This window comes from Pasteurella oralis, from assembly GCF_002850605.1.
Classification (GTDB): domain Bacteria; phylum Pseudomonadota; class Gammaproteobacteria; order Enterobacterales; family Pasteurellaceae; genus Pasteurella; species Pasteurella oralis.
Map to the genome: position 1 here is coordinate 1 of NZ_NXGB01000004.1, position 230,686 is coordinate 230,686.

Here is a 230,686-nt window from a genome sequence, read left to right on the forward strand (position 1 = left end):
CGATTAAGTTTCCTCAGTAGATACCACAAGCCATTATGGCTTGTGGTTTGTTAAACAAAATTATTTTTTGCGAGCTTCAATAATTGCATCAGCAACATTTTTCGGCGCTTCTGCATACTTCAATGGTTCCATTGAGTATGAAGCACGACCTTGAGTTTGTGAACGAAGGTCAGTTGCATAACCAAACATCTCTGAAAGTGGTACTTCTGCATTGATCTTCACAACAAATTCATTTGCTTCTTGGCCGTTAACCATCGCACGACGACGGCTTAAATCACCAATTACATCACCTACGTAGTCTGGTGGCGTTTCAACTTCAACTTTCATGATTGGCTCAAGTAATACAGGGTTTGCTTTATTAAATGCAGCCTTAAATGCTAAAGATGCTGCTAATTTAAATGCAAGCTCAGATGAGTCAACATCATGATACGAACCGAAGTGTAAACGTACACCTAAATCTACTACTGGATAACCTGCTAATGGACCAGATTTAAGTTGTTCTTGAATACCTTTATCAACCGCAGGAATGTATTCACCAGGAATCACACCACCTTTGATTTCATTCACGAACTCGTAACCTGGACCCTCTGGTTCTAATGGATATAAGTCGATAACAACATGACCATATTGACCACGACCACCAGATTGTTTTGCGTGTTTACCTTCAACATCGTTAACGCGAGTACGGATTGTTTCACGGTAAGATACTTGTGGTTTACCAATATTCGCTTCAACTTTGAATTCACGACGCATACGGTCAACGATAATATCTAAGTGTAGCTCACCCATACCAGAAATAATAGTTTCACCAGATTCTTCATCAGTATGAACACGGAATGAAGGATCTTCTTGTGCAAGACGACCTAATGCAATACCCATTTTTTCTTGGTCTGCTTTAGTTTTCGGCTCAACTGCAACAGAAATGACTGGTTCAGGGAATTCCATACGCTCAAGAATAATTGGCGCATCTTGTGCACATAATGTATCGCCAGTACCAACATCTTTCAAACCAATTGCAGCTGCAATATCACCCGCGCGAACCTCTTTAATTTCTTCACGTTTATTCGCATGCATCTGTACGATACGACCAAAACGTTCACGTTTATCTTTTACAGAGTTTAATACTGTATCACCAGAGTTGATTACACCTGAATAAACACGGAAGAAAGTTAAGTTACCCACGAATGGGTCAGTTGCAATTTTGAATGCTAAAGCTGAGAACGGTTCATCATCACTTGCATGACGTTCACCTTCAGATTCATCTGGGTTGATACCTTTAATTGCAGGAATATCAGTTGGTGCAGGTAAATAATCGATTACCGCGTCAAGCATTGCTTGGACACCTTTATTTTTAAATGCTGAACCACAACAAACTGGAATAATTTCGCCAGATAATACACGTTGACGTAAACCAACTTTAATTTCTTCTTCAGTTAACTCTTCACCACTAAGGTATTTTTCCATTAACTCTTCTGAAGCTTCTGCTGCTGCCTCAACTAAATTTTGGCGCCATTCTTCACAAGCATCTAACATATCGGCAGGAATATCTTCATAGGTAAATGTCATACCTTGATCCGCATCATTCCAGTTAATTGCTTTCATTTTAATAAGATCAACAACACCTTTGAAATTATCTTCTGAACCGATCGGAAGTTGTAAAGGCACTGAATTACCACCTAAACGTGTTTTGATTTGCTCAACGACACGTAGGAAGTTAGCACCTGTACGGTCCATTTTATTTACGAAAGCAACACGAGGAACTTGGTATTTATTTGCTTGACGCCATACAGTTTCAGATTGTGGTTGAACACCGCCTACCGCACAATAAACCATTACAGCCCCATCTAGAACACGCATTGAACGCTCTACTTCAATCGTAAAGTCAACGTGTCCTGGAGTATCAATAACGTTAATACGGTGTTGTGGGTATTGTTTAGACATACCAGACCAGAATGCTGTTGTTGCAGCAGAAGTGATTGTGATACCACGTTCTTGCTCTTGCTCCATCCAGTCCATAGTAGCTGCACCATCGTGCACCTCACCAAGTTTGTGACTCACACCTGTATAGAAAAGGATACGCTCGGAAGTTGTGGTTTTACCTGCGTCAATGTGAGCACTGATACCAATGTTACGGTATCTTTCAATAGGGGTTGTACGTGCCATTATTATTTCCTTGCTGGAATTCAATATTAAATTTTAAATATGTATAAGGCTTCACCACATAATTAAATGAGATGAAGCCTAAAAAACGTAATTGCTTAAACTAATTACCAACGGTAATGAGCAAACGCTTTGTTAGCTTCAGCCATACGGTGAACATCTTCACGTTTTTTCACTGCTGCACCTTTGTTATCTGACGCATCAGATAACTCGTTAGCTAAACGTAAAGCCATTGATTTATCACCACGTTTACGTGCAGCTTCAACAATCCAACGCATACCTAATGCGTTACGACGTACTGGGCGTACTTCAACTGGTACTTGATAAGTAGAACCACCCACACGGCGAGATTTAACCTCAACAGTTGGGCGTACGTTTTCAAGTGCTGCTTCAAAAGCTTCTAATGCTTCTTTACCAGTACGTTGTGCTAACGTATCTAATGCACTATAAACGATTTTTTCTGCGATAGATTTTTTACCATCTACCATTAAAACATTGATAAATTTTGCAAGCAATTCTGATCCGAACTTTGGATCTGGAAGGATCTTGCGTTGACCTACAACACGACGACGTGGCATTGTAATTTCTCCGTATTAAAAATTCAGGATATCCAAAACTCATCTTTAATGCGATATCTATCGCTTATTGACTGGAGTTTATGGTTTAAATAGTTTTACTAATTTAGACGTTTGGCCTTACTTAACGGAGAACCATTAAGATTTAGGACGCTTAACGCCGTATTTAGAACGACCTTGTTTACGATCTTTAACGCCAGCACAGTCTAATGCACCGCGTACAGTGTGATAACGCACACCTGGTAAGTCTTTAACACGACCGCCACGGATAAGCACAACACTGTGCTCTTGAAGGTTATGGCCTTCACCGCCGATATAAGAAGTTACTTCGTAACCGTTAGTTAAGCGAATACGGCATACTTTACGTAATGCTGAGTTCGGTTTTTTAGGTGTAGTTGTGTATACACGTGTGCACACACCACGTTTCTGCGGGCAAGCCTCTAATGCAGGAACGTTACTTTTTACAACCTTTTTCACACGCGGTTTGCGTACTAGCTGGTTGATAGTTGCCATTAAAAAAGCTCCAGTATTAAAAATTATTCATAAAAGAATGTTTATCTTCAAAACCTATTCCATACAGGAATAGACGCTGAATTTTAATCTTCAATAGGGGCGATGTCAAGAAATAAGCAGAAACTCTTTGGAAATCATAAGAATTTGTGGTTTACCGTAAATCCTAGCTTCAACTCACTCTTAACTAAAGTGCAAATTGTGGAAAATATTGTTCTGTTAATTGAATAAATTGCGATAAATCAATGACTTTTATCTTGTTATTTAAAGTGAGTAATGGCGCTAAATGACGAGCCTTAATGTCATTTTCTAAAACAAAACATGGTGCGCTTGTTTGTTGCAATAGCAAAGGGAATTTAAGTAGTAGCAAAACACCATCTTGCCATAACAAGATAGCATCTTGTTCAGTGATATGTTGTATATAGCGCTCAAGTTCATTGACATCATAGCTTGCTTGCGAAAAAGTATAGAGCATATTACCTCTTAAAAAGTTAATATTTTTTCTGCTTGACGAAGTTTTTCAACTAACAAAGTGCGGCTTATTTTTTCACAAGAAATGACTTGTTGCTGTTCAGTTAATCCCAATTGAGTTAATGAATCATAGCAGACATAACGTTGCTCAATTGCATAGAGGTCTAATAGCTTTAATCCGCTGATAAAATCTTTCTGTAAAATCAATTCTGGCTGTTGCTGTGCTAATAAATTAAATACACCATCATCAATAAAAAAAACCGCAATATCTTCTTCATTACAGAAAGCTGTTGCAGCTAATAAAGCATCTAGCCCTTCACGACTTGCTGAAGATCCGTGAGGTGCAGAACGAAAAACAAAAGCGATTTTAATCATAATGTCAAAACTCTATCAGCTTCTAATAAAGCTTGATTAAACTCACCTAACCCAGCTAACACAAAATGTGCAGCTAAATTAGTTTGCGAGGCTTTTGGCGCAGTTTGCGTATCTACCACACCACGGCGTTGTGCTGCTGCAATACATAAATGAAGCGGTACATGATATTGTCTCGAAAAATCTTGCCATGCTGCTTGTAAGTGAAATTCATCGTTAGCAGGATAAACAAATTCATTACCAATAGTCACGCCTTGTTGAAAAAAGAAAATCTGGCTAATTTGATGCCCTTGCTCAATTAAAGCCTGTGCGATTTGATAAGCCAAATATCCACCCTGTGCACCATAAATCGGCTGTTTTATACAAAGTACATAACGCATTATCTTTGTTCGTCCGAATCTTGTTTCACTTGGCGAATATACAAATAGACTGTATGACGCGAAATATCTAGACGCTCTGCCACTAAATTAATTGCATCTTTAATGTCAAAAATACCTTTCTCATACAATGAAATAACGATCTGGCGATTTTTATTGTTATTTGACACCATACGATCTGCTGTCACTTCTTCAATTGTTTTTTCAACAGTTTGTGCGACAAGTTCTTCAACTGAACTTGCAAAATTAACACTTGAGGTTTCTTGCTGTTCTTGAGTCGGCATAAATGCCTGCATAAATTCAGAAACGGGAACATCCAAATTAATATTAATACATAATAATCCAATAATCCGCTGGCTTTTATTGCGAATTGCAATAGTTACTGACTTCATCAAACCTTTACTTTTTGCTCGAGTAAAGTAAGGTTTAGATACACTATCAGTTTGCATATTATGTAATGATTTCAATGCTAAATCCGTAATTGGTGAACCGATCTGGCGATTAGTGTTATGTCCATTAGCAATGCAAATCGTTGAATGTTCTAGATCTTCTAAAGAATGGAGCACAATTTCACAATGACGACCGATAAGTGCACTGACGCCATCCACTACCGCTTTATAAGAATTCAAAATGGCTTTATCTTCATCTGTAAAAGGTCGTTTATCAGTTAACATTGCCTTATTCTCAATTATTAAAAAATAAATGACCGCACTCTCGTACTTAAGACAACAGTGCGGTCGTTTTTTCAATTATTTTTTCGCTTCAGGTTTTACATCCACAACTTCAACTTCAAAATATAACGTTGAATCAGGAGGAATGATACCGGCCCCCTGCTTAGCATATCCGAGTTCTGATGGTAATACTAATTCAATTTTGCCACCTTTTTTAATAAGTTGTAACCCTTCAGTCCAGCCCGGTACAAGCTGATTTAACTTAAGTGAAATAGGATTACCATCGGTACTATCAAAAACCTGACCATTTGGTAGCTTACCTGTATAATTTACGACAACAAAATCTGTTGCATTAATTTGCTCACCTTCTCCTATTTTTTCAATACGATATAACAGTCCTGATTTTGTTTTTTTCACTCCTGCTTTTTTAGCAAATTCAGCACGATATTTGTCACCTTCTTCTTTTGCTTGTTTCGCAATGGCTGCTAATTGTTTTTCTTGCTCTTGTTGCATTTTCTCTTGTACTGAGCGCAAGGTATTAATCACTTGCTCATTGGACGCAAGATCCGTTTTACCGGCTAATACATCTTCTACACCCGCTAACAAACGTGCATTATCATATTTAATGATACCTTTTTGTGTATCAATAATGTCTTTGGCATTGGAACCCAATAATACGCCGACAGCATAAGAAGCGTCATCATTAAATTTTTTCTCATCCGTATTAGCTAAAACTGCACTAGAAACTAGCGCACTTATCATTAAAGTAATCGCAGAAAATTTTTGAATTTTAAACATAATGTCTAATCCTTTATAATAAAAAACGAATTGAGATAGGTTAAAACGGAATGACCAAATTCACAACCTTTATTTGGAGTTTATTTATGCAAATTCAAGAAAAATTGGAACAACGCATTGCGGAATTAGAAATGAAAACCACGTTCCAAGAAAATTTACTAGATGAGTTAAACCAGTCGCTTATTGAGCAACAATTTGCGTTAGATAAAATGCAAGTGCAATTGCGTTATTTAGTAAATAAATTAAAAGATATGCAACCCTCTAACATCGCGAGCCAAGCCGAAGAAACGCCACCTCCACATTATTAATCTTTCATTAAACAAAAAAGTGCAGCATAACCGCACTTTTTTCATTTGTTTATTGCTTAATTAAGCAAAATATTTTTCTAGCTCGTCACTACCGCCAATATATTGACCACCGATAAATACCTGCGGCACACTTGTTTTGCCAGTAATGGCACGAACTGAAATTGTACTCGCGTCACGACCTAACACAATCTCTTCAAAAGTATAACCTTTCTCTTTTAATAAGGCTTTTGCTTTTGCACAGAATGGGCAACCTGGTTTAGTGATAACAGACACTGATGGCTTAGCTTGCCACTCAGGTTTAAGATATTTCATCATTGTATCTGCATCAGAAACTTTGAATGGATCACCTGGCTCTTGTGGTTCAATAAACATTTTTTCAACCACACCATTACGTACTAACATAGAATAGCGCCAAGAACGCTTACCAAAGCCTAAATCTTCTTTACTGACTAACATCCCCATACCTTCAGTAAATTCACCATTACCATCTGGAATCACAATTACATTTTCAGATTCTTGATCGGCTTTCCAAGCATTCATCACAAAAGTATCATTGACAGACATACAAATAATGCTATCAACACCCAATGCTTTGAACTCGCAAGCAAGTTCATTATAACGTGGCAAATGTGTTGATGAACAAGTTGGCGTAAACGCGCCTGGTAATGAGAAAAGTACTACCGTTTTATTATCAAATAAATCTGCGCTGGTTACATCAACCCACTGATCACCTTGACGAGTATGAAATGTCACTTGAGGAACTTTCTTTCCTTCCATTGTTGCCATAAAAGATCTCCTATATGTTGAGCAATAAATGTAAAACGAATCTTACTCCTTTATGAATTATAGTCAAATTTATGGTATAGTTTCGGGCAATTGGTCCGATCTTTTTAATTGTTTGTTTCAATGATGAGGTAAAAATGAATATCCGCGATCTAGAATATTTCGTGGCGCTTGCAGAACATAAACATTTTCGCCGTGCGGCTGATTCCTGTCATGTAAGTCAGCCTACATTAAGTGGTCAAATTCGTAAGCTTGAAGATGAGCTAGGGATAATATTATTAGAACGAACAAGCCGTAAAGTCCTCTTTACGCAATCAGGCTTATTACTCGTTGATCAAGCAAGAGCAGTGTTACGAGAAGTAAAATTACTCAAAGAAATGGCAAGTAACCAAGGTAAAGAAATGACAGGACCAATACATATTGGAGTCATCCCAACTGTAGGTCCTTATTTATTACCTTATATTATGCCTGTACTCAAAGAAGCCTTTCCTGATTTAGAACTTTTCCTCTATGAAGCACAAACTAATCAACTTTTAGAACAATTGGAAACAGGTCACCTAGATTGTGCCATTATTGCATCAGTACGCGAAGCGGAAGCTTTTATTGAAGTCCCTATTTTTAATGAAAAAATGCTACTTGCTGTCAGTGATTCCCACCCATGGGCAAATGAAAAAGCCATTGAAATGAGTAAACTTAACGGTTGTGAAATGTTGATGTTAGATGATGGACATTGTTTACGCGACCAAACTATTGGTTACTGTTTTAGCGCGGGAGCAAAAGAAAATGCACATTTTCAGGCAACTAGCCTAGAAACCTTACGTAACATGGTTGCTGCAAATGCGGGGATCACTTTCATGCCTCAACTCGCTGTCATGAACGAAGGGAAACGTACTGGCGTTAAATATATTGCCTGTTATACGCCAGAGCCTTCGCGCAGTATTAATTTAGTGTATCGCCCCGGTTCACCACTGCGTACTCGTTACGAAAGAATTGCTCAAACAGTCAGCCATGCTGTCAATGAAATTCTATCTTAAAAAGTAAGGAAAAAAGATGGCAGGAGTGAGAGCCTTACAAAAAGAAAAAACCAGACGTGCATTAATTAGTGCAGCCTTTAATCAGCTTACTGCAGAACAAAGTTTCTCTAACTTGAGCTTACGTGAAGTTGCCCGAGAAGCAGGTATTGCTCCGACCTCATTTTATCGCCACTTCAAAGATATGGATGAACTTGGCTTAACTATGGTGGATGAAGCAGGGCTGGTGTTACGTCAATTAATGCGCCAAGCACGCAAACGCTTAGAGAAAGGCGGTAGCGTGATTGTCATTTCCGTTGATACGTTCTTTGAATTTATTACGAATAGCCCTAATATGTTCCGCCTATTATTACGCGAAAGCTCAGGCACATCGCAGGCTTTTAGAACCGCAACTGCACGCGAAATTAAGCATTTTGTTGACGAATTGACTGAATATATTGCTCATCGTAACAGTTACTCACAATATGTTGCGCAAGTTCAAGCTGAAGGTATGGTCACTATCGTTTTCACCGCTGGTGCAAATGCATTGGATATGGGTAAAACAGAGCGTGAACAACTTAAACAACGGGTAATTTTGCAATTGCGTATGCTTGCCAAAGGCGCAGAGCAAATGAATCTCAAAGATATCGAATAATCTCCCGTCACAATGATGAGCAAAATTCGTAAACTCTTAACCTCTTTACTTTCACTTGCATTGACTTTAATCATCATGAGTGCTTTGCTTGATTTCATACGTCGACCAAATATACCTGTTAATGCCACAACAACTGTACTCATGGATCTAAAAAATCAGCCGTTTCTCCTCGCTCAACTCAACCAAACACAGCCTACTATTTTGTATTTTTGGGGAAGCTGGTGTGGATATTGTCAATATACCTCACCAATAATACATGCGCTGGCAGAGGAGGGATATCCTGTTGTCTCTGTTGCATTAAGTTCTGGCGATAACGAAACTGTACAAACCTATTTAGCCAAATACCACTATAGTTTTACGACAGTCAATGATCCACAAGGGGAATTAAGTCGACAATGGCAAATTGCAGTGACGCCCACGATTATTATTTTGGATAAAGGGGAAATGTCGTTTGTGACAACAGGTTTAACTACCTATTGGGGTATGAAAGTGCGGTTACTTTTAACTAAGTTTTTTTAATTTAACTTTATTTGGTTGTACAAGTAATGATTTGATCTGCAAACTCTGTTGGCGCAGGCTGATCACAAATTAAGATGTCAAACGCATCTAAATTCGCGATGTAAGCTTGTTGTATTTGATGAAATTTAGCATGATCTACTACTAAAATAGACTGCTGTGTCCTTGCCATCGCCACTTGTTTGACTCTTGCCTCATCAAAATTGAAACAGGTCACACCTTGTTTTAAATCAACACCTGCCGCAGAAATGAATGCTTTATTTGTACGAATCATTTCGAGTTCTGTTTGAGATTGGATTGGTGTTAAGAAAGCATTATGACGTGAATAACGACCACCACATAAAATCACTTCACAATTTGGCTTTTCTTGTAATATGAGAAAAGTATTAATAGAACAACAAACAGCAGTAAAGTTTAGATGATGATCAATCTCTGTCGCAATAAATGGAATTGTTGAGCCACAATCAAAGAAAACCACATCACCTTCTTCAACTAAGCTAGCTGCAATTTTCGCTAGCTGCATTTTTTCCGCCGTATTTTTTCCTTGATGTTCAAAAATTTGATACTGCTTGTTACCCTGCTTTTTGGGGTCTTTAACAATATAACCACCTAATAAAATAATTGAGCTTGCACAGGAGCTAAGATCTCGCCGAATAGTCATTTCAGACACTTTTAATATTTCAGCTGCCTCTCGCAAGTGAATCTTATCCATTTGCTTCAATAAAAATTCCAATTTTTGAATGCGAGAATTCATCTTGTCCATAGCAAGCTCAATCACTTATTAATAGGTGCTGTTTACATCCTGTAAACCATTAATAATTGCAATCCCTGCACTCGCACCAATACGTGTTGCACCAGCAGCAATCATCGCTACTGCTGTTGCCGTATCACGCACACCGCCAGACGCTTTCACTCCAATATCGCCTACGGTCTGTTTCATCAAGGCAACATCTTCCACAGTTGCCCCACCACTGCTGAAACCTGTCGACGTTTTCACAAACGCTACATTTAATTGTTTACAAATTTCACATGCTTTAACAATTTCCTCTTTTGCTAATAAGCATGTTTCTAAAATCACTTTTAAGGGTTTATTTGCGCAAGCTACTAATACTTCTGCAACATCTGCACGGACAGCATCCCATTTATTAGATTTAATTAATCCGATGTTAATGACCATATCAATTTCATCTGCGCCAGCTTGAATTGCTTGGCTTGCTTCAAATGCTTTGACTGAACTCAAGTTAGCCCCTAAAGGAAAACCCACCACTGTACAAATTTTTACATCTGTACCAGCAAGTTTTTCCTTTGCTAAAGGAATATAAGCTGAATTAATACAGACAGACCAAAATTTATTCTCAATTGCTTCATCACATAATTGAAGAATATCTTGTTCGGTTTTCTCTGCGGTTAACGCCGTATGATCAATAAATTGTGCAATTTCTTTTGCGTCCATATATCTTCCTCGTTGACAATTTGTATGCGAAATAAACTATATGGTCATATTATACATCAAAATCAAAAGAAAAATGTGACGAGGTTAACAAAAAACTCATTATTTGTGAAAAATATAACATTTTATTATTAAAAAAAACAGTATGATTTTTCTGGCACGATTGAGCTTGTATAAAATTAAATCATTTCTTCTTTGCATATCAATTCCTTCTATTATAAAAACGGTCAAAACAGACATAAAAATGATAATAAGGATTTTGAGCAAACATCAAAAACTCACATAGCATACAAAATACTTAAACACATCCGTCATAAAATCCATTACAATACATTAAGTATTAACCAACAGAGGACAAGATCATGATTATCGTAACTGGCGGTGCTGGATTTATTGGTAGTAACATTGTAAAAGCCTTAAATGAACTTGGGCGTACAGATATTTTGGTGGTAGATAACTTAAAAGATGGTACCAAATTCGCAAACTTAGTAGATTTAGATATTGCTGATTATTGTGACAAAGAAGATTTTATTGCTTCTATTGTGGCGGGTGATGATTTAGGTGATATTGATGCCATTTTCCATGAAGGTGCTTGTTCTGCGACTACTGAATGGGACGGCAAATACATCATGCACAATAATTATGAATATTCAAAAGAATTATTACATTATTGCTTAGATCGTGAAATTCCGTTCTTCTATGCTTCATCCGCAGCCACCTATGGCGATAAAACCGAATTTCGCGAAGAACGTCAATTTGAAGCACCATTAAACGTGTATGGGTATTCAAAATTCTTATTTGACCAATATGTACGGGCGATTTTACCAGAAGCAAACTCACCTGTCTGTGGCTTCCGCTATTTCAATGTGTACGGTCCACGCGAAAATCACAAAGGTTCAATGGCAAGTGTCGCCTTCCATTTAAACAACCAAATTTTAAAAGGTGAAAATCCAAAATTATTCGCAGGAAGTGAACACTTCCGCCGTGACTTCGTATATGTAGGTGATGTAGCGGCAGTAAATATTTGGTGCTGGCAAAACAATATTTCAGGTATCTATAATTTAGGCACAGGTAATGCTGAATCTTTCCAAGAAGTAGCAAAAGCCGTAGTAAAATTCCATGATAAGACTGAAGCAGATATTGAAACTATCCCATTCCCAGCGCATTTAAAGAGCCGCTATCAAGAATATACACAAGCTAACTTAGACAAGTTACGTGCAACTGGCTATGACAAGCCATTTAAAACTGTTGCGCAAGGTGTCGCGGAATATATGGCATGGTTAAATAAATAAAACATCAAAAGTGCGGTCAAAAATTTGAAAATTTCGACCGCACTTTTCTCTACTCCACCCCCAATAACGCTTCTTTTATAATTGCATAGCCACTTTTTAAAACAAATAAACTCAAAATGAAACTGGCGATAATATCAACCCATATCCAATTAAATAGATATGCACTTAAGCCAGCGCTAATCGCGACAATTGAACCCAATAGATCCGCTAACACATGCAAATAAGCCGCGCGAAGATTGAGATTTGCTTGATCGCCTTTTAACATCAAGTGAGCAACAACCACATTTACTAACAAGCCTAATACCGCAACAATTAACATTGGTAATGAAGCAATCTGTTGTGGATATTGCCAACGTTCAATTGCCTCCCAAATAATGTAAATAGCAACTAACAATAAAGAAAACCCATTTAATATCGCTACTCGACGTTGATTTTGTGGATTTAAATACAGCGCAATTAATGCAATCAACAGAGCAAAACTATCATTTGCATCCGCGATTAATGCTAAGCTATTAACGTAATAACCACTTAAAAATTCAATGATCATGAAACTGGTAATGAGCATAAAACTTAACGCAAGGATTTTACGATTCTCCGTATGAAGATGCTCATGAATATGATCATGTTTCGGCTGCAGAGGTGACATATTACTTTCCTTTTCATTACGAATGACTTTACTTACAATGGTAAAGTCTGTAGTCACTACAAGGTCAAGCTCGCTATGACAACTTTTTTTAAAATAAATGAATTAAGTAAAAAAACCAATATTCATATCGAAACAATTCGTTATTACGAAAAAATTGGTTTATTACCTAAACCACAACGCAGCACAAATGGTTACCGTTTATACGATGAGAAAACAGTACAATGTTTAGAATTTATTAAAACTTGTCGAACACTCGGTTTTAGTATTGAAGAAACCAAGCAACTACACCAACTGCAAACTAACCCGAAAGCGGATTGTCAAAATGCTGATGAAATCATCCGCCACCATTTGAATCAAGTACAAGAAAAAATTCAACAACTCAAAAAAATTGAACAATTTTTACAAACTCTCTCAACTTGTGACAAGCATAGCATTGCCCATTGCAAAGTAATGAGCGGATTAAGGATGAGAAAAGGTTAAAAAAGTATCATAAACACAGTGAAACAACTAAAAATAACTGCCTAATTAACTCAAAAAGTTATTCAGGCAGTACTTATGACAAAGCAGCTTATAGTTAAAAATGCAACATTTGTTTTGCTCGATCAACAGGTGAATTAATAAAACCAATCACAGCTTGATTAAAGAGAAAAATCCCAATAGCAATGCCAACTAATACAATGTTCGTGAGCAAAATAAATGGGATACCTAATGTATCAATTAATCCACCAGTGAATAAAGTCGATAAAGGAACACTGATATTACCAAAAAACGACATATTTAACAGAACTTTGGTTCTAATTGCCGGATCCAGCGTTTTTAGCAAATGAGAATCAACCGTGACATTAATCCAATTTCTTGCGATACCAATCATTATCATAGCAAAGATAAAAACATTGCTATAATAAGAAAAATAAATGCAGACTAACCCCAGAATAAATAAACAAGATGAAAAGACCATAAATAAATGCATATAACTGAATTGCGCTTTGATTTTTTCATACAAATAACTTCCTAAAATAATACCAATACTCATACCCGACATAGAAAAGCTATAGTCAAAAGAACTCATTTTCATTATTTCTTTTATAATATAAATAATAATTAATTGAAGTGGTCCAAAAACAATCCCCATAATCATACTGTAGAAAAACAACCCTCTAATCACATCACTAGTAATTGTATATTTAACACCCAATAACAAATCATCAAAAAATTTAATATTTTTATTTAAATTAACATTACTGTAAACATTAATTAAATTTATTAAAAAAATAGAGAGTATACTTAAAATAAGATAAATCGAGAATGCAATAATAAAATCAAAATATGCCACTATTGCGCCACCAAAAATCAAGCCTAATATACTAATAGCAGAGTTTAAACGCATTATAATGTTATTAGCCTCTGTAATACGATTTTCTTCAACAAGATCGACAATAAAACTAGTACTACCAATGCGGACTATTCCATTACCTAAAGAGAAAAAGGTTTGAAAAACCATAAGATAAAAAATATCTAATAACAAAAAATCATAAATAATGATTAATGTGATAAATGCGCTAATTTGAATCAACATTCCAATTTGAATTAGCTTTTTTCGACTAAATTTATCACCTAATGGTGAAAGCAAAAAACTGGTACTGATATAAATAATAGTTGCGGGAATTAAAGTGTAGCTCACATATATTGCTTTTTGATAAGTATCTAATATCCACCAATTGATTGAAATATTCGTTGCTATGCTCGTTAAGCTACTCAATAAAAAAGAGAAACGATATAACCAAAAATTTTTTCCTAAAGATAAGAAATTTTTCATATTTTCTCCTCAATACGAATATTGTAATGAAGATTACATAACTTATTACTAAATACAACATATTAAGATTACTATACTACGAATATCGTTCAAAGAATGTATTGGTTTTCGATAAATAATATACTTTATCTCGTTTTTCTTTCTCTTGCTTGTAAAAATTAAATCCTAGTAAAGGCTGTTATTAAACAATAATACCTAACACAATAAGTCTCAGAAAATTATTTATTATTAATAATAAAAAAGTGCGGTTAAAATCATTAAAATTTCAACCGCACTCTTATTATCATAATAAGAAAAAACTACTTAATTTGAGCTTCAATTATCCCACCACCAAGACAAACTTCGCCTTGATAGAATACCGCAGATTGTCCCGGAGTAACCGCAATTTGTGGCTCATCAAAGATCACTCGGATATTGTCATCATCAATAGGTTGAATCTCGCAGGGAATATCCTCTTGGCGATAACGGGTTTTCACGCTACAACGTAAATTTTGACGAATTGGTTGACGATCAACCCAATGTAGCTGGCTAGCAATTAACCCTGTTGATAATAACGCCGAATTATCATGCCCCTGAGCAACCACTAACACATTATTTACTAAATCTTTTTCTACCACATAAAACGGTTCTTCACTCATCCCTTTCACACCACCGATACCTAACCCTTTGCGTTGCCCTAAAGTATGGTACATCAAACCATCATGACGACCAACAACTACACCATCGACAGTTTTAATATCACCGGGTTGTGCTGGTAAATAACGTGCTAAAAAATCTTTAAACTTACGTTCGCCAATAAAACAAATACCAGTTGAATCCTTTTTCTTTGCTGTCACCAAACCTAAATCTTCTGCTATTGCACGCACAATTGGTTTTGCGATTTCCCCGACAGGAAATAAGCTTTGCGCCACTTGATCTTTACTTAAGGTATATAAGAAATAACTTTGATCTTTATTGTTATCTAAGCCACGTAATAATTGGCATTCTCCCTCTTTCTCACCGCGACGTACATAATGCCCTGTGGCAATATAATCTGCGCCTAAATCTTCCGCAGCATATTCTAAGAAAGCTTTAAATTTAATTTCTTTGTTGCACAAAATATCAGGGTTTGGTGTACGTCCCGCTTTATATTCCAGTAAAAAATGCTCAAATACATTATCCCAATATTCTGCGGCAAAATTAATTTTATGTAATTTAGTACCAAGTTTATCGCATACAGCTTGGGCATCTGCTAAATCTGCCGCCGCAGTACAATAATCTGTATCATCATCTTCTTCCCAATTCTTCATAAACAAGCCTTCGACTTGATAGCCTTGTTGTTGAAGAATAAAAGCCGACACAGAAGAGTCTACTCCCCCTGACATACCACAGATGACTTTCTTTTTACCGTTTTCAGCAAGTTCAAGTGCGGTCAGTTTTGCAAAATTTTCTTCATAAGTTTTTGATTTCATTATTTATCTTCTCGTTGATAAAAGATTTTCCCGACACGATCAATATGATCAATAAAAGGTTGATGAGTAAGGTGATGATAAATAGATAAATCGAATAAATAAGGAGAATCTGAATCATCCAAATCATGCCAAATTCTGCTGAGAGTCTTATCAGTCAAATTTTTTCCCTTAAAAGTCAAATCAATATCTGAACCAATACGATAATTTCCTTTAGCACGCGATCCATAAATAATTGCACTCTCTATCTCAGGATATTTTGCCAAAATGTCAATAATAATTTTGATATTTCGTTGACTTAAGCCGAATTTTTCCATAAAAAATGCATTCTCTGCTCTAAAGCAATAAACAAAGGTAAATATGTTTTAGTTACCATTTGAAAAGTCTTAGTTAAAATAGTTTCATCATACGTATATACCGATGCATTACGACTATTTAACATCTCCATCCAATTATCACCGTCTTCAATTAATTCATACTGAAAAGCGATTCGAGTAATATTTCGCGGTCCACCTAATTCTGTTAGCCCCTGATATTTTAGATAGTCTTGCATCACCTTCCATGCCAGTTCATGTGTAATTTCAAAGCTCTGAATAACACCTTTTTTGATAATATCTAACTCTGTGTTTGCATACTTCTCAACCTCATCGGTTAAATATGCAACGGCTTTTCGATAATTTTCAAAACGTTGCTTCCAGCGAATATCTTGTTGCATCATGTTCCCCTGCTTTAACGTATATCTTTGTACGATAGTTTTACTAGCTTAGCTTTAATTACCCACTGATAATTCATCTATCATCACAATGATTACTTTTGGATTTTATATGACACATAAACAAAAGTGCACTCATTTTAGGATGACTTGCACTTTTGTACTGAATTTGAAATGTCGAGTTACACTAATTTGGTATCAATCAAAGTGATTTATCATTCAATAAATTATTTCACTTCATAAAAGTGCGAGTCATTTTTGGCAAATTTTTCATCGTATTCTTTTTGAGCTTGTTCATCGCCAGCATCTAATTTGGCTTTCAAATTATCACATGGTTCCTCACAATCACACACTTTTTTCAGACCTAGTGATGAAATGCCACCACAACTGCCTGCAATAGTCTTACGTTTGACAATATAACCAATTGCCATGCCCGCAATAATTAATAAAAAAAGACCAAATGTAAGTAAAAAAAGTTGCATTGCATTATCCTTAATGTTGACTATTTAATAATTTTTCAAATGCTGAGGACATCTTAGCCTCAAAGCCGTTTTCTGTTTTGCTAATTAAATATACAAGTAAATTATATTTTTCAGCCACTTCTAATGCTTTTTCTTCACCTAAAACATATAACCCTGTAGATAAGCCATCCGCAGTCATCGTGGAATCAGCAAGCACTGTAATAGAAGCCAATCGATGTGCTATTGGATAACCTGTTTTTGGATCAATTTCATGAGAAAAACGACGTCCATTTTCTTCAAAATAGTTACGATAATTACCTGAAGTTGCCATAGCCAAATCTTTTAAACCAATAATTTGGGAAACTGCGCGAGAGCCATCAAAACTTGGTTTTTCAATCGCGATTTGCCAATCCTTACCTTCTATATTTTTGCCTTTAGCACGAATTTCACCACCGATTTCGACTAAATAATTATCGCCCCCTTGCTCTGCAACATAAGCGGCTACTTTATCTACACCAAAACCTTTTGCAATAGAAGAAAGATCAACATATAACTGTGGCACTGCCTTTTGTAAAAAGAATTTATCATCTTGCTGAGTTAATGTTAACTTCTCAATTCCCACCCAAGCACGTCGTGTCTCAAGTTGTTCTTCCATTGCTTCTGGTGTCGTTCGTTTCTCTGGACCAAACCCCCATAAATTGACGAGTGGGCCAATAGTGACATCCAAAGCGCCTTCTGTCACCTTATTCAAATGAATTGACTCCGCTAATACCGTAGCTAAATCTGTCGAAATCTCAATCGGAGTATCTGTTTGAGTATTCTGATTGAACATACTTAATTCAGAGCTTGCAATATAAGTCGACATTTTATTATTCACATCTTTTAGTATTATCTCTATACCCTTATGCATAGCTTCTGGTTTGACATGAAGTTTTCCATTATCAATGTATTTTACACTGTAAGTCGTTCCCATTGTTTTGCCCGTTAAAGTCACCATCTCTGCTGGCTTATCACAAGCAACTAATAACAGAACGCTGAATGCGACTAAGGCATTGGTCATCATTTTTTGTAATTTCACGTTAATTCCTTTGCGTTAAAAAGTTGTAAGTTTGGATTTTCCGCTGAATAAAAACCAAAATTGCAAATTTTCTTAAATAGAAGTGCGGTCAACTTTACAAAATTTCGTAAAAATAGACCGCACTTTGAGTGAGTTAAGATAAATGGAAATTAGCCACCAAAATCATCTAACAAGATATTTTCATCTTCAACACCAAGATCTTTTAACATCTTAATTACAGATGAATTCATGATTGGTGGTCCACACATGTAATATTCACAATCTTCTGGTGCCTCATGATCTTTTAAGTAATTTTCATAAAGGACATTGTGAATAAAGCCTGTGTAACCATCCCAATTATCATCAGGTAATGGATCAGAAAGTGCTACATGCCATACAAAATTGTCGTTTTCTGCTTGTAACGTATCAAAATCTTCCACATAGAACATTTCACGTTTAGAACGCGCACCATACCAGAATGACATTTTACGTTTTGATTTCAAACGTTTTAACTGATCAAAAATATGTGAACGCATTGGCGCCATTCCTGCACCACCACCGATGAAGACCATTTCCGCATCAGTGTCTTTCGCAAAGAATTCACCAAATGGACCAGAAATAGTGACTTTATCACCTGCTTTTAATGACCAAATATAAGAGGACATTTGACCCGGAGGTGCATCTGGCGCAGATGGCGGAGGCGTCGCAATACGCACGTTAAGCATAATAATGCCTTTTTCTTCTGGATATGATGCCATTGAATAAGCACGAATAATTGGTTCATCAACTTTAGATACATAGCGCCATAAGTCATATTTATCCCAATCCTCATGGTATTCTTTTGGAATATCAAAATCTTTATAATTCACCACATGTGGATCAGCTTCAATTTGAATATAACCACCAGCGCGGAATGGGACTTCTTCACCTTCAGGGATCGCTAATTTGAGTTCTTTAATAAAAGTCGCTTTATTATCATTAGAGATAACTGTGCATTCCCATTTTTTTACACCAAACACTTCTTCTGGCAATTCAATTTTCATGCTACTTTTCACATTCACTTGGCAAGAAAGGCGATAACCTTCTTTTGCTTCGCGTTTTGAAATATGTGAAAGTTCTGTTGGTAGAATATCTCCACCACCTTCAGTAACTTTAACTAAGCATTGACCACAAGAGCCACCGCCGCCACAAGCTGAAGATACAAAAATACCTTTACTTGCTAACGCGCCTAATAATTTACCACCAGCAGGCAAATGAATTGCTTTGCTTGGATCGTCGTTAATTTCAATTGTAATGTCACCTGAATTCACTAATTTTGATTTAGCAAATAAAATAATAACTGCTAAAGCCAAAACAATAACGGTGAACATTGCAATACCAAGAGTAATTTCCATTCTGTATCCCCTTTCTTACAACTGAATACCTGAGAATGACATAAAACCAAGTGCCATTAAGCCAACAGTAATAAAGGTAATCCCTAAACCACGTAAACCCGCTGGTACATCAGAATATTTCATTTTTTCAGTGATTCCTGCAAGTGCAACAATTGCTAACATCCAGCCAGTACCCGCACCTAAACCATAAACAACAGATTCTGCGAAGTTATAATCACGCTGTACCATAAATGATACACCACCAAAAATTGCACAGTTTACTGTAATTAATGGTAAGAAAATCCCTAATGCGTTATAAAGTGCTGGGAAATACTTATCAAGCACCATTTCAAGAATTTGAACTAATGCCGCAATGACACCGATGAAAGTAATGAAGTTTAAGAAACTTAAATCAATACCTTGTACTAATGCACTGTCTTTTAAAATATGGGTATAAACCAATTGGTTCACTGGGACAGCAATCCCTAATACCACGATAACCGCAATACCCAAACCAAACGAAGTTGACACTTTTTTCGATACAGCAAGGAATGTACACATCCCCAAGAAGAAAGAAAGCGCCATATTTTCGATAAAGACAGATTTAACGAAAAGACTAATATAATGTTCCATAGACTATTTCTCCACCTGCTCTGGTTTTAAGGTACGGATACCCCAAATAATAAAACCGATAATAAAGAATGCGCTTGGTGCAAGTAGGAATAAACCATTAGTTTGATACCAACCACCATCTTGAATAGTTTGGAAAACAGTCATACCAAATAATTTACCAGAACCAATCAATTCACGGATAAATGCAACTGAAATTAAAATTGCACCATAACCGAGACCATTACCAATACCATCAACTAAACTTTCTAACGGACGTGATTTCATCGCAAAAGCTTCTGCGCGCCCCATCACGATACAGTTAGTAATAATCAAACCAACGAAAACCGAAAGTTGTTTAGATAGACCATAGGCATATGCACGTAAAATTTGGTCAACCAAAATTACTAATGAAGCAATAATGGCCATTTGCACAATAATACGCACGCTATTTGGAATATAGTTACGGATCAATGAAATAAATAAGTTAGAAAATGCTGTTACAAAGGTTACAGCCAATGTCATCACGACTGCAGTTTCTAACTTGGTAGTGACCGCCAGTGCAGAACAAATACCTAAAATCTGTAATGCGATCGGGTTGTTGTCCATAATTGGAGATAACAACAAGCCTTTTAACTTTTTAGTATCAGCCATTGTTTAACGCTCCTGCTTTAAGTTTTGCTAAGAAAGGACCGAAACCTTTTTGACCTAACCAGAATTTGAATGAGTTATTCACACCGTTACTGGTTAAAGTTGAACCTGAAATTGCATCAATACCATGTTCAGCATTGCTTGACGCACCTTTACTTACAAATAAACCTATTTGATTATCTGAGGTATAAAGCTTTTTGCCAACAAACTGTGCTTGCCATTTCGGGTTTTCGATTTCACCACCCAATCCTGGGGTTTCACCTTGATCGTAATAAGTAATACCATTGACTGTATTACCATCAGGCTGTACTGACATAAAGCCATACATCACTGACCATAAACCTGTACCATAGAATGGTAAAACGACTTGCGTCACTTGACCTGCATCATTTTTTACAAGATACACTTCAGCAAAATTTGCACGTACACGAATATTCGCAACATCTTCTTCCGCTGCTAATTTAACGCTTTGCGCTGGATCTTTAACTGCTTTTGCAGCATCAAAACCAACTTGAGCAGGCGCAAAATCACCTGTATTTAGGTCAACTAAGCGAGCTTCAATATTTTTTGCATAGATAGTTTTGATTTCACTATTTTTAGTGCCTTCTTTTAATAAACCAGCAACACTTAAAATATTCTTTTGCTTATCTAATTCTTTTTGTTCAATTTGAGTTGGTTTAAGTAATACCGCAGAACCTGCTACGATAATAGAACAAACTAAACTCAATAACACAATGACGAGAAGTGTTCCGCCAACGCTATCTTTATTCTTAAACATTGCGAGCTCTCCGACGTTTAATATTGGCTTGAACGACAAGGTAATCAAATACTGGTGCAAATAAGTTAGCAAATAAAATCGCTAACATCATACCTTCTGGATAAGCAGGGTTAACCACACGGATTAATACCGCCATCGCACCGATTAAAATACCATACCACCATTTTCCTTTATTAGTGAACGCCGCTGAAACAGGATCTGTTGCCATAAAGAACATACCAAGTGCGAAGCCACCTAATACTAAATGCCAATGCCAAGGCATTGCAAATAATGGATTTGTATCTGAACCAATTAAGTTAAATAACGTTGAAATTGCGATCATACCAACCATCACACCAGCAATAATGCGCCAAGAAGCAATACGGGCAAAAACGATCACTGCTGCACCAATTAATAATGCTAAAGTTGATACTTCACCAATAGAACCTGGAATATTACCTAAAAATGCATCCATCCAAGTAATAGGTTGACCCGTCACAACATGTTTTAAGCCCACTTGACCTTCAACCGCCCATTGTGAAAGTGCTGTTGCACCAGAGAAACCATCAGCTGCAACCCAAACTGTATCACCAGAGATCTGTGCAGGATAAGCAAAAAATAAGAATGCACGCGCAGCTAAAGCTGGGTTCATGAAGTTTTTACCAACACCACCAAAAATTTCTTTCGCGACAACAACACCGAATGTCGTTGCTAATGCTGCCTGCCATAATGGTAAAGTTGGAGGCACAATTAACGCTAAAAGAATTGAGGTAACAAAGAAACCTTCGTTAATCTCATGTTTACGCACCATGGCAAATAAAACTTCCCAGAAACCACCCACTAAAAAGACAGTTAAATAAATAGGTAGGAAGTAAGTAGCGCCTAACAGCATTTTACTTACCCAACCAGCAGATGCCGTTAAATCTGCACCTAAAGCATTACTTAAAGCATATTGCCAATGGTTTGCAATCGCCTGTTGTAATGTGCCTAAAGCATCTGTAGCAAGGATTGCCTGCGCTCCAACGTTATACATACCGTAGAACATCGCAGGGAAAAGCGAAAGCCACACTAATACCATCATACGTTTTGAATCTAACGCATCACGCACATGAGAAGCTTTGTGCGTTACTGTACCTGGCGTATATAAAAAGGTTGCGGTTGCTTCAAACAATGCATACCATTTTTCATATTTTCCACCCGGTAAAAACGCAGGTTCAATTTTTTCAATAAAATGTTTTAAACCCATTTTTAACCTTCCTTCTCGATCTTATCTAACGCTTGACGTAAGAGCGGACCATATTCATTTTTACCAGGACAAACAAAGGTACAAAGTGCTAAATCTTCTTCATCTAGCTCTAAACAACCTAATGTTTGTGCCGAATCTGTATCACCAGCGCTCAAATCACGTAATAATAAAGTTGGAATAATATCCAATGGCATTACACGCTCATACGCACCGATTGGTACCATCGCACGCTCACCGCCATTTACTGCGGTAGTAAAGTTGAATAATTTCTTCGAGAAATGCCCTAATACAGTACGAGAAAGTGAATATTTATTTGCACCCGGCATAATCCAGCCTAAGAATTCTTTCTCACGACCCTCTTCTAAAACCGATACTTGTAATGCATAGCGACCTAAATAATCCACAGGACCTACTGCTTTTACCCCACTTAATACAGAGCCAGAAATGACGCGATTTTCGCCATCTTTCAGCTCGTTAGCGATTAACTGCGAAAGATTTGCGCCCATAACAGTACGCACTAAGCGAGGATTTTTTACCTGAGGACCCGCTAATGAAATAACACGGTTGACATCAAGTTCACCCGTTGTAAATAAATGGGCAATCGCAATGACATCTTGATAATTAATATACCAAACTGACTTTGTTGCGCTGACAGGATCAATAAAATGAATATGTGTACCACTTAATCCAGCAGGATGTGGACCAGCAAAATCTTTCACTTCTAAATTTTCAATATTTGCTGTACTAGGAATATGAGTATCAGGTGCTTTACAAAGGTATACTTTACCTTCATGCAAACGGCTTAATACTGTTAAACCTTGTAAAAATGCTTGCTCATGTTCTTTTAAAATCACTTGAGGATCAGCTGCTAATGGATTGGTATCCATCGCATTAACAAAAATGGATACAGGGGTTGCATCAATGGCAGGTACTTTACTGAAAGGACGCGTACGAAGTGCGGTCCATAATCCTGAAGTTTGTAAATTTTGACGAACTTGCTCTGAAGTAAGTTGTTTTAATTCCTCTGCAGAATACTTGGTAAAAGTGATTTGCTCGTCACCTTCCACTTTAATTACCACAGATTGTAAAACACGCTTAGCACCGCGATTAATCGCAGTTACAGTACCACTTGCAGGTGCAGTAAATACTACGCCAGGATTCTTTTTATCTTCAAAAAGTACCTGACCTTTCTTTACAATATCACCTTCGCGTACCTTCATTGAAGGACGCATTCCCACATACTCTTCACCAAGCAAAGCAACTTCGGTGATAGCATTGCCATCACAGATTACCTGCTCTGGCTTCCCAGCGATAGGAAGATCCAAGCCTTTTTTAATCGTAATCATATTGTTTGCACTACTTTTAGTCAGATTAAAAATATAGTTACAGTCAACACAACTGTAACCTCGTCTTGAGTAATGATTTCAGCTTATTGTCATAGTGCTTAGTGCGCGATAACAACAGACTTAATTTCACATAAATTAAAACTCAAATTCTGTTTTCGTCTCTATTTTGAATCAAGAAAAATGCCATCAACTGTTCAAAATACAAACGTTAAAATTTTGCTAAAATTAAACGCTTTATTTTAACCAAATAATAACTTTGGTGCCACTTCCACACTCTGTTTTTCGTTATTTTTAGCTAAAAAAAGTGATTTTTTTGAACGATGTCAAATTTTGCTCTTATAGGGTAAGTCACAATTACTCATAAAGTGTTAGCTTAATAAACATAATTTTATTGTGTAGTATTATGCATGAACGAAATAACGATTACAGTAACAATATTTAATTCAGTTTAAAAACAGTACACAAAATAAAGCCTAGTTAAATTAAAACAATTAACTAGGCTCATGCGCAAAAGTTTGAATTACACAAAACTATTCTCTAAAAAATAAACGTTTTAAACGTTGAGTAGATATTTCACCACGACGAAGTTGATCTAAGAAAACCGCTAAAATAATGACTAGACCGATAATTAAACGCTGCAAATATGAAGTCACATTTAACAATGTCAACCCATTTTGTAGTACCCCCATAATTAGTGCACCGATAGAGGTACTAATCACCGAGCCTACACCGCCTATTAAACTCGTTCCACCAATAACCGTTGCAGCAATTGCATCTAACTCATAGCCATTACCAGCAATAGGCTGTGCCGCATTCAAACGCCCCACTAAAATAACCGCACCAATCGCAGCTAAAGCACCATTAATTACATAGGCTTTAATTTCAAGTCTCTCAATATTAATCCCTGATAATCGAACGGCTTCACGATTACCACCTAATGCATAAATTTGCCGCCCAAATACAGTTTGAGTCAGTACATAAAAACTGACTAGTACAACAATTAACGCAATAATTACAGGGATAGGGATCGCAAATGTTTCTGTCAATGCAATACGTCCATTTCCTAAAAAACGTAATGCTTCTGGAAAATTATAAATTGTTTTCCCATCTGAAATAGTTAAAGCTAATCCTCTAGCAATCCCCATCATGCCCAATGTTGTTATAAAAGGCGTAACTTTACCATAAACAATCACCAGTCCATTTACATAACCACAGAGTATCCCAACAAAAATAGCAGCTAAAACAGCACCTATAACCACACACAACACGGCAAAACTTGAAGGTTCTTCACCTAACCAGTCCATCCCCCAATGTGTAAATACGCCTAAACACACCGCACTTAACGCCACAATAGAGCCTACAGATAAATCAATTCCCCCCGTTAAAATCACATAAGTCATCCCCACAGAAATCACACAAATGATAGATACCTGCAATAAAATATTCATTATGTTGTTCGCAGATAGAAAAACATCGGAACTAAAAGACATACCGATAATCATAAGCAGCAAAATGATACCAATTCCTAATTTTGAAAAGACTTTTCTTAAACTTGTCATAGCACACCTACTCATCCACACCTATCATTAAACGCATTAAATTTTCTTCTGAAATATCTGCTTTATCGGTCACTTCTTTAACAATTGTTCCTTGTCGCATCACAATCACTCTATCAGACATCGTAATTAACTCAGGTAAGTCTGAAGAAACCATCACAATAGAGCCACCTTCATTCGTAAATTGGCGCATTAAGTCATAAATTTCAGATTTTGCCCCCACATCAATACCTCGTGTCGGTTCATCAAAAAACAGAATCTTAACGTCACTTTCTAACCAACGTGCAATGATCACTTTTTGTTGATTCCCACCAGAAAGTGTTTTACTGGTTTGTTCTTGACTCTGAGAGGCAATTCGCAGTTTTTGCCGATTCTCTTCTGCCACTTGACGCTCCAGCGCTTTATTTAAAAAAAGACCATTCCAAAAACGTTTTAAAATTGGCAATGTAATATTTTCTCTAATGCTAAGCCCTAATACTAAGCCTTGTTGTTTTCGATCTTCTGTAATAAAACCAATCTTATGTTTAACTGCCTCCTCAGGAGAGCGAATCCTCACCTCCTGTCCAAAAACAGAAATTGTCCCTTGTGCCTCATCAGCACCAAAAATTGCCCTTAATAACTCTGTCCGTCCAGCACCAACTAAACCTGCAAAGCCAAGAATTTCCCCTTCATGTAAAACAAAAGAGGCGGGTTTAATATGTTTATTGGTCAAATTCTCGACTCTTAACGTTTCCCTCGTCGGAATATAATTACGCTGATATTGCGAAAAACTAATTTCACGCCCCACCATTAATTTCACAATTTCATCTGGTGATGTTTCACGATAAGCCATTGTGCCAGTTAATTGACCATCTCGTAGCACAGTAACCCTGTCCGCAATAAACTTAAATTCTTCCAAACGATGGGAGATATAAATCATTGCCACATCTTTTTCTTTTAACTGATGGATAATTTTAAAAAGGGTTTGCGTATTTTTTCGCGAGATAGACGAGGTAGGTTCATCAAAAATAATCACTTTGTATTCACTAAAAACGGCTTTCGCAATTTCGACCATTTGTTGTTGAGCAATAGATAAATCTGCAACTTTAGCATCGGGGTCAATATCTAGCTCTAACTCACTAATAATTTGTTGCGTTTTCTGTCGCATAACAGCCCAATCCATTTTTCCACAAAATGTCGCTTTTTCATTACCCAGAAAAATATTTTCTAGTACAGATAATTGGGGCACTAACATCAATTCTTGATGAATAAACCCAATACCCAGTGCCTGTGCCTCTTTCACACTTTGTGGCAGATAAGGTTGTCCCTCAAACAACATTTCGCCCTGCTCAAAAGAATAGATACCAGCAATAATCTTGCATAAAGTGGATTTTCCTGCACCATTTTCCCCCACAAGGCAATGCACTTCACCTGCATAAATGTCCATATCTATCTTCTTTAGAATCGGCACACCAAAAAAACTTTTATCAATATCTCTCAGCTTCAAGATGCAATTTTTATGTTTCATAAAATAAATCCACACTTTATTGACTTTCAATTCATAGCATAATTTAAACAGAGTATAAAAAATGTGAAAGAAGTCACGGTTTGAAAATTTTAATCTGTCTATACTGAAACTTCCTGATTCACTCTTAGAGGAGATAGATAATGGTGTCACAACTTTTCAAAAAAACGATAACTGCAACTGCATTACTCATCGCATTATCAAGTTCCGCCTTAGCTGCTGAAAAACCGCAAATTGCATTACTCATGAAAACCCTAAGTAATGAATACTTTATCACTATGCGACAAGGTGCCGAAGAAAAAGCGAAAGAAGTCAATATTGATCTTATTGTGCAAGTCGCTGAAAAAGAAGATTCGACTGAACAGCTTGTAGGCTTAGTAGAAAATATGATCGCTAAAAAAGTCGATGGAATCATTGTTACTCCAAATGACTCTATTGCATTTATTCCTGCTTTTCAAAAAGCAGAAAAAGCGGGAATTCCAATTATTGATTTGGATGTCCGCTTAGATGAAAAAGCAACCAAGAAAGCGGGATTAAAATTTAATTACGTCGGTGTAGATAATTTCCATGGTGGTTATTTAGCTGCAAAAAATCTGACAGAAGCATTAAATAATACAGGTGATGTGGCTATTTTAGAAGGCATTCCTGGTGTAGATAATGGTGAGCAACGCAAAGCAGGTGCGCTTAAAGCATTTGCTGAAGCACAAAATATTAAAGTAGTTGCTTCCCAATCTGCTAACTGGGAAACAGAGCAAGCACTTAATGTTACAACAAATATTTTAACTGCTCATCCAAATATCAAGGGAATTTTTGCTGCTAATGATAATATGGCGATTGGTGCAGTCACCGCAATTGAAAACGCAGGATTAGCTGGAAAAGTTCTTGTCGCAGGTTATGATGGTATTCCACTCGCAATTGACTATGTTAAACAAGGTAAAATGCAAAATACTATTGACCAGCTACCTAAAAAACAAGTCGCTGTTGCGATTGATAGTATTTTGAAAAAATTGAAAAAAGAAGAACTTCCTGAATTCTACTACGTTGATCCTGTCGTTGTAGATAAAGAAAAATCAAAAGAATACTAAACCACTGAACAAAACTTTCTAAAAAAGGACCGCACTTTTACACATCATATCGCAAAAGTGTGGTCTTTTTATCGGTACTTTTATTGCCCAACACCAAGACAATTTGGTGAGTTAGGAAAAGTTTCATCCTGTGCTTGCCATTCCGCTTTGTTATACAAATGTAAAGCTAGGGCATGGATACCATTTTGCAAATCTTCAGCTAAAAATTGATACACTTTGCGGTGACGAGCAACTTTAGTTAATCCATCAAAGTGATCGCTCACTAACACAACTTTAAAATGCGAATCTGTACCACGTCCTGAACTATGCATGTGACTTTCATTTTCAACATGTAAAAAGTGCGGTACAAATTCTTGCGATAATCGAGCAATCAATTCTTGTTGTTTTGACATCTATTTTTTCTCACTACATAAATAAATTTAAGGCATAAAGGCTATACATTCGTACCTAACTTTGCAAGAATAATGTGAATTAATTTTTATACTCAACTGTCTAAGCCATCAGCCCCTTTTTATCTCACGAGGACATTATGAAACTACGTAAAACTTTATCACTTAGCGCACTTATTGCCAGTAGTGTGTTACTCACTGCTTGCCAAACACTACCATCAACGCTAACTTTCACTCCTCCTGCACCAACAGCAGCAATGACGATTAATCAAAGTGCGGTCGTTTTTGTAACAGTTCGCGATAGCCGCCCTCAAACTGAAGTTTCTAGCTATGTTGCTGACGGTAAATTAATCAAGCTATCAGCAACCCCAAGTGTCTCACAGCTTTTCCAACAAGCTGAACAACAAGATTTAATCAGTAAAGGTTTCCGTATTGGTACTGCCCAAAATTCAAATGCTGCTGTTACAGTGGATGTACGTGCTTTTTATGCAAACGTAGAACAAGGCAATTTACGTTATCACATTGATAGCAAAGTTGAGATCACTATTCACGTGCAAGGTGCAAAAGGACAATTTAGCAAAAATATCAATGCTAATCGTACCTATGCGGGTGCATTCTCTGCCAAAAATCCTGAAATCCAAAAAATCTTAGGCGAAACATTTAACGAAGTCGTCAAATCAATTTACAGTGACCATGAAATAGCAAATGCGATTAATACGGTATCTACACTATAACATTACTGTAGCCAACACAGCCCATCATTCGATCCTAATACCTTATTAGGATCGAATGCTTCTCAGCAAATAGCTTAAACATCCAATACACAAAACGATTTCCTTGTTTTCCTCCTTAAAAACACAACCCTCGAATAAAATCCTTAAAACTAAATTGAATAATGTTTCATTTTTTAATCAATATTTGTTATTATTTTTTGCGAATAATTCTCATTAATAAATAAAGGACGACAATGAACAGTAAAATTTCTCCCCATAAAATTTCTGGTCTTTCCTCTACATTATTAATTCCATTATGGGCAAAAGCGGTAGAATACGAACGACCAAATTCCTTATTAAAAGATGCAGAAGCAGTCAGAATGTTGCAATTGATTGATTATGATTTCAATAAATTTACATCTGCACGTTTATCACAAATTGGATGTTGTGGGCGTACAAAGCTATTTGATCAAAAAACATTGGAATTTATCCAGCAACATCCAGATGCCGTTGTCGTTCAACTTGGCGCAGGTTTAGATGCACGTTTTGAGCGTTTAAATCAACCACAAATTACCGCTTGGTACGATTTGGATTTACCTGAAGTCATCACAATACGGCGGCAATTACTCCCTGAAAATAACAATATCTATTTAGAGGATTCGTTATTTAATACTGACTGGATGCAAATTGTTTCTGCGCACAATAAACCTGTCTTATTAATTATTGAAGGTGTGTTGATGTACTTCACAGAAACTGAAGTGAAAAGCTTTCTGGCTACAGTAGCAGAAAAGTTACCGAATGCCACAGTGATCTTTGATATTGTGCCTGTCATAGCTGTTGGTCGAGCAAAACAACATGATGCGCTTAAAAATATGAATGATAAGGAACGACCTGAATTTCTTTGGACTATTAATGATACTCAGAGGATAAAAAAATGGCATGCTAAAATGAATACGATAACAACATATTACTTAAGTGATATCTGTAAAAATCGTTATCCTTGGTGGGTCAAATGCCTCTATCTAACAACTTGGGGAAAAAATTACTTTGACCAGCGTATTGTTTCAATTCAATTTCAGCAGTAAAGCATAAGATCTTATATTGACCCTAAAACAATTTTGCAGAAAATAAAACATAACTGTTGCTTTTTTAGAGTGAAAGAAAAATTCACAAAATATAAGCCAGCAATAAAAAAGCGAAGAGAAATCCTTTCACTTCGCTTTTGCTTACTTATTAAACTAAAACACTCTTACTCAGCTAATGAGTATAGGATATTTTTTCCTTGCTCATAACTCAGAATTTGCATAACCCCATTATTAAATGTAATACCTTGTGGATTTGCAATACCACTAAACTCATAAACTTGCGTAATCTGCTTACTCATTGGATCAATTTTCAATACTTGAGAAAATTGTTTACTTACAGCATATAACGCACCTTCATGTGCAACTAATCCTGTAATGTAATAATCCGCTAAATTAGTATCTTTGCGCATCATAATGCCTTCTTTTACACTAGGCACGAATTCTTCAGAGAGTAAATTGTCTTTTTTATCAAAACGAGAAATGATTAATTTTTTATGCTTCGTATTCGGCACTGTTGCAGAATACACACTGTTATTTTCTGGTAAATAAGCCATAGATAACACATGTAACATACGAGCTCGAACTGTATTATAAGCCCCTCGTGCAGTCACAGTATATTGATCTAACCCCTCAATAAAACTAGGAAAATTTTGTTTCGCAGTACGAGTATCATCTTCTTTAAAAAAGACAAAAATTTTATTCCAACCCAAAACGCCAAATTCAGTTTCACTGAAAAATGCGCTACCTACAGGCACTCGACCATTAGCACCATTTAAGTGATCTAACACAGCAAAACGTTTTACTTCACTTAATGTACTATCCACTAAATACAAACCCCATTTCTCTGTTGTAATGAGGTACTTATCTTTACCGTTAAATGCAATATCTGTTGCTGGCGCATTAAGTGGCACTTCGATCATATCCTGCTTATGCACAACAAGTTTATTTGTTGCTATTAATGGGGCTTGTGTTGAATCAAGCGTAAATTGTAATTTAGTCGCAGGCTGGCTTGGTAAGTCTGGCTGCTCTACATCCCATGCATTACGAAATGCTGTCGGACGACTCAAGCGTTTCCAACTATCAGTTGTCCAATACCAATAATCTGGATTAAATGATAATCGTGCAGGATTACCCACGCCCATATTGGGTGGTAAACCTGTACTCATAAAGGCTTGTGCAATATTCCCACCAAGTACAATCATGAAGATGAGCATTATTGTTTTTGTTAACTGACTTAAAGGTTTATAAGATTGGCTAACAAAACTATACACATTTTGAGTAAACCAAAATAATAATGCCGTAAAAACTAACACAACGCCTTGAATCACGATTGGCCAAGTATAAGTATGTGCGCCTAAAATTTCAGCCCACCATCCTTGATGAATATCCCAAGCAAAACTGCCCGAAGAATGCCTAAAACCAGCAAACATCCCAAAAACACCGATAAAGATAATCCAACCGACATATTTAGGTTTTGGTCCATATCTGACAATCATAAAAGCAAACATAACAGTACCGATCATCAGCATACGATGTGCCCAACAGAGAATACAAGGCGATTCTTTATCGATGAATCCTAAATAAAAAGAAGCCACACCAAGTACAGCAACAATGGCAAGCGCAGATAAGCTCAATATATTATTAAATGCTTTTTCATTCATGTTGTTCTCTCCCTGCCTAATAATTCACACCTGGTAAAAGCATGCCTTTGGTTGCCATAAAAAACACAAAAAATGCACTCATCACGACTAAACAGGTAATTCGGTATGCTATCTTTTCTTTCTCTGGCTTAGCAAAAATAAGATATGCCGCTATTAGATACAAACAAAGCTGTACTGTTTCCATATAGACTCCTTGTTTAAATAATTAAATATAGAAATGTGATCTATATCACCCTTAACTTCCACTACAAAAATAAGTAGTCAAAATTGTACAGAAATATGGCACAAGTTCAGACATCTAGAATCAATTTACGCTTTTATTTTGCTTAAAATACAATCAATAACTATTCTTATTTGATCTTAAACATTTTTTATACTATTTAATTACACATAAACAATGGCTAATCTTAACAGAATATTGATAAAAAGCGTTCTATCCACTAGAAATGAAATATTAGGAATAAAGTGAAGATTGTTTGTGAAGAGGAGAAGTAATAAAACCTCAAAATAGATATATTGTAATAAGCGATATATGAAAAAGCCCGCTAACTTAATTAGCGGGCTTGAAGAATTTGGCTCCTCCTGCTGGACTTGAACCAGCGACATACGGATTAACAGTCCGCCGTTCTACCGACTGAACTAAGGAGGAATAGTGGTGCCTCGAGGCGGAATCGAACCACCGACACGGGGATTTTCAATCCCCTGCTCTACCGACTGAGCTATCGAGGCAACTCATCAGTGGTGCGTATTAAACGTTTTTTTCAGGTTTAAGTCAACACTTAAATTAAAAAAAATCACTTTTTTTTAATCGGTTGCATATTAAACAAACGAAAAGTGTAAAAAGAGCACAAATCAGCTCATTTTTTATGTTTTTTATTAAAAATAAATAACAAAAATGCTCACTACCATGACAGATAAGTGAGCTGATTACATCCTTATTTGGCGCTATTTTCTTACGCGATAACTTTTCTGGGCTTGATCTACTTTTAATAAATAGTTTCTTGCTTGTGCAGATGGATGTTTCGTAGTCAAAATTCGATACACTTGCTCTGGATACAAGCTATTAATCTTAGCAATAGCCGCATCGCGGTCTTGATCAAACACACGTAATACCGCACCCGCACCACTATTATAAGCAGAAATCATCGCAAAACGTTTTGAAGTAGGATTGTTGATACCATCTAAATATTTATTTTGTAGTAGCCATAAATATGACGTCCCTGCATCAATATTTTTTTCTGGATCAAATAAATAGGATTTTGATGGCTGACCACCTTTCCCTTTCATTTTGAAAATATCTCGTCCTGCTGTTGTTGGCACGACTTGCATCAAACCAATTGCATTTGCATAACTAATCGCATATGGGTTGAAGCTTGATTCAGTTTGCATAATACCTAAAATTAAGCTCTCATCCATATTATAACGACGTGCCATCTTACGCACTAAAGGTAAATATTTTTGTGCACGTACTGCAACGTGGTTAGCAATCATCGGAATTACGACATATTGTACAGTATGACCATTACTTAAACGGCGTGTTTGCAGCTTATTTTGTACTAAATATGAAGCAAAATTACCTGCAATAGTTGTATTTGTAATTGAACCACCTAAATGATCAATCACCTGTCCGACTAAAAAAGGACGAGAACTAATCGGTACATCACCTGATGCAAAAAGATCAATGCCATTCGCATCGGAACCCATTAATAAAATATGTACAATCGCATTATGTAAATGGCGAACATCACTTTGTGTTTCAACCGTAATCAAACCTTCATCAAAACTCACATGACTACGTGTATAAAAACGATCTGTATATTTCACATAGTCTTTGCGACTTGCCACAAGCAATTCATTCACCCCCCAAATACGATCAATATTATGGGAAAATTGTCCAGTCAAAATATCTAAACCACGTGTATCCTTTGCAAATGCTTCATCAAACTCTGAACTTTTATAAGACGAACTACCACCACAGGCAAACAAAAAAGGAATTAACGCACAAATAATATACTTTTTCATAGTTGATTATTCCGCTGGTGGCACATAACCTTCAATATGTACATCTTTACCTTCAAATAAGAAACTTACCATTTCTTGTTCAAGTAATTTTCTATGCTCCGCATTCATCATATTTAATTTTTTCTCATTCACTAGCATAGTCTGTTTTTTCATCCACTCACCCCATGCTTGTTTGCTGATAGAATCGAAAATACGCTTACCTAATTCACCAGGATACAGTTGAAAATCTAAACCATCAACTTCTTGTTTGAGATATTCACAGAATACGGTTCTAGCCATAATAATTCCTTATAAATTGCACTAATAAATTCTTTACTGGCGTTGCCAGTCCAATTTGTTCTGGATTTTGCGGATCATACCAATATTTGACCCTACTTAATACATTTGATTCATATTCTCTTTTATTTTCTGCGACTTTTTTCCAATCAGAACGATCTTGAATACTGTCTTGCATATCAATATCAGCATAAATAGGGTAAATATCTAAATGAAAATGGCTAAAAGTATGACGGAAGCTTGTCCATTCTTGATAGTATGAAATTCCTTGCTTATGTAAGAAAGCCAATACGTCTCGCTTGCTTTCAAATTGTGGGAAGCAATACAAGCCCCCCCAAATACCAGAATTTTCTCGCTGTTCTAATGCTACTTTACCTTTGGCGTTTAAAATCAAAAAATAGCTGCTACGTTCAGGTAAGGTTTTCTTAGGCTTTTTACCAGGGTAATCTTGCCAATTTTGCTGTAAATTTGCTTGACAAGTTCCTTTTAATGGACACAAATCACATTTAGGTTTGCTGCGTGTGCAAACCATTGCTCCAATATCCATCATCGCCTGATTAAAATCTGCAACTTGTTCTGTTGGGGTAACTTGCGCACTGAGCTGCCACAGCTGCTCCTCAATTTTTTTCTCGCCTGCCCAGCCTGAAATAGCAAAATAACGGGAAAGTACACGTTTAACATTCCCATCTAAAATAGGATAAGGCGCATTTAAACAGGAAGATAACACCGCACCAGCCGTACTTCTACCTATACCTGTTAATGCCCAAACTTGCTCAAAATCAGTAGGAAATTCACCATTATACTGATCTCGAATAGTCTGTGCCGCTTTATGTAAATTTCTAGCGCGTGCATAGTAACCAAGCCCAGTCCATAAATGTAATACTTCATCTAAAGGCGCATTAGCAAGTGCGGTCACATTTGGAAAAGTTTTTATAAAGCGTTCAAAATACGGAATCACAGTTGCCACTTGTGTTTGTTGCAACATCACTTCAGACAGCCAAACGCCGTACAAGCTTTTATTTTGTTGCCAAGGCAAATGTTTACGCCCAAATTTTGCGTACCAATTCAGTACCGCATGAGCAAAAAGTGCATTAGGGGAGGATAGAGCAAGCATAATCAATTACAAATAAAGTGCGGTGCAAATTATAGACGTTTTATTCAGCCATTGTGATACGAAATAAAAAAATCCACTTTAGATGATTTATTCCATGAGCACAAGCGGCACTAGCTAAAAAATGCTGACTAAATCGAGTGCACTTTTCTTCCTATCACAAAATTAATGTAGTGACATACTTTTTAACACACCATCTTTTAATATAAAGTGATGAAATAATGCGGCAATTGCATGTAGTCCCGCTAATGCAATGAAACTATTGGCGAATAGTTGATGTGCCTTGCCTAAAATAATATCGACACTAAAATAAGGTAAAGCCATACCGAATAACATGAAATCATCAACATCGGCAGTTAGTGTTAAATAACCTAAAATCGGCGTCAGCAACATACAAAGATATAACAGCATTTGCACCGAATGTGCAGCAATATGCTGTAAAAATGATAAATTATGCTGCGGTAGCACATCGCGATAAATAATGCGCAATGGAATACGAGCAATAAATAATAATATTAATAATAGACCGCTAAATACATGAATCTCACCAATCAATCCATCAGCAGGTGGATAGTCACCAGTAAAATAAGCGACTAAAACACAAAGTAAAGTGAGCCAGTGTAAATAAATCATTGGTTTTGGATATTTTGACGACATATTCATAAGCTTTCTCCAACATAAATAAAAACAAAGCTGACCATGCAATTGCACAACCTTTGTATTTTTCAGCAAAAGCCGTATAATTCGCAGCAAATTTGGTCATTATAAACAAAAAATATGTCATTTAATAAACAAGAATTAGTCCAATCAACAACTTTTGCTGATCAAAAACGCAAAACAGTTGAAGTTGCTGAGTTTACTGAAGATGGGCGCTACAAACGTAAAATTCGCAGTTTTGTTTTACGCACTGGTCGTCTCAGTGAGTTTCAAAAACATGCGATGAATCAACATTGGCACTTTTATGGTTTAGAGCACCAAAATCAACTTTTTGATTTTAAATCAATTTATGCTAATGATAATCCAGTGATTTTAGAGATTGGGTTTGGCATGGGACATTCTTTAGTCGAAATGGCACGCCAAAATCCTCATTTCAATTATCTAGGTATTGAAGTACATACGCCGGGTGTGGGAGCTTGTATTGCGAATGCAGTAGAAAAGGACGTCAAAAACTTACGTGTCATCTGTCATGACGCAACTGAAATTTTACGTGACTGTATTGCAGATCATAGTCTAGCTGGGCTACAGTTATTCTTCCCCGATCCTTGGCATAAAACAAAACATCATAAACGTCGAATTGTACAAACGCATTTTGTGGAAAAAATTAGCCAAAAACTTGCTCAAGGTGGATTTATTCACATGGCGACGGATTGGGAAAACTATGCTGAGCATATGTTGACAGTACTACAACAAGTCAAAGAGTTAAAGAATACTTCAATAACAAATGATTACATTCCTCGTCCCGAATTTCGCCCACTAACGAAATTTGAACAACGCGGACATCGTTTAGGTCATGGTGTGTGGGATTTATATTTCACTAAAAATAAAAAACATACCGCACTTTTAAAAATTTATCAGCCAACAGAGAGGAGAATCGAAAATGGCGATCAAACGTAACAGAAGACAACGTAAAAAAATGCACCTTGCTGAATTCCAGGAGTTAGGCTTCTTAGTGAATTGGCAATTCGCAGAAGGTACAGCCATTGAACAAATTGATGAAGTAGTTGATCGTTTTATTCGTGAAGTTATCCAGCCAAATGGTTTAGCTTATGAAGGAAGTGGTTACTTACATTGGGAAGGTTTAGTTTGCCTAGAAGCACTTGGAAAATGTGATGAAAGCCACCGCACTTTAGTAAAAGAATGGTTAGAGAAAAACGGTCTACAACAGATCGAAATCAGTCAATTATTCGATATTTGGTGGGAATATCCAGCAAAAGAAGCATAAATTACTGAAAAGGCGAACATAATTGTTCGCCTTTTTCATTTTAATCAGAGAATAATTCTTTAAACCTGAACATAATTCCTTGACGAATCAGCCTTTCAAGCGTAACATTCGCCCCGATTTAGTAATATGAGGACACACACTTTGGACAGTCACAGTCGATACCGAATTATATTTTTACTGTAACTTTCGCTGTTGCCTTTTATATCAGCGAAGTTCGCTGATAGATCATTTCTAACACCATTTTATTCGGCATCTTTTTATGGTTATTGAAATACCAATAACTAATAATCAAACGAAAAATGAATTATCCTTTTGCTATCACAGCTGATTTTTGTTTGATTTCTTTTGTTCATTGCGTTGTTCATAATCCAATTAAGGAGTATGACAAAATGATTAATGCTTTCACTCTTGAAGACGCTCGCCTTGTGCGCATTGACGAAGCTGAAACTACTCAACTCAATAATGCAATCTGGCTCGATCTTCTCGAACCGACTAGCGAAGAGCGCGAAATTTTACAAGAAAGCCTAGGACAAAGCCTTGCAACCTTTCTTGAATTAGAAGATATCGAAGCTTCCGCACGTTTCTTTGAAGATGAAGATGGTTTACACCTTCACTCTTTCTTCTATTGTGAAGATGAAGAAGATTATGCTGATTTAGCTAGCGTGGCTTTTACTGTACGTGATGGTCGCCTCTTTACTTTACGCGATCGTGAACTCCCTGCGTTTCGTTTATATCGCATGCGTTCACGTAATCAACGATTAATTGAATGTAATGCTTATGAGGTTTTATTAGATTTATTTGAAACCAAAATTGAGCAATTGGCAGATGTTATCGAAACCGTGTATTCTGATTTAGAAAAATTAAGCCGAGTCATTTTAGATGGCACACAAGGCGAAGCATTTGATCAAGCACTTGCGACGTTAACTGAACAAGAAGATGCAAGTTCTAAAGTACGCTTATGTTTGATGGATACACAACGAGCATTAAGCTTCTTGGTACGTAAAACACGCTTGCCGGCAAACCAGCTTGAACAAGCACGCGAAATTTTACGCGATATTGAATCCCTCCAACCGCATAATGAATCCCTATTTCAGCGGGTCAATTTCTTAATGCAAGCGGCAATGGGCTTTATCAGCATTGAACAAAACCGTATTATCAAAATCTTCTCGGTTGTGTCAGTTATTTTCCTGCCACCAACATTAGTTGCCTCAAATTATGGAATGAACTTCGAAGTGATGCCAGAAATCGGGTTAAAATTTGGTTATCCGATGGCATTAGGTTTAATGGCACTTGCTGCATTTGCTCCATATTGGTATTTTAAACGTAAAGGTTGGTTATAAAATTTAAGGTAATACAATGAACGCATTACAAGTTTTAATTTTTACACTGATTGATGTATATGGATTTATTTTAATTCTACGCGCATGGTTTCAATTTAGTCGAGTGGATTTCTACAATCCACTCTCACAGGGCTTAGTCAAAATTACCCAACCTATCTTATCTCCTTTGCGTACCTTTATTCCAACAATCAAACATATTGACTTATCTGCGCTTATTTTCGCTTTTCTATTATTTAGTATTAAATTTCCATTAGCACATTTTGTTGGTAATTTATTTATCAGCAACGCAGATATGTTGGATTATGCATTCATTGGCTTACTCACCCTAGTACGTACTTGTGGTAAAGCAATTTTCTATGTACTGCTACTTGGCGCAATAATGAGTTGGTTCAATCGCTCGCCAAATCCAATGCAATTTGTTCTCCATCAACTCACAACTCCACTGCTAAACCCAATTCAACGCATTTTACCTAATACAGGAATGATAGATTTTTCACCAATGCTATTAGCTTTTGCCTTATTTTTCTTAGATAAAGTGCTGCTTGATCTATTCGGTGTTTATTGGTTATTAGCTAGCTACTAAAAGTGCGGTCAGTTTTAAAGGAATTTTGTGACAATAACGGCATCAGCGGTAGAAAAACAAGGCGAAAACTTACGGTTGCGAATTTTTCTGCAACCGAAAGCCAGTAAAGATCAAATTGTGGGATTACATGACAGCGAACTCAAAATCACTATCACAGCCCCACCAATTGACGGGCAAGCTAATGCACACCTACTGAAGTTTTTAAGTAAAACATTCAAAGTACCCAAAAGCAGTATTGTATTAGAAAAAGGCGAACTCAATCGACACAAACAGATTTTAATCCCGAATCCGCAAGCGATCCCTGAAGTCGTATCTGCCTTATTAAAATGAAACTTTGCAAACATTCACGGCTTCTCTTTTACTTAAATAAAGCGACTTGCCAACTGATATACTTGTCTAATTTCTTTGTTTTCTAACTGCCAACTGGCTAACTCTTGCTTAATTAAATCAGGATATATCTTACTAATATCACGTAATGCATTACCCACTGACTTACGGACATACTCACTCGTATCTTCTTTTAAACCGGCTAATCGGCTAATCGGCTAATTGCCGTGGTTGGATTATCCCTAAAATAATCACGTCCAGTCCAAATCCTTAATCCTTATGTCACTGCGCGTCGTACATTTGCAATCTCACAATGCAGCCACTCATCAATCACTTCTAATGCATATTTATAACCTCGTCGTTTACAATACTCATCAAAGGCTTTTGCTAATACTTCTTGTACCCGCCAGTTATCATCTTTAGCCACTTCATTTTTCAAGAAAGCTAAAATCCCGTCTTCTAAAGACAGATAACCAAATAGAAAAACTGCATACATTCGAGTTTGATAATATTCAGATTGATAAGCACTATAGGCAAGCGGAATAAGATAGGAAAGATTGAACTGTCGAACATCTAACTTAGCTTGTTGTTCAATAGGTTTATAACCATTTAAGATAGATCGGAATTGTGAATCAAGGTGTTTAATATAGTGCTGCATTTTTCTTCTGTGGATGAAATAAATCAAACGACACTTTTATTTTTTATCTTCTTTTTCTTTGGTTCTGGTAATTCTTCATACATCTTGGTAATTAACTGAGTTAAAAATACTTTATCATCGACTTCCTCAACTAAAAGCATTGCTTTGCCACCTTCATAAGGCGACTCATAAATAGGATTCAATACCATTGAAATAGCGGATTTCACCGGTTTAATAAGAAAACGATCGTCATAAATCCCGCCAATAATTTTCTGACGATAATAAATTACAAACTCACCCATCATTGCCCGATATTGAATATCGTCTAAACCAGATAGTTGTTCTAAAACAAAATTAAGATATCCTTTAGTTGAAGACATACTTTTCTCCTCTCGCTAAATAAACAGGTTGAAAGCATTATAAACTCAACTCAAAAATACTTTTCTTTGGATTAATTTTGAATCCCTCTGCTTCTAAGATAGTTTGTTGCTGCTGTCCTTGCTCGACAACTAAACGTTTGGATTGTGTATAACGTACAAACTCTTTTGCTTTTGCAATCAACGCCGCATAAATTTCTGCGTAATTTGAGTCAGGTAATACAAAAATATCCGTTAATTGCCAATAACGTTGTAATTGAAGAGAAGAAAGACGAGGATAGAGCTGAATGAAACCAAGTGCTTGCTGGTTTTCATTAACTGCAATAAAGAAAATGCTTTCACTAAAACGAATACGATTGGTCAAAAAGACTAAAGTGCGGTCAGGATTTTCCAGCATTCCATGAGAAAGGCGATATTGCTCAAAGAGCGGTAATAGAATGTCTAAATTCCATTGTTCAGCTTTAAAAATTTTCATTTTCGTCACAATCGGGTATTTTTTGTCAAATCTATACAGTGGATTGTAGCTTTTTAAAACAAAATAATCACCTTTTACCAAAAAAATTTTTCAAATTTGCCTAAAATCAACAGAACTAAATAAAAAATTTGATATAGTAATGCGGTCATTTTTTATTAATTTAATACGGAGAAAAATTATGGCTCGTCGTCCTTTAGTTATGGGTAACTGGAAATTAAACGGTAGCAAAGCATTCACAAAAGAATTAATCGAGGGCTTAAAAGCAGAATTAGCCGATGTTGAAGGTTGTGATGTCGCAATTGCACCACCAGTCATGTATTTAGCTGAAGCTGAAGCTGCATTAAAATGCAGTTGCAGCTGTGGCAGCAAAACTATCGCGCTTGGCGCACAAAACGTTGATGTTAATGTACAAGGTGCGTTTACGGGCGATATCTCAACTGAAATGTTAAAAGATTTTGGCGCACAATACATCATCATTGGTCACTCTGAGCGTCGTACCTATCATAAAGAAAGCGATGAGTTGATCGCAAAAAAATTCGCAGCATTAAAACAAGCCGGTTTAACACCTGTATTATGTATCGGTGAAAGTGAAGCAGAAAATGAAGCAGGCAAAACAGAAGAAGTGTGCGCACGTCAAATTGACGCCGTACTAAATACGTTAGGTGCAGAAGCATTTAACGGTGCAGTGATTGCTTACGAGCCAATTTGGGCAATTGGTACTGGCAAATCAGCGACTCCTGCACAAGCACAAGCTGTTCACGCTTTTATCCGTGCTCATATCGCGAAGAAAGATCAAGCAGTAGCAGCGCAAGTGATTATTCAATACGGTGGTTCAGTCAATGATGCGAATGCAGCAGAATTATTCACACAACCCGATATCGACGGTGCATTAGTGGGCGGCGCGTCACTAAAAGCACCCGCATTTGCTGTGATCGTAAAAGCAGCAGCAAAAGCAAAAAGCTAATTTGATTTCTTTCAACCAAAAAGCAGATCTTCGATCTGCTTTTTTATTCTCTCAAAAGTGCGGTCACTTTTTTGCTTTTTTCCAACTGACAAACGCCCAAATTTTAAAATCACTACGCGCAGAAGTGAGATTTGGATGTTTGGTATAATAATCTTTGAGTTTTGCTATTTCTTGCTCACTCAACTCACCAATAGACCACTGGACAGATTGAATAAAACTTTGCTCATCCATTTTTTCTGACTGAACCAACCCGCATTCTGCCGTAATAAAATCAACGGATGCGTAGTAACCTTTCTGATGCAGTAAATTTAACGCATACATGTAATTAGGAAAACCAACAGAATCTCGTCCAATATATTGCAAAATATCTCGAGCGATAAAATCTTTTTCCACAATCATTGTCATATACACCGCTTTCTTTGCTTTAGCATTCAGTTTATCTATCGCCTGATCTAAATCTGCCACCATAGAAGAACGTGACGATACGCAAATATCACATTCAGGTACATCATCCCAATTGTCTTCCCAAGATTTACACAGTGCTTGTACATTGTAAAAGCCTAAGGCTTTTGCGCGTTGTTGCAATACGGATAACATACCTTCACTATAATCCAGAGCATATACTTGCTTAATCTGCGCAGCAACCGTTAAAGAAATTGCGCCACCACCGCAACCAACATCAAGTAAAGTATCTTCTTCGGTGAGCTCCATTCGACTAGCAAAGGCGCTAACATATTCGTTATGTAGATCGTATTCAGACTGTTGCATTTTCTCTGCTTTGCGATCCCAATCTTGAGCTGTTTTTGGCTCTCTTGCTGCAAGTTGATAGTGATTTCGATACAATTCAGCAAAATTGATATCCCAAAGGGTTTGAAGTTTAGTCATAACTTGTCCTTAAATTTTTACGTAATAGCTGCTTATCTAACTGATAAATTATTGCTAAATTTTCTATTGTTAATGTTTGTTTCGGTTTGCCATTTGCAATAATTTTGCCTTGATGAAACAAGATAACTTGATCCGCAATTTGCATACTATGCTCTGGCCGATGTGTTGTCATCAGAATAGACAACCCCGTTTACTTTAATTGAGCGATGCCTAATGTTGCTAAACACTGTTCTGCAATTGTAATGTCGACTTTTTTGGTGTGCTGTACCAAGCGAACTGAGCAGTCCTTCCCATTAGTACAACTTGTTGCACAGTAAAACGAAATAAATGGTGAACCTGTGGTACATAACCAATAAATTGCGCAAGGCGCTTTTGTATCCATCCAAAGTGCGGTCGATTTTTTAACAATTTTAGCTAACATAGCCACTCCTTTTTGATTAAGAAATCGCTATATACTATTATTTACATTGATAAAAATAAACAATTGTTATCTTTAGAAAATCTAAATGTATTTTTGTGAGAAATGTCGCATAAAAAAGTACAGAGATTATTCTGTACTTTTTTCAATGCAAATTTATCGTTTTGTTTCTGTCCTTACCCACAAATCGGCATATTTAACAAAAGTGGAGTGAGTAGAAAGGATGGCAAGCAGCAAACCTTGTTTACCGTCGAGAAAACCTGCTTTAATAATATACATCTTGATGAAGCAACCAATTGCATGAGTAAAGGCAGAAAATAAACTGCCCTTTTTACCCAACTTTTCCCGTTTTTCTGCCCAAGCTTTAGCATAACTTGCGGATTTGACTAAATAATGATGCATATCTTTATAAGTATAGTGATCTAAATCACCCGTGAGTTTCTCTACTACCGCATGAGTTGGCAACATCACTTTTTCATGCACGACATCATCATTATATTGCGTAAATTGCGTTTTATATAAACGTAATACAAAATCAGGATACCAACCCGAATGACGAATCTTGCGCCCAAAAACTTCACTTAAACGCGGAATTTTATATACCACATTATCTTTATTTTGCTGTACCGCTCGTTGAATAGATAAACGTAGTTCTGGCGTGACACGTTCATCTGCATCCAACCACAGCACATAATCACTAGTGACATATTGTTGCGCTAATTGACGCTGTCTACCAAAGCCTTGCCAATCGGTGTTTTGATAGAATTTTGCCCCATAGCTTAGTGCAATTTCTTGTGTGTTATCTGTACTGCCAGAATCTAGAATCACGATTTCATCGACCCAATCTTTTACTGTATCTAAACATTGAGCCAAATGTTCTGATTCATTTTTTACAATCATAGCAACGCTAAGTGTTGGCATACTTTTTATCCTTTATGTCTTCAATGCAACAGTTTATACTAAAGCGAGTTTGTCCATTTTAACATAACCGAATATTTATTCTATGTTGCGTTTTTTTTACACAATCTTATTGTATTTAATCCAACCCATTGTTGTGTTGTTTATGTTTGGGCGTAGCTTAAAAGCGCCCAATTACCGTAAACGACTCAATGAACGCTATGGTTTTTATTGTGGACTCACGTCACCTAAACCCAATGGCATTATTGTTCATGCTGCATCGGTAGGTGAAGTCATCGCTGCCACACCATTAATTAAACGTATTCAATTACAATATCCTGATTTGCCAATTACTGTCACAACAGTCACACCAACAGGTTCAGATCGCGTTAAAGCGGCGTTTGCAACAAGCGTATCCCATGTTTATTTGCCTTATGATTTACCTGATGCAGTTAATCGCTTCATTAGCTTTATTCAACCCAAAATTTGTATTGTGATTGAAACAGAAATTTGGCCAAACTTAATTACTCAACTGAAAAAACGTGATATTCCTTTTATTATTGCAAATGCACGTTTATCTGCTCGCTCGGCAAAACGCTATGGTTGGTTCAAGCAATCATTATATCCTGTTTTTGACAATATTAGTCTCATTGCCGCACAAGATGATGTCAGTGGTAAACGTTATTTAGCATTAGGTTACGATCCAGAACGCTTAAAATACACAGGCAATATTAAATATGACTTGACCACTAATGGCAATTTATTAGAAAAGATCAATACACTCAAAACAGAATGGGGAAAAGATCGTCCAGTGTGGATTGCTGCAAGCACTCATGAAGGTGAGGAAGAATTAATTTTAGAAAGCCATCGTTTGTTACTGAATAAATACCCAAACTTATTACTCATTCTGGTCCCTCGCCATCCAGAACGTTTTAATACAGTAGCAGAATTGATAGAAAAGCATAAATTCCGTTATATACGCCGTAGTGCAAATATCGCGCCACCAGCCACAACTCAAGTGGTGCTTGGTGATACAATGGGCGAGTTGATGTTACTCTATGGTATTGCAGATATTGCGCTCGTAGGTGGTAGCTTAGTCAAACATGGCGGGCACAATCCATTAGAGCCCTTAACTTTTAAATTACCTGTCTTGAGTGGTAAATATACATTTAACTTCCCTGAAGTCTTTACTAAATTGCTGCAAGTACAAGGCGCACTTGAGGTTAATGAAAATACTAAAGCAATCACCAATGCAGTAGAAAAATTTTTAGACTCTGCTGAATTACGCGCACGTTATGGCAATGCAGGCTATGAAGTCTTGGTTGAAAACCGTGGCGCATTACAACGTTTATTAGATTTATTAGCACCTTATTTAAGTAAGTAATTATGATAACAGTGATTTACCCTGGTACATTTGATCCTATTACAAACGGTCATCTTGATATCATTCAACGTACTGCACGTTTATTTCCAAATGTCCTTGTAGCAGTAGCGTCCAATCCAAATAAAAAGCCACTATTTGATTTAGAAACACGTGTGCAATTAGTCAAACAAGCGGTTGCTCATCTATCCAATGTGGAAGTAGTTGGTTTTTTAGATTTACTCGCTGATGTCGTGAAAGAACGTCAAATTACTGCAATTATTCGTGGGGTACGCAGCGCAAGCGACTTTGATTATGAACTCCAACTGGCGCATTTAAATCGTTTATTAACAGATGGCGTCGAAAGTTTATTTTTTCCACCATCAGAGCGTTGGTCCTATGTATCATCCACCATGATCCGTGAAATTCATTTACACCATGGCGATGTCAGTCAATTAGTACCAGAAGTCGTGTTTCATGCATTAGAAAATCTGAAAAAGTGACCGCACTTTTAAACACAATAAGGACATCTAAGATGTCCTTATTCGTGATAACCAAGTAGCAAATTTTGCCAATCTTGTTCAGTAAATTGAATGCCCATGCGTCCCACTTCTTTGATAAAAGAGCGCTGTAAACGTTGCAAATTCTCAGCTTTCCAACTGTCACCGAGTTGATGACCACTTTTATCAAAGTCCAATAACCAAAATTTACAGTTGCCCGCAAGAGGTTGTACCAAAATATTATGTGCATTTAAATCACTATGGCAGACTTGTAAATTATGCAGCTGCCGAATCAATCGACCAATTTTCTGCCAATTCTCACTAGACAATGTTGAATGTTGCAAATAGGTGGTCAAATCTTCCGCATTTTCAATTTTTTCTGTCAACAAATCAGCACGATAGAAACCAAATGCGATCTTTTCAACACGTGCACCTATAGGTTTCGGTACGGCAAGTCCTGCTTCATATAATTGTTTTAATAAATTAAATTCAGCAAAACTACGCGCTGTAGAAAGTGTCGCAAAACGATAACGATCACGATTGAATTTACCCCAAAGACCACCACGATAATAATGACGCAATGCGGTATTGACACCCAAAACATCATCTGTTTTTAAAAACCAAGTTGTACCACGTCCTTTTGCTGAACCAACTATACGGTCTTGTTTTTTCCAGAAATGTGATTGGAAGAAAGATTCTTGATCAGGCTTAGGCTGTTTAAAATTAAAGAGAAAAAAAGTATTTTTATGTTTAAATTCAAGCATATTGCCGTAGGTTCAAATCAGAGATAGCGAATAGTCACATTCTACTTTAAAATAGTTAAAATTCACACAAGATTTATTTGCATGGACTGTTTTATGGCACTTTTTAGTTCTCCTCCGCGATCGCTCTGTATTTTACGTTTATCTGCTATTGGTGATGTGTGTCATGCACTTGCCGCTGTGCAGCAAATTCAACGTTATTGGCCAAGTACCAAAATCAGCTGGATCGTAGGTAAAACCGAAGCACAATTATTAGCAGGTATTCCGAATGTGGAACTGATTACTTATGATAAAAAAACTGGTTGGCAAGGCATCTTCGCATTATGGCGACAACTTAAAGCACAACAGTTTGATGCGCTGCTTAATATGCAAACTGCTTTACGAGCCTCAATCATTTCCTTAGGCATTAAAGCTACTTATAAAATTGGCTTTGGCAAAAAAAGAGCCAGAGAAGGACAATGGCTCTTTACCAATCGAAAAATTACTGAGCCGAATAGCCCACATGTGCTTGATGGCTTTATGGCATTTGTCGATTATCTAGGTGTCCCAATTGAACAACCACAATGGCAATTACAGATCAGTGAGCAAGATCGCCAAATAGTTAAGCAATATCTTGATCCAATGCGAAAAAATCTACTGATTTCCCCTTGCTCCAGTAAAGCAGAAAAAGATTGGCTAATTGAGCGTTATGCTGAAATTGCTAATATTGCTCATCAACATAATATTCAAGTTATTTTTTGTTCTTCTCCAGCTAAACGAGAGATGGAAATGACGCAAAAAATTATTACATTATGCGACTTTCAGCCAATTGATTTATCAGGAAAAACCAATCTTAAACAGCTTACTGCATTAATTGGATTGGTCGATTTAGTCATCGCACCTGATTCTGGACCAGCACACTTAGCCACAACGCAAGGCACTGATGTTATCGGTTTATATGCTTATCATAACCCACAAAGAACAGGACCTTACTATAACTTAGCCAATGTGGTATCTGTCTATGAACAAAACGCACAACAAGAATTTGGTAAGTCCTCTGCTGAACTGCCATGGGCAACAAAACTTAAAGGTAAAAATTTAATGGCACAAATCCAAGTTGCTGATGTCGTTGCCCAAATGAAAGCGCTTAAGTTGTTTTAAAGTGCGGTCTATTTTTGCCAAGTTTTGAACCCTGTTCATCACAAAAAATTAAAGGGATAACAATGTTTGATAAAATTTATTCATGGTTTGAAAATCGTTTAAATCCTTATCCTCCCGAAGCACCTAAAACGCCTGAAAAGGGATTAGTACGCTTTATTTGGTCAAGTCTAGAAGGCATGAAAAGTTGGATCTTCTTACTTGCTTTCCTCAATATTGGTATCGGAATTGTCGAGGGTGTTGTCTTTCGTTTTATGGGTATTTTAGTCGATTGGCTAAGTGAATATACACCAACTACGCTGTGGCAAAATAAAGGTCATTTACTCATCGCTATGGCAGCGCTATTACTATTTAGTATCTTATGGGCATTTGTGACTTCTGCTGTGCGACTACAAACCTTACAAGGGGTATTTCCAATGCGCTTACGTTGGAATTTCCACCGCTTGATGCTTGGACAAAGTTTAACTTTCTATCAAGACGAATTTGCAGGACGAGTTTCAGCAAAAGTGATGCAAACCGCATTAGCCGTCCGTGATACTGTACTGACTTTGGCGGATATGGTTGTATATGTCTGTGTTTATTTCATTACTTCAGGGGTTGTTTTAGCCACACTTGATAATTGGTTATTATTGCCTTTCATTTTATGGATTGTCATATTTGCAACTATTTTACGCATTCTTATTCCGAAATTGGCCAAAACGGCTGAACGCCAAGCAGATGCGCGTTCCTTAATGACAGGGCGTATTACAGATGCCTATTCTAATATCGCTACCGTCAAATTATTCTCACATGGTGCACGAGAAGCCAGTTATGCCAAACGTTCAATGGAAGAATTTATGCTAACAGTACATGCACAAATGCGTTTAGGTACTTCGTTAGATATTCTCACTTATGCTGCCAATATTAGCCTTACATTAGGAACTGCAATTTTAGGTATCATTTTATGGCAACAAGGCAGTGTAGGTGTTGGCGCTATTGCAACTGCTATTGCAATGGCATTGCGCGTCAATGGCTTATCACATTGGATCATGTGGGAATCCGCACGCTTATTTGAAAATATTGGCACAGTCAATGATGGAATGGAAACGCTGACTAAACCACATACCATTATCGATAAAATTGATGCAAAACCAATTCATATTAATCAAGGCGAAATTCAATTTAACAATGTGAATTTTGCTTATTCACCAGATAAACCTTTACTCAAAAATTTTAACTTAACCATTAAACCAGGTGAGAAAGTTGGTTTAATTGGACGCTCTGGCGCAGGCAAATCAACTATCGTTAATTTGCTCTTACGTTTTTATGAAGCACAAGAAGGGGAAATTACTATTGATGGGCAAAACATTTGTGATGTATTACAAGAAAGCCTACGCAGCCAAATTGGTTTAGTTACACAAGATACCTCATTGCTCCACCGCTCTGTGCGCGAAAACATTATTTATGGGCGACCAAATGCCAATGAAGAGGAAATGATTTATGCGGCACAGCGCGCAGAAGCTGCCGATTTTATTCCACAGTTAAGTGATGCCAAAGGGCGCACTGGTTATGATGCACATGTTGGTGAACGCGGTGTAAAATTATCTGGTGGACAACGTCAACGTATTGCCATTGCACGTGTGATGTTAAAAGATGCACCAATTTTATTATTAGATGAGGCGACCAGTGCATTAGATTCTGAAGTTGAGGCGGCTATTCAAGAAAGTCTCGATAAAATGATGGAAAATAAAACGGTTATTGCGATTGCTCACCGCTTATCCACTATCGCGGCAATGGATCGTTTGATTGTGCTAGATAAAGGTCAAATTGTAGAACAAGGTACCCATAGTGAATTACTGGAACGCAATGGACTTTATGCCAAACTGTGGGCTCATCAAAGTGGTGGTTTCTTAACTGAACACATTGAAGACTAAAAAGAAAAATAGCTGTTATGTAAACAGCTATTTTTTAACATATTTCACATGCTACAGCAGGTAATAAATCTAGCAAAGATTAAGCCAGTAAATGTTGAAGCAACGCAGTATATATATTCACACCTGTTAATAACTGCGTTTCATCAAAATCAAACTCTGCCTGATGATGACCTGCTGTACGATCTGCACCGAGAATAAAATAAATCGCTTTGCCACCTTGCTCTTGTACACGACGTCCTAGAATCGTCGCATCTTCACTTGCATTAAACGCATAATCTGCATCAGTCCGTTTAATATCAGGCTGTTGTAACGCGATTTTCTCGACAAGCTGAATGAGTTCTTCATCATTCACCATATCGACAGCTTCCCCCATTATCTCGGTTTCATAATTGACATTAAAACTAATCGCTATACCTTTAGCAATTTGCATTACTTGTGCAACCATATATTCATTAATAGCTTTATTTTCACCTCGAACTTCTAATTGGAGTTGTGCGGTTGCAGGAATAACATTACGCCCTTCACCAGCATTGAGCACACCAACATTAATTCGTGTCATCCCTTCACCATGACGGGCAATACCATGTAGTTGAGTGACAGTATGAGCTGCAGCAAGTAGAGCATTATGCCCTAGATGTGGCGCAGCACCTGCATGGGCTGGTTTACCTTGATAACGAATATCAATTTTTGTCGTAGATAAGAAATTTTTAGGGTTCGAAATGATTGTCCCAGTATCCGCACAGAAGCTAATGTGCGAGCTAGCAAAATAATCTGCATCATCAATTACACCACTTGCAGCAATCGCGGCTGCACCTCGCACCCCTTCTTCAGCTGGTTGGAAAACAATTTTAATTTTACCACTGAGCTTATTTTTATTTTCAGCTAACCATTTAGCAGTTCCCAAGCCAATTGTAATATGCGCATCATGCCCACAAGCATGCATAAAACCATCATTAAGCGAAGCGAAATGATATTGGTTTGGAATATGCTCAGGATGAGTGGTTTCAGTCACATTAACACAATCAATATCAAAACGTAATGCAACAGTTTTACCCGGTTTACCAGTATCTAATACCGCTACACAACCAGTATACCCATTCATTTGTTCAAGCCATTTTGCTTTTGCGCCATAAGCGATCGCCTTTGCTAACCCTGTTTCGACAACAACTTGCTGGCGACCACGTACAAATTCAGGATTAATAATCTTATCACCAAGTAAAATATCAAACCCCATTTCCTCAAGATAATCAGCAATACGACTGGTTGTCCAAAACTCAGACCAACCAATCTCAGGAAAACGGTGAAATTCACGACGCCATTGGATGAGTTGTTCCAGTGTTATACTCATTGAATCACTCCTCTTTATGATTACAACATAAACAATGCTAAAAATAAGATGGCGAGAATCATGCCTGGTACAGTACGTTTAACCATTTCAACTGGGCTGACCATCGCTAAACCAGCGCAAACAATCGTCACTCCAGCAATTGGTGATGCTGTACGTCCTATCGCCCCTGCAATCGCGGCTGCCATACCTAAATTAACATGGGTATAACCTAATTCGACTGCATGAGGTGTCACCGCGGTATTGAACGCAATCGCGGCAGCATCTCCCGATCCGGTCACAATACCCATTAAGAATGGCCCAACGGTTGCTCCCCAACGGACAAATTCATTTGAATGTTTGAGAAATTCAATAGCAGTATCAATGGCACCTGTTGATTTTAGACCTGCGACAAAGACACTTGCAGCAATAATGATACCTAACACATTAGCATAAGAATTTCCCATTCCATTAAAGAACTCATTTGTGATTTTGGCTGGTGAAATACGTGTCATCACTACCGCATATAATGAACCAATTAACATCGCTTGCGGCACCCCCATTTTAGTCCATTCTAAGCCAGGCATTTTTTGTAAAGACGTACCACCAATGACTAAAATAACTAAAGGAACTAATGGCGCTAATGCATAAAGAATATTCACTTTCATGCCTTCTGCATTTTGCTCACTCTCTTTATTTTCTGCTAAATAGGCTTGGCGATGTGCTTCACCATAATCTTTAAACACGATAGCTAAAATCGTTAACATAACTGCCCCAATTGCACCAGCAATCATTGTATAAGGTGCATGAGATAAGTTAACTTGTGTTACAGTTAAGCCTGACATTTCACTTAACATCGCTGAATGAGAAGACCCTGGACTCATCATTGATCCAAAAGTACCCGCCAAAATTGCCGCCCCAGCTGTTGCTGGGCGCACGCCTGAACTTTTTAATACTGGAATTAAAGTTGCTCCAACTGCTGCTGCACAACCTGCTGCAGAAGGAATCGCAATGTTAATAAAGAATGTAATAATTGTTGCGATAGGAATTAAGAAAAACTTCAACCCACTTAATGGTTTTGTTAATAAATGGACTAAATGTGTATCACATTGAGTATATTTCATCACATAAGCAAAGCCCATACTAGAACAGATTGCCATGATCAACCCTCCCGACGTCATGCTTTTCGCAAAAGCATCGAGCGCCCCCATAGGGTTAAGAGTTGCAATAGACATTAACAACCCCACACCAATTAATACAGTACGAGTTTCATATTTTTTTATTAATAAATAGACTGCTACGATAATACCAATAAGCGCAATAATTGCTTTCAATGCCACCATAATTTGATCCCCAGCTTCTTATATTTTTAATCACTCACCAAAACAAGATATTTTTAATAACAATGATGCTTCACTATCAAAAAATCTTACACTCAGTATGCGTGGTTCACATTAATTTAGGAATTAAAAAATCGTATTTTATTGATAGGGATCACAAAATAAAATCAGAAAGAGCCGCTGAACAAAAGTTAGGTAAAGAAAACCAAATTGATTTTCTAAATCAGCCTAATAATGACCCCAACACCTCATCTCTACATGTTAAGGTTATACAACTAACCAATAAAATTTTATAAAAATAGACCGCACTTTTATTAAATGGGAAAAGAAAAAAGGCTTGGAATTCCAAGCCTTTTCGTGAGCCAATTAATCGCCCAAACGTTCTTTAATACGTGCAGATTTACCTGAACGCTCACGTAAGTAGTAAAGTTTCGCTTTACGTACTGCACCTTTACGTTTCACAGAAATACTTTCAACGATTGGAGAGTGAGTTTGGAATACACGCTCAACACCAACACCGTTAGAAATTTTGCGTAAAGTAAATGCAGAATGCAAGCCACGGTTACGAATTGCAATAACCACGCCCTCGAATGCTTGCAGACGACGTTTGCTACCTTCAACAACCCATACTTTAACTTCTAAAGTATCACCTGGGCGGAAGCTAGGTAAATTTTGTTTTAATTGTTCTTGTTCAAGTTGTTTAATGATGTTACTCATAATAATTAACCTTTTTAAATCCTAGATTGAACTGATATGTGGCATTCTATATTAACCAATTTACTGACAGAAAAATTGATTAAAAAGCTTGTCAATTACTGTTGTTCAGATTGAATCTGTTTTAACAGCTTACGTTGTTCGTCAGTCAGAGCTAGGCTTTCTAATAGCTCAGGGCGTCGTAACCATGTTCGCTCAAGGGATTTTTTTAATCGCCATTGACGAATTTGCTCATGGTTTCCCGACATCAGCACAGGTGGAACAGCCAAGCCATCTAACACTTCAGGACGCGTATAATGTGGGCAATCTAATAAACCTTCAGCAAAAGAATCTTCCTCTGCTGAGGCTTGTTTGCCAAGTACACCAGGGATAAATCTTGCAACAGCATCAATTAATGTCATCGCAGGTAATTCACCACCTGTAAGCACATAATCACCAACTGACCATTCTTCATCGACTTCTGTTTCAATCAGTCGTTCATCAATACCTTCATAACGTCCACACAATAAAATCATTTTTTGATTTTCTGCTAGGATTTTTACTCCAGCCTGATCAAGTTTGCGTCCTTGTGGCGAAAGATAAATCACTTTCGCCTCTTCTCCTACTTCCGCTTTCGCCGCTTTAATTGCATCGCGTAACGGTTGTACCATCATCAGCATACCTGGACCACCGCCATAAGGACGATCATCCACAGTTTTGTGCTTATCATGAGTGAAATCTCTTGGATTCCAACATTGCACTTGTAAGAGATTTTGTTTAACGGCTCTACCTGTTACCCCAAATTCTGTGATTGCTTGAAACATTTCGGGGAATAGACTAATAATCCCAACTAACATAAGTTATCCTTATATCTCAAAATGCGACAACTCAAGCTAAACAGCATACCTGAGGTTAGAAACCAGCGTCCCAATCCACTTCGATAGTTTTTGTGGAGAGATCTACTCTTTTAACTACTTGTTCATACAAAAACGGGATTAACCGTTCTTGTTTCCCAAAAGCATCTTTGGCATTTGCACGCACAACTAGTACATCATTAGAACCTGTTTCCATCATCTCAGTTACAGTACCCATTGTATAGCCTTCTAGGTTAACTACATTACAGCCGATTAAATCATGCCAATAGTAGTCGCCTTCTTCGAGCGTTGGAAAAACTGCCAAATCAACGCCGATTTCAATATTAGCTAACACTTGAGCTGCCTCGCGATCATCTACATTTTTTAACTTCACGATCAAATCGTTATTGTGATAACGCCAGCTTTCTAATTCAGTTGGTTGCCATTGCCCTTTAATCTTTAAAAACCAAGGTTGGTAATCAAAAATGCTTTCAGCATGTTCTGTTGATGAATAAATACGTAACCAACCACGAATACCATAAGTTGAGCCTAATTTGCCAACTACTTCAATTCTTTGTTGTTGCATATTCATCACCTATCTCGTTCTACTGTTACTAATAAATTAGAACAAATTACGCTGCTTTTTTAGCTTCTTTCACTAAAGCAGAAACGCGATCTGATAAAGATGCACCTTTTTCTAACCACGCATTAACACGCTCTAAATCTAAGCGTAAACGCTCAGCCTTACCTGTTGCTAATGGGTTGAAAAAGCCTACGCGCTCAATAAAGCGACCGTCACGTGGTGAACGGCTATCAGCGACAACGATTTGATAGAATGGGCGTTTTTTAGCTCCGCCACGAGATAAACGAATGGTTACCATAACCTTCCTCTAAATGTTTGATTACAAAAAGAAAACTCTCAATCATCGAAGTTATCTTGAGAGTTAAACTTACTTTTTTCTCTGTATATATAGACAAAAAGCCTGTGGATCATACTCTTTTTTTAGCAAAATGCAAGAAATAAGCGTTTTAATCGGCTTATTCAGTACAGTAAAGTACACTCAATTTTTTAATTAAATTTTGCAATTAAACAAGTTAAAATATTCAGCTATCAAATTGAACAAAAGTTGAGAAGAAAAAATGCAAAAAGTGTTAGTAGTACGTAACGATAAACTTGGGGATTTTATGTTGGCTTGGCCAGCTTTTGCTATGTTAAAACAATCAAATCCTACCTTAAAACTCACCGCACTTGTTCCTCAATATACAGCTGATCTAGCACGTATTTGCCCTTATTTAGATGATGTGATTATCGACTCGGGCAAACATGCTGAGAAACCAGCCCAACTGATTACGTTACAGACAATCAAAGAAGAAAAGTTTGACGCGGCAATTAATTTTTTTTCTGACAAATATAATGCATTACTGGTTTGGAAAGCTAAAATCCCGTTCCGTTTAGCGCCAGCGACTAAACTAATTCAATTCTTATATAATCATCGGATCACTCAACGACGCTCAAAATCCTTAAAACCAGAATTTGAATATAATTTAGATCTGGCTCGTGCTTTTTTACAAAAAACAGGACAACCTATTATTGAACCAATTCCACCTTATTTAGCTTTTGAGCAAAGCAAAATACATCAGCAAAAAGACATGCTCGCACAGCAGTTAGGTTTAGATCTGAACCGAAAATGGATTTTTGTACATAGTGGCTCTGGAGGGTCTGCAACCAATTTATCTCTCACACAATATGCTGAATTAATCACAGGGCTATTACAACAATTGGATTGCAATATTGTTCTAACAGCTGGTCCTAATGAAAGTGAAAAAGCACATGAATTAGCCAAACTAACCAATGATAAACGTATCGTAATTTATGATAAAAATAATGGGTTAGTTGATTTTGCTCATTCATTAGCCTGCGCCGATCTCTTTATTGCAGGCTCAACTGGTCCTTTACATTTAAGTGCCGCACTCAATATTGCCACGATTGGTTTCTATCCAAGTCGTCGTTCTGCAACACCATTGCGTTGGCAACCTATCAATGCGCCAGAAAAGCACTTAGCATTCTCACCGCAAACACAAGATAAAGTCAGCCAAATGGATTTAAGCTTAATTTCAATACAAGCTGTATTAACTCAAGTTATTCCTTTTGTCAGACAAATTTGGCAAGCCAAGTAAATGAGAAAGGATAAATTGAATAACCCAGCCAATTGAAATAGCAAATAAAATTGTGCCAACACCAAGGGTCCCACCCAATATAAACCCTAACGTACAAACGGTAATTTCCATCAATGTCCGTACTACACTGACTTTTAAATGGAAACGTTGGCACAATCCAACCATTAAGCCATCTCTTGGTCCCGCACCTTGATGGCAAGTCAAATAAAAAGCAGAACCAATCCCAATTAACCAAATACCAAGAATAATATAACCAAAGCGTATAAAAAGTGCGGTCGGTTTTGGCATAAATTCTGCTGTTAAACCTAAAAACAATGCAATCACAATAACATTCAAAAGAGTCCCTAACCCCATACGAAGTTTAAGCGGCAACCATAACAACATCACAATACAGCTGACTATAAAAGACGCCCAACCAACACTAAAGCCAATTTGTAACGAAATTCCCTGTGATAATACCGTCCAAGGCGCTGAACCAAGATCGGAAAGAAGAATCAATCCCTCTCCAATACCAAAAATAGCTAATGACAGAACAAGTACAACAAAAGGTTTAAGCTCCAATCCCCAAAATGAAGAAGCCATCCAAGGTGTTTGCGGCAACACATGAAACTTTTTTTGCATAAAAAATAAAATTAGCCAATCAATAATCATCTTTATGATAATGGAAAAAGAAAATTATCCCAATAATATTCAGGCATATCTTATTCCACTCTAAATTGAGAGCCATATCACATTTTGATGAAAATTTAAGTGTTTTTGATTATTTATGCTCCAATAAAGCAAGATTTTTAATCCAAAACACAGTAAAATTATTGACCATTATTTTTTTATTCTAACTTAGTAAAGGACTTTACAATTATGAGTACATTAATCAGTATTCTCGGTATTGTTGTATTATTAGCGATTGCTTTCTTGCTTTCTAATAATCGCAAAGCCATCAATTTACGCACTGTATTTGGTGCATTAGGTATTCAAATTGCAATTGGTGCATTAATTTTATATGTACCAGTTGGTCGTGACGCATTACTTTGGCTTTCTGATGGTATCAGTAAAGTCATCTCTTACGGTAATGAGGGTATTAGCTTCTTATTCGGTGGCTTAGTCAGCGATAAAATGTTTGAAGTATTTGGCGGCGGCGGCTTTGTTTTCGCTTTACGCGTGTTACCAATCATCGTGTTCTTCTCAGCTTTAATCTCCGTTTTATACTACATCGGTATAATGCAATGGATCATTAAAATTATCGGCGGTGGTTTACAAACTTTGTTAGGCACATCAAGATCAGAGTCTATGTCTGCGGCTGCAAACATTTTTGTTGGTCAAACTGAAGCACCATTAGTGGTTAAACCTTACATCAGCAAAATGACTGAATCTGAATTATTCGCAATTATGTGTGGTGGTTTAGCATCAATTGCGGGTTCTGTTATGGCAGGTTATGCTGGCATGGGCGTACCATTACCATACTTAATCGCGGCGTCATTTATGGCAGCGCCAGCGGGTTTATTATTTGCAAAAATTCTTTATCCGCAAACTGAAAAATTTAATGATGATTTAGAAAAAGTAGATTTAGAAAAACCAGCTAATATCCTTGATGCAGCCGCAGGTGGTGCATCATCAGGTATGAACTTAGCCCTTAATGTAGGTGCAATGTTAATTGCTTTTGTTGCATTAATCGCATTAATCAACGGTATCCTTGGTGGAATCGGTGGTTGGTTCAATATGCCAGAATTATCACTTGGTTTAATTTTAGGTTGGATCTTTAAACCACTGGCTTGGGTTATCGGTGTAGATTGGAACGAAGCTGAAATTGCCGGTCGTATGATTGGTACTAAATTAGCGGTAAATGAATTCGTGGGTTACTTAGACTTTACAGCCTACTTAAAAAGCGCAGCTGAAAATGCAAATATGGTCCAACTAACTGACAAAACACAAGCTATCATCACATTCGCGCTTTGTGGCTTTGCTAACTTCAGCTCAATCGCAATCTTAATAGGTGGCTTAGGTGCATTAGCACCAAGCCGTCGTGGTGACATCGCACGCTTAGGGATTAAAGCAGTTATCGCAGGCTCACTAGCAAACTTAATGAGCGCAACAATTGCGGGCTTGTTTATCGGTTTAGGTGGTGTCGCATTATCATAAGAAATACGATATTATTAATGTACTAAACTAAAGCACAACACCACGACTTGTTCGTGGTGTTGTCATATAGGGGCTAAGTAAACGTTTGCTTAAAAAGAATATTCATGATTCAAGCATGACTTGCCCACAAAATTAATGAGTAACTTTATCGTTAATCAATATCCATTGAAATTAAAGTTACAATATACGTTATTACACGTATAAACCAAGGTCTGATATAAGACTTTAGCACTTATATCATCATTTTCCCTTCATTATTAACAAAGAGGAATTCAACATGACTCCACATATTAACGCTCCAGCAGGCGCATTTGCAGACGTTGTTCTAATGCCAGGCGATCCACTACGCGCAAAATACATTGCAGAAACATTCTTACAAGATGTAAAAGAAGTGACTAACGTACGTAATATGTTAGGCTACACAGGGACTTATAAAGGTCGTAAAATTTCTGTCATGGGGCATGGTATGGGTATCCCATCTTGTTCAATCTATGCGAAAGAATTAATTACAGAATATGGTGTAAAAAAAATTATTCGTGTAGGTTCTTGTGGTGCAGTACGTATGGATGTGCAATTACGTGATGTTGTCATTGGTGTTGGCGCATGTACCGATTCAAAAGTTAACCGTATCCGCTTTAAAAATCATGACTTTGCAGCAATTGCAGACTTTGACATGACAATGGCCGCAGTACAAGCAGCAAAAGCAAAAGGCGTTAATGTCCGTGTTGGTAACTTGTTCTCCGCTGATCTCTTCTATACACCAGATGTAGAAATGTTTGATGTTATGGAAAAATACGGTATTTTAGGTGTTGAAATGGAAGCAGCGGGTATCTATGGCGTAGCAGCAGAGTTTGGTGCAAAAGCATTAACAATTTGTACTGTTTCAGATCATATCCGTACTCATGAACAAACCACCGCAGAAGAGCGTCAATTAACTTTCAATGATATGATTGAAATTGCGTTAGAATCTGTATTAATTGGTGATCAAGCTTAATTTATCATCTTGAGTGAATACAAGTGCGGTTGAAATTTTAAAAATTTTGACCGCACTTTGATCTTCGACTTAATATTCCCAACTTTCAGGATCAATCCCAAGTTCACGCATCACTTTCTTTGCCTCGTCAGGAATCTCATCATGACGTTCTTTTAATAGATCTTCATCAGTCGGTAATGGCTGTCCAGTAAATGCGTGCAAAAATGCTTCGCAAAGTAACTCACTATTAGTCGCATGGCGTAAATTACGAATTTGACGGCGCGTACGTTCATTAGTCAGAATCTCTAGTACTTTAATTGGTATTGATACAGTGATTTTTTTAACCTGTTCACTCTTCTTCCCATGCTCTGCATAAGGACTAATATATTTACCATTCCAATTTGCCATTCTGTTACCCTATAAATATGCTTAATAATCATGTGGTATTTTAATGAAAAACAACAAGAATGACAATCTAGCCGTTAAGATAGCTAGATATCTGTCTAAAAGAAAAGGCACTACAAAGGATGCCTAAAAAGAAAAGAATAAGCTGATATTAAAGCGATTTTACTAACTGTTTTAAATATGCTTTAAATGGTTGACCTAATTTTTCATGCTGCAAACCATATTCAACAAATGCCTGCATATAACCAATTTTATCGCCACAATCAAAAGTTTTACCTGTCATGTGAAAGGCTTCAACAGTTTCTTTTTCAATTAACATATCAATCGCATCAGTTAATTGAATTTCATCACCAACACCAATTGGAGTTTTTTCAAGTAAATCCCAAATTGCAGCAGAGAAGACATAACGTCCCACTACTGCTAAATTAGATGGTGCCTTATCGAGGCTTGGCTTTTCTATAATATTATTAATTTTAGCACTATCACCATTAGTTAAAGTAGCGCTGCCACAATCAACAATACCATAGCTACTCACATCCTTCTCTGCGACTGGTGCTACCATGATTTGACTGATTTGCGTTTCTTTAAAGCGTTTTACCATCGCAGCTAAATTCTCGCGTTTTTGATCTGCCGAAAAATCAGCCAATAAGACATCTGGCAAAATCACTGCAAAAGGTTCATTTCCCACAACAGGACGCCCGCATAATACTGCATGCCCTAATCCTTTTGCATTACCTTGACGTACATGCATAATCGTCACATCTTTCGGACAAATTGAACGAACTTCATCTAAAAGTTGACGTTTCACACGTTTCTCAAGCATGGTTTCCAATTCAAATGATGTATCAAAATGATTTTCAATCGCATTTTTTGAAGAATGTGTGACCAAGACAATTTCTTTCATACCTGCTGCAACACATTCATTAACAACATATTGAATCAATGGTTTATCCACCAACGTTAGCATTTCTTTTGGAATTGCTTTTGTAGCAGGTAGCATACGAGTCCCTAAACCTGCAACGGGGATAATCGCTTTCATTCTTTTTCCTTTTGTTAATAGCAATATAGAAACAATTTTAAACGCTTAAAAAATCATTGCTATGATTACTATATATATGTTTTTTCATCGGCTCTGAGCTATAATTCGTACAAAGCAACAAATGCTCAATATAATCACTTAAATAAATGCCCCACTAACAATGATTACCTTAGGCTTTAGCATTACCATAACGTCCGCCCTATACGATATCATTTACATTTCAACTCAACCTCACCCAACTAAGAATATTTAAATTAATCTTGTTATTAAATATCCGTTCATTCAGGTTGCTGCGGCTCATCTAATGCCTGTTTAATACGTTGGTAAATCTCTTCTCTATGAACAGAAACATCTTTAGGGGCCTTGATTCCAATTTTTACTTGATTTCCTCGTATATTTAGAATCGTGATAGAAATATCATCGCCGATGAGTAAGCTTTCGCCAACTTTACGGGTTAAGATTAGCATATGAACTCCTCACCTTTTTATAGTTTATGCAAAATTCCTGTTTGCTTACAACATCCCTATCTTACATATCGAAACTACTCACTTCGCTGTTTTGCGCTTAGCGTATAAAACAATTCTGAAGTGAAAGTGTTATACTACAAGTTTGCTTTTAGCCATTCTGCGCCAACAGATAATGCTTGATCCACATTATCAACTTGCGTACCACCAGCCATCGCCATATCTGGACGACCACCACCTTTACCACCAACTTGTTGTGCTAACACATTGACTAACTCGCCTGCTTTCACTTTGCTAGTTAAATCATTTGTCACACCTGCAATTAAATTGACCTTGCCATCGACCACAGAGGCAAACACAATGACTGCTGAACCAAGTTGATTTTTCAAATCGTCAACCATAACACGTAGCGATTTGGCCTCAACACCATCAAGTTTCTGAATAATGACAGAAACATCATTAATTTTAACTGCACTTTTCGCTAAATCAGACCCTACCTGCATCGCAGCTTTTTCTTTCAAAATTTGTAACTCTTTTTCAGCTTTTTTCGACTTATCTTGTAACTGCTGAATTTTCTCTACAACTGAATTGACATCCGATTTCAATAAATCGGCACTTTGCGTTAGCAATGCTTGTTGCTGATGTAACCAACAAATCGCATTTTCACCAGTAATAGCTTCAATACGACGAATCCCTGCTGCAATAGCAGTTTCTGTGGTGATTTTAAATAAACCAATATCACCGGTACGTTTGGCATGGATACCGCCACAAAGTTCAATAGAAAAATCACCCATTGTCAAAACACGTACTTGATCGGCATATTTCTCACCAAATAATGCCATCGCACCTTTTGCTTTTGCAGCTTCAAGCTCCATCAGCTCAGTTTGAATAGGATGGTTAGCACGAATTTGCTGATTGACAATACGTTCAATTTCAAACAATTGTTCTTTACTAATCGCTTCTGGATGCGCAAAATCAAAACGTAATGCAACATCTGAAACTAACGAACCTTTTTGAACAACATGTGTACCTAGCACCTGACGTAATGCAGCATGTAATAAATGGGTCGCTGAATGGTTTAGTGAAGTCTGATTACGACATGCCACATCAACTACTGCATTGACAGATTGCCCAACTGCCAAACTACCACTCACTAGCTCACCAATATGCCCAAAAACTTGACCATATTTTTGCGTATCTTTCACATCAAATGAGAAACCTTGACCAGCTAGTCGACCACTATCACCAATTTGTCCGCCAGATTCAGCATAGAACGGCGTATTTTCTAAAATAACCACCGCACTTTGACCAGCCTCGATACGTTCTACTGGCTTGCCTTCTGCAAAAAGTGCGGTCACTTTTGCTAAAGATTCAGACTCAGTATAACCTTCAAAGGTTGTCATACCTTCAACGCGGATCACATTATTGTAATCCATACCAAATTGGCTCGCTGATTGTGCACGCAAACGTTGCGCTTCCATTTCACGCTCAAAACCAGCCTCATCAATTGTAATATGACGTTCACGACACACATCTGCCGTAAGATCTAATGGGAAACCATAAGTGTCATATAACTTAAACGCCACTTCACCAGAAAGCACACCATTTTGCACATTAGCTAATGCATCATCTAACAATGCCAAACCACGCTCCAAAGTACGAGCAAACTGCTCCTCTTCTAAACGTAATAACTTTTCAACATTAGCCTGCTTTTCTTTTACTTCAACCCCCGCTTCTGCCATGACATCAATTAGGGTTGGCACTAATTTATAGAAAAATGCTTCCTTAGCACCTAATAAATTACCATGACGTACAGCACGACGAATGATACGACGCAATACATAACCACGACCTTCATTTGATGGAATGATACCATCAGCGATTAAATACGCACATGAACGAATATGGTCAGCAATTACACGTAATGATTTATTATTGAGATCTTTTTCACCTGTTAACTCAGAAACTTTAGCAATTAATTTTTGGAAAATATCAATTTCATAGTTTGAATTAACATGTTGTAATACTGCACTAATGCGTTCTAATCCCATACCTGTGTCAACGGAAGGTTTTGGTAACGGTTCCATTGTACCATCAGAATGACGATTAAACTGCATAAAAACGATATTCCAAATTTCGATATAACGATCACCATCTTCCTCAGGCGATCCCGGAGGTCCCCCCCAAATATGTTCGCCATGGTCATAAAAGATTTCCGTACAAGGTCCACAAGGTCCAGTATCACCCATAGCCCAAAAGTTATCAGAGGCGTACGGCGCCCCTTTATTATCACCAATACGAACAATGCGCTCCGCTGGAACACCCACTTCTTTATTCCAAATATCATAGGCTTCATCGTCAGTTGCATAAACGGTTACCCACAATTTTTCTTTCGGTAAGGCTAACCAACGTGGCGAAGTCAAAAATTCCCAACCAAAGTGGATGGCATCTTTTTTAAAATAATCACCAAAACTGAAATTGCCGAGCATCTCAAAAAAAGTATGATGGCGTGCGGTATAACCGACATTTTCTAAATCATTATGTTTACCACCAGCACGAACACAACGCTGCGCTGTTGTTGCTCGTGAATAAGAACGTTTATCCATACCTAAAAAAACGTCTTTAAATTGGTTCATTCCTGCGTTTGTAAATAATAAAGTTGGATCATTGTCAGGAACAAGTGAGCTACTTGCTACAATCTGATGTCCTTTGGTATGGAAAAAATCAAGAAAAGATTGTCTAATTTCTGCTGTTGTTTTCATTTATATATAAGCCTTGCTTTTCATATTATTTTAAATAACTAATAACAATACGATTAAAAGTTAGTCTACTTATTCTTGCATATTTTTGGCATTTATAAAAAGGCTTTTTCTATTAAAAATAAAGATTTTTTTACCTCTTAAAGCCTACAAAAAAACCAACCGCACTTCAATGATCTAATCAAAGTGCGGTTAAATTTTTACAAACTTTTTACAAAAGTTTAATTATCAATAAGACGACCCTATTCATCACGTAATGGCACGACTAACATATCTACCGAAATGCTATTCATTACTTGACGTGTCGAAGACATTAGTTTACTCCAAAAGTCTTGATGATGACCAGTAACAAGCAAGTCAACATCGTATTTTTCGATAGCATCGGCTAATACTTGACCTAAATCGCCACTACCACTGAGTTTTTCAGTCACTGGGTAACTTGCATTTTCAGCTAAATGTACCAATGTTTGCTGCGTTTCAGTAGAAATACGATCTTGCATTGATGCCATATTGACATCAATCAATCCCGTATAAAGATCAGAAAAGTTCACATCAACGTGAATAATTGATAATTTCGCCTCATTCCGTCTTGCTACGCCAGCTGCTTTTTCCAATAAAAATTGACTTTCATCAGAAAGATCTACCGCTACTAATACGTGTTTATACATAATAAACTCCTTATCTGATCGAGGGGGTTAGTCATGAATCAAGACTATCATAACACCGCTCCATAAAAAAAAGTATGCACTAGATCACGTTTTAAAGAAGTTTTCCTGTTAATCTAAAATTCCACTTCTGTCCTAAAAAGTTATACTATGATAAATCTCAATGTTTTTTTAAAAGGTCTCACAACAATGACATATTCAATTCAAGATTTTGTAAAATTGATTGCCCAACTACGCAATCCAAATGGAGGATGCCCTTGGGATCTCAAACAAAATTATCAAACTATGATTCCTTGCTTAACTGAAGAAACCTATGAAGTCATCGAAGCCATCCAACAAAATAATATGCAAGACCTAAAAGAAGAACTCGGTGATCTTTTATTACAAGTGGTCTTCTTTAGCCAGCTAGCCACAGAAGAGGAGTATTTTACCTTCGATGATGTAGTGAATGCAATTTCTAGTAAAATTATTCGCCGCCATCCCCATGTTTTCGGCAATAAAAATGCGAATAATGCACAAGATGCCTTACAAAATTGGAATGAAATCAAAGCTCAAGAAAATAAAGAGAAAGGGCAAACTTCAATTTTAGATAATATTCCTCATGCTTTTCCAGCACTAATGCGAGCAGAAAAACTCCAAAAACGTTGCTCAAAAGTGGGCTTTGATTGGAATGACATCAATCAAGTGATTGAAAAAATTAAAGAAGAACTTGACGAAGTACAACAGGAAATCAATCAAAAAAATCAACAACAAACTAAAATTGAAGAAGAAATTGGTGATTTATTATTTGCCGTAGTGAATCTCAGCCGCCATTTGCAGTGTCAACCAGAAGAAAGCTTACGCAAAGCTAATCATAAATTTGAGCAACGTTTCCGCGCAGTTGAAAACAAACTTAAAAAGCATAATAAAACCTTTGCACAAAGCTCATTAATGGAAATGGATTTACTTTGGGATGAAGTCAAACAAGAAGAAAAAGCAAGTTAAGCATGAGTTAAAGTGCGGTCTATTTTTGAAAAATTTTGATACAAAAAACCAGCCATTGTTATGGCTGGTTTGCTTTGCACAGACATTTATTAATTTGATGAAATACGCTTCATATCTGTCATATAGCCACGTAATTCTTGACCAACTAATTCAATCGGATGATTGCGAATGGTCTCATTCACATCACGTAAAGTAATATTATCAATTTCTACTGCTGGCGTCGGCTCACCGATATCACCACGCTCCAATATTGGCATGATTTCTTTAGCCAAAATTGGCGTTGCAACATTGGCAAATAAGTAATTACCATACTCAGCAGTATCTGAAATCACCACATTCATTTCATATAAACGCTTACGTGCAATTGTATTCGCAATTAATGGTAACTCATGTAGTGATTCATAGTAGGCAGATTCTTCATAAATACCACTAGCGACCATAGTATCAAAGGCGAGTTCCACACCGGCTTTCACTAGCGCAACCATTAATACACCATGATCAAAATACTCTTGTTCACTAATTTTGCCTTCATATTTTGGCGCATTCTCAAAAGCCGTTTTACCCGTTTCTTCACGCCATTTAAGAAGATTGGCATCGCCATTTGCCCAATCTGCCATCATCGTCGCTGAAAACTCACCACTAATAATATCATCCATATGTTTTTCAAATAAAAACGCCAATTTTTCTTTAATTTGCTCTGAAAGCTCAAACGCACGTAATTTGGCTGAATTGGATAAACGATCCATCATCAAAGTGATACCACCTTGTTTTAATGCTTCAGTAATCGTTTCCCAACCGTATTGAATTAATTTACCTGCATAAGCGGGATCTTTGCCATCTGCAACAAGTTTGTCATAACACACTATCGAACCTGCTTGTAACATACCGCACAGAATGGTTTGCTCACCCATTAAGTCAGATTTCACTTCTGCCACAAATGAAGATTCAAGTACACCAGCACGATGACCACCCGTAGCCGCAGCCCAAGCTTTGGCAATTTCTAATCCGTCACCATTTGGGTCATTTTCAGGGTGAACCGCAATCAAAGTCGGTACACCAAAACCACGTTTATATTCTTCGCGAACTTCTGTGCCCGGACATTTTGGTGCGACCATAACAACAGTGATATCGTTACGGATTTGTTCGCCTACCTCCACAATATTTAAACCATGTGAATAGCCTAAAGCTGCGCCTTGTTTCATTAATGGCATCACATCTGCAACGACTTTTGAGTGTTGTTTATCTGGCGTTAAGTTAACCACTAAATCTGCACTTGGAATGAGTTCTTGATAAGTGCCAACTTTAAAACCATTTTCTGTCGCACGTTGGAATGAGGCACGTTTTTCCGCAATTGCCTCTGCACGTAATGCATAGCTAATATCTAAACCCGAATCGCGCATATTTAACCCTTGATTAAGCCCTTGCGCGCCACAGCCGACGATAACAATTTTCTTACCTTTTAAATAATTTGCTTCATTTGCAAATTCATTACGATCCATGAAACGACAACGCCCCAGTTGATCTAATTGTTGGCGTAAATTTAATGTGTTGAAATAGTTAGCCATTGTTGTGTCCTTAAATTTAATGTTGTGTGTTGATATGATGTTATGTTTGCATATTATTTGTACTTTACTTTGATTATAGTGATTTTTATGATTGCGTAAATTGATATTATTGGTATCTTATGTTGCAATTAATGCAATATAAAAGCTACTTGATACGATATGTTGGAAACCTTACAAATTGAACTTCACTGATCTCAAACTTTTTCTTCACTTGTATGAAACTAGAAACTTCGCTAAAACGGCGTTGCAAAACCATATGTCGCCTTCTACGCTATCGCGCCAAATTCAGCGTATGGAAGAGGAGTTAGGGCAGGTGTTATTCCTTCGCGATAATCGTCAAGTAGTACTCACTGATGCTGGTGAACAATTCCTTCCTTTCGCACAACAAAGTTGGGCAGAATGGCAACAAATAAAACAACAACTACGCTACAATCCGACTCAAGCGCTCAGTGGTGAACTCAAGATTTTCTGTTCAGTCACCGCAGCTTATAGCCATTTACCCAATATATTAGAAAAATTTCGTGTGCGTTATCCTAAAGTCGAGATTCAGCTCACTACTGGCGATCCAGCAGCGGCATTACAACAAGTACAAACTCAACAAGTAGATCTTGCGCTGGCAGGACGACCTAAAAATTTGCCAAGCAGTGTGGCATTTCATTATATCGACGACATTAGCCTTTCGCTCATTACTCCTCGTATTGCCTGCCAAGCGACGCAATTGTTACAAAAAACACCTATTGACTGGCAGCAAATTCCGTTTATTTTGCCTGTAGAGGGACCTGCACGTCAGCGCATTGATCAGTGGTTTAAGCAACAAAAAATTAAACATCCCAAAATTTATGCCACTGTCGCAGGTCATGAAGCTATTATGCCAATGGTTGCACTCGGCTGTGGAGTGGCAATGCTACCTGATGTGGTAATTAAAAATAGTCCAATGCATAGCCAAGTCTCCATCTTACATTTAAATACGCCAGTAGAGCCTTTTGAATTAGGTATTTGTGTACAAAAAAAATGTTTGTCACAACCATTAGTTCGTGCATTTTGGCAAGCGCTAGAGTAAAGTGGCGAAAGCGCGCTACGATTTTAAAAAATATTGAGAATAAATTTATGTTAAAAGGGATAATTTTATCGTTATCAGCCTCTGTGCTATTTGGTTATTTATACTATTTTTCGACGTTGTTATTACCATTAAGTGGCGAAGATATTTTCGGATTTCGAATCATTTTTACTCTCCCTTTTGTGATTGCTGCCGTTTTTCTGTTTAAACAAACGCCCGCTGTCTTCGGTTACTTTGCGCGAATCAAACAACACCCCTTATTGATCTTAGGTTTCCTTTTTAATTCTGCCATGATGGGAATTCAAATTTGGTTATTCTTATGGGCACCAAATAATGGCAGCGCACTCAGTGTGTCTTTTGGCTACTTACTTTTACCTTTAGTCATGGTTTTAGTTGGACGTATCCTTTTCAAAGAACATATTTCGAGAGTAAAATTTCTTGCGGTTGTCGTAGCAACAATAGGTGTATTTTCTAATATTTTGTTAAAAGGAGGGCTTTCTTGGGAAGCACTCTTAGTGAGTATTGGCTACAGTACTTATTTTGCCACACGAAAAATACTCAAAATTAACGATCTCGCTGGCTTTTGCATCGAAATGGCGCTTTTATTACCAGTTTGTATTTATTTTGCAACACAAGTTGATCTGAGCATAGTTCAACAAGCTAATCCCAATATTTTCATCTTACTGGTATTACTTGGACTAATTAGCGGTGTCGCACTGAACACTTATATCCTTGCAAGTAGCTTGTTACCAATCAATGTACTGGGTTTATTAGGTTACGCAGAACCTATTATGATGCTATTTGTTTCATTCTTAATTGGTGAACAGCTGGATAGCGCTACTTATCCGCTCTTTATTTGCTTGATTATTTCGATGCTATTATTTATGAGCGAAGGGCTTATTCGGTTGAAACGACGATATAAATAGAAATAAAAAAATACCGCTATAACATTGCGGTATTTTTTATCACATCAATTGTGAATGAAAGCCGTTTTCCACTGTAAAAGTGTTTGTAGCAAGTCATCATGGCTAAACAAAGCACTACCAGAAACAACCCAATCAATGCCAAGTGGATAGAGCTGTGCAGCAAGAGTCAAGTTCATGGAACCATCAACAGCAATGAGTTTTTCAGCGCGTATTTCCTTTAACATTTCTATTAGCACACCAATCCGCTCAACGATATATTGTTGCTCCGCTTTTATACCAGTTCTTGGATCCAGTGTGAGGACCTGAATAAGATCAATTTTGTTTAAATAAGGAATTAATGACACCAACTCTGTTTCAGGACATAGCGTCAGTCCAATTAAGCATTCTGGGTAATGTGTAGCAAGATAATCTATAGTAGTGGCTAATGTTTCGCTCTGTTCAATTTGCAAAGTAATAATATCAGCGCCTGCTTTTGCACAATCTTTTGCAACATTAAAGGGATCTTTTACCATTAAATGTACATCTTTGATAAAAGGTGAGGGAAATTGTTTTACTGCGATAGCACCTACAGTAAAAAAAGGTGAAAACTGCCCATCCCCAATATCAAAATGTAATAAATGATGTTGCTGTGCAGATAACGTCGCCAGTGTATCAGGCAGCTTCAACCAATCAGATGCTAAAATTCCAATACTTATTGATTGTGCTTTTAAACGCTGAATTAATTGTGATTTATTTACATTCATTCGTTAAATTCTCAGGCATGACCCAATCAAAAATCTTTTTACTTCTTGCACCGGTCATGATCGGTTCCAACTCTGCAACACAACGATGATAATGCGCAGTCTTACGATGTGCTTCTAAGGCTTGTTCATTCACATAAACCTCATAAGCATAAAAACGTGTTTTTACTTCGGGATCACGTAATACATCAAAACGCAAATTACCCGGTTCCTGTCTGGTCCCAATATGGTTTCGTGCAAAAACTTCTAGAAACTCTTGTTCTTTACCTTCTTTAATATTAATTTCCACTAACATTGCAAACATAGTTGACTCCCTAAACGAAGGAAAATGAGTTGAAAAGAGCGGTCTGTTTTTTCCAAATTTCAACCGCTCTTTTTGGCTTGTTAACTAGTGATTTTTCTCATCAAGATAAAGCTGATAAGCTTTTTCTGCGGTTTCACCACCATGCACCACAGCATGAACCGCTTTCAACATGGCAATTGGTGCTTCAGATTGGAAAATATTACGTCCCATATCCACTCCCAACGCACCTTGATCAATCGCTTGATAGCACATTTCTAACGCATCACGTTCTGGTAATTTCTTACCACCTGCAATCACGATTGGCACTGGACAACCTGCCGTAATACGTTCAAAGCCTTGATCAACGTAATAAGTTTTAATAATGTGTGCGCCCATTTCTGCTGCAATACGCGTTGCTAGCGAGAAATAACGCTGGTCACGCGCCATATCTTTACCTACGCCCGTCACTGCCATTGTTGGCATGCCATATCTTGTACCTTGATCGACTAATTGAATAATATTCTTAATCGATTGGTGCTCATATTCCGATCCAATATAAACTTGTGCTGCCATTGCTGATACATTTAAACGTAGTGCATCTTCTACCGAAACAGCCACTGCTTCATTAGAAAGTTCAGTTAAAATGGAGTTCGCACCTGAAGCACGTAATACGACTGGCTTGCGCGTATCAGGCGGTACAACGCTACGTAAAATACCGCGTGTACACATTAAGACATCCGTATATTCAAACAATGGAGCAATATGTAAATCAATTCGCTCTAAACCTGTGGTTGGTCCTTGGAAATACCCATGGTCAAAAGCTAACATGATTGTTTTACCAGTTTTTGGATTAAAAATATCTGCCAAACGAGATTGCATTCCCCAATCCAATGCACCTGATCCTTTTAAATAAAAGGCGTTATGTCGTTGTGGTCGATCTAAACCAAAGTCTTTACCATCTTTGATATCATCTAAATCTGCCATTTACTTCTCCTCAATTAGAAATTGTAGTTATCAATATTCTCTTTGGTAAATACGACGCGTTCTGGTAAAAGAATAATCCCGTTACCTTTCGCTTCATATTCATAACCTTGAACTTTGTTTGGCGATACTTCAACAGTACCAATACCTTGAACTTCTACTTTATCACCTACGTTTAAGGCTTTGCCTTTTAAGAGGTCATTTGCCACCGCAATGGAAATTTTACCTTGTTGTACCACATCCCACAGACCGAACTGTTTCACTGTGCCACGTTTTACGTATGGGCGCATCACATTTGGTGTACTGAAACCAACAATGACAACATTATTCACTTTTAAGTTTTCCGCCGCTTGTGCCGCAGCAGGTAATGCATTGGCATCTGGTGCAATAATGGCATCAAGATCTGGGTATGCTTTTAAAATCCCTTCTGCCGTTTGTAACGATTTAATTGCATCGTTATACCCAAATTGAGTAGTCACAATTTCCCATTCAGGATGATCTTTCGCAATTTTAGCTTTGGCTTCTTTTACCCATTGGTTTTGATCAGTCACAGTTGGACTTGAATAGAAAAAGGCGACTTTCGCTTTTGCTTTGCTAATTTGACTGGATGCCATTTCCACTAACATCGAACCTAATTGCTCTGGTGTACCTTGATTGATGTAATGACTGCGACATTCAGGCTTAGTATCAGAGTCCCAAGTCAACACTTTTACACCACGTTTCATCGCACGTTGTAAAGTAGAACATAAACCATCTGGCGATACTGCAGAAACAACAATCGCGTTATAACCTTGGTTAACAAAGTTATTAATTAATTGCACTTGGTTAGACACACTTGGTTCTGTTGGACCATCATAAGTGACGTCTACACCCAGTGTTTTACCCATTTCAGTTGCACCTTGTCCACCACTGGTGAAAAATCCAACGCCTACTAATTTCGGAATGAAAGCAATACGATCAGCTGCTTGTGCTGTCGCTAAAGTCGATAATCCAACAGCAATAGCAAGTGCGGTCGCTTTTAATTGATTTTTCATAGTTAATTCTCCTTCGTTTTGGATCTGAACATTAATGATTTGACTCGCTTTTCGTTTTTCGATAAATCCATTGCACAATGGCACCGTAGTGCAAACTGATCGATTTGCCGATTAAAACGATAATGAGTAACGCACCTGATAATGCACTGGATATTTCATTTGAAACACCGACCATTTGCAGACCTTGTTGCAAATATCCAATCAGAAGTGCAGCAATTGCTGTGCCAACAATAGAACCTGAGCCGCCATAAATATTGGCACCACCCAGTACAACTGCCGTTAAGACAGGCATTAATAAAGAACTCCCGAGATCAGAACGTGCCGAACCAAAATAAGACACTAATAGAATCGCGACAAAAGCAGCGACAATACCGATCGCGGAATAGATGATATAAAGTGTACGCTGAATAGGGACCGCACTATAACGTGAAGTACGCTCACTTTGACCAATTAAGAAAATACTACGACCTATAGTTGTTTTATGCATTAATAACCAAAACAACAGTGTCATGATTAAAAAGTAAATAATGGGTGTTGGAATGCCAAATAAAGTTTGGTTCGCAAATTCTAATAAGCTATCTGGAAATCCGCCAATACCTTCATAACCCGTAGCACCAGCAAAACCTGACAGTAATAATGCACCGCCACCAAACAGATACATCGTTCCTAACGTAATGACTAACGGATTGACTTTGGTATAAAGAATTAAACTTGCATTAATCACACCGCATAACATACCAGTCACAAAAGTAAGTGGAATTGCCAATACTAACGGTACATCGGCTTTAAATAGCACCCCTAATAAAATTGCGCAAAGTCCAACTGTCGAACCAAAGGAAATATCCATCCCTCCAGAAACAATAATCATTGTTAAAGGAAGCGCTAGCATACCGATATAAATAAAATCACTGGTACTATAGAGTAAGACATTCACATCCAGCATACGCGGGTTAAATAGACCAAAACCCAAAATTTCAATGATGACTAAACAAAATAAGGCAATTTCCCAACTGTATTTTTTTAAATTAAACATCGTTCCTTCTCCTTATTTCGTTGTATTTGCATCATCTTTCAAGAAACGTGCGTAACGTTGTAGTTTAATGTTTTTACTAATCATCACACGTATCCGCCCATCAAAGACTAATACCACTAGCAATACCAAACCTGCGACAAAGTTATTCCAATAAGCAGGGACTTTTAACAAGACCAAAATAGAATCGATTTGAATCAGAAAATAGGCGCCAAGTACTGCGCCGATAATATTCCCTGCCCCGCCAAGTAAACTAATTCCACCTAATACACAAGCCGCAATCGCTTTCATTTCTAAGCCATTACCTGTTGAATTTGGTACAAAACCAATTTGTGAGGCGAACACGATGCCAGCCAATGCCGCCATCGTGCCATTAATGGCAAACGCGGCTATACGCACTTGATCTACCCGTACGCCAAGTTGTAATGCACCTTGTAAGTTATCTCCTACTGCATAAAAATCACGTCCTAACTTCATTTTAGTTAAGAAAAAATAGGTCAGACCAATCAAAGCTAGTAATACCCAACCAATCGGTGAAATACCTAAAAAGGCAGGTGCAGAAAGAATTTTAAGATCTTGTGGTAAGCCTTCAATCCATTTCCCACCTGTAATTAACAACATAATCCCTTTATACAATCCTAAGGTACCTAAAGTTGCGACAATGGCAGGAATACGCAATAAGGTCACTAACACACCATTAAATAAACCTGCAAAGAATCCACAACACAAAGTAATGATAAAAGCACTTGACCCGAAACCTGCATTTAATAAGCTGCCCGCAATGACGGCACATAATCCCATTGTTGAACCCACAGAAACATCGATATTACGCGTCAGAATGACAAAGGTCGCTCCAATTGCTAACAGAATCACAATTTGTGCAGAATTAAAAATCATGGCTAATGTCTGTAAATGAAAGCCATTCCCACCAAATCCCAACAACAAAAAAAGTAAAGCAATCGCAAAGACGATGGTTAATTCACGGTTATTTTGTATAAATTTCCACATGCCTTGCTCTCCTTATGCGCTTGCGCCGCCAAATGCCATGTTCATAATGTTATTTGTATTAATCGCCTCACCAACAAGCGACTCACTAACATGTCCATCATGCATCACTAACACACGCTGGGACATTTTCTCGATTTCTTCTAAATCAGAGGAAATAAACAGCACTGCTACATTTTGTTTCGCCACACTCTGGATTAATTGATAAATATCCGCCCGCGCCCCTACATCAACACCACGAGTCGGTTCATCCACAATCAGTAACGCTGGATTTGCCTCCAAACATTTTGCAATTAAGACTTTTTGTTGATTACCGCCTGATAAAGTTCTTGCTGCTTGTTGCTCATCATTAAACTTGATCCCAATGGCACGGTGATAACGCTCTAAAATCGCACTTTCTTTTGCGGTATTAATCCAAAAGCCCATATTGTTATAGGTCAACCCACAAGCATTCCAAGTCAATGGTGCATCTAAATATAAACCTGATGCTTGTCTATCTTCAGGTAAATACACAATACCTTGTTGTAAACGTGCTTTAATGTTCAACTGACTAATTTCTTGACCATCAAACAAAATCTCGCCACATTTCTTTTGGCGTAAACCATATATGGTTTCTGCTAACTCAGTACGCCCAGCACCTACCACACCAGCTAGCCCCAAAATTTCACCTGGATAGATTTCTAGGGATACATCTTTGAATCCTTCGCCAGTTAACCTCTTGACAGTTAAAATTGGTTTATCTTTCGACTTAATTCGATTGTGACCCGGTAGTTCTAACCACAGTTTTTGTGATTCAGTTAAACTGGTTGATTTTGCTTTTGGTGTAATGGCACTAATGACCTCATCACGATTAAGGGTTTCCGTTTTGCCTGCTAATGCAATATAACCATCGCGCATAACACTAATGCGCTGTGAAATCTGCCACACTTCAGGCAGCTTATGAGAAATAAAGACAATACCAACTCCTTTCATTTGTAAGGAATGAATTTTCTTGAAAAAATTGTCTGTTTCCGCAGGTGTTAACGATGCCGTAGGTTCATCTAAAATTAAAATATCCGCATTACGCATTAAACCACGCATAATTTCTACAATCTGTTGATCTGCGACTTCAAGCAAACCCGCTTGCATATCAAGCCTTAAATGAGAATTAAGGTCAGTCAAAAGTGCGGTCAGTTTTTTCTCATTTTCAACATCTTGCGGTAAACCAAATAAAATATTTTCCTTTACTGTCAAATTCGGAAATAACAAAGGCTCTTGAGGGACAAGATAAATACCCAGTTGGTGAGCCTTATTTGGCGAAAGATCCGTTTGACGCTTACCTTTGATTATCAATTCACCACTGTCTTGAGGTTGAATGCCGGCAATGATTTTCATCAATGTCGATTTACCTGCACCATTCCCCCCCAAAAGAGCATGGACTTCGCCTGCATATAATAAGAAATCGATTGCTTTTAAGACTTCAACCCCAGAGAAAGATTTGCTGATATTACGTGCATCTAATAAACATGTGTGATCTAAATTGGCAGATTGCATAATTAATCTCTTCTTCACAAATTGAACAAATGATTTTTAAACTTATCATTTGTTAATTATCTTAATCATTCCCTACCAATATTTCCGCGATCCAGATCACAAAAATAGATTAAAATTTATGCTAAAATAAATAAAAAGAGTTCATTTATTGTAAAAAAGTGATCTTGTTCACAATTAAATAAAAAAATAAAATGAACAGTTGATAATAAAATTAAACAAATGAATAATGCGTTAGACAATTTAGAGAACAATTATGAATGATAATAAATTTGACAATAATGATGTTATCCAAGTGATGACAGAAGAAGAACTATTGGCACGTATCGCTTGGTTCTATTATCACGATAACCTAACACAAGGTGAAATTGGTGAAAAATTAGGTTTGCCACGCTTAAAAGTATCACGTTTATTAGAAAAAGGTCGTCAACAAGGCATTATAAAAGTACAAATTAACTCTCGTTTTACGGGGTGTCTTGAGTTAGAAGAAGCCTTAAAAGAGCGTTTCCAACTCAAACACATTCGCATCTTGCCTGCATTAGAGAAAAATGAAATTAACCAACGATTAGGAGTTGGCGCAGCACAAATGTTGATGTCCATGCTGAAACCTAATCAGCTACTCGCTATTGGTTTTGGTGAAACCATTATGCAAACCATCAAACACAGTAATGAGTTTATTACCAATAACAATATCAAACTGATTACTTTATCTGGTGGAGTAGGTGCCTATATGAAAGGGATCGGGCAACTTGATGGTTCTTGCTCAGTCAGTATTATTCCAGCTCCACTACGTGCGTCTTCAATCGAAGCAGCAAAATTGTTTAAACGTGAGGCTTGTGTCAGAGATATTATGCTCACGGCTTGTCATGCAGATGCTGCTATCGTTGGTATTGGGGCTACTCGTCAAAAAGGACAGGCTACTTTATTGCGCACAGGTTACATTACAGAAGAAAAACAACGTTTAATTCGTGAACAAGGCGCCGTCGGCGATATTCTCGGCTATTTTATGCAAAAAGATGGGCAGCTCCAACCCGATATGCCCTTACATGAAGAACTGATCAGTGTTTCACTCGATAATTTGAAAAAAATTCCTCATGTCATCGGTATTGCGGGTGGGGAAGATAAAGTGGAAGCCATCTTAAGTGCATTATATGGACAACATATTAATTCATTAGTAACGGAAGAAAAAACAGCTCGGATGATGTTAGCAGCGTTAGTCTAATTTTAATGCTGTAAGAGTTCATTTTCCTTCCTTCATTTAGAGGAGAATACAATGAGCAATCAATATCTTATGGCACTTGATGCAGGCACAGGCAGTGTACGCGCTGTTATTTTCGATCTTGACGGAAATCAAATCGTCGCAGCCCAACGCGAATGGACTCATCTGTCCGATCCGAATATCCCCGGATCTATGGAATTTGACTTAAAAAATAACTGGCAATTGGCTTGTGCCTGTATCCAACAAGCGTTACAAAAATCTCAAATTCCAGCAGAACACATTGCTGCTATTTCGACTTGTTCTATGCGTGAAGGCATTGTGTTATATAACGAAAATAAAGAAGCAATTTGGGCTTGTGGTAATGTGGATGCACGTGCGACAGAAGAAGTTAATGAATTAAAAACGCTTTATAACTCTACTTTTGAACAACAACTTTATGCGATTTCAGGACAAACTCTTGCCTTAAGTGCAGTACCTCGTCTACTTTGGTTAGCTCATCATCGCAGCGATATTTATCGTCAAACCAAAGCGATAACCATGATTAGCGACTGGCTCGGTTTTATGCTCAGTGGCGAACTTGCCGTTGAACCCTCTAATGCGGGTACCACAGGTATGCTTAATTTAAAAACGCGTCAATGGTCACCTGAATTATTAGATATGGCTGGGTTGAATTCCGATATCCTCACACCAGTAAAAGAAACGGGGGAAATTTTAGGAAAAGTGACCGCACTTGTTGCGCAGCAAACTGGTTTGAAAGCAGGCACACCTGTCGTTGTCGGTGGTGGTGATGTACAACTAGGTTGTATTGGCTTAGGTATCACTGAACCCTCACAAGCTGCAGTCATTGGTGGCACCTTCTGGCAACAGGTAGTGAATTTGCCTGAAGCAGTAACCGATCCTGAAATGAATGTACGCATCAATCCACATGTTATCGCCCCATTAGTCCAAGCAGAATCAATCAGTTTCTTTACAGGTCTAACGATGCGCTGGTTTAGAGATGCATTTTGTGAAGAAGAAAAATTATTAGCCGAACGCTTAGGTACCGATGCTTATACCTTACTAGAACAAATGGCTGAGCGTGTGCCTGTCGGTGCAAATGATGTCATACCAATTTTCTCTGATGCGATGCATTTTAAATCTTGGTATCATGCGGCCCCCTCTTTTATCAACCTATCCATTGATCCAGAAAAATGTAATAAACCCGTGCTATTTCGCGCATTAGAGGAAAATGCCGCGATTGTTTCTTCTTGCAATCTTGATCAAGTGGAAAAATTCTCTGGGGTCAAACTGACCTCAATTGTCTTTGCTGGTGGTGGCGCAAAAGGCAAACTTTGGAGCCAAATTTTATCTGACGTAACAGGGCTTGTGGTCAATATCCCTGTCGTTAAAGAAGCGACGGCACTCGGTTGTGCAATTGCCGCAGGTGTTGGTGTAGGCATTTATCCATCCTTGACTGAAGCAGGTAAAAAGTTGGTCAAATTTGAACGTCAACATCAACCTAATCCAGCGAATCATCAATTATACCAAGCGCATAAAGCTAAATGGGCAGATGTGTATGCTAAACAATTACAACTTGTTGACAGTGGGCTGACAACCTCTTTATGGAAAGCCCCAGGTTTATAAAACTAACCAGCAAAAACCCAAATACCGCCTCCAAGTGCGGTATTTTTTATCCCTATTTTAAACAAGGGCTTTATCCAACAAAGTCTCAAATTCAGGCATGACCCCACGCCATAATTCAAATGCATGAGCTGCCTGACCGACTAACATCCCAAAACCATCACTGACGTTTTGTTTACCAAGCTGTTTGCATAAAACCATAAAAGGAGTATCACTCTCTTTCGCATACTGCATATCATAAAGTGCGGTCGCTTTTTGCAAAATTTCAGAGTTGATGTGCACGGTTTGCCCGTGTAATCCTGATGAAGTCGCATTAATAACCAAATCGAATGGTTGCACAGGAATATCGCTAAGTTCCACAGCATGAATTTGACCATATTGAGCAAATTTTCGTACTAACTCCTCTGCTTTACTCAACGTACGATTGGCTAACACAATGTTTTGTTTAGCTTGTAATAACGGCAGTAGTACTCCTTTAGTGGCGCCACCCGCCCCTAAAATCAACAGATTCTGTTCTGGTTGAAGCCAACCTAAACGTTGTAAATCACTGACTAAACCTGCACCATCCGTGTTATCTGCGTACAAACGCCCATCTTCTAATTTTTTTAAAGTATTACAGGCTTCCGCCGTTAAACAACGTTCACTGTAAACATTTGCTAACTGAAAAGCACGTGCTTTAAAAGGCGCCGTAATATTACAACCTAAAGCACCTTGGGCAAAAAAAGTTCGTATTTGTTGTTCAAAGTCCTGTTCATCACCTAACATTGCCACATATTCCATCTGTTGTTGAGTTTGGTCAGCAAAAATTTTGTGAATTTGTGGCGATTGACTTTGGGCAATGGGATTACCCCATACCGCATATTTATCCATCATTTATCCTTGTCTAAACAATTGATTGGTAAAAAGATCGCGAATTTCGGAAGGATTCATCGCCTTTCCTACTGGCAAATCCAATACAGGAAAATCGTCACCAAATTGAACCATAACCTCTTGTGCGTTACGACATGGTGGTAATGTAGTTAAATTCGCACTGGTCGAAGTTAGCGCAAAGCCAGCTAATTCACACAGCTGCCTCACAGCTTCATGTTGACATAAACGGACTGCAATACGATTAAATTGCCCTGTTAGAAACTTAGGTGTCGTACTTTTAGCAGGTACTACCCAAGTAGTTGGGCGATCATATTGCGCTTGTAACCGTTGCCAATGTGCTTCTTCAAAGCTTGAAGTGTCAATAAATGGCAATAAATAGTTTAAGTTTGGAGCAACTAAAATCAGTCCTTTCTCGATTGGACGTTGCTTCAAAACTAATAATTTTTGTACCGCACTTTCACTGTTAGGGTTACAGCCGAAACCAAAAACGGCTTCCGTCGGGTAAGCAACTACATCATTCTGTTTAAGCCGCTCTACGATTTGTTGAATATTCATTAAAATTAAATTTCCGAGTCAAAAATATGACGGCAGCGTTTATTTGCACATTGAAATGTACATTGATGTTTAGTTTCGTTTTTCACACTACAAACTGGACTACCGCACGCAGGACAAGCCACTAAATAGGGCTTACTGGGTAAAGTAAATTTACACTGGGGATATTGATTACAACCATAAAACACCTTGCCTTGACGCCCACGGCGAGCGACTAACTCACCTTTTTGACATTCAGGACAAGGAATGTTTTCTTGCGCCTGTTCTTCAGGCTCATCATGCACTACAAAGTGACACACTGGATAATTACTGCAGCCAATAAACATGCCAAAGTGTCCTTGCTTTAACACCAAATGATACCCACATTCAGGGCATTGTTCCGCCAACACTTTAAGCACTTTGCTTTCAGAATACGAATGCAATGGTTTGAGATAATCGCATTGAGGATAAGCAGAACAACCTAAAAACAACCCTTTCTTCCCCTGTTTTAATTGCAATAATGCATGACACATGGGGCAATATTCTGCATTTTTTTTATATTGGAAAAGATGTTCTGTCATTGTCCTGCCTAATATATTGGTCAAGTACGGCAATTACTTAATACTTTATTGCTTGCTACTTGCGCTAAAAAATGACTACGATTTTTATATTCTGGATTTTGAGCCACAAATTCATCAATACGTTTAATTAATAAACTCGGCAAAGTGACATTAATTTTTTCTGTTTTTCCCATTAAATGGGTCAAATCAACCTCAACTAAAGCAAAAATAAAACCGGCAAATTCAGGATTATTCTGATGATTTTGAATTGCACTTGGTTGAGGAATATTGTCACCATCCTCTAACATACCTTCAATATGAAAAGCGATTGCCTCTTTAGCATTCAAAAAAGCGTCTTCTAAGGTATCTCCAGCTGAAAAACACCCCGGTAGATCTGGCACAATAACACCATAAGCATGCTGGTCATCGCCCATTTCAATAGCAATTGGATATAACATATTTTTTCCTCTTTGATATGAAGCGGGATCACAGCCCTGCTTGTTTTAAAATTGATTTTACTGTTCTAATATCTAAGTCTTTTTTGGGATGAGGAATCGTCACACGTCCTGTTTTAATGCGATGTTTAAATTGATAATGACTTCCTCTGACTGCGACAAGATACCAACCGTCTTTTTCAATTTGTCTAATTAGACTTTTACTATCCATTGATTAAACCTCCCTGTTAACCAATAGGGTTATAATAACCCCTAAAGAGAAGATTGCAACTTTTTTGTTTTAGTCAATTTATCAGCTCTCTACAGTTAAAATAAGTCAACCCCAAACTCTTTTAGCAATTCAACTGTTTCAAATACTGGCAAGCCCATAACACCACTAAAACTTCCTTCAATACGTTCTACAAATACCCCGCCAAGTTGCTGAATTCCATAAGCTCCCGCTTTATCCATCGGTTCACCTGTCGCAATATAACCTTGAATTTCATCGTCCGTTAAAGTTTTAAAATAGACTTGTGTGATTTGGACCGCCGTTTTTATTTGCTGCTGATCTGCAAGACAAATCACTGTAATGACTTGGTGTGAACGTCCAGATAAAGCGCGTAACATTTGTGCAGCGTCTACCTTATCTTGTGGTTTGCCTAAAATGTTGCCATCTAAAATCACTGAAGTATCTGCCGACAGAAAAGGTAAGTACGACGCATCTTGTGAAAGATTGTCTTGCTGCCATTTCTGTCGCGCGACTTGGTTTTTCTCAACTGCCATACGCAACACATAATCTTTGCCTTCTTCATTTAGTCGTGGCGTTTCATCAATTTCACAACTAAAAATCTCAAATTGGAAACCTAAGTTTTGTAAAAGTTGTGCGCGACGAGGGCTGCTAGAAGCAAGGTAAAATTGAGGATTAATCATCATATTTTTCATTCGTAAGTTATCTAGATTATAACTGCAATATGTTCCATCTCTGCAAGTAAATCACTATCAATTTCTTTTCCATTGTGGTGCCGTTTACCTATATTGCTTTAATTTGCCGCTGACTCTCAAACAAGCGACTCCAAATAGGTTGTTGCCAAAGTTGTCAAATTTTCCTCAGAATAACAGATTGCCATAACACATTAGAATACCGAGAAAATGAAAAAAGATTATAACCCGTTAGGATAAATCCGCCAGTTTCCTTTATACTTTAATCCTTAGTTAATTTTATCGGAAAGGGTTAATATGCTATCTGAATTGACTTCATCACAATTTCTGCTGATTATTGCTGGTCTCGTGATTTGTTGTGTCATATTATTATTTATCAGCGCTCGTCGAAAACGTGATAGTCAGGAACTACAACAAGATCTCAATAAAACAATTGAAGATTTCAATCAACTATTAACCAAATTTGAAACATCCCAACAACTAAAAAATCAATTAGAACAAGCTGTTGTCAAATATCAAACAACTGCGGAAGGTTTACAAATACGCTTAATTGAACGTGATGAAAAATTAAACTATTTACAACAAGAGCTTGATGAACAACAAGTACGTCACGCTCAAATTTCAGAAAAAATCACCGCACTTAAAGAGCGTTTTGGTATCGCCACTGCGCAAGCAGAAAGTTTGCAAAAACAACTCGAGCATAGTCAAGCTCAGTTTAGTCACAAAGAACAAGAAAATCGTGAATTAATCGCCAAACTGACCACACTTTCACAAGAACTCACCGAACTCAAAACTACACTAATAGAAAAAGAGAAAAATTTTGCTGAACAGCAACAAAATATTGAGCAAAGTAAGCAACAACTTAGCATAGAATTTCAAAATCTAGCCAATCGTATTTTAGAAGAAAAAAGTCGTCATTTTAGTCAAAGCAATCAGACCGCGTTAGATAGCCTACTTAAACCCTTCCGTGAGCAAATTGAAGGTTTTCAAAAACGTGTGAATGAAATCCATTCAGAATCAGTAAAAGGTAATGCCGGTTTAGAGGCAGAAATAAAAAAAGTATTGCAAATCGGGCTCACTATGTCGCAACAAGCCGATAATCTGACTTCTGCTTTAAAGGGTGAAAAGAAAACGCTAGGTAATTGGGGTGAAGTACAGCTGGAACGAGCGTTACAATTGGCAGGCTTAATAGAAGGACAACATTACACTGCACAAGCACATTTTAAAGATAATGAAGGTAAACATAATTACCCCGATTTTGTGTTAAATTTGCCTGACAATAAGCATTTAATCATTGATAGTAAAATGTCATTAGTTGCTTATGAAAATGCAGTGAATACGGAAGATGAAATAACTCGTCACAGTAAATTACGTGAACATATTAAAGCGATAAAAAATCATATCGATGACTTATCACGTAAAGATTATAGCAACTTAATTGGCATGCGCAGCCCAAATTTTGTTCTGATGTTTATTGCCCTTGAACCTGCTTATATCGAAGCAATGAAAATGGAGCCAAACTTATTTAATTATGGTTACGAGAAAAATGTTATTGTCGTTTCGCACACTACTTTAATGCCTATTTTACGCACAGTTGCAAACTTATGGCGAATCGAGCGAGGGAATAGTGAAGCTAAAGAAATTAGTGCTCGAGCAGGTGACATTTATAATCAAATTTGTTTAATTGCAGAACGTTTGAATAAGCTTGGTAACAGCATTTCTACAGCCAGTACACATTACAACAGCACAGTAACCGCGCTTATTGGGCAGCAAGGCTTAGTTGGAAAAGTTGAACGTTTTAAAGCACTTTCTGCAAAAGCCAATAAAAATATGCCTACCATAGAATTATTACATAATGATATCGAGAACGAACGGTTACAAATGGTAAAAGCAGAAGAAAATCAAACCGAAAGCCAAACGAGTTAATCTACTCAATAAAAAAACAGCAGTAAATATTAACTTGTTGCTGCTGTTTTTTAACTTTATTTGATTTGTAATTCCACATACTGCTGACGAATAATGTCCTTAAATCGCTCACTCGCCAACACCCAGTCGATAGGAACGAGAGGCATCCAATTAAAAAAGCTCGCGAAAAATAATAGTCGCTTTTTATCATATGCAATTTTATTTCATAAAATGACTCTCTTTAACCCGATTTCTCGGTAAACATAATTACTGCCATACCTATTAAACAAAAAGCAACGCCTAACCAATCCTGCCAGCGTAAAGGTTGACCATCAACTAACCACAGCCAAATCAGTGCTACGCTAATATACACTCCACCATAAGCTGCATAAATTCGCCCACTTGCGGTAGGATGTAAGGTCAACAAATAAACAAATAATGTTAGGCTAAGCGCAGCTGGAATCAGTAGCCACGCGCTTTTTTCTTGACGTAGCCATAAATAAGGTAACCAACAGCCAATAATTTCAGCTAATGCAGTTAAAATAAATAAACCCAAAGTTTGTAGCATAAACTATCCTTAATCATTCACTAAAATAGAATACTCTGCTGAAGAAATCATCACAACTAAATTAAATAATGTGATATTGTTCACAATTCTTTAATAAATTACTTCTCTTTTTAACTAACTTAGGTAGCCTTATTGCACTTTAGTCGGGGTGCTTTACAAAATAAGTAAAGCTGAGATGATACCCGTGAACCTGATACAGCTCGTACTGACGTAGGAAACTAATTATGCCAATACTTCCCCCTTTTCTTTTATCATTTTCTATTTTTCAATTATTTTTCTTGCAACGCTGAATGAATGGTTTAAACCATGAATGCCGTTGAAATTCGTAATTTAACTTTGCGTTATAATCAAGCGCCATTATTTGCTGATTTTTCTTTTTGCTTGCCCAAAGGAAAATGGATAAGCTTACTCGGTGCATCTGGTGTGGGAAAATCAACGTTATTACGTGCGATTGCAGGATTAGAAAACACTGCTAAAACGCAAGGCGAAATTCATTTCCCACAAGGGGGAAAAGTCAGCTACATGGCGCAACAAGATGCGCTCTACCCATGGCTATCTGTTTTAGATAATGTCCAACTCATTCATCATTTGAACAACACAAAAAATGCAGCGACAATCGCTAGAGCTAAACAATTACTTACTGCAGTAAACATGGACAACCACCAACATAAAGCCTGTTATTACCTGTCTGGCGGACAACGTCAACGCATTGCACTTGCTCGTACTTTAATGCAGGAAGCAGAAATCATTTTAATGGATGAACCTTTCTCGGCATTGGACGCCATCTCTCGCTTACAATTACAAAATCTCGCTCATACCTTATTGAAAGATAAAACCGTATTATTTATTACACATGATCCACAAGAAGCTATTCGTTTAAGCGATGAGATTTATATTTTGCAACATTATCCTGCCACGTTATCCACTAAAATTTCACCTATAGGCGATACACCACGAGAACTCGTGCAACACGATTTATGGCAATTACAACAATATCTACTTAACCAACTGATGCAGGGCGCAATTTGATGAAGGTGATCTCCCTAATTAAAGTCGCTTTTTTAGCTTTATTTTTACTCATTTGTTGGCAAAGTGCGGTCAGTTTTTTTGCTATTCCACATTATATGTTGCCGCCACCAACAGACATCTTAACGCAACTGAGCAGTCGCTATGATTTACTCTGGCAGCATGCACAAGTCACCATGTTAGAAATCGGTTTAGGATTGAGTTTGGGTGTTATATTAGGCTTAATCTCCGCGCTATTACTCAGCCTATCTCCCCATTTATCCGCATTGTTATTGCCATTACTCGTTATTTCACAAGCTATTCCAGTATTCGCTATTGCACCCTTATTGGTGCTGTGGTTTGGCTACGGTCTTGCCTCAAAAATTGCTATGACTATCTTGATTATTTACTTCCCTGTCACCGCAGCCTGTTACGACGGACTACGCAATACACCAATGCAATGGCTCGAATTAGCTAAAACCATGAAAACTTCACCCATTGCAATGCTATTTAAAGTCCGCCTCCCCGCAGCCCTTCCCTCTTTTGCCTCTGGATTACGTATCGCAGTTTCTGTCGCCCCTATTGGCGCAATTGTAGGCGAGTGGGTCGGTTCTTCGCAGGGATTGGGTTATTTAATGTTACATGCAAATGCACGCATGCAAGTCGATTTAATGTTTTCAGCACTATTTATCTTGATGCTGATAAGTTTAACACTGTATTTCAGTGTGGATTATTTACTGAATAGATGGATCCCATGGATAAGATATTTGAAGTGATTTCACTTTTCTTTGTTTGGGCAAAGATAGATCAGCAAAAGGTAAATAAGCGCTTTTGAATAGCATTTTAACAACAGCTCACTGGACAAACGAAGCAAATAAAAGTTGCATAGATTGAGGGTCTTTATTTCATAGTATTGACCTAATGGAAAATTCAACGCTACAGAAGTAGCAAAACAAGAAACAGAATAAAGTGCTTTTAAAGTGCGGTCATTTTTTTAAAAATTTTAAAATCTCACCGCACTTTTATAACCAGCTAACTCAATGAAGCCTTTGTGTAAGCTGCCTGCTTGGAAAAGGCATTTTTAAGGAAATAACATTACGTAACGAAGTGAAAGCAACTTATTTATTGTTAAAAAATTCCTTTTTAATCAAGGATAAGCTACTTAGTCGGGGTATACCTTTCTTTTGCACAAGTAAAAGAAAGTAAAGATGAAACCTTACGTTAAAAATGATAGGAAACAACATGTCTACAACACAACAACTCATCAACAACGCAAGCCAATATTGGCAAACATATATTCACCATCCCTTTGTACAACAACTTGCCAACGGCACATTGCCGAAAGTCTGCTTTCAACACTATCTCAAACAAGATTATTTATTTCTGTTTCAATACAACCGAGCATTGTCACTGGGGATTTATAAAGCAGAAAATTTTGCCCAAATGAAAAACGCACATGATGCAATTGGCGCATTGTTGCACGAAATTCAGCTGCATATTCAATTTTGTGAAAGCTGGGGAATTGATGAAAAAACTTTATTGAGCACTGAAGAATCTGCTGCTTGTGTGGCATATACACGCTATGTGTTAGACATAGGCATGACAAACGGTTTAGCAGAACTTTACACAGCTATTGCGCCTTGCGCCATTGGTTATGCGGTGATAGCCAAACATATCGTGGAAAGTGATATTAGTCCTAAAAATAATCCATATCAAGCATGGATTGATGCTTATTCAGGTGAAGAATTTCAAACAGCTGCACAAAATACTACTAACCTATTAGACACACTGTGCGCAAATTTAACTGATACACAGATAAAGAAATTACAACATATTTTTAATACTGCCACCCGAATGGAATCTGCATTCTGGCAAATGGGCTTAGATTTAAGTTAAACAAAGTAGGAGAAAGATGATGCAAAAATTAGTTAAAAATACACTCACTCTGGCACTCGCAATGGGAGTCAGTTTTTCCGTATCGGCAAAAGAAAAATTGACGTTATTACTCGATTGGTTCGTCAATCCAGATCACGCAGCCATTATTGTCGCGCAACAAAAAGGCTATTTTGCACAAAATGACTTAGAGGTTGAAATTATTGAACCTGCCGACCCTTCTCTTCCCCCTAAACTGGTTGCCGCTGGTAAAGCAGATTTAGCCGTTGATTATCAACCACAACTGCAAATTCAAGTTGCCGAGGATTTGCCATTAACACGCGTTGGTACACTGATTTCAACACCACTTAATAGCTTGATTGTATTAGAAAAAAGTAATATCAACAGTTTAGCTGATTTAAAAGGCAAAAAAATTGGTTATTCCGTGAGCGGTTTTGAAGATTCTTTGTTAAAAGCAATGCTCAAATCAGCTCACTTAACAGATAAAGACATTGAAATGGTGAATGTGAATTGGTCCCTTTCACCTTCTTTAATTAGTGGTCAAGTTGATGCCGTCATTGGTGGTTTTCGCAACTTTGAACTGAATCAAATGCAATTAGAAAAACATCCCGGTCGTGCATTTTATCCAGAAGAACATGGTGTGCCTATTTATGATGAGTTAATTCTTGTTGCAAATAAAAATAGCATGCCAACAGAAAAAATCAGTAAATTTCTGACCGCACTTGAGCAAGCAACGACTTACATCCTTAATCATCCGACTGAAGCTTGGCAAGCTTTCGTTGCTTACAAACCGAAAGAACTCGACAACGATCTCAATCGTTTAGCTTGGCAAGATACCTTACCTCGTTTGACATTACGCCCTCGCGCATTAGACAGTCATCGCTATGAACGTATGGCGGCATTTTTGCAAGACAATGGCTTGACGAAGATGATTAAACCATTGAGTGATTATGCAGTAGAGATTAAATAATTTTTACAAAATGTCGACACAAACAACAAACTAAATATGAAAAACTACCTAACTAAAATTAAAACTCAAAATCCCCTTATCCACAATATTACTAATGTGGTAGCAGCAAATTTCTCTGCCAACGGATTACTGGCTATTGGCGCCTCACCGTTAATGTCGGCAGCGATAGAAGAAATGGACGAAGTACCTCGCATTAGTCAAGCTTTAGTGATCAACATCGGTACCTTAATGGGTAAAGAGGTGGCGGCGATGGTATTGGCGGGGAAAACTGCAAATGAAGTAGGGATTCCTGTCGTACTAGATCCTGTGGGCGTTGGAGCCACTACTTTTCGTAAACAAACGGTGACAACACTCCTTAAAGAAGTTAACTTTGCAGCAATTCGAGGCAATGCAGGCGAGCTTGCGACAATTGCTGATGTTCACTGGCTAGCTAAAGGAGTAGATGCTGGAACAGGCAAGGCTGATTTAGCAGAAATCGCACAAGTTGTTGCACAGAAATACCACTGTGTCGCAATGATCAGTGGCGCAACAGATTATTTAAGCGATGGACAGCGCCAAGCACAAATTCATAACGGTACTCCTTTATTACCTAAAATTACTGCTTCAGGCTGCTTATTAAGTGCTATTTGTGGTGCGTTTTTATCTGTAGCTCAACCAGAAGACTATTTTCATGCCATGTTAGAAGCTGCAACAACTTATGCTATTGCAGGAGAACTCGCAGCACAAGGTTTAAACCCAAATCAACATGGTCAATTCTACATTCACTTATTAGATCAATTAGCCAGTATTACTCCACAACAAATTTTACAATATAAGAGGATTTCCCTATGAGCATTGCACAAGCATTAACAATTGCTGGTTCTGATAACTGCGGTGGTGCAGGTTTTCAAGCCGATTTAAAAACTTTCCAAATGCAGCATGTATTTGGTATGACCACTATTACAGCAATTCCCGTCCAAAACAGCATGGGCGTATATGCAATCCATGCTGTCCCGCTTGATATCATTGAAGGACAACTCAAAGCTATCGCCGATGATTATCATATCTCTGCCTTCAAAATTGGGATGTTAAACAATTCAGAAACTATTGAATGTATTGCTAATGCGCTGAAAAAATATGATTTTGGCAAAACGGTATTAGATCCCGTGATGTATGCCAAAAATGGCGCGCCTTTACTACAACCAAGTGCAGTAGAGGCATTGAGAACTCATTTAGTACCAATGGCAGAGGTCATCACACCAAACATCCCTGAAGCAGAAGCATTAACAGGCATCCACATTGTTGATGATGAAAGCGCAATACAGGCTGCACAAGTTTTGCAGCAAATGGGAACAAAAAATATTGTGATTAAAGGGGGACATACTCAAGATTCGCAAAGTGAAATCTGCCGAGATTGGCTTATTACACCAACAGAAATCTTACATTTAGATAGCCCACGTTTCTATACCAGACATACTCACGGTACAGGTTGTACTTTCTCGGCTTGTATCGCTGCTGAACTCGCAAAAGGACATGATGTTGTCGCGGCAGTAAAAACAGCAAAAGCATTTATTACCGCTGCCATTAGTCATCCACTCAACATTGGTCATGGTAATGGTCCAACAAACCATTGGGCATATTCTCAGCTTAATAAATAAGTACATTAAGGAGGAACTATGCAAAATGTACAGGCATTCATGCGCTTATATTTCATTGCAGGGACACAGGACTGTTTGCATGTAGAGGGTAAAGCAACAGAAAATTTACTGAGTATTTTAGAGCAAGCCTTACAAGCAGGTATTACTTGCTATCAATTCCGTGAAAAAGGCAAAAACGCTTTACAAGATCGACAAAAAATCAAAGCACTTGCTATAAAATGCCGCGATCTTTGTCACCAATATCATGTACCGTTTGTAGTAAATGATGATGTGCAATTAGCTATTGAAATTGGTGCCGATGGTATTCATGTTGGACAAACTGATATGGCTGTAGCTGATGTAGCAGCACTTTGTCATAGCAAATGTTTCATTGGTACCTCAGTTAATACACTGCAACAGGGATTTGCCGCTCAAGCTAATCCATTAATTGATTATTTTGGTACAGGCCCAATTTTTCCAACCCAATCGAAAGAAGATCCTAAACCTGTTGTTGGTGTCGATTTTGTGTCGACCATTCGTCAAAATGGTATTGATAAACCTATCGTCGCTATTGGTGGTATTACTGTACAAACTGCGGATTTACTACGCCAAAAAGGTGCCAACGGTGTTGCAGTTATTTCAGCAATTACCCAATCTCACAATATTAAACAAACAGTACAGGAGTTGCTGGGTAATGCATAATAATCCTCGTCAAGTTGCACTTGCTACTATGGTGGGTACTGCAATTGAGTATTTTGATAATTATATTTATGCGATGGCAGCCGTATTGGTGTTTAATCATCAATTTTTCCATAGTGCCGATCCAATTAGTAATCAACTTGCTTCGCTTTCGACTTTAGCGCTTGTTTTTTTTGCTCGCCCTTTTGGTGCCATATTATTTGGTCACTTTGGTGACAAAATTGGGCGTAAAAAATCCCTCATTGCTTCACTGCTATTAATGGGCGCCTCCACTGTCGCGATTGGGCTATTGCCTAACTACGCAGATATCGGGATTTGGGCGACAATTTTACTTTGTGTATGTCGTATAGGACAAGGTATCGGACTTGGCGGTGAATGGGGCGGTGCCGCATTAGTTGCCATCGAAAATGCACCAGCACAAAAGCGAGCATGGTATGGTATTTTTCCACAACTTGGTGCGCCAATTGGCTTATTACTTGCTAATGGCGCCTTTTTCGCTGTAGGTCAATTTTTCGGGCAGGCTGCCTTAATTGAATGGGCTTGGCGGATTCCTTTTATTGCCTCTGTGTTATTAGTGGTTGTTGGTTGGTATGTACGGACTAAAATCCACGAAAGTGCGGTCTTTTTTGAGGCAAAAACGCAGCGAAAACCCCATACTTTCCCCGTTAAAGCCGTGTTTACTCAACATCTTAGCCCCTTTATTACTGGTGTATTACTTGCTGTTGCAGGTTATGTTTTATTCTATATTTTGGCAGCGTTTACACAAATTTATGCAAAAAGCCCAACAGATCTTTCACCTGCGGGTCATTCAATGGGGTTGGGCATGCCGGCAAGTACTTTTACTGCTTTTTTATTAATCACATCTGTGATTTTCGCCATTGCGATCGCTTTTTCAGGGATCTGTGCAGACAGAATTGGACGCTGTCGTTTAATGCAATATGTCAGTGTGGCAACAATCATTTTCGGACTTTGCTTACCACTGTTTTTAAATAACGGCACACCAAGCAGTGTTTTTGCTTTCTTAGCAATTGGCTTTGTGATTATGGGCATGTCTTTTGGCCCTATGGCGGTATTATTGCCCGAGCTTTTTCCAACAGAAGTACGCTATTCCGGCGCTTCATTAGCCTATAATGTCGCTGGCATTCTTGGTGCAAGTGTTGCAACAATGGTCGCAATAAAAATCAATGCTTATTTTGGTTTAAATGGCGTTGGGATTTATTTAGCCCTAAATGCGCTAATTTCGTTAATTGCCCTAAGCTACATCAAAGAAACTAAGCAAATCGATTTGCAAGCAATCTAACTTATCAACAACAGTGCGGCGAAATTTGTTCAAATCTAACCGCACTTCTAGCCTACAGAAAAACCCATTGAATTTTCCGCTAAAAACAGGTAAGTTTCACGACTCATTTAATTCACTAAAATTAACTCAACATGGAACAACAATCTCAGCAACACCCCATAAAAGTAAAATCACAACGTTATAAACCACGTCAGCATCATGCCCCTAATATCATTAGCCAAGTCATCTTTGCCAGCCGTTGGCTGCAATTACCTATTTATTTAGGTTTGATCATAGTACAAGGGGTATATGCTTATAAATTCATGAAATCATTATGGGAGTTAATGACTAATTTACAAAGTATGGATGCCAATATGATCATGCTAGCGGTACTCAATCTCATTGACGTTGTGATGATTGCTAACTTACTGGTTATGGTGATTGTGGGTGGCTACGAAATTTTTGTCTCCAAATTACGTACTAAAGATCATCCTGACGAACCAGAATGGCTCAGTCATGTGAATGCTTCAGTACTTAAAGTCAAACTTTCAATGTCGATTATCAGTATTTCATCCATTCACTTATTACAGACTTTTGTAAATGCCGCCAATATGGATGAAAAAACCATGATGTGGCAATTATTCCTTCACTTAGGCTTTTTAGTTTCTGCAGTTGCCATGGCATATACTGATAAAATCCTTTACAGCACGAGTCATAAAGGACATTAAACAGAGAATCAAAATAAGTTTGAAACATTTGAAACAACAAGACCTTCAACCTGCAAACACAGATTGAAGGTCTTTTTTTAATCATGAGCAAATTTATGCGCCTAACTCTTTAGAAATTGCGTGAGTTGCTTGCTTTAAATGGGTTAACAATACTTCTTTACCAATCTGATTTAATCGGGCGGTAGATAAAGAAATTGACACCGAATAAGCGACATGACCATTAATATCAAATATCGGGCAAGCTAAACAGGTTACCCCCGTTTCATTTTCTTCATTATCCATTGCGTAACCTAATTCTCGAATCTTATTTAGCTCTAACGACATGGCAACTGGGGTCACAATAGTATTGGCAGTTAATTGTGTTATATTCGCTTGATTCTTGTCCCAATAATCCTCTAAAGCATGCCCTTTTTCATAGGCCATAAAGATTTTTCCCATGGCTGAGCAATAGAGTTCTAAACGCTGGCCAATATATGCCCGAGTACGCATCATACCTGTAGTAGGTTCAAGTTTATAAATCATCACAGCATGATGATGGTCGCGCATCGATAAGTTGACTGTTTCGCCTGTATCTAAGTTAAGTTGCTCTAAATAAGGCGCGGTAATATTCAAAATATTCAAAGAACTTAAGGTTTTTTGCCCAATCATTAAACATTTCATCGTCAAACGATATGCGCCAACTGTATTTGCCGGTTTCACATAACCACAGGCTTGCAATGTTTGTAACATGCGATGTGTTGTACTTTTATTGAGATTTGATAATTCAGAAAGTTTAGCTAACGGGCAACCATTGGGAAAATTACTTAAAATATCAATCAGTAACAAACCTTTGATTAAACTTTGGTTACTGCTAGCTCTTTTATTTTTATCCGCTTCTTGCATCCTTTTCATTCCTAAATAGCCTATTTTGCGTGAGTTTATTCTAATGAGATATTGCCAAAATAAAAATGAGATCCTGATCACAAAAAATGAAAAAATTTATATCTATCTGATTTATAAAATTTTTTATTTATGCTTTTCATTTGCGTACAAATTTTATTCAGATTATAATTTTTTAAAACGCCATTTCAATATATGAAACAGATTAACATAGTGAGGGCAATATGAAGGTCAGCTACGAAACACTCAAGCAAGAATTTAAACGTGTATTACTCGCAAGAAATGTCCGTGAAGATATCGCTGAAGAATGTGCAACGATGTTTGCAGACACCACCGAATCTGGTGTTTATTCCCATGGTGTCAATCGCTTTCCACGTTTTATCTCACAGCTCGAAAAAGGCGATATTGTTCCTGATGCGATCCCCACAAAAGTACTTTCTTTAGGCGCAATTGAACAATGGGACGCGCATCAAGCAATTGGTAACCTGACCGCCAAAAAAATGATGGACCGCGCAATGGAAATTGCCGATCAATTTGGTATTGGTGTAGTCGCACTCAAAAATGCGAATCACTGGATGCGTGGTGGCGGTTATGGCTGGCAAGCTGCGGAAAAAGGCTATATCGGGATCTGTTGGACAAACTCCATTGCCGTTATGCCACCTTGGGGAGCGAAAGAATGCCGTATAGGTACAAATCCATTGATTATTGCTGTACCAACCAATCCGATTACCATGGTCGATATGTCCTGCTCAATGTATTCTTACGGTATGTTAGAAGTACATCGTTTAGCTGGTCGCCAAACCTTTGTGGACGCAGGTTTTGATGATGAAGGTAATCTCACCCGTGATCCCGGAACAGTAGAAAAAAATCGTCGCTTACTGCCAATGGGCTTCTGGAAAGGATCAGGCTTATCTATTGTATTAGACATGATCGCCACACTGCTTTCTAATGGTTTATCTGTGGCGGAAGTGACAGAAGAAAAAGATGACGAATACTGTGTTTCACAAATCTTTATTGCCATTGAAGTAGATCGTTTAATTGATGGTAAAACGAAAGACGAAAAACTCAACAAGATTATGGACTACGTCAAAACGGCACAACGGGCAGATCCTGAAGTTACAATTCGCTTACCTGGTCATGAATTCACTACAATTCGTGCCGAAAATAAAGCCAATGGCATCCCAGTTGATGAATCTGTTTGGGAAAAAATTAAATCCCTATAAGGAAACGCTATGTTTTTCGGTCATCTCTCTCAAGTTGATAAAAAACACTATCCAGCCGCAATTCAGATTGCACTGGATTATCTTACCAGCACCGATTTTGATCAACTCGCTGTCGGCCGTTATCCGATTATTGGTGAACGTATCTATGCGCAAGTGTTAGATCTTGAAACCCAAGATAAAGCAGTGATTCAACCTGAAGCACATCGTCGCTATATTGATGTGCAATACCTACATCGAGGCTTTGAACGTATTGGTGTGAGCATTGATGTAGGCAATAATTCTATTGCGCAAGATTATGACAATGAACGTGATATCGTCTTCTACCAAAAGGTAGAAAATGAAATCGAACTCATTATGCGCCCGGGTCATTTTGCTGTATTTTTTCCTCAAGACATACATCGACCAGCCTGCCTTGATCAGCAATCAACCACAATCCGTAAAGTGGTGGTAAAAATTGCAGTAAGTGAATTAGAGGTGGCGTCATGAAATCACTTAGTTCAGCGATCACTAAACTATTAGAGGCATTAGTTGTCATTATTTTAACGACTATGTCTTGTTTAGTGTTTCTTAATGTTGTGTTACGTTATGGCTTCAATAGCAGTATCAATATTACTGAAGAAGTGTCGCGTTACTTATTTGTCTGGCTGGCTTTTCTCGGTGCAATTCTCGCATTTAACGAAAATCGCCATGTCAATGTCACCATGTTTACTTCTCGCTTATCACCACATAAACAAAAGATCTTACATTTATTTACCGATAGCCTGATGCTGTTTTGTTGCTATCTTTTGATTACTGGCAGTTGGGTACAATTTAAACTTAATTTAAACAATATGGCCCCCATCTCAGGGATACCAACTGGCATAACCTATTTAGCCAGTTTCATTGCTGGTTCAGCCATTGCCATACTGCTTATCATTCGGCTCTTTGCCAATGCTAACCACCTAATTAAAGGAGAAAGTAAATGACAGTTATCATCTTTCTTTCCGCGCTGTTAGGTGCCATTTTATTGGGTATCCCTGTCGCTTTTTCCTTATTATTGTGTGGCGTCGCGTTGATGTTGCACTTAGACTTATTCGATGCACAAATTCTGGCACAACAAATTATCAGTGGTGCAGATAGCTTCTCATTAATGGCCATTCCATTTTTCATCTTAGCAGGTGAAATTATGAATGAAGGTGGCTTATCAAAACGCATTATCGATTTACCAATGAAGTTAGTTGGTCATAAACGTGGTGGTTTAGGTTTTGTTGCAATTCTTGCGGCAATGATTATGGCAAGTTTATCAGGTTCTGCAGTAGCCGATACCGCTGCAGTCGCCGCAATGTTATTACCTATGATGAAAACTACAGGCTATCCATTAGATCGATCTGCTGGTTTAATTGGTACTGCGGGCATTATTGCGCCAATTATTCCACCTTCTATTCCATTTATTATCTTTGGTGTCGCCAGCGGTGTATCTATTACTAAACTGTTTTTAGCGGGTATTGCGCCGGGTATCCTAATGGGAATTTGTTTAGGTGGCTTATGGTGGTGGCAAGCGAAACGTCTTAATCTCATGACATTTTCTAAAGCCAGTAAAGAAGAGCTTTGTATTTCCTTTAAAAACAGTATTTGGGCATTAATGCTACCAGTCATCATCATTGGTGGTTTCCGTTCTGGTATTTTTACCCCAACAGAAGCAGGTGCTGTAGCAGCGTTCTATGCATTGATTGTTTCGCTGTTCGTTTATAAGGAATTAAAAATAAAACAATTGTACAACGTGATTTTAGCAGCAGCAAAAACGACCGCGGTCGTCATGTTTCTGGTTGCCGCCGCACAAGTCACAGGTTGGTTAATCACCATTGCAGAATTGCCACACATGATGACAGAATTGTTAGAACCCTTGATTGATACCCCGACTTTATTACTGATTGTCATTATGCTGTCTGTTTTTGTCATTGGTATGGTCATGGATTTAACGCCGACAGTATTAATTCTTACTCCAGTACTCATGCCATTAGTTGAAGAAGCGGGAATTGATCCTGTCTACTTCGGTGTGCTGTTCATTCTTAATACCTCAATTGGACTCATCACACCACCAGTAGGTAATGTCCTTAATGTCATTACTGGCGTTTCTAAATTACCTTTTGATCAAGCTGCAAAAGGCATACTGCCATACTTATTGATGATGATTGCATTGCTCTTTGCTTTCATTTTCTTCCCAGCCTTAATTTTAACGCCACTTAGTTGGCTACAACCTTAAATCGTCACAGGAGAACATTATGAAACTATTCAATCTCAAAACTCTCGCAGTGTTAATGGCAGGTATGGCTGTATTTGCTGGCAGTACAAGTGCGGCAACCACATTACGTTTTGGTTATGAAGCACCGCGTAGTGATACTCAACATGACGCCGCAAAGAAATTCAATGATCTTCTAAAAGAAAAAACAAAAGGGGAAATCAAACTCAGCCTTTTCCCTGATAGTACCTTAGGTAATGCGCAAACTATGATCAGTGCTGTACGAGGCGGTACAATTGACTTAGAAATGTCAGGCTCACCGAACTTTTCTGGGCTAGTACCGAAATTAAACGTGATTGATATTCCGTTTATTTTCCAAAATCGTGAGCATGCTTATGCGGTATTAGACGGTGAAATTGGTCAAGGCTTATTAAAAGAATTAGAAGCACAAGGCTTAAAAGGTCTCGCATTTTGGGAAGTGGGTTTCCGTTCTTTTACCAACTCAAAGCACCCAGTAAAAACGCCTGATGATATTAAAGGGTTAAAAGTACGTACGAATCAAAACCCAATGTATATCCAAGCATTTTCAATTTTAGGGGCAAACCCTGTACCAATGCCATTATCAGAGCTTTATACAGCGCTTGAAACACGTGCCGTTGATGCACAAGAACACCCAGTTGGTATTGTTTGGTCTGCTAAATTATATGAAGTACAAAAACATTTAAGCTTAACTAATCATGGTTATACACCATTAATTGTTGTCATGAACAAAGCCAAGTTTGATGGACTGTCACCTGAATTACAAACTGCCCTTGTCGAAGCTGCAAAAGAAGCAGGCGCTTATCAACGTCAACTGAACCTTGAAAATGAAAAAGGTATCATTGAAAAAATGCAAAAAGCGGGCATTGAAGTGATTGATAGTGTCGATACAAAACCATTTAAAGCAGCCATTGAAAGCGAGGTACGCAAAGCATTCATTGAGAAAAATGGTGATGATCTGGTCAAACAAATTGACGCATTAGCAAAATAAACCCGTTCAGCGGTCGAGTGCAAAACTTTTGCAAAATCGACCGCACTTTTACTCATTCCTCATGAAACAGGAGGAACCTATGGTGACCACTGAACAGTCTCCAATCCTTCAGCTACAACATATCGTGAAACGATTTGGTAGCCATACCGCAGTAAATGACGTCAGTCTTGATATTCATCGAGGCGAAATTGTCGCATTACTTGGCGAGAATGGTGCAGGTAAATCAACCTTAATCAAAATTCTTGCTGGAATTTATCCACGCGACGAAGGTGAAATTCGCTTTCATCAACATAAAATTCAATCTGCGCAATCACTTTCTCATACAAACAAACAGCCTATTGCATTTATTCATCAGGATTTAGGCTTGATTGAATGGATGACAATTGCCGAGAATATGGCATTCGTGATGGGATTTCCGCGCTGCTTTGGTTTAATTGATTGGAAAAAAATTAATCAACAAGCACAAGATGCGCTTGATTTTGTCGGCATCCATCTTTCTGCACAAACGCGCGTCTTTGATTTAAGCCGTACAGAAAAAGCATTATTAGCCATTGCACGCGCCATTGCAGTGAATGCTGAAATCTTAGTATTAGATGAGCCAACCGCCTCGCTGCCCGCAAGCGATGTTGAACACTTATTCGTTGTTCTCAATCGTCTACGTGCACAGGATGTTGGCATGATTTATGTCACTCATCGTTTAGATGAAGTGATTACGCTTTCCGATCGTATTTTAGTGATGCGCGATGGTCATCCTGTCGCAGAAGGTCCCACTAAAGACTACGACGTGAAGTCATTAGTCAAAGCCATTGTGGGTGAAGAAACAAGAGGTAAACAACGCGAGCCATTACCTAAAAATACACCAGAGGTTTTACAACTCAACCATGTTGTGGTTGGCGATACAGGTCCTGTTTCCTTCAGCCTACGGCAAGGCGAAATGATTGCACTCGCAGGATTACGTGGTGCAGGGCAAGAAGAAATTGGGCGTTTATTATTCGGGCTACGTGAGTTAGAGAGTGGACATATCCGTTTAAACGGTAACACATATCATGTAGATTCGCCTCGTGATGCGATTCATAAGGGCGTTGCACTAGTTGCTGGTGACCGTATCCGAGAAAGTTTAGTGATGTCAATGACAACCACAGAAAACCTGTTTATCAACCCAGTATTAAGTGGTCATTCACCGTTAAAAAATTATGCCCGCAAAGAAGAATGGGCGGAAAGTTGGTATAAATTCCAGCTCTTTGATATTCGACCGAAAAATTTATTCATTGATGTCAGCGCACTCTCTGGTGGTAATCAACAAAAAATTGTGCTTGCACGTTGGATGCATCTCAATACGCCAGTATTAATTTTAGAAGATCCTACTGCGGGTGTGGATGTTGGTGCACGTGCAGAAATTTATGACTTATTAAATCAAGCATTGAAAAAAGGCATTGCTATCATTGTGATATCAAATGATTTTGAGGAAATCGCTCATCTTTGCAACCGCGCGTTGATATTTAATCGTGGCGATATTGCAGGTGAATTATTCAATGAACAAGTCACGTTTGCTAATTTACTGGCGTTAGCCTCTGATTCAACAGCCAGCATAAATTAATTTTCATATTTTAGACCGCACTTAAACAAATAGGAGAGCATCATGGCTCAAACAAATATCAAATCAACTGCATTAGAACAGCCCGTATCTATTGCGCGTGATGGCTTTGCGGCGTGGTTTTCCCAAATGCTCACTCGGTATGGTTTATTATGGCTATGTTTCTTACTAGTCATTCTTTTCTCTGTGACGACAGATTCTTTCGCCTCAATGTTAACGCTAAATGCAATTTTAGAAAGTAAATCAAAAATTGCGTTACTTGCACTCGCCGCGACCACCACTATGATCGTCGGCAAAATCGACTTAAACGTCGGTTTCGGTATTGTCCTTTGGCATATTTTAGCCATTACTTTACAAGTCCAATTTGGCTTTTCATGGCAAATGGCGACTATTACAGTCCTAATCGTGGCTGCTATTTACGGTTTACTCAATGGCATTTTAGTTGCCCTTGCTGATATTGATAGCTTCGTCGCGACATTAGGTTCTGGTACAGTACTATATGCCATCGCCCTATGGCACTCAGGCGGTCGCCAAATTGTTGGTGACTTACCTGATGGTTTTATTGCAATTAACAGTACTGAAATCATTGGTATTCCGATCTCCGCCTTTTACGTATTAATCATTGCGATTGTAATGTGGCTTGTGACTGAACATACCCCAACGGGACGTTGTATGTATGCGGTAGGAGGAAATCCTGCCGCCGCCCATCTGAATGGTATTTCAATTAAGAAATACACGATTGTACCCTTTATTGTTTCCAGCTTAATCACCGGTTTCACTGGTGTCTTAATCGCCGCACAACAAGGTGTAGGTCAAGCCAGTGTGGGTATGGACTATCTTTTGCCAGCATTAGTGGGGGCATTCTTAGGGAGTACCACTATTAAGCCAGGGCGTATCAATGTTTGGGGTACAGTTGTGGGAATTGCTATCCTCGCTATCGGTATCTCAGGTATCCAGCAATTTGGCGGTGCCTTCTGGGTCGAACCATTATTTAATGGTGCCACTTTATTATTATCTATCACAATTGCGGGTTATGCCCAGCGCAAACGTTTATTAAATCAAAAAGCAGTACAAAAGAAAGCAGCAACAAAATAATCCGTTGTTGTGTTAATTGATCTATTGTAAGGAGAACCTTATGAAACACGCTTTTCATCGCAATTTAAGCACGCTAGCAGCTTTAGTCACACTCGCTTTTACAAGCCATGCTATCGCAAACGATCCATTTGTTGCTGAAGCAAAACAACAAGTTGCCGCAGCAACAGCTCAACAAACCACTTGGGATGGTCCAACAACAGGTCCTAAATTACAACAAGGAAAGAACATTATTTTCATTGCTTCTGATATGAAAAATGGTGGTGTGTTAGGTGTAATTGATGGCATGAAAGAAGCCACTTCTGTTACAGGTTGGAAACTGGATGTCCTTGATGGTGCAGGTTCTGTGAATAACCAATTAGCCGCCTTAAACCAAGCGATTGCACGTAAGCCTGATGCCATTGTGATTGGCGGTTGGAACCCCAATGTGGCAAAAATTCCACTCAGTAAAGCTAATAAAAACGGGATTACGCTCGTCACATGGCATGCCACACCAGAACCTGGTCCAATCGATAAATACAACATTTTCTATAATGTGACGTCTGACTCTGACCAAATTGCTAAACTTTCCGCTCAACTTGCGGTCGCAAACTCAGATGGAAAAGCAAAAGTGGTGATTCTCACTGACTCTTTATATGAAATAGCCTTACGCAAAGCCAATGTAATGAAAGAGGTCATTGAGAAATGTAAAGAATGCCAAGTGTTAGAATTTATTGATACCCCACTAGCAGACACCTCAAGCCGCATGCCGAGCTTAACTTTTAGTTTATTACAAAAATACGGGGATGATTTGCAATACACTTTAGCCATCAATGACCTCTATTTTGACTTTATGGCACCGTCCTTGCGCTCGGCAAATAAAGGGCAAATGCCATACAACATTTCCGCAGGCGATGGTTCTGTCACCGCCTATCAACGCATTCGTACTAACAATCATCAATTTGCCACTGTACCAGAACCACTGAATTTACATGGTTGGCAATTAGTAGATGAACTCAATCGTGCCTTTGCTAGCGAAAAACCTTCTGGCTATATCACGCCAGCGCATTTAGTAATCAAAGACAATGTGGCATTTGATGGGGGCACTAACAACCTTTATGACCCACAAAATGGTTACAAAGAAGCATATAAAGCGATTTGGGATGTGAAATAGTTAATCATTGCGGTCGTCAAAACTTTTAGAAAAACGACCGCACTTTCCTAATGAGGAGAGCATATGTTATCAGCCAAAATTGAAGTCTATGACCAACGTTTTTACCAATTAGTTGGTACAGAAGCCAAATTAGAAGAGTTGTTTGATAAAGCGATTTGGGCAGAAGGTCCTATTTGGTTAACCAAACAACAAGCTGTGGTTTTCAGTGATGTCAAAGGTAACACCATGTATCGCTGGAGTGCCCAACAAGGTACTGAGATATTTCGTCAACCATCGCAATTTGCCAATGGTAATGCAGTCGATGCAGCAGGCAACCTCATTACCTGCGAACATGGCAGCCGAGCTATCAGCTTAACTGATCATACAGGCAATGTTCGTGTATTAGTCGATAAATTGGAAGGTAAACGGCTAAATTCACCTAATGATGTGATTGTGAAATCTGATGGGACTATTTGGTTTACTGATCCACCTTATGGTATTTTAAGCGATGCAGAGGGTAAAAAATCACCAAGTGAAATTATTGGTTGTTATGTGTATTGTTATGATCCACAAACTGACGACATCAATATCGCCACTTTTCATGTGATGCGACCAAATGGTTTGGCTTTCTCCGCAGATGAAACAAAATTAGTCGTTGCAGATATGTCAGCTGTAGAATTTGCCAAGGCAGGTTTACATCATCTTGTGGTTTTTGATGTCGAGGACAAACAACTACATAATCGTACAACTATTGCGGAGATTTCGCCGGGTATTCCTGATGGTTTTTGCATCGATCAAAACAATGTGATTTATTGTAGCTGTGAAACAGGATTACTGATTTTATTAATCGATGGGACATTTTTAGGGCGGATTATACTTGATAAAACCACCTCTAACTGTACCTTTGGTCCTGATCAAAAAACCTTGTTTATTACAGCAACCAATAGTCTGTATCGTTTAACCTTTAACTAAGGATAGACTATGAATTATTACTTAGGCATAGACTGTGGCGGAACTTTTATTAAGGCAGCGCTCTTTGATACTTCTGGCAAAATGTTTGGTTGTGTGCGTGAAAACGTCCAAGTGATTAGCGAACAAGCGGGCTATGCCGAACGTGATATGCACGAATTATGGCAAGTTTGTGCAACAGTCATCCGAAAAACGATTGAGCATAGTCAAATTGCAGCTAGTAACATCAAAGGTATTGGTATCTCTGCACAAGGCAAAGGCGCTTTTTTGTTAGATCAACAAAACAAGCCTCTTGGACATGCGATTTTATCTTCTGATCAACGAGCTTTAGACATTGTGAAACAATGGCAAAGCGCCGGTATTGCCGACAAACTTTATCCGATGACTCGACAGACCTTGTGGACAGGGCACCCTGTTTCAATTTTGCGTTGGGTCAAACAGCATGAACCCACACGCTATCAACAAATTGGTGCGGTATTAATGTCACATGACTATTTACGTTTTTGTTTAACTGGCGAACTATTTTGTGAAGAAACTAATATTTCTGAATCTAATTTATACAATATGCACACTGGTGAATATGATCCCGCACTTGCCGAATTATTAGGTTTAACAGGCATTACCAGCAAACTCCCACCGATCATCGCAGCCAATGAGATTGCAGGTTATGTCACGCCTGAAGCGGCAGAATTAACGGGATTGTGCGTTGGCACGCCTGTTGTTGGTGGCTTATTTGATGTGGTTTCAACCGCACTTTGCGCGGATCTAGATGATGAAACAAAACTTAATGCTGTACTAGGTACTTGGTCTGTGGTCAGTGGCATCACGACTCATATCGACGATAGCCAAACGCTGCCTTTTGTATATGGACGCTATGCACAAGCCGAAAAATTTATTATTCACGAAGCCAGTCCAACCTCTGCGGGGAATTTAGAATGGTTTGTTAAGCAATGGCAACTCGATTATCAACAAATTAACCAACTTGTCAGTGAGCTTGAACCTGCTGCCAGTTCGGTTTTATTTATTCCTTTTTTATATGGTTCCAATGCAGGTTTAGGGATGCAAGCTGGATTTTATGGTATCCAAGCGCATCACAGCCAAGCCCATTTATTACAAGCGATTTACGAAGGGGTATTGTTCAGTTTAATGCATCACCTCAATCGTATGCTACAACGTTTCCCACAAGCCACATTACTGCGTGTAACTGGTGGACCAACAAAATCCAATATCTGGTTACAAATGCTCGCTGATTTCACAGGAATGAAATTAGAAATCCCTCAAATTGAGGAAACGGGTTGTCTTGGTGCCGCATTAATGGCAATGCAAGGGGTTGGCGAGGCAAACAATGTCTTCCAAACACAAACCATGTTTAGTGTTGAACCTAATCCTGCTTACTTCACTGCTTATCAGCAGAAATATCAACGTTACCAGCAGCTCACTAAAGCACTACAGGCAATGATTTAATGATTATTTGATGAGGAAAAAAATGGCAAAACCACTTATTCAACTTGCGCTAGATGCAGTCGATTTAGATAGCGCACTTGTCACAGCAAAACATGCTGCAGACTCAGTCGATATTATTGAAGTTGGCACTATTCTTGCTTTTGCAGAAGGTATGCGAGCAGTGCGTACACTACGTGCCTTACATCCGGAGCATATCTTAGTCTGCGATATGAAAACAACCGATGCTGGCGCAATTTTAGCCGAAATGGCATTCAAGGCGGGGGCTGATTGGTTAACGGTCTCTGCTGCTGCGCATATTGCAACAATTGAGAGCTGCAAAAAAATTGCTGATCGCTACCACAAAGAAATTCAAATTGAAATCTATGGCAATTGGACATTTGAAGATGCCAAAACTTGGGTTGCGTTAGGTATTAACCAAGCGATTTATCACCGTGCACGCGATGCCGAAGCCGCAGGTAAAGGCTGGACAGAAGAAGATTTATCCACGATGAAAAAATTGTCAGAACTGGGGTTAGCGCTATCAATTACTGGTGGCATTGTGCCTGAAGATATTCATTTATTTAAAGATATCAATGCCAAAGCCTTTATTGCAGGACGTGTATTTACTGGCGAAAAAGGCAAACTCACTGCAGAAAAAGTGCGGTCAGAAATTGATAAATATTGGTCCTAATATTGCAGAGGCGAACAAGGAGTATATTGTGAGAAAACATAAAATCGGCATTTATGAGAAAGCATTGCCTAAAAACCTCAGTTGGCAGGATCGCTTATCCACTGCGAAAGCCTGTGGTTTCGATTTTGTCGAAATCTCAATTGATGAAACTGATGAACGTTTAGCACGTTTAGATTGGACAAAAGCTGAGCGCATTGAATTAGTCACAGCCATTATTTCAACTGGCATCACTATTCCATCCATGTGCTTATCGGGTCATCGCCGTTTTCCATTTGGTAGCCGAGATGAAGCAACGCGCCAAAAAGCCTATGACATCATGGAAAAAGCAATTCAACTTGTCGTTGACCTTGGTATTCGGACTATTCAACTTGCAGGTTATGATGTGTATTATGAACAACAAGATGAAGGCACAATTCAACGCTTCCAGCAAGGACTAGAATGGGCAGTCGCCCTTGCGGCAAGCCATCAAGTGACGCTTGCCGTTGAAATTATGGATACCCAATTTATCAGCTCTATTAGTCGTTGGAAGAAATGGGACGATATTATTCGTTCGCCATGGTTTACGGTTTATCCAGATCTAGGCAATCTCTCTGCTTGGAATGACAATGTGAGTGAAGAGCTTAAATTAGGTATCGACAAAATCTCTGCAATTCACTTGAAGGACACTTATAAAGTCACCGCTACTTGCCAAGGACAATTCCGTGATGTGCCGTTTGGTGAAGGATGTGTCGACTTTGTACAGTGTTTTCGTACTTTAGCAAAATTGAATTATCGTGGTGCATTTTTAATCGAAATGTGGACAGAAAAAGCAGAAGAACCAATTATGGAAATTATTCAAGCTCGTCGTTGGATTGAACAAAAAATGAAAGAAGGTGGTTTTCCATGTTAGAACAATTAAAACAAAAAGTGTTTGAGGCGAATTTAGCCTTACCAAAATACCATTTAGTTACCTTTACTTGGGGCAATGTGAGCGGTATCGATCGAGAAAAAAATCTGGTGGTGATTAAGCCCTCTGGTGTGGAATACGATGTCATGACCGCAGAGGATATGGTCGTGGTAGACTTATTCACAGGTCAGGTTGTTGAAGGGAGTAAAAAACCTTCCTCTGATACGGCAACTCACTTAGAACTTTATCGCCAATTTCCAACTCTTGGTGGTATTGTCCATACTCACTCTCGCCACGCGACGATCTGGGCACAAGCAGGCGAAGACTTAATTGCCGCAGGTACAACCCATGCAGATTATTTCTATGGTTCAATCCCTTGTACGCGCAAAATGACGCCTGCTGAAATTCAAGGTGACTATGAACTTGAGACTGGCAAAGTGATCGTAGAAACATTCCGTGTTCGCGGAATTGACCCCAAAGATGTACCTGCTGTATTAGTCCATTCTCATGGACCTTTTGCTTGGGGGACCGATCCGGATAATGCGGTACATAATGCCGTGGTATTAGAAGAAATTGGCTATATGAATTTATTTAGTCGCCAGCTTCGTCCAAATTTAGCGCCAATGCAACAAGAACTTCTTGATAAGCACTATTTACGTAAACACGGTAAAGATGCTTATTATGGACAATAGAAAAAGCAGTGCTAAGACAACAATGTGTTAGCACTTTTCGCGTAACGCTTAATCAATCAGAGAGGTTAATACCGAGGCGACAGCGTCTTCATCATGGCTTAAAGTCACTAAATGCGCTTGTTGTTTAATATCGGATTCAGCATTACCCATTGCAACACCTAAACCCACTGCATTTAACATTGAAATGTCATTATGATTATCACCAAAGGCGATAACAAGTTGTGGATCAATCTGCCATGCACTTAACAGTTCAAGTAATCTTGCGCCTTTTGTATTACCTGCATTGGCAATATCAACACGATCAACCCATGACCATTCACAACTAAATTCAGTGGGAGATAAATCATTCACAGCACGTTGCATCAGAGTACGATCAGGATGGCTAATCACAAATTTCCAAATCGTTTCATCATTGCTTAATAGTGCATTAAAATCGGAAACTTGGCGTAATTTAGGGCGTACCTCAAGAGGGCAACCTTGTACCCATTGTGAAAATTTACGCATATGTTCATTTAATGAGGAATAATTCATTTCATTACGTGAATACATTAGCAAATGCAATCCGTATTTTTCAGCCAATTGAATCACTTGCTGTGCTTGATTAAATGATAAGGGATTGGCGGCGAGTACGGTATCTGTCTGAGGTTGGTAAACATAAGTGCCATTACAACAAATCATTGGTGTTGTTAAATTTAATTCGTGATAATAAGGATAGGCGGCAGTATGATGCCGTCCTGTGACTAAAATGACTTTTAAACCTTTATTAACACAATTTTGAATCGCACTTTTACTCGAAGCTAAAATTTGTCCTTGGCTATTTAATAACGTACCATCAAGGTCAAAAGCAATTACTTGGTATTTCATCTTTTTTCCTGCATTGAATATTATTTATTCAGCACAGTATAGAGTGTTTAACGGAAAAAAGGAATGTATCTTGGCTACGAGTTATACAACACAAATTCATTATCCTTTGCAGGTAAAATAGAGTAAAATACTGTTCAAATTTAAGTCTTAATTCACTTAGGAGCAAATCATTATGGCAACACGTAAAGAACTGGCAAATGCTATCCGTTTTTTAAGCATGGATGCAGTACAAAAAGCAAAATCAGGTCATCCGGGCGCGCCAATGGGAATGGCTGATATTGCTGAAGTATTATGGCGTGATTTCTTAAAACACAATCCAACGAATCCACACTGGGTCGATCGCGACCGTTTCATTCTGTCTAATGGTCATGGTTCGATGTTGATTTATAGCCTTTTGCATTTAACTGGCTATGATTTATCAATTGATGATTTAAAACAATTCCGTCAATTACATTCTAAAACACCAGGTCACCCAGAATATGGTTATGCGCCAGGTGTCGAAACCACTACAGGTCCGTTAGGACAAGGGATTACTAATGCGGTTGGTTTTGCAATTGCAGAGAAAACTCTCGCCCATCAATTTAACCGTCCAGGTCATGAGATTGTCGACCATTATACTTACGTGTTCTTAGGTGATGGTTGTTTAATGGAAGGTATCTCACATGAAGCTTGTTCATTAGCAGGCACATTAGGTTTAGGTAAATTAATTGCTTTCTATGATGACAACAATATCTCAATTGATGGTCATGTAGATGGTTGGTTCACTGATGATACGCAAAAACGTTTCGAAGCTTATGGCTGGCATGTGATTCCTGCGATTGATGGACATAACTCAGAACAAATCATTGAGGCAGTAAAAAAAGCACAAGCCGAAAAAGACAAACCAACTTTAATCATCTGTAAAACAATTATTGGTTTTGGTTCACCAAACAAAGCAAACTCTCATGATAGCCATGGTGCACCATTAGGCGATGAAGAAATTGCTTTAACACGTAAAGCATTAAATTGGGAACACGCACCATTTGAAATTCCTGCCGATATCTATGCACAGTGGGATGCTAAAGGAAAAGGTGGTGTTGCTGAAAAAAATTGGGAGGAAAAATTTGCTGCTTATGCCAAAGCGCATCCTGAATTAGCCGCTGAATTTACTCGCCGTGTTAATGCAGAGTTACCGGCTAACTGGGCAACAGAATCACAAGCATTCATTGAAAAACTGCAAGCTAACCCAGCAAGTATTGCAAGCCGTAAAGCATCACAAAATGCGATTGAAGCTTACGCAAAATTACTACCTGAATTCTTAGGTGGTTCGGCTGACTTAGCAAGCTCTAACTTAACCTTATGGTCTGGCTCAAAACCAATTCGTGCAGTAGAAAATGCGGATGGTAACTACATCAACTATGGCGTACGCGAATTTGGTATGTCAGCCATTATGAATGGTATTGCCTTACATGGAGGTTTCATCCCTTATGGTGCAACATTCTTAATGTTCATGGAGTATGCTCATAATGCCGTGCGTATGGCTGCATTAATGAAACAACGTTCATTATTTGTTTACACCCACGATTCTATCGGTTTAGGAGAAGACGGTCCAACCCACCAACCTGTTGAACAAACCACCACATTACGTTTAATTCCAAATCTTGAAACATGGCGTCCATGTGACCAAGTGGAATCTGCGGTAGCGTGGAAAGCGGCAGTTGAACGTAAAGCAGGTCCGAGTGCACTTATCTTTACGCGCCAAAATCTTACACAAATGGAACGCACTTCAGAACAGCTTGCTAATGTTGCACGTGGCGGTTATATCTTGCGTGATTGCTGTGAAAAAGGTGATTGTCCTGATCTTATTTTCATCGCGACAGGTTCTGAAGTAGAGCTTGCGATGAAAGCCGCTGAAATATTAGACGCAGAAGGTAAAAAAGTCCGCGTTGTTTCAATGCCAAGCACCAATGTATTTGATAAACAAGATGCAGCCTACCGTGAAAGCGTATTACCAAGCAAAGTCACTAAACGTGTCGCAATTGAAGCAGGAATTGCAGATTTCTGGTATAAATATGTAGGCTTTGAAGGCCGTGTTATCGGCATGAATAGCTTCGGTGAATCAGCGCCAGCAGACCAATTATTTAAACTCTTTGGTTTCACTGTTGAAAACGTTGTAGCGAAAGCAAAAGAGATTTTATAATCACTCAAAATCTATATCATATTGGGCAGTCTTCATCGGCTGCCCTTATTTATTGCCCTGTATAACTCTTGATGCTCCACTCATTTACTAATTAGTCTAGCGCATCTCGTTATTTTTTATCAGGATGAACCATACCCAAGTTACCTAAACTTGCTCAAAACTGACCGCACTTTTATTGCATTACGTCACACCATCAACTTTAATCCAATTCAAAAATTTAGATAATCTATTACTCAAATACAATAATCCATTAACTTTTGTTGCTTTTTAAACAAAAACGCTTGCTTTTATCTAAGCTATCTTGTAATTAATTAACTTCAATCAAACACAATATCATTCACTTTTAATATAAGGAAAATTTTATGCAAAACGTTGGTTTTATCGGTTGGCGTGGGATGGTGGGATCCGTATTAATGGATCGTATGCAACAAGAAAATGATTTTGCAAACATCAATCCAGTGTTTTTTACTACCTCGCAAGCAGGCCAAAAAGCCCCCGTATTTAGTGGCAAAGACGCAGGTGAATTAAAAAATGCTTTTGATATCACCGAACTACAAAAATTGGATATTATCGTCACCTGCCAAGGTGGTGATTATACTAATGATGTCTATCCAAAACTACGTGCTGCTGGCTGGAACGGTTATTGGATTGATGCAGCTTCTGCACTACGTATGGAAAAAGATGCCATTATTGTACTGGATCCAGTGAACCAAAACGTGATTAGCGCAGGCTTAAAAAACGGTATTAAAACTTACGTTGGTGGTAACTGTACTGTCAGTTTGATGTTAATGGCGCTAGGTGGCTTATTTGAACGTGATTTAGTTGAATGGGTTTCAGTGGCAACTTATCAAGCAGCAAGTGGCGCAGGCGCTAAAAATATGCGTGAATTGTTAGTCCAAATGGGACAATTAGAAGACAGTGTGAAAGCGGATCTCGACAATCCTGCTTCTTCAATTTTAGAAATCGAACGTCAAGTTACTGCCAAAATGCGTGGCGACTTACCTATCGATAATTTTGGTGCACCATTAGCAGGTAGCTTAATTCCTTGGATCGATAAACTGTGGGAAGGCGGTCAAACCAAAGAGGAATGGAAAGGTTATGCTGAAACAAACAAAATTCTAGGCTTAGACGATAGTCCAATTCCTGTAGATGGTTTATGCGTACGTATCGGTGCATTACGCTGCCACAGTCAAGCTTTTACTATCAAAATGAAAAAAGATTTACCATTAGAGGAAATCGAGCAAATTCTTGCAAGCCATAACGAATGGGTAAAAGTGGTTCCAAATGAAAAAGAAGCAACTTTACGCGACTTAACTCCAACTAAAGTGACGGGTACATTAGAAATTCCAGTCGGTCGCTTACGTAAACTGAAAATGGGACCTGAATATGTCGCCGCTTTCTCAGTAGGTGATCAATTATTATGGGGTGCTGCAGAGCCACTACGCCGCATTTTAAAACAACTTGTCGCGTAACACGAAATCATTCTCCACCTTAAAAGTGCGGTCAGTTTTAGCTTATTTTTATCATTGACCGCACTTTTTTCTCTCTAACATAACTTATCAATACCCACGTTAGTCTTACACGGTGATTTTCAGCCAGCGCTGTAACGAAATATGCTATGATTAACCCGTTTTTAGTTTTGATTTAGAGTAGGCTATGATTCAACGCGAACCCCACTTCACTCACTTTGCTTTAGCAGAACTACATCCTTTTGCAGCCCAGTTTCCATTACAAGATCTCACGGGCAAACAAGGTGTGCGTATTACTTACCGCCATTTTGTCCAAGACCATCCCGTTGAACGTAGATTAGTGATTTTAGTTAATGGGCGCGCTGAAAACTTGTTGAAATGGACTGAACTTGCTTATGATTTTTATCAACAAGGTTATGATGTATTAGTGTTTGATCATCGCGGACAAGGCTATTCACAGCGTTTATTAAAAGATCATGATAAAGGTTATATTGATGAATTTCGTTTTTATGCTGATGATATTGCTTTGTTGCTAGAAAAAATCACCTCGCTATATCACTATCAAAGCCAACATATTTTGGCACATTCTCTGGGGGCATTAATCAGCACTTACTACCTCGCTAATTATGATCATCAAGTACAAAGTGCGGTCTTTTCTGCGCCATTTTATGGCATTCCACTGCAACATTCATTGCGCGATGAATTGATTATTAATTTGATGGTGCTATTTGGGCAAGGTGCACGCTATGTATTCGGTAGAGGGAAATATAAACCCGCAGATTTAGACAAAAACGATCTCAGTTGTTGCCGCACAAGAATGAAATGGATGAATCGCATTAATCGTCGTCATCCACATATTCATTTAGGCGGTCCCACTTTCCGTTGGGTACATTTATGCTTTAATGCAATTAAAAAATTACCAACGATTTTACCACGCATTGAAATTCCAGTGCTGATTTTACAGTCCGAAAAAGAAAAGATTGTGGATAACAAAAATCTGCAAAAACTGACCGCACTTTTACCACAAGGTCAGCTCATCCAGATTGAGCACAGTAAGCATGAGATTCTATTTGAGCGCGATCCAATTCGTAATTTGGCATTAGCGAGAATTAAGCAATTTTTTACTGAAAATAACGCCAAATAACGACACCTAGCGTAGTAAAAAACAGACAGCCAACTAAATGCAATGAAACAATAGCCATGCCTTCCAACCACTTATGCTGAACAAAATGCTCAATCACTTCTGCACTGAATGATGAAAAGGTAGTTAAACTGCCTAAAAAGCCTGTCACGAAAAACAAACGCCATTCAACCGAAAACGCAGGAAATTGCCACAATATGGCTAACATAACGCCCATGATTAAACAGCCTATATAATTCGCCACTAATGTCCCAAAGGATAAAAAAGCAAAAAATGGATTGAGTAATAGTATCAATCCATAACGCAACATCGCGCCAAGAGCAGCGCCACCGCTAATTAAGAACAAATTCAACAGATTCATATCATAAGCAATAAACTGGATTGAATCGCTTACACAATGTCAAATATGGTGCGAATATAATTTGCCACAGATTCTTGTGCATTGAAGCCAATTACTTCCAAATCTGGACAAGCTGCTTTTAAGCGCGGATCCGCATTGCCCATTACGCAACCTTTGCCAACTTGGGTTAACATTTGTACATCATTCATACCATCACCAAAAGCAAGGCATTGCTGCATATCATAATCACGTTCTGCGAGTACTTGTGCAAGCGCACTCGCTTTAGAAACATTGCGATTCATAACTTCTAAACACTGCGGTGTTGAATAAGTAATGCTTGTCACATCACCATAAGTCTTTTTCAAATGCGCCTCTATCTCCACCAGATCCTGAGGTTCGCGTCCAATAAAGAATACTTTTTCTGTCGCACGCCCATGATGTTGCGCAAAATCGACAACTTCATACATAAAACCAGAATCCTGATGATATTTACGTAACTGGGGTACTTCAATATTAATAAACCAATCATCCCCCTGATATGAATTGACACACACACGTGTGCGATCAAAAGGTAAATTCATGATTTCAAGTGCAGTCCGTTCAGGCAAATAATTACGTACTAATAGATTACCTTGTAGATCTTGCGCTCTTGCACCATTTGAGGTGATCATCACCGCGTTTTCAATATTCACTTTTTTTAAGATTGGCATTAAATCAGTATGATTACGCCCTGTTGCCAACATAATATCGATGCCTTTAGCAGCGAGTTTTTGTAGCGTTTCAATGGTGAAATCACCAATCACATGATTTGCATTGAGCAAAGTACCATCTAAGTCAGAGACAATGGCACGGAAAGGACATTTTTGCATAGTCTATCTCTATCCTACTGTCGAAAAATTCTGTTTATGATAACACAACCCAGTGAGTGCCGCGAAAAAATGAATAAAATGGAAATACATTGCACAATAAGACAATAAACGAAAACGTTTTCCTCTTTTTTATAAAATTGTAAAAAAATTGTTTGCGCTGAAAAAAAAATATGATATGAATATAAAACACACAACAGCATACTAACTATTTGGACATAAAATGATGGCATTACGCCCTGTGATCAACATTATTATTAACCTCGTGGTGATTATTATCACTGCGGGGCGAGTGCGTTAATGTTTGATTAGCAGTACACAAAGAGATCAAATATAACCCTCGTCTGATAATCGACGAGGGTTTTTTTATACATAAGAAATAAGTAAGGGTGATTAGCATGAATGGGGCAAGATTAGTAACAGAAAGTTTGAAAGCGCATGGTGTCACGAGCGTATTTGGCTATCCAGGCGGCGCGATTATGCCAGTGTATGACGCATTATATGATGCAGGGATTGAACATTTACTCTGCCGTAATGAGCAAGGTGCCGCGATGGCAGCAATTGGGTATGCTAGAGCGAGTGGTAAAGTCGGTGTCTGTATTGCTACGTCTGGACCTGGTGCTGCTAATTTAATCACAGGCTTAGGTGATGCCTTAATGGATTCTATCCCCGTTGTGGCAATTACGGGGCAAGTTGCCTCGCCGCTTATTGGTACTGATGCCTTCCAAGAAGCCGATGTATTAGGCATGTCACTTGCTTGTACTAAACACAGTTTCTTAGTCCAACATATCAATGAATTACCTGAAATTATCGCCAAAGCCTTTCAAATTGCTGCCAGCGGTAGACCTGGTCCTGTCTTGATCGATATTCCAAAAGATGTTCAAGTTGCTCCCACTGAACTGAATCCTGTTGTTTTTGCACAGGAAAAACCTACCGCCTTATCTGATGAAAATTTAACCCAAGCTTTAGCTTTATTGAAAGCGGCTAAACGCCCTGTCATGTATGTTGGAGGCGGTGTCGGTATGGCAAATGCTGTTGCTGAATTACGCCAATTCTTAGCCGTAACCCAAATGCCAAGTGTTTCAACTTTAAAAGGACTTGGTACAATCAATCCTGATCACCCTTACTATATGGGTATGATTGGCATGCACGGTACTAAAGCAGCTAACTATGCTGTCCAAGAATGTGATTTATTACTCGCCTTTGGCGCCCGTTTTGACGATCGGGTAACGGGGAAATTAGACACTTTTGCACCTCATGCTAAAGTGATTCATGCGGATATTGATATTGCTGAAATCGGTAAGTTACGCCGTCCAGATGTCGCATTGTGTGGCGACATTGTACAAGCCTTTAAAGCACTTACTGTCCCTTTAACACTCACCGCATGGCAAAATCGAGTACAACAACTGAAGCAGCAACATGATTTTTGCTATGGTGAAAATCAAGGTGATCGCTTTATTAACCCGCTCTGGTTATTACATACTCTCTCTAACAAAAAGCCACAACGTGCTGTTATCACTACTGACGTGGGTCAACATCAAATATGGTCTGCACAACATATGCAACATTTTGCACCAACTAATTACATTACTTCTGCTGGGTATGGCACTATGGGTTTTGGCTTACCTGCCGCTATTGGTGCGAAAAAAGCGCGCCCAGAAGATGATGTCATCGTGATTTCAGGTGATGGCTCTATCATGATGAACATTCAAGAATTAGGTTCAATTAAACGTGGTAAAACACCAGTAAAAATTGTGTTATTAGATAACCAACGCTTAGGAATGGTACGTCAATGGCAAGAGCTGTTCTTTAATGCTCGCTTTAGTAGCACGATCTTAGATGATAACCCTGACTTTGTCATGTTAGCCGCTGCCTTTGGTATTCAAGGTGAACGTATTACCAAAGGGGAAGAAGTCAATGCGGCATTAGATCGTTTACTAGCAAGTAAAGAAGCCTATTTTTTACATGTTTGTATCTCAAGTAATGAGAATGTCTGGCCATTAGTCCCACCAAATGCCTGCAATATGGATATGTTAGAAAACATGTAAAGTGCGGTCGATTTTGAGGAAATTTTTATATGCAAACTTATCAATTCACATTAAAAGCAAACCAACGTCCAGAAACCCTTGAACGTATTTTACGTGTTATTCGCCATCGTGGTTTTTATGTTGTTGCACTGCAAGTCCAAACAGAAAATAACATAGCACATTGTGATTTTACTGTAAAAAGTGAACGTACTTTAAGTTTACTGGTTAATCAATTAAGTAAAATGTACGATGTATCAGCCATTAATCTAGTACAAGCATAAAACAGGTAAGGAAAACGTTCATGAAAACACTCGGTATTATTGGTGGCATGTCACCTGAAAGCACAATCACTTATTACAACCTAATCAACCAGTTAGTGAATCAAGCAAAAGGTGGAAATCATAGTGCACCATTAGTCATTGTCAATGTTGAATTTGAACAAATTGTACGCTTACAAAAACAAGGTGAATGGTACTGTGCGGGTGAAATCTTAGCAGCTGCTGCGCAAAAATTAACACAAATCGGGGTGGATGGCGTGCTGTTAGCCACGAATACAATGCATAAAGTTGCACCACAAATTATTCAAGCCATTGATGTCCCTTTTCTGCATATTATTGATGCCACAGCAAAAGCCATTAACGCCAAACAAATTAACCAAATCGCTTTATTAGGTACGCAATTTACCATGCAAGATCACTTCTATCGTGATCTCTTACTTGCACGTGGCATCACTCCGATCGTACCAAACAATGAACAACAACAAGAAATTCATCGTATTATTTTTACTGAACTTTGTATCGGCAAAATCAAATCTGAATCTAAGCAATTTTATCTTGACGTCATTGCAGAGTTAGAAAAACAAGGCGCACAGGGTGTGATTTTAGGTTGTACTGAGATTGGCTTATTAATTAATCAGCAAGATGCGACGCTGCCATTTTTTGATACCAGCATATTACACGCACAAAAAGCCGCTGAATTTATTCTGACTGAATAAGCGCTGATTAAAGGAAAAATATGACACATTTCGCTCCTACAGAAAAAACCGCCATGATTGGCTTAGTGGTGGGTTGCATTATTTTTGGTCTTGGTAGTTTAATTGTGGCTTATGTACCCGTTGGAGCCTATGCCATTGCTTTTTGGCGTTTATTGGTCGCAGCCATGATTTTTTATACGTTAGCCAAGTGCTTTAAACAATATGCTCCGATTTCAAGTAAAGCAAAACATTACGCGCTCATTTCTGGTGCATTTTTAGGCTTAGACTTAGCCTTATGGCATGAGAGTATTTATGCTGTAGGTCCAGGCATTTCGACTTTGTTAAACAGCCTGCAAATTTTTTGGCTCTCTGCAATTGGTTTTTTCTGGTTTCGTGAACGGCAAAGTACTTTACAGTTATTCAGTCTCTGCCTTGCCGTATTCGGTGTGGCATTAATTGGCAGTCCTGAGTTTAAACAAAATGACAATGCACTGTGGGGATTTGTTTCGGGTATTGTGTCAGGACTAATGCTCGCCTTATCTATGGTCTATATTCGTAAAACACAACAAGCTGCAGTGACCCCCATTTTCCCATTAATGTTCCGCGTCAGTGTAGGCGGAATGTTAATTCTGTTTGTGCCTGCATTATGGCTTAACAGTACTCAGCTTTGCCCAACAACGTGGGAACAATTGGGGTTAATACTGATTTATGGCGCGGTCATGCAATGTTTAGCTTGGGGCATGATCGCCTACTCCATTCCGTTGTTATCCCTTAGCGTCACAGGGCTGTTACTGCTTTCAGAGCCTGTTGCTGCGTTAGTAATCGATTACTTATTGCTCAATAAAATGATCAATGGGTTACAATGGTACGGGGCACTGCTAACCATGTTAGCCATTTATTTAGGGTCATTACGACCAACTAAGCCACCTAAATACTAGGAAGGACAATTTAATCGTGCTGACTCACACTTATTACACAACAGCGAGTCAGCGAAACACAACATTACACTTGGAGAGATTATGCCAAAATTACGTTCAGCAACCAGCACACAAGGTCGCAATATGGCGGGGGCAAGAGCCTTGTGGCGTGCAACAGGAATGACCGATAAGGATTTTGGAAAACCCATCATTGCAGTGGTCAATTCTTTTACCCAATTTGTTCCCGGTCACGTCCATTTAAAAGATATTGGCCAATTAGTCGCCCGCGAAATTGAAAAAGCCGGTGGTGTCGCCAAAGAATTTAATACCATCGCGGTGGATGATGGTATTGCGATGGGACATGGTGGGATGCTCTACTCCTTGCCTTCGCGCGATTTAATTGCAGATTCTGTGGAATATATGGTTAACGCACATTGTGCTGATGCAATGGTGTGTATTTCCAATTGTGACAAAATCACACCAGGTATGTTAATGGCAGCATTGCGCCTCAATATTCCAACCATCTTTGTGTCAGGCGGACCAATGGAAGCGGGTAAAACCAAATTGTCAGATCAAATTATTAAACTGGATTTAGTCGATGCCATGATTCAAGGGGCAAATCCCAATGTATCAGATGAAGACAGCGATAAAATTGAGCGCTCTGCTTGCCCAACCTGTGGTTCTTGCTCTGGCATGTTCACCGCCAATTCGATGAACTGCTTAACTGAAGCATTAGGCTTAAGCTTGCCAGGCAATGGTTCCTGTTTAGCCACTCACGCCGACCGTAAACAATTATTTTTAGCAGCAGGAAAGCAAATTGTTGAACTTTGCAAACGCTATTATGAACAAGATGATGCTCGCATTTTACCACGTCATATCGCCACCAAAGCCGCCTTTGAAAATGCCATGAGTCTTGATATTGCAATGGGCGGTTCGACTAATACCGTATTACACCTACTTGCTGCGGCACAAGAAGCCGAAGTAGACTTCAGTATGGCAGATATTGATCGCTTGTCCCGCCAAGTCCCTTGCTTAAGTAAAGTCGCCCCAAATACACAGAAATACCATATGGAAGACGTACACCGTGCAGGTGGTATTATGGCGATTTTAGGTGAATTGGATCGTGCAAATTTATTGCACAATGATACTCGTACCGTATTAGGTTTAAGCCTAGCAGAACAGCTTGCGCGCTATGATATCAAGTTGACACAAGATGAAAAGGTACATACCTTCTTCCGTGCGGGTCCTGCAGGTATCCGTACTACAGAAGCGTTCTCACAAGATTGTCGTTGGGATAGTCTAGATGATGATCGTGAAAATGGTTGTATCCGCAGCAAAGCATTTGCTTATAGTCAAGATGGGGGATTAGCAATGCTTTCAGGCAATCTTGCCCAAGACGGTTGTATTGTCAAAACCGCTGGCGTTGATGAATCAATCTTAAAATTTACAGGCCACGCAATTGTGTTTGAAAGCCAAGAAGAGGCGGTTACAGGCATTTTAGGCGGTAAAGTGCAAGCAGGTCATGTGGTCGTCATTCGCTACGAAGGTCCAAAAGGCGGTCCTGGCATGCAAGAAATGCTGTATCCAACCAGTTATTTAAAATCAATGGGCTTAGGTAAAGCCTGTGCATTATTAACGGATGGACGTTTCTCTGGTGGTACCTCGGGTTTGTCTATTGGTCACGTTTCACCAGAAGCAGCCGCAGGCGGAATGATAGGCCTAGTCAAAAATGGGGATACAATTGAAATCGATATTCCAAATCGTTCAATCCAATTATGTGTCGCTGAAGAGGAGCTAAACCAACGCCGCATTGAGCAAGATAAGCTCGGCTGGCAGCCAACTAACCGCCAACGTGAAGTGTCATTTGCCTTAAAAGTTTATGGGCATTTTGCCACTTCAGCAGACAAAGGTGCCGTGAGAGATAAAAGCAAAATTTAAAGGCTCTTCCCCTTTTTTTATTGAAATGAGGGGGAGCAAGACGTAGATATTAAAAATTTTTAAAAACACACCGCACTTTTTAATTATCTTCGAATTAAAGCGGGGACCTCATATAAGTTGCCCGAATAGAAAAGCAATTTTTAGAAAAATAAAGTTGCGTAACAAAATGAAATCAACTTATTTTTCATGAAAAAATTGCTTTGTCATGAGGATAAAACAACTTATCGGGGCGTGTTTTCTTTGCCAACTTTCTTTTTCACAAGCAAAAGAAAGCAGGTCATAAACCAGATAAAACAATGGATATAATTTATGGTCAACAACTTAACCTCCAACCAACCGACTGGCTCAGAATACCTAAAAGCTGTGCTCAGCTCAAAAGTTTACGAAGTAGCCCAAATTACCCCGCTACAAGAAATGCCAAAACTTTCAGAACGTTTAGGCAATAAAGTTTTTATCAAACGCGAAGATCGCCAACCCGTCCACAGTTTCAAATTACGTGGTGCCTATGCCATGATTGCAGGCTTAAATGAAGAACAAAAACGTGCTGGTGTAATCGCAGCCTCAGCAGGAAACCATGCACAAGGTGTGGCACTTTCTGCTAAACAACTTGGTTTACGCGCATTAATCGTGATGCCACAAAACACACCAAGTATTAAAGTCGATGCAGTGCGTGGGTTTGGCGGCGAAGTATTATTATATGGGGCGAATTTTGATGAAGCCAAAGCCAAAGCTATCGAACTTTCCCAAACTAAAAACATGACTTTTATTCCTCCATTTGATCACCCTGCTGTGATCGCTGGACAAGGCTCTTTGGCAATGGAATTGTTACAACAAAATACCCAAATTGATCGCATTTTTGTCCCTGTTGGCGGCGGTGGTTTAGCCGCTGGTATTGCGGTATTAATTAAGCAATTAATGCCAGAAATCAAAGTGATTGGCGTGGAATCAAAAGATTCTGCTTGTTTATATAAAGCCTTAAAAGTCGGTAGACCCATTGACTTAGATCGTGTTGGTTTATTTGCGGATGGCGTTGCGGTGAAACGCATTGGTGATGAAACGTTCCGAGTTTGTCAACAATATATTGACGATGTAGTGCTAGTGGATAGCGATGAAATTTGTGCCGCAGTGAAAGACATTTTTGAAAATGTGCGAGCCATTGCTGAACCTTCTGGTGCACTATCGTTAGCGGGCTTAAAGAAATATGTGAAAGAACATAACCTTCAAGGTGAAACCTTAATTAACGTGCTTTCTGGTGCTAATTTAAATTTCCATACGTTACGTTATGTTTCAGAACGTTGTGAAATTGGTGAGCAGCAAGAAGCATTGCTAGCTGTGACCATTCCAGAAAAACCGGGCAGTTTCTTAAAATTCTGTCATATTCTCGGTGCAGTACCCGTCACAGAATTTAAATATCGCTACGCTGATGATGCACAAGCTTGCATTTTTGTAGGGGTACGTATCAGTGGCGAAGAAGAAAAAAATAATATTATCAATCAATTACAACGCAATGGTTACGATTTAATCGACTTATCAAATGATGATATTGCTAAAACCCATGTACGATATATGATTGGTGGGCGTTCAAATAGCCAACTCAAAGAACGCTTATATAGCTTTGAATTCCCAGAGCAAAAAAGCGCATTATTAAAATTCCTCGAAACTTTAGGACAAACACATTGGAATATTTCAGTATTCCACTATCGTGCACATGGTGCTGATTATGGCAATGTACTTGCAGGTTTCCAATTAAATGATCAAGATCTTGATGCTTTCAATCAACATTTGGAAAAACTAGGTTACGTGTATCAAGATGTCACTGAAAGCCCAGCTTATCGCTATTTCTTAGTCTAATCCAATAAAAAAGTGCGGTGTTCTGATCAATCTTCACCGCACTTTTTACTGATATTCAGAGCACTTACTTTACAAAGTCACTAAATGTCAGCTCGTAATTATCGCCGTCACGATTGTAGGAGATAAAACGGGGGAATTGTTCCCCTGCAAATTTTTTCACTATAATATCTTTATCACCTGTTTTAAATTGGTAAGTAATTTGTGTCACGTCTTGCTTATTATATTTCACTACATCTTCGCTTTTTTTCACGAAAACATTATGCATTGGATACAATTTTTTCCCATTGGTAATTTGAAAATTAATCGGCAATTTATCGTAATAGCTCAATTGAAATGCCATGGTAAACAAATCAAAAGTAGGTAATGTTAATTCTTTTGTCGTTAAGCCATTTTTCACTTTGCCATATTCAATTGTACTGGCTTGAATTTTCGCCGTTGCATAAGGATTGCCATTACGAATATCGTTATAATCGACCATCTCAAACTGCTTACTCCCTTGCTTACCCTTGGACAAGAATTGAATGTTATACAAAGGCACATTAATTTTAGCATCAACCGAATATTGACTACCATCCGCTTTGAAATGCACATAAGCTGGCATTAAATAGTTAGAGCTATACTTAATATTAAAATCTGCATTTGCCCACACATTCGATACATAGCATAACGCCGAACAAAATAAAATTTTTAAAAATCTCACCGCACTTTCCTCTCTATGCAATCTATTCATTTAGATAAATGAACAAATAATGTAACTGGTATTAGCTTTGACAACAAGCTTGTTTAAATAATTCCTACCCTCATTGATAACAAAAGCTATTTATCATATAGTAAAGTAAACGCTGATCACTTCTCACCAAAATATAAAAAACCGCACTTTTGATTGAAAGTACGATTTTTACACATAACATTATCTATTTAGAAACGATATTCTACCCCAAGATGCAATGTTCTACCTGGCGCAGTATTCAACCCCATATTATTTGTATCTAAATAATAGCGATTTAATACATTATCCATTGTCATCGTCAATTTAAGCTGCTCAGATACATTATAATTTGCATATAAATCAACCAAAGAATAAGGCGCCCACTCGATACTTGAAGTATTTACAAAACGCTGCGATGATAGCACTGGTACAAAACGTTTACTGTAATAACTATAACGAGCACCAATATCTAACTTCTCATTTAGCCAACGTGAGCCTAGTATAATATGCAAATTTAAGCGTGGAGGTACAGCATTATTTAAGTTACTACGATACACATAACCAGAATTACATTGCTCGCCTTTTCCTGCCTGTTCAGGTGTCAAACAAAATTGAGTTTTGGTATAATACGTCCCTGATAATTTCGCGTAAACTTTTCTCATATCATAATATGTTGAAGCTTCAAAGCCAGTAAATTGCGCACTCTGAATATTCAATGTTTGAGTTAAACCACTTTTGCGATCAAAACTCCGAGTTAAATAATCATCAATCTTATTGAGAAAATACGCAAATTTAAAGCCAACCACATTATCTATGCGTCCTACATTTTCGTAAAACCCACTAATACCAAACTCCCAATTTTTTGCTCTTTCAGGCTTTAATTGTTCCAAATTATCTCCTGTTGACTGCATACTCCAGCCTTTAGTTGCTTGGAATAAACTTGGGGAGCGTAATGCCTGAGCATATTTTACATAAATAATTGTACCATTTGCGATCTCTGAACTTAACATGATGATAGGCGATAACCCTTTGTTTTTAATTGGTTTTTGTTTATGCACAACATATTTGTACTGCGGTATAAAATCAAATCCACCACCAGGACGAGGGACAGGTTTATCACCAATATGCACTTTCTCTTCACGTACAACATAATCATGAATAGTCGATTGCATATAACGTAGCCCAAGATCCGCTTTTAACCATGAGTTAAATGGATAATTGGCTGCAACAAATGCGCTGATTTCTTTTCGTTTACCATCACGAACATATAATGGTGCAATGGCATTATCAGGATAACCTTTTGCTCTCACTCTTTGCAGTGCATCACGAGGTGGATAAATACGCTCATAATTATGTGCAATACCATATTTTAGAGTCAAAGGTTGTTTATTAAGTTGGAAGATACTCGTGTTATCAATGCTTAATCCTTTTTGTTTTGAGATTAAAAAGTGAGCATGACGACTCGAAAGTGAATAGCCATATTCTTCAATCAGTGGTGTAAAATTAGAAGAATCACTGTCGGTATAATAAGCATTTATACTTAAATTCACATAAGGTGTAGCAGGATTGTATTGGTAATTAATATTGTAATTACTCACTTTAACTTCTGTTCCCTCACCTTGTAACGCACCATAAGCTCTAAAATTTAAAAGAGAACTCATAATTTCACCAAAATGACTACCATAGTATCGGTAAGCCAATCCCAAGCGATGCTTATCATTATAAAAATTAACCTTTGCCAAATAAGAATGGTTATTTTGCGATGTATTTAACGCTTCTTCACCGGGGCGATAAAGTGTACTATGATTTTCTTTGAATCGAAGTTTGCCTATTTCTACTTCTTCGTGCCTACGAGGCTCTTGAACTTCAACACTATCTTTTTCAAATTCAATACCCTCAATCTGTGGTGTTTGTCCATGTCGCCCTACGAAATAATTACCTTGTTTACGTTTAGCATATGCAAGCACAACATCTGCATGTTCCCATTTTTTAGCCAAAGCAATACTATAATTATAGGCATTGAAATCCAAACCATGAGTCGAATAACGCGCATTTGGTGCATAGGTTTGTGTTTGACATAATCCAGTATTATTTGTAATACATCGATGGATATACCTTGTTTGATAACCTCCTCTTGTATAATTTGCAGGAGGAGCAACTGTATTCGTCATCGTGCCTAATTTTAAGCGTATCCCCCATGTTTTGCCTTCTGTAATAATATCTTGCCAACTAATCGTATTCATACGCACAACACCACCAACAGCCCCCGTTGCATCATTTGCTAAAGAGGGTCCCTTTTCAATCTCAACTTGGCTAATTAAATCAGGATCTAAATAAGTACGCGTTGATGAACCAGCATAGCCTTGCCAAGATGGTACAGATTGAAGCCCATTATCCACCCAAACAGGTACCCTATTCTCATTCGCAATACCTCTAATATTTAGTGAAAGCGCACCACTATTACGTTTGTTTCCTACAATTACACTAGGTACACCAGATAAAAAATCACCAACAGAGCTTCCTCGGAAACGAGTAATATCAGATTGAGTTAAATAAGAATAAGAACCCACAGAAAGATATGTTTTGAGTAAACTCTCGTCATAGTCATTTTTTTCATCATTTTCATTCACAATAATAGTTTCTAAATTACTGCTTGTTGGTTTATCCGTATTTGACTTTGTAAAAGCAACCTGTGGTATCATCCCTAAAGCAATACACAAACTTAAACTAAGCAAACTAACCTGTTCTTTCTGTTGCATACTCTCTCCTTTCACATTACAACAAAATGATAATAAGTCTCATTTTCATTTTTATCATATTTTTGAAGAAATTCAAAGATCTGCCGTAAAAATATATTTTCATAAGTTAAAAATAAAAAAACCGTACTTTTCATTAAAAAGTACGGTTTAAAATAGAAAAATGTCTAAATCATCAATTACGCCACAAAACCCACTGCGTCATACACTGCCTCAAGGGTTTGCTTAGCACGTTCACGGGCTTTCTGCGCGCCTTCATGCGCAATTTTATTCAGTAATGCTTCGTTACTACGGAAATGATGAAAACGCGCCTGAAGCGTAGTCAACATTGCCGACACTTCTTCTGCCACAGCGCCTTTTAAATGCCCATACATTTTGCCTTCAAACTCTGCTTCTAACACCGCAATCGATTTGCCTGTCACGCCAGACAAAATATCTAATAAGTTAGAAACACCCGCCTTATTTTGTAGATCATAGCGTACTACTGGCGGCTCATCAGAATCTGTCACTGCACGTTTAATCTTTTTCGCTACAGCTTTTGGATCTTCTAATAAACCAATTACGTTATTGCGATTTTCATCTGATTTTGACATTTTCTTTTCAGGTTCTAACAGTGACATCACGCGTGCACCCGCTGTTGGAATAAATGGCTCTGGTACCGCAAATAAATCACCGTACAACGCATTAAAACGATTAGCGATATCACGCGTAATTTCTAAATGTTGTTTTTGATCTTCGCCTACAGGTACTTGGTTCGCTTGATATAACAAAATATCGGCGGCCATTAACACTGGGTAAGTAAATAAACCAACATTAATATTTTCAGCATGACGCGCTGATTTATCTTTGAATTGGGTCATCCGTCCCATTTCACCAAAATAAGTATAACAATTTAAGACCCAAGCTAATTGGGTATGTTCTGGCACATGCGATTGAATAAAGATCGTACTTTTTTCTGGATCAATGCCACAAGCTAAATAAAGCGCTAACACATCTAATGTGGCTTTACGTAATGCAGCGGGGTCTTGACGTACGGTAATCGCATGTAAATCAACAATACAAAATAAACATTCATAATCATCTTGCATTTTTACCCATTGACGTAATGCACCAAGATAGTTACCGATTGTTAATTCACCTGAAGGCTGTACGCCACTTAATACTACTGGTTTTGTCATTGTTATTCCTTATTTTAAAATCGTCAAAATATCGGCAAAATCATCAAATACCCAATCTGGATTGGCTTGTTCAATTGGGATGTTATAGTTGTAACCATAAGTTAAACCGACAACGGGACAACCTGCTGCATGTGCTGCTAAAATATCATTTTGCGAATCACCAACAAATAAAACTTGCTTTGGATATAACCCAAACTTACCACATAAATAATACAATGGGGCAGGGTGTGGTTTAATCGCTGGTAAAGATTGACCACCCAAAAGCTCACTAAATAAATGATCTATCCCAAATGCAGCTAATACAGGCTGTACATGTCTCGTCGGTTTATTTGTCACTACTGCCAAAGTATAGCCCCGTGCTTTAAGTTGCTCTAAAGTGGCTTTTACATTGGGATAGAGGCGACTTAAATTACATAAATTTTCGCCATAATAAAAACCAAAGCGACGTTTTAATTCACGAATTTGCTCGTCAGTGAGTACTTTGCCGCCCTGTTCTGTCGTCCACGTTAATGCCCGCGCAATTAAAACATCTGCCCCATTACCAATCCAAGTCAAAACCAATGCTTCTGGCGCTTGGGGTAAATCAAATTCAGCTAAAGCAGAGTTCACTGAGAGCGCCAAATCTGGCAAGCTGTTAACTAATGTTCCATCGAGGTCAAAACCAATCAATTTAAATTGTGTCATTTTTATACCGCACTTGTTAATCTCGTTAAACTGTTGCCAATTGTTGGCGCATTTCATCAATAACTTTCTTATAGTCTGGCTGATCAAAAATCGCTGAACCTGCGACAAACATATCAGCACCAGCTCTGGCAATATCAGCTATATTATTGACCTTCACACCACCATCAACTTCTAAACGAATATCAAAACCACTTTGATCAATGCGTTGGCGTACTTGGCGTAATTTATTCAACGTACTTGGAATGAATGACTGTCCACCAAAGCCCGGATTGACTGACATCAATAAAATCACATCCACTTTATCCATCACATAATCCAAATAACTCAATGGCGTAGCAGGGTTAAATACTAAACCTGATTTACAACCACAATCACGAATAAGCTGTAAAGTACGGTCAATATGTTCTGTTGCCTCTGGATGAAAAGTAATATAATCCGCACCTGCTTTGGCAAAATCGGGAACAAGGCGATCCACTGGTTTTACCATTAAATGCACATCAATTGGTGCAGTAATGCCATAATCACGTAATGCCTGACATACTGCCGGACCAAAAGTTAAATTAGGGACATAGTGATTATCCATCACATCAAAATGAATAACATCAGCACCACTATTTATAACTGTTGCGACATCTTCACCCAAACGTGCCAAATCAGCAGATAAAATCGAAGGCGCAATTAAATAGGATTTCATGATCGACCTCACTTGTTAACAAGGTGTTAAGTAACCACTTGCAAAGAGAAAATAATGTGGTTAGTGTACTACGTTATTAGCCAATTTTTAAGGAAATTCTCACTTCAGGAGCTAAGATGGAAAGCATGTTACATGGATTTTTTGTGACCGCAGGTTTGATTATTGCAATAGGTGCACAAAATGCCTTTGTATTAAAACAACATATCTTGCCTGTGATTTTGACTTGTTTTATTTGTGATATTATCCTCATTTCCATTGGCGTATTAGGATTAGGCTCTCTCATTAGCCAAAGTCCAACAGCGACTGTTGCCTTAGCCGTTGTCGGCGCATTATTTTTATTTATCTATGGCGCAAATGCATTCCGTTCAGCTTATCAAGGGAATTCCGTTGTACAACTTGAACAGCACAATGCACAAACACAGTCTGTACTAAAAGCGATATTCACGACTCTAATGATTACTTTACTCAATCCACATGTTTATTTAGATACGGTCGTGATTATTGGTGGCATCGCAGGAACCTTAACTTTAGAACAAAAAGGCTTCTTTCTGCTTGGCGCGCTAAGCGTATCTGGGCTTTGGTTCTTTAGCCTAGGTTATGGTGCCAGATTATTCATTCCATTATTTCAACGTCCTGTAACATGGCGCATCTTGGATATCGTCATTGGCTGTGTGATGTGGGGGATTGCGATCAGTTTGATGCAATATGCGCTAACGATGTTGTAAAATTTTGTCAAAACAGACCGCACTTTAAGAGAGAAACCACTAATCGGGACAAATCATTTCTCAATCCAGCAGCGCTTTGTTACAATTCGTGTAACTTTAAATGACAGTAATGTATTAAAATGACTGAAAAATCGACCGCACTTTGTCCCTGTCAATCAGGGCAAACCTATCAAGGTTGCTGTGAGCCTTTTCATTTATATCAACAGTTTCCACATAACGCAGAGCAACTAATGCGTTCGCGCTATAGTGCCTATACATTAAACAACATCGAGTATATTGCTGCAACCACTGTCCCTAGCCAACAGGCGTTGTTAGATCTCTCTGTTTTACGACAATGGGCGCAAACAACTCAATGGCTAGGACTAGAGGTGATCAAACATCAATCTCTTTCCAAACAACATAGTAAGGTTGAATTTAATGCTTTTTTTGTGACTGCTGAAGGAAAACAAGCACATTATGAGCATTCTCTTTTCGTCAACATTGCAACCCGCTGGTATTTTGTTGATCCAACTGTCAATTTACCTACGATGAAACAACCTTGTCTTTGTGGCTCAGGCAAAAAATTTAAACATTGTTGCGGAGGTTTACTGTGAAAAACCCATTTAAAAGTATTATCTTATTTTTTAAAACGTTCTTTTGTCGCTTCCAACAAAATAAGTTAACGCAAGCAGCGGGTTATTTAACTTATAGTACGATGTTGGCCATTGTGCCATTAATCATGGTGGTCTTCTCGGTATTCTCTGCATTTCCGGTGTTTAATGAAGTCACAGACGAACTCAAAACCTTTATCTTTAATAACTTTGCCCCCTCAGCCAGTGATACGGTCGGGCAATATATTGATGAATTTGTGACTAACTCCAAACAAATGAGTGCAATAGGTGTCATCAGTTTAGTTGCCGTCGCGCTGATGTTAATCAATTCCATTGATCGTACGCTGAATTCGATTTGGCATGATAGCAGCACGCGTCCCTTAGTCTTTTCGATTGCTATTTATTGGCTAATTTTGACCTTTGGTCCTTTATTAATTGGCGCCAGTATTGGGGTGAGTACTTATGTTAGTACCTATGTGACAGAATTTATTGATTCTGATTTAACACTGCCCTTTGGTTTAAAAATACTCAGCTTTGTGCCATTCTTACTCACTTGGCTCATTTTCACACTGATTTATGCGGTTGTGCCTAATAAGAAAGTCAAAATGAGCCATTCTGCGGCAGGTGCATTAGTTGCCGCTTTCTTTTTTACACTAGGTAAGCAAGCCTTTACTTGGTACATCACGACCTTCCCCTCATATCAATTAATCTATGGTGCAATGGCAACCTTACCTATTATGTTGTTATGGATTCAATTAAGTTGGGTTGTTGTTTTACTGGGTGCACAACTGTCTGCTGTGTTAACAGAAATGACAGCTATAAAAGATAGCCAACACAAAATCGCACAAATGAAGGAAGAACAATGATCGCATTAATTCAGCGTGTCACACAGGCAAAAGTCATAGTTGAAACACAAACTGTCGGAGAAATAGGACAAGGCTTATTAGTATTACTTGGCGTAGAAAAACAAGACGATAAAGCCAAAGCAGAACGCTTAGTAGAAAAAGTGCTTAACTATCGGGTTTTCAGTGATAATGAAGGCAAAATGAATTTAAATGTCCAACAAATTAATGGTGAAATTTTAGTCGTTTCTCAATTTACGTTAGCTGCAGATACCCACAAAGGTTTAAGACCAAGCTTTTCAAACGGTGCACCTCCTACGCTTGCCAATGAGTTATATCAGTACTTTGCCCAAAAATGTGCAGAAAAAATCAATACAGCAACAGGGCAATTTGCTGCGGATATGCAAGTGAGTTTAACCAATGATGGACCAGTCACTTTTTGGTTAACCGTGTAAAAACCTACTTCTAGAGAATATCGTTTTTAGTCGACAATAAAAAAACTGCACCTTAAACCAGGTGCAGTGATATTTAAATATGCTTGATTAACGTTTTGGTAAATAACGAGTCGGATCAACAGATTTACCCTTATAACGAATTTCGAAGTGCAATTTCACACTATTTGTACCAGAACTCCCCATTTTAGCAATTTGTTGTCCAGCACGAACTTCTTGCTGATCCTTCACTAAAATGCTTTCATTATGTGCATAAGCACTTAAATAATCATCATTATGTTTAATAATAATTAAATTACCATAACCACGCAGGGCATTTCCAGCATACACAACACGACCGGCTGCTGCAGCATTAACCGCTTGACCACGAGAACCAGCAATATCAATGCCTTTATTTCCTCCATCAGCAGTAGAGAAACTTTGCACAATATTCCCTTTAGTTGGCCATTGCCATGCAATATTAGACACTACTTGTTTAGCCCCTGTTGGTACTGGTACAGAAACTGGTGAGTCAACAACAGGTTGAGTAACAGGTTTAGGTTGTGGAGGGGCTGTAGTACCTGTGCCAACACCAGATTTAATTGGTCCAATAATAGTGCCATCAGATCCATATTGTGTACCATGTGGACCTGGTGTATATGTTACCTCTGTTGTTTTTGATTGCGTCACTGGCGGCACAACAGGCTGCGTCACAGGTTGTGGCGTTACCGTTTTACCATTAGATACACGTAAAGTTTGTCCAACACTTAGACGGTATGGTTCAGACATATTATTCAGTGCCGCAAGCTCTTTTACATCTAACCCTGAAATATAGGCGATCAAATACATGGTATCGCCTTTACGTACCGTATAAGTCTCGCCTTTATAAAAACCTTTATCTATTTTGCTATAGTCTGGACGATTATCATTTGGGTTACGCGGGATCTTAAAGTCCTGGCTTACTGGCTTTACACTTGGTGTTGCTGCCTCCGCAGCGGTCGGTGTAACAGAACTCGGTTGGTAGATATTATTACTATTTGATACTTTTAACACTTGACCTGTACTCAAAGTATAAGGCTCAGACATATTATTTAATGCCGCAATTTCTTTAACACTAAGACCTGAAATATAAGAAATTAAGTACATACTGTCGCCTTTACGTACAGTATAAGTATCCCCTTTATAAGAACCACGTACGATCTTACTATAATCAGGTTGATTGGTCACAGGATCACGAGGAATATCAAAATGTGATGAAGTCGTTATAGGCTGGCTAGCTGGTGAAGTTGGTTGATAGGTTGGTTGTCCCATTCCCGTTGGCATCGTATTTTGTTGCTGAATTTGAGGTTCCCAAGCTCCCCCATTAGCTGGGTCAACGGGCTGCATAATACCTGGTGTTAATGTGCCATCAACACTTTCTACAGGTGCTGGTGCATTTGAACTACAAGCTGTCAACACCGCAATACTGATAGGCAAAAGTAAAAACGACTTTTTCATTTGCTAGTTTCCTCTTTCTTATTTTAAATTTTTAATTAATGTGTTGTAATTTCTGGTAGCCAACTACCGCCTTCTACAGCACCCGTACCTGAAACAGGCTCCATCATGCCAGGAGTTAACGCATTTTCATCTTGGACATTTATTGTACAGGCGCCCAGCACTAAAATCATAGACAACAATAAAAGTAATTTATTCATTTTTAACCTTAAATTATCGCAAAATAACATAAGCCAGCACTGCTAAAACAACTACTGACCAACCGATAAGCTCAATTGAACGACGTAATTTGTCAGCAAATTTCTCACCACCCCAAGCAGCAAGTTTTGCAACTAATATAAAACGCGCAGCCCTTGAAATAAATGCAGTAAGCAAAAATGGCAAAAATGCCATTTGCATTACACCGGCACAAATAGTGAAAACTTTATAGGGAATTGGCGAAAAACCAGCAACAAATACCACTAATATTCCCCATTTTTCAAACCATGAAATAGCGGTATCCCAATGTTGTTGATAACCAAATTGCTGCACATAATGCTGGACAAAATCCAATGCATAATAGCCCAGCCCATAACCAATTGCACCACCAAGCACTGAAGCAAGCGCAGTATAGAGCGCAAATTTGAGCGCACTTTGGGGCTTTGACATTGACATTGGAATCAACATCACATCAGGTGGGATAGGAAAAAAGATCGCCTCAATAAAGCTCGTAAAAGAAAGAAAAAACGTCGCATAACGGTGCTGTGACCATGCCATCGTTTTATCATACATTGCACCGAAAATTTTCAACCTACACCTTCCTAAAAAATAATCAAAAACGCATCATTATTCACTTTCTAACCAATCTTGTAAAGATTGTAACGAATGATAAGCCGTCATATCTGCCTGAATTGGAGTTAAAGAGACATAACCATGCTTCACGGCATGAAAATCTGTGCCTTCTTGTTCATTTTCAGCTAAGCCTGCTGGTCCAACCCAATAAATTGCTTCTCCACGAGGATCGCGTTGTTTTATGACTTCTGCAGCTGAAGCACGATAACCTAAATGACATACCTTAATCCCTTTTAACTGTTCATAAGGAATATCTGGCACATTAATATTCATTATTTCACGACTCTTTAAAATCTGCCCATGTAACTTTGGAATTAATTCACACACAACACGTGCAGCAGTTTCATAATGTTGACGCCCATTTAAAGAAACAGCAATAGCGGGCAACCCTAAATAACGTCCTTCTAATGCTGCAGCAACCGTACCTGAATAAAGCATATCATCACCTAAATTCGCACCTGCATTAATCCCTGATACGACTAAATCAACTTGTCCAGATAAAAAGCCATTTAATGCTAAATAAACACAGTCAGCAGGCGTACCATTTAAACAATAATCACCATTGGGCAAATGCAATGGACGTAATGGCTCAACTAAAGTCAGTGAACTGGATGCAGCACTGCGATTACGATCAGGAGCTACAACAGTGACATCAGCAAATTTGCGTAATTCACGCGCTAATGTCTGGATACCTTCAGCATGAATACCATCGTCATTGCTAAGTAAAATTCTCATAATGTTTTATCCTTGTTATTTGATTGGTTACGTTGCTTGTGCCTTTATATTATTATTTGAACAAAAAGTGCGGTACTTTTTTTAAAAGTTTTTGTTATTGTGCGATATACTGATATCGGATTCAGCCCAATAATTGACATTATCAAGTAAGCCAAACTGAGCTGCATTTTTATCTTGTTTAACCACGCCTTTCTTCTCATAGACAGAAAGCAGCAATGTGCTCAAATCAGTTCACATTTCCTGCACATCGACCAATTCTCTGACCAATGCTGTTGCATAACTGCCTGCAGGCAGATAGAAGTAAAGTTTTAAGCCATTTTCGACAAATGCCCAATGAAAATCCTGTGCATGCATTAACATAGGACGGCGAGCGGCTTTTATCCGTTCCTGAGCCATTAACTGTAACAATGCTTGGTGTTGTTCAATTATTTGATTTTCTAATTCAGTTGCAGCGAGATTTTGCTCGCCAATTAACGGTGCAGTGAGTAAAACATCTTGCTGCATTAAACGCGCTTGTAATGTAGGCAAATCTTCATGCTCACCTACTTGAAACCAACTATGTGATCCCTGCAATTGCAAAATATCCCCTAACAACACTTGTTGTATGAGATTATGCTCAATTCGCGCTGACACAATTAAATTAAACACCTCACTACGCGCAGCGGATAAATAGAAGCTCCGTTTCTTACGATCTTTAACCTTAATTTCGCCCTTCGCCCAACGTAGTGCTTGCGTGAGATTATGTCCATCACGTCCAAAACGCTGCTCAGTGAAATAGTTAGGAAAACCCCATTTTTTCACATTTTCTAACCGTATGTTAAGCGCTGGTGTTTCTTTCGCACCACGTAACAGAATTTCAAAATAATTACCATCAAGGCTTCCTGTGCGAATTTTACGGTTGTGACGAGTCACATCTAAAACTTCCACACCAGCTAATTGGAATTGACTAAAATCAGGTGTTGGTTGACCGGGCATTTGTAAGCAAAACCATTGCTCTGTCACCGCTTTACGATCTTTTAAGCCAGCATAACCCATATTGCGTGCTGAAATGCCGACAAATTGTGCTAACTTTTCGCCAACAAATAAGGTATTACAATCTGTTTTACGTATTTTCACCACGACAAATTCACCTTCACCAGCCATTTCATAGCCAAGGTGCTCTTTCACAATAAAATCCGCACATTCTGCTTTTAATTGTGCAGTTTGTTTGTTCTCTAATGCCACTGATGTTGTCTGTTGTGGTGGATTTTGTAAATAAGCGAGTTCCATACGTTCCTTGTTCATATTGTAGTAAAGGCGAACTTTATTTGTTCGCCCTTATCTTTTTAGTTCATTATTAAAGCGGTCTTTAGCGACCGATTTGTTCAAAAAATTAGGCTTTGATCACTAAAGCCACTGCTTCGCAAGCAATGCCTTCACCACGTCCTGTAAAGCCTAATTTTTCACTCGTTGTGGCTTTGACATTCACTTGTTCAATGTCACAAGCTAAATCTTGTGCAATAGCAGCGCGCATTGCATCAATGTATGGACGCATTTTAGGCGCTTGCGCAATAATCGTGACATCAACGTTACCGACTTGATAACCTTTTTCTTGCACTTGGCGATAAGCCTCACGCAATAAACCTCGACTATCAGCCCCTTTGTATTGCATATCGGTATCTGGGAACAGCTTACCAATATCGCCCAACGCTACAGAACCAAGTAAAGCATCGGTTAAAGCATGTAACGCCACATCGCCATCAGAATGAGCCAACAACCCTTTTTCATAAGGTATTGCCACTCCACCAATAATAATTGGACCTTCGCCACCAAAGGCGTGAACATCAAAACCATGACCAATTCGAATATTCATGTTATCTTCTCTTACTGTCGTTTTCTGGTTAAATAAAATTCTGCTAAAGCTAAATCTTCGGGGCGTGTTACCTTAATATTATCACTACGCCCTGCCACTAAGTGCGGTCGAAATCCCGCAAATTCCATTGCTGAAGCTTCATCCGTTACTTGCATCCCCCGTACAAAAGCTTGTTCTAATGCCTGTTTCAACAAGTCTAATGGAAAAAATTGTGGCGTTTGTGCGAGCCAAAGTTCACTACGATCTTCTGTTTGTTTAATTTGTTGATTGGGTAATGCACGTTTAATCGTATCTGTGGCTGGAATCGCTAAAATTGCGCCATGCGGATCTTCAATTTGTATTAACTTATCTAAATCTTGATGAGTCAAACAAGGACGAGCAGCATCATGTACCATTACCCATAAATCTACCGCATTTTGCACCGCACTTTTATGTAGGTTATCAACAGCACATAAGCCATTTAATACAGAGTCAGCACGATTTTCTCCACCATCAATGACTTGAATCTTAGGATGTTTCAAAAAAGGGAGCTGAGAAATATAGGGATCATTCGGCGCAATAGCCAAAATGATGAGTTCAATCTGTGGATAACTTAATAAGACGGAAAGCGTATGTTCTAAAATAGTTTTGCCTTGAATTTCAAGATATTGCTTAGGTTTTGCCGTTTGCATACGACTGCCAACGCCAGCGGCAGGCACAACAGCAACAATTTTACGCGGAATAACTTGGCTCATTATTTATGCTCTTTCACAATATGATAAAAAATTTCATCAGATTTCACCATGTCGTGCTGGAATCTCGCCCGTTCTTCAATGGCTTCCACACCTTGTTTTAGATCTTTAATTTCTGCGGCAACCACTTGATTACGCTGCGAAAGTTTCTCATTTTCTTGTTTATGTTGGGCTATTTGCTGTGCTGTTTGTTTGTAATCCACATAGCCATTTTTGCCAAACCAAAAATCATATTGGAATAGCAATAACACAGCGACTAATAAAAAAATAAATAAACGCATAGATTCTCAGCCAGTTACTAACAAAGTAAATAGTTTACCGCGAAATCAGAAAAAATACCGCACTTTCTCCTATAAATTGAGCGAAATTTTACTCAATACAAATAAAAACGCCCGATTACTCTCATGAATAATCGGGCTTCTTGATAATTGATTAGATTACATATTCGCTACAATATCTTGGGCAAATTCAGAAGTAGAACGTAATGTTGCCCCTTCTAACATTTCAGCAAAATCAAACGTTACTGTTTTATCTGCAATAGTTTTTGATACTGCTTTGACGACTAAATCAGCCGCCTCGCCCCAACCTAAATGACGTAACATCATTTCGCCACTTAAAATCAACGATCCTGGATTACCTTTATTTTGTCCTGCAATTTTCGGCGCAGTACCATGTGTGGCCTCAAAAATCGCCGCTTCTGCACCAATATTCGCACCTGGAGATATACCAATTCCGCCAACTTGTGCAGCTAAAGCATCAGAAATGTAATCACCATTTAAGTTTAAAGTGGCGATGACATCATAATCTGTTGGGTGCAATAAAATTTCTTGCAAAAACGCATCTGCTATGCTGTCTTTGATAATGATTTCTTTGCCTGTTTTTGGATTGGTGAGCTTCATCCACGGTCCCCCCTCTAACAATTCGGCACCGAATTCTTTCGCGACTTCATAACCCCATTCTTTAAATGCCCCTTCGGTAAATTTCATAATGTTACCTTTATGCACAAGCGTTAAAGACTCACGGTCATTATCAATCACATATTGTAAGGCAGCACGCACTAGACGTTGAGTGCCTTGTTTCGAAACAGGTTTGATACCAATACCACAATCTTCCGTAAAACGGATTTTCTTCACGCCCATTTCTTTTTGTAAAAACGCAATTACTTTGTTGGCTTCAGCAGAACCTGCGACCCATTCTACACCCGCATAAATATCTTCTGAGTTTTCACGGAAAATCACCATATCCACTAATTCTGGGTGTTTTACTGGGCTTGGTGTCCCTTCATAATAACGAATTGGACGTAAGCAATTATATAAATCTAAACCTTGACGCATTGCCACATTTAATGAGCGAATCCCCCCACCAACTGGCGTCATTAAAGGTCCTTTAATTGCCACATGATAATCACGAATAAACGCCATCGTTTCATCAGGTAACCACGTATTTTCCCCATAAACATCATTGGCTTTCCCACCCGCATAGATTTCCATCCATGCAATTTTGCGCTTACCACCATAGGCTTTTTCCACCGCTGCATCAATGACCGTTTGCATTGCAGGTGTAACATCAACGCCAATCCCATCACCTTCAATAAATGGAATAATTGGGTGATTTGGCACCACTAATGCACCTTTGGCATCAAGTTGAATTTTTTCACCTTGTGGGATAACGACTTTTGATTGCATATCATTTCTTCCTTATTCTGTTGCCTATGATAGTATAAACACTCGATCAAACGAGATTATCTATACAAAGCTATTGGAACTGAATAAAGTTCGCAAGTACTTATTAAAAAATTGTTAAAAAATTTCTCTGTTTTTCGATCTAGATCCCATTTTCGACTTAAATACACTTTCTCTTATGAATAAAAACTTCACTGCTAAACCCAAACATCCAGCTAAAACACACAAGGTCGTCTTACCTAATCAGCTCAGCATGAAACACAAGCCGACAAAAACCAATCCGCAGATAGGGCGTTCGCATACGAAAAAATCGCCCAACTTTGCAGAGACTCAAGTTGTCTTATTCAATAAACCTTATGATGTGCTTACACAATTTAGTGATGAAAATGGACGTGTAACGTTAAAAAACTTTATTCCTATCCAACATATTTATCCCGCAGGACGTTTAGATCGCGATAGTGAAGGCTTAGTACTGCTCACCAATAACGGCGAAATTCAACATCGCCTTGCCGAACCTAAATTCAAAACAGAAAAAACCTATTGGGTGCAAGTGGAAGGTATTCCACAGGAGGCAGATTTAGACAAATTACGCCAAGGTATAGCACTCAATGATGGTCAAACTCTTCCTACAAAAGTGCGGTCAGTTTCGCAGCCAAATTGGTTATGGGCACGCCATCCGCCGATTCGTGAACGCAAACAAATCCCCACGAGCTGGCTTGAGATAAAAATTTGTGAGGGGCGTAATCGCCAAGTACGTCGAATGACCGCACATATTGGTTTTCCTACATTGCGCTTAATTCGTTATCAAATAGCATCATTTAATTTAGATAACTTAGCTCAAGGGCAATATCGACGCCTTTCTGATTCAGAGCTCAGCGCATTTTATCAACAATTACAGTTAAAAAAAGAAGGATAAAAAAATGCATAAACCAAATATCACACTGGCTTGTGTCGTCCATTGCAAAGGAAAATTTTTATTTGTTGAAGAATTCGAACATGGTAAGTTGACATTGAACCAACCAGCAGGGCATTTAGAAGCCGATGAAACCCTCCTTGAAGGCGCAAAACGTGAATTATTGGAAGAAACGGGGATTCATGCAGATATACAAAGTTTGATCAAAATTTACCAATGGCATGCCCCACGTAGTAAAACTGATTTTCTCCGTTTCACGTTTGCCATAGAACTTGACGATTGGTGCCCTATCCAACCGCAAGATCCTGACATCACACGTGGTCTATGGCTCAGTTTAGAAGAGTTTTATGACTATATAGAACAAGAGGGACAATGTGAGCGTAGCCCATTAGTGATTGAATCAGTGAAGGATTATTTAAAAGGGGAATTCTCGCCAATTAGTGTATTAAAAGCGTTTGAGTAAGTAAGAAAGCCATTAAAAGTACAGTCATTTTACAAAAAAGTTTTAAATTAACACTCTCAACGAATACCAGCGTGAATACTATCCCTATTAATGAGAGCGAAGACTAACACTATCAATAAGGCAATCGCCTGTTTTCAAAACTTTCCCAAAACCGACCACACTTTCCCGCGGCTTTCTTCATGTTAAATATCTATTCGTCAAACTGGAACTAGCAATATTATTACGCTACCCCCGTATCAAGTGCCGCTTGTACAATCGGGAGTCCTTTTTGATATTGGCGAATAAACACTTGATATCCTTCAACGATACTTGGATCAGGTTCAACACGTATTAGCTCTACTTGATTAAAGATCGCTTGTTCTAAATAGTCTTCTAACGATTTGTGTTGCGATTTATGTAAAAAGTTAGCTAACAGCGCAATCCCCCATGCGCCACCATTCGCCGCGGTATCCATTGTGGCTAGTGGAATGTTTAATGCTGAAGCCAAAATCTGCAGTACAACATGTTTTGTCTGAAAGATTCCACCATGAGCAAGCATATGTTCGATATTGACTCGTTCTTTTTTACGTAAAATATCCATCCCTAACTTCATGGCACCGAATGCACTATATAAATGTACGCGCATGAAATTTGCTAAATTAAAGTGAGCATTCGCTGGATGTAAAAAAATCGGGCAGCCTGCAGAGAGTCCAACACTGTGCTCACCTGAGTAAAATCCATATGAAAGTAACCCACCACAATCCGCCTCACCCTGCAAAGCGGCTAAAAATAAGGTTTGGTAGAGTGTTTGTGTATCTGTTTTCACTCCAAAAGCCTGCAGTGCTTCGCCAATTAAATTCACCCAAGCATTTATATCTGAGCTGCAATTATTCGCATGAACCATCGCCACTAATTTTCCTGTTGGTGTCGTCACAAGATCGATATCCGAATATACTCGTGATAATGCTTTTTCTAACACTACCATGGCGAATACAGACGTGCCGGCGGAAATATTACCTGTTTTTGCTTTAATGCAATTCGTCGCAACCATCCCTGTCCCAGCATCGCCTTCAGGTGGGCAAAGAGGAATATTTGCCACTAAATTTCCTGTTGGATCCAACAATAACGCGCCTTGTTGCGTTAAATTGCCTGCGTTTTGACCTGCTACACGTACTTTAGGAAGAATGGTGTCGAGTTGCCATGGCAACAGTTGTTGCGCAATATGCTGGTTAAAAAGTGCTATCATTTCTGTATCATAATTCAGCGTATTGATATCTATTGGAAACATGCCTGATGCATCGCCAATGCCCAGTACTTTTTCGCCAGTTAATTGCCAATGAATATAACCTGATAAGGTTGTTAAATAATCGATATCCTGAATATGGCTTTCTTGATTTAAAATAGCTTGATAGAGATGTGCAATACTCCAACGTTGTGGAATCGGGTAATTAAATAGCTTAGTCAGGGCTTGCGCGGCGGGTGCTGTTGTATTATTACGCCATGTTCTAAAAGGAACAAGCAGATTGCCATGCTTATCAAATGGCAAATAGCCATGCATCATGGCGCTGATACCAATGGCTTTTACACTTTTAATCAATGTCGCATATTGAGCTTGCACATTTTCTTGTAGATCTTGATAGGCCTGTTGTAGCCTGTGCCAAATTTCAGTTTGATGATAAGTCCAAATCCCGTCAATAAAATGATTTTCCCAATCTGCACCACCACTTGCTAAAATCGTGCCATGTTCATCAATCAGTACTGCTTTTACTCGAGTCGAACCTAATTCAATACCAATCACGCTCCGTCCGTCATCAATACATTGTTTTTCATTTTGCATAATCTATTACACCTATTTTAAGAATGTGGAATATCGCACTTTTATAAAAATACGCACCATGACAATGAAGAAAACTCAAATATTACAATGACATGAATATTGATGTGATAACAACGATACACACATCAGCTTCAAATATAATTTGATAAGTAAAAAAATGCGGTCAAAATCGACCGCACTTTTTTTCATTCTTGTACTACATAACTCTAAATTAGAATTTTGCTAACAACATTGCTTCTAATTTTTCTTGGTCAGCGGCAAATTTACGGATCCCATCAGCCAATTTTTCCACTGCCATCGCATCACTATTATGCTGCCAATAAAACTCCGCTTCAGTTAATGGCGTTGGTTTGGCTTTCACCTCACCTGTGTAACTTAATTTACGCACCAATGGACTGGTATTTTCTTGTAATTCTTTTAACAATGCTGGCGCAATAGTTAAACGGTCGCAACCTGCTAACTCTGTAATTTCACCTACATTACGGAAACTCGCGCCCATTACAATCGTGTTGTAGCCATGTTGTTTGTAGTAGTTATAAATTTTGGTCACTGAAATCACACCCGGATCTTCGGCTGGTGCGTAATCTTTTTTATCACTATTCGCTTTGTACCAATCCAAAATACGACCAACGAAAGGTGAAATTAAATACACGCCTGCTTCAGCACAAGCACGCGCTTGCGCTTCAGAGAATAATAGGGTTAAGTTACAGTTAATGCCTTGTTTTTCAAGCTGTTCCGCTGCGCGGATACCTTGCCAAGTTGAAGCAATTTTGATCAGAATACGATCGTTAGCAATACCTGCTTCGTTATAAAGTGCGATCAGTTTTTTCGCTTTTTCAATTGTCGCCTCAGTGTCGTAAGAAAGACGAGCATCGACTTCTGTTGAAATACGTCCCGGGACAATTTTTAAAATTTCTAAACCGATATTAACCGCCAATTTATCTTCTGCATCAATTAATTGCTGTTTTGCACAATCGCTTTTTGCTTTCGCATAAGCAATAGCATCATCAATTAAAGGGGCATATTGTGGCAGTGCGGAAGCACTTAAAATTAAAGAGGGGTTAGTTGTAGCATCTTCTGGTTGGTATTTTTTGATTGCTTCGATATCACCAGTATCCGCTACAACGACGGTCATATTACGGAGAGAATCAAGTTGCGTAGTCATAATTTTCCTCTACTTTAGATTACAATTCGTGAATTACTAATTTACATACAATAGCATATCAACATAAAAATGGCATGATCTTTTCATTTGCATTTCAATACACAAACGCTTGCATTAAAATGTTTAAAAAATCGACCGCACTTTTCATCTGGAGAACATTATGCACAAACGCTGTGGTTGGGTAGATAACTCACCTATTTATATTGCTTATCATGATAATGAATGGGGTAAACCTGAATATGATAGCTTGAAATTATTTGAAAAAATCTGTTTAGAAGGACAACAAGCGGGGCTATCTTGGATTACAGTACTCAAAAAACGCGAAAATTATCGCAATGCTTTCTATCATTTTGATCCAAATAAAATTGCCCAAATGACGACGCAAGACATTGAGAATTTAATGCAAAATGCGGGACTGATTCGGCATAGAGCAAAATTAGAAGCCATTGTCAGAAATGCAAAAGCCTATCTAGCAATGGAAAAGAAGGGAGAAAATTTCAGCGATTTTATTTGGTCATTCGTTAATCACCAACCACAAATCAATGATGTACCGAATTTAGCCAGTTTACCAACAAAAACAGCTGTATCTAGTGCCATGTCTAAGGCGCTAAAAAAACGAGGCTTTGTTTTTGTTGGTGAGACAACTTGCTATGCATTTATGCAATCTATGGGATTAGTCAATGATCACCAAAATGATTGCTGCTGTAAATAATATGCCTTTACTTAATTTTCCAGTATAATCAAGCCAGTTTTGACTTAAATACGGTTATCCAATGAAAAAGAATTCTTATACATTACTTTCTGTTGCAATCTTGAGTGCACTTTATAGCACATCAAGTATGGCGGATTTAAAAGCACAATGTCTAGCAGGCGTGCCTCATTTTAAAGGTGAATTAGTCACAGGAAACCCAAATGAGTTACCAGTGTATATTGAAGCAGATCAGGCGCAGTTAACCCAATCGGCAAGTGCAATTTATGAAGGTAATGTAGATATTCAGCAAGGTAATCGTCAATTAAAAGCTCACAGCGCAGAAATCACTCAACATAATTCACAAAATAAGCTACAACGTCTTGCGTATGTGCGTGGCGGATTTGACTATCAAGATCATCAAATTCAACTTACAGGACAAGATGCACAAGTCAATTTAAATAATAAAGATACCAATATTAAACAAGCCCAATATCAATTAGTTGATCGACAAGGGCGTGGGCAAGCCGCAGAAATCGAATTACGTGATGACTACCGATTAATGAAAAATGCCATATTCACTTCTTGTTTAACGGATGATAATTCTTGGGCAATTGAAGCAAAAGAAATGCGCCAATATATCCAACAAGAATATGCGGAAATGTGGCATGCCCGTTTAAAAGTGCACGGCGTGCCAATTTTTTATACCCCTTATTTACAACTTCCTATTGGTGATCGCCGTCGCTCTGGTTTATTAATACCGAGCTTTGGTACTTCTAGCCGCGATGGCTATTTTTATACACAACCAATTTATTGGAATATTGCCACAAATCTTGATGCGACTTTCACGCCCAAATACATGTCACATCGTGGCTGGCAACTTAATGGTGAATTTCGCTATTTAAGCCCAATTGGACAAGGTAAAATTGCAGGTGAATATTTAGGCAAAGATCGGCTAATTGACTATCAAAGTGACAATCGCTCACGCCATCTATTTTATTGGACACATAATTCCAGTTTCTTACAAAATTGGCGTTTAAATTTAGATTATACACATGTAAGTGATAAGCGCTATTTCGCTGACTTTGATTCTGCTTACGGCTCAAGTACCGATGGCTATGCAGATCAAAACTTACGTATTGCCTATTATCAGCCTAGCTACAATTTCGCCATTTCAGCAAAACAATTCCAAATTTTCGATGAAGTCGAAATTGGACCTTATCGTGCACTACCTCAAATTGATTTCAATTATTACAAGAATAATTTAATTAATGGATTATTGGACTTTAAATTGTTTTCACAAGCAGTTCGTTTTGATAATGATAGTGCTCTTATGCCAACAGCATGGCGTTTCCATCTTGAACCTAGCTTAAATCTGCCACTTTCAAATCGTTATGGTAGTTTAAATATTGAAAGCAAACTCTACGCGACTCACTATAAACAGCGTAAAGGAAAAAGCGATAATGCAGAACAAGTACAAAGCACGGTGAACCGCGTGTTGCCACAAATTAAAGTCGATTTACAAACTGTGTTGGCAAGTAATAAAACTTTTCTTGAGGGTTATACACAAACACTTGAACCGCATATTCAATATTTATATCGCCCATACAAAGATCAAAGCCATATTGGTTCAAAACGCAACAACGCTTACTTAGGTTTTGGTTACAACTCATCGCTATTACAACAAGACTACTTCGCGTTATTCCGCGATCGTCGTTATAGTGGGTTAGATCGCATCGCTTCTGCAAATCAATTCACACTGGGTGGCACAACACGTTTTTATGACAAAACAGGCGAAGAACGTTTTAATTTATCTGCGGGACAAATTTATTATTTGCATGATTCACGTATTGATTCCAACCCAGATAATAGTACTTATGGGCGTTCCTCCTCTTGGTCATTAGAGTCTAACTGGAAAATTAATGATCAATGGCGCTGGCAAGGTAGCTATCAATATGATACTCGTTTAGACAAATCTTCATTAGGTAACTTTACCTTAGAATATAATCCAGTGAGAAATAACTTAATTCAATTAACTTATCGCTACGCGAGTCAAGAATACATTGACCAGAACTTAACTGCTGATGCAAACCGTTATGGTCAGGATATCAAACAGCTTGGTTTAACTATTGCTTGGGAATTAACTGATAACTGGGCAGTCGTGGCGCGTCATTACCAAGACTTAGCATTGAAAAGACCCGTTGAACAATATTTAGGTGTGGAATACAGTACCTGTTGTTGGGCAATTAATGTCGGAGCAAGACGCAATGTCACTAGCCGTCAAAATCAGGCTGAAAATGAAATTGTATATGATAAAAGTATTGGAATTAATGTTGAGCTACGCGGCTTAGGTAGCGATGATCACAAAGGTAATATTGAAAAAATGCTACAAAGAGGCAAGCTACCTTATTTGCAAGCATTTAGCCTCTATTAACACAACGCTATAATCTATTAAGGCACTGGTTTCAGTGCCTTTTCTTTGCTTTTTAAATTAAAAGTGCGGTCTGTTTTAGTAACATTTTAATAGCCCATCAACTTCAATAATTCTCTTGTATAATCAATAGCTTCACTGCGATTTGCCACATTAATTTTTTGATATAAATTACGAATATGCGTTTTAATCGTCGTAATCGCCACTTGTAGCTCATCTGAAATTTGCTCATTACTATAACCAGAATAAATTAAACCAAGCACTTGCCACTCTCGTTGCGTCAATGGACTGATTTTTAATAATTCAGGCACTTGTGGATTTTGCAATAATTTCGCAACAAACTGTTCATCAAAATGCGCAAACTTATGGCGATAATATTGATTAATGTTACGTAAAATAAATTGTGCTTTATGCAATGCCAACTCATCTAACACATTTAATTGTAACAGCTGGCGAATTTGCTGCGCCATAATATCGCCTTCCACCACAAACGCACTGATAAAATTCGTTTGTCGGCTTAAACGCAACGCTTCAATTAGATCTCTCTGTGCCAACTCTTTATTGTTCTGTAAAAAATAGAATCGATTACGTAAGATCAACGCACGATTTAAACTGCTGGTTAAATTAAATTGCTCAGCGGTGACAATTAATTGATCCAAAATCTGTTGTGCTGGCGCAAATTGCTCAAGTAAAATGTGTGAACGCGCCAAATTACGCCATTGAATTTGCGAAAAATGATTACGGTCAGTAGTTGGCGCTTTATTTTGTAGCAGCCAATTTTGCGCAGCTTCCTTATCTGATGTCATTTGCCATAATAAAGTACGCGCTTCATCTGCATTCGCTAACCAATCATCATGATAATGGTGCAAGGTTTGTAACACTGCGATTTCTTTTAACAAACGATGCGCATTATCTAAATCACCACGTACCAATGAAATCTTGCTTAATAAGGCTAAACATTGCAACGTTTCTTCTGGTTTCTGTAGCACTGCCATGCCCGCATTTGCCATTGCCTCTGCTCTTTCTAAGCTATACCATTCCCATAAAATTTTGCCTTTTAGACACAACAAAAATTCATACATTGGGATTTTTTGTAAGTGATTTTCTTTCACAAAGGCACTGGCTTTATCCAGCATATCGTATGCAGCTTGTAAAAAACCTTGTGCTAATAAAATTTCGGATTGTTGTAATAATGACCACAAAATATTGTGATAAGTATGATGTTGACGTGCCATTTTTTCTGCACTTTGCAACATCTCAAGCGCTTTAGCCAAATCACCAAAGCAATGATATGCCTCGCCAATTACCGATGTCGCAACAATATGAGCATAATAAGCCGTCTTTGGTAAATCATCTAACGCGTCTGTTGCTAACGCAAACGCCATGCGTTCATTTCCCTCATTAATCGCGACTTGTGCACGTAATACATCAAACTCTGCCTGATTTTCTTTACTTAATTGTATATTATGGCGTCGTAGCGCTTGCTCAAACTCACTAAAAATACCACTAACTTCAAATTGGCGATGTTGACTTTGGGCGAGCCATGCTTTTAATAAAACAAGACTTGGATATTGAATAAGCTTATCCATATCCAGTTTAGTTAAACTTTCCTCTAACAGTTTCAGCTCACCATGATGAAATAAATTCCACGCTTTTTGCTGCAAAATTGATAGTAACACCGTAGTTTCGCTTAACTGCATAGCATGATATAAAGCTTCCGTGGTATAGCCTAATTCTAGCCATGCCTCTGCTGCACGTTGATGTAAATCTTCTAATTGATCTTGCAACTCGACTTCACAACATTGTGCCAGAAAGGAAGCAAATAATGCATGGAAACGCCACCAATTATCCTCGCTATCAATTTGTTGAATAAAAAGTCCTTGTTTTTCTAGCTCCTCCAAACGTTTACGCACATTTAAACAGCCTGTTAAATGCTGTACTAATTTCTCATTCATGGAACGTAAAATCGAGCATTGCAAAATAAAAGTACGGGTATCACTATCTACCGTACTCAGTACTTCATCATTCAAATATTCGCTAATATGAAAACTGTTTAACTTCGCAATGCGCTTTGCGGCTTCTTGCAATGAGGTATTATGTTGTTTTGCCGATAAACTAACTAATTGCAAAGCTGTCGCCCAGCCTTCAACTTGATCACAAAGTGCGGTTGCATCTGGCGCAGAAAATTGTTCGCCTAAACGTGCTTGGAAAAAATCAAGGCTTTCTTGATGCGTAAAAGGCAGTTGGTGCATATCAATTTCTAATAATTGCTCTTGCACACGTAAGTTAGCAATACCTAACGGTGGCACAGCACGTGAAATTAAGACTAATGTCATATTGGCAGGTTGATGTTTAATCCAATATTTTAGCCCTTCATGGATCTCTTCATTATCAATCAAATGATAATCATCAATAACTAAGTAGAAATGGGTCGATACATGCGCCACTTTGATCAGCAATTGATTAAAAAGCGAGAATAGATTTGCTTGTCTATCTGTATCAGTCAGCTGCGATTCTTGCTGAATCGCTTTTGAAAGTGCCGCATTAAAATAAGCGGCAAAACGATCAGTTTGGTTATCACTTTCATCTAAAGAATACCAACCAATATTGTCACGCCCTACCACCCACTGAGAAATTAACGTGGTTTTACCATAACCTGCTGGCGCACTAATCAACACTAAGGGATATTGTGCTGCATTATCTAAAAGCTGTAATAAACGATGACGTTCAACCGCATTCTGTAAACGATAAGAACAACTGAGTTTAGAAGGTATTAGCATAATTATTGATAACCGTAGTGGTAATAAAATAGACAGAGTTTAACATAAAAGTTAACACTCTATTTGAGTAGAATCAATCTAGATGAAAAAAGCAAAAAATAAGGCACATTTTATCATGATGTGCCTTTGTATCGATAATAACCCTTATAATTCTATCATCATTTCATTAATCTCTTCATTTTCAGGCTGCATGTACCCTAGTCTGATTCACATACACGCGTATGTGTCTAAGTAAAAAACTAGAAAAGACAACCTGAACAAAGCGACGAGTAACTCTTGCAAATGTTATTGATTTTTAACTTAATAATACTTATAACTCAATCGTCGTTTCTTCAATTTTAACCTGAAAAGACTCTGCTTCCTCTTGCATTTTACGATAACGTTGCTTGGCATGCTCAAGTTGGTAAGGCATAAAAGGAAAAGAAAGAAAGCCCATCAGAATAATCAACCAAAATATTCGACTATATTCATCTATCAAATAACGGCGTTGTTCTTTAACATATGCCTCAATATGTTCATCAAATAAATTTTGGTAACAAGCTGAATTTTTCACACACATTTTCTTAATAAAATCTTCGCCATTCACTGTTATAAATTGCAACTCCGATAAGATATAATGTCCTTCATTCGGGAAACCACAATGTGCAGTATAGCAATGATTATTACGGTGTTTTACTTTAATATATTGATTTAACTTTCCATAAACACGATTATCTTTAATCTCAACGGTCAAATCATAATAAGACGTATATTTTATTCCTGCATCATTAAAGATAATGAGGTTTGCTTCATTTAATAACAAAAATAAACCAAGAAAACCAAATATCCCCCAATGAATAAAAATCCATTTCTTATGGCGATAAAAAAGAAATAGAAAACGCTGTAAAAATGCAAATTGTTTATCTGTCATAAATACTTTTTATATACTCGTTTATGTTGATAATTTTTTAGACAAATATAGAAAAATAATAAAGAAAATTTAAATACATTTCAATCTATTAGCATTTCTCCTCCTCGTAATTTGTGTTACTTCCTCCCCATCATACTCATAAGTTCAAACTAAGGAGGAGTTACTTTATTTTGCTTACCACATAATGAAGGCTATGAAATATAACTTAACCGATTTTTTGTTTTAGGAGCCTCTATGTCAAACCACCAATTTAATTTGAATTTATTTGATACTACGGTGAAAAAATACTGTCATTTTTTTGATGTTGCTTCACCAGAACACTTTTCCTTACAGCAATGGTACCAAGTCCTCGCTGAAGGTTCACTGGATTATGTTTATGCCACAGCGCCAGTTACGAAAAATGAAACACGTCATGTCAATTACCTTTCTATGGAGTTTTTAATCGGTCGCTTAACAGGCAATAATCTGATGAACTTAGGCTACTACGAACCAATTAAACAATATTTGACGCAATATAATGTTGACATCGCTGATGTATTAGAACAAGAACGCGATCCGGCATTAGGCAATGGTGGCTTAGGACGTTTAGCTGCTTGTTTCTTAGATTCTATGGCAAGCTTAGGACAAAATGCGACTGGCTACGGTTTACATTATCAATATGGCTTATTCAAACAATCTTTTGTACAAGGTAAACAGCAAGAGACTGGCGATTTTTGGCAGCGTGATCACTATCCTTGGCAAATATTCAATCCAAGTAAAACACAAAACATCCAATTTGGTGGCCGTATCAAACAGATAAAAGACGATAAATATGTATGGACACCAGCTTTAACTATTCAAGGTAAAGCTTTTGATTTACCAATTATCGGTTATAAGAATAATGTGATTCAGCCATTACGTTTATGGCAAGCAGACAATGATCAATCCTTCGATCTCAATGCGTTTAATGATGGAAAATTCTTAAGCGCTGACAAGCACATTGTGAATGCTGCTGCATTAACGCAAGTGTTATATCCAAATGATAATCATAGAGCAGGACAAAAATTACGCTTAATGCAACAATATTTCCATGTTGCTTGCTCAGTAGCTGATATTTTAGCGCGTCATTTTGCCCAAGGTTATACTCTAAACGAATTAGCCAAACGCCAAGTCATTCAATTAAATGATACTCATCCAACCCTAGCTATTCCTGAATTAATGCGCGTATTATTAGATGAATACGATTTAAGCTGGGAGCAAGCTTGGACCATCTGTACTCAAATCTTTGCCTATACTAACCATACTTTATTACCTGAAGCCTTAGAGCAGTGGGATCAACGCTTATTCAAAACGTTATTGCCACGTCATTTCGTCATTGTGGATAAAATCAACCGTTTATTCCAAGACAAAGTACGTGCACAATTTGGCGACAATCCACAAGTTTGGGAAAAATTAGCCATTCTTTTTGATTACCGTGTGCGTATGGCAAATCTTTGTGTCGTCACTTGTTTTGCAGTCAATGGCGTAGCACAAATTCATTCTAATTTAGTCGTATCCGATTTATTCCCTGAATATCACCAGCTGTTTCCAACGAAATTCTGTAATGTAACTAATGGCATTACGCCACGTCGTTGGATTCGCCAAGCTAATCCTCAACTGGCAAAATTACTTGATGATACGGTACAAGGCGATTGGACTAAAGATTTAAATTTACTCAACCAAGTGGAAAAGCATGTTGATGATGCGAGTTTTCATCAGGCGTATTTCCGTATTAAACAACATAATAAACAAGTACTTGCCGATGAAATTCAGCGTTCGATTGGTTTAACAGTTAATACGGATGCTATTTTTGATATTCAAATCAAGCGCTTCCATGAATATAAACGTCAACATTTAAATCTTTTAAATATCATTGCGACTTATCAGCAATTAAAAGCCAATCCTAATATGGCATTTACTCCACGTGTGTTTGTGTTCTCTGGCAAAGCTGCACCGGGTTATTACTTAGCCAAAAACATTATCCACGCCATTAATAATGTGGCAGACATTATCAATCACGACAAGGCGATGAAAGATAAATTACAAGTCGCGTTCTTGCCTGATTATCGCGTCAGTCTAGCAGAAAAAATTATCCCTGCCGCGGATGTATCTGAACAAATTTCGATGGCAGGTAAAGAAGCTTCTGGTACAGGTAATATGAAACTTGCCTTAAACGGTGCATTAACGTTAGGTACATTAGATGGCGCTAACGTTGAAATTGCCGAGATGGTTGGTGAAGAAAATGTGTTTATCTTTGGTCATACAGTCGAAAGTGTACGTGAGCTTTTAGCCAAAGGCTACGATCCTAAAACTTACTATAACAATGATCCTGTATTAAAAAGCGCGGTCGATTTTCTTGCCAGTGGTAAAGCATCACATGGCGATAAACAGGCGTTTGATTTAATGCTGGCAAGCTTGTTAGAACGCGATCCGTTCTTAGTATTTGCTGATTTTGCTAGTTACTTCACTACCCAGCAAAAAGTCGGTGAAGCTTATGTCAATCAAACAGCATGGCTACGCAGTGCTATTTTAAATACTGCACGCTTAGGAATGTTTAGCTCAGATCGCTCGATTCAAGATTATCAACGTCGTATTTGGTTGAAATAAGCAATTACTTACGCTCATCAGTGAAATGAATACCACGTTTCACTAATGAGCCATATCTCCCTGTTCTATTCCTCAAAATAAGGTCGTATTATGAAAAATAACAATAAAAACCGCGAAAAACGCTTTAATAAAGCAGGAATCATGCCGTATTTTTTTGATGAAAGAGGATTGAAAAAATACACTTCACCACAAATTAAAAGTGCGATTCTAGCGACTTTCAATGAACAGATTTCGGTCCCTTCCATCCCTTTACCGCCAGTACAAGTTTTTCGTGAAAATCGACCGCACTTTATCCGCTTAAAACTGGCAGATAAAACCCAGCGTTTGCAAGGTAAGTGGGTATTAAAGTTAGAAAACCATCGCATGTTGACAGGAAAAGTGAAAAACAACATTATTCAGCTACCTGCCAATCTACCATTAGGCTATCATCAATTAGTCTTGCACTATGCAAACAAACAAGCAGAATGCAGTCTGATTATCGCACCAACTAGCTGTTATCAACCAACAGAATTGACTCAAGGCAAAAAACTGTGGGGAACCTTCCTACAGCTCTATACGTTACGTTCTCAACAAAACTGGGGAATTGGCGATTTTGGTGATCTAAAACAATTTATTCAACATCTTGTCCCATACCAAGCTGATTTTATTGGATTAAACCCTATTCATGCCCTATTCCCAGCCAACCCTGATTCGGTAAGCCCATATAGTCCATCTTCACGCCAATGGCTCAATATTGCCTATATTGACATTAACCAGATAACTGAATTTCAACAAAGTGAAGACGCGCAAACTTGGTTTAACAGTACAGAAGTACAAGCTCGCTTATCAAAATTACGCTCGGAAGATTGGGTCAATTATGCCGAAGTTATCCCGTTAAAGCTGCAAGGGCTGCGTTTTGCTTTTGCTTATTTTCAACACAAAGCCAATTCAATGCGTCGTCAAGCCTTTGCTGATTTCTTAGTTCGAGGTGGTGAAAATTTACAAGTGCAAGCGACTTTCGATGCCCTCCATGCTCATTTAATGGCAAATTTCAGTGAACAATGGGGTTGGGATTTTTGGGATAAAAAATACCAAAATTACGCATCAGACGCGGTACAACAATTTAAACAAGCTAATCAAGAAACAATTCAATTCTATGCTTGGTTACAATTTATTGCAGATGAACAACTGGCGGAATGTGATGCGTTATGTAAAGCACACAACATGACTATTGGTATGTATCGTGACTTAGCAGTAGGAGTAACAGGAAGTGGTTCGGAAACTTGGGCTGAAAAGCGTTTATACTGTTTAAATGCCTCTGTCGGTGCGCCACCCGATATTCTTGGACCTCAAGGACAGAATTGGGGATTAACGCCAATGAATCCACATGTGTTACAACAACAAGCCTATCGTCCATTTATTGAGTTAATCCGCGCTAACATGCGCCATTGTGGCGCATTACGCCTTGATCATATTATGTCATTACTCCGTTTATGGTGGATTCAAAAAGGTGATAGCGCAGTCAATGGTGCTTATGTCTCTTATCCTGTCGATGACTTAATTGCAATTTTAGCCTTAGAAAGCCAACGCCATCAATGCTTGATTATTGGCGAAGATTTAGGCACAGTCCCTAAACAAATTGTCAGCAAATTAAAAAATGCAGGGATTTTATCTTATAAAATTTTCTACTTTGAATTTGATCAACATGGACACAGTAGGGCATTAAATGATTATCCTTATCAAGCTATGACAACGCTGAGTACTCACGATTTACCAACAATTAATGGCTATTGGCGAGGCTATGATTTTCAATTAGGACAGCGTTATGGCGTTTATCCGAATCCTGACATTTTAGCCATCTTGCAACGTGATCGTATGCAAGCAAAAAGTAAAATTCTAGCTCGTTTAGTAGAAAATCAAATAGCGATTGAAAAAGGAATTGATGCAAGTTTGGAATCGAAGATCAGTAAAAAATTCAATCATCAGCTCCAAAGCTATGTTTCCCACGTAAGCAGTGCTTTATTTGGTTTACAACCAGAAGATTGGTTGGATATGACAGAGCCTGTCAATATTCCGGGTACTAGTATGCAATATCCTAACTGGCGTAGACGCTTAAGCGCAGATATTCCCGATCTTTTTGCGGATAACGATATTCAACAACTACTCAATACCGTAGTGAAAAATCGACACCGCTCAACCTCTCAGTAATAAAAATAGTGCCGCACTTTATTCCAGCTAAAGTGCGGTCAGTTTTAGCAAAATTTAAGCGCGTCTATACAATCCATTTTCAGTAACAATCAACGTTTGTAGTTCCAACTCCAGTAACTGGCTCAATAAGCTATCTATGGATAAATTCAGTTGTTGCGCCAACTCATCAATCCCAACTGGATTATAACCAATCTGTGCAAACAGTTCTGGATAAGCAGGATCAATACTGATATCTGCCTGCTTCATATTAGCTGAACTCAGCAAAGGTGTCATTGGTACCTCTGTTGAAGAAGGCAGAGAAGATTGTGTGGTGGTCATAGTGCAAATATCAACGCCATATAGTGAAAGGTTTTCTAAAATATCCTGCACATTTTCCACTAACAGTGCACCTTGTTTAATCAATTGATGGCAACCTCGACTGCATTCATTTTGAATATGACTTGGTAAGGCAAAAACATCTCGATTTTGTTCTAACGCATAGCGCGCGGTAATTAATGAGCCACTGCGCTCATTGGCTTCAATGACTAACGTACCTAAAGATAAACCACTAATAATCCGATTACGACGTGGAAAATTTTCTGCCATTGGTGGTTGATTTGGTAAAAATTCTGACACTAAAACACCACCATATTCCACAATAGTAGTGGCTAAATGTCGATGTTGATAAGGATAGATATACTCTAAACCACTTCCTAAGACCGCAATAGTTTTGCCCTGTATATCCACTACTGCTTGGTGACAAAAACCATCAATGCCCAATGCTAATCCACTCGTTACGACCAAATTTGCTAAAGTTAACTCTGTTGCAAAATGTTTTGCCCAATATTCGCCATAGGAGGAGCAATGCCGGCTTCCCACTATAGCCACTTGGGGCTGTGACAGCACTGAAAGCTCCCCTTGCACAAATAACAATGGCGGCGCGCCATCAACTTGCTGTAATAAATAAGGATATTGAGGTTGCAAATAATGCACAATTTGATTACCTGCTTGCTCTGCCCAACGTAACGCAGGCTCGATGTATTTCATTTCTGGTTGCAACCAACGCCGAATTTGCTGTGCTGTCCAACCTAATTGTTTTAAAGCGTAAGTATCATATTGCACCAGATCATCAATATTCACTTGCGTTAACAAATGTTGAATACGTGTTGCACCTAATCGCGGAATTTGACTAAGGCGTAGTAACAGATTAATTACTTGATCCATCAGACTTTACTCTTTACAAAAGAAAAAGAGTGTAAAGTGCGGTCAATTTTTACTCTATTTTAATTCTATGAATTTGTGAATGAGATCGAGAAATAAAAAAATCTGCAACTCAAAGAGGTGCAGATTAAGGTGAGAGAAACAAGTGAGGGAAAATAATTATTTTTGTTCTACGCTAAAACCAGATTCAATGCCGCTCATATCTGGTAATTGGTGAGCAATACCTTTATGACAATCAATACAGGTTTTACCTTCTTGTACCGCCAAGCTATGCATTTTTTCAGCCACTGTTTTTTGTTGACTGAAATCCATATTTTCAAAATTATGGCAGTTACGACATTCTTGTGAATCATTTGCTTTCAATCTTGCCCATTCACGTTCTGCCATATGTAAACGGCGTGAATTAAATTTATCAATAGTATCTGTATAGCCCATTAGGTGTGCATAAACCTCACGACTGGCTTGTAATTTACGAATCATTTTTGGAATAAATTCGTGTGGTACATGACAATCTGGGCACGTGGCTTTCACGCCACTGCGGTTTTGGTAATGGGCTGTATGCAAATATTCTGGATAAACATCATTACTATGGCAACTCACACAAAACTCTTCTGTATTTGTTTGCTCCATACCATAGTTAAAGCCAACCCACGAAACTATCCCAGCAATAAAAGCGAGAGTAATCAAAGTTCCTACTGCAATACGACTTGGCGTGCGGAACCATTTCCAAAAGCGTTTAATTAAGTTCAACATAATTCAATCCTTAACTTATTTGCCGAAGCCAGCCATTGGTTTAAATTCATTTTGAACAATTGGTTCCACATCAGATTGAGAAACGTGACATTGCAAACAGAAATAACGACGTGGAGAAGTACCACCAATAATATTACCATCACGATCCATAAAGTGGGTTGGACTAATACGAGTTGCTCCTGTCACACGTGAAGCTTCTGGACTATGACAAGTTAAACATTGGTTAATGTTTTTAGTCACTTGGTAATTTTTAGTCGCATGCGGCACCATTGGTGGCTGATTAACATAGTTCAACGGCGCTAAACCACTTTCTTTTGGTGCACTGTGAAATGCAGGTGCAATATACTCTGGTGAATCTTGTATACCATGTCCAACTTTCACATCCTCAGCTTGTGCAGCGAAAGCAAAAAGTGCGGTTAAAATTAAGATACTTTTTTTCATTTTGATCACTCCCCCGAATGATTAACTGAATTATTAAATCGAGTTGTAAAGATAAATACTTTTTCAGGGCAAACGTCGATACAACGTCCACAACTGATACAATCTTTTGAAAGCACTAATGGGCTTTCATTATTTTTTCCATGTAAAGGTGCGCGTAACACTTGTGGTTCTGGGCAGACGTTATAACAATCCATGCAATTATCACATTGACTACGATGTTCCACTTTAATACGCAATATCCCTTTCGCGCCAATAACACCGTAGGCTGCACCAATTGGGCATAAGTGCCCACACCAACCATGTTCAACAATAAATAAATCAAATAAAAAAACCGCTAAAACTAGCCAAGCTGTTGCGCCAAAACCATAAATCAAAGCACGTCCTAACGCAGCGACTGGATTTAACCATTCCCACAATAATAAGCCACTCACAGCGCTACCAACCAAAATCATGAGCAAAATACCATAACGTAATCCACGTGGTATTTTCGCTGACTGGCGAATACCTAATTTACGTCGTAGCCAAGCAGAAACATCAGTGACAACATTTAATGGACAAACCCAAGCACAAAACACACGACTACCAAGCAATGCATAGCTACCAATTACGATGACAACACCTAACAATGCGGTCATTGTTGGTACAAATCCTGTCGCAAGGCTTTCTGCCATAATTAAGGGATCAGACATTGGAATGAGATCTAAAAAAAGGCTACTACTATAATTCCCTTTTAGAATCCATACGCCCAAATAAGGTCCACTTAAAAACATAGCTAAGATACTAAGCTGGATTAAACGTCGCCAAAATAAAAAGCGATTTACATACCACCAGCCTAATTTTTCGCGTGCTTCTTTACCTGCATATTTCGGTGAATTTGCCATTACAAACTCTCCGGTAAACGAGTTGGTAGAGTAATAATCCCTTCTGGGGCAAGTGAATGCCCTGCTTTTTCTTTCTCTTCCCAACCTAAACGATAATGTTGTCCTAACATGCCTTTTGCTAAATCCATTGGTAGCACTTTGATTGCCGCCACTTCAAGTACACAAGCTTCTTCACATTTACCACAACCCGTACAAGCGTTCGAATGTACGGTAGGAATAAACTTTGCATGCTTATCTGAACGATCATTATGTTGCATTTCAAGGGTAATCGCTTTGCCAATCAATGGACAAATCCGATAACACACATCACAACGTAATCCTTGCCAATTTAAACAAGTCTCTTGATCGAGCAACACGGATAATCCCATACGTGCTTCATTAATATCTGTCGCTTGATTATCTAATGCACCTGTTGGACAGGCTTTAGCACAAGGAATGTCCTCGCACATTTCGCAAGGTTTATCACGGGCAATAAAATAAGGCGTTCCTGCTTCCATTGGTGATAATAACGATGCCAAATGCAGCATATCGTAAGGACAAGCTTGAACACATTGTCCACAACGAATACATGCTGCTGAAAACGCTTGATCGTCAGCAATCGCAAAGGGTGGACGTAATGCAACGCCTTCACGCGCTAAGCTTTGTTTCTGTTGTAACCCTAATAACAAGCCAACCCCTGCCAGCCCACATGCAGTGCGGGTAGCCTCTTTAAAAAATCGACGACGTTCAGGACTCACAACAAGTTTTTTCATTTGGTTTTCTAACCGCACTTGTGATTAACATATCAAGTGCGGTCATTCCTCATTAAATTTAACGAATTACGCTTTTTCCACTTTTACTGCACATTTTTTGAAGTCAGTTTCTTTTGAAATTGGATCAGTTGCATCTAACGTTAAATAGTTCGCTAACTGACCTGCATCAAAGAATGTGGTATAGACCAAACCTTGTGGCACTTTGTTACGACCGCGGGTATCTAAGTGAGAAATAATTTCACCACGACGTGAACTTACTTTTACTTTATCACCATGGCGTAAACCTCGTGCTTTCGCATCTAATGGGTGCATCCAAACTAAGTTATTTGGGAATGAACGGTGTAATTCTGGTACACGGCGCGTCATTGTTCCAGTATGCCAATGTTCAAGTACACGACCTGTACTTAACCATAAATCATATTCTGCATCTGGTGCTTCTGCTGGTGGCTCATAAGGTACAGCAAGAATAATTGCTCGTTTATCTGGATAACCATAAAACGCCACACCTTCGCCTTCTTTGACATAAGGGTCATAACCTTCACGGTAACGCCATAAGGTTTCTTTACCATCAACTACAGGCCAGCGTAAACCACGTGTTTTGTGATAAACCTCAAAATCAGCTAAATCATGGGCATGACCACGACCAAATACCGCATATTCTTCAAATAAACCTTTTTGTAGATAGAAGCCAAAATGTTCTGCCTCATCATTCATATAACCTGGTTTATCTGTTGGTACTTCGAATTTATCAACTTGACCATTGCGGAATAACACTTCATAAAGCGTTTTACCTTTATATTCTGGATTTGCCGCTAAAACCTCTGCTGGCCACATTTCATCTGTCGTGAAATATTTAGAAAACTCGACTAATTGCCATACATCAGACTTCGACTCACCTGGCGCTTTTACTTGTTGATACCAGAATTGTGTACGACGCTCTGCATTACCATAAGCCCCTTCTTTTTCTACCCACATTGCCGTTGGCAGAATTAAGTCAGCCGCTAACGCAGAAACTGTTGGGTATGGATCTGACACGATAATAAAATTCTCTTCATCACGCCAACCTGGGAAACGCTCTTGGTTAATGTTTGGACCACCTTGCATGTTGTTGGTACACATTTGCCATAACACGTTCATTTTCTTATCTTTTAAAGCACGGTCTTGCGCCACCGCATGATAGCCTACTTGAGTTTGAATTACGCCTTTTGGTAATTTCCAAAGTTTTTCTGCTTTTTCCACATGTTTTGGATTAGTCACCACTAAGTCTGCTGGTAAACGGTGTGCAAAGGTACCTACTTCACGCGCCGTACCGCAAGCAGATGGTTGACCCGTTAATGAGAATGGACCACAACCTGGTTTTGAAATTTTACCGGTTAAGAGGTGAATGTTATAGATTAAGTGGTTCGCCCACACACCACGTGTATGCTGGTTAAAGCCCATCGTCCAGAATGACACGATATTCAGTTTTGGATCAGCATACATTTTCGCTAATGCTTCAAGCTGTTCTTTTGGTACACCTGAAATTTCATGCGCTTTTTCAAGTGTGTATGGTGCAACTAATTTTTTATATTCTTCGAAATCACTGTCGTGCATTTTGCCCGCAGTTTTCACATTTTTCGCTGCCTGCTCTAATGGGTGTGTTTCACGTAAACCATAACCAATATCCGTTTCACCACGTTTAAATTTAGTGTGTTTTTGGATAAAGTCATTATCAATTGCATTATGCTCAATCAAATAATTAGCAATGTAGTTCATAATAGCCAAATCTGATTGCGGTGTGAAAATCATACCTAAGTCAGCTAATTCAAATGAACGGTGTTCAAAAGTAGAAAGTACAGCAACTTTTACATCAGGATGAGATAAACGGCGATCAGAAATACGTGACCATAAAATTGGGTGCATTTCTGCCATATTTGAACCCCAAAGTACGAATGCATCTGCTCTTTCGATATCATCGTAACAGCCCATTGGTTCATCCATACCAAAAGTACGCATAAACGCAACAGCAGCTGATGCCATACAATGACGCGCATTTGGGTCGATATTATTTGAACGTAAGCCTGCTTTAAATAATTTTGATTTTGCAATACCTTCAAAAATCGTTGATTGACCTGAAGTAAACATACCTGCCCCATTAGGTCCTTTTTCTTTCAACGCTTTTTTGAATTTTTCCGCCATGATAGTAAAGGCTTGATCCCAAGAAACAGGCGTGAACTCACCATTTTTATCAAATTTACCATTTTTCATACGCAACATGGGCGATGTTAAACGGTCTTTACCATACATGATTTTTGGTAAGAAATAACCTTTGATACAGTTTAAGCCACGATTTACTTCCGCATCAGGATCGCCTTGTGAAGCGACAACGCGCCCATTTTGAGTTCCAACTAGCACACTACAACCTGTACCACAGAAACGACAAGGCGCTTTATCCCATTTAATGGTTTTATCGGTTGCTGCTTCCACGTTTTTGACTGGAATAGCTAACCCAGCTACCGCCGCAGCGGCAACAGCTGCATTGGTTTTCATAAAGTCACGACGACTTAAATTCATACTCATAGCGTTTCCCCCACTATATTGAATTATTTTATGTTTTATTAATTTTCATCTTGTTGATGGTAAACCAAAGACACATCGATCACCCCATCAATATCTCTTGTCGCTTCCATTTGCTGGTGTAATACTTGTTTATCATGTGATTGCATCACGACAACAAGTTTACCCGTCTTCGCATCAAAGACTGGGATCTCAGTATGCGGCATAGCTAAAAGTGCGGTCTGAATTGCCGCAATTTTTTGTGGATTGCCTTGGACCACTAACCCACACACATGCCAGTCTTGTGCATTTTCCATTGTGATTTGTTCAGTCATTTACTTTCCCAATTCATTTGCTGTAAATAACACTTTAATTGCTGAAACAGGACAGCCTTTGATACATGCGCCACAACCATTACAACTTTCAAGATCAAGTATTGGTTGTGAAACACCACCTAACTGACGTTTAAAACGAATTGCACGCATTTCACAGCTATCTTCACAGCTTCGACATTCAACCGATTTTTGTGTTAAACAATTTGCAGTAATTTCAATTTGGTGAAACCAAGCTGGCTCGCTTGTTGATCTAAAAATGGGCTGTGAGCAAGCATCAACACATTGTTGACAAAAAGTGCATTCGCCTCGACTAAATTGAACTTCAGGAAAACCACCATCACCTTTAATAAGAATTTTTGTTTCACAGATTTGGATACAAGCATCACAACGGGTGCAACCTTGAATAAAACGATCATGTTCAATCGCCCAAGGTGGACGAATGCCCTGAAAACCTTGCTGTTTAACTTGCTCTGATTGTAGTGAAGTTAAAAACTGCCCGCGTAAAAAATTGCGGCGAGGTAAGTTTTCAACAGTCATTACACATTCCTTCAGTTTAGCCTTTTTTAGACCTGCCATTATGAAGAGAGGGGTTAAAATTCATACTACCCAAATTGAGTATTTAAAGGAAAACTCACGCTTTTCTTGTGCTAGATCAATTTTTATTTACAGGTAAAAAAACACGCATTTTTTTGTTAAACTAATGGCTTCATTTCCGAGCAAAAAGGTGGCTTGTGAACATCAAACATTCCGTTTCGACAAAACTCGCTAATTATTTATTTATCGTGATTATTTTTGCGGGTGTAATCACATCACTAAGTTTAATGATTATGGCAAGTAATAAATCCGATGCAGAATCAATTAACGTATCAGGTTCATTACGTATGCAAAGCTATCGTTTATTATATGAATTAGAACAGCATCCTGAACTTGTCGAAACCAGCCTACGCCAATATCGTGTAAGTTTACATTCTCAGGCGTTATTAGAAATTGATCATCAATGGTTTGTGCCTAATGCCGTCAAGCTGTCTTATCATAATTTGATAAAGCGCTGGGAAAGCATGGAGCGTTATGCTAGAAATCAAGACATTACGGCTTATAAAAATGAAATTACCGATTATGTTGCACAAGTTGATCAATTTGTTTTTACTTTACAACGCTTTGCCGAACAAAAATGGATCATTGCCGTTTTAGTCATGTCTTTATCTATGCTATCCATTATTGTGATGGTTTCTTATGTGGTTTGGTATGCGCGTAAAGAAGTCGTTATGCCGCTGAAACAACTGACACGCGCCAGTATTCAGGTGCAAATGCGTCAATTTAACCATGTTAAAGTGAATACAAACAAAGAAGATGAATTAGGTAGCTTGGCACGTGCCTTTACGCAAATGTCGAGTGAATTAGAAAAGCTGTATTCTTCATTAGAAGAAAGCGTCAATGAAAAAACACAAAAGTTACGCCAAACCAACCGCTCTTTGACTATGTTGTACGAAAGTTCACAACAATTAACTACCAATAATGTTGATGAAATCACATTACAACAAGTCCTCAAAAACATTTTTATTAGTGAACATTTACGCTATGTAGCATTAGTTGTCGAAGGTGCAGAACATTGGAATATTGCATTTGGCGAAAAACAAGAGAACCAAGACTGCCAAGAAGTTGAATTGACAATTGAAAATGAAAAATTAGCAGTATTCTATTGGCAAGCTGGTCTGCCTTGCCCAGATCCACGTACGATGCGTAATATCGCACAAATTCTAAGTCGAACATTGTATTTCCATAAAACACAACGCCAGCAGCAACAGCTGTTATTAATGGAAGAACGTTCAATCATTGCTCGTGAATTACATGATTCTCTAGCTCAAGTACTTGCTTTTTTACAAATTCAATTAACCTTGTTAAAACACAACTTAAAACAAGATGATGAAAATGCAAAAACCAAAAGCTTGAATATTATTGCTAATTTTGAGCAAGCATTGCGTGATGGTTATGTCCAGCTTCGTGAATTATTAGCCACCTTCCGCCTAACTATACAGGAAGCGAATCTTAAATTAGCGCTAGAACAAGTAATCGACTCATTACGCGCTCAAACTGAAATGCAAATGACCGTGCATTGTTCTTTGCCCTCGCAAAGCTTTAATGCACAACAACTCGTCCATGTGTTACAAATTGTGCGAGAATCTGTATTGAATGCGATTAAACATTCAAAAGGTAGCTTAATTGAAGTGATTGCACATACTAATGAAGACGGCGAATATGAATTAATTGTACGTGATGATGGGATTGGAATTCCAAGCTTGGAAGAGCCTGATGGACATTATGGCTTAAATATTATGAATGAGCGCTCCGCCCAATTAAATGCCAACTTACAAATTTCAAACCGCCCTTCTGGTGGAACAGAAGTGAAAATCAGCTTAAATCAAACAGGAGTGTAAGATGAAAAAATTATTTTTATCCTCATCATTTGCTGAAGTCATTGATTTATTCATACATTTCATCGGCAACCTTCAAGGAAAAACTATCACATTTATTCCTACAGCAAGTCATGTAGAAGAAGTGACTTTTTATGTAGATGACGCAAAAAATGCGTTGATACAACAAGGGGCAAAAATTGATGAACTTGATATATCTACTGCGACTTTTGAGCAAATCAACGAAAAACTCAATAACAATGATTTTATCTATATTAGTGGGGGGAATACCTTCTTTTTACTACAAGAATTAAAACGCAGTGGCGCAGATAAATTAATTATCCAGCAAGTCAATGCAGGTAAACTTTACATTGGTGAATCGGCAGGGGCGATGATTACCTCACCAAATATAAATTATGTTCAACTGATGGATTCACGAGAGCCAGCACCTGATTTAGTTGATAATAACGCATTAAATTTAGTCAATTTTCACACACTGCCTCATTACACAAACTTCCCTTTTATAGAAGCAACGCAGCAGATTATTGAAACCTATTCTGCAGCACTCAATTTAGTGCCGATTAATAATACACAAGCGCTTATTGTGAATAATGATATTGTGGAAATCCAAACCAAAAACTAAAAGGATAAACTATGCAAAGTCTACAACAGTTCCACACTTTTTCATTACCAGCACATGCACAACACATTGTTGAAATTACAAGTATTGAGCAACTCAAACAACAATGGGCAGCATGTCAAGCAATTGGACAGCCAGTATTATTTTTAGGACAAGGCAGTAATGTCTTATTTTTACGTGATTTTAATGGTGCGGTCTTCATTAATCGCTTACTTGGTATTCAGCACAGTGAAGATAATCAATTTCATTACCTGCATGTCAATGGCGGTGAAAATTGGCACCAATTAGTAGAATGGTCATTACATGCTGGGATTAGCGGTTTAGAAAACTTAGCATTAATCCCCGGCTGTGTTGGCTCTGCACCTATTCAAAACATCGGTGCTTATGGCGTTGAATTTAAAGAAGTGTGCGATTACGTCGATGTCCTCAACCTACATAATGGTGAGCAATTCCGTTTAAGCAATGAACAATGTCAATTTGGTTATCGCGATAGTATTTTCAAACATGATTATGCGAATGGTTATGTGATTCTTGCCGTAGGCTTAAAATTGACCAAAGATTGGAAACCAGTGTTGAAATATGGTTCATTGGCTAATTTAGAAGAAAGTGCGGTCAGTTCTCAGCAAATTTTTGATGAAGTTTGCTCAGTACGCCGTAGCAAACTACCTGATCCAGCTGAGTTTGGGAATGCTGGAAGCTTCTTTAAAAATCCTATCGTTTCAAAAGCAGATTTTGTCAACCTACAACAAGAATATCCAACGATCCCACATTTTCCTCAACCCGATGGCAATGTTAAACTTGCTGCAGGCTGGCTAATTGATCAATGTGGTCTGAAAGGCTATCAAGTCGGTGGGGCAGCGATACACCAGCAACAGGCTCTCGTATTAATTAACAAACAGAATGCCACCGGTTCAGATATTGTAGAATTAGCGCATCATATCCGCCAGAAAGTAGCGCAACGTTTTGCAGTATGGTTGCAACCTGAAGTTCGCTTTATTGATGAAAAGGGCGAAGTCGACAGTGAACAAGCAATTAGTTAAATAAGGAATATCATGAATTTCAACACAATTTTAGACACTTTACCTACTATTGAACATTTAACAGGGCTTGCCGTCATGGCAGGTTCGACACAAGTTCATTACATTCCAGCCATTGCTGGCAAATTAGGCTCATTACGTGTCTATCATGCATTAGCGAATGAATTTAATGGTAAATTAGACCGCACTTCTGCACAAAAAGGATTGCAGCTCTTCGCTGAACATACCGAAGATGCGAAACAAAACCAAGGGAAACATCCCAATATTGATTTATTACTGAATGTCATTGAACATAATCTCGAATATCAATTAGTACCGCAATTATGACAACACCAGCGTTAAAACCATTTCCTCTCCCAATTAACTATTTCGGTATTGTACTTGGGCTTTCTGCGCTCTGCCTCGCATGGCGCTCTGCTGTACCGACTTGGTCTATCGCAACAATAATCAGCGAAAGTTTATTTAGCTTAGCAAGTGCGGTCTGGTTTTGCTTTATTTGTGCATACCTATGGAAATGGACGCACAGTCTAAACACGTTTAAAGTCGATTTAAAACACCCCGCATTAGGTAGCTTTGTTAGCCTGATGCCAATTACTACCACATTGATTGGGATTGCATCAATGCCTTATGCGCGATATGTTGCTGTCATCTTAATCAGTATTGGCATCTTCATTCAACTCGCATTTGCAGCTTATTATATTGCAGGTATGTGGCGAGGTACTCATCAAGCTGAATACACCACGCCAGTCATTTATTTACCCACTGTTGCTACAAATTTTGTCAGTGCAACTGCATTAGGGAGTTTAGGTTATGATGAATTAGGTATGTTATTTTTTGGGGCTGGCTTTTTCTCTTGGCTAATGCTAGAACCCGCCGTCCTACAGCGCCTACGTACCTTACAACCTATTCCAGAATCCTTACGTCTTGGTATTGGTATCCAACTTGCGCCTGCTTTTGTGGGTGGTTCCGCTTATTTAGCAATTAACGGCGGGCAACTTGACTTGTTTGCTAAAATGCTGATTGGCTATGGTTTATTGCAACTACTCTTTTTAATTCGCTTATTACCGTGGGTTTTTAATAAAGGTTTTAGTCCTGCAATTTGGGCATTTTCCTTTGGTTTAGCCTCGCTGGCAAAAGTCGGCTTGTTTATTTATCAACAAGCAACAGATAACCTTTTCTCAACACTCGGATTAACCTTATTCTGCTTTGCTAATCTGAGTATTGGATTAATGTTAATCAGCACATTGTATTTACTATTCACAGGTAAATTCTTTATTAAATGATGGTTTATCTAATTTTCGAGTGAATAGGTCTATGTTCGCTCGAAAACTTCCTGATATAGCACCCCTAACTTGAACAAAAAAGATGCAATTCATTCAATAATCGTTACAATGCTTAAGAAAGATTTATATGGCATACATGTTTATTTTGAATGACTCATTCAATAACGGCAATATAAAATAAAAAGGGCTTTCTATGCTGACATGTCTAATAAAAAAACTTGCTATTTTATGCATTACAATCCTTACTAGTATAGTAACTCTGGTCGTTATCACATATAAACCTCTACCAAATAATTCAGCTGAAATAAAACAAACCCGTCGCGATATTGATCCCAATAGCTTATTAGCCCAGCACGTTCTCCCACTAATCAATCAACAACCAGAGTTAACGGGTATTTATCCCTTAAATGATGGGCAAGATGCATTCCTTGCTCGCCTAGCGCTCGTCGAAACAGCACAACGCACATTAGATTTACAATACTACATTTGGCACAATGATATTTCTGGGCATTTGCTACTACAAAGTGTATATAAAGCCGCTGAACGTGGCGTTAAAGTACGTTTATTACTTGACGATAATAATACAAAAGGCATGGACTCTTTATTAACCTCTCTTAATGCCCATCCTAATATTAATATCCGCCTTTTTAATCCTTTTATGCAACGGGATTATCGTCTACTAGGTTATCTCAGTGACTTTTTCCGCCTCAATCGGCGTATGCATAATAAATCGTTAACAGCAGATGGTTTAATCAGTATCGTTGGAGGGCGTAATATCGGCGATGAATATTTTGGTGCAGGTAATGGTGTACTTTTTGCAGACTTAGATGTTGCCGCAGTCGGTGAAGTTGTCGCGCATATCGAAACAGATTTTGATCGCTATTGGAATAGCAAATCTGTCTATCCTCTAGCACTCATTGTAAACGAAACTAGCCAACCCTTTGATAGTCGACCCGCTAATGACACCGCAACACAGCATTATTTAGCACAGTTAGCACAGCTGCCTTTCGCTAAGAATTTAAAAACAGGATCACTACAATTCACTTGGTCACCAGTGCAATTAATCAGTGATGATCCAGCTAAAGGGTTAGGGGAATCGAATATAGAAAATACAGTACTCGCCCATATTGCACCAATTATGCAAAGCGCTAAAAATAGCTTAATTATTGTGTCACCCTATTTTGTGCCAACCAGTATAGGTGTTGATTTTCTTAAACAAATTGCTCAAATTGGTCCCCGTGTTTCTATTTTAACAAATTCACTGGAAGCAACTGATGTGAGCATTGTGCATTCAGGATATGCGAAATATCGTAAAGCACTGCTAGAAAATCATATTCATCTGTATGAGCTAAAACCTAATGCAACAGTACAAATGGACCCACCTCACCACTTGCTAACGGGTGGGAGTAGTGCGAGTCTACATGCTAAAACATTTAGTATAGATCATCGCTATTTATTTGTTGGCTCATTTAACATGGATCCACGTTCTGCTATGTTAAATACTGAAATGGGGTTAATTATTGATAGCCCTACATTAGCACAAATGCTAGTAAATAGATTGCACATACACCACCAAACCTATACTTTCTCTGTCGCACTTAACCAAAATGGCGATATCTATTGGGAAACGCAAGAAGCAGGAAAAAATATCCTATATGAAACAGAACCACACGCAAGTTTATTTAAACGTATCTGTATTTGGTTTCTCTCCTTGCTGCCAGTAGAACATCTACTTTAAAAAACTGATACTCTCATTATGCACCACATTTAACCTTTTGCTTATTGGAGTGAAAATTTAAATTCATCATCTTTCTGGTGTTTTTATGCAAAAATATTCAACTTGTGCCCAAAAAGTAGTACTTTCTTTGAACAAGATCAGGAAATTCCCCCTGCCTTTTGATTACAATCAGATTTATTTCCAATCTTATTCATGAGGTCATCTATGGACATTAAGCAATGCTTACAAGTAATAAAAATAGCGCAGAACAGGCATTTTGTTTTCTTCTGTTTATCTATTGTTTTTGCTATCATCATGACAGTTCTACTTTCTGACGCCAGCTTCACAAAAGTACAAAACTATGTACTCTTCTTATTATTTTTTGCAATTAGCTTATGGGTTACTGAGGCGATTCCACCCTTCTCTGTGAGTATCTTAATTGTTGGCTTTTTAGTATTAGTCATGGGCAAAAGCGAAGCCTATGATGCCATCCAATATCTACAAACTTGGTCTGATAGTGTAATTTGGCTCTTTCTGGGCGGCTTTTTCCTCGCAGAAGCTATGAAAAAAACCAAACTCGACTTGTTATTACTCAAAGCGGTATTGCCTAAATTTGGTAATAAACCAGTTTATGTATTATGGGGGTTAATGCTAGTAACTGCGATAATGTCCATGTTAATGAGTAATACTGCAACAACCGCAATGATGATCGCTACGATCAGTCCTTTATTTACCCGATTAGAGAAAAGTTCTAATTTATCTAAAGCCTTACTTTTAGGCATTCCTGCCGCAGCGTCGGTTGGTGGGATGGGGACTATTATTGGTTCTGCACCAAATGCCATTGCAGTTGGTGCTCTTGAAAAACTAGGACATCCTATTTCATTTTTAGAATGGATGATGGTCGGTACACCGCTGGCATTAGTATTACTCTTTATTTTCTGGCGTGTATTGGTTAAAAAATACCAAGTAGATAAAACCGAAAATCTTGATTTCAGTTTTTTACAAGAAACTGCACAAGTCCATTCTAATCGAGTAGAAATGCTACATAAAACGATTGTATTAGTTATCCTTGCTACCACATTATTCTGCTGGCTGACCTCTAAATGGATTGGTATTCCTGTCGCTGCTGCCTCAGGTATTCCTATTGTTGGACTAACAATGACTGGCGTTTTAGGCGAAAAAGACATTCGTCAATTACCTTGGGATACTTTAATGCTAGTTGCTGGTGGTCTTGCGCTGGGCTTGGCTATTGAAGAACAACGTATCGCCGCCCACTTTGTTGAGCAAATCAGCCATATTCAAGTGAGTTTCGTGATGTTATTAGTCCTCTTCGGTTTCATTACTGTGATTTTATCTAACTTCATGAGTAACACTGCGGCAACAACGATCTTAATCCCGATGGGGGTTTCTTTATTGGCGATGGTTGGTGGAGTTGATATTAATCCAATGATTCTCCCACTGGTAATTGGATTAAGTGCCTCTTGTGCATTATTTCTCCCTGTTTCAACGCCACCAAATGCGATTGCATTTAGTACAGGCTTAATTAAGCAAGCTGAATTCCGTTTAGGGGGTGTAGTCATTGGCTGTCTAGGACCAATCTTGAGTATTTTATGGGTATTGGCTTTATCTACTTTTTTATAGAAAAGTGCATAATCTCATCTTAAAATTCAAATAAAACATACCGCACTTTAGCTTAATGGTGCGGTATGTTATGCTATAACTATAGACTGATCTATCCTCTTTTTAGGCAATTATCGGAACTTTACTAGGTGTCCGTAGTCTAATTTCTACCCAATCCACAAATAGCCTGAAAGATTGGCGCATGTTGGATTTTATGCTATAACTAGTTTGGAATTTTATCTTTCATTTTTAAGAAGGAAAACAATGAATAAAGAAACACAAACCATGATGTTGGTTCCACAAGGCAGTATTGAAGCATACATTCGTGCTGCAAACGAATATCCAATGCTCACCGCTGAGGAAGAAAAGGAATTAGCGGAGCGTTTGTATTATCAAGAAGATTTGGAAGCAGCGAAAAAGTTGATTCTTTCACATCTTCGCTTTGTCATCCACGTTGCACGTGGTTATTCAGGCTATGGCTTACCTCAAGCGGATTTAATCCAAGAAGGTAACATTGGTTTGATGAAAGCGGTTAAACGTTTTAACCCAGAAGTCGGGGTACGTTTAGTTTCTTTTGCTGTGCATTGGATCAAGGCAGAAATTCACGAATATGTATTACGCAACTGGCGTATTGTTAAAGTGGCAACCACTAAAGCACAGCGTAAATTATTCTTTAATTTACGTAAAACGAAACAACGTTTAGGTTGGTTTAACGAAAATGAAGTGGAAATGGTAGCAAATGAGCTTGGCGTTTCTCCTGAAGATGTGATGGAAATGGAATCACGTATGACGGGATCGGATGTTGCCTTCGATTTGCCAACAGACGATAACGAAGAAACCTATGCGCCATCATTATATTTAGAAGACAAGGGTTCTAACTTTGCGGCTGAATTAGAAAATGAAAATTACGAAACGCAAGCTACAGAGCAATTAACGGTTGCGTTACAAGGGCTTGATGATCGTAGTTTGGATATTATTAAAGCGCGCTGGTTAGATGAAAATAAGGCCACCTTGCAAGATCTTGCCGTGAAATATAATATTTCTGCTGAACGTGTTCGTCAGCTTGAAACTAATGCACTGAAAAAACTGAAAAGTGCGGTCAATTTTTAATAAATTTTATTACATTACCCAAAAGCCAAAGTGAAATACTTTGGCTTTTTTATTTGCTACAGCAACAAAGTGTAAATTTTTTTTTACAAAAATAATCATGCATTTTATCTGTTTTAATTCAGCATAACTATAGCTTTATGCTTTTTATCTTGTTAACATAACTGCAGATTTTTACATAATAAGATGTAAATATTTCTTTACAAAATAAGATTTTATTATTTAACAAGAATAAAGAAGGAAACTATCGTGAATAAAACAGCTGGAAGCACATTACTTGTTTCAGGCACTATGATTGGTGCTGGCATGTTAGCTATGCCGCTTACTTCTGCGGAAATCGGCTTTAGCTTTACATTAGTATTACTCATTTCGCTATGGGGATTATTGACTTATACCGCATTACTCTTTGCTGAAATTTATCAAACTGCTGAGCATGACGCAGGTATCGGCACCTTAGCTGCTCAATACTTTGGGCGTGCAGGACGAATTATCGCTACAGTCGTCTTATTAGTTTTCCTATATGCACTGCTTTCAGCCTATGTCACTGGCGGAGGTTCAATTCTTGCCTCTAGCTTACCAACGATTGCAGATAAAGAAACAACATCTAAACTCGCGATCGGGTTATTTACTCTATTCTTTGGTGCTTTTATTATTATTGGTACTAAAAGTGTAGACGGAATCAACCGTTTACTATTTTTTATTATGCTAGGCACATTACTCTTAGTATTATGTTTAATGTTGCCAAAAGTCAGTCTTGATAATCTGATGGCAATGCCTCTTGATAACGCGCTATTATTATCAGCCAGCCCAATTTTCTTTACTTCTTTTGGCTTCCATGGTTCTATTCCAAGTCTGAATAATTACTTACAAGGTAATGTAAAAGCATTGCGTTTTTCAATATTAACAGGTTCTACTATCACCTTAATCTTCTACATTGTGTGGCAACTTTCTACCCATGGTGTATTAAGCCAAACACTGTTTTTGCAGATTCTAAAAGATGATCCAACGCTAAATGGTTTAGTCAATGCCAGTTTACAAATCACTGGCAGCCCAATACTGGCACAAGCTGTTAAAATTTTCTCGGCATTAGCATTAATCACTTCATTCTTAGGCGTGTCATTAGGCTTATTTGAATGTATTGAAGATTTATTAAAACGTTCATTTAATATTTCCGCAGGTCGTCTTAGCTTAGGTGCATTAACCTTTTTACCACCCTTACTTTTCGCGTTTTTCTATCCACAAGGTTTCGTATTAGCGCTCAGCTATGCAGGACAAATGTTTGCGTTTTATGCAGTAGTCTTGCCCGTTGCCTTAGTTTGGAAAGTACGTAAGCAACATGCTCACTTGTCTTATCGTGTCGCAGGTGGCACGCCTATGCTCCTATTGGTGTTAGTGCTGGGCGTTGCAATTACTTTGATTCCATTCATTATGCGTGCAGGTTATTTACCACAAGTGATCGGTTAGTAATGATGGGGAGCTAGAAAAATTGACTATAAAATTTCGCTAAGAATGTTATATTGGCTCAATAAAATACAGATAAAGCGGAATGAGAATATGAAAATTACAACATGGTTAAAAACGACGCTATTGATAGGCGCATTACTGAACTCAACCAACTTATCAGCAAATGCACCTGTTTATGTTGAATCACCCTCGATTGAAAATGTTAGTCGAGCCAGTTCTTATGTTTCCTATATGTATCGTATAGAAGCATTACGCAATCAATGGGTAGGCAATGATGCGATGTTTTTCATTCGTTTATCAAGCATTGATACTTTTGGTGATACCCGTTCTGCTTTAATTGCAAGCCTATCTGATAATAGTTACAGTATTGAACGCATTGCGACAAACTGTAATACAAAAGAAACGACATTGAAAAGCAAAGCAGTATATGATGCCAATGCAAAATTGATTGAGTCTAATCAGCAAGACGTTTACCTCGGTCGCCCTATTCCTGATAGTTATATTACAGAGGCGGTGCTGGTGATGTGTGATGCCTTAGCAATTATTCCAGCCAATCCTAGCTTGCATGATGACAAAATGAAAGAATCTGCTCCGTTTATGAATATCATTAATGATCATGTACGCCGTCAAGGCGTTAAACCTCATGCCATCATTGTTGATCACATTGATGACTATTTACGCACTCGGTTAAATGCCAAAAAATCAAGTAAATAACAAAGGGACTCATTGGAGTCCCTCAATTTTATAAAACCAGCCTTGTTATTCAACAAGCAACAGCTCAACTGCTTCTTGAAGTGCTAGCCATTCCATTTCGATCTCTTCTAGCTGCTTTTTATAACTGACTTGTTCAGCTAAAAGTGCGGTGAGTTTTTCTTTATTTTCCGCTAAATACAATGCACTATCACTTAATTGTGCTTCAATATCAACTAAGTTATTCGATAATTTGCCCATTTGAGTTTCTAATTGTTGTAGCTTTTTACGGAGTGGAGCGGTCTGTTGTCTTAATTCTGCTTCTCGACGCTTTTGCTCTTTACGGTTCGCACTACTGTTGCTATTGTCGCTGCTGCTTTGCGTATTCAGTTTCACTTCTGGTGCGCGGTTTAGCTCATTCAACCATTTTTGGTAATCCTCTAAATCACCGGAAAATGGGGCGACTTTCTTATCATGCACTAAATAAAATTCTTCCACAGTATTACGCAGTAAATGACGATCATGGGATACTACAACTAACGAACCTTGATAATCCACTAAGGCTTCTGTTAAAGCTTGGCGCATATCAAGATCTAAGTGGTTGGTTGGCTCATCAAGTAATAATAAATTTGGTCGCTGCCATACAATCAATGCCAATACTAAACGCGCTTTTTCCCCACCAGAAAAAGAGTTTACGGCTTCATTCACTTTGTCGCCTTTGAATGCAAAACCGCCAAGATAATCTCTGAGCTGCTGTTCCGTATGTTGTGGTGCCAGTTTTTGCAGATGCCATAATGGGCTTTCATCAGCCCGTAGGGTATCTAATTGATGCTGCGCAAAATAGCCAAGCTGTACACCTTTAGCAAGTTGTATCTGTCCTGAAAGGGCGGATAATTCACCCGCCAACAATTTAATTAATGTCGATTTCCCTGCCCCATTTTTACCCAATAAGCCAATTCGCGAGCCAGGGACTAAATTCAATTTAATGTTTTCTAAAATTTCGACCGCACTTTGCCCCTCGCTATTAAGATAACCCGCACTGACCTGTTCCATCGAAAGCAAAGGATTAGGCAGTGCCAACGGCTCACGAAAGGCAAAACGGAAAGGATTATCTACATAGGCAGGTGCGATCAGCTCCATCCGCTCAAGGGCTTTCACACGGCTTTGCGCTTGTTTTGCTTTACTCGCTTTGGCTTTAAAACGATCAATATATTTCTGTAAATGCGCAATTTTTTGTTGTTGTTGACGATAAAGTGCGCTTTGCTGAGCAAGCTTTGTTGCACGTTGTATTTCAAAGGAAGAATAATCCCCTGTGTATTCATTTAACTTTTGATTTTCAATATGCAAAATTTTATTCACAATAGGATCAAGAAAATCACGATCATGCGAAATCAATATCAATGTGCCTTTGTATTGTACTAACCAACGTTCCAGCCACATAACCGTATCTAAATCTAAATGGTTAGTAGGCTCATCTAACAATAATAAATCAGAAGGGCAAAGTAACGCCTGAGCGAGATTTAAGCGCATTCGCCAACCACCAGAAAAAGACTTCACTGGTTGCTGTAACTCCTCTTGGCTAAAGCCTAAACCATGTAATAACGCGGCTGCACGCGCTTGGATCGTCCATGCATCAATTGCATCAAGTTGTGCATGCAGATGTGCAATCTGATGCCCATCACCTTGTTCATTAGCAAGTGTCAGCGCGTGTTGTAAACGGCAATACTCACGATCACCCTCAATGACATAATCTAATGCTGCAGTGTCTAATGCTGGTGTTTCTTGATTAACCCAAGATAATGCCCAATGACTTGGAAAACTGACTTCACCATTTTCCGCACTCATTTCTTGTTTAAGTAAAGCCAATAAAGAAGATTTACCACAGCCATTCTTTCCTACCAGCCCAACTTTTTGCCCTGGGTTAATAGTAACGGAGGTATTTTCGAGCAAAATAGATTGCCCACGTTTTAAGGTTAAATTTGTAAAAAAAAGCATTGCCTGTCAGTATGTCTCGTTCAACTTTTATTATAGAATAAGGTATTTTCTACTTTTTTATCGGAGTTGCCAATGTTTGATTCTCTTATCGTGCAATTTGTCGTGTTGTGGGCGGTTATTGATCCTATTGGTTCAGTTCCCGTTTACTTAACCAAGACAGTTGGCTTATCAATTGAAGACAGACGTAAAATCGCTTTAAAAGCCGTCGTCATTGCGACTGGGATTTTAATGTTCTTCTTAATTTTAGGTCAGGGTTTATTGGAAGCAATGCAAATTCCACTTACTGCATTCCAAATTGCAGGCGGCTTAGTACTCCTCTTATTTGCATTGACGATGATTTTTGGTGAAGGAAAGCCAGAACATGAAATGCGTATGTCATCCAGTTTAAGCGAGCTTGCCGTTTATCCTCTTGCCGTTCCTTCTATTGCTTCTCCTGGCGCAATGATGGCAATTGTATTATTAACAGATAACCATCGTTTTAGCTTTTTCGACCAAGTATTCACTACAATTATTATGCTGAGTATTTTGTTTATCACGTATATTTTGTTACTGATGGCAAACAAAATCCAACGCTTAATTGGTAACACTGGTGCCGCCGTCATTAGCCGAGTGATGGGCTTAATTCTTGCCGCAGTGGCGATTAATAATATGTTAGTGGGGATTCGCGACTTCTTCACTCAAGTAGTATAACCACTCAAACCTACTCAAAGTGCGGTCAAAATTTTGAAAATTTCTACCGCACTTTTATTCCCCTAACGGCGCTTATTCAATTGCCCAATCAATTCTCGGCTTTCCAAGATCAAGTCATTCGCATCTTCTTTTTGCTGCACAATGCCCATAAAGAGTAAATCTGTAATCGCATGTTGTGCTGTACGCGAGGCAATCGAAGAACTACGAAATTGTGATTCATCCGCGACTGAATAAAGTAAATAATCTGCTACAGCATGTAAGGGATTACTCAGCAGGGCTGTCAAAGCAATAATGGGAACCTGACGAGCTTGCGCATTTTCTGCTGCTAATAAAATTTCGCGATGACGACCTGAAAACGAAATCAAAAATAACACATCTTGCGATGTTAAACTCTGACTCATTGCAAGTTGTGCATGGGTATCCGTTTCTGTTACCGCAGGCAAACCAATTTTTGTCAGCTTATAAAACAAATCTTTAGCCACCAATGCGGAGTTACCGATCCCCATCAATTGAATCCGTTTTGCTCGCAATAAACATTGAATCACATCTGCAATCTGCTGGGTCGGATTCAAACTTAAACTTTCTTTCAATGCTTGTTGTTTTTCCAAAAAAAGTTTCTCGGCAATTTCAGTCAAATCATCTTGATCAGTAATGTTATCGTGTAAATGAATACGCTTTTCTTGCTGTGCTTCTTGTCGAATTAATTCTTCACTAATCGCAAGCTTAAAATCACTGAATTTATCTGCTCCTAACTTCTGACTAAATTTAATGATTGCAGATTGACTCACTCTAATTTGTGCCGCAAGTACCTTTGATGAAGAAGATTTCACAATAGCTGGATTCTTCAGCATAAAATCTGCAATACGCTGCTCATTAGGCGAAAGTGAATGATAGGCATGCTTTAATTTAATTAAAAATCCCATAGCTCCTCGCAGTAGCGGATAAAAAGTGAGCAAGCTCACAGAATGAATAAATTATTCCCCAGAAAGATCCATTTTGGAATAAAATAATCCCAAATAAAGCTATTCAAGGAATTTTTTATGCAAAGCTCAATTAACGGACTAATCACAGAAAGTCGAAATCCATTCAGTACAAATATCGATCAACTTTCAACTTTAGATATGTTAGCAGTAATTAATCAGGAAGATCAAAAAGTTTCCTTAGCGGTAGAAAAAGTCTTGCCTGAAACGGCAAAAGCAGTTGACGCAATTGCAGAAGCCTTTATGAAAGGAGGGCGTTTAATCTATTTAGGCGCAGGTACATCAGGGCGGTTGGGCATTTTAGATGCCAGTGAATGTCCACCAACTTTTGGTACCCCACATGAACAAGTTGTCGGTTTAATCGCTGGTGGTCCCCAAGCAATTCTAAAAGCTGTAGAAAATGCAGAAGATGATCGCAACGCAGGTGTACAAGATTTGAAAAATATTCAACTAAATGCACAAGATATAGTAATCGGCATTGCGGCAAGTGGTCGTACACCTTATGTCTTAGCAGGCATTGAATACGCAAAACAGTTAGGCTGCATGACAGTTGGTATTAGCTGTAACCCAAATTCAGCTCTTGCTAATCTTGCTCAAATTGCCATTACGCCAATCGTTGGCGCAGAGGTCATCACTGGCTCATCACGAATGAAAGCGGGTACCGCACAAAAATTTATCCTAAACATGCTAACCACAGGTGCCATGATTAAAACAGGCAAAGTGTTTGGCAACTTAATGGTTGATGTCGTGGCAACAAATGCAAAATTAGTTGAACGGCAAAAAAATATTGTAATGCAAGTCACTCAGTGTGATTACAATCAAGCAGAGCAGGCATTAGAGCAGTCTGGTGGTCAATGTAAAGTGGCTATTGTGATGCTGTTGCTCAATATGTCAGCGGAAGAAGCTAAAAATTATTTAGCTAAATCCAATGGTTTTATTCACCAAGCATTAACTTCAGTCAAGTAAGGCAAGTTAAAAAAGGAGAAGATTATGGCAGTCATAGATAATGCGATGATCCACAGGCTGATGCAGTTATTAGGTGGAAAGAGCAACATTCAAACCGTCACTAACTGCATGACACGTTTGCGCGTGACATTACAGGATTCATCCGCAGTTGATATGGATGCGCTCAAAAAAATCGACGGTGTGTTAGGCGTAGTTGAAGCTGATGAGCAATTGTAAATCATTCTTGGACCAGGTAAAGCAACCAAAGCGGCAGAATTAATGAAAAGTTTAGTGGATACTGGTTTGGAAACACCTTCGCTCAAAGAGATTGCACACGACCAAAAACAACAAATTAAATCAACACAAACCAGCAATATTCACCAATTCTTTGCTAAATTTGCGACTATCTTTACACCGCTCATTCCGGGTTTTATTGGTGCGGGCTTACTCCTTGGATTAGCGACAGTCTTGCAACAGGCATTTGTTGCGGGTGTTGAAAATCCAAACGGCTTTTTAGTCGATGTTATCGCTTATATGAAAGTATTCAGTAAAGGGCTATTTAGTTTCTTGAGCATTTTGATTGGTTATAACGCAGCAAAAGCCTTTGGTGGTTCTGGCGTCAATGGTGCCATCTTAGCTTCTCTATTTATCCTTGGCTACAATCCAGAAGCGACCAAGGGGATTTATTCTGGTTTAAGTAATTTCTTTGGTTTAACTATCGATCCACGCGGTAATATTATCGGGGTATTAATTGCAGCAATTGTAGGCGCTAAAGTAGAGCGTTGGGTGAGAAAATTCATTCCTGATAGTTTAGATATGGCATTAACCTCTACTGTCACATTGCTTATCATGGGCTGCTTTACTTTCCTATTAATTATGCCTGTGGGTGTCGCTTTGTTTAATGGTATGTCTTGGTTATTCTCAAACCTCAATGGTAATCCACTCGGTTCTGCAATATTAGCGGAATTATTTTTAATTTCCGTAATGCTTGGGATCCATCAAGGCTTTGTTCCCGTGTATTTTACTTTAGTCGAAACACAAGGCTTCAACGCGCTCTTCCCGATATTAGCAATGGCGGGGGCAGGTCAAGTTGGTGCTGCATTAGCGCTGTATTTTAAAGCCAATAAAGAGGCAGTGTTACGTACTCAAATTAAAGGTGCAATTATTCCGGGCTTCTTAAGTATTGGCGAGCCATTAATTTATGGTGTCACTTTACCACGTGTCAAACCATTTATTACTGCTTGTATCGGTGGTGCAGCAGGAGGTTTCACGATCGGTTTAATCGCCTATTTAGGCTATCCAATGGGCTTAAACACAGTGTTCGGTCCATCCGGTTTGTTAGCGACACCATTGATGACTTCACCACTTGGTGTTTTCCCCGCAATCGCTACCTACTTACTAGGCACCGTTGTCGCTTATATAACAGGTTTTATCACGACTTATTTCTTTGCAACTAAAGATGTTGATTTAAGTTAAAGCGTTTCTACTTTACCGTACTGCAACCTACGGTCTCCCTTAGGAAAACTTTACGAAAATCAACATTTGGGTAGAACAATAGTCTGCCCTTTTTTATTGCGTTAAAACTTGAACAAAATCGACCGCACTTTTATCGCTGATCTGCACTCTTTTTATTGACAAACATGTAATTTCACATGGTTAGCTTTCAAGATTTCTAAAATCGGGTCTGGTGGGCTTGCATCAGTGAAAACATGTTCGACATCGGCAATAGAGCCTAAGCGAACCATGGCACGACGTGAAAATTTGGAATGATCAGTGACTAAAAATGTTTTACGCGAACTTTCAATAATGGCACGTTTTACTTGTACTTCGTGGTAATCGTAATCCAATAATGAACCCTCTAAATCAATGCCGCTAATACCTAAAATACCAAAATCTAAACGGAATTGCGAAATAAAGGCAACCGTTGCTTCGCCAATAATGCCGCCGTCTTGACGTAATGATCCCCCTGCTAAAATAATATCAAAGGTATCATTTTGCATTAAAATATAAGCGGCATTGATGTTATTGGTGACAATGCGTAATTTTTGATGATTCAACAGTGCATTAGCAACTGCTTCCGGTGTGGTACCTATATCAATAAATAGTGAAGCACCGTTGGGAATTAAAGTAGCGACTTGCTGGGCAATACAATTTTTGCCTTTTAAAAAGAAATTTTTACGTTCAGCATAGTCACTATTTTCAGCTGTCGAAGGCGACGCTGCGCCACCATGATGGCGGCGGATTAAGTTTTTTTCGGCCAACTCATTCAAATCACGACGGATCGTGGGTGGGCTAACATCTAATAAAGCGACTAGCTCTTCGGTACTGACATAGCCTTTTTGTGTCACTAAATCGACAATTTTTTGATGACGAATCGATTGTTTCATGTTGTGTTTTTCACTTGTTAGAGTTAAGTGCGCTGACATTTTATGCTATTTTATAACACAGATCATCTTTTTGCTGTGCGTTTTAACGTTAACCATGCTAATAGCATGCCAATAATCAAACCTGAAATATGCGCAGTATTGCCCATTTCCACACCAAAAATAGGACTGATAAAACCTGTAATAATGCCAAGGATTAATATCATGGAAAATCCTGCTGGTAAATTAAAATAATGTTTAGAACCAAATTTATCAAAGATAAAAACATAGCCTAACACCGCATAAACAACACCAGATAAACCAAAGAAATAAGGACCTGAGGCAATATTTTGTGCAAATCCCGTCAATAATGCAGCAATAAGAAAAATTTGGCAAAGTTTAACTGTGCCAAAATGGTGTTCAATTGTGTGTCCAAATAGCCACCACCACACTAGATTAAACGTAATATGAGTTAGTGATAAGTGAACAAATGTGTGGGATAAGTAACGCCAAATTTGCTGATATTGTGGTGAATTTTCAGGATAATGCATCCATTCTGAAATAACTTGTTCATATCCTATGAATTGAAAAAAAGAAATAGTGAGGCAGAGAAAGGTAATAAAGAAAGTCAATTTACTGGTTTGTAAGAGTCTTTTTAATTTGCTGAGTTTAAGACCAGATTGGTTTAAAAATGCTTTTAACGAATAATGACTTGATTGAGTATCACCGCTTGTCCAACTGGCTTGTTCATATTTTTTATCAAAGGGTTGAGCCAAAAATTGTTCTTTTTCCGCAAGAATAGCCTGTAAATGCGGCGAATTTTCATCAACAAAGATATCTATTCGTTTGCCTTTTTGATCCTGAACTTCACGAAGTTCTACTTCAACGGAAAATTGTGCACGGATATAGTCTCGAAAGCGAAAAGCCAAAAGTGAGATTTCGCTACCAAATAAATATTGCATTTTTTATTCCTTATTTTATGACGTTGTACCATCGTAAATGGAGGTACTTTAAAATGAAAATAAAAATCGTTAATTAGAATAACTATTAGGATAAGCTGAATCTTTCAATGTTTGCTTTACATGCGAAAACAGCCCATTGATTGGGCTGTTTCCACTTTTTTACCAAGCAAAATTAATTGCAGTATTATAAGTAAGGCGACTACTTGGACTAACTGCAATGCCCGCACGTGTTGCCACATGTTGGTTAAAACGATATCCAATACCAACAGCAAGCGCTGTTTGAGTATGATAGCCACCTATTGAAGCGGTAAAGTTGAGTTTATGTTTTTCATCAGGCTGGAATAAACCACTAAGTGCCGCTTGAGTTGCGAGTCCTGCATTCATTTTCTTATCTAATCGACGTAAGTCTTGCTGTAATGCTTGAATCTTGTGATCAAGCTGTTTCATGATATCGGTATTATCTAAGCGGAATGCTTGAGCGTAGTTTACTGGTAATAAATTAAAGTTATTTTGTTGAAATTTGGTAGAAAGATCAGCAAGTTGTTCTGTGGTATCAAGCGAGAAATTAGATAAGTTTTCTGTATTTTCCTTAATTTTGTTCCCCTGATGTGCAATTTTTGAAGAATGAGCATTTAGGATTTTCTCAATATTTTCTATCGCAGTTGATGCTCCGATACTTGTGGCATCTGCTTGTTTTTGTAATTCGCTAACACTATGTATTAATTCTTTAGTATAGTCGACTAAAACGTTAATTTTTTCACTATCTTTATAGCCATTCATGTTGTTTAGTTCGCCATAAAGTGATTGTGATTCAGCAGTACCATAAGGATTACAATAGTTAGATGGGGTAGAGCTATTACATATACTATCGAGTTCGTGTAAATGGTAGTTCGGATCATAAGCTGTTGAACTACTTGTTGTTGGTGCGGCAAAAATGTGGTTTGATAGGAAAATGGATAATAAAAAAGCGGTTTTTGAATGTTTCATTTGCAATAATCCTTATTATAAATAATCCATGATTTTTGAGTCGCTAATTATACCATTTTTTTATAAAAAGGTGATATTTATTAATATGTTATGAGAGGGAATAATGAGTAGAGAAAATATGCCAACAGGCTTTAGTAGATTTAGTTGGGCAATCGCGCTTTTTTGTTTGCCAATATTATTATGGCCATTGGCATTAACTATTTCGCCTAATTTGTTAAAAAGTGCGCATTTAACTGAAACAGAGATGACATTGATGTCAATTTTTTTATGGATATATCCATTTTGTTTAGCGATTATTGCGCGTATTGCCTATCGCCTTCATCAACATAAACATGTTGTTGCACGTCATTTGTTGATCATAAGTGCGGTCATTTTTTATGGACTTTTATTCTATGTCGCCAGTGGGTTTAGTTAACACCTAGCTTTTTATTAGTCAACTTGCGTAGGATAAGCGATAGCTTATCCTCGCAAAATATTCGTGTGATTAAGCCATACTTTCTATTGGTAAGCCTTCTCGCTGCCAAGCTTCAAAGCCACCAGTTACGCTATAAACTTCTGTATAACCTTGTTCGATTAAATACATCGCCGCGCCACGACTACTGATACCGTGATAACAAATCACGATCACAGGATGATCATCATCATACTCCAGCTCAAATTGTCCATAGCTTTGGTTGGTTAAATGAAAGGCATGTTGTGGATGCGCCGCAGCAAAATGTAGTGGATTACGAATATCTAATAAGGCAGCATCGCGTTGTTGCATTAATTGCCATGCTTGTTGTGGAGAAAGTTCAGCAAATTGTGACATAAATATTTCTTTTGAGATGTTTAAAAGTTGGTCAATATAGCATTTTTACTGCGAAAGAAAAACACAGTATCCGTATGGAATTAATTTGTGAGAAATTCGTGATTTTTAAACCGCACTTTTTGACCCTGTGGCATTTTTTTCTTATTATGCAATCACTATTTTTTGTTTAAGGGCAACTTTTATGCAATATCTTTTATCACAAACGGAACAAGGACAACAGCTTGGTATCACTGCCAAAATGGCAAATCGCCATGGCTTGATCGCAGGTGCAACTGGGACAGGAAAAACCGTAACATTACGTACAATGGCAGAAGCCTTTAGTGACGATGGCGTGCCTGTGTTTTTAGTTGATGTAAAAGGGGACTTATCTGGTTTAGTTAAAGCAGGTCAATTTCAAGGAAAAATCGCGGAACGTATTGAACAGTTTGGTCTAGGGGGAGAACATTATTTAAATGGCTATCCTGTATCGTTTTGGGATGTGTTTGGTGAAACAGGGATTCCATTGCGTACTACGATTTCTGAAATGGGACCGCTATTATTATCTCGTTTATTGAATTTAAATGCGACACAAGAAGGTTTGTTAAATTTGGTTTTCCGTGTTGCAGATGATAAAGGGCTATTGTTGATCGATTTAAAAGATTTACGTGCTATGTTGAAATATGTTGCCGATAATGCGAAAGTCTTTCAATTAGAATACGGCAATGTATCTGCTGCTAGTGTCGGTGCGATTCAGCGTGCATTATTGGCATTAGAAAATGAAGGGGCAGCAAATTTGTTTGGTGAGCCTGCCTTAAATTTAGAGGATTGGTTACAAACTCGTGATGGGCGAGGTGTCATAAATGTCCTAAATTCAGAAAAATTAATTAATTCGCCAAAAATGTATAGTGCTTTTTTATTATGGTTAATGGCAGAATTATTTGAAAATTTACCTGAAGTAGGTGATCCAGATAAACCAAAATTTGTGATGTTCTTTGATGAGGCGCATTTACTATTTGATGGAGCACCAGCAGTATTAGTTGATAAAGTGGAACAAGTTGTACGTTTAATTCGTTCTAAAGGGGTTGGTGTGTATTTTGTGACGCAAAATCCGCTAGATTTACCAGATACCGTATTGGGACAATTAGGTAACCGTGTACAGCATGCGTTACGCGCATTTACCCCTCGTGATCAAAAAGCGGTCAAAGCAGCGGCAGAAACGTTCCGTACTAATCCTAAAATTAATGTTACAGAAACGATCACCACACTGGGTGTAGGACAAGCGTTGGTGTCTTTCCTAGATGAAAAAGGTATGCCATCACCTGTCGAAGTGGCTTATATTTTTCCTCCTCGTAGCCAGTTAAAACCTATTTCAGTAGAAGAACGCACAGCTTGGGTAAAAGATGATGAGATTTATCCGTTCTATCGTGATTTCGTGGATAATGAATCTGCTTTTGAAGTGTTGAATCAGCAGGCTGATTTAGCCGCTGTGGCACAAAAACAGGCAGAACAAGCACAAGCGGAAAAAGAAAATGGTTTAATGGGCAGTTTAAGTCGTATGATTTTTGGGACGAAAAAGCGCGGCGAAAAATTAACAGTGACTGAAGAAATTGTCAGTGGTGTTGCTAAATCAGTGGGTCGCAGCATTCGTAGTCAAGTCACCAGACAAATTATGCGTGGCATTATGGGCGCGTTGAAGAAGTAAAGTGCGGTCAGTTTTGGCAAAGTTTTGCTGCTTTTTCATAGTGGCTAAATAGCAAAAAGCGCGTTGATCAATTGATCAGCGCGCTTTTACTTTAAATGACCAGTTATAGGAATAAATTAGCAAACAGTAAACCAAATCCTAAGCTAAATGCCATGCTTAATAAACCAGGTAGCATAAAGCTGTGGTTGAAGATGAATTTACCGATGCGGGTTGTACCTGTTGTATCAAAGTCGATTGACGCAATGATTGGACCGTAGTTTGGAATGAAGAAATAACCGTTCACAGCAACGAATGTACCAATCAGAATTGGCGCAGGGATACCTAGTGCGATACCGAGTGGGAATAAGGTAGCTACTGTTGCGCCTTGGCTGTTAACTAACACTGACAGTCCAAAGAGCGCAAACGCAAATGTCCAAGGAGCGCTTTCTACTAAGTATTTTACGGCGTCTTTTACTTGGGCAAGATGTGCTTGCATTAAGGTATCACCTAACCAAGCAATACCAAAGATGGCAATCACTGCACGCATACCTGCATGGAAAACTGAGCCTTTAGTAACAGCTGTACCGTCTGGTTTACAGATAAGCATAATGAGTGCACCAGCAGATAACATCACGATTTCAATTGTGTGTGCCATACCCATTGGTTTGTTATCAAACATAGGGCGTAAGCTTGCAAAAGTCCCCATTAATACCACAAGTAATGCCGCAGTGAGGAAAATACTGACAGAAATTTTAGCTGATTGAGACACTTCAATTTCATCAATAGTGGATTGTACTTGGCTTTCTTTAACATATTCAGGATCTTGCAGTTTGGCTAAATAAATTGGGTCTTCATGTAATTCTTTACCCATCTTATTCACAAAAAGACAAGCAACGAAAAGCCCTAACACAGTCGCAGGAATAGTGACACTTAATACATTACCTAGTGTGATACCTTGTGCCTCTAAGTAGTTCACTACAGCAACTACTGCTGCAGCAATTGGACTGGCGACAATAGCAAACTGGGAAGCGATCACTGCCATTGATAATGGGCGCTCTGGGCGTACACCATTGTGGCGACTGACTTCTGCGATAACGGGCAAGACTGAATAAGCTACGTGACCAGTCCCCGCTAATACAGTGAATGTCCAAGTCACAGCGGGTGCCATAAAGGTAATATATTTCGGATTTTTACGTAAAATACGTGCCGCGATTTTGATCATATAATCTAAACCGCCTGCGGCTTGCATTGCAGCTGCAGCAGAAACGACAGCCATGATCATAAACATGACATCGATAGGTAATCCTGCTGGTTTTAAACCGAAGCCAAAAGAGAGAATAGCAAGACCTAAGCCCCCCATGACTCCAAGTCCAATACCGCCAATACGTGCACCGACTAAAATACATAGTAATACTATGCCAAATTGAATGAAGAACATAACGTATCCTTATGTTGTAAGGTTGAACAAAGATTAAGATAAGAAACTATAGGTTGTATTCATACTCGCGTAGAATCGCGCCTAATATAGCAATAAATAGGTAGGCTATCTATAATGTAGATCAATTAAAATTTGAATACTTCCTTTGAAAGATGAATAAACTGCGGTTATACTTAAGACCTCATTTTGAAACTTAACACTGAGATAAAAATGCAAGAATTTATTCCAATGGCAAAAGCCTTTGCTCAAAATCATACATTAATGGTGCTCGCTTGGGTAATGGTGTTTTTTACGGTTATTTATACTTTTTTTAAAGACTTTACATCTAAAGTGAAAGTTGTAACTAACGCAGAAGCAGTTAGTTTAATGAATAATGAAAATGCAGTTGTGGTGGATTTACGTTCAATCGATGAATTTGCTCATGGTCACATTATTAATAGCTTAAATATTTTACCCGCAGAAATTAAAAAGAATAATGTCGGTAAAATTAACCAACATAAAGACACGCCTGTCATTCTCGTTTGTGCAACAGGTATGAGTGCAGGCGCATCGGCTGAATTGCTCGTTAAACAAGGTTTTAACCAAGTTTATACATTAAAAGAAGGCATTACAGGCTGGCGCGCTGCAAATTTACCTTTAATTAAAAAATAAATCATAAGGACTTAAAAATGGCTGAAGAAAATAAAGTAGTAGAAAAAGAAGAACAAGAAGTTCAACCTGTATTACAAATTCAACGTATTTATGTGAAAGACGTGTCGTTTGAGGCACCAAATTTGCCACATATTTTCCAACAAGATTGGGATCCAAAATTAGGCTTTGATTTAAGTACAGAAGCAAAACAGGTCGGTGACGATTTATACGAAGTTTGTTTAAATATTTCAGTCGAAACCACAATGGAAAGCACAGGTGATGTTGCATTTATTTGTGAAGTAAAACAAGCGGGTGTATTCACTATTAGTGGTTTAGAAGATATGCAAATGGCACATTGTTTGACTTCGCAATGTCCAAGCATGTTATTCCCATATGCACGTGAATTGGTTTCAAGCTTAGTTAATCGTGGAACATTCCCTGCATTGAATCTTTCACCAGTGAATTTCGATGCGTTGTTTATGGACTATTTACAACGCCAAGAACAACAAGCTGAACAAAATACTGAACAAGAAAACAAAGAAGTTCATTAATCTATCTCTTTTCGCTCTCGCTTCGGGAGCGAAATTTTATCACTTACTCTAGTTAAGATGATGTCTATTTTCCTCACTCAATTCCACAATTTTGCGGGAGTATAAGTATGAATACAACTGTTGCCACTTCTCCAATTACTGTGCTTGGTGCAGGTTCGTATGGTACAGCATTGGCTATCGCATTTTCGCGAAATGGATTCCCTACTTATCTGTGGGGACATGATCCTGTACATATGCAACGTTTGAGTGAAGAACGGCAGAATAATGCCTTTTTACCGAATATTGATTTTCCTGAAGCATTGCATATTGAAGCGGATTTAGCCACAGCAATAAGTCGTTCTCGTGATTTATTAATTGTTGTGCCAAGCCATGTTTTTGGTGAGGTCATTGAGAAAATTAAGCCGTATTTACGTCCTGATCATCGTATTGCTTGGGCAACGAAAGGATTGGAGCGTGATACTGGGCGTTTATTGCAAGAAGTGATTGAAGAAAAACTCGGTACGCAATATCCATTGGCGGTATTATCTGGTCCAACATTCGCCAAAGAATTAGCTGCAGGCTTACCAACTGCAATTGCACTTGCTGCGAATAATGAGCAATTTGCTTTGGAATTTCAGGCGCGTATTCATTGTAGTAAGCATTTCCGTGTGTATATCAATCAGGACATGATTGGAGTGCAATTAGGCGGTGCGATTAAAAATGTGATCGCGATTAGCGCTGGTATGTCAGATGGCATGGGATTTGGTGCTAATGCGAGAACCGCATTGATTACTCGAGGCATTGCTGAGATTAGTCGTTTAGGCGCTTCTTTAGGTGCGAATCCAAATACTTTTATGGGAATGTCTGGTTTAGGTGATTTAGTATTGACCTGTACTGATGATCAGTCGCGTAATCGCCGTTTTGGCATTATGCTTGGGCAGGGTTTTGCTGCGCAAACTGCAATGGATAACATTGGTCAAGTGGTCGAAGGTTTTTATAATGCGAAGGAAGCTTATTTACTAGCACAGCGACAAGGTATTGAAATGCCGATTACTGAACAAGTTTATCAAGTCTTGTTCTGTGGTAAAAATGCGCAAGAAGTTGCTGCTAGCTTACTAGGACGTGAGCGTAAAGGCGAATAAGCAAGGAAGATAAAAAGCGAGGGAAAAAATGCCATTAGAAGTTTGGAATTATATTCGCCAAGAAGCAAAAGATTTAGTCGAAAATGAGCCTATTTTGGCGAGTTTTTTTCATGCAACTATTTTAAAACATCATAATTTAGGTAATGCATTAAGCTATATTTTAGCAAATAAATTAGCCAATCCGATTATGCCTGCAATTGCATTGCGCGAGATTATTGAAGAAGCCTATCAGGCTCAACCAGATATTATTGATAGTGCCGCTTGTGATATTCGAGCAGTACGCCAGCGTGATCCCGCGGTAGAATTATGGTCAACACCATTATTATATTTAAAAGGTTTCCATGCTTTGCAAAGCCATCGTATTACACATTATTTGTGGCAACAAAATCGCAAAGCACTTGCGGTATATTTGCAAAATCAAATTTCTGTCGCTTTTGATGTGGATATTCATCCTGCCGCAGAAATTGGCTGCGGTATCATGTTTGATCACGCCACAGGGATTGTGATTGGTGAAACCTCTGTGGTTGAAAATGATGTATCTATTTTGCAAGGTGTGACGTTAGGGGGAACAGGTAAAGAAACGGGGGATCGTCACCCGAAAGTGCGTGAAGGTGTGATGATAGGTGCTGGAGCTAAAATTTTAGGTAATATTGAAGTTGGACGCTATGCTAAAATTGGTGCTAATTCAGTTGTCTTACAGCCTGTGCCTGAATATGCGACTGCTGCTGGTGTGCCAGCACGTGTGATCGGACGTGATAAGCAAGCGAAGCCCGCTTTCGAAATGAACCAATATTTTAATGGTGATAATCCGAATGAAAATGAATAATGAGTAGCTGAAAGTGCGGTCAGTTTCCGCACTTTTTTGTTATATAAGGAGGTGAATAAGATGATCAATAAAGATACACAACTCTGTATTTCTTTAGCAGGTCGCCCGGGTAATTTTGGGACAAGATTTCATAATTATTTATATCAAAAGTTAGGCTTGAACTATATTTATAAAGCTTTTACGACCAACGATATTGAACATGCGGTTAAAGGTGTGCGTGCGTTAGGGATTCGCGGTTGCGCAGTGTCGATGCCCTTTAAAGAAAGCTGTATTCCATTTTTAGATGAAATATCTGCATCAGCACAAGCAATAGAGTCAGTGAATACAATTGTTAATGACAATGGTTATCTCAAAGCGTACAACACCGATTATATTGCTATTGTAAAATTAATTGAGCAGTATCAGTTAAAACCTCATGCAAGTGTGATTGTACAGGGGAGTGGCGGTATGGCGAAAGCGGTAGTGGCGGCATTTAAAAATGCTGGTTTTAAGCATTTAAAAGTGTATGCCCGTAATCGTATGACAGGTGAATACTTAGCAGATTTATATGGTTATTCGTATATTGCAAACCTAGACAACGACAGTGCGGATGTTTTAGTCAATGCGACTCCTATTGGTATGACTGGTGGCGTAGCAGCACAATCGCTTGCCTTTCCTGAATCGCTGATTAATCAAGCTAAAACCGTGTTTGATGTGGTAGCATTACCAGCACAAACATCTTTAATTCAATATGCTGAGCGACAAAGTAAACAAGTGATTTCAGGTGCTGAAGTTATTGTGCTACAAGCCGTTGAACAATTTGCGCTTTATACTTTACAACGTCCTAGTGAAGCATTAATTGTAAAAGCAGCGGAATTTGCGCGTTCAGCAACAAGTTAATTTCACTATTAATTGTAATTTTAAATGATTGTAAAGGCGTGCCGCTGTTTGTCTTATAAGCGTAGGGTAATTTCCTGCGCGATAAATTTACCGCAGTAAAATCAATTTAACTCAAAGGGGCAGAACGATTTCTGCCAAATATTGTTTTCTTTTTCACTCCATTTACCCCAACCCAATATATTCCCAGCTAGTGTACTGTCGTTGCAATGCCTTTAAAAAGTGCGGTGAGTTTTTTAACAATTTTTCTTGTTAGATAGAAAATGAAAATTTTTATCATTTTTTACTTTTCTTTTTTGTATTCAAACGGTAATATGCAAAACTTATTTTTTACAAAAAAATAAGATGGTCATTTTCTTGTAAAAAGTAACTTTCTGTTTAGGTTTAATTTCGAAGGGATTCCTATGTACCACCAACAAGTTAATTATAAATTAAAACCAATTACTGTTTTATTATCAGCGCTGTTTGCCACAAGTCCTTTGTTTGCCAATAGCCAAAATGAAGAGGTTATTTTGCTTGACGAAATTAGTGTAACCTCAAATATTGCCGTATTTTCCAGTGACCCTTTGTCAGGTTCACCAAAATTGAATGATATTGTAGTAAATAAAAAAGCATTAAAAGCACGTTCTAGCACATTAGGTAATGCATTAGCGGGGGAATTAAGTGTACATAGTAATCAATTTGGCGGTGGTGCCAGTGCTCCAGTGATTCGTGGACAGGAAGGTGTACGTTTAAAAATCTTACAAAATGGCTCTGATGTGATCGATATGTCGCAGCTATCACCAGATCATGCTATTGGTGTTGATACTTTGTTAGCAGAACAAGTTGAAATTGTACGTGGCGCTTCTACTTTGCTGTATGCTACCGCTTCTCCTGCTGGGGTAGTGAATGTCATTGACCGCCGTATTCCAACTCAAGTGCCAGAAAAAGGCTATGAAGTGGATTTAAATACACGTTACAACACCAATAGCCATGAAAAATTGGCAACAACAGGCATTAGTGCTGGTTTAGGAAAGCATATTGCATTACGTTTTGAAGGGCTTGTGCGTGATTCGGATAACTATCGTGTACCGGGCTTTAAACTTGGTCAAACCCTGAATTATGTGCCAGATACACAAAATAAAACCAAAGCAGGCAGCTATGGCATTTCTTTTATTGGTGAACGAGGCTATCTTGGCTTTGCTTATAATGAGCGCCGTGAGAAATATGGCTTGCCTGGTCATAATCATAAACTTGATAGTTGTAGTGCGCATATTTGGGGTGGGAACCTCAGACATAACTACTATTTGGGGCTTTATCCGCATTTAATGGACGATACGGATTTAGTGAACACTCACTTTCACTGCTATGGACATGAGAATGACGGTAAACATAGCCATGATAACCCTTATGGGCATGACCATGATCATACCGTTGGCGGTCCTTTCGTTGATTCACAGTCAAAACGTTATGATATTCGCGCAGAATTGAAACAGCCAATCAAAGAGTTAGACAAAGTTAAATTCAGTTATTCAGAAACCCGCTATAAACACAATGAACGAGATGCAGATATTCCAATCAATTTGTTTAAGAATAATGGCTATAATGTGCGTATTGAATTTTTCCATACACCAGTTGGCGGTCTAACAGGTGTATTGGGTGCCCAATATCAAACCCAAACTAGTAGTGCTAATATCCCCCGCATTGCGCCTTGCTCTTTGAATGCGACTCATCCTTGTCATAAAAATAAAAAGCGAGATTCACAGAAAATTAAAGAAGGAGATCGTAAACATTGGGCACTTATTGAAAATACACAATTACAAACTAGTTTCTTTGCCGTTGAGCAATTACGTTGGCAAGATTTTTTATTTGAAGTTGGATTGAGAACAGAAAAGCAAGAAATTAAAATTGAACATGATGTGGGCAGATTAGCCAAGATAAAAGAATCAGTAGAAGGTTGTAATAAAAATAGCATTTTGTATCGCCCTAGTCTTTGTAGAAAGGGAAGCTATCTCACACCAGATTTATCTACTTATAACGATAGGGCAACATCGTACTCTAGCTCTATAAATTGGGCATTTATGCCTGATTATATTTTGTCTTTTACTTATTCACATAATGAACGCCATCCGACACCAATGGAATTGTATTACCATGGTAAGCACTTAGCGACAGTTTCATTTGAGCATGGTAATCGCTATTTAAAAAAAGAAATTTCTGATAATTATGAACTCGGCTTAGCTTATTCTGATGACAAATTAAGCTACACACTGAATGTCTATTACAATGATTTCAAAAATCGTATTTTTAATCAGACATTGAGTAAAGCAGGTAATCTATCGTTAAATAGATATAGCCAATCAAAAGCGATTTATTATGGTACAGAGGGACGTATTGATTATGCATTTACTCCCGATTTAAAAATGGGATTATTTGGTGATTATGTGCGCGGTAAATTATTTGATTTACCACCAACATATATTATTGAGCATATTACACAGACAAGAACACCAGTACTACAAGCTGATCAAAATGCGCCAAGAGTACCACCTGCTCGCTTAGGCTTCAGAGCGAATATGCAAGTGACAGACAATTTAGCAAGTTCATTAGAATATACTTATGTTTATCAACAAAATAAAGTGGCACCGTTAGAAAATGCCACAGCGGCGCATAGTTTATTGAATATGGGGTTAGATTATTCTCGCACGATAGGTAAAGTGGATTATCAACTGTTTATTGAAGGTAATAATTTATTGAATCGTAAGATCTATTCACATACTTCCTTTTTACCATTTGTACCGCAAATGGGGCGTAATTTTACGTTAGGTTTGAATATTCATTTCTAAGCGAGATTCGCTCGTCTTGAAAAGCACAGTTTGTATCGGACTGTGCTTTTTTTTGTTGTCATTTTGATAAGTAAAATGTCGGCAAAACTCAGTTAAAACAGACCGCACTTTATTCTAAATTGAGTGGATGACTATTGTTAGTTAATGTACTTTTATGTTCGCGAATGAGCGCCATAAAAGGTTGGGCAAAGCGTTCTAGTTTGATTGCCCCTACTCCATTAATTTGAAGCATTTCAGCATTTGTAGTTGGCTGATATTGTGCCATTTCCTGTAAAGTTGCGTCGTTGAACACAATATAGGACGGAATGTTTTCTTTATCTGCAATTTGTTTGCGTAAAAAACGTAAACGGGCAAAGAGATCTTTATCATAGTGATTCAACGCATTTTTTTGCGGCGAAATGACAGCTTGCAGTGACGAAAGTCGTGGCATAGCAAGTTGTAGTGGTCGTTCACCACGTAAAAAAGGTTTGGCATTTTCGGTCAATTGTAATGTGGTATTGAAATGATCAAAGATTTGTTTGACTAAGCCTAAATGAATTAATTGGCGAATCACAGCTTGCCAGTGCTCTTTACTTTTATCTTTACCAATGCCATAGACACTAAGTTGGTCATGTTGGTGGTCTTTAATTTTTTGATGAGTTAAGCCACGCAATATACCAATAATATAATGCGTTCCAAAACATTGCCCTACGCGATAAATTGTTGACATCACTTTTTGTGCATCCACTAGACCATCGTATTGTTTGGGCGGGTCAAGACAAATATCACAATTTTGACAAGGGGTTTGACGATGTTCACCAAAATAATTGAGTAAGACTAAACGGCGACAAGTTTGACTTTCTGCAAACTCGCCAATCGCTTGTAGTTTGAGTTCTTCAATTTGACGTTGCGAACTTTCTGGTTTTTCTAATAAAATTTTATACAGCCAAGCATAATCCGCTGGCTCATAAAATAACACAGCTTCTGCAGGTAAATCATCACGCCCAGCTCGTCCAGTTTCTTGATAGTAAGCTTCAATACTGCGCGGTAAATCAAAGTGTGCCACAAAACGTACATTAGATTTATTAATTCCCATGCCAAACGCAATAGTCGCCACAACTACTTGGACATTATCGCGTTGAAAAGCACGTTGTACTTGCTCACGTTGACTTGCTTCAAGTCCTGCATGGTAAGCTTGAGCAGATACACCTTTATTACGCAGGCTTTCTGCAATACGTTCTACTTTATTGCGGCTATTACAATAAATAATGCCGCTCTTGCCTTTTTGTCCTAATACAAAACGGCACAATTGATCCATCGGTTTGAACTTTTCGACTAAAGTATAGCGAATATTAGGACGATCAAAACTACCAATATATACATGGGGATCATGTAAATTGAGATGTAATAGAATATCTTTACGCGTGGCATGATCGGCGGTCGCAGTTAATGCCATAATTGGTGCATTTGGGAAACAGCTTTTTAAACCGCCTAGTTGGCTATATTCAGGGCGAAAGTCATGTCCCCACTGTGAAATACAATGGGCTTCGTCAATAGCAATAAAACTGACTTGGCTATGTGAGATTAAGTGGAAGAAACTTGTGGTCATCACTTTTTCTGGTGAAACATATAACAGCTTTAAGTTACCCGCCATGATTTTATTGTGTACAGTTTGCTGTTCCGAAAAGGTCTGACTTGAATTGAGGTAGTCTGCTTCAATGCCATTAGCAAGTAGTTGATCCACTTGGTCTTTCATTAATGAAATCAGCGGTGAAATCACTAGTGTTAGCCCCTCAAAACATAAGGCTGGAATCTGATAGCATAATGATTTTCCATTACCTGTTGCCATAATGACAAGGCTATCTTTGCCTTGTAATGTAGCATCGATCACTTCTTCTTGTCCGAGGCGAAAGCTTTGGTAACCAAAAACAGAGTGCAATACATCAAGTGCGGTCTGTTTTAGTGAAACTTGCTTAAAATCGACCGCACTTTTTATGCTTTGTTGTTGTACTTCATCAGAACACATTATTTAGCGAAATACCTATACCAATGCGTTGAATATTTTTCTGATAATCGACTAAAGATTCACCATAGCCAGTGTAATATTGGGTATAGAAACGAATATTTTTAGTGATCGGATAGCTGTAGCTTGCTTCTAGTCCACCTTTATTAGAAGCGGGATTATAGTGCCCTGACAGTTTGAATTGATGATTTTGATAATAGTAGCCTACTGCTAAATCAAAGTAACTTCGATATTTGCTGATATCAGGATTATCATCATCTTTGGTTTTTTCAGGGATACGCCACCAAGGTTTGATTTCAATTGTCCAGTGATCTTTTATTGCAGAGGCTCGAGCGTAAATACGATTCCAACTACGAGAAAGCTTTTCGCGATCATTGCGACCATTCGATTGGTGATTGATACCTGTTTCAACATCCTGCATTATCCAGCCAAAAGGTAAAGCGTACTGTGTTTTCCAAGCAATAAACAACTGTGGTTCATAATTGGTTTCGCGGAACGGCGAGGATTCATTTACATTGCTTAATTGAAACCAGGATTTTTGTGTATAAGAGGCAGCTAATACGGAATCTTTACCCAAAATACCGCGCCACAGTGGCAATGCTAAACTAATTTGAAATTTTAGTTCGTCCTTACGTGTGTTGTCTTTTTTCTGGAAGTTGCCATCTGAATAAGTCGCCATCAAATAGTTTTTTTCATAGCCAAGTAAGCCAACAAAATCTTCTGATTTTGTCAGTAAGACTTGCGTTTTACTTTGATAAGGGCGAGAACTTTCAACGCCTTGCGCTAAAGCTGTTGCACTGAAAATTACACTGAGGAATCCCGTTAAAATTAGCCATTGTTGATTGATTTTCATGCTTTATCCTTAGCGAAAATGCACAGATTCTCCATGCGCAGTACAAGCTTGTTCTAAACAATCCCAAAATTTTTTGCCATCACTGCTAATCCATTCATTATTTTGAAAGCTAAAATGGAACCCGCCAACACGGCTAGCTAACCATAATTCTAATAATGGTTCTTGTTTATTGATGACAATTTGACTGCGATCTTCAAAGGTAATGCTGAAAACAGAACCTTGTATATCACAATCCACATCGCAGTCTTGCGCTTCTAATTGTTCTTCAATCGTCGCCCAAATCTGCTCAATATTTTGATGAAATTCCGTTACGTTCATAAATCCCTCTTATTCATCGTGCTAAAACTAAGGATTATAAAGATTTTCGCATTATTGTGATAGCACAAAGACAGATTTAATGGTAAAAAGTGTTGTCAATGTCAACAACAAAGGATAATAAAATGAAAAAATGGGTCTCCGCTTTCGTCTTAGCTGCACTTTGTGTCTTAACCGTGAGTTGCGGTGTAAAAGGACCGCTTTATTTTCCAGAAAAAGAGCAAGTACAAGACACAGTAAAATAGTAGGTATGCAATGGATTATTTTCAATATCAACAGCAACAATTAATGGCAGAACAAGTGCCTGTCCGACAAATTGCTGAGCAATTTGGCACACCGCTTTATATTTATTCGCGTGCCACTTTAGAACGCCATTGGCATGCTTTTGATAAGGCATTAGGTGATCATCCGCATTTGATTTGTTTTGCGGTCAAGTCTAACCCAAATATTGCGCTTTTAAATGTCATGGCACGTTTAGGATCAGGATTTGATATTGTATCGCAAGGTGAACTAGAGCGTGTACTGGTTGCAGGCGGTGAGGCAAGCAAAATCGTGTTTTCTGGGGTCGCTAAAACACATGCTGAAATTGCACGCGCTTTAGAAGTGGGGATTCGTTGTTTTAATGTTGAATCCATTGCTGAATTACAACGTATCAATCAAGTTGCAGGTGAAATGGGTAAAATTGCGCCTATCTCATTACGCGTAAATCCTGATGTAGATGCACATACACACCCTTATATTTCAACTGGTTTAAAAGAAAATAAATTTGGCGTCAGTGTCGATCAGGCTCGCGAAGTTTATCGTATAGCGAGCCAGTTACCACATATTCAAATTACAGGAATGGATTGCCATATTGGCTCTCAGTTAACTGAGCTACAACCTTTTCTTGATGCGACAGATCGTCTCATTGTGTTAATGGAACAACTAAAGCAAGATGGTATTTTACTTAGACATTTAGACTTAGGTGGCGGCTTAGGTGTGACCTATACTGATGAAACACCGCCTCACCCAACAGAATATGCTTCAGCATTATTGGAAAAATTAAAAGCTTATAACGATCTTGAAATTATTCTGGAACCAGGACGTGCTATCACCGCCAATGCAGGCATTTTAGTCACGAAAGTAGAATACATAAAAAGCAATGAAAGTCGTCATTTTGCCATTGTTGATGCGGGAATGAACGATATGATCCGCCCTGCCCTATATCAAGCTTATATGAATATTATTGAAGTTGACCGTACTTTAACTCGCCAAGCACAAGTTTATGACGTAGTTGGTCCAATTTGCGAAACTTCCGATTTTCTAGGCAAACAACGTCAATTAGCGATTGCAGAGGGGGATTATCTGGTACAACGTTCAGCAGGGGCTTATGGCGCAAGTATGTCATCCAACTATAATTCACGTTCGCGGACAGCAGAAGTGATGGTTGATGGTGATCAAGTCCACTTAATTCGCCGTCGTGAGGCATTGGACGCGTTGTGGGCATTAGAGCAGCTATTGCCTTAAGTGAGTAAGATATGGGTAAAAGTGCGGTTAATATTTTAACAATTTTAAGTTGCTCGCTTTCTATTTGGCGATGATAAATTTTGAAATCCTCGTACGTACAAAGATTGACGAGGATTTTTATTATAATTGAGCGGTATAATAAACTTGTCAATTCAAGGATAACGCAATATTGATGTATAATTATGCATTATGTGTGCTAGAAATGCGAAATAAAGGATAACAATGGCAAATACGGTTTTAATTACAGGATCAAGTCGAGGGATTGGAAAAGCAATTGCACTAAATTTAGCCGAACAGGGATATGATATTGTTGTACATTGCCGTTCTCGTATTGAAGAAGCAGAAGCAGTTGCCCAAGAAATTCGTGCATTAGGGCGACAAGCTAGAGTATTACAATTTGATGTGGCTAATCGAGCAGAGGTTGCCAAAAAATTGGTCGCAGATATAGATGAATTTGGGGCATATTATGGCGTGGTACTGAATGCAGGGCTAACTCGTGATAATGCTTTTCCGGCATTAACTGATGAAGATTGGGATTGTGTACTTCGGACTAATTTAGATGGTTTTTACAATGTGTTACACCCGATTATGATGCCAATGATTCGCCGTCGTAAAGCAGGGCGAATTGTTTGCATTACTTCAGTTTCTGGGTTAATCGGCAATCGTGGACAAGTGAATTACAGCGCATCAAAAGCTGGTATTATCGGTGCCGCAAAAGCATTAGCTATTGAACTTGCCAAACGTAAAATCACAGTAAACTGTGTTGCACCAGGATTAATTGATACTGATATTTTAGACGAAAATGTACCTATTGATGACATTCTGAAAATGATTCCTGCGCAACGAATGGGTAATCCTGATGAAGTTGCTCATGCGGTACAGTTTTTAATGGATGAAAAAGCGGGTTATATCACGCGTCAAGTGATCGCAGTAAACGGTGGATTGTGTTAGCAAATAATGTAAAAGCGAGTCTTGTATTCGCTCAGTATAAAGAGAGATAGAATGAAACGAGTTGTAGTAACAGGGATTGGCGGTATTACTGCATTTGGTCGCCATTGGTCAGAAATTAAAATGGCTTTTCAACGTAAACAAAATGCAGTGCAAACGATGGACAGTTGGGCTGATCGTTATCCTGAATTAGAAGCTCGTTTAGGGGCAATTATTGCTGATTATCGTCCACCAAAACATTGGAATCGTAAACAACTTCGTAGCCTTGGACGTGTTTCACAGCTTGTCGTTGATGCCAGTGAGCAAGCACTTGCTAATGCAAACTTACTTGATGAAAATGGCGTTATCTTGGATTATCTCAAAGATGGCAGAATGGGAGTAGCTTGTGGTTCTTCAACTGGCTCAACTAATGATATTAAAGATGCAGCAGAGCTATTAATGACAGGTAAATCAGAAGGATTCAATGCGAATACTTATGTGCGCATGATGCCGCATACCACTGCCGCAAATATTGGTATTTTTTTCGGTTTAACAGGACGCATTATCCCAACATCAAGTGCTTGCTCGTCAGGCAGCCAAGCCATAGGTTATGCTTATGAATCAATTAAATATGGGCTTATCCCGATGATGTTAGCAGGTGGTGGTGAAGAATTTTGCCCGTCAGAAGTTTATGTATTTGATTCACTCTATGCCGCTAGTCGTAAAAATGATACCCCTAAACAAACACCGCGTCCTTATGATCAACAGCGTGATGGTTTAGTCATTGGCGAAGGAGCAGGAATGTTTGTATTAGAAGAATTAGAACATGCGCTTGCACGTGGTGCCAATATCATTGCTGAAGTGGTAGGTTATGGCGCAAATAGTGATGGTAGCCATGTGACACGTCCACAAAAAGAAACCATGCAGCGCTGTATGGAATTAGCGATTAAAGATGCCGCCATTACGCCAAGCCAAATTGGCTATGTGAATGGGCATGGCACAGCGACGGAACAAGGTGATATCGCAGAAACGCTAGCGACAGAAGCTGTGTTTGGTAAAGTGCCATTAAGCTCACAAAAAAGCTATCTTGGACATACACTGGGTGCTTGTGGTGCATTAGAATCGTGGTTTTCTATTGAGATGATGAAAGATAATTGGTTTGCGCCAACGATTAATTTAAATCATGTTGATGAACGTTGCGGTCAACTTGATTACATCCAAGGTGATGGACGTGAAATTCACACAAATTATGTCATGAATAATAATTTTGCCTTCGGTGGTGTCAATACTTCGTTAATTTTTAAACGCTGGGTGGAATAAATGTAAGAGTAGGTTTGATACTCGCTCCACTCCTGAGTTGATATAGATAATAGGCAAACATAAGATTTGTCTGTGTACATACCTATTTATGAAAAGTATTTTAATTGTATCTTATTCACAAACAGGACAGCTTACTGCATAGCCAATGGATTTTAGCAAAGATATAGATCATATATTGGGCGTAAGTGGTGCCATAGAAACCGCGTTTTTAATTAATTACTTGCTATAAAGGTGACATGCCAAAATTTTGTAAAAACATACCGCACTTACCTATTATTCAAGGTGCATTACCGCTCAAAACAAAAGTACAATCTGATACTCCCCTTTCTTTAGCGTCCAATTTTAGTTCACTAAGTAAATTCAACAAAATGTTTCAGTCGTTGACTCTACAACATACAAGCCCGTTAGATTTCATGGCAAATTTAAATAATGCGGCAACATTTCAACTTACACAAAATTTAGCTATTTAAGCAATTTCGCTTTTTTGAACAGTGAATCAACATAATTATTAGCAGCCGTTGGGGTTGGCTAAGTTAGATTTTCGCTTAGCTACACATAAAATAGCATTAATTGATTGAACATTATCAAGTAAATCAGTTAGAAGACAGTTGTTGATTATTACTCAATTTAGAACCAAAACAAGCAATTGATATAGTAAAACTGTACAGCTTACATTATGAGCTGTCACAAATATGACAATCGCTACATAATCTGGTCAAAATCAGGTAAAATATCCAGAATTTTATGCTACTTTGGGGAAAGAAAAATATGAAGAATTACTTTTTACCTAGTTTATTGCTTTTAACTATGTTATCAACAGCCTGCTCAACAACAACTTTCAAAAGCACTCCTCTTAGTAAAATAAATGACTTGAAACATATTTGTATCAAAGATGCTGAGAATCCTAAGTTGCCTGAGTTTACACAATTAATTGCACAAAATTTAAAAGTCAAAGGGATTACCTCAGAAATTAGAACTGAACTTCCTCCTCGCTGTCGTTATGCACTTGCATATTCTCTTAATCAGAAAGATGGTTTAATTCATTCTGCCAAATTACGAGTAAGTGAAATGAACTATGATGAACGTACGAATTTAGGTGAAGTATCTTATTGGTTGATTGGGGAAGAGGAAAAAGCAAATGTCGCTCAAACTGGACTAAAAGGTCAAGTAGATAACATTGTGAATGAATTATTTAAATATTATTAATTTTTACTGATTATGGGTGGTACATCAATTTGTAAGTTTTCGTTCAATATTTCTCATTGGAATATTGTATGTAATAAAACATTGTCTGTTGAAGATTGGCGACAAGGTGAAACACATTGGTTGAGAAATGCAGAACAATGGGAAAATTTTAATCCTAAATTAGCTTTTTTACCGCCTTTAAAGCGTCGTCGGTTAAGTGATGCTGCGCGGCTATTTTTTGAAGCTGCGTGGCAATTAACTGAGCAGGACAATAATTTACCTGTTGTCTATGCTTCGCTTAATAGCGAGCTTAATCGTAGTTTTGCGTTATGGCAAAGCCTATTGCAAGAAGGTGATGTTTCACCAACGTCATTTAGTTTATCTGTGCACAATGCTTTAGTTGGACAGTGGTCTGAAATGCGGCAGATAAAAAATGAAACTACAGCAATAAGTGCACAAAAAGATAATCTTGAAATTGCGTTACTGGAAGCTTTTTTGTTACTTAATGATGGGCAAGAAAAAGTCCTTGTGGTGGTTGCTGAATGTCCGCCAGATAAAATGTATAATGTTCAGCCTTTTGTTCGTCCACCATTTTCCTATGCATTAGCAATGGTGGTGGAAAAAGGGCAGGATTATTGCTTAAGTTTAGACAGACAAGTTGTTACAGCTAGTGGATTAGTGGATAACGCTCTTACTTGGGTTAAAAATTATCATCTTACCCAGACGCAATGGCAAACACCAAGTAGTTGTGGGGGAGCATGGCAATGGCAGAAAAAATAGATTGGATAAAGCGCTTGCTAGGTACTTTATTTGGCTTTATTTTGTTTGGTATTGTTGGAGTCTTATTCAAAGTTATATTGTATCCTTATACGAAAAACTATCCGTATAATGATCTTACAACCCAGCTAAAAGGGCGTCAAATTGTGAGTAGCAGTTGGCGTTTTTTTATCCGTTATCTCTCTTGGGCTGGCATTTTAGAGATAAAATACCAAGGTTTTGAGCGGCTTGGGCGCGCGGGGCAGTTAGTGTTAGCGAATCATCCTTCATTATTAGATGTAGTTTTAATTTTTAGTCAAGAACCGCGTTTTAATTGTATTGTTAAAAAAGAGTTGTTGAATAATCCTGCGATGACCAGTCCAATTAAGGCTTGTGGTTTTCTACCTAATACAGAATCGGAAGCACTTTTAGAACAAAGTCACGAAGTTCTAAAAAATGAAGCGCTGCTGCTCTTTCCCGAAGGAACCCGTACAGGCTGGGATGGCGTAGTAAAATTACATCGTGGTGCGGTTTCTATAGGCTTACGAAGTGCAAAAGTGATTACTCCCCTTGTAATTAAAATGAACCCACCTAATTTAAAAAAAGGACAGCCTTGGTATAAAATTCCAAAGCACAAAATTTGCTACGAATTAATTGTGGGTGAGGATATTAATCCACAGCAGTGGTTAGCAGAGAAGCCATTACCTATCGCTTCTCGTCATTTAAATCAATATTTAGAAGATTATTTCAATTCAAAGACAAAGGATCAAAAATGGAGCTCGAATTACAATTAAAACAATTAATTATTGATAGTCTTGCACTTGAAGAAATGAGTGCAGAGGATATTGATACAAACGCACCTTTATTTGGTGATGATGGTTTAGGTTTAGATTCCGTAGATGCTTTAGAGTTAGGTTTAGCAGTACAAAAAAACTTTGGTTTACAGTTAAATAGTGAGCAGCAAAATTTACGTGAGCATTTTGAAAGTGTAGCTACGTTAGCGACATTCATCCGTTCACAACAAAGTTAAGGATTAAGTTATGACTGAACAAGAAATTCAAAAAGTATTGACTGACGCTCTTGTATCTTTATTTGAAATTGACGCAGCTAAAATTACGCCTGAAACACACCTTTATCAAGATTTAGAAATCGATAGTATTGATGCAATTGATTTGATCGATTATATCAAACGCCAGACAGGTTATAAGTTACAGGCTGAAGATTTTCGTAATGTGCGTACAGTTAAAGATGTCATAGAGGCGGTAAAGAAAATCAGTGTTAATGATCATTCTGTGTAATGAACAGTATCCAACAAATTAAACAATTATTGCAACAGCATAGCTGGGTGAATGATTGTATTATCCGTATTCAACAGGATCAATTATGGGCGTTAGTTGAATTATCCACATCAGGTATCTCTGTATTTAGAGAACAAGGTAGAAAAAGTGTGGTAAATCAGCTTTGTTCTGATTTTGAATCTGTCGCCATACCATGGGTATGGCGCTTTGTTGAAAAACTGCCTCAACAGCAAGATTTTGATGTATTTATAGACAGTTTTTCCCCTATATTAACGCCTTCTTGGACGAATTATACTTCACAAGACAATGTATATCTTTTAAGTGGAAAAGTACCTCTTGATTTGCATTATTTTGAAGGGCATTTTGCTCATTTTCCATTAGTCCCAGGTGTGATTGAATTGCAATGGGTCAATGAGCAAATCACACGTCTTTTTGATTTTAAGCGCAACATATTACGAATTGATAATTTAAAGTTTCAGAAATTTTTGCGTCCAAATGACGAAATGTTGTTAACTTTAAAATGGGAGGCAACAAAGAATCGAATAGCCTTCCAACTTAAAACAGAGGGTGAAATGTGTGCCAGTGGTTTGATTGTATTTGCTGACGAGTAATGCATGAGTAGATTGCAATTTGCGGTAAATTTATTATTGACGTTGGTCACTATCACATATCCTATTATTTGGTTGTTTTTAGGGCAAGAATATCAATCTATATTGTATTGCTTGCCTTATATTATGGCAGGATTATGGGGGATGAAAGGATATTTACAGCCAGCAAATTGGCAACGTTATCTTGCATTAATGATGGCATTCATTTTGTTGTTAGTCGGGCTTACTCGTACAATTGACACAATGTATTGGTATCCTGTAGCTATTAATGTCATGATGTTAACGCTTTTTGCTGGAAGTTTATTTAGTAAACAATCTATTATTGAGCGTTTTGCTCGTTTACAAACCCCAAATTTACCTGAAAAAGCGATTTGGTACACACGTGTTGTCACAAAATCATGGTGTGTATTTTTTTTATTAAATATTTTGATGACTACGGGATTTATTTTGTCTGAACAATATCATTATTGGGCACTGTATACAGGGGTTATTGCTTATATTTTGATGGCAATATTGATGGTAGGCGAATGGTGTATCAGACAAATTGTAATGAAGAAGCAGGAGCAATGATGGCATCATCGTTAAGAAATGCTCAACTTACGAGTACTGATTTTGATTATCGTCGTCAGCAAATTTACCAGCAGTTAATACAAGATAATATACAGATTGTTGGATTATGGATTGAAAATGCACAATTATTCACTTGCACTTTATTAGCTTGTTTAGATGCCAAAGTAAAAGTTTTACTTCCACCCAATTTACTTCCTGAAAATCAGCGTTGGGTCATAGAAAATGCTGATCTTCTTTTTACTCAAGAATACCTTTCTTGTTACGCAACTTCACAGCATGTTGAGCATATTACTTCTGATATTGATAAAACTAACTCAACAGAAATTTGCTTAAAGACTTCAGGTAGCAGCGGGCAAGCAAAAATTATTAAAAAAACTGCACAGCAAATGTGGAAAGAGGCTGAAACTTTAGCGCAAGTTTTGCCTTTTGAACGTGGTATAAATATTACGGTATTAGGTAGTGTGAGTGTTCAGCACCTTTATGGCTTAACTTTTCGTGTTTTTTTAGCGTTAGAAATGGGCTGGTCATTAGGGGGTGAGCAATTACACTACCCAGAATATTTAATTGAGCAAAGTTATCAATCCCAGCAAGCCATTTGGATTAGTAGCCCTGCTTTGTTAAGTCGCTTAAATTTAGAAAATGCTGCTTTACGTCAGTGCAATCTTATCGGTATAGTTTCTTCAGGTGGTGTATTACCTGAAAATGTAGGCAATTTAATTCGAACTCAATTGACTATTCCTGTTGTTGAAATTTATGGTAGTACAGAAACAGGAGCGATAGCTGCTCGTCAAGATAATGGTTTATGGCAAAGTTTACCTCATAGCCAAATTGGTCTTGATGCACAGGGTGCATTGTGGGTGAAGTCAGCTTGGATTAACCAAAAAGAGCAAACCGCTGATGCAGTTGAGATTTATAGCAATGGATTTCAACTGTTAGGACGCATTGATCGTATTGTAAAGCTAGGGGATAAGCGCATTTCTTTAGTGGCTATTGAACAAGATTTGCTCAAGCATCCATGGGTAAGGGATTGTTATATTGCCTTGCATCCTACTCAACAACGTCCAGTTGCTTGGATTGCATTGAATACAACAGGGATTGAGCTATTGCAACAAAATCAACGTAAAACGCTTATTGATGAATTGAAGCAATTTGTAGGACAGTATCAAGAGAAACTAGCATTGCCGCGTTTTTGGCGTTTTTGTACACAATTACCTCGTAATAGCCAATCGAAAATTAGCCGAGCAGATTTTGAAAGAGTCTGCTTAAGCCAGCAAGATGAGATAACTTAATGAATTCCGTATTTAATCCCATTGTACTTATTCCCCACTATAATCATTCTCAAACATTAGTTCATGTGGTTGAAAGAGTACGTCAGTTTCAGCTTCCCATTTTGATTGTAGATGATGGTTCCAGCAAAATGCATCGATCTCTTTTGTCTTCACTGGAAAAACAAGATGGAATTTTTGTTATTTATCGTGCAGAGAATGGCGGTAAAGGTGCGGCAGTAAAAACAGGCTTACTTGAAGCATTTAAACAAGGTTTTTCTCATGCATTGCAGGTAGATGCAGATGGTCAACATAACTTGCCTGATGTTGAAAAAATGCTAACTCAAAGTAAATTACAACCTCAAGCGTTAGTTTGTGGTCGCCCTATTTATGGCGAGGATGCGCCCAAAGCACGCTTGTATGGTCGTAAAATTACCAATTTTTGGATTATGGTAAATACCTTATCCACTGATATTCATGATGGCATGTGTGGTTTTCGTATTTATCCATTAGCAACAACCATCACTTTATTAGAGCAAGAATCAATTGGCGATTATATGGACTTTGATATTGATATTTTAGTGCGCTTGCATTGGCGAAAAATACCAATAGTTTGGATTGATACATTGGTCAAATATGAACTTAATGGCACTTCACATTTCCGCGCTTGGAAAGATAATTGGTTAATAAGCAAAATGCATGCACGCTTGTTTCTTGCTATGTTAAAACGGTTTTTGATGGGGAAAATGAAGTGAATAGTGCACATTGGGCGAAACAACAAGAACGTGGTACAGCATTTTTCCTTATGCTCACTCGTTGGATCGTAAAATATTTACCTTTACCTTTAATCCGTTTTACCACTTTCTGGGTGGTTTTATATTTCTTTCTTACTTCACGCCGTAATCGATTGCATATTGCACAATACCAGCAAAAATTACAGGCATTTTTCCCTGATATTCGTTTACCTAAATGGGCTGTTTTTCGCCAATTTCTTGCTTTTGGCGAAGCTATTACGGATCGTTTTGCGGTATGGCAAAAACAGATTTGTTATAACGATCTCATTATTGATGATGCTGATAATCTTTATGCAGATATGAATAGTAATGAGCGCGGACAGATTCTATTGTGTTCTCATTTTGGTAATATTGAAATTTGCCGTGCTTTAGTAGGAAGTGGGCATCATGCAAATTTTCGCTTGAATGTGCTAGTTCATAGTCGGCATGCAGAGGCTTTCAATAAAGCTTTAGTTGAAGCTGGTGCAGATGAGCTACCTTTGATCCAAGTAGAAGATTTAAATGCACAAAAAATGTTAGAGCTTGCAGAGCGAGTTGAGCGCGGAGAATGGATTGCTATTGCAGCAGATCGTATCCCTGTGAGAGGAGATAAAACAGTACAAGCAAATTTTCTGGGAATGCCTGCTGATTTTCCACAAGGTGCATGGTTGTTAGCAGCATTACTTAAAGCACCAATCAATAGTGTGTTTTGCACAAAACAGCATAGTGTTTACCACTTAAAACTACGTCGTTTTTCTGGCGTAATTAGTGGTCGAGGTAAAGCTCGTGAGCAGAATATTCAGAAGGCGGTACAACAATATGCTGACCTACTCGCTAAAGAATGTGCAAAATCACCACTTTTATGGTTTAATTTTTACGATTTTTGGTATCAAAATTAATTAACTTTATAAGGACTTTTCTATGACATTTTCTAAAACTTTTATTTTTGCACTTAGTGCTATCATACTTTCAGCTTGCGCACCAAGAAATACAACACATTATTTTTCAATTGATGAAGCGTTACAGTCTCCCGCGGCAGCAAATGTATTAAACTCTAATGTTAAGCTTTATTTCGGTAAGCAAGCACCAGGTAAAGTATTAAAATCGGATTTAGTATCAAATAGAAAAACTAATGCAGCGAATAAAGATGATAAAGAAGCTTGTGAATGGGCGTTTTTATCGGCAGTGCGCTCTTTCCAAGATCGAGCTCAGTCAATGGGAGCGACTAAAGTAGGTAACTTAATTAGTTACTATAAAAAGAATCCATATAAAAGCACAACACAATTTGAATGTCATGCTGGACATTTAATTGGCGGTGTTGCTTTAAAAGGCGATATTGTTAAATAAAAATTGTGCTGAAAAGCAACATATTATTGATGTTGCTTTTATAATAAAACTCATCTTAAGGATAATACTGTTGTGAAAAAACTATTACTGCTTGCAGCATTTTCTATTGGTTTGCTTTCTGGTTGTACTTCATTGAATAGTCAAAATAATTTATCAAGAAATATTGATAAAACTTATCATAGTTATCAATTAAAGAATAATTCATCTAATGAAGCACTTGATCCTGAAATTGCAGCAATTTTTGAAACAGAGTTAAATAAGCAGTTAGCTAATTATGGATATAAACTTGGCGATGATATTACTATTCATTATGATATTAAAGCCTACGATCCTGGTAATAGAGCACTGAGAATGTTTATTGGTTTTGGCGCAGGTAAGGGGACGTTAGAGGTCGAAACAACATTAATTGATAAACATAAAAACAATTTAGGATCGATTAATAATGAAATTGCGTTAAAAATGGGATGGTTTGGTGGAAGTCTAACAAAAGTCATTCGCCGTGCAGCAATTGATACTGCCAAACGAATTTATAAATCCAGAATTCTCACTAAGTAACTTTAAAAGAGCGTATTTTTTATACGCTCTTAATTTTATATGGTTAATCAGATGAAAATTAAAAAACATATTTATGCACAGCATTCTTCTGAATATGAAATTCCATTTTTTGATGTGGATTCGATGAATATTATGTGGCATGGTCATTACGTCAAATATTTAGAAATGGCACGTTGTGCTTTTTTAGAGGATATGAATTATACCTATGATGTGATGAGAGAAATGGGTTATGGTTGGCCAATTGTGCAATTAAATTTGAAATATGTGAAGCCTGCACGTTTTCGTCAAAAAATCCGAGTTGATCTTGCGGTAGTGGAATATGAAAGTTGTTTGCGGATTGACTATGTGATTGTTGATCTTGCATCTGGCAAAAAATTAACAACTGGCAGCACAACACAGGTTGCTGTAGCGATTAATTCTGGCGAAATGCAATTTCAAACACCGCAATCTTGGCGTGATGCTTTACAAGCTTATCACAGATTTATTCCTGAACCGAACTGTTGAATATGATGAAAAAATACTTGATTGCTCTCTTTATGTTTTGCCACTCGGCTTTTCTATTTGCTTTTTCGCAACAAGCGCTGGTGACATTATTACAACGACCTAATAACACACAAGGTGAATTTACACAGCAACGCTATTTACAAGGGTTGATTAAACCTATTACTAGTTCTGGCCAGTTTGTGTTAGTCAAAAATCGAGGATTATTGTGGCAAACTGAAAAACCTTTTAGTAATCAGTTACGTGTTACATCCACAGGGATTAGCCAATGGGATGGGCATCGCTGGGTGGTGAGTCAGAAGTTAGGACAATCTGAACAAATTCAACTTTTTTTAGGTTTATTATCAGGAGATACCCAAGCACTGGCTAAGCAATTTGATTTGACTTTGCAAGGTTCAGAAAAAAAATGGCAACTAACATTGACGCCAAGTAGTTTGTTAATGAAACAGATTTTCACACAAATTATTATTGATGGTGAAAACAACGTTAAACGTATTGAGTTACAAGAAAAACAGGGGGATCGCACTTTAATTTCATTTGAAAATCAACGTGTTAATCAGCCGATTTCTTCATTTGCTCAAACTGCATTGCAATAGGATTGCCCCATGAAACTGACATTAGTTGTTTATCGCCGGTTATATACGATGTGTTTACTTGGTGTAACGATATTGTTTGGTTTCCAGATATATTCAGGTCATTGGTTACAGACCGACTTGCGCGCATTATTACCACAAGAACAGCATTGGTCTGATATCCAGTTAAAAGCAGATCAGCAACAAGAACAACTGTTTAATCAGCAAATTTTGGCTTTAGTTGGCAGCATTGATCCACAAACTGCCTTTATGCTGGCAGAACATATTAGTGAACAATGGCAGCAAAGTGGTTTATTTCAGCAAGTTTATGCAAAAACTCAGCCAAATTTGACCGCACTTCAACAGCAAATTAACCAATTAAAACTTGCGACTCTACCTGTTAGTATTCAAAAGCAATTACTTGAACAACCGCAGCATTATTTTCAACAATACGCAGAACAAATTGTCAATCCATTTCAGGCTAATTTGTTACCTTTAACACAAGATTGGCTTGGCTTTGGACGCTTTGTCTTAGCGCAGGCACAACAGCAAAGTCAAATTCAATGGCACAGTGACAATGGGATGCTGTTTGTTCAGCATGAAGGAAAAACTTGGGTATTATTGCGTGCGGAATTGGCACAAGGCGATCTGATTAATCCTCAGCAAAATCTGACCGCACTTTTAGCAGACAACGCGCAATGGATTGCACAACATCAAGCCGAATGGCTAGCTACTGGTGCTGCCTTATTCGCTACTGCCACGAAACAGCAAGCCGAGAAAGAAAGTACCCTAATGGGGGCAGTCGGAATCAGTTTTACACTTTTATTGTTGCTGATAGTATTTAGAACGCTACGTGTATTATGGTTATTATTGCCAATTGGTGTTGGTATGTTGTGCGGTGTGGTCGCAACAGTTTGCTTTTTTGGGCAAGTTCATATTTTAACTTTAGTGGTAGGTACGAGTTTAATTGGTGTATTAATCGATTTTCCACTACATTGGCTAGCTTCTTCGTTATTTAAACAGCAGTGGCAAGCTGAACGCGAAATGTTGTCGTTGCGTTTCACCTTCTTAATTAGCCTATTTGTGACTTTATTAGGCTATGGTCTACTCGGTTTTACTGCTCTGCCAGTATTACAACAAACTGCGCTTTTTTCTGCGTTTGCTTTAGTGTGTGCGATTATCGCTACTTTGCTTTATTTACCCCTTTTTTTCCAACATCATCAGCCACGTCAATGGACAATAACAGATAAACGTTTTTCTGTTCATTTACCAAAGCCAATAAAATGGCTATGCCTGTTATTCGGTACTGTTGGGTTAATCTCGGGCTTATATAAAAGCCAATGGCAAGATGATATTCGCCAATGGGTAGCTATGCCGCCAGAATTATTGCGGCAAGCTCAACAAATTAGCCTCATTACTGGCATTGATTTAAGTAATCAATATTTCTTGCTTACTGCAGAGAACGATGATCAATTGTTAAACAAGAGTAAGCAATTAACTGAAAAATTAGTTGATTTACAGCAGCAAGGCAAATTAGTGGCTATTCAATCTTTGAGTCAGTGGTTAATGTCAAAGCAGGAACAAATGGTATTTGTTGAAAAATTGAACCAACAGATTCAACCTACAGACTATGCGATTTTGCAACAAATTGGTGTGCCAATGGCGCAAGTGAATGAAGCATTAAAACAGCTAAAAAATCAACCGCACTTATCCCTTTCACAGGCATTAAACTATGAATTAGCTCAAAGTTGGCGAACGTTGTATCTAGGCGAATTGCAAACAGGAAAAGTGGTAGGCATAGTGAAAGTGGCGGGGGTAAAAGATAAATCTGCGCTGATAGCATTAGCCAATCAACAAGATATTTATTGGCAAGATAAACCAGAACACCTCAACCAAGCATTTCAGGATACTCGTGATCAGGCAGCTTGGCTGAAACTCTTCTCTTTTTTGTTGGCAGGTTTATTGTTGTGGCGCTTGTTTGGGCTAAAAAGAAGTGTACAAATGTTACTCATTCCTTTATTAGCCATCGCTTCGACAGTTGCTATTTTCGGCTGGCTTGGCTTACCAATAAGTTTATTTGCGATGTTTGGTTTATTACTCGTTTCCGCGATTAGTATTGATTATATTGCTTATATATATACTGTCTCTGAACGATTACTTGCAAAGCAAATCACCATTTCATTAGCTGCAATGACAACGTTGATTTCGTTTACCTTGCTTGGATTGAGTAGTACTCCAGCAGTGGCAAGTTTTGGTTGGAGCGTCAGCCTTGGTGTTGTTATCAGCTTATTGATTATTTTTAAAACATTACGTTAAATTTGGAGAACAACATGAATCAATTCGATGTGGTTATTATTGGTGCAGGACCTTCAGGTTCAGTTTCTGCATCATTACTTAAAAAACAGGGGTTAAAGGTTTGTGTCTTAGAAAAGCAGCATTTTCCACGTTTTGTGATCGGTGAAAGTTTATTACCTTATTGTATGGATATTTTAGCGGAAGCAGATTTAGTGGAAGCAGTAAATGCAGAAAAAAGTTTCCAGTTTAAAAATGGTGCCGCTTTTACTTGGGGTAATCGTTATACTTATTTTGACTTCACTGATAAATTTACTGCGGGACCAGGCACGACTTTCCAAGTTAGACGTGGTATTTTTGATCAAATCTTAATTGATGAAACCGCCAAAAAAGGGGTGGATGTACGTTTTGGACATGAAGTCCTTGCCTTTAATAATCAAGGCGAACAGGCCGTTTTAGAGGTGAAAACTGAAGCGGGTGAAGTTTATCAATTGAAGACAAAATTTGTTTTAGATGCCAGTGGATATGGGCGAGTTTTACCGCGTTTACTTGATTTAGAAACTCCTTCTCATTTACCTGCTCGTATCGCACATTTTACTCATATTGATGATAATATCTGTGATCCAAGTTTTGACCGTAATAAAATTTTAATCACAACCCATCCACATCATAGGGATGTATGGTTATGGTTAATTCCATTTGCAGATAACCGTTGCTCTATTGGGGTTGTTGGCTTACCTGAAACACTTGCAGGTGATAGTGAAAGCGTACTGAAAAAATTTGCACTTGAAGCACCAATGTTGCGACGTATTCTTGCTAATGCCAATTGGGATAATGAGTTTCCATATCGCAATATTCAAGGCTACTCTGCTAATGTGAAAAGCTTACATGACCGTCATTTCGCATTATTAGGTAATGCTGCAGAGTTTCTTGATCCTGTTTTTTCTTCTGGCGTAACAATTGCGTTACATTCTGCACGTTTAGCAAGCCGATTAATTCCACGTCAACTGCAAGGGCAGCTAGTAGATTGGCAAGCAGAATTTGCTAATCCATTGATGGTTGGTGTGAATGCATTCCGTACTTATGTCAATGGTTGGTACGATACACGTTTTCAAGATGTGATTTATGCACGTCATCCACAGCCTGAAATTCGCCAAATGCTATCCTCTATTTTGGCTGGCTATGCATGGGATGAAAAAAATCCGTTTGTGACGAAATCCGAAGCGCGATTAAATGCACTTGCGCAACTATGTGGTGTAGCAACACAAGATTAAGACTCAGTAGTAAAAGTGCGGTCACTTTTGTCGAAATTTTTATTGTCTAATGAGGTTAAAGCATAACAACATCATACTGCTTTTCTAAGCAGTATTAAGCAAAATAAGTCAAAAATAGACCACACTCGCTGATTAGGCTTTTAAAAGGAAATTTGTTATATTGCCGTTAAGATGATGGCATTGTAATAGTAAATATATGTTAAAAAAAATAATGTTGTTTTGGTTGTTACTGATATTGAGTGCTTGCTCATCATTGCCTTTGCTTGCGCCATTACCTCAACAATCGTTGGCTAATCGAACTTTTGTTGTTACACAGCAGCGACCTCACAATGAAAAAAGCTTATTAGTGCTTCAATTTCAAGCACAACAATGGCGCTGGGTACAAACAGACCCTTTAGGTGCACCTATTGCCCGTTTATTATTGACTCAACAAGGTTGGCAAAATGATGGTTTTGTGATGCCAAATAAACAAGCACAACAATTATTTTCAGCTATTGCGACGTATTTCACTACTAGCCAGCCACTGTTTGCATTTAGCCAAATTGAAGCAACAGCAAGAGGGCAAGATTATTTTATCAATAGTAAAAAAGTATGGACGCTTGCACCACGCAATAATGGTGTAAAAATTTATTTAGTCGATGGCTCTGAATGGCTCATTGAAGAACTAGAACAATAACATGAAATTATGCAAAAACTCTTTTTAACAAAACCTGCCATATTAACGGCTTTAGGGGCAGGCATTGAAAAACATGTTTCCATTTTGCTAAATGGCGAAGTTTCCCCGTTAAAAGTATCAAATAAAGTCTTCTCTGAACATGGTATTGCAGGAAAGCAAGGTGTATTCGGCGAAATTGATCAGATATTACGCCCTTTTCCTGATAGCCTTGATCCTATTCATCACAGTCGAAATAACCAAGTATTATGGCATGCACTAGCACAAATTGAACCACAAATTCAGTTAGCAATAACTCGGTTTGGACGTGCACGTATTGCTGTCGTGATGGGGACATCAACCACGGGAGTGGATGAAAATATGCCCGTTTTTAAACAAGGTGCAGCCCATGATGATTGGTCAGCTGTTACGTTTAATCAACAGCAACAACTTTTCTCTGCACCAGCAGATTTTTTATGCGCTGTTTATGGTTTACAAGGATTAACCTATGGGATTTCTACTGCTTGTACATCAGGTGCGAGAGCATTAATTAGTGCTGCCCGCTTATTAAAAAGTGGATTATGCGACGCAGTGATTTGCGGTGGTGTGGACACTCTTTCGCCTTTAACAATAAGAGGTTTTGATTCCCTTTCGGTACTTTCGCCGCAACAAACTAATCCGTTATCCGTGAATCGCAATGGGATTAATATTGGGGAAGGCACGGCGGTATTTGTTATGAGTCGCGAACCATTAGATGAACATCATATTCAATTGTTTGGTTATGGTTCGAGTAGTGATGCCTATCATATGTCATCGCCACATCCTGAAGGTGAAGGGGCAATCAGTGCTTTTCAAAATGCATTAGCCTCAGCACAATTAACAGCAGAGCAAATTGGTTGGATTAATTTGCATGGTACAGGGACAACACATAATGATCAGATGGAAAGTCTTGCAGTTGCACATGTATTTGGTCAGCAGACAGCCTGTACAACCACTAAACCTTATACTGGACATACACTCGGCGCGGCTGGCGCAGTCGAGGCTGGCATTCTATGGGGAATTATTAGTCGAATATATAACCCAACAGGGCGCTTACCAGCCCAGTTATGGGATAAACAAGCTGACCATAATTTGCCTTCACTTGCAATTACAGATGGACAAAGTCATTGGCAAGCAACGCAGCGAATTGGGGCAAGTAGCTCATTTGCTTTTGGTGGTAATAATTCGGTACTTATTTTAGGAGAAAGCAATGATAGCGCTTAATTGCCCTATTGATAATGTCGCACCTTTAGTGCCTCACAGTGGTGAAATGGTACTGCTTGATCGTATTACAGCGTTCGGTGATGATTTTTTAGTTGCAGAAAGTATGATTCGCCCAGATCATATTTTGTTAAAGCAAGGTCAACTCGCGACATTTGCTGGAATTGAAATTATGGCACAAGGTATTGCGGCTTGGTCTGGTTGTATGGCTATACAAGCTAATCAACCTGTACACTTAGGTTATTTACTTGGCACACGTAAATTGCATATTCATACACAAGAAATTCCTATTGGTAGCCATCTTCAAATCCGAGTAAAAATGTCGATTCAAGATGCAACAGGTTTCGGGGTTTTTGATTGCCAACTCATTGATTTGGCGAGTGAACAAGTTATTCTAGAAGGTGCATTAAATGTGTTCAGCCCGAATGAGGCAGTATAACAATAGTGATAATTTCTATTCACCATATTAAAATCCTCATTATCCGTTTAGATAATGAGGATTTTTTATCACCAAAATTTAAAAAAAAGTGACCGCACTTGGTATGCTTTACATCATTGCCGAAACATATTTCAACATTACACCTGCGGCAATTGCTGAGCCAATAACGCCCGCAACGTTTGGTCCCATGGCATGCATGAGTAAGAAGTTCTGATGATCTTCTTCTAAACCAATTTTATTGGCAACCCGAGCTGCCATTGGTACAGCGGACACACCAGCAGCACCAATTAATGGGTTAATTGGGTATTTGCAGATTTTGTTCATCAGTTTTGCCATTAAAATACCGCTTGCTGTCCCAATAGCAAAGGCAACAACACCTAATAGTAAAATACCTAAGGTTTGTGGCTGTAAGAATTTATCGGCGACTAATTTTGAACCCACAGATAAACCGAGGAAGATCGTCACAATATTGATTAAGGCATTTTGTGCCGTATCATTTAGGCGCTCAACCACACCACTAGTACGCAGTAAATTACCAAAACAGAACATACCGAGTAATGGCGCTGCATCAGGTAATAACAAGGCAACAAGAGTAACTAATACGATCGGGAATAAAATCTTTTCACGATTACTCACATTACGTAGCTGTACCATGCGAATTTTGCGTTCTTCTTTGCTTGTGAGTGCCTTCATAATTGGTGGTTGAATGAGAGGCACTAATGCCATATAAGAATAAGCCGCAACCGCAATTGCACCTAATAATTCAGGCGCCAATTTACTTGAAAGATAAATTGCAGTTGGACCATCGGCTCCCCCAATAATCCCGATAGCGGCAGCTTGTGGTAAGGTAAAACTGATTAATCCTGTCCAGTTTAATAATAATGCACCAATAATTGTTGCAAAGATACCAAACTGGGCGGCCGCACCCAGTAATAATGTACGTGGATTAGCAAGGAGTGGTCCAAAATCAGTCATGGCTCCTACCCCCATAAAAATAATTAGCGGAGCGACACCATAACCAATAGCGACCTTATAGAACAACGCTAATACGCCTGCGGTATAGCCCATGTCACCTGCCATCACTTCTAACTGATTTTGTACAGAAGGCAATGCATTTGTAAGTACAGACTTGATCGCCTCGGGTTCAGCTATTGTATTGAGTTTAGCTGCTACAATCGCGAGTTGTTCAGCATTACCAGAATGCAATAGATTATCTAAAGCACTCATCGCAAGACCTGCTTCTGGAATATTGGATAGAAGCCCACCGAAGCCAATTGGCAGGAGAAGTAATGGCTCAAATTTTCGTGCAATTGCGAGCCAGAGTAGCACTAAGCTAATCAGCATCATTAATGCCTGACCTAGCTCAAGGTGCATGATTCCCATACCACGCAATAATGAAAGAATACTTTCCATAACAACCTCATTAGCTTAATGTCATTAGCGTATCGCCAACGGCAACTGTATCACCAGCTTTCACGCTAATGCTTTGTACTATACCGGCTTGGCTTGCACGAATTTCTGTTTCCATTTTCATGGCTTCTAAAATTAATAGTACATCCCCTTCAGCGACTTGTTGACCTTCTTTTGCTACGACTTTCCAGATATTACCTGCCATTGGCGCAGTCACTGGTGTGCCACCTGCTGCCGCTGGTGTAGGTTGAGGGGCAACTTGTGGTACAGGCTGAGTTGAGGCTGCTGGTGCAATATCGCTCACCTCACCACCATCAGTAACTTTCACCACAAAAGATTTACCTTCTAATTCTACGGTATATACCGCAGACCCTGTGCTTGCCATTGCTTTTGGCGCTGGTGTGCTTGATTTTTCTGTTGGTTTTGCCGTATCTAAGGTTGGTGCTGGCTCAAAGGCATCTGGATTACCACGATTTTCGAGGAACTTCCAACCAATTTGTGGGAAGAGAGCAACGATAAGGACATCATCAATTTCATTTTCAGCAAGCTTAATGCCTTTTTCTTTTGCCTGTTGCTTAATTTCATCGGCTAATTTGTCCATTTCTGGTGCAATATGATCCGCTGGACGATCAGTAATTGCTTGTGCACCATCAAGAACTTTTGCTTGTAATTCCGCGTTTACTGGTGCTGGTGTACGACCATATTCACCTTTTAAAATACCTGCAGTTTCTTTTGCAATAGTCTTGTAGCGTTCACCCATTAACACATTGATAACGGCTTGTGTTCCCACAATTTGCGAAGTTGGTGTCACTAATGGAATGAAGCCTAAATCTTCACGTACGCGTGGAATTTCTTTTAATACTTCATCTAATTTATCAGACGCATTTTGTTGTTTTAACTGGCTTTCTAAGTTGGTTAACATCCCGCCCGGGACTTGTGCTACTAGAATACGGCTATCTGAACCTTTAAGTTGTCCCTCAAATTTGGCATATTTTTTACGAACTTCGCGGAAATAAGCAGCAATATGTTCTAGTTTATTAATGTCTAAACCAGTGTCGTATTGTGTACCTTGTAATGTTGCGACTAAGGCTTCAGTCGATGGATGACCATAAGTACCACTCATGGATGAAATTGAAGTGTCAATACCATCAATGCCTGCTTCTACCGCTTTAAGTAATGCCATTTCCGCCATACCTGTTGTCGCGTGACAATGTAAGTGAAGTTGAACATCATAACGTTGTTTGATTTCGCTAACTAATTTATACGCTTCTACTGGCGTTAGGATACCCGACATATCTTTAATAACGACAGAATCTACCCCGATTTCTAATAGTTGCTCTGTAATCTCTAACCAAGTTTCTAAATTGTGTACAGGACTTGTGGTATAACTTAATGTACCTTGTGCGTGACCTCCATTACGTTTCACTGCTTGTAATGCTTGTTTCATATTACGTGGATCGTTCATGGCATCGAATACACGGAAAACTGACATCCCATTTTTTACTGAGCGTTCAACGAAGCGATCAACTACGTCATCTGCATAATGGCGATAACCTAATAAGTTTTGACCACGCAATAACATTTGCAATGGTGTATTTGGCATCGCTTGTTTTAGTTCACGTAAACGGACCCAAGGATCTTCACCTAAAAAACGAATACAGGCATCGAAAGTTGCCCCACCCCATGCTTCAAGCGACCAGTAACCAATTTGATCAAGCTCGTGTGCGATTGGTAGCATATCATCAAGGCGCATACGAGTTGCGAAAAGAGATTGATGGGCATCGCGTAACACGACATCAGTAATGGCAATTTTTTTGTTTTGAGTAGTCATTTTTTATTTCCTTTTAAGTTATTTGAGCCCTTGTTGACGACGGTGATGTGCGATCGCGGCGACGATAACAGGACGTAAATGTGCTAAATCGTGAGTTTCAGATTGAGTTATTGTTGTTTTTGTTACGGGAGTTGAAACGGGTTCTGGAAAGAAACGATTGACCAGCTTAGACATGAGTTCAATAGCGTAGATCAGGATGAATAAAAATAGCATTACAAATCCTACGCCGGCAAACATCAAATTTAAGCCTTCTTGCAGAAGTTCTGCATTTGTCATTTTAAGACTCCTTTTTTTGAATAATAATGTGGAATATTACTTCTTTTTGTGGAGAAAAAATTTGATATGGGTCACAAAAAAGAAGTGCGGTCGATTTAATCAAAGTTTTATTGGTCTAGGTCAAAATTTAAGCATGATTAGCATCACAAATGTATCCTTATAACACTCAATGATAATTGATTGGTTTAATTATATTCTTTTGAAATAAAAGGCTTTTACCTTTATATACTATTTTACTGTTAGAAAGAATTTTTTATTTTTCAGTATATTATTTTTGTGATTCGACTCACAACTCTGGCATTTTAGTGGTGACAAATTAACCATACATGTTTAATTTATAGCCGAGAGAAATTCTCACCCATAAGTTGTTATCTTTTACTAAACAAAAGGATAATTTTATGATGTCAATTTTATCACCTAATCAAGTTTGGATTATTGTTGATCCAAAATTGTCACTCTTTTTTCCCATAATTCGCTAATCCCCAATTTTCATATATTCATTCGTTCAATTCATTATAAAGAATAAATGCTTATTTATTCTTGGATATTGTTTATCTCAATTTTAAGGATTTTATTATGGAAAACTTTAAACATTTACCAGAACCGTTTCGTATTCGTGTTATTGAGCCTGTGAAAAGAACAACGCGTAAATATCGCGACGAAGCAATTTTAAAAGCAGGTATGAATCCATTTTTATTAGATAGTGAAGATGTGTTTATTGATTTATTGACGGATAGTGGTACTGGCGCGATAACACAAGAAATGCAAGCAGCAATGTTACGTGGTGATGAAGCTTATAGTGGTAGCCGTAGTTACTATGCTCTTGCTAATGCGGTGAAAGACATTTTTGGTTACGAATATACTATTCCAACCCATCAAGGGCGTGGTGCGGAGCAAATTTATATTCCCGTCTTAATTAAAAAACGTGAACAAGAAAAAGGCTTAGATCGTAACAAAATGGTGGTATTTTCAAACTATTTCTTTGATACCACCCAAGGTCATAGCCAAATCAATGGGGCAACTGTGCGTAATGTTTATACGAAAGATGCGTTTAATACAGGTGTTAATGCTGATTTTAAAGGCAATTTTGATCTTGAAAAATTAGAACAGGGCATTCTGGAAGTCGGTCCAAATAATGTGCCTTATATTGTATGCACCATTACTTGTAACTCTGCGGGTGGTCAACCTGTGTCATTAGCTAATATGCGTGGCATGTATGAAATTGCACAAAAATACGATATTCCCGTCATTATGGATTCTGCCCGTTTTGCAGAAAATGCTTATTTTATTCAACAGCGCGAAGCGGGTTATAAAGAATGGACCATCGAACAAATTACTTATGAAAGTTATAAGTATGCCGATGCATTAGCAATGTCCGCTAAAAAAGATGCAATGGTACCAATGGGTGGCTTATTATGTTTCAAAGATAAACGGATGGAAGACGTGTATAACGAATGCCGTACGCTTTGTGTCGTACAAGAAGGCTTCCCAACCTATGGTGGTTTAGAGGGTGGTGCTATGGAGCGCTTAGCGGTTGGCTTACGTGATGGTATGCGTCAAGATTGGTTAGCTTATCGTATTAATCAAATTGAATATTTAGTAAATGGGTTAGAGGAAATTGGTGTAGTTTGCCAACAGCCGGGTGGACATGCCGCATTCGTTGATGCGGGTAAATTATTACCACATATTCCAGCAGATCAATTCCCAGCACAAGCACTTGCTTGTGAGTTGTATAAAGTTGCAGGGATACGCGCAGTAGAAATTGGTTCATTCTTATTAGGACGTGATCCAAAAACAGGTAAACAACTCCCTTGCCCAGCAGAGTTATTGCGTTTAACTGTGCCGCGTGCAACTTATACTCAGACACATATGGATTTCATTATCGAAGCATTTAAGCACGTCAAAGAGAATGCCGAAAATATTAAGGGTTTAACCTTTACTTATGAACCCAAAGTGTTACGCCACTTTACGGCACGCTTAAAAGAAGTCTAAAAAACTTAATGCAGTTTCTGTTTATGCAGAAACTGCATTTTTCATTTTATTTTATGAAAAGGGAAAAGCATTATGAAAAAGACGCCTTCAATTTTCGGTGGTGCCTGTATTATTGCCAGTGTGTGTGTCGGCGCAGGAATGCTAGGCTTACCAAGTTCTGGTGCAGGTGCATGGACAATTTGGTCCATTCTGACCATCTGCTTTACGATGTTAACCATGACGGTTTCAGGTTGGTTATTGTTAGAAGCGTATAAACATTATGATCTGCGTGCTTCATTTAATACCGTGACTAAGGCTATGCTGGGTAATTCAGTGAATGTGATTAATAACTTAGCTGTCTATTTTGTGGGCGGGATTTTGCTTTATGCTTATACAACTGCTTCAGGCGGGATTTTAAGTGGGTTGGCAGCCCCATTTTTTGAACTTGATTCACGTATTTGGTCAGTGATTTTTGTGTTAGTCTTTTCATTCTTTGTTTGGCATTCTACGCGTATTGTTGACCGAGTATCTGTCATCTTGATTGTGTTTATGTCATTGTCATTTATTTTCAGTATATTTGGTCTCACTGTGAATATTGATTTAGCAACATTGTTTGATACAAAAGGGACTGATTCTAATTACGCTATGTATGCAATGGGGCTGTTACCTGTCGCATTGACTTCGTTTGGCTATCACCATTCTGTTGCAACAATGCGCGCTTATTATGGTGATGAGTGTAAAGCAAAATATGCGATTTTAGGTGGGACTGCGATTGCTTTAGCACTTTATTTATTATGGGTTATTTCAATTTTTGGCAATTTACCTCGTAACCAATTTGGACCTGTACTTGAAAGCGGTGGGAATTTAGATGTACTACTGAGTGCACTGGGTAATGTGATTGAATCTGCATCAGTAAAACAAGCGATTAATGCGTTTTCTATAGCAGCTATTTTATCTTCATTTATTGGGGTTGGCTTAGGAGTATTTGACTTCCTAGCTGACTTCTTTAAATTTGATAACAGCAAAGAAGGACGTTTTAAATCTTGGGCGGTGACGTTCTTACCACCATTGATTTTATCTGTTTCTTTCCCACTTGGTTTCTTAAAAGCGATTGGCTATGCTGGTGCAGTTGCAACAATTTGGACATGTATTATCCCAGCGTTGCTTGCTAGAAAATCGCGTACTATGCCAAATGGTCAAACTGGATTTAAAGTAGCTGGCGGGAATGTGACCATTGTTATTGTAATCTTATTTGGTATTGCTACTGCGCTATTCCATTTCCTTGCTATGTTCAATATACTACCTGCCTTTAAAGGCTAATTATCATCAATTATAAGAGATATATGATCTGCACCTCAAAAGTTGGGCGACAAAACTAACTAAGGTGCAGATTTTTATTACCAAGTATAATTAACATTTCAAACAACAAGTTATCGAATTCTATTTTCAACATCATCAATCACTTCCGTCTACATTAAAATATTGGGATTACAAGTAAAACAGAAAATGAAGCGGAAATATAATTCCTATGATGGCATAGTAGAAAATGTAGCAAAAAATCTCTTGCAGTGTAACTTTCATGCAGATAAACCCAATAAAGGATGGCGGATATAACAGAATTTAAAACAAAAGACGGCAATAAGCTTTACCTATTTCCTATTTTAGATTTATTTAAATAAAATGATAACCTATCAAACCAGTCGTCATCCAAATTGACAACAAGTTGTGCAGATGCTGAAGCTGGCAATAAAAAACTATCTAAAAATACAAGCCCAATACAATATCGAACGACAATCTTTCAATTAATCAGTCTAATTTGGGGGACCAGATAAGCCCCCTGTAAATCACACCTAAAATCTAGAATTAAGCTCTTATTCTTCACATTTGCCTAATGCCATCGCCAATAGCGTAATTGGGTGTAAACAAGTTAACTGAGTTGACATATCAATCTGCCATTTGCATGTTTCACATTCAGAGATAACGTAATCAAAACCACCTTCATTAATATAATTAAACAACGGATTGCCAATAGCTTGTGAAACTTCATAATTCTCCGCTTTAAAACCGTAAGTACCTGCAATACCACAACATTGTGACGGTAATATCACAATTTCAACACCTGGAATTTGTTTTAATACCTCTAATGTGTAAGGTGCCCAACCTGCTTTTTCTACGTGGCAAGCCGTATGATAGGCAAGTCGTAATGGCAATGTTTTAAATGGGAATTTTTTACCTGCTTGCATTAATTGATACAGATAACGTGTCACAATATGCACATGTGGACGCACTTTTTGATTGTCCATGCCTAAAATATGATGATATTCATCACGTAGATTCATCGTACAACTTGAAGATGTTCCCACTACCTCTAAACCACGCTCATCAATCGTCTTACCCAAATATTTTAGGTTAAACTCTGCTTGTTTTTTTGCTCTTTCTGGAAAACCATTCACTGATAATGGCAAACCACAACATTTTTCTTTTTCCAGCAATACCACGCCAATATCAAGGACATTGAAGACTTGAATCAGCTCTTTGCCAAGTTGTGGATTATTGTAATTGACATAACAACCATGATAATAAGCGACTTTATCTTTATACAATGCTTGCTCATCTGCTACTTTTTTCAAATACCAACTACGAAAAGAGCCAAAAGAATATTTTGGTAACGTGCGATGTTTACTAACGCTTAACGTTTTTTCAAGTAAGAAACGTGTAGCTTTTAAACCTGTAATCGTATTTACAATCGGTGCAAACGGCGTATTCATTTGGCCCATAATATCCGTATTACTTAATACTGCATCACGTAATTTATGCATGAGTGGCTTATTTTGACGAGCGACATTATTATTTCTGGCTCGTACAATTAAATCACCGATTTTCACATCAGAAGGACAAGCTACTTCACAGCGTTTACAGTTAGTACAATATTTCAATGCCTCATCATAAAGTTCTGCACTTTTTAAACGTAAACGCTCACCATCTGGTCCCGCTTGTTTTGGTCCTGGATAAAAAGGATTTTGACGTGATACTGGGCAAACCGCAGTACAAGCTGTACATTTAATACAGCTTTCAAAACTCTCATCAATCTGTTGATGAGAAATGGGTGTAGTAGCATGTTGTTTTGCATTTTCAATCAATTGTTGAATATTCATAGCTCACCCCCTATGTGTTCTGCTGCAACCAAAGCAGTCACAACTGCAACCCCAGAACCACAACCTAATTCAATACCATTAAAACCACCTAAAATATTACCGATGGCATATAAATTTTCAAAAAACTGACCGCACTTTTGTACTTGGCATTGCGCGTTAATGATGACGCCTGCTGCTTGATAAGGCTGTGGCGAAGCAAAACGATTACTCGTCCAAGTCATACGATCTGTGGCATTAAAATCCTTATACGCCAATATATCGGCTTGAAAAATTGGCTCATAAATTTTATCAAAATCAGCCACTAATCCCTTACTAAAAAAGCTACCACTAGCAAGGACAAAATGAGAAGCCGTGATTGGTACTTCTTGATGTAAATGTGTATACACCTGCTTAACTCGACTCGCCTCCACATCTGCTTTGACGACTTTATCACCATTCATCATAAAACCACCTAATTGTTTAAAATAGTGGGTCAGTTGTTTATGTTGGCGCATGCCTAGTAATGATGGCGGCAAAGTAGGTAACTCAAATAATTCAAGCTGAGTTGCCTGTTTCAGTGCGTTAAAAAATTCTTGTGTTTCTAAGCCAAAACAAGCAGGCAAAAACACCGCTTTTGCCCCTTGCGCAGCTTCTCGAATTTCTCGTACTAAATCACTAAACGCTAATTTATGCTCCAATAATTGTGCAATATTCACACTACGAAACTCGCGCGAATGATTACGTAAATGATCCAATTCAGGAATATTTAAAAAACCTGTTGTAACTTCACAATGTGCAAATTGTGAATTTTGGACTAAATTTTCCGCTAATAACTGTGGCTGGAAGTCATGATAACCTTCAATACCTAATACTGCGATTTTATTATGTGGAAAACTGGCATGTTGACCTACTGTCGGCACACTATTTGGCGATAACCAAGTATTACGCAAGCTACCTAATGGTGTTACTCGTAAATGATTTTGTTCACTTGAACCAACCAAACCGAGATTCAACTCTTGCGCCAATTGCTCAAACTGTAGTGCTTTCGCCATGACTTTTTCTTGACCAATCACACAATAAGGGTGTTGTGGTAATTGTTGGTAAAGTGCGGTGTAATTTTGCTCAAAATGCTGAATTGGGCGACCACTTGGTAACTGCCCAAGTAAATCCATTGAGCCCGATGAAAAATCAATTGCTGCCTGTCCATTATTAATAATGACACATTGTTTACCTTGTTGTTGGAGAGCAATCCCACATGTCAAACCGGCAAGCCCACCACCAATAATTGCTACATCAAAATTCATTGTCATCTGTCCCTTGCTGTGCTTGTTGCTCAAGCGGTTTCACATCATTTAAGCCAAGTAAACTGTAATAAACCCATGAGGTAAAATCAGCTTCTCGAGTGGCCTCCCCCCAACAAATTGGCTCAATACCACGCCAGCGCTCCTCCATAAAAGAAGCAAGTTGTGTGGTGGATTGGCGTGGCGTTGCCACACCAAAACGTGCAATTAAACCTGCCGCACGACAAGCACATAATTCAGCTTGGCAAGTTCCCATTCCAACACGCGTACGACGACGTAAATCAACCAAATTGTTCACACTTAATTCATCAACAGCATAACGTACTTCGCCAGCAGTAACCGCTTCACATTCACAAACTAATGAACGATCTAAACGTTCTGTTTGTAACAAACGTGTAGCACGCGAACCATGCCGATATACGGCAGAATAACGAATAGTACTTGGTAAAGAAATGACACGTTTGTTCGTTTCTAAACGACTTTCACTCGAACCTGGCAATGGCTGTTTTGCCGTAATACATGGCGCGGTTTTATTTAATTTTTTACAGACTAAATCAGTTGCCCATTCAGCCATCAAGCGATAAGTCATCAACTTACCACCAGTAATAGTCACAAAACCCTCTAAACCATCACGTTCTGCATGGTCAAGCAACACGATGCCACGACTCACATTACGCCCAGAAGGATCATCATCAGTTGCAACCAGAGGACGGACACCAGCATAAGCGCGTAATACACGAGTGTGGCGTAATGACGGTGCTAATTTTTCTCCTTCACGGAATAAAATATCCACTTCTTCAGGAGTGACCATCATATTGTCAATCTGATCATAAGGAATACGACTTGATGTAGTACCAATGACACAAATAGTATCTCCCGGCACTAAAATATCAGCATCAGCAGGCTTACGGCAGCGATTAATTACCATCTTATTAATTCGATGCCCCATCACTAACAAAGCCCCCTTCGCGGGGAACATTCTGATTTTTAAATCAGCATATTCAGCAATACCTTGCCCCCAAATACCACCAGCGTTAACAACAATAGGTGCAAAAAATTGGCGTTGTACTTTATATTTATGATCATAAACATTCACGCCAATGATTTTTCCACCTTCCCGAATTAAGCCTTCCACCTCACAATAAGTAAAAACACGTGCACCATTTTCAGTCGCATCTAACATATTAGATGCAGTTAAACGGAAAGGATCTATAGAACCATCAGGTACTACAACGGCACCCACTAAGTCTGGATTCACAGAAGGTTCTAAACGTTTAGCAAGTTCAGGATCTATTGCGACAGCTTCAATGCCCGATGCCGTGCAACTTTCGATAAATTTTTTCTGATAGGCAAGATCATCTTCAGGTAAGGTAATAAACAAACCTTCTGTTTCATCTACACAATGACGAGCGATATTGCGCAAAATTTTATTTTCTTCAATACATTCTTTTGCAGATTCTTGATCATTCACTGCATACCTTGCTCCACTATGCAACAAACCATGATTACGCCCTGTTGCACCTGTAGCAATATCTCTTCGTTCTAATAAAATACAGTCAATACCGCGTAATGCACAATCTCGGGCAATCCCTGCGCCAGTGGCACCACCACCAATGATAATCACATCTGTACTAATAGGACTTGTATCTGCGGTATTTTTATACATTTGAGGTGATATTTTCATCTTTCCTCTCCCACATAAACAAAAAAACGCTCAAATAAACGATACTTCTGCTGTCATTTTAGGCTAAACACGCACAAACAAACAATCATTTGATCGAAAAAGAAAACTCAATTGTGACAAACATCACAATTTATTTTCTAAATAGTGCAAGTAAGCAATATTTTTTGTGAAATCACTCACAAATTAGCATAATTTCGCTTTTCAGTTTTTTCTTTTCCCTTATTATCTGTGTAAGATTCTTGTTAAGAGAATGTTTTCATTTTTTGTTTCGTTTAACCTATTGGAGAATTGTATGTTTGGTCCATTTAAACCCGCTCCGCATATTCCGGAGCTTCCTGCGGACAAAATAGATGCCAGATACCGTTTCTTGCGTTGGCAAGTTTTTGCGGGCATCTTTTTTGGTTATGCAGCTTATTACTTTGTACGTGCAAACTTCGACTTAGCACAAAAAGGATTAATTGAAGCAGGTATGTATAACAAAGCTGAACTTGGTATTATCGGTACAGGGGCTGGTTTAGCATACGGCTTATCTAAATTCTTTATGGCATCTATTTCTGACCGTTCAAATCCAAAAGTCTTCTTACCATTCGGTCTTTTACTCTCTGGGTTATGTATGACCATGATGGGTTTAATGCCATGGGCAACTTCTGGTATTGCAGTCATGTTCATTCTCATTTTCTTAAACGGTTGGTTCCAAGGAATGGGATGGCCACCATGTGGTCGTACAATGGTACACTGGTGGTCTAAATCAGAACGTGGTTCTATCGTTTCAATTTGGAATACTGCGCACAACTTAGGGGGAATGGTACCGGGCGCGATGGTATTACTTGCAAGTGCGATTTATTTCAGCACTCATGGTGTTGAAGCTACGGCAAAAGATGTATGGCAACAAGCGCTTTACTATCCTGGTATTGCTGCAATGATTGCTGCAATTCCTATCTACTTTGTGATGAAAGATACGCCACAATCTTGCGGTTTACCACCAATTGAAAAATGGCGTAATGACTATCCTGATGATTATAATGAAAAAACCTATGAGCACGATTTAACAACTAAAGAAATCTTCGTGACTTATGTATTGAAAAACAAATTATTATGGTACATCGCAATCGCTAACGTATTCGTCTATTTAATTCGCTATGGTGTATTAAAATGGTCACCAGTTTATCTTGGCGAAGTAAAACACTTCAACATCAAAGGAACTGCTTGGGCGTATACTATCTATGAATTAGCAGCTATTCCAGGTACATTACTCTGTGGTTGGGTATCTGACCATGTATTTAAAGGTAAACGTGGTTTAACTGGTTTCATCTTCATGATTTTAACCACAATTGCCGTCGTTGCACTATGGATGAACCCTGCGACACCAGAATCTGAATTAGCACTTTATGAAGGTCATGCATGGTATGAAAACCCATATCAATTAACTGACTTTATCTTAATGACAACCATCGGTTTCTTAATTTATGGTCCTGTAATGTTAATTGGTTTACATGCACTTGAACTTGCACCGAAAAAAGCAGCAGGAACCGCAGCAGGCTTTACAGGCTTATTCGGTTACTTAGGTGGTACAGTATCAGCCTCTGCTGTAGTAGGTTGGGCAGCTGAATTCTATGGCTGGGACGGTGGTTTCTATGTCATGATTGCTGGCGGTATTTTAGCTATCTTATTAATGTTCATTACGATGATCGAAGAAAGCAAACATAAAGCAAGACTTGACGATCATTATGGTAAATAATTAATGGAATAAAAAAGGAAGATATGTGAAAGCATTCTTCCTTTTTTTATGCAATCAAATTACTTATCGATACAACTTGATTGAAAGGAGAATCTCTATGCAACTTACTAAATTCACCTTTTCTTTATCTCTCCTCGCCCTATCACTTGGCTTAGTGCAAACTGCGCTGGCAACAGATACTTGTCAATTGCCACATAAAACAGCATTACCCGAATATGAATACAAATTAAATAAAGTCATGGAAGTCAGCGGTCGACAAGGTATTACAACCGATGGTAAATACCTTTATGTTTCAGGCAGTACAACGCTCGCCAAATATGATATGGATGGTAAGTTAGTTTATGAAAATAAAACACCTTTTGTTGGTTATCAAAAAGAAGCTAACCATATTGGTGATATCGATATTTATAACAATGAATTATATGTTTCATCAGAATGGTTTGCCGATGGTGTAGGGACAAACATTCAAATTGCAATTCATGATGCCAACACACTTGCGTTAAAACGTGCTTTTGACTTCAATCCTGATTCAGGGCAAGTGGAAGTATCTGGGATTACTGTAGATACAGTCAATAAAAGCATTTGGATGGCCTCTTGGGTGGGCGAAGAAAGCGGTCGATATTTATACGAATACGATCTCGAAACAGGTAAATATAAACGTAAAGTGCATTTACAGCCTGTACCACAATGGATTCAAGGCGTATTCGCCTATGAAGGCAAATTGTATCTCACCGCCGATGACGGCACCGCAGATGAAAAAGAGCATGATCATTTATATCGAGTAGAAATTTCAGATAAGAATAACGAAGGACGTGTTGTCTTAGAACGTACCTTAGATGATGTAAAAGATTATGGTGAAATCGAAGGATTAGTGGTTAATCCAATGACTAAACAAATGATTATTCATTCTAACCGTGGCAAACAAATTGTCTTAGGTATGCCAAAAGGTTTCTATCCTGGTTACGATCGTGAAATCAATGAGCTGTATTTCTATGATATGAAACCAAGATGTGAAAAATAATAACTTGATCAACAAGAGGACTTATTTATGAAATTAAAAGCAATCGCTACCGCTATTGCGGTTTCAACCTTAGCAGCTTGTTCAAGCCAAAGCATGATGAACAGCAGCGACAAACTTATCATTGCGCATCGTGGTGCAAGTGGTTATTTACCAGAGCATACACTTGAATCTAAAGCATTAGCATTTGGTCAAAAAGCAGATTATTTAGAACAAGACTTAGCGATGACGAAAGATAATCGCTTAATTGTCATTCACGATCACTTCCTAGACGGCTTAACAGATGTTGCTAAAAAATTCCCAAATCGCGCAAGAAAAGATGGACGTTATTATGTAGTGGATTTCACCTTAAAAGAAATTCAAAGTCTTGAAATGACCGAAAACTTCAAAATGGAAAACGGTAAACAAGTTCAAGTGTATCCAAACCGTTTCCCATTGTGGAAATCCCACTTCAAAATTCACACGTTTGAAGATGAAATCGAATTTATCCAAGGTTTAGAAAAATCCACAGGTAAAAAAATTGGTATCTATCCTGAAATTAAAGCACCTTGGTTACATCACAAAGAAGGGAAAGATATTGCTGCTGCCACATTAAAAGTGTTGAAAAAATACGGTTATGATACTAAAGATGACATGGTTTATCTGCAAACCTTCGACTTTAACGAATTAAAACGTATTAAAACTGAACTTATGCCAAAAATGGGCATGGATATCAAACTTGTTCAATTAGTCGCCTACACAGATTGGCATGAAACCGAAGAGAAAAATGCACAAGGTAAATGGGTAAACTACGATTACGATTGGATGTTCAAACCAGGTGCTATGGCAGAAGTAGCAAAATATGCAGACGGTGTGGGACCAGGTTGGTACATGCTGATCGATGATCAAAAATCTAAAGCAGGCAACATCGTTTACACCCCACTAGTCAAAGAATTAGCTAATTATAAGATGGAGCTTCACCCATACACCGTACGTAAAGATGCCTTACCTGCATTCTTCACTGACGTGAACCAAATGTACGATGCACTATTAAATAAAGCTGGTGCAACAGGTGTGTTCACTGACTTCCCAGATACTGGCGTAGAGTTTTTGAAGAAAAATAAATAGTCATCAACTGATGTGATAAAAAGTGCGGTCGAAATGTTAAGAATTTTGACCGCACTTAGTTTTATATAAATGATTAACTCACCAATTCAAACGCAATCACCCAAAACCACTCCTCTTGTGGATAAATATCTGTAATCACTTGACGCAATTCGGGTAACGTCATGTTTTCTTGTTGTGCATGTTGTTCTGACAAATCATCAAAATGAATTGGGGTCACTGATAACACTTTAATATTGGCAAAAAAGCGATCGGTTTCATTGGTGTAAACAGCCAAAACTTGATTTGGCTGAAAATAGGATTCTGACTTATCACGAATCGTGATAGTTTTACGCCCTGCTAGAATATCTTGTTCAAAGCGCGTGAAGAAGGTGATTTTGTTCATTTTTTATCTCATTAATAGCATCATTAAATTTTACCGCCTACCCCTTTAAATTTCTCAATGAATGCCGAAATTTTTTGGAATACCGTTTGTTTTTTGGTACGGTATTCAGGATTTAAAGGACTGAGTTTTGGCAAGGCTGCATGTAGCTCTGTACCATTTTCACTGGCATATTCACGTTTGAGCGAAATCTCAATATAACGTTTCGCTGCTTCTTCATTTAAATTTTCAGATTCAATTAAGGCTTTCGCTTCTTTTTGCTGTTCTGCTTGAGCGAAAGCAAAGAAGGCATCAATAATACTCGCTTTATCTGGGATGGCATCAAGATTGGTTTGATGAATGAAGTCCACTACTAAGCTTTCTTTTGCCCGATTCCCGACACTCGCGCGAATCATTTTACGGATATCGTCAATGAGCGTAGGTTTATTTTGATTTTTCTTATTCTGTTCAAAAATTAACTCTAAAATATAGTCTAAATTAATTTCTTGCGATTTTAATAAATCGACTTCAAAGACTACATCATCCCAATCTATCGTGAGTTGAGCTACATTATTACTGGCTTTTTCACGACGTAACCAATCACGAATATCATTATAGGTAGAGCGATAATCTTGCACTTGGTGAGGCGTCAGTAATGTGACCAAAAGTTCAGGCTTAGCAAGATATTTCGTAGAAGGCTCTTCCACTTGATTACCAGTAGGTGCAACAGCTTTTTGTAAAGCGACATACTCATCATAATTTTGCAGAATATTATCAAGGCGCAGATATTCACCAAATAATTTCACAAAGTCTTTTTTCTCTTTTTCTGTTTCAATCGTAGCAGGATCAGGGAAGCGTTCCTGTAATTCTTGTACCACATCCAAATAACCCCGGCATGCCTCACCGGTCAGTTCATCTGTATAACCTTCCATATAGGCTTGATAATTTTT

At 38.3% G+C, this 230,686-nt stretch carries 237 protein-coding genes, 2 tRNA genes, 2 pseudogenes and 1 riboswitch (1 of these 242 cut by a window edge); of the genes and pseudogenes, 121 read left to right on the forward strand and 120 right to left on the reverse strand.

The features are described 5' to 3' along the window. Nucleotides 1–60: 60 nt before the first annotated feature. The 8 genes from fusA to C0975_RS05885 all read right to left on the reverse strand — a co-directional run bounded on the left by fusA (nucleotide 61) and on the right by C0975_RS05885 (nucleotide 5,934). Complete coding sequence (fusA, locus tag C0975_RS05850; protein ID WP_101775464.1) at nucleotides 61–2,163, reverse strand: elongation factor G; 2,103 nt, start codon at nucleotides 2,161–2,163, stop codon at nucleotides 61–63. Between the two features lie 104 nt (nucleotides 2,164–2,267). Continuing rightward, entirely contained in the window at nucleotides 2,268–2,738 is a 471-nt protein-coding gene (gene rpsG, locus C0975_RS05855; protein ID WP_101775465.1) for a 30S ribosomal protein S7, read from the reverse strand. Between the two features lie 135 nt (nucleotides 2,739–2,873). Next, a complete protein-coding gene (gene rpsL / locus C0975_RS05860; protein ID WP_005717858.1) occupies nucleotides 2,874–3,248 on the reverse strand; it encodes a 30S ribosomal protein S12 in 375 nt (124 codons plus the stop codon). Between the two features lie 184 nt (nucleotides 3,249–3,432). Further along, nucleotides 3,433–3,720, reverse strand: a complete 288-nt coding sequence (gene tusB, locus C0975_RS05865; protein WP_101775466.1) for a sulfurtransferase complex subunit TusB — start codon at nucleotides 3,718–3,720, stop codon at nucleotides 3,433–3,435. Nucleotides 3,721–3,728: 8 nt separating this feature from the next. Next, nucleotides 3,729–4,088 (reverse strand): sulfurtransferase complex subunit TusC, encoded by a 360-nt coding sequence (gene tusC / locus C0975_RS05870; RefSeq protein ID WP_174674046.1) that lies wholly within the window; start codon nucleotides 4,086–4,088, stop codon nucleotides 3,729–3,731. Further along, nucleotides 4,088–4,468 (reverse strand): sulfurtransferase complex subunit TusD, encoded by a 381-nt coding sequence (tusD, locus tag C0975_RS05875; protein ID WP_101775468.1) that lies wholly within the window; start codon nucleotides 4,466–4,468, stop codon nucleotides 4,088–4,090. Before tusD ends, tusC begins: the two co-directional genes overlap by 1 nt. Continuing rightward, a complete protein-coding gene (locus C0975_RS05880) occupies nucleotides 4,468–5,139 on the reverse strand; it encodes a helix-turn-helix transcriptional regulator (protein ID WP_101775469.1) in 672 nt (223 codons plus the stop codon). The genes tusD and C0975_RS05880 overlap by 1 nt, the downstream gene beginning before the upstream one ends. 75 nt (nucleotides 5,140–5,214) lie before the next feature. Beyond that, complete coding sequence (locus tag C0975_RS05885) at nucleotides 5,215–5,934, reverse strand: FKBP-type peptidyl-prolyl cis-trans isomerase (protein ID WP_101775470.1); 720 nt, start codon at nucleotides 5,932–5,934, stop codon at nucleotides 5,215–5,217. An 86-nt stretch (nucleotides 5,935–6,020) separates the two neighbouring features. Here C0975_RS05885 and C0975_RS05890 point away from each other — a divergent pair, with 86 nt between their 5' ends. After that, nucleotides 6,021–6,242: a SlyX family protein gene (locus tag C0975_RS05890; protein ID WP_101775471.1), complete on the forward strand. Its 222-nt coding sequence runs from the start codon at nucleotides 6,021–6,023 to the stop codon at nucleotides 6,240–6,242. A 60-nt stretch (nucleotides 6,243–6,302) separates the two neighbouring features. Here C0975_RS05890 and C0975_RS05895 read toward each other — a convergent pair whose 3' ends face one another. Beyond that, on the reverse strand, nucleotides 6,303–7,028 hold the full coding sequence (locus tag C0975_RS05895; protein WP_101775472.1) for a glutathione peroxidase: 726 nt from the start codon (nucleotides 7,026–7,028) through the stop codon (nucleotides 6,303–6,305). Between the two features lie 134 nt (nucleotides 7,029–7,162). Here C0975_RS05895 and oxyR point away from each other — a divergent pair, with 134 nt between their 5' ends. From oxyR to C0975_RS05910, 3 genes are read left to right on the forward strand one after another with little or no spacing between them, the layout of a single operon-like run. Further along, nucleotides 7,163–8,059 (forward strand): DNA-binding transcriptional regulator OxyR, encoded by an 897-nt coding sequence (oxyR, locus tag C0975_RS05900; RefSeq protein ID WP_101775473.1) that lies wholly within the window; start codon nucleotides 7,163–7,165, stop codon nucleotides 8,057–8,059. A 16-nt stretch (nucleotides 8,060–8,075) separates the two neighbouring features. Further along, nucleotides 8,076–8,690 (forward strand): HTH-type transcriptional repressor FabR, encoded by a 615-nt coding sequence (fabR, locus tag C0975_RS05905; protein WP_101775474.1) that lies wholly within the window; start codon nucleotides 8,076–8,078, stop codon nucleotides 8,688–8,690. A 15-nt stretch (nucleotides 8,691–8,705) separates the two neighbouring features. Next, nucleotides 8,706–9,209, forward strand: a complete 504-nt coding sequence (locus tag C0975_RS05910; protein WP_101775475.1) for a protein disulfide oxidoreductase — start codon at nucleotides 8,706–8,708, stop codon at nucleotides 9,207–9,209. 7 nt (nucleotides 9,210–9,216) lie between these two features. Here C0975_RS05910 and deoR read toward each other — a convergent pair whose 3' ends face one another. Then, complete coding sequence (gene deoR / locus C0975_RS05915) at nucleotides 9,217–9,969, reverse strand: DNA-binding transcriptional repressor DeoR (protein ID WP_101775476.1); 753 nt, start codon at nucleotides 9,967–9,969, stop codon at nucleotides 9,217–9,219. 18 nt (nucleotides 9,970–9,987) lie between these two features. Continuing rightward, entirely contained in the window at nucleotides 9,988–10,659 is a 672-nt protein-coding gene (gene deoC, locus C0975_RS05920; protein WP_101775477.1) for a deoxyribose-phosphate aldolase, read from the reverse strand. Nucleotides 10,660–11,018: 359 nt separating this feature from the next. Between deoC and rfaD the strand changes: the two genes are divergently transcribed. After that, nucleotides 11,019–11,948 carry an ADP-glyceromanno-heptose 6-epimerase gene (rfaD, locus tag C0975_RS05925; RefSeq protein ID WP_101775478.1) on the forward strand — a complete coding sequence of 310 codons (930 nt, stop codon included), beginning with the start codon at nucleotides 11,019–11,021 and terminating at the stop codon, nucleotides 11,946–11,948. Between the two features lie 49 nt (nucleotides 11,949–11,997). Here the strand turns inward: rfaD and C0975_RS05930 are convergent, their stop codons facing one another. Continuing rightward, nucleotides 11,998–12,594 carry a cation diffusion facilitator family transporter gene (locus tag C0975_RS05930; protein WP_101775479.1) on the reverse strand — a complete coding sequence of 199 codons (597 nt, stop codon included), beginning with the start codon at nucleotides 12,592–12,594 and terminating at the stop codon, nucleotides 11,998–12,000. A gap of 75 nt (nucleotides 12,595–12,669) precedes the next feature. Here C0975_RS05930 and C0975_RS05935 point away from each other — a divergent pair, with 75 nt between their 5' ends. Beyond that, on the forward strand, nucleotides 12,670–13,074 hold the full coding sequence (locus C0975_RS05935; RefSeq protein ID WP_101775480.1) for a MerR family transcriptional regulator: 405 nt from the start codon (nucleotides 12,670–12,672) through the stop codon (nucleotides 13,072–13,074). Nucleotides 13,075–13,168: 94 nt separating this feature from the next. Here C0975_RS05935 and C0975_RS05940 read toward each other — a convergent pair whose 3' ends face one another. The 14 genes from C0975_RS05940 to C0975_RS06005 form a co-directional block, all read right to left on the reverse strand. Continuing rightward, nucleotides 13,169–14,410, reverse strand: a complete 1,242-nt coding sequence (locus tag C0975_RS05940) for an MFS transporter (protein WP_101775481.1) — start codon at nucleotides 14,408–14,410, stop codon at nucleotides 13,169–13,171. Between the two features lie 299 nt (nucleotides 14,411–14,709). Then, nucleotides 14,710–15,861 (reverse strand): tRNA 2-thiouridine(34) synthase MnmA, encoded by a 1,152-nt coding sequence (gene mnmA / locus C0975_RS05945; protein WP_101775482.1) that lies wholly within the window; start codon nucleotides 15,859–15,861, stop codon nucleotides 14,710–14,712. Further along, nucleotides 15,861–16,175, reverse strand: coding sequence for a nucleotidyltransferase domain-containing protein (locus tag C0975_RS05950; protein ID WP_101775483.1), 315 nt, complete (start codon nucleotides 16,173–16,175; stop codon nucleotides 15,861–15,863). The genes mnmA and C0975_RS05950 overlap by 1 nt, the downstream gene beginning before the upstream one ends. Next, complete coding sequence (locus C0975_RS05955; RefSeq protein WP_101775484.1) at nucleotides 16,157–16,576, reverse strand: nucleotidyltransferase substrate binding protein; 420 nt, start codon at nucleotides 16,574–16,576, stop codon at nucleotides 16,157–16,159. The genes C0975_RS05950 and C0975_RS05955 overlap by 19 nt, the downstream gene beginning before the upstream one ends. A 221-nt stretch (nucleotides 16,577–16,797) precedes the next feature. Beyond that, nucleotides 16,798–17,052, reverse strand: a complete 255-nt coding sequence (gene nqrM / locus C0975_RS05960; RefSeq protein WP_101775485.1) for a (Na+)-NQR maturation NqrM — start codon at nucleotides 17,050–17,052, stop codon at nucleotides 16,798–16,800. A gap of 10 nt (nucleotides 17,053–17,062) precedes the next feature. Next, complete coding sequence (locus tag C0975_RS05965) at nucleotides 17,063–18,094, reverse strand: FAD:protein FMN transferase (protein WP_167383046.1); 1,032 nt, start codon at nucleotides 18,092–18,094, stop codon at nucleotides 17,063–17,065. A gap of 164 nt (nucleotides 18,095–18,258) precedes the next feature. Continuing rightward, on the reverse strand, nucleotides 18,259–19,482 hold the full coding sequence (gene nqrF, locus C0975_RS05970; protein WP_101775486.1) for an NADH:ubiquinone reductase (Na(+)-transporting) subunit F: 1,224 nt from the start codon (nucleotides 19,480–19,482) through the stop codon (nucleotides 18,259–18,261). A 15-nt stretch (nucleotides 19,483–19,497) separates the two neighbouring features. After that, nucleotides 19,498–20,094, reverse strand: coding sequence for an NADH:ubiquinone reductase (Na(+)-transporting) subunit E (gene nqrE / locus C0975_RS05975; protein WP_049214744.1), 597 nt, complete (start codon nucleotides 20,092–20,094; stop codon nucleotides 19,498–19,500). A 3-nt stretch (nucleotides 20,095–20,097) separates the two neighbouring features. Next, on the reverse strand, nucleotides 20,098–20,724 hold the full coding sequence (locus tag C0975_RS05980) for an NADH:ubiquinone reductase (Na(+)-transporting) subunit D (RefSeq protein ID WP_101775487.1): 627 nt from the start codon (nucleotides 20,722–20,724) through the stop codon (nucleotides 20,098–20,100). Continuing rightward, nucleotides 20,717–21,499: a Na(+)-translocating NADH-quinone reductase subunit C gene (locus C0975_RS05985; RefSeq protein ID WP_101775488.1), complete on the reverse strand. Its 783-nt coding sequence runs from the start codon at nucleotides 21,497–21,499 to the stop codon at nucleotides 20,717–20,719. Before C0975_RS05985 ends, C0975_RS05980 begins: the two co-directional genes overlap by 8 nt. Continuing rightward, nucleotides 21,492–22,724 (reverse strand): NADH:ubiquinone reductase (Na(+)-transporting) subunit B, encoded by a 1,233-nt coding sequence (locus C0975_RS05990; protein ID WP_101775489.1) that lies wholly within the window; start codon nucleotides 22,722–22,724, stop codon nucleotides 21,492–21,494. The genes C0975_RS05985 and C0975_RS05990 overlap by 8 nt, the downstream gene beginning before the upstream one ends. Before the next feature lie 2 nt (nucleotides 22,725–22,726). After that, nucleotides 22,727–24,070: a Na(+)-translocating NADH-quinone reductase subunit A gene (locus tag C0975_RS05995; protein WP_101775490.1), complete on the reverse strand. Its 1,344-nt coding sequence runs from the start codon at nucleotides 24,068–24,070 to the stop codon at nucleotides 22,727–22,729. A gap of 530 nt (nucleotides 24,071–24,600) precedes the next feature. Beyond that, entirely contained in the window at nucleotides 24,601–25,629 is a 1,029-nt protein-coding gene (locus C0975_RS06000; RefSeq protein ID WP_101775491.1) for an ABC transporter permease, read from the reverse strand. Nucleotides 25,630–25,636: 7 nt separating this feature from the next. Continuing rightward, nucleotides 25,637–27,133 carry a sugar ABC transporter ATP-binding protein gene (locus tag C0975_RS06005; RefSeq protein WP_101775492.1) on the reverse strand — a complete coding sequence of 499 codons (1,497 nt, stop codon included), beginning with the start codon at nucleotides 27,131–27,133 and terminating at the stop codon, nucleotides 25,637–25,639. A 140-nt stretch (nucleotides 27,134–27,273) separates the two neighbouring features. Between C0975_RS06005 and C0975_RS06010 the strand changes: the two genes are divergently transcribed. Then, entirely contained in the window at nucleotides 27,274–28,215 is a 942-nt protein-coding gene (locus tag C0975_RS06010; protein ID WP_101775493.1) for a sugar ABC transporter substrate-binding protein, read from the forward strand. An 80-nt stretch (nucleotides 28,216–28,295) separates the two neighbouring features. Here the strand turns inward: C0975_RS06010 and C0975_RS06015 are convergent, their stop codons facing one another. Then, nucleotides 28,296–28,607 carry a BolA family protein gene (locus C0975_RS06015; protein WP_101775494.1) on the reverse strand — a complete coding sequence of 104 codons (312 nt, stop codon included), beginning with the start codon at nucleotides 28,605–28,607 and terminating at the stop codon, nucleotides 28,296–28,298. Between the two features lie 137 nt (nucleotides 28,608–28,744). Between C0975_RS06015 and C0975_RS06020 the strand changes: the two genes are divergently transcribed. Then, nucleotides 28,745–29,338 carry a YajG family lipoprotein gene (locus C0975_RS06020; protein WP_101775495.1) on the forward strand — a complete coding sequence of 198 codons (594 nt, stop codon included), beginning with the start codon at nucleotides 28,745–28,747 and terminating at the stop codon, nucleotides 29,336–29,338. Nucleotides 29,339–29,571: 233 nt separating this feature from the next. After that, a complete protein-coding gene (locus C0975_RS06025; RefSeq protein WP_101775496.1) occupies nucleotides 29,572–30,402 on the forward strand; it encodes a class I SAM-dependent methyltransferase in 831 nt (276 codons plus the stop codon). A gap of 164 nt (nucleotides 30,403–30,566) precedes the next feature. Here the strand turns inward: C0975_RS06025 and C0975_RS06030 are convergent, their stop codons facing one another. The 8 genes from C0975_RS06030 to C0975_RS06060 all read right to left on the reverse strand — a co-directional run bounded on the left by C0975_RS06030 (nucleotide 30,567) and on the right by C0975_RS06060 (nucleotide 36,135). Further along, nucleotides 30,567–32,063, reverse strand: coding sequence for a disulfide bond formation protein B (locus C0975_RS06030; protein ID WP_101775497.1), 1,497 nt, complete (start codon nucleotides 32,061–32,063; stop codon nucleotides 30,567–30,569). 16 nt (nucleotides 32,064–32,079) lie between these two features. Further along, nucleotides 32,080–32,247, reverse strand: coding sequence for a hypothetical protein (locus C0975_RS11360; protein WP_167383040.1), 168 nt, complete (start codon nucleotides 32,245–32,247; stop codon nucleotides 32,080–32,082). A 389-nt stretch (nucleotides 32,248–32,636) separates the two neighbouring features. Beyond that, a tRNA-Asn gene (locus C0975_RS06035) sits at nucleotides 32,637–32,712 on the reverse strand. A gap of 4 nt (nucleotides 32,713–32,716) precedes the next feature. Next, nucleotides 32,717–32,792, reverse strand: a tRNA-Phe gene (locus C0975_RS06040). A gap of 216 nt (nucleotides 32,793–33,008) precedes the next feature. After that, nucleotides 33,009–34,085 (reverse strand): membrane-bound lytic murein transglycosylase MltC, encoded by a 1,077-nt coding sequence (gene mltC, locus C0975_RS06045; protein WP_101775498.1) that lies wholly within the window; start codon nucleotides 34,083–34,085, stop codon nucleotides 33,009–33,011. Nucleotides 34,086–34,091: 6 nt separating this feature from the next. Beyond that, nucleotides 34,092–34,364 (reverse strand): oxidative damage protection protein, encoded by a 273-nt coding sequence (locus C0975_RS06050; RefSeq protein ID WP_101775499.1) that lies wholly within the window; start codon nucleotides 34,362–34,364, stop codon nucleotides 34,092–34,094. After that, the gene (gene mutY / locus C0975_RS06055) at nucleotides 34,357–35,475 is read right to left on the reverse strand and encodes an A/G-specific adenine glycosylase (protein ID WP_101775500.1); all 1,119 of its coding nucleotides are present in this window, start codon (nucleotides 35,473–35,475) and stop codon (nucleotides 34,357–34,359) included. The genes C0975_RS06050 and mutY overlap by 8 nt, the downstream gene beginning before the upstream one ends. A gap of 162 nt (nucleotides 35,476–35,637) precedes the next feature. Next, the gene (locus C0975_RS06060; protein WP_245853312.1) at nucleotides 35,638–36,135 is read right to left on the reverse strand and encodes a cytochrome b; all 498 of its coding nucleotides are present in this window, start codon (nucleotides 36,133–36,135) and stop codon (nucleotides 35,638–35,640) included. A gap of 114 nt (nucleotides 36,136–36,249) precedes the next feature. Between C0975_RS06060 and trmB the strand changes: the two genes are divergently transcribed. From trmB to yggU, 5 genes are all read left to right on the forward strand, one after another. Beyond that, nucleotides 36,250–37,086, forward strand: a complete 837-nt coding sequence (gene trmB / locus C0975_RS06065) for a tRNA (guanosine(46)-N7)-methyltransferase TrmB (protein WP_101775501.1) — start codon at nucleotides 36,250–36,252, stop codon at nucleotides 37,084–37,086. After that, nucleotides 37,070–37,414 (forward strand): YggL family protein, encoded by a 345-nt coding sequence (locus C0975_RS06070; protein ID WP_049214836.1) that lies wholly within the window; start codon nucleotides 37,070–37,072, stop codon nucleotides 37,412–37,414. The genes trmB and C0975_RS06070 overlap by 17 nt, the downstream gene beginning before the upstream one ends. Nucleotides 37,415–37,803: 389 nt before the next feature. Continuing rightward, on the forward strand, nucleotides 37,804–38,754 hold the full coding sequence (gene corA / locus C0975_RS06075) for a magnesium/cobalt transporter CorA (RefSeq protein ID WP_101775502.1): 951 nt from the start codon (nucleotides 37,804–37,806) through the stop codon (nucleotides 38,752–38,754). A 16-nt stretch (nucleotides 38,755–38,770) separates the two neighbouring features. Continuing rightward, nucleotides 38,771–39,337, forward strand: coding sequence for a YggT family protein (locus C0975_RS06080; RefSeq protein WP_101775503.1), 567 nt, complete (start codon nucleotides 38,771–38,773; stop codon nucleotides 39,335–39,337). Between the two features lie 33 nt (nucleotides 39,338–39,370). Then, nucleotides 39,371–39,667, forward strand: a complete 297-nt coding sequence (gene yggU / locus C0975_RS06085) for a DUF167 family protein YggU (RefSeq protein ID WP_101775733.1) — start codon at nucleotides 39,371–39,373, stop codon at nucleotides 39,665–39,667. Nucleotides 39,668–39,699: 32 nt separating this feature from the next. On the opposite strand, the gene C0975_RS11685 is transcribed toward yggU, so the two are convergent. The 4 genes from C0975_RS11685 to C0975_RS06100 form a co-directional block, all read right to left on the reverse strand. Continuing rightward, on the reverse strand, nucleotides 39,700–39,825 hold the full coding sequence (locus C0975_RS11685) for a hypothetical protein (protein WP_281255523.1): 126 nt from the start codon (nucleotides 39,823–39,825) through the stop codon (nucleotides 39,700–39,702). 116 nt (nucleotides 39,826–39,941) lie between these two features. Then, nucleotides 39,942–40,322, reverse strand: a complete 381-nt coding sequence (locus C0975_RS11590) for a hypothetical protein (RefSeq protein ID WP_245853313.1) — start codon at nucleotides 40,320–40,322, stop codon at nucleotides 39,942–39,944. A gap of 23 nt (nucleotides 40,323–40,345) precedes the next feature. Next, the gene (locus C0975_RS06095; protein WP_101775504.1) at nucleotides 40,346–40,681 is read right to left on the reverse strand and encodes a TfoX/Sxy family protein; all 336 of its coding nucleotides are present in this window, start codon (nucleotides 40,679–40,681) and stop codon (nucleotides 40,346–40,348) included. Nucleotides 40,682–40,718: 37 nt separating this feature from the next. Continuing rightward, nucleotides 40,719–41,153: a GNAT family N-acetyltransferase gene (locus tag C0975_RS06100; protein WP_101775505.1), complete on the reverse strand. Its 435-nt coding sequence runs from the start codon at nucleotides 41,151–41,153 to the stop codon at nucleotides 40,719–40,721. Between the two features lie 178 nt (nucleotides 41,154–41,331). On the opposite strand from C0975_RS06100, the gene tpiA reads away from it, so the two are divergent. Beyond that, nucleotides 41,332–42,117, forward strand: a complete 786-nt coding sequence (gene tpiA / locus C0975_RS06105; protein WP_101775506.1) for a triose-phosphate isomerase — start codon at nucleotides 41,332–41,334, stop codon at nucleotides 42,115–42,117. Between the two features lie 63 nt (nucleotides 42,118–42,180). Here the strand turns inward: tpiA and C0975_RS06110 are convergent, their stop codons facing one another. The 4 genes from C0975_RS06110 to C0975_RS06120 all read right to left on the reverse strand — a co-directional run bounded on the left by C0975_RS06110 (nucleotide 42,181) and on the right by C0975_RS06120 (nucleotide 44,341). Beyond that, entirely contained in the window at nucleotides 42,181–43,002 is an 822-nt protein-coding gene (locus tag C0975_RS06110) for a class I SAM-dependent methyltransferase (RefSeq protein WP_101775507.1), read from the reverse strand. Continuing rightward, entirely contained in the window at nucleotides 42,995–43,174 is a 180-nt protein-coding gene (locus C0975_RS11595) for an ATP-binding cassette domain-containing protein (protein WP_245853315.1), read from the reverse strand. The genes C0975_RS06110 and C0975_RS11595 overlap by 8 nt, the downstream gene beginning before the upstream one ends. A gap of 18 nt (nucleotides 43,175–43,192) precedes the next feature. Then, on the reverse strand, nucleotides 43,193–43,423 hold the full coding sequence (locus tag C0975_RS11600; protein ID WP_245853318.1) for a hypothetical protein: 231 nt from the start codon (nucleotides 43,421–43,423) through the stop codon (nucleotides 43,193–43,195). A 153-nt stretch (nucleotides 43,424–43,576) separates the two neighbouring features. Continuing rightward, complete coding sequence (locus C0975_RS06120) at nucleotides 43,577–44,341, reverse strand: glycosyltransferase family 2 protein (RefSeq protein WP_101775508.1); 765 nt, start codon at nucleotides 44,339–44,341, stop codon at nucleotides 43,577–43,579. An 82-nt stretch (nucleotides 44,342–44,423) separates the two neighbouring features. Between C0975_RS06120 and waaA the strand changes: the two genes are divergently transcribed. After that, nucleotides 44,424–45,701, forward strand: a complete 1,278-nt coding sequence (waaA, locus tag C0975_RS06125) for a lipid IV(A) 3-deoxy-D-manno-octulosonic acid transferase (protein WP_101775509.1) — start codon at nucleotides 44,424–44,426, stop codon at nucleotides 45,699–45,701. Between the two features lie 2 nt (nucleotides 45,702–45,703). After that, the gene (gene coaD, locus C0975_RS06130; RefSeq protein ID WP_101775510.1) at nucleotides 45,704–46,180 is read left to right on the forward strand and encodes a pantetheine-phosphate adenylyltransferase; all 477 of its coding nucleotides are present in this window, start codon (nucleotides 45,704–45,706) and stop codon (nucleotides 46,178–46,180) included. Between the two features lie 38 nt (nucleotides 46,181–46,218). On the opposite strand, the gene C0975_RS06135 is transcribed toward coaD, so the two are convergent. Next, nucleotides 46,219–46,941 carry a 3-deoxy-D-manno-octulosonic acid kinase gene (locus tag C0975_RS06135; protein ID WP_101775511.1) on the reverse strand — a complete coding sequence of 241 codons (723 nt, stop codon included), beginning with the start codon at nucleotides 46,939–46,941 and terminating at the stop codon, nucleotides 46,219–46,221. 93 nt (nucleotides 46,942–47,034) lie between these two features. On the opposite strand from C0975_RS06135, the gene C0975_RS06140 reads away from it, so the two are divergent. Then, complete coding sequence (locus C0975_RS06140; RefSeq protein ID WP_101775512.1) at nucleotides 47,035–48,078, forward strand: glycosyltransferase family 9 protein; 1,044 nt, start codon at nucleotides 47,035–47,037, stop codon at nucleotides 48,076–48,078. Between the two features lie 62 nt (nucleotides 48,079–48,140). Beyond that, a complete protein-coding gene (locus tag C0975_RS06145) occupies nucleotides 48,141–49,988 on the forward strand; it encodes an ABC transporter ATP-binding protein (RefSeq protein ID WP_101775513.1) in 1,848 nt (615 codons plus the stop codon). Nucleotides 49,989–50,067: 79 nt separating this feature from the next. Here the strand turns inward: C0975_RS06145 and C0975_RS06150 are convergent, their stop codons facing one another. The 6 genes from C0975_RS06150 to rpsP all read right to left on the reverse strand — a co-directional run bounded on the left by C0975_RS06150 (nucleotide 50,068) and on the right by rpsP (nucleotide 55,080). Then, nucleotides 50,068–51,336 carry a M20 family metallo-hydrolase gene (locus tag C0975_RS06150; RefSeq protein ID WP_101775514.1) on the reverse strand — a complete coding sequence of 423 codons (1,269 nt, stop codon included), beginning with the start codon at nucleotides 51,334–51,336 and terminating at the stop codon, nucleotides 50,068–50,070. A gap of 20 nt (nucleotides 51,337–51,356) precedes the next feature. Continuing rightward, a complete protein-coding gene (dcuC, locus tag C0975_RS06155; protein ID WP_101775515.1) occupies nucleotides 51,357–52,655 on the reverse strand; it encodes a C4-dicarboxylate transporter DcuC in 1,299 nt (432 codons plus the stop codon). Between the two features lie 363 nt (nucleotides 52,656–53,018). Then, a complete protein-coding gene (gene rplS / locus C0975_RS06165) occupies nucleotides 53,019–53,369 on the reverse strand; it encodes a 50S ribosomal protein L19 (protein WP_101775517.1) in 351 nt (116 codons plus the stop codon). 95 nt (nucleotides 53,370–53,464) lie between these two features. Further along, nucleotides 53,465–54,202 carry a tRNA (guanosine(37)-N1)-methyltransferase TrmD gene (gene trmD, locus C0975_RS06170; protein WP_101775518.1) on the reverse strand — a complete coding sequence of 246 codons (738 nt, stop codon included), beginning with the start codon at nucleotides 54,200–54,202 and terminating at the stop codon, nucleotides 53,465–53,467. A 55-nt stretch (nucleotides 54,203–54,257) separates the two neighbouring features. Further along, nucleotides 54,258–54,785: a ribosome maturation factor RimM gene (gene rimM / locus C0975_RS06175; RefSeq protein ID WP_101775519.1), complete on the reverse strand. Its 528-nt coding sequence runs from the start codon at nucleotides 54,783–54,785 to the stop codon at nucleotides 54,258–54,260. Nucleotides 54,786–54,831: 46 nt separating this feature from the next. Then, on the reverse strand, nucleotides 54,832–55,080 hold the full coding sequence (gene rpsP, locus C0975_RS06180) for a 30S ribosomal protein S16 (protein WP_101775520.1): 249 nt from the start codon (nucleotides 55,078–55,080) through the stop codon (nucleotides 54,832–54,834). Between the two features lie 259 nt (nucleotides 55,081–55,339). Here rpsP and C0975_RS06185 point away from each other — a divergent pair, with 259 nt between their 5' ends. Then, nucleotides 55,340–56,377 (forward strand): glycosyltransferase family 9 protein, encoded by a 1,038-nt coding sequence (locus C0975_RS06185; RefSeq protein WP_101775521.1) that lies wholly within the window; start codon nucleotides 55,340–55,342, stop codon nucleotides 56,375–56,377. Here the strand turns inward: C0975_RS06185 and yczE are convergent. Continuing rightward, nucleotides 56,330–56,998: a membrane protein YczE gene (yczE, locus tag C0975_RS06190; protein WP_101775734.1), complete on the reverse strand. Its 669-nt coding sequence runs from the start codon at nucleotides 56,996–56,998 to the stop codon at nucleotides 56,330–56,332. The two genes, C0975_RS06185 and yczE, sit on opposite strands and share 48 nt — an antisense overlap. A 237-nt stretch (nucleotides 56,999–57,235) precedes the next feature. Between yczE and C0975_RS06195 the strand changes: the two genes are divergently transcribed. Together C0975_RS06195 and deoD are read left to right on the forward strand one after the other, a co-directional pair. Then, the gene (locus C0975_RS06195) at nucleotides 57,236–58,513 is read left to right on the forward strand and encodes a NupC/NupG family nucleoside CNT transporter (RefSeq protein ID WP_101775522.1); all 1,278 of its coding nucleotides are present in this window, start codon (nucleotides 57,236–57,238) and stop codon (nucleotides 58,511–58,513) included. Nucleotides 58,514–58,790: 277 nt separating this feature from the next. Next, on the forward strand, nucleotides 58,791–59,507 hold the full coding sequence (deoD, locus tag C0975_RS06200) for a purine-nucleoside phosphorylase (protein ID WP_101775523.1): 717 nt from the start codon (nucleotides 58,791–58,793) through the stop codon (nucleotides 59,505–59,507). A 69-nt stretch (nucleotides 59,508–59,576) separates the two neighbouring features. Here the strand turns inward: deoD and metJ are convergent, their stop codons facing one another. From metJ to uspA, 5 genes are all read right to left on the reverse strand, one after another. Further along, nucleotides 59,577–59,894, reverse strand: coding sequence for a met regulon transcriptional regulator MetJ (gene metJ, locus C0975_RS06205; RefSeq protein WP_101775524.1), 318 nt, complete (start codon nucleotides 59,892–59,894; stop codon nucleotides 59,577–59,579). Between the two features lie 148 nt (nucleotides 59,895–60,042). Continuing rightward, nucleotides 60,043–60,930: a UTP--glucose-1-phosphate uridylyltransferase GalU gene (gene galU / locus C0975_RS06210; protein ID WP_101775525.1), complete on the reverse strand. Its 888-nt coding sequence runs from the start codon at nucleotides 60,928–60,930 to the stop codon at nucleotides 60,043–60,045. Nucleotides 60,931–61,208: 278 nt separating this feature from the next. Further along, a complete protein-coding gene (csrA, locus tag C0975_RS06215; RefSeq protein ID WP_049214812.1) occupies nucleotides 61,209–61,397 on the reverse strand; it encodes a carbon storage regulator CsrA in 189 nt (62 codons plus the stop codon). Nucleotides 61,398–61,531: 134 nt separating this feature from the next. Next, nucleotides 61,532–64,156 (reverse strand): alanine--tRNA ligase, encoded by a 2,625-nt coding sequence (alaS, locus tag C0975_RS06220; protein WP_101775526.1) that lies wholly within the window; start codon nucleotides 64,154–64,156, stop codon nucleotides 61,532–61,534. Nucleotides 64,157–64,395: 239 nt separating this feature from the next. After that, nucleotides 64,396–64,821 carry a universal stress protein UspA gene (gene uspA, locus C0975_RS06225; protein ID WP_101775527.1) on the reverse strand — a complete coding sequence of 142 codons (426 nt, stop codon included), beginning with the start codon at nucleotides 64,819–64,821 and terminating at the stop codon, nucleotides 64,396–64,398. Between the two features lie 186 nt (nucleotides 64,822–65,007). On the opposite strand from uspA, the gene mazG reads away from it, so the two are divergent. Next, on the forward strand, nucleotides 65,008–65,802 hold the full coding sequence (gene mazG, locus C0975_RS06230) for a nucleoside triphosphate pyrophosphohydrolase (RefSeq protein WP_101775528.1): 795 nt from the start codon (nucleotides 65,008–65,010) through the stop codon (nucleotides 65,800–65,802). An 89-nt stretch (nucleotides 65,803–65,891) separates the two neighbouring features. Here mazG and ilvC read toward each other — a convergent pair whose 3' ends face one another. Then, on the reverse strand, nucleotides 65,892–67,367 hold the full coding sequence (gene ilvC / locus C0975_RS06235) for a ketol-acid reductoisomerase (protein WP_101775529.1): 1,476 nt from the start codon (nucleotides 67,365–67,367) through the stop codon (nucleotides 65,892–65,894). A gap of 178 nt (nucleotides 67,368–67,545) precedes the next feature. Between ilvC and ilvY the strand changes: the two genes are divergently transcribed. Both ilvY and rarD read left to right on the forward strand, forming a co-directional pair. Further along, a complete protein-coding gene (ilvY, locus tag C0975_RS06240) occupies nucleotides 67,546–68,427 on the forward strand; it encodes an HTH-type transcriptional activator IlvY (RefSeq protein WP_101775530.1) in 882 nt (293 codons plus the stop codon). Nucleotides 68,428–68,474: 47 nt separating this feature from the next. Further along, nucleotides 68,475–69,350: an EamA family transporter RarD gene (gene rarD / locus C0975_RS06245; RefSeq protein ID WP_101775531.1), complete on the forward strand. Its 876-nt coding sequence runs from the start codon at nucleotides 68,475–68,477 to the stop codon at nucleotides 69,348–69,350. A 44-nt stretch (nucleotides 69,351–69,394) separates the two neighbouring features. On the opposite strand, the gene C0975_RS06250 is transcribed toward rarD, so the two are convergent. The 7 genes from C0975_RS06250 to lsrA all read right to left on the reverse strand — a co-directional run bounded on the left by C0975_RS06250 (nucleotide 69,395) and on the right by lsrA (nucleotide 75,956). Next, nucleotides 69,395–70,093 carry a beta/alpha barrel domain-containing protein gene (locus C0975_RS06250; RefSeq protein ID WP_101775532.1) on the reverse strand — a complete coding sequence of 233 codons (699 nt, stop codon included), beginning with the start codon at nucleotides 70,091–70,093 and terminating at the stop codon, nucleotides 69,395–69,397. Beyond that, on the reverse strand, nucleotides 70,080–70,394 hold the full coding sequence (gene lsrG, locus C0975_RS06255) for a (4S)-4-hydroxy-5-phosphonooxypentane-2,3-dione isomerase (RefSeq protein ID WP_101775533.1): 315 nt from the start codon (nucleotides 70,392–70,394) through the stop codon (nucleotides 70,080–70,082). The genes C0975_RS06250 and lsrG overlap by 14 nt, the downstream gene beginning before the upstream one ends. A gap of 84 nt (nucleotides 70,395–70,478) precedes the next feature. Next, the gene (gene lsrF / locus C0975_RS06260) at nucleotides 70,479–71,357 is read right to left on the reverse strand and encodes a 3-hydroxy-5-phosphonooxypentane-2,4-dione thiolase (RefSeq protein WP_101775534.1); all 879 of its coding nucleotides are present in this window, start codon (nucleotides 71,355–71,357) and stop codon (nucleotides 70,479–70,481) included. 14 nt (nucleotides 71,358–71,371) lie between these two features. After that, nucleotides 71,372–72,388 (reverse strand): autoinducer 2 ABC transporter substrate-binding protein LsrB, encoded by a 1,017-nt coding sequence (gene lsrB, locus C0975_RS06265; protein ID WP_101775535.1) that lies wholly within the window; start codon nucleotides 72,386–72,388, stop codon nucleotides 71,372–71,374. 31 nt (nucleotides 72,389–72,419) lie between these two features. Then, on the reverse strand, nucleotides 72,420–73,421 hold the full coding sequence (gene lsrD / locus C0975_RS06270) for an autoinducer 2 ABC transporter permease LsrD (protein ID WP_101775536.1): 1,002 nt from the start codon (nucleotides 73,419–73,421) through the stop codon (nucleotides 72,420–72,422). Nucleotides 73,422–73,433: 12 nt separating this feature from the next. Next, nucleotides 73,434–74,426 (reverse strand): autoinducer 2 ABC transporter permease LsrC, encoded by a 993-nt coding sequence (gene lsrC, locus C0975_RS06275; protein ID WP_101775537.1) that lies wholly within the window; start codon nucleotides 74,424–74,426, stop codon nucleotides 73,434–73,436. A gap of 12 nt (nucleotides 74,427–74,438) precedes the next feature. Further along, nucleotides 74,439–75,956 carry an autoinducer 2 ABC transporter ATP-binding protein LsrA gene (gene lsrA, locus C0975_RS06280; protein ID WP_101775538.1) on the reverse strand — a complete coding sequence of 506 codons (1,518 nt, stop codon included), beginning with the start codon at nucleotides 75,954–75,956 and terminating at the stop codon, nucleotides 74,439–74,441. Between the two features lie 253 nt (nucleotides 75,957–76,209). Here lsrA and lsrR point away from each other — a divergent pair, with 253 nt between their 5' ends. Then, a complete protein-coding gene (gene lsrR / locus C0975_RS06285) occupies nucleotides 76,210–77,175 on the forward strand; it encodes a transcriptional regulator LsrR (RefSeq protein ID WP_101775539.1) in 966 nt (321 codons plus the stop codon). Nucleotides 77,176–77,226: 51 nt separating this feature from the next. Beyond that, on the forward strand, nucleotides 77,227–78,795 hold the full coding sequence (lsrK, locus tag C0975_RS06290) for an autoinducer-2 kinase (protein ID WP_101775540.1): 1,569 nt from the start codon (nucleotides 77,227–77,229) through the stop codon (nucleotides 78,793–78,795). Between the two features lie 57 nt (nucleotides 78,796–78,852). Here the strand turns inward: lsrK and aroE are convergent, their stop codons facing one another. The 6 genes from aroE to C0975_RS06315 form a co-directional block, all read right to left on the reverse strand. Then, nucleotides 78,853–79,662 carry a shikimate dehydrogenase gene (aroE, locus tag C0975_RS11365; protein ID WP_167383041.1) on the reverse strand — a complete coding sequence of 270 codons (810 nt, stop codon included), beginning with the start codon at nucleotides 79,660–79,662 and terminating at the stop codon, nucleotides 78,853–78,855. Between the two features lie 3 nt (nucleotides 79,663–79,665). Continuing rightward, nucleotides 79,666–80,217 carry an L-threonylcarbamoyladenylate synthase type 1 TsaC gene (gene tsaC / locus C0975_RS11370; protein WP_167383042.1) on the reverse strand — a complete coding sequence of 184 codons (552 nt, stop codon included), beginning with the start codon at nucleotides 80,215–80,217 and terminating at the stop codon, nucleotides 79,666–79,668. 5 nt (nucleotides 80,218–80,222) lie between these two features. Next, complete coding sequence (locus tag C0975_RS06300) at nucleotides 80,223–80,774, reverse strand: DNA topoisomerase family protein (protein WP_101775541.1); 552 nt, start codon at nucleotides 80,772–80,774, stop codon at nucleotides 80,223–80,225. A 20-nt stretch (nucleotides 80,775–80,794) separates the two neighbouring features. Then, complete coding sequence (locus C0975_RS06305) at nucleotides 80,795–81,211, reverse strand: type II toxin-antitoxin system HicB family antitoxin (protein ID WP_101775542.1); 417 nt, start codon at nucleotides 81,209–81,211, stop codon at nucleotides 80,795–80,797. A gap of 28 nt (nucleotides 81,212–81,239) precedes the next feature. Next, nucleotides 81,240–81,419 carry a type II toxin-antitoxin system HicA family toxin gene (locus tag C0975_RS06310; protein ID WP_101775543.1) on the reverse strand — a complete coding sequence of 60 codons (180 nt, stop codon included), beginning with the start codon at nucleotides 81,417–81,419 and terminating at the stop codon, nucleotides 81,240–81,242. 95 nt (nucleotides 81,420–81,514) lie between these two features. Beyond that, a complete protein-coding gene (locus C0975_RS06315; protein WP_101775735.1) occupies nucleotides 81,515–82,117 on the reverse strand; it encodes a Maf family protein in 603 nt (200 codons plus the stop codon). A 306-nt stretch (nucleotides 82,118–82,423) separates the two neighbouring features. Here C0975_RS06315 and C0975_RS06320 point away from each other — a divergent pair, with 306 nt between their 5' ends. Then, nucleotides 82,424–84,052, forward strand: coding sequence for a DNA recombination protein RmuC (locus C0975_RS06320; protein WP_101775544.1), 1,629 nt, complete (start codon nucleotides 82,424–82,426; stop codon nucleotides 84,050–84,052). 220 nt (nucleotides 84,053–84,272) lie between these two features. Here C0975_RS06320 and C0975_RS06325 read toward each other — a convergent pair whose 3' ends face one another. Continuing rightward, complete coding sequence (locus tag C0975_RS06325) at nucleotides 84,273–84,599, reverse strand: YnfA family protein (protein WP_101775545.1); 327 nt, start codon at nucleotides 84,597–84,599, stop codon at nucleotides 84,273–84,275. A gap of 134 nt (nucleotides 84,600–84,733) precedes the next feature. Beyond that, nucleotides 84,734–84,833: riboswitch (TPP riboswitch) on the forward strand. A gap of 72 nt (nucleotides 84,834–84,905) precedes the next feature. On the opposite strand from C0975_RS06325, the gene C0975_RS06330 reads away from it, so the two are divergent. The 9 genes from C0975_RS06330 to C0975_RS06370 all read left to right on the forward strand — a co-directional run bounded on the left by C0975_RS06330 (nucleotide 84,906) and on the right by C0975_RS06370 (nucleotide 92,789). After that, complete coding sequence (locus C0975_RS06330; RefSeq protein ID WP_101775546.1) at nucleotides 84,906–85,628, forward strand: ABC transporter ATP-binding protein; 723 nt, start codon at nucleotides 84,906–84,908, stop codon at nucleotides 85,626–85,628. Then, nucleotides 85,628–86,380, forward strand: coding sequence for an ABC transporter permease (locus C0975_RS06335; protein ID WP_101775547.1), 753 nt, complete (start codon nucleotides 85,628–85,630; stop codon nucleotides 86,378–86,380). Before C0975_RS06330 ends, C0975_RS06335 begins: the two co-directional genes overlap by 1 nt. Nucleotides 86,381–86,846: 466 nt before the next feature. Beyond that, complete coding sequence (gene tenA / locus C0975_RS06340) at nucleotides 86,847–87,500, forward strand: thiaminase II (protein ID WP_101775548.1); 654 nt, start codon at nucleotides 86,847–86,849, stop codon at nucleotides 87,498–87,500. A 19-nt stretch (nucleotides 87,501–87,519) separates the two neighbouring features. Then, nucleotides 87,520–88,467, forward strand: coding sequence for an ABC transporter substrate-binding protein (locus tag C0975_RS06345; protein WP_101775549.1), 948 nt, complete (start codon nucleotides 87,520–87,522; stop codon nucleotides 88,465–88,467). Between the two features lie 36 nt (nucleotides 88,468–88,503). Continuing rightward, nucleotides 88,504–89,298: a hydroxyethylthiazole kinase gene (gene thiM / locus C0975_RS06350; RefSeq protein ID WP_101775550.1), complete on the forward strand. Its 795-nt coding sequence runs from the start codon at nucleotides 88,504–88,506 to the stop codon at nucleotides 89,296–89,298. After that, nucleotides 89,295–90,104: a bifunctional hydroxymethylpyrimidine kinase/phosphomethylpyrimidine kinase gene (gene thiD / locus C0975_RS06355; RefSeq protein WP_101775551.1), complete on the forward strand. Its 810-nt coding sequence runs from the start codon at nucleotides 89,295–89,297 to the stop codon at nucleotides 90,102–90,104. Before thiM ends, thiD begins: the two co-directional genes overlap by 4 nt. A gap of 18 nt (nucleotides 90,105–90,122) precedes the next feature. Further along, nucleotides 90,123–90,785 carry a thiamine phosphate synthase gene (thiE, locus tag C0975_RS06360; RefSeq protein ID WP_101775552.1) on the forward strand — a complete coding sequence of 221 codons (663 nt, stop codon included), beginning with the start codon at nucleotides 90,123–90,125 and terminating at the stop codon, nucleotides 90,783–90,785. After that, complete coding sequence (locus C0975_RS06365; RefSeq protein ID WP_101775553.1) at nucleotides 90,778–92,082, forward strand: MFS transporter; 1,305 nt, start codon at nucleotides 90,778–90,780, stop codon at nucleotides 92,080–92,082. Before thiE ends, C0975_RS06365 begins: the two co-directional genes overlap by 8 nt. Before the next feature lie 131 nt (nucleotides 92,083–92,213). Beyond that, nucleotides 92,214–92,789, forward strand: coding sequence for a TIGR00645 family protein (locus tag C0975_RS06370; protein ID WP_101775554.1), 576 nt, complete (start codon nucleotides 92,214–92,216; stop codon nucleotides 92,787–92,789). Nucleotides 92,790–92,882: 93 nt separating this feature from the next. Here the strand turns inward: C0975_RS06370 and C0975_RS06375 are convergent, their stop codons facing one another. Next, complete coding sequence (locus C0975_RS06375; protein ID WP_174674043.1) at nucleotides 92,883–93,680, reverse strand: IclR family transcriptional regulator; 798 nt, start codon at nucleotides 93,678–93,680, stop codon at nucleotides 92,883–92,885. Between the two features lie 212 nt (nucleotides 93,681–93,892). Between C0975_RS06375 and yiaK the strand changes: the two genes are divergently transcribed. The 13 genes from yiaK (at nucleotide 93,893) to araD (ending at nucleotide 106,638) form a co-directional block, all read left to right on the forward strand. Then, on the forward strand, nucleotides 93,893–94,891 hold the full coding sequence (gene yiaK / locus C0975_RS06380) for a 3-dehydro-L-gulonate 2-dehydrogenase (protein WP_101775556.1): 999 nt from the start codon (nucleotides 93,893–93,895) through the stop codon (nucleotides 94,889–94,891). A 9-nt stretch (nucleotides 94,892–94,900) separates the two neighbouring features. Beyond that, complete coding sequence (locus C0975_RS06385) at nucleotides 94,901–95,377, forward strand: NanQ anomerase/TabA/YiaL family protein (protein WP_101775557.1); 477 nt, start codon at nucleotides 94,901–94,903, stop codon at nucleotides 95,375–95,377. Next, nucleotides 95,374–95,856: a TRAP transporter small permease gene (locus C0975_RS06390; protein ID WP_101775558.1), complete on the forward strand. Its 483-nt coding sequence runs from the start codon at nucleotides 95,374–95,376 to the stop codon at nucleotides 95,854–95,856. Before C0975_RS06385 ends, C0975_RS06390 begins: the two co-directional genes overlap by 4 nt. Beyond that, entirely contained in the window at nucleotides 95,853–97,133 is a 1,281-nt protein-coding gene (locus tag C0975_RS06395; RefSeq protein WP_101775559.1) for a TRAP transporter large permease subunit, read from the forward strand. Before C0975_RS06390 ends, C0975_RS06395 begins: the two co-directional genes overlap by 4 nt. A 19-nt stretch (nucleotides 97,134–97,152) precedes the next feature. After that, nucleotides 97,153–98,139: a TRAP transporter substrate-binding protein gene (locus tag C0975_RS06400; protein ID WP_101775560.1), complete on the forward strand. Its 987-nt coding sequence runs from the start codon at nucleotides 97,153–97,155 to the stop codon at nucleotides 98,137–98,139. A gap of 79 nt (nucleotides 98,140–98,218) precedes the next feature. Next, entirely contained in the window at nucleotides 98,219–99,736 is a 1,518-nt protein-coding gene (locus C0975_RS06405) for a sugar ABC transporter ATP-binding protein (protein WP_101775561.1), read from the forward strand. Nucleotides 99,737–99,778: 42 nt separating this feature from the next. Continuing rightward, entirely contained in the window at nucleotides 99,779–100,828 is a 1,050-nt protein-coding gene (locus C0975_RS06410; protein WP_101775562.1) for an ABC transporter permease, read from the forward strand. Between the two features lie 40 nt (nucleotides 100,829–100,868). Continuing rightward, a complete protein-coding gene (locus C0975_RS06415) occupies nucleotides 100,869–101,978 on the forward strand; it encodes an ABC transporter substrate-binding protein (RefSeq protein WP_101775563.1) in 1,110 nt (369 codons plus the stop codon). 63 nt (nucleotides 101,979–102,041) lie between these two features. Beyond that, on the forward strand, nucleotides 102,042–102,929 hold the full coding sequence (locus C0975_RS06420; RefSeq protein ID WP_101775564.1) for an SMP-30/gluconolactonase/LRE family protein: 888 nt from the start codon (nucleotides 102,042–102,044) through the stop codon (nucleotides 102,927–102,929). Between the two features lie 9 nt (nucleotides 102,930–102,938). After that, nucleotides 102,939–104,390 carry an FGGY-family carbohydrate kinase gene (locus C0975_RS06425; RefSeq protein WP_101775565.1) on the forward strand — a complete coding sequence of 484 codons (1,452 nt, stop codon included), beginning with the start codon at nucleotides 102,939–102,941 and terminating at the stop codon, nucleotides 104,388–104,390. 22 nt (nucleotides 104,391–104,412) lie between these two features. Further along, nucleotides 104,413–105,060 (forward strand): 3-keto-L-gulonate-6-phosphate decarboxylase UlaD, encoded by a 648-nt coding sequence (locus tag C0975_RS06430; RefSeq protein ID WP_101775566.1) that lies wholly within the window; start codon nucleotides 104,413–104,415, stop codon nucleotides 105,058–105,060. A 28-nt stretch (nucleotides 105,061–105,088) separates the two neighbouring features. Beyond that, complete coding sequence (locus C0975_RS06435; protein WP_101775567.1) at nucleotides 105,089–105,949, forward strand: L-ribulose-5-phosphate 3-epimerase; 861 nt, start codon at nucleotides 105,089–105,091, stop codon at nucleotides 105,947–105,949. After that, nucleotides 105,943–106,638 (forward strand): L-ribulose-5-phosphate 4-epimerase, encoded by a 696-nt coding sequence (gene araD, locus C0975_RS06440; RefSeq protein WP_101775568.1) that lies wholly within the window; start codon nucleotides 105,943–105,945, stop codon nucleotides 106,636–106,638. Before C0975_RS06435 ends, araD begins: the two co-directional genes overlap by 7 nt. Before the next feature lie 48 nt (nucleotides 106,639–106,686). Here araD and C0975_RS06445 read toward each other — a convergent pair whose 3' ends face one another. After that, nucleotides 106,687–107,502, reverse strand: a complete 816-nt coding sequence (locus C0975_RS06445) for a pyridoxal phosphatase (RefSeq protein WP_101775569.1) — start codon at nucleotides 107,500–107,502, stop codon at nucleotides 106,687–106,689. A gap of 172 nt (nucleotides 107,503–107,674) precedes the next feature. Here C0975_RS06445 and tkt point away from each other — a divergent pair, with 172 nt between their 5' ends. The 3 genes from tkt to C0975_RS06460 all read left to right on the forward strand — a co-directional run bounded on the left by tkt (nucleotide 107,675) and on the right by C0975_RS06460 (nucleotide 112,294). Beyond that, nucleotides 107,675–109,681: a transketolase gene (gene tkt, locus C0975_RS06450; protein ID WP_101775570.1), complete on the forward strand. Its 2,007-nt coding sequence runs from the start codon at nucleotides 107,675–107,677 to the stop codon at nucleotides 109,679–109,681. 362 nt (nucleotides 109,682–110,043) lie between these two features. After that, nucleotides 110,044–111,153 carry an aspartate-semialdehyde dehydrogenase gene (gene asd / locus C0975_RS06455; protein ID WP_101775571.1) on the forward strand — a complete coding sequence of 370 codons (1,110 nt, stop codon included), beginning with the start codon at nucleotides 110,044–110,046 and terminating at the stop codon, nucleotides 111,151–111,153. A gap of 187 nt (nucleotides 111,154–111,340) precedes the next feature. Then, nucleotides 111,341–112,294, forward strand: coding sequence for an alpha/beta fold hydrolase (locus C0975_RS06460; RefSeq protein WP_174674047.1), 954 nt, complete (start codon nucleotides 111,341–111,343; stop codon nucleotides 112,292–112,294). On the opposite strand, the gene crcB is transcribed toward C0975_RS06460, so the two are convergent. Both crcB and C0975_RS06470 read right to left on the reverse strand, forming a co-directional pair. After that, on the reverse strand, nucleotides 112,272–112,652 hold the full coding sequence (gene crcB / locus C0975_RS06465) for a fluoride efflux transporter CrcB (RefSeq protein ID WP_101775573.1): 381 nt from the start codon (nucleotides 112,650–112,652) through the stop codon (nucleotides 112,272–112,274). The two genes, C0975_RS06460 and crcB, sit on opposite strands and share 23 nt — an antisense overlap. 29 nt (nucleotides 112,653–112,681) lie before the next feature. Continuing rightward, nucleotides 112,682–113,500, reverse strand: coding sequence for a Cof-type HAD-IIB family hydrolase (locus tag C0975_RS06470; RefSeq protein WP_101775574.1), 819 nt, complete (start codon nucleotides 113,498–113,500; stop codon nucleotides 112,682–112,684). Between the two features lie 395 nt (nucleotides 113,501–113,895). Between C0975_RS06470 and ilvG the strand changes: the two genes are divergently transcribed. From ilvG to ilvA, 6 genes are all read left to right on the forward strand, one after another. Further along, on the forward strand, nucleotides 113,896–115,545 hold the full coding sequence (gene ilvG / locus C0975_RS06475; protein WP_101775575.1) for an acetolactate synthase 2 catalytic subunit: 1,650 nt from the start codon (nucleotides 113,896–113,898) through the stop codon (nucleotides 115,543–115,545). Between the two features lie 29 nt (nucleotides 115,546–115,574). Further along, complete coding sequence (ilvM, locus tag C0975_RS06480) at nucleotides 115,575–115,805, forward strand: acetolactate synthase 2 small subunit (RefSeq protein WP_101775576.1); 231 nt, start codon at nucleotides 115,575–115,577, stop codon at nucleotides 115,803–115,805. Between the two features lie 20 nt (nucleotides 115,806–115,825). Then, on the forward strand, nucleotides 115,826–116,518 hold the full coding sequence (locus C0975_RS06485; protein ID WP_101775577.1) for an aspartate/glutamate racemase family protein: 693 nt from the start codon (nucleotides 115,826–115,828) through the stop codon (nucleotides 116,516–116,518). A gap of 20 nt (nucleotides 116,519–116,538) precedes the next feature. After that, nucleotides 116,539–117,435: a DMT family transporter gene (locus C0975_RS06490; protein WP_174674044.1), complete on the forward strand. Its 897-nt coding sequence runs from the start codon at nucleotides 116,539–116,541 to the stop codon at nucleotides 117,433–117,435. Nucleotides 117,436–117,516: 81 nt separating this feature from the next. Next, on the forward strand, nucleotides 117,517–119,352 hold the full coding sequence (gene ilvD / locus C0975_RS06495) for a dihydroxy-acid dehydratase (RefSeq protein ID WP_101775578.1): 1,836 nt from the start codon (nucleotides 117,517–117,519) through the stop codon (nucleotides 119,350–119,352). A 309-nt stretch (nucleotides 119,353–119,661) separates the two neighbouring features. Then, nucleotides 119,662–121,203, forward strand: a complete 1,542-nt coding sequence (gene ilvA / locus C0975_RS06500) for a threonine ammonia-lyase, biosynthetic (protein WP_101775579.1) — start codon at nucleotides 119,662–119,664, stop codon at nucleotides 121,201–121,203. 64 nt (nucleotides 121,204–121,267) lie between these two features. On the opposite strand, the gene C0975_RS06505 is transcribed toward ilvA, so the two are convergent. The 5 genes from C0975_RS06505 to rpe all read right to left on the reverse strand — a co-directional run bounded on the left by C0975_RS06505 (nucleotide 121,268) and on the right by rpe (nucleotide 127,224). Next, entirely contained in the window at nucleotides 121,268–121,903 is a 636-nt protein-coding gene (locus C0975_RS06505; RefSeq protein ID WP_101775580.1) for a hypothetical protein, read from the reverse strand. A gap of 218 nt (nucleotides 121,904–122,121) precedes the next feature. Beyond that, complete coding sequence (locus tag C0975_RS06510; protein WP_101775581.1) at nucleotides 122,122–124,671, reverse strand: TonB-dependent receptor domain-containing protein; 2,550 nt, start codon at nucleotides 124,669–124,671, stop codon at nucleotides 122,122–122,124. 176 nt (nucleotides 124,672–124,847) lie between these two features. Next, complete coding sequence (trpS, locus tag C0975_RS06515) at nucleotides 124,848–125,846, reverse strand: tryptophan--tRNA ligase (RefSeq protein ID WP_101775582.1); 999 nt, start codon at nucleotides 125,844–125,846, stop codon at nucleotides 124,848–124,850. A gap of 9 nt (nucleotides 125,847–125,855) precedes the next feature. Further along, nucleotides 125,856–126,530, reverse strand: coding sequence for a phosphoglycolate phosphatase (locus tag C0975_RS06520; protein ID WP_101775583.1), 675 nt, complete (start codon nucleotides 126,528–126,530; stop codon nucleotides 125,856–125,858). 25 nt (nucleotides 126,531–126,555) lie between these two features. Then, nucleotides 126,556–127,224 carry a ribulose-phosphate 3-epimerase gene (gene rpe, locus C0975_RS06525; RefSeq protein WP_101775584.1) on the reverse strand — a complete coding sequence of 223 codons (669 nt, stop codon included), beginning with the start codon at nucleotides 127,222–127,224 and terminating at the stop codon, nucleotides 126,556–126,558. Between the two features lie 116 nt (nucleotides 127,225–127,340). Between rpe and C0975_RS06530 the strand changes: the two genes are divergently transcribed. The 4 genes from C0975_RS06530 to dtd all read left to right on the forward strand — a co-directional run bounded on the left by C0975_RS06530 (nucleotide 127,341) and on the right by dtd (nucleotide 129,836). Next, the gene (locus tag C0975_RS06530; RefSeq protein WP_101775585.1) at nucleotides 127,341–127,949 is read left to right on the forward strand and encodes a LysE/ArgO family amino acid transporter; all 609 of its coding nucleotides are present in this window, start codon (nucleotides 127,341–127,343) and stop codon (nucleotides 127,947–127,949) included. A gap of 119 nt (nucleotides 127,950–128,068) precedes the next feature. Further along, nucleotides 128,069–128,542, forward strand: coding sequence for a YchJ family protein (locus C0975_RS06535; RefSeq protein ID WP_101775586.1), 474 nt, complete (start codon nucleotides 128,069–128,071; stop codon nucleotides 128,540–128,542). Then, entirely contained in the window at nucleotides 128,539–129,405 is an 867-nt protein-coding gene (locus C0975_RS06540; protein WP_101775587.1) for a virulence factor BrkB family protein, read from the forward strand. Before C0975_RS06535 ends, C0975_RS06540 begins: the two co-directional genes overlap by 4 nt. Beyond that, the gene (dtd, locus tag C0975_RS06545; protein WP_101775588.1) at nucleotides 129,402–129,836 is read left to right on the forward strand and encodes a D-aminoacyl-tRNA deacylase; all 435 of its coding nucleotides are present in this window, start codon (nucleotides 129,402–129,404) and stop codon (nucleotides 129,834–129,836) included. Before C0975_RS06540 ends, dtd begins: the two co-directional genes overlap by 4 nt. An 87-nt stretch (nucleotides 129,837–129,923) precedes the next feature. On the opposite strand, the gene nlpD is transcribed toward dtd, so the two are convergent. The 10 genes from nlpD to icd form a co-directional block, all read right to left on the reverse strand. After that, the gene (nlpD, locus tag C0975_RS06550) at nucleotides 129,924–131,309 is read right to left on the reverse strand and encodes a murein hydrolase activator NlpD (protein WP_101775589.1); all 1,386 of its coding nucleotides are present in this window, start codon (nucleotides 131,307–131,309) and stop codon (nucleotides 129,924–129,926) included. A 35-nt stretch (nucleotides 131,310–131,344) separates the two neighbouring features. Next, the gene (locus tag C0975_RS11375; protein ID WP_167383043.1) at nucleotides 131,345–131,506 is read right to left on the reverse strand and encodes a hypothetical protein; all 162 of its coding nucleotides are present in this window, start codon (nucleotides 131,504–131,506) and stop codon (nucleotides 131,345–131,347) included. A gap of 13 nt (nucleotides 131,507–131,519) precedes the next feature. After that, the gene (locus tag C0975_RS06555; RefSeq protein ID WP_101775590.1) at nucleotides 131,520–132,095 is read right to left on the reverse strand and encodes a YqaA family protein; all 576 of its coding nucleotides are present in this window, start codon (nucleotides 132,093–132,095) and stop codon (nucleotides 131,520–131,522) included. 36 nt (nucleotides 132,096–132,131) lie between these two features. Next, nucleotides 132,132–132,872, reverse strand: coding sequence for a 5'/3'-nucleotidase SurE (surE, locus tag C0975_RS06560; protein WP_101775591.1), 741 nt, complete (start codon nucleotides 132,870–132,872; stop codon nucleotides 132,132–132,134). Between the two features lie 81 nt (nucleotides 132,873–132,953). Continuing rightward, the gene (locus C0975_RS11380) at nucleotides 132,954–133,097 is read right to left on the reverse strand and encodes a hypothetical protein (protein WP_167383044.1); all 144 of its coding nucleotides are present in this window, start codon (nucleotides 133,095–133,097) and stop codon (nucleotides 132,954–132,956) included. Nucleotides 133,098–133,103: 6 nt separating this feature from the next. Continuing rightward, nucleotides 133,104–134,141, reverse strand: coding sequence for a tRNA pseudouridine(13) synthase TruD (gene truD / locus C0975_RS06565; protein WP_101775592.1), 1,038 nt, complete (start codon nucleotides 134,139–134,141; stop codon nucleotides 133,104–133,106). A 103-nt stretch (nucleotides 134,142–134,244) separates the two neighbouring features. Beyond that, the gene (gene ispF / locus C0975_RS06570) at nucleotides 134,245–134,724 is read right to left on the reverse strand and encodes a 2-C-methyl-D-erythritol 2,4-cyclodiphosphate synthase (RefSeq protein ID WP_101775593.1); all 480 of its coding nucleotides are present in this window, start codon (nucleotides 134,722–134,724) and stop codon (nucleotides 134,245–134,247) included. 11 nt (nucleotides 134,725–134,735) lie between these two features. Then, a complete protein-coding gene (ispD, locus tag C0975_RS06575; protein ID WP_101775594.1) occupies nucleotides 134,736–135,458 on the reverse strand; it encodes a 2-C-methyl-D-erythritol 4-phosphate cytidylyltransferase in 723 nt (240 codons plus the stop codon). Then, nucleotides 135,458–135,736, reverse strand: coding sequence for a cell division protein FtsB (gene ftsB / locus C0975_RS06580; RefSeq protein ID WP_101775595.1), 279 nt, complete (start codon nucleotides 135,734–135,736; stop codon nucleotides 135,458–135,460). The genes ispD and ftsB overlap by 1 nt, the downstream gene beginning before the upstream one ends. 156 nt (nucleotides 135,737–135,892) lie before the next feature. Beyond that, on the reverse strand, nucleotides 135,893–137,140 hold the full coding sequence (icd, locus tag C0975_RS06585) for an NADP-dependent isocitrate dehydrogenase (protein WP_101775596.1): 1,248 nt from the start codon (nucleotides 137,138–137,140) through the stop codon (nucleotides 135,893–135,895). A 250-nt stretch (nucleotides 137,141–137,390) separates the two neighbouring features. On the opposite strand from icd, the gene C0975_RS06590 reads away from it, so the two are divergent. Together C0975_RS06590 and C0975_RS06595 are read left to right on the forward strand one after the other, a co-directional pair. Continuing rightward, entirely contained in the window at nucleotides 137,391–138,053 is a 663-nt protein-coding gene (locus C0975_RS06590) for an rRNA large subunit pseudouridine synthase E (protein WP_101775597.1), read from the forward strand. 4 nt (nucleotides 138,054–138,057) lie between these two features. Then, nucleotides 138,058–138,513, forward strand: a complete 456-nt coding sequence (locus C0975_RS06595) for an NUDIX hydrolase (RefSeq protein WP_101775598.1) — start codon at nucleotides 138,058–138,060, stop codon at nucleotides 138,511–138,513. A gap of 220 nt (nucleotides 138,514–138,733) precedes the next feature. Here C0975_RS06595 and C0975_RS06600 read toward each other — a convergent pair whose 3' ends face one another. Together C0975_RS06600 and tal are read right to left on the reverse strand one after the other, a co-directional pair. After that, on the reverse strand, nucleotides 138,734–140,329 hold the full coding sequence (locus tag C0975_RS06600; RefSeq protein WP_101775599.1) for a xylulokinase: 1,596 nt from the start codon (nucleotides 140,327–140,329) through the stop codon (nucleotides 138,734–138,736). A gap of 211 nt (nucleotides 140,330–140,540) precedes the next feature. Beyond that, complete coding sequence (gene tal / locus C0975_RS06605; protein ID WP_101775600.1) at nucleotides 140,541–141,494, reverse strand: transaldolase; 954 nt, start codon at nucleotides 141,492–141,494, stop codon at nucleotides 140,541–140,543. Between the two features lie 160 nt (nucleotides 141,495–141,654). On the opposite strand from tal, the gene C0975_RS06610 reads away from it, so the two are divergent. Together C0975_RS06610 and lptD are read left to right on the forward strand one after the other, a co-directional pair. Continuing rightward, the gene (locus C0975_RS06610; protein ID WP_101775601.1) at nucleotides 141,655–142,206 is read left to right on the forward strand and encodes a DNA-3-methyladenine glycosylase I; all 552 of its coding nucleotides are present in this window, start codon (nucleotides 141,655–141,657) and stop codon (nucleotides 142,204–142,206) included. Nucleotides 142,207–142,267: 61 nt separating this feature from the next. Then, a complete protein-coding gene (gene lptD, locus C0975_RS06615; protein WP_101775602.1) occupies nucleotides 142,268–144,616 on the forward strand; it encodes an LPS assembly protein LptD in 2,349 nt (782 codons plus the stop codon). Between the two features lie 86 nt (nucleotides 144,617–144,702). On the opposite strand, the gene malT is transcribed toward lptD, so the two are convergent. Together malT and C0975_RS06625 are read right to left on the reverse strand one after the other, a co-directional pair. Further along, nucleotides 144,703–147,393 carry an HTH-type transcriptional regulator MalT gene (gene malT / locus C0975_RS06620; RefSeq protein WP_101775603.1) on the reverse strand — a complete coding sequence of 897 codons (2,691 nt, stop codon included), beginning with the start codon at nucleotides 147,391–147,393 and terminating at the stop codon, nucleotides 144,703–144,705. 310 nt (nucleotides 147,394–147,703) lie between these two features. Next, on the reverse strand, nucleotides 147,704–148,303 hold the full coding sequence (locus C0975_RS06625) for a hypothetical protein (protein WP_101775604.1): 600 nt from the start codon (nucleotides 148,301–148,303) through the stop codon (nucleotides 147,704–147,706). Nucleotides 148,304–148,537: 234 nt separating this feature from the next. Between C0975_RS06625 and glgP the strand changes: the two genes are divergently transcribed. Further along, the gene (glgP, locus tag C0975_RS06630; RefSeq protein ID WP_101775605.1) at nucleotides 148,538–150,928 is read left to right on the forward strand and encodes a glycogen/starch/alpha-glucan family phosphorylase; all 2,391 of its coding nucleotides are present in this window, start codon (nucleotides 148,538–148,540) and stop codon (nucleotides 150,926–150,928) included. Between the two features lie 90 nt (nucleotides 150,929–151,018). After that, a complete protein-coding gene (malQ, locus tag C0975_RS06635) occupies nucleotides 151,019–153,115 on the forward strand; it encodes a 4-alpha-glucanotransferase (RefSeq protein WP_101775606.1) in 2,097 nt (698 codons plus the stop codon). 54 nt (nucleotides 153,116–153,169) lie between these two features. On the opposite strand, the gene dprA is transcribed toward malQ, so the two are convergent. The 8 genes from dprA to napF all read right to left on the reverse strand — a co-directional run bounded on the left by dprA (nucleotide 153,170) and on the right by napF (nucleotide 160,549). Next, nucleotides 153,170–154,318 (reverse strand): DNA-processing protein DprA, encoded by a 1,149-nt coding sequence (gene dprA / locus C0975_RS06640; protein WP_101775607.1) that lies wholly within the window; start codon nucleotides 154,316–154,318, stop codon nucleotides 153,170–153,172. Nucleotides 154,319–154,474: 156 nt separating this feature from the next. Next, the gene (locus C0975_RS06645; RefSeq protein ID WP_101775608.1) at nucleotides 154,475–155,068 is read right to left on the reverse strand and encodes a cytochrome c3 family protein; all 594 of its coding nucleotides are present in this window, start codon (nucleotides 155,066–155,068) and stop codon (nucleotides 154,475–154,477) included. 15 nt (nucleotides 155,069–155,083) lie between these two features. Then, nucleotides 155,084–155,509 (reverse strand): nitrate reductase cytochrome c-type subunit, encoded by a 426-nt coding sequence (locus C0975_RS06650; RefSeq protein ID WP_101775609.1) that lies wholly within the window; start codon nucleotides 155,507–155,509, stop codon nucleotides 155,084–155,086. 5 nt (nucleotides 155,510–155,514) lie between these two features. Then, nucleotides 155,515–156,390 (reverse strand): quinol dehydrogenase ferredoxin subunit NapH, encoded by an 876-nt coding sequence (gene napH / locus C0975_RS06655; RefSeq protein WP_101775610.1) that lies wholly within the window; start codon nucleotides 156,388–156,390, stop codon nucleotides 155,515–155,517. Continuing rightward, on the reverse strand, nucleotides 156,390–157,142 hold the full coding sequence (napG, locus tag C0975_RS06660; protein ID WP_101775737.1) for a ferredoxin-type protein NapG: 753 nt from the start codon (nucleotides 157,140–157,142) through the stop codon (nucleotides 156,390–156,392). The genes napH and napG overlap by 1 nt, the downstream gene beginning before the upstream one ends. Before the next feature lie 66 nt (nucleotides 157,143–157,208). Continuing rightward, the gene (gene napA, locus C0975_RS06665) at nucleotides 157,209–159,695 is read right to left on the reverse strand and encodes a nitrate reductase catalytic subunit NapA (protein ID WP_101775738.1); all 2,487 of its coding nucleotides are present in this window, start codon (nucleotides 159,693–159,695) and stop codon (nucleotides 157,209–157,211) included. Nucleotides 159,696–159,739: 44 nt separating this feature from the next. After that, nucleotides 159,740–160,012, reverse strand: coding sequence for a chaperone NapD (locus C0975_RS06670; protein WP_101775611.1), 273 nt, complete (start codon nucleotides 160,010–160,012; stop codon nucleotides 159,740–159,742). Beyond that, nucleotides 160,013–160,549: a ferredoxin-type protein NapF gene (gene napF, locus C0975_RS06675; RefSeq protein ID WP_101775612.1), complete on the reverse strand. Its 537-nt coding sequence runs from the start codon at nucleotides 160,547–160,549 to the stop codon at nucleotides 160,013–160,015. It abuts the gene before it with no gap. A 194-nt stretch (nucleotides 160,550–160,743) separates the two neighbouring features. Here napF and narQ point away from each other — a divergent pair, with 194 nt between their 5' ends. The 10 genes from narQ to C0975_RS06725 all read left to right on the forward strand — a co-directional run bounded on the left by narQ (nucleotide 160,744) and on the right by C0975_RS06725 (nucleotide 172,005). Next, entirely contained in the window at nucleotides 160,744–162,447 is a 1,704-nt protein-coding gene (gene narQ, locus C0975_RS06680; RefSeq protein WP_101775613.1) for a nitrate/nitrite two-component system sensor histidine kinase NarQ, read from the forward strand. 1 nt (nucleotide 162,448) lies between these two features. After that, nucleotides 162,449–163,066 (forward strand): peptidase E, encoded by a 618-nt coding sequence (locus C0975_RS06685; RefSeq protein WP_101775614.1) that lies wholly within the window; start codon nucleotides 162,449–162,451, stop codon nucleotides 163,064–163,066. 11 nt (nucleotides 163,067–163,077) lie between these two features. Further along, nucleotides 163,078–164,103 (forward strand): UDP-N-acetylmuramate dehydrogenase, encoded by a 1,026-nt coding sequence (murB, locus tag C0975_RS06690; RefSeq protein ID WP_101775615.1) that lies wholly within the window; start codon nucleotides 163,078–163,080, stop codon nucleotides 164,101–164,103. A gap of 12 nt (nucleotides 164,104–164,115) precedes the next feature. Then, nucleotides 164,116–164,427 carry a DUF2322 family protein gene (locus tag C0975_RS06695; protein ID WP_101775616.1) on the forward strand — a complete coding sequence of 104 codons (312 nt, stop codon included), beginning with the start codon at nucleotides 164,116–164,118 and terminating at the stop codon, nucleotides 164,425–164,427. Beyond that, nucleotides 164,424–165,383, forward strand: coding sequence for a dicarboxylate transporter/tellurite-resistance protein TehA (gene tehA / locus C0975_RS06700; protein WP_101775617.1), 960 nt, complete (start codon nucleotides 164,424–164,426; stop codon nucleotides 165,381–165,383). The genes C0975_RS06695 and tehA overlap by 4 nt, the downstream gene beginning before the upstream one ends. Nucleotides 165,384–165,576: 193 nt before the next feature. After that, on the forward strand, nucleotides 165,577–167,121 hold the full coding sequence (locus C0975_RS06705) for a phospholipase D family protein (RefSeq protein ID WP_101775618.1): 1,545 nt from the start codon (nucleotides 165,577–165,579) through the stop codon (nucleotides 167,119–167,121). 294 nt (nucleotides 167,122–167,415) lie between these two features. After that, nucleotides 167,416–168,741, forward strand: a complete 1,326-nt coding sequence (locus tag C0975_RS06710) for an SLC13 family permease (RefSeq protein ID WP_419540320.1) — start codon at nucleotides 167,416–167,418, stop codon at nucleotides 168,739–168,741. 243 nt (nucleotides 168,742–168,984) lie between these two features. After that, a complete protein-coding gene (gene rpoH / locus C0975_RS06715; RefSeq protein ID WP_101775620.1) occupies nucleotides 168,985–169,830 on the forward strand; it encodes an RNA polymerase sigma factor RpoH in 846 nt (281 codons plus the stop codon). 246 nt (nucleotides 169,831–170,076) lie between these two features. Further along, the gene (locus C0975_RS06720) at nucleotides 170,077–171,291 is read left to right on the forward strand and encodes an aromatic amino acid transport family protein (RefSeq protein WP_101775621.1); all 1,215 of its coding nucleotides are present in this window, start codon (nucleotides 170,077–170,079) and stop codon (nucleotides 171,289–171,291) included. Between the two features lie 90 nt (nucleotides 171,292–171,381). Beyond that, complete coding sequence (locus tag C0975_RS06725; RefSeq protein WP_101775622.1) at nucleotides 171,382–172,005, forward strand: hypothetical protein; 624 nt, start codon at nucleotides 171,382–171,384, stop codon at nucleotides 172,003–172,005. Nucleotides 172,006–172,050: 45 nt separating this feature from the next. On the opposite strand, the gene C0975_RS06730 is transcribed toward C0975_RS06725, so the two are convergent. Further along, complete coding sequence (locus tag C0975_RS06730) at nucleotides 172,051–173,976, reverse strand: ABC transporter ATP-binding protein (RefSeq protein ID WP_101775623.1); 1,926 nt, start codon at nucleotides 173,974–173,976, stop codon at nucleotides 172,051–172,053. Between the two features lie 72 nt (nucleotides 173,977–174,048). Between C0975_RS06730 and C0975_RS06735 the strand changes: the two genes are divergently transcribed. After that, a complete protein-coding gene (locus tag C0975_RS06735; protein WP_101775624.1) occupies nucleotides 174,049–174,666 on the forward strand; it encodes a MarC family protein in 618 nt (205 codons plus the stop codon). Nucleotides 174,667–174,728: 62 nt separating this feature from the next. Here the strand turns inward: C0975_RS06735 and C0975_RS06740 are convergent, their stop codons facing one another. Next, a complete protein-coding gene (locus C0975_RS06740; protein ID WP_101775625.1) occupies nucleotides 174,729–175,589 on the reverse strand; it encodes a MurR/RpiR family transcriptional regulator in 861 nt (286 codons plus the stop codon). Between the two features lie 117 nt (nucleotides 175,590–175,706). Between C0975_RS06740 and murQ the strand changes: the two genes are divergently transcribed. Together murQ and murP are read left to right on the forward strand one after the other, a co-directional pair. Beyond that, on the forward strand, nucleotides 175,707–176,612 hold the full coding sequence (gene murQ, locus C0975_RS06745; protein ID WP_101775626.1) for an N-acetylmuramic acid 6-phosphate etherase: 906 nt from the start codon (nucleotides 175,707–175,709) through the stop codon (nucleotides 176,610–176,612). Nucleotides 176,613–176,636: 24 nt separating this feature from the next. Continuing rightward, nucleotides 176,637–178,067, forward strand: a pseudogene (gene murP, locus C0975_RS06750) (PTS N-acetylmuramic acid transporter subunit IIBC). A gap of 152 nt (nucleotides 178,068–178,219) precedes the next feature. Here the strand turns inward: murP and C0975_RS06755 are convergent. The 3 genes from C0975_RS06755 to C0975_RS06765 all read right to left on the reverse strand — a co-directional run bounded on the left by C0975_RS06755 (nucleotide 178,220) and on the right by C0975_RS06765 (nucleotide 180,903). Beyond that, a complete protein-coding gene (locus C0975_RS06755; protein WP_101775739.1) occupies nucleotides 178,220–178,978 on the reverse strand; it encodes a DeoR/GlpR family transcriptional regulator in 759 nt (252 codons plus the stop codon). Nucleotides 178,979–179,040: 62 nt separating this feature from the next. Beyond that, complete coding sequence (locus C0975_RS06760) at nucleotides 179,041–179,916, reverse strand: rhomboid family intramembrane serine protease (RefSeq protein ID WP_101775627.1); 876 nt, start codon at nucleotides 179,914–179,916, stop codon at nucleotides 179,041–179,043. Between the two features lie 159 nt (nucleotides 179,917–180,075). After that, entirely contained in the window at nucleotides 180,076–180,903 is an 828-nt protein-coding gene (locus tag C0975_RS06765) for a YadA C-terminal domain-containing protein (RefSeq protein WP_101775628.1), read from the reverse strand. 103 nt (nucleotides 180,904–181,006) lie between these two features. Between C0975_RS06765 and C0975_RS06770 the strand changes: the two genes are divergently transcribed. Beyond that, a complete protein-coding gene (locus C0975_RS06770; protein ID WP_101775629.1) occupies nucleotides 181,007–181,318 on the forward strand; it encodes a DUF5389 domain-containing protein in 312 nt (103 codons plus the stop codon). A 69-nt stretch (nucleotides 181,319–181,387) separates the two neighbouring features. Here the strand turns inward: C0975_RS06770 and glpE are convergent, their stop codons facing one another. Beyond that, entirely contained in the window at nucleotides 181,388–181,711 is a 324-nt protein-coding gene (gene glpE / locus C0975_RS06775; RefSeq protein ID WP_101775630.1) for a thiosulfate sulfurtransferase GlpE, read from the reverse strand. 181 nt (nucleotides 181,712–181,892) lie between these two features. Between glpE and C0975_RS06780 the strand changes: the two genes are divergently transcribed. After that, on the forward strand, nucleotides 181,893–183,392 hold the full coding sequence (locus C0975_RS06780; protein ID WP_101775631.1) for a helicase HerA-like C-terminal domain-containing protein: 1,500 nt from the start codon (nucleotides 181,893–181,895) through the stop codon (nucleotides 183,390–183,392). A 103-nt stretch (nucleotides 183,393–183,495) separates the two neighbouring features. Here C0975_RS06780 and C0975_RS06785 read toward each other — a convergent pair whose 3' ends face one another. Next, nucleotides 183,496–184,809: an anaerobic C4-dicarboxylate transporter gene (locus tag C0975_RS06785; protein ID WP_101775632.1), complete on the reverse strand. Its 1,314-nt coding sequence runs from the start codon at nucleotides 184,807–184,809 to the stop codon at nucleotides 183,496–183,498. Nucleotides 184,810–185,019: 210 nt separating this feature from the next. Here C0975_RS06785 and C0975_RS06790 point away from each other — a divergent pair, with 210 nt between their 5' ends. The 6 genes from C0975_RS06790 (at nucleotide 185,020) to C0975_RS06815 (ending at nucleotide 191,638) form a co-directional block, all read left to right on the forward strand. Further along, complete coding sequence (locus C0975_RS06790) at nucleotides 185,020–185,460, forward strand: rhodanese-like domain-containing protein (RefSeq protein ID WP_101775633.1); 441 nt, start codon at nucleotides 185,020–185,022, stop codon at nucleotides 185,458–185,460. 17 nt (nucleotides 185,461–185,477) lie between these two features. Then, a complete protein-coding gene (gene secB, locus C0975_RS06795) occupies nucleotides 185,478–185,990 on the forward strand; it encodes a protein-export chaperone SecB (protein WP_101775634.1) in 513 nt (170 codons plus the stop codon). 107 nt (nucleotides 185,991–186,097) lie between these two features. Continuing rightward, the gene (gpsA, locus tag C0975_RS06800) at nucleotides 186,098–187,111 is read left to right on the forward strand and encodes an NAD(P)H-dependent glycerol-3-phosphate dehydrogenase (protein ID WP_101775635.1); all 1,014 of its coding nucleotides are present in this window, start codon (nucleotides 186,098–186,100) and stop codon (nucleotides 187,109–187,111) included. Nucleotides 187,112–187,139: 28 nt separating this feature from the next. Further along, nucleotides 187,140–187,937 carry a serine O-acetyltransferase gene (gene cysE, locus C0975_RS06805; RefSeq protein WP_101775636.1) on the forward strand — a complete coding sequence of 266 codons (798 nt, stop codon included), beginning with the start codon at nucleotides 187,140–187,142 and terminating at the stop codon, nucleotides 187,935–187,937. A 60-nt stretch (nucleotides 187,938–187,997) separates the two neighbouring features. Then, entirely contained in the window at nucleotides 187,998–188,816 is an 819-nt protein-coding gene (locus C0975_RS06810; protein WP_101775637.1) for a shikimate 5-dehydrogenase, read from the forward strand. A gap of 401 nt (nucleotides 188,817–189,217) precedes the next feature. Continuing rightward, nucleotides 189,218–191,638, forward strand: coding sequence for a TonB-dependent receptor (locus C0975_RS06815; RefSeq protein WP_101775638.1), 2,421 nt, complete (start codon nucleotides 189,218–189,220; stop codon nucleotides 191,636–191,638). Between the two features lie 109 nt (nucleotides 191,639–191,747). On the opposite strand, the gene recQ is transcribed toward C0975_RS06815, so the two are convergent. The 3 genes from recQ to cyaY are packed head-to-tail and all read right to left on the reverse strand — an operon-like array spanning nucleotide 191,748 to nucleotide 194,811. Beyond that, nucleotides 191,748–193,643, reverse strand: a complete 1,896-nt coding sequence (gene recQ / locus C0975_RS06820) for a DNA helicase RecQ (RefSeq protein WP_101775639.1) — start codon at nucleotides 193,641–193,643, stop codon at nucleotides 191,748–191,750. Beyond that, a complete protein-coding gene (pldA, locus tag C0975_RS06825; protein ID WP_245853325.1) occupies nucleotides 193,633–194,487 on the reverse strand; it encodes a phospholipase A in 855 nt (284 codons plus the stop codon). Before pldA ends, recQ begins: the two co-directional genes overlap by 11 nt. Nucleotides 194,488–194,502: 15 nt before the next feature. Then, the gene (gene cyaY, locus C0975_RS06830; RefSeq protein WP_101775641.1) at nucleotides 194,503–194,811 is read right to left on the reverse strand and encodes an iron donor protein CyaY; all 309 of its coding nucleotides are present in this window, start codon (nucleotides 194,809–194,811) and stop codon (nucleotides 194,503–194,505) included. A 122-nt stretch (nucleotides 194,812–194,933) separates the two neighbouring features. On the opposite strand from cyaY, the gene lptM reads away from it, so the two are divergent. The 24 genes from lptM (at nucleotide 194,934) to C0975_RS06945 (ending at nucleotide 213,908) form a co-directional block, all read left to right on the forward strand. Next, nucleotides 194,934–195,053 (forward strand): LPS translocon maturation chaperone LptM, encoded by a 120-nt coding sequence (gene lptM, locus C0975_RS11270; protein WP_143485125.1) that lies wholly within the window; start codon nucleotides 194,934–194,936, stop codon nucleotides 195,051–195,053. 10 nt (nucleotides 195,054–195,063) lie between these two features. Then, nucleotides 195,064–196,314: a diaminopimelate decarboxylase gene (gene lysA / locus C0975_RS06835; protein WP_101775642.1), complete on the forward strand. Its 1,251-nt coding sequence runs from the start codon at nucleotides 195,064–195,066 to the stop codon at nucleotides 196,312–196,314. A gap of 222 nt (nucleotides 196,315–196,536) precedes the next feature. Then, the gene (gene fabG / locus C0975_RS06840) at nucleotides 196,537–197,265 is read left to right on the forward strand and encodes a 3-oxoacyl-ACP reductase FabG (protein ID WP_101775643.1); all 729 of its coding nucleotides are present in this window, start codon (nucleotides 196,537–196,539) and stop codon (nucleotides 197,263–197,265) included. Between the two features lie 51 nt (nucleotides 197,266–197,316). After that, nucleotides 197,317–198,561, forward strand: a complete 1,245-nt coding sequence (locus C0975_RS06845) for a beta-ketoacyl-ACP synthase (protein WP_101775644.1) — start codon at nucleotides 197,317–197,319, stop codon at nucleotides 198,559–198,561. A gap of 236 nt (nucleotides 198,562–198,797) precedes the next feature. After that, nucleotides 198,798–199,031, forward strand: coding sequence for a hypothetical protein (locus tag C0975_RS06850; RefSeq protein WP_101775645.1), 234 nt, complete (start codon nucleotides 198,798–198,800; stop codon nucleotides 199,029–199,031). Between the two features lie 298 nt (nucleotides 199,032–199,329). Then, the gene (locus C0975_RS06855; protein WP_101775646.1) at nucleotides 199,330–199,767 is read left to right on the forward strand and encodes a hypothetical protein; all 438 of its coding nucleotides are present in this window, start codon (nucleotides 199,330–199,332) and stop codon (nucleotides 199,765–199,767) included. A gap of 12 nt (nucleotides 199,768–199,779) precedes the next feature. After that, complete coding sequence (locus tag C0975_RS06860; RefSeq protein WP_101775647.1) at nucleotides 199,780–200,526, forward strand: beta-ketoacyl synthase chain length factor; 747 nt, start codon at nucleotides 199,780–199,782, stop codon at nucleotides 200,524–200,526. Continuing rightward, nucleotides 200,511–201,296 carry a lysophospholipid acyltransferase family protein gene (locus C0975_RS06865; protein WP_101775648.1) on the forward strand — a complete coding sequence of 262 codons (786 nt, stop codon included), beginning with the start codon at nucleotides 200,511–200,513 and terminating at the stop codon, nucleotides 201,294–201,296. Before C0975_RS06860 ends, C0975_RS06865 begins: the two co-directional genes overlap by 16 nt. Next, nucleotides 201,275–201,532 (forward strand): phosphopantetheine-binding protein, encoded by a 258-nt coding sequence (locus C0975_RS06870; RefSeq protein ID WP_101775649.1) that lies wholly within the window; start codon nucleotides 201,275–201,277, stop codon nucleotides 201,530–201,532. The genes C0975_RS06865 and C0975_RS06870 overlap by 22 nt, the downstream gene beginning before the upstream one ends. Nucleotides 201,533–201,542: 10 nt before the next feature. Further along, complete coding sequence (locus C0975_RS06875; RefSeq protein ID WP_101775650.1) at nucleotides 201,543–201,800, forward strand: acyl carrier protein; 258 nt, start codon at nucleotides 201,543–201,545, stop codon at nucleotides 201,798–201,800. After that, nucleotides 201,800–202,411 carry an ApeI family dehydratase gene (locus C0975_RS11275; RefSeq protein ID WP_143485126.1) on the forward strand — a complete coding sequence of 204 codons (612 nt, stop codon included), beginning with the start codon at nucleotides 201,800–201,802 and terminating at the stop codon, nucleotides 202,409–202,411. The genes C0975_RS06875 and C0975_RS11275 overlap by 1 nt, the downstream gene beginning before the upstream one ends. 3 nt (nucleotides 202,412–202,414) lie before the next feature. After that, a complete protein-coding gene (locus tag C0975_RS06885; protein WP_101775651.1) occupies nucleotides 202,415–202,978 on the forward strand; it encodes a COG4648 family protein in 564 nt (187 codons plus the stop codon). Continuing rightward, complete coding sequence (locus C0975_RS06890) at nucleotides 202,936–204,267, forward strand: AMP-binding enzyme (RefSeq protein ID WP_245853321.1); 1,332 nt, start codon at nucleotides 202,936–202,938, stop codon at nucleotides 204,265–204,267. The genes C0975_RS06885 and C0975_RS06890 overlap by 43 nt, the downstream gene beginning before the upstream one ends. Continuing rightward, complete coding sequence (locus tag C0975_RS06895; RefSeq protein ID WP_101775653.1) at nucleotides 204,267–204,998, forward strand: glycosyltransferase family 2 protein; 732 nt, start codon at nucleotides 204,267–204,269, stop codon at nucleotides 204,996–204,998. Before C0975_RS06890 ends, C0975_RS06895 begins: the two co-directional genes overlap by 1 nt. Beyond that, nucleotides 204,995–205,915 carry a lysophospholipid acyltransferase family protein gene (locus tag C0975_RS06900; protein ID WP_174674045.1) on the forward strand — a complete coding sequence of 307 codons (921 nt, stop codon included), beginning with the start codon at nucleotides 204,995–204,997 and terminating at the stop codon, nucleotides 205,913–205,915. The genes C0975_RS06895 and C0975_RS06900 overlap by 4 nt, the downstream gene beginning before the upstream one ends. Nucleotides 205,916–205,937: 22 nt before the next feature. Next, nucleotides 205,938–206,363, forward strand: coding sequence for an excinuclease ABC subunit A (locus C0975_RS06905; protein WP_101775654.1), 426 nt, complete (start codon nucleotides 205,938–205,940; stop codon nucleotides 206,361–206,363). Between the two features lie 72 nt (nucleotides 206,364–206,435). Beyond that, nucleotides 206,436–206,918: a DUF4410 domain-containing protein gene (locus C0975_RS06910; RefSeq protein WP_101775655.1), complete on the forward strand. Its 483-nt coding sequence runs from the start codon at nucleotides 206,436–206,438 to the stop codon at nucleotides 206,916–206,918. A gap of 57 nt (nucleotides 206,919–206,975) precedes the next feature. Continuing rightward, the gene (locus C0975_RS06915) at nucleotides 206,976–207,422 is read left to right on the forward strand and encodes an acyl-CoA thioesterase (RefSeq protein WP_174674048.1); all 447 of its coding nucleotides are present in this window, start codon (nucleotides 206,976–206,978) and stop codon (nucleotides 207,420–207,422) included. Nucleotides 207,423–207,427: 5 nt separating this feature from the next. Then, nucleotides 207,428–208,015 carry a LolA family protein gene (locus C0975_RS06920; protein WP_101775743.1) on the forward strand — a complete coding sequence of 196 codons (588 nt, stop codon included), beginning with the start codon at nucleotides 207,428–207,430 and terminating at the stop codon, nucleotides 208,013–208,015. Between the two features lie 9 nt (nucleotides 208,016–208,024). Further along, nucleotides 208,025–210,307, forward strand: coding sequence for an MMPL family transporter (locus C0975_RS06925; protein ID WP_101775656.1), 2,283 nt, complete (start codon nucleotides 208,025–208,027; stop codon nucleotides 210,305–210,307). A gap of 14 nt (nucleotides 210,308–210,321) precedes the next feature. Further along, a complete protein-coding gene (locus C0975_RS06930) occupies nucleotides 210,322–211,557 on the forward strand; it encodes an NAD(P)/FAD-dependent oxidoreductase (RefSeq protein ID WP_101775657.1) in 1,236 nt (411 codons plus the stop codon). A 196-nt stretch (nucleotides 211,558–211,753) separates the two neighbouring features. Then, a complete protein-coding gene (locus C0975_RS06935; RefSeq protein WP_425440161.1) occupies nucleotides 211,754–212,233 on the forward strand; it encodes a hypothetical protein in 480 nt (159 codons plus the stop codon). 9 nt (nucleotides 212,234–212,242) lie between these two features. After that, nucleotides 212,243–213,472, forward strand: coding sequence for a beta-ketoacyl-ACP synthase (locus C0975_RS06940; protein WP_101775658.1), 1,230 nt, complete (start codon nucleotides 212,243–212,245; stop codon nucleotides 213,470–213,472). Then, nucleotides 213,459–213,908 carry a hotdog family protein gene (locus tag C0975_RS06945; protein WP_101775659.1) on the forward strand — a complete coding sequence of 150 codons (450 nt, stop codon included), beginning with the start codon at nucleotides 213,459–213,461 and terminating at the stop codon, nucleotides 213,906–213,908. The genes C0975_RS06940 and C0975_RS06945 overlap by 14 nt, the downstream gene beginning before the upstream one ends. A gap of 108 nt (nucleotides 213,909–214,016) precedes the next feature. Here the strand turns inward: C0975_RS06945 and C0975_RS06950 are convergent, their stop codons facing one another. From C0975_RS06950 to C0975_RS06960, 3 genes are read right to left on the reverse strand one after another with little or no spacing between them, the layout of a single operon-like run. After that, a complete protein-coding gene (locus tag C0975_RS06950) occupies nucleotides 214,017–215,321 on the reverse strand; it encodes a sodium ion-translocating decarboxylase subunit beta (RefSeq protein WP_101775660.1) in 1,305 nt (434 codons plus the stop codon). 10 nt (nucleotides 215,322–215,331) lie between these two features. Then, nucleotides 215,332–217,149, reverse strand: a complete 1,818-nt coding sequence (gene oadA, locus C0975_RS06955; protein ID WP_101775661.1) for a sodium-extruding oxaloacetate decarboxylase subunit alpha — start codon at nucleotides 217,147–217,149, stop codon at nucleotides 215,332–215,334. Nucleotides 217,150–217,167: 18 nt separating this feature from the next. Further along, entirely contained in the window at nucleotides 217,168–217,425 is a 258-nt protein-coding gene (locus C0975_RS06960; protein ID WP_101775662.1) for an oxaloacetate decarboxylase subunit gamma, read from the reverse strand. Between the two features lie 401 nt (nucleotides 217,426–217,826). On the opposite strand from C0975_RS06960, the gene tnaC reads away from it, so the two are divergent. The 4 genes and pseudogenes from tnaC to C0975_RS11605 all read left to right on the forward strand — a co-directional run. After that, on the forward strand, nucleotides 217,827–217,904 hold the full coding sequence (tnaC, locus tag C0975_RS11735) for a tryptophanase leader peptide (RefSeq protein ID WP_425440166.1): 78 nt from the start codon (nucleotides 217,827–217,829) through the stop codon (nucleotides 217,902–217,904). Between the two features lie 97 nt (nucleotides 217,905–218,001). Continuing rightward, nucleotides 218,002–219,417, forward strand: coding sequence for a tryptophanase (tnaA, locus tag C0975_RS06970; RefSeq protein ID WP_101775664.1), 1,416 nt, complete (start codon nucleotides 218,002–218,004; stop codon nucleotides 219,415–219,417). 72 nt (nucleotides 219,418–219,489) lie between these two features. Beyond that, nucleotides 219,490–220,716, forward strand: coding sequence for an aromatic amino acid transporter (locus C0975_RS06975; RefSeq protein WP_101775665.1), 1,227 nt, complete (start codon nucleotides 219,490–219,492; stop codon nucleotides 220,714–220,716). 153 nt (nucleotides 220,717–220,869) lie between these two features. Then, nucleotides 220,870–221,069, forward strand: a pseudogene (locus C0975_RS11605) (hypothetical protein); the annotation flags it as partial. A 198-nt stretch (nucleotides 221,070–221,267) separates the two neighbouring features. Here C0975_RS11605 and glpC read toward each other — a convergent pair. From glpC to glpA, 3 genes are read right to left on the reverse strand one after another with little or no spacing between them, the layout of a single operon-like run. After that, nucleotides 221,268–222,551, reverse strand: coding sequence for an anaerobic glycerol-3-phosphate dehydrogenase subunit GlpC (gene glpC, locus C0975_RS06980; RefSeq protein WP_101775666.1), 1,284 nt, complete (start codon nucleotides 222,549–222,551; stop codon nucleotides 221,268–221,270). Continuing rightward, on the reverse strand, nucleotides 222,548–223,834 hold the full coding sequence (gene glpB / locus C0975_RS06985) for a glycerol-3-phosphate dehydrogenase subunit GlpB (protein ID WP_101775667.1): 1,287 nt from the start codon (nucleotides 223,832–223,834) through the stop codon (nucleotides 222,548–222,550). Before glpB ends, glpC begins: the two co-directional genes overlap by 4 nt. Continuing rightward, the gene (gene glpA, locus C0975_RS06990) at nucleotides 223,824–225,515 is read right to left on the reverse strand and encodes an anaerobic glycerol-3-phosphate dehydrogenase subunit A (protein WP_101775668.1); all 1,692 of its coding nucleotides are present in this window, start codon (nucleotides 225,513–225,515) and stop codon (nucleotides 223,824–223,826) included. The genes glpB and glpA overlap by 11 nt, the downstream gene beginning before the upstream one ends. 292 nt (nucleotides 225,516–225,807) lie before the next feature. On the opposite strand from glpA, the gene glpT reads away from it, so the two are divergent. The 3 genes from glpT to glpQ all read left to right on the forward strand — a co-directional run bounded on the left by glpT (nucleotide 225,808) and on the right by glpQ (nucleotide 229,378). After that, the gene (glpT, locus tag C0975_RS06995; RefSeq protein WP_101775669.1) at nucleotides 225,808–227,253 is read left to right on the forward strand and encodes a glycerol-3-phosphate transporter; all 1,446 of its coding nucleotides are present in this window, start codon (nucleotides 225,808–225,810) and stop codon (nucleotides 227,251–227,253) included. A gap of 97 nt (nucleotides 227,254–227,350) precedes the next feature. Next, nucleotides 227,351–228,274 carry a YncE family protein gene (locus C0975_RS07000; protein ID WP_101775670.1) on the forward strand — a complete coding sequence of 308 codons (924 nt, stop codon included), beginning with the start codon at nucleotides 227,351–227,353 and terminating at the stop codon, nucleotides 228,272–228,274. Nucleotides 228,275–228,301: 27 nt separating this feature from the next. Further along, nucleotides 228,302–229,378, forward strand: a complete 1,077-nt coding sequence (glpQ, locus tag C0975_RS07005; RefSeq protein ID WP_101775671.1) for a glycerophosphodiester phosphodiesterase — start codon at nucleotides 228,302–228,304, stop codon at nucleotides 229,376–229,378. A gap of 73 nt (nucleotides 229,379–229,451) precedes the next feature. Here the strand turns inward: glpQ and yqfB are convergent, their stop codons facing one another. Both yqfB and C0975_RS07015 read right to left on the reverse strand, forming a co-directional pair. After that, on the reverse strand, nucleotides 229,452–229,760 hold the full coding sequence (yqfB, locus tag C0975_RS07010; protein ID WP_101775672.1) for a N(4)-acetylcytidine aminohydrolase: 309 nt from the start codon (nucleotides 229,758–229,760) through the stop codon (nucleotides 229,452–229,454). Between the two features lie 23 nt (nucleotides 229,761–229,783). Next, nucleotides 229,784–230,686, reverse strand: partial view of a type I restriction endonuclease subunit R gene (locus C0975_RS07015; protein ID WP_101775673.1) — the end only. Its footprint extends 2,172 nt past the window's final position; 903 of the gene's 3,075 nt are visible here — the last part of the coding sequence; its start codon lies beyond the right edge, outside the window — the gene reads right to left on this strand; it ends in the stop codon at nucleotides 229,784–229,786.

Bases quoted from the DNA above. Each gene is read 5' to 3' on its own strand.
- fusA (WP_101775464.1), bottom strand. From the start codon at position 2,163: ATGGCACGTACAACCCCTATTGAAAGATACCGTAACATTGGTATCAGT.
- rpsG (WP_101775465.1), bottom strand. From the start codon at position 2,738: ATGCCACGTCGTCGTGTTGTAGGTCAACGCAAGATCCTTCCAGATCCA.
- rpsL (WP_005717858.1), bottom strand. From the start codon at position 3,248: ATGGCAACTATCAACCAGCTAGTACGCAAACCGCGTGTGAAAAAGGTT.
- tusB (WP_101775466.1), bottom strand. From the start codon at position 3,720: ATGCTCTATACTTTTTCGCAAGCAAGCTATGATGTCAATGAACTTGAG.
- tusD (WP_101775468.1), bottom strand. From the start codon at position 4,468: ATGCGTTATGTACTTTGTATAAAACAGCCGATTTATGGTGCACAGGGT.
- C0975_RS05880 (WP_101775469.1), bottom strand. From the start codon at position 5,139: ATGTTAACTGATAAACGACCTTTTACAGATGAAGATAAAGCCATTTTG.
- C0975_RS05885 (WP_101775470.1), bottom strand. From the start codon at position 5,934: ATGTTTAAAATTCAAAAATTTTCTGCGATTACTTTAATGATAAGTGCG.
- C0975_RS05890 (WP_101775471.1), top strand. From the start codon at position 6,021: ATGCAAATTCAAGAAAAATTGGAACAACGCATTGCGGAATTAGAAATG.
- C0975_RS05895 (WP_101775472.1), bottom strand. From the start codon at position 7,028: ATGGCAACAATGGAAGGAAAGAAAGTTCCTCAAGTGACATTTCATACT.
- oxyR (WP_101775473.1), top strand. From the start codon at position 7,163: ATGAATATCCGCGATCTAGAATATTTCGTGGCGCTTGCAGAACATAAA.
- fabR (WP_101775474.1), top strand. From the start codon at position 8,076: ATGGCAGGAGTGAGAGCCTTACAAAAAGAAAAAACCAGACGTGCATTA.
- C0975_RS05910 (WP_101775475.1), top strand. From the start codon at position 8,706: ATGAGCAAAATTCGTAAACTCTTAACCTCTTTACTTTCACTTGCATTG.
- deoR (WP_101775476.1), bottom strand. From the start codon at position 9,969: ATGGACAAGATGAATTCTCGCATTCAAAAATTGGAATTTTTATTGAAG.
- deoC (WP_101775477.1), bottom strand. From the start codon at position 10,659: ATGGACGCAAAAGAAATTGCACAATTTATTGATCATACGGCGTTAACC.
- rfaD (WP_101775478.1), top strand. From the start codon at position 11,019: ATGATTATCGTAACTGGCGGTGCTGGATTTATTGGTAGTAACATTGTA.
- C0975_RS05930 (WP_101775479.1), bottom strand. From the start codon at position 12,594: ATGTCACCTCTGCAGCCGAAACATGATCATATTCATGAGCATCTTCAT.
- C0975_RS05935 (WP_101775480.1), top strand. From the start codon at position 12,670: ATGACAACTTTTTTTAAAATAAATGAATTAAGTAAAAAAACCAATATT.
- C0975_RS05940 (WP_101775481.1), bottom strand. From the start codon at position 14,410: ATGAAAAATTTCTTATCTTTAGGAAAAAATTTTTGGTTATATCGTTTC.
- mnmA (WP_101775482.1), bottom strand. From the start codon at position 15,861: ATGAAATCAAAAACTTATGAAGAAAATTTTGCAAAACTGACCGCACTT.
- C0975_RS05950 (WP_101775483.1), bottom strand. From the start codon at position 16,175: ATGGAAAAATTCGGCTTAAGTCAACGAAATATCAAAATTATTATTGAC.
- C0975_RS05955 (WP_101775484.1), bottom strand. From the start codon at position 16,576: ATGATGCAACAAGATATTCGCTGGAAGCAACGTTTTGAAAATTATCGA.
- nqrM (WP_101775485.1), bottom strand. From the start codon at position 17,052: ATGCAACTTTTTTTACTTACATTTGGTCTTTTTTTATTAATTATTGCG.
- C0975_RS05965 (WP_167383046.1), bottom strand. From the start codon at position 18,094: ATGATGACCAATGCCTTAGTCGCATTCAGCGTTCTGTTATTAGTTGCT.
- nqrF (WP_101775486.1), bottom strand. From the start codon at position 19,482: ATGGAAATTACTCTTGGTATTGCAATGTTCACCGTTATTGTTTTGGCT.
- nqrE (WP_049214744.1), bottom strand. From the start codon at position 20,094: ATGGAACATTATATTAGTCTTTTCGTTAAATCTGTCTTTATCGAAAAT.
- C0975_RS05980 (WP_101775487.1), bottom strand. From the start codon at position 20,724: ATGGCTGATACTAAAAAGTTAAAAGGCTTGTTGTTATCTCCAATTATG.
- C0975_RS05985 (WP_101775488.1), bottom strand. From the start codon at position 21,499: ATGTTTAAGAATAAAGATAGCGTTGGCGGAACACTTCTCGTCATTGTG.
- C0975_RS05990 (WP_101775489.1), bottom strand. From the start codon at position 22,724: ATGGGTTTAAAACATTTTATTGAAAAAATTGAACCTGCGTTTTTACCG.
- C0975_RS05995 (WP_101775490.1), bottom strand. From the start codon at position 24,070: ATGATTACGATTAAAAAAGGCTTGGATCTTCCTATCGCTGGGAAGCCA.
- C0975_RS06000 (WP_101775491.1), bottom strand. From the start codon at position 25,629: ATGACAAGTTTAAGAAAAGTCTTTTCAAAATTAGGAATTGGTATCATT.
- C0975_RS06005 (WP_101775492.1), bottom strand. From the start codon at position 27,133: ATGAAACATAAAAATTGCATCTTGAAGCTGAGAGATATTGATAAAAGT.
- C0975_RS06010 (WP_101775493.1), top strand. From the start codon at position 27,274: ATGGTGTCACAACTTTTCAAAAAAACGATAACTGCAACTGCATTACTC.
- C0975_RS06015 (WP_101775494.1), bottom strand. From the start codon at position 28,607: ATGTCAAAACAACAAGAATTGATTGCTCGATTATCGCAAGAATTTGTA.
- C0975_RS06020 (WP_101775495.1), top strand. From the start codon at position 28,745: ATGAAACTACGTAAAACTTTATCACTTAGCGCACTTATTGCCAGTAGT.
- C0975_RS06025 (WP_101775496.1), top strand. From the start codon at position 29,572: ATGAACAGTAAAATTTCTCCCCATAAAATTTCTGGTCTTTCCTCTACA.
- C0975_RS06030 (WP_101775497.1), bottom strand. From the start codon at position 32,063: ATGAATGAAAAAGCATTTAATAATATATTGAGCTTATCTGCGCTTGCC.
- C0975_RS11360 (WP_167383040.1), bottom strand. From the start codon at position 32,247: ATGGAAACAGTACAGCTTTGTTTGTATCTAATAGCGGCATATCTTATT.
- mltC (WP_101775498.1), bottom strand. From the start codon at position 34,085: ATGAAAAAGTATATTATTTGTGCGTTAATTCCTTTTTTGTTTGCCTGT.
- C0975_RS06050 (WP_101775499.1), bottom strand. From the start codon at position 34,364: ATGGCTAGAACCGTATTCTGTGAATATCTCAAACAAGAAGTTGATGGT.
- mutY (WP_101775500.1), bottom strand. From the start codon at position 35,475: ATGCTTGCTCTATCCTCCCCTAATGCACTTTTTGCTCATGCGGTACTG.
- C0975_RS06060 (WP_245853312.1), bottom strand. From the start codon at position 36,135: ATGAATATGTCGTCAAAATATCCAAAACCAATGATTTATTTACACTGG.
- trmB (WP_101775501.1), top strand. From the start codon at position 36,250: ATGTCATTTAATAAACAAGAATTAGTCCAATCAACAACTTTTGCTGAT.
- C0975_RS06070 (WP_049214836.1), top strand. From the start codon at position 37,070: ATGGCGATCAAACGTAACAGAAGACAACGTAAAAAAATGCACCTTGCT.
- corA (WP_101775502.1), top strand. From the start codon at position 37,804: ATGATTAATGCTTTCACTCTTGAAGACGCTCGCCTTGTGCGCATTGAC.
- C0975_RS06080 (WP_101775503.1), top strand. From the start codon at position 38,771: ATGAACGCATTACAAGTTTTAATTTTTACACTGATTGATGTATATGGA.
- C0975_RS11590 (WP_245853313.1), bottom strand. From the start codon at position 40,322: ATGCAGCACTATATTAAACACCTTGATTCACAATTCCGATCTATCTTA.
- C0975_RS06095 (WP_101775504.1), bottom strand. From the start codon at position 40,681: ATGTCTTCAACTAAAGGATATCTTAATTTTGTTTTAGAACAACTATCT.
- C0975_RS06100 (WP_101775505.1), bottom strand. From the start codon at position 41,153: ATGAAAATTTTTAAAGCTGAACAATGGAATTTAGACATTCTATTACCG.
- tpiA (WP_101775506.1), top strand. From the start codon at position 41,332: ATGGCTCGTCGTCCTTTAGTTATGGGTAACTGGAAATTAAACGGTAGC.
- C0975_RS06110 (WP_101775507.1), bottom strand. From the start codon at position 43,002: ATGACTAAACTTCAAACCCTTTGGGATATCAATTTTGCTGAATTGTAT.
- C0975_RS11595 (WP_245853315.1), bottom strand. From the start codon at position 43,174: ATGACAACACATCGGCCAGAGCATAGTATGCAAATTGCGGATCAAGTT.
- C0975_RS11600 (WP_245853318.1), bottom strand. From the start codon at position 43,423: ATGTTAGCTAAAATTGTTAAAAAATCGACCGCACTTTGGATGGATACA.
- C0975_RS06120 (WP_101775508.1), bottom strand. From the start codon at position 44,341: ATGCCAACACTTAGCGTTGCTATGATTGTAAAAAATGAATCAGAACAT.
- waaA (WP_101775509.1), top strand. From the start codon at position 44,424: ATGTTGCGTTTTTTTTACACAATCTTATTGTATTTAATCCAACCCATT.
- coaD (WP_101775510.1), top strand. From the start codon at position 45,704: ATGATAACAGTGATTTACCCTGGTACATTTGATCCTATTACAAACGGT.
- C0975_RS06135 (WP_101775511.1), bottom strand. From the start codon at position 46,941: ATGCTTGAATTTAAACATAAAAATACTTTTTTTCTCTTTAATTTTAAA.
- C0975_RS06140 (WP_101775512.1), top strand. From the start codon at position 47,035: ATGGCACTTTTTAGTTCTCCTCCGCGATCGCTCTGTATTTTACGTTTA.
- C0975_RS06145 (WP_101775513.1), top strand. From the start codon at position 48,141: ATGTTTGATAAAATTTATTCATGGTTTGAAAATCGTTTAAATCCTTAT.
- C0975_RS06150 (WP_101775514.1), bottom strand. From the start codon at position 51,336: ATGAGTATAACACTGGAACAACTCATCCAATGGCGTCGTGAATTTCAC.
- dcuC (WP_101775515.1), bottom strand. From the start codon at position 52,655: ATGGTGGCATTGAAAGCAATTATTGCGCTTATTGGTATTATCGTAGCA.
- rplS (WP_101775517.1), bottom strand. From the start codon at position 53,369: ATGAGTAACATCATTAAACAACTTGAACAAGAACAATTAAAACAAAAT.
- trmD (WP_101775518.1), bottom strand. From the start codon at position 54,202: ATGTTAGTTGGGATTATTAGTCTATTCCCCGAAATGTTTCAAGCAATC.
- rimM (WP_101775519.1), bottom strand. From the start codon at position 54,785: ATGCAACAACAAAGAATTGAAGTAGTTGGCAAATTAGGCTCAACTTAT.
- rpsP (WP_101775520.1), bottom strand. From the start codon at position 55,080: ATGGTAACCATTCGTTTATCTCGTGGCGGAGCTAAAAAACGCCCATTC.
- C0975_RS06185 (WP_101775521.1), top strand. From the start codon at position 55,340: ATGCAAAAAGTGTTAGTAGTACGTAACGATAAACTTGGGGATTTTATG.
- yczE (WP_101775734.1), bottom strand. From the start codon at position 56,998: ATGCAAAAAAAGTTTCATGTGTTGCCGCAAACACCTTGGATGGCTTCT.
- C0975_RS06195 (WP_101775522.1), top strand. From the start codon at position 57,236: ATGAGTACATTAATCAGTATTCTCGGTATTGTTGTATTATTAGCGATT.
- deoD (WP_101775523.1), top strand. From the start codon at position 58,791: ATGACTCCACATATTAACGCTCCAGCAGGCGCATTTGCAGACGTTGTT.
- metJ (WP_101775524.1), bottom strand. From the start codon at position 59,894: ATGGCAAATTGGAATGGTAAATATATTAGTCCTTATGCAGAGCATGGG.
- galU (WP_101775525.1), bottom strand. From the start codon at position 60,930: ATGAAAGCGATTATCCCCGTTGCAGGTTTAGGGACTCGTATGCTACCT.
- csrA (WP_049214812.1), bottom strand. From the start codon at position 61,397: ATGCTAATCTTAACCCGTAAAGTTGGCGAAAGCTTACTCATCGGCGAT.
- alaS (WP_101775526.1), bottom strand. From the start codon at position 64,156: ATGAAAACAACAGCAGAAATTAGACAATCTTTTCTTGATTTTTTCCAT.
- uspA (WP_101775527.1), bottom strand. From the start codon at position 64,821: ATGTATAAACACGTATTAGTAGCGGTAGATCTTTCTGATGAAAGTCAA.
- mazG (WP_101775528.1), top strand. From the start codon at position 65,008: ATGACATATTCAATTCAAGATTTTGTAAAATTGATTGCCCAACTACGC.
- ilvC (WP_101775529.1), bottom strand. From the start codon at position 67,367: ATGGCTAACTATTTCAACACATTAAATTTACGCCAACAATTAGATCAA.
- rarD (WP_101775531.1), top strand. From the start codon at position 68,475: ATGTTAAAAGGGATAATTTTATCGTTATCAGCCTCTGTGCTATTTGGT.
- C0975_RS06250 (WP_101775532.1), bottom strand. From the start codon at position 70,093: ATGAATGTAAATAAATCACAATTAATTCAGCGTTTAAAAGCACAATCA.
- lsrG (WP_101775533.1), bottom strand. From the start codon at position 70,394: ATGTTTGCAATGTTAGTGGAAATTAATATTAAAGAAGGTAAAGAACAA.
- lsrF (WP_101775534.1), bottom strand. From the start codon at position 71,357: ATGGCAGATTTAGATGATATCAAAGATGGTAAAGACTTTGGTTTAGAT.
- lsrB (WP_101775535.1), bottom strand. From the start codon at position 72,388: ATGAAAAATCAATTAAAAGCGACCGCACTTGCTATTGCTGTTGGATTA.
- lsrD (WP_101775536.1), bottom strand. From the start codon at position 73,421: ATGTTTAATTTAAAAAAATACAGTTGGGAAATTGCCTTATTTTGTTTA.
- lsrC (WP_101775537.1), bottom strand. From the start codon at position 74,426: ATGTGGAAATTTATACAAAATAACCGTGAATTAACCATCGTCTTTGCG.
- lsrA (WP_101775538.1), bottom strand. From the start codon at position 75,956: ATGCAATCTGCCAATTTAGATCACACATGTTTATTAGATGCACGTAAT.
- lsrR (WP_101775539.1), top strand. From the start codon at position 76,210: ATGAATGATAATAAATTTGACAATAATGATGTTATCCAAGTGATGACA.
- lsrK (WP_101775540.1), top strand. From the start codon at position 77,227: ATGAGCAATCAATATCTTATGGCACTTGATGCAGGCACAGGCAGTGTA.
- aroE (WP_167383041.1), bottom strand. From the start codon at position 79,662: ATGGATAAATATGCGGTATGGGGTAATCCCATTGCCCAAAGTCAATCG.
- tsaC (WP_167383042.1), bottom strand. From the start codon at position 80,217: ATGAATATTCAACAAATCGTAGAGCGGCTTAAACAGAATGATGTAGTT.
- C0975_RS06300 (WP_101775541.1), bottom strand. From the start codon at position 80,774: ATGACAGAACATCTTTTCCAATATAAAAAAAATGCAGAATATTGCCCC.
- C0975_RS06305 (WP_101775542.1), bottom strand. From the start codon at position 81,211: ATGTTATATCCAATTGCTATTGAAATGGGCGATGACCAGCATGCTTAT.
- C0975_RS06310 (WP_101775543.1), bottom strand. From the start codon at position 81,419: ATGGATAGTAAAAGTCTAATTAGACAAATTGAAAAAGACGGTTGGTAT.
- C0975_RS06315 (WP_101775735.1), bottom strand. From the start codon at position 82,117: ATGATTAATCCTCAATTTTACCTTGCTTCTAGCAGCCCTCGTCGCGCA.
- C0975_RS06320 (WP_101775544.1), top strand. From the start codon at position 82,424: ATGCTATCTGAATTGACTTCATCACAATTTCTGCTGATTATTGCTGGT.
- C0975_RS06325 (WP_101775545.1), bottom strand. From the start codon at position 84,599: ATGCTACAAACTTTGGGTTTATTTATTTTAACTGCATTAGCTGAAATT.
- C0975_RS06330 (WP_101775546.1), top strand. From the start codon at position 84,906: ATGAATGCCGTTGAAATTCGTAATTTAACTTTGCGTTATAATCAAGCG.
- C0975_RS06335 (WP_101775547.1), top strand. From the start codon at position 85,628: ATGAAGGTGATCTCCCTAATTAAAGTCGCTTTTTTAGCTTTATTTTTA.
- tenA (WP_101775548.1), top strand. From the start codon at position 86,847: ATGTCTACAACACAACAACTCATCAACAACGCAAGCCAATATTGGCAA.
- C0975_RS06345 (WP_101775549.1), top strand. From the start codon at position 87,520: ATGCAAAAATTAGTTAAAAATACACTCACTCTGGCACTCGCAATGGGA.
- thiM (WP_101775550.1), top strand. From the start codon at position 88,504: ATGAAAAACTACCTAACTAAAATTAAAACTCAAAATCCCCTTATCCAC.
- thiD (WP_101775551.1), top strand. From the start codon at position 89,295: ATGAGCATTGCACAAGCATTAACAATTGCTGGTTCTGATAACTGCGGT.
- thiE (WP_101775552.1), top strand. From the start codon at position 90,123: ATGCAAAATGTACAGGCATTCATGCGCTTATATTTCATTGCAGGGACA.
- C0975_RS06365 (WP_101775553.1), top strand. From the start codon at position 90,778: ATGCATAATAATCCTCGTCAAGTTGCACTTGCTACTATGGTGGGTACT.
- C0975_RS06370 (WP_101775554.1), top strand. From the start codon at position 92,214: ATGGAACAACAATCTCAGCAACACCCCATAAAAGTAAAATCACAACGT.
- C0975_RS06375 (WP_174674043.1), bottom strand. From the start codon at position 93,680: ATGAAAAGGATGCAAGAAGCGGATAAAAATAAAAGAGCTAGCAGTAAC.
- yiaK (WP_101775556.1), top strand. From the start codon at position 93,893: ATGAAGGTCAGCTACGAAACACTCAAGCAAGAATTTAAACGTGTATTA.
- C0975_RS06385 (WP_101775557.1), top strand. From the start codon at position 94,901: ATGTTTTTCGGTCATCTCTCTCAAGTTGATAAAAAACACTATCCAGCC.
- C0975_RS06390 (WP_101775558.1), top strand. From the start codon at position 95,374: ATGAAATCACTTAGTTCAGCGATCACTAAACTATTAGAGGCATTAGTT.
- C0975_RS06395 (WP_101775559.1), top strand. From the start codon at position 95,853: ATGACAGTTATCATCTTTCTTTCCGCGCTGTTAGGTGCCATTTTATTG.
- C0975_RS06400 (WP_101775560.1), top strand. From the start codon at position 97,153: ATGAAACTATTCAATCTCAAAACTCTCGCAGTGTTAATGGCAGGTATG.
- C0975_RS06405 (WP_101775561.1), top strand. From the start codon at position 98,219: ATGGTGACCACTGAACAGTCTCCAATCCTTCAGCTACAACATATCGTG.
- C0975_RS06410 (WP_101775562.1), top strand. From the start codon at position 99,779: ATGGCTCAAACAAATATCAAATCAACTGCATTAGAACAGCCCGTATCT.
- C0975_RS06415 (WP_101775563.1), top strand. From the start codon at position 100,869: ATGAAACACGCTTTTCATCGCAATTTAAGCACGCTAGCAGCTTTAGTC.
- C0975_RS06420 (WP_101775564.1), top strand. From the start codon at position 102,042: ATGTTATCAGCCAAAATTGAAGTCTATGACCAACGTTTTTACCAATTA.
- C0975_RS06425 (WP_101775565.1), top strand. From the start codon at position 102,939: ATGAATTATTACTTAGGCATAGACTGTGGCGGAACTTTTATTAAGGCA.
- C0975_RS06430 (WP_101775566.1), top strand. From the start codon at position 104,413: ATGGCAAAACCACTTATTCAACTTGCGCTAGATGCAGTCGATTTAGAT.
- araD (WP_101775568.1), top strand. From the start codon at position 105,943: ATGTTAGAACAATTAAAACAAAAAGTGTTTGAGGCGAATTTAGCCTTA.
- C0975_RS06445 (WP_101775569.1), bottom strand. From the start codon at position 107,502: ATGAAATACCAAGTAATTGCTTTTGACCTTGATGGTACGTTATTAAAT.
- tkt (WP_101775570.1), top strand. From the start codon at position 107,675: ATGGCAACACGTAAAGAACTGGCAAATGCTATCCGTTTTTTAAGCATG.
- asd (WP_101775571.1), top strand. From the start codon at position 110,044: ATGCAAAACGTTGGTTTTATCGGTTGGCGTGGGATGGTGGGATCCGTA.
- crcB (WP_101775573.1), bottom strand. From the start codon at position 112,652: ATGAATCTGTTGAATTTGTTCTTAATTAGCGGTGGCGCTGCTCTTGGC.
- C0975_RS06470 (WP_101775574.1), bottom strand. From the start codon at position 113,500: ATGCAAAAATGTCCTTTCCGTGCCATTGTCTCTGACTTAGATGGTACT.
- ilvG (WP_101775575.1), top strand. From the start codon at position 113,896: ATGAATGGGGCAAGATTAGTAACAGAAAGTTTGAAAGCGCATGGTGTC.
- ilvM (WP_101775576.1), top strand. From the start codon at position 115,575: ATGCAAACTTATCAATTCACATTAAAAGCAAACCAACGTCCAGAAACC.
- C0975_RS06485 (WP_101775577.1), top strand. From the start codon at position 115,826: ATGAAAACACTCGGTATTATTGGTGGCATGTCACCTGAAAGCACAATC.
- C0975_RS06490 (WP_174674044.1), top strand. From the start codon at position 116,539: ATGACACATTTCGCTCCTACAGAAAAAACCGCCATGATTGGCTTAGTG.
- ilvD (WP_101775578.1), top strand. From the start codon at position 117,517: ATGCCAAAATTACGTTCAGCAACCAGCACACAAGGTCGCAATATGGCG.
- ilvA (WP_101775579.1), top strand. From the start codon at position 119,662: ATGGTCAACAACTTAACCTCCAACCAACCGACTGGCTCAGAATACCTA.
- C0975_RS06510 (WP_101775581.1), bottom strand. From the start codon at position 124,671: ATGCAACAGAAAGAACAGGTTAGTTTGCTTAGTTTAAGTTTGTGTATT.
- trpS (WP_101775582.1), bottom strand. From the start codon at position 125,846: ATGACAAAACCAGTAGTATTAAGTGGCGTACAGCCTTCAGGTGAATTA.
- C0975_RS06520 (WP_101775583.1), bottom strand. From the start codon at position 126,530: ATGACACAATTTAAATTGATTGGTTTTGACCTCGATGGAACATTAGTT.
- rpe (WP_101775584.1), bottom strand. From the start codon at position 127,224: ATGAAATCCTATTTAATTGCGCCTTCGATTTTATCTGCTGATTTGGCA.
- C0975_RS06530 (WP_101775585.1), top strand. From the start codon at position 127,341: ATGGAAAGCATGTTACATGGATTTTTTGTGACCGCAGGTTTGATTATT.
- C0975_RS06535 (WP_101775586.1), top strand. From the start codon at position 128,069: ATGACTGAAAAATCGACCGCACTTTGTCCCTGTCAATCAGGGCAAACC.
- dtd (WP_101775588.1), top strand. From the start codon at position 129,402: ATGATCGCATTAATTCAGCGTGTCACACAGGCAAAAGTCATAGTTGAA.
- nlpD (WP_101775589.1), bottom strand. From the start codon at position 131,309: ATGAAAAAGTCGTTTTTACTTTTGCCTATCAGTATTGCGGTGTTGACA.
- C0975_RS11375 (WP_167383043.1), bottom strand. From the start codon at position 131,506: ATGAATAAATTACTTTTATTGTTGTCTATGATTTTAGTGCTGGGCGCC.
- surE (WP_101775591.1), bottom strand. From the start codon at position 132,872: ATGAGAATTTTACTTAGCAATGACGATGGTATTCATGCTGAAGGTATC.
- truD (WP_101775592.1), bottom strand. From the start codon at position 134,141: ATGGAACTCGCTTATTTACAAAATCCACCACAACAGACAACATCAGTG.
- ispF (WP_101775593.1), bottom strand. From the start codon at position 134,724: ATGAATATTCGAATTGGTCATGGTTTTGATGTTCACGCCTTTGGTGGC.
- ispD (WP_101775594.1), bottom strand. From the start codon at position 135,458: ATGAGCCAAGTTATTCCGCGTAAAATTGTTGCTGTTGTGCCTGCCGCT.
- ftsB (WP_101775595.1), bottom strand. From the start codon at position 135,736: ATGCGTTTATTTATTTTTTTATTAGTCGCTGTGTTATTGCTATTCCAA.
- icd (WP_101775596.1), bottom strand. From the start codon at position 137,140: ATGCAATCAAAAGTCGTTATCCCACAAGGTGAAAAAATTCAACTTGAT.
- C0975_RS06590 (WP_101775597.1), top strand. From the start codon at position 137,391: ATGAAACACAAGCCGACAAAAACCAATCCGCAGATAGGGCGTTCGCAT.
- C0975_RS06595 (WP_101775598.1), top strand. From the start codon at position 138,058: ATGCATAAACCAAATATCACACTGGCTTGTGTCGTCCATTGCAAAGGA.
- C0975_RS06600 (WP_101775599.1), bottom strand. From the start codon at position 140,329: ATGCAAAATGAAAAACAATGTATTGATGACGGACGGAGCGTGATTGGT.
- tal (WP_101775600.1), bottom strand. From the start codon at position 141,494: ATGACTACGCAACTTGATTCTCTCCGTAATATGACCGTCGTTGTAGCG.
- C0975_RS06610 (WP_101775601.1), top strand. From the start codon at position 141,655: ATGCACAAACGCTGTGGTTGGGTAGATAACTCACCTATTTATATTGCT.
- lptD (WP_101775602.1), top strand. From the start codon at position 142,268: ATGAAAAAGAATTCTTATACATTACTTTCTGTTGCAATCTTGAGTGCA.
- malT (WP_101775603.1), bottom strand. From the start codon at position 147,393: ATGCTAATACCTTCTAAACTCAGTTGTTCTTATCGTTTACAGAATGCG.
- C0975_RS06625 (WP_101775604.1), bottom strand. From the start codon at position 148,303: ATGACAGATAAACAATTTGCATTTTTACAGCGTTTTCTATTTCTTTTT.
- glgP (WP_101775605.1), top strand. From the start codon at position 148,538: ATGTCAAACCACCAATTTAATTTGAATTTATTTGATACTACGGTGAAA.
- malQ (WP_101775606.1), top strand. From the start codon at position 151,019: ATGAAAAATAACAATAAAAACCGCGAAAAACGCTTTAATAAAGCAGGA.
- dprA (WP_101775607.1), bottom strand. From the start codon at position 154,318: ATGGATCAAGTAATTAATCTGTTACTACGCCTTAGTCAAATTCCGCGA.
- C0975_RS06645 (WP_101775608.1), bottom strand. From the start codon at position 155,068: ATGTTGAACTTAATTAAACGCTTTTGGAAATGGTTCCGCACGCCAAGT.
- C0975_RS06650 (WP_101775609.1), bottom strand. From the start codon at position 155,509: ATGAAAAAAAGTATCTTAATTTTAACCGCACTTTTTGCTTTCGCTGCA.
- napH (WP_101775610.1), bottom strand. From the start codon at position 156,390: ATGGCAAATTCACCGAAATATGCAGGTAAAGAAGCACGCGAAAAATTA.
- napG (WP_101775737.1), bottom strand. From the start codon at position 157,142: ATGAAAAAACTTGTTGTGAGTCCTGAACGTCGTCGATTTTTTAAAGAG.
- napA (WP_101775738.1), bottom strand. From the start codon at position 159,695: ATGAATTTAAGTCGTCGTGACTTTATGAAAACCAATGCAGCTGTTGCC.
- C0975_RS06670 (WP_101775611.1), bottom strand. From the start codon at position 160,012: ATGACTGAACAAATCACAATGGAAAATGCACAAGACTGGCATGTGTGT.
- napF (WP_101775612.1), bottom strand. From the start codon at position 160,549: ATGACTGTTGAAAACTTACCTCGCCGCAATTTTTTACGCGGGCAGTTT.
- C0975_RS06685 (WP_101775614.1), top strand. From the start codon at position 162,449: ATGAAAAAATTATTTTTATCCTCATCATTTGCTGAAGTCATTGATTTA.
- murB (WP_101775615.1), top strand. From the start codon at position 163,078: ATGCAAAGTCTACAACAGTTCCACACTTTTTCATTACCAGCACATGCA.
- C0975_RS06695 (WP_101775616.1), top strand. From the start codon at position 164,116: ATGAATTTCAACACAATTTTAGACACTTTACCTACTATTGAACATTTA.
- tehA (WP_101775617.1), top strand. From the start codon at position 164,424: ATGACAACACCAGCGTTAAAACCATTTCCTCTCCCAATTAACTATTTC.
- C0975_RS06705 (WP_101775618.1), top strand. From the start codon at position 165,577: ATGCTGACATGTCTAATAAAAAAACTTGCTATTTTATGCATTACAATC.
- C0975_RS06710 (WP_419540320.1), top strand. From the start codon at position 167,416: ATGACAGTTCTACTTTCTGACGCCAGCTTCACAAAAGTACAAAACTAT.
- rpoH (WP_101775620.1), top strand. From the start codon at position 168,985: ATGAATAAAGAAACACAAACCATGATGTTGGTTCCACAAGGCAGTATT.
- C0975_RS06725 (WP_101775622.1), top strand. From the start codon at position 171,382: ATGAAAATTACAACATGGTTAAAAACGACGCTATTGATAGGCGCATTA.
- C0975_RS06730 (WP_101775623.1), bottom strand. From the start codon at position 173,976: ATGCTTTTTTTTACAAATTTAACCTTAAAACGTGGGCAATCTATTTTG.
- C0975_RS06735 (WP_101775624.1), top strand. From the start codon at position 174,049: ATGTTTGATTCTCTTATCGTGCAATTTGTCGTGTTGTGGGCGGTTATT.
- C0975_RS06740 (WP_101775625.1), bottom strand. From the start codon at position 175,589: ATGGGATTTTTAATTAAATTAAAGCATGCCTATCATTCACTTTCGCCT.
- murQ (WP_101775626.1), top strand. From the start codon at position 175,707: ATGCAAAGCTCAATTAACGGACTAATCACAGAAAGTCGAAATCCATTC.
- C0975_RS06755 (WP_101775739.1), bottom strand. From the start codon at position 178,978: ATGAAACAATCGATTCGTCATCAAAAAATTGTCGATTTAGTGACACAA.
- C0975_RS06760 (WP_101775627.1), bottom strand. From the start codon at position 179,916: ATGCAATATTTATTTGGTAGCGAAATCTCACTTTTGGCTTTTCGCTTT.
- C0975_RS06765 (WP_101775628.1), bottom strand. From the start codon at position 180,903: ATGAAACATTCAAAAACCGCTTTTTTATTATCCATTTTCCTATCAAAC.
- C0975_RS06770 (WP_101775629.1), top strand. From the start codon at position 181,007: ATGAGTAGAGAAAATATGCCAACAGGCTTTAGTAGATTTAGTTGGGCA.
- glpE (WP_101775630.1), bottom strand. From the start codon at position 181,711: ATGTCACAATTTGCTGAACTTTCTCCACAACAAGCATGGCAATTAATG.
- C0975_RS06780 (WP_101775631.1), top strand. From the start codon at position 181,893: ATGCAATATCTTTTATCACAAACGGAACAAGGACAACAGCTTGGTATC.
- C0975_RS06785 (WP_101775632.1), bottom strand. From the start codon at position 184,809: ATGTTCTTCATTCAATTTGGCATAGTATTACTATGTATTTTAGTCGGT.
- C0975_RS06790 (WP_101775633.1), top strand. From the start codon at position 185,020: ATGCAAGAATTTATTCCAATGGCAAAAGCCTTTGCTCAAAATCATACA.
- secB (WP_101775634.1), top strand. From the start codon at position 185,478: ATGGCTGAAGAAAATAAAGTAGTAGAAAAAGAAGAACAAGAAGTTCAA.
- gpsA (WP_101775635.1), top strand. From the start codon at position 186,098: ATGAATACAACTGTTGCCACTTCTCCAATTACTGTGCTTGGTGCAGGT.
- cysE (WP_101775636.1), top strand. From the start codon at position 187,140: ATGCCATTAGAAGTTTGGAATTATATTCGCCAAGAAGCAAAAGATTTA.
- C0975_RS06810 (WP_101775637.1), top strand. From the start codon at position 187,998: ATGATCAATAAAGATACACAACTCTGTATTTCTTTAGCAGGTCGCCCG.
- C0975_RS06815 (WP_101775638.1), top strand. From the start codon at position 189,218: ATGTACCACCAACAAGTTAATTATAAATTAAAACCAATTACTGTTTTA.
- recQ (WP_101775639.1), bottom strand. From the start codon at position 193,643: ATGTGTTCTGATGAAGTACAACAACAAAGCATAAAAAGTGCGGTCGAT.
- cyaY (WP_101775641.1), bottom strand. From the start codon at position 194,811: ATGAACGTAACGGAATTTCATCAAAATATTGAGCAGATTTGGGCGACG.
- lptM (WP_143485125.1), top strand. From the start codon at position 194,934: ATGAAAAAATGGGTCTCCGCTTTCGTCTTAGCTGCACTTTGTGTCTTA.
- lysA (WP_101775642.1), top strand. From the start codon at position 195,064: ATGGATTATTTTCAATATCAACAGCAACAATTAATGGCAGAACAAGTG.
- fabG (WP_101775643.1), top strand. From the start codon at position 196,537: ATGGCAAATACGGTTTTAATTACAGGATCAAGTCGAGGGATTGGAAAA.
- C0975_RS06845 (WP_101775644.1), top strand. From the start codon at position 197,317: ATGAAACGAGTTGTAGTAACAGGGATTGGCGGTATTACTGCATTTGGT.
- C0975_RS06850 (WP_101775645.1), top strand. From the start codon at position 198,798: ATGCCAAAATTTTGTAAAAACATACCGCACTTACCTATTATTCAAGGT.
- C0975_RS06855 (WP_101775646.1), top strand. From the start codon at position 199,330: ATGAAGAATTACTTTTTACCTAGTTTATTGCTTTTAACTATGTTATCA.
- C0975_RS06860 (WP_101775647.1), top strand. From the start codon at position 199,780: ATGGGTGGTACATCAATTTGTAAGTTTTCGTTCAATATTTCTCATTGG.
- C0975_RS06865 (WP_101775648.1), top strand. From the start codon at position 200,511: ATGGCAGAAAAAATAGATTGGATAAAGCGCTTGCTAGGTACTTTATTT.
- C0975_RS06870 (WP_101775649.1), top strand. From the start codon at position 201,275: ATGGAGCTCGAATTACAATTAAAACAATTAATTATTGATAGTCTTGCA.
- C0975_RS06875 (WP_101775650.1), top strand. From the start codon at position 201,543: ATGACTGAACAAGAAATTCAAAAAGTATTGACTGACGCTCTTGTATCT.
- C0975_RS11275 (WP_143485126.1), top strand. From the start codon at position 201,800: ATGAACAGTATCCAACAAATTAAACAATTATTGCAACAGCATAGCTGG.
- C0975_RS06885 (WP_101775651.1), top strand. From the start codon at position 202,415: ATGAGTAGATTGCAATTTGCGGTAAATTTATTATTGACGTTGGTCACT.
- C0975_RS06890 (WP_245853321.1), top strand. From the start codon at position 202,936: ATGGTGTATCAGACAAATTGTAATGAAGAAGCAGGAGCAATGATGGCA.
- C0975_RS06895 (WP_101775653.1), top strand. From the start codon at position 204,267: ATGAATTCCGTATTTAATCCCATTGTACTTATTCCCCACTATAATCAT.
- C0975_RS06905 (WP_101775654.1), top strand. From the start codon at position 205,938: ATGACATTTTCTAAAACTTTTATTTTTGCACTTAGTGCTATCATACTT.
- C0975_RS06920 (WP_101775743.1), top strand. From the start codon at position 207,428: ATGAAAAAATACTTGATTGCTCTCTTTATGTTTTGCCACTCGGCTTTT.
- C0975_RS06925 (WP_101775656.1), top strand. From the start codon at position 208,025: ATGAAACTGACATTAGTTGTTTATCGCCGGTTATATACGATGTGTTTA.
- C0975_RS06930 (WP_101775657.1), top strand. From the start codon at position 210,322: ATGAATCAATTCGATGTGGTTATTATTGGTGCAGGACCTTCAGGTTCA.
- C0975_RS06935 (WP_425440161.1), top strand. From the start codon at position 211,754: ATGTTAAAAAAAATAATGTTGTTTTGGTTGTTACTGATATTGAGTGCT.
- C0975_RS06940 (WP_101775658.1), top strand. From the start codon at position 212,243: ATGCAAAAACTCTTTTTAACAAAACCTGCCATATTAACGGCTTTAGGG.
- C0975_RS06945 (WP_101775659.1), top strand. From the start codon at position 213,459: ATGATAGCGCTTAATTGCCCTATTGATAATGTCGCACCTTTAGTGCCT.
- C0975_RS06950 (WP_101775660.1), bottom strand. From the start codon at position 215,321: ATGGAAAGTATTCTTTCATTATTGCGTGGTATGGGAATCATGCACCTT.
- oadA (WP_101775661.1), bottom strand. From the start codon at position 217,149: ATGACTACTCAAAACAAAAAAATTGCCATTACTGATGTCGTGTTACGC.
- C0975_RS06960 (WP_101775662.1), bottom strand. From the start codon at position 217,425: ATGACAAATGCAGAACTTCTGCAAGAAGGCTTAAATTTGATGTTTGCC.
- tnaC (WP_425440166.1), top strand. From the start codon at position 217,827: ATGTCAATTTTATCACCTAATCAAGTTTGGATTATTGTTGATCCAAAA.
- tnaA (WP_101775664.1), top strand. From the start codon at position 218,002: ATGGAAAACTTTAAACATTTACCAGAACCGTTTCGTATTCGTGTTATT.
- C0975_RS06975 (WP_101775665.1), top strand. From the start codon at position 219,490: ATGAAAAAGACGCCTTCAATTTTCGGTGGTGCCTGTATTATTGCCAGT.
- glpC (WP_101775666.1), bottom strand. From the start codon at position 222,551: ATGAATATTCAACAATTGATTGAAAATGCAAAACAACATGCTACTACA.
- glpB (WP_101775667.1), bottom strand. From the start codon at position 223,834: ATGAATTTTGATGTAGCAATTATTGGTGGTGGGCTTGCCGGTTTGACA.
- glpA (WP_101775668.1), bottom strand. From the start codon at position 225,515: ATGAAAATATCACCTCAAATGTATAAAAATACCGCAGATACAAGTCCT.
- glpT (WP_101775669.1), top strand. From the start codon at position 225,808: ATGTTTGGTCCATTTAAACCCGCTCCGCATATTCCGGAGCTTCCTGCG.
- C0975_RS07000 (WP_101775670.1), top strand. From the start codon at position 227,351: ATGCAACTTACTAAATTCACCTTTTCTTTATCTCTCCTCGCCCTATCA.
- glpQ (WP_101775671.1), top strand. From the start codon at position 228,302: ATGAAATTAAAAGCAATCGCTACCGCTATTGCGGTTTCAACCTTAGCA.
- yqfB (WP_101775672.1), bottom strand. From the start codon at position 229,760: ATGAACAAAATCACCTTCTTCACGCGCTTTGAACAAGATATTCTAGCA.